Here is a 225,995-nt window from a genome sequence, read left to right as displayed (position 1 = left end):
GATGACGCTGCCCAGTGGTGGCACCACTGTCCGCATCGCCTGAGGCAAGACCACGAGCGTCAACGACTGGCCGAATCCGAGGCCGATGGAGCGCGCAGCTTCAGCTTGACCGGCGGACACTGAATTGATGCCCGAGCGCACGGCCTCACAGACGAATGCTGAGGTGTAGATGATCAGCGCCGCCAGACCGAACGCATAGTAGGAGGTGTTGATGCCCAGTTCTGGGAGCCCGAACGCGAAAAAGAACAGCACCAGCGTCAATGGGGTGTTTCGGACCACCGTCACGTAGGCCGAACCGACCCACTTGAGGATGGGAATTGGTGATACCCGGAACGTCGCGATGATCACGCCCAGGATAAGTGACCCGATGAGGCCCCAGAGGCAGATCATCACCGATGTCAGGAACCCAGATAAGTACAGGTCGAAATTGTCGATTACCACGCCCATCGAATTGTCCCTCCGATAGCTGGGCCCGAATGGTTGCGCAGAGCGGTCAGGTACATGGATCGAACTCCGGGAGTTCCGGCGTCTGTGCACCTTCTACGGAGCCCGCCGTGTCGAGCCACGCCTCTGTGTAGGCACCCGAGTCGTAAGCGAGCTGGACCTGTTCGTTGATGAACTCGCAGAACGCAACATCGCCTTTAGTGATGCCAATGCCGTAGGGCTCTTCTGTGAACTGCTCACCCGCCATCTTGAACTCACCGTCGGATTTCGCGACGAAGCCCAGAAGGATGACGTTGTCTGTGGTCACCGAGTCAACCTGCCCGGTGCGAAGCGCGTCTGCACATTTTGAGTAGACGTCGAAAAGCACCAGTTGGCTCACGTTGGCGAGGTACGGCTGAATCTCCTGGCTGGGCGTTGACCCAGTGACCGAACACACCGTTGCATCAGGGTGTTCGGTGAATGATTCTGGACCGGTGATTCGCTCGTCGTCAGCGTTTACCATCAACTGCTGACCGGCGATGTAGTAGGGGCCCGCGAAACTGATCCGTTCACGGCGGCGATCGTTGATCGTGTAGGTGGACACCACCATATCCACATTGTCGTATTCGAGGATTTCTTCCCGCCGCTGCGAGGGCGCTTCGTAGTAGTCGATATCGCTCGGTTCGAATCCGAGCCCGGCGGCGACGAATTGTGCGATTTCGACGTCGAAACCGGTAAATCCGCCCTCTAGCCGCATAAGCCCAAAACCGGGCTGGTCGAATTTGATGCCGACGCGAAACCTCCCGTCTTCGACGATTCGCGCCATTGTGGTTCCTTCATCAAACACGGGATTGTCGACAACCTCGACACGGGATTCGACGTTCGCGCCCCCAATGCTGCCGCAGGCGCTGAGCGTCATCATCAGCGCTGCGCCGACAACGGCTGACCGGCTGCCAATTATTCGGCGATGCATAGAATTGCCCCAACTTCCCTTTGATAGCCGATGAGCGGCTAATGGGCGAGGATCTTAGACAGGAAGTCCTGCGCGCGGCTGCTCTGCGGATTCGTGAAGAATTCTTCCGGGGTGTTCTGTTCAACGATCTCACCGTCAGCCATGAAGACCACGCGGTCTGCTGCGCGCCGGGCGAACCCCATCTCGTGAGTGACGACGACCATCGTCATGCCTGACTTCGCCAGCGAGGTCATCACGTCCAGTACTTCGTTGATCATCTCGGGGTCAAGTGCCGAGGTTGGCTCGTCGAAGAGCATGACCTTGGGGTCCATGGCGAGCGACCGAGCGATTGCGACCCGCTGCTGTTGCCCGCCGGACATCTGTGCGGGCATCTTCTTTTCCTGCACTTCCACACCGACACGTGTGAGAAGTTCACGCGCACGCTCGACAGCTTTCGCTTTTGGCACTTTCCGGACTTTGATCGGGCCCAGTGTCACGTTGTCGAGCACCGTCATGTGGGAGAACAGATTGAAGGACTGGAAAACCATGCCCACGTCCGAGCGCAACCGGGCTAGATCCTTTCCCTCTTCGGGAAGCTCTTTTCCGTCAATCGAAATCGTGCCAGATCCGATAGTTTCGAGCCGGTTGATCGCACGGCACAGGGTGGATTTGCCCGAACCTGACGGTCCGATTACCACCACCACTTCACCGCGGTGAATTGTCAGGTTGATATCGCGTAGTACGTGAAGGTCGCCGAAGTGTTTATTGACATCCTTCAGGACCACGAGTGGTTCGCCGACGTCGGTCATGAGATGACTCTAGGCAGTTGTTTCCCTGGGAGCGCGGCGAATCGGGAAATCACCGGTTCGACATCGCCGCGTCATATCGCGTCCGGGCCTGCGCCTCAGTACTGTGATGTCCCATGGCGAAGGATTTCAGTTTCTCGGTCACGATCGATCATCCAGTAGCGGAGGTGCATCGTGCCTTCATCACTCCGGAGCTGTGGCAGCGCCGGGTCGAGGGGGCGGAGAACGTCACGATGACGATAGAAAGCCCAGGGCCGGGAACAATCGAAGTCACTGTCACTCAGAACATTCCTAGCGAGTCGCTCCCGGCGATCGTGCGGAAGGCGCTGCGCGGCGACCTCAACATTGTTCGCACCGACAACTGGGGTCCTCTCGAGGGGGATCAGGCGGGTGCGAAGTTCACTGCGCATTCCACGGGGCTGACCTCCAGCACCGAAGGCACGCTGGTGCTCCGGGCGGACGGTGCGCGAGCCACTCTGGATGTCGAGGGGCGCACCGAAGTGAAGGCACGCTTCATCGGGGGAGCGATCGAACCGATGATTGTGCAGATGGTGACCAAGCTGGTGAAGTCGGAATGCGACGACACTGCCACCTGGATCTCGGAGCGCGCCGAGCAAGCGTGACTACTACTCACAGAGTGTGATCGTCGGGGTCCACGATCTGATCCGTTATCCATCCGATGTAGCGGTCGGCTGATGCGCGGATGACTTCCCGCGCGCCCGACATGATGCACGCGTCTCCGAAAGCACTGTAGAGCCGGTCGAACTCGAGATGTCCGGCGGTGTCGGCGATCTGCTCAACCAGACGGGGCGGCAGGGGAATGAGGTTGGGGAAGCTCCTCATGAATGAGACGCTCGCTCTGTCGGCGCCCACCATGATCGTGTCGCCTGACAAGACCGCTCCGCGACCTTCCGCGGCGCGCTCAATCAGCAGGAGTGAACTGCCAGGAAAGTGCCCGCCGCATTGAACGAGTTCAACACCTGGCAGCACACGCTGTCTCGCTGACCAGTATTTGATGACGGGATCGGGGCGTGTGACCCATCGCCGGTCACTGGCGTTGAACCATATAGGGACGTGGCCTAGCTGGTGGCTGAGTGCCACACTCGCTCCGACGAGGTGCGGGTGGCTCGACGCGATCGCGGAGATCCCGCCATGCTGGAGGAGCCAGTCGACTAGAACGGGGCCAGCGAAACCGGGTGGCTCCCACAGCACGTTCCCGCTCTCGGTTTCCACGACGAAGGTGCGCTGACCGACCCCCACTGTTGGCGTGAAGGTGAGTTCGGAAAGTCCGTCCTCCACCACACGGGAGGTCAACTGTCTCCGGGTGTGGGCGTCATCGTCGAGCCGCACCCACTGTTGACCGCCTGATGGGACGTATTGGCGGTCATCGGTGCAGATGATGCATAACTCGGGTGGAGTGCCCGCGGGCAGGTACTCGTTCGCGCAGGTGACGCAGACCCAGCTCATCTCGTCGCTGACCATATGTCTTCTCTAGCACGCGGTTGGTCTCCATGATGGGCTGACTTGGTGGATCTTTCTGAGGAGCGCGGGCGGATTCGGCATGCCAGGATGGCGGTGTGGATATTCGTGGTCGTGTGCTCGCACTTTCGAGGTTCCCGGTGAAGTCGACGGCTGGGGAGTCATTGCAGTGTGCGACCGTGACGGGGCAGGGGATTGATCACGATCGAAGGTGGGCGGTGTTCACGGCCGAAGGGCGGATCGCCAGCGGCAAAACTACGAAGCGGTTCCGTCGGGTTGACGGCTTGTTGTATTGGCGGTCGACGGTCGATGGTGATTCCGTTCACCTTCATGCGCCTGATGGAAATGTGCTGTCTGTCAATGATTCTGCGGCATCGAAGGCACTGTCGGACGCGTTCGGCGAGCCGTTGGTGCTGAAAGAGGCGACCGATGAGCCGCACCACGACGATTGTCCAGTTCACCTGGTGACCACATCGTCGATTGAGAGTGTCCAGCGGAGTCTTGGGCAGCGGATCGATGCTGCCCGTCTGCGTGCGAACATCCTGATTGAAACGGTTGACGCAGGTTTTCCCGAGGATCAGTGGGACGGCGTCTCGCTCGCGATCGGGCCGACAGTTGTTCTCCGCGTTGACGGCGGCATGCCGCGGTGCCGAATGGTGGATGAGCCGCAAGTCGGCGTGACCGCTGAACCGCGGATGTTGAGGGCGATCGGTATGACGCGCGGGGCCGAGCTCGGAGCTCGAGCGACGGTCGTCCAGTCAGGGAGGATCACAGTCGGGGACGCCGTGTGTGTGCTGGGGTGACACCCAATTGGGGGCGCCGGTGTCGTTACTGCGCGTCGTGCAGAACGAGACCTAGGGTGTGCGGTGCCCTGAACGGACGCGGCTGACACCGTGGCGCACAGCGCACCGCGACCAGCCGCGTTTTGTCCTCATTGGCCGGTCGCGGGTGGTGAAGATGAGTGCGTGACCTTGTTGCAGCACAGTAACTGTGCCTTGTGATTGTGCTCGGGCGCGCTGTTCCACGAGCATGAACTCGCCACCGGTGTGGTCGACTCCCGGACGGTCTAGCCCGATGACGACCTGTAGCGGGAAGACTAGGTCACCGTAGAGGTCGCGGTGCAGCGCGTTCCAGTCACCTGCGGTGTAGCGCAGCAGTAGTGGGGTCGGTTTGTACTGTCCTGCCGCATGACATTCACTGAGCCAGTCGGCGAAGTCATCCGGCCATTGGGTCTGATCTCGTAAACGGTTAGCCCAGCTTCGTGCGACAGGCAGCAGGCGATGATAAAACTCGGCACGCATCGTCATGATCGGCTCAGGGACGGGTTCCGCGAAGTAGCGGTATGTGCCCTGTCCGTACCGGTGCTGGGCCATATCAACTGTGGTGCGGAACCTGTCGGCTTCATCCCACATCGCGACGAATTCAGCGCATTCCCCGTCAGTGAGGAGCGGGCCGCTTTGCGCGCATCCAAACGCATCGATTTCGTCGGTCAGGCGTGGCCAGTCCTGCGATCCAATCCGGTCGGCCAGACTTGCTGTTGTCGCTGTCATGCCGCCTCCAGAGTCAGCAGGGTGTTCTTCGCCTCTGTGCCGCCGATGTACTGGCCGATCGTGCCGTCGGTCCGCACAACTCGGTGACAGGGAATGACGAGTGGCAGAGGGTTGCGGGCGCAGGCGCTGCCCACAGCTCGTACAGCTTTCGGATTGCCGATGGCAGACGCGACAGCTGCGTAGCTCTCCCGCTGCCCGTAGGCGATCTCGCGCAGGTGATCGAGTACCTGCAGCCGGAACCCACCGAGGAATCGGAGGTCAAGCGGCAGGTCGAACTGGGTGCGCGTCCCGGCGAAGTACTCGTCGATCTCGCGGGCGGCGGTGCTGAGACGACCGGGCGCACGCAGGACCCGGGGACTGATTTTGTGTGCGAGGGATGAGAGCACGGTGTCGTGACCTTCGCTGGCGTAAGCGATCCGTACCAGTCCGATGGGGGTCGTTGCGAGGAGCAATGGTCCCAGTGGGGTGTCGAGAGTGTGGTACGCAACGTCAAGAAGAAGTGCTTCCTCAGCGGCGCGTTCCAATCGGCTATGCAACCGGGCCAGCACCTCGGCGTCGTCACCACCACCACCAAGTTCGCTTATGAGGCGCCCGTGATCACTTGTTTTCATGATGGATCGTCCTTCGGATAAATCGCTCTTAATGTTCTGATGCCATCGGCGGCCGCACGGCGGGCAGCTGCGGGAGAGTTGTCGAGTAACTCCGCGATCTCTGCGTGCGGCAACCCGGCGAGATAGTGGTAGGCCACGGCTTTGCGCTGTTTATCGGGCAACGACCTGAGCGCCGCCCACAAATCGGGGTCATAAGTCCCAGGAATACCGGTTCTGGCGTGTTGCTCTGGCAGTCTTTCGGCGGGGACCGGTGAACGCGAATTCGTTCGTGCGACATCGATCGCGCGTCGATGGGCTATGGTCACGAGCCAGGCTTCTATGTTTGCCGACGGGCTGAGGTCCGGGTAGGCGCGCATGGCAGACAGAAATGTCTCGGACCAGGCATCTTCAGCATCGGCTGGGCCGAGTACCGCGCGGCACACGCGCAGTACCATCGGGCCGTATTCGGCCACCACGTCCTCGAACGGTCGCACTGTCACACCCTGTAGACGTTTCGGACCGGCAAAATGTGAGATCGGCTCAAGCCAGGCCGTGTTCAGCTAGCCATGCGCTGGAACGTCGGCGCGATGCCCGGCACAGCCACGCGTCCTGAATCAGCTCAACAAGCTCACCGTACGGAATTTCGTGCAGTCTCGAGGCTCTCACGAGCACGGAGAGGTGCCCATCGAAATGCGCTGTGGTGAAGTAGGGACGCTGACGATCCTGGATGAGCGACTTCTTCTCACTCTCGCTCGCTACCCAGACGACGATCACGTCGTCATACCTTTCCCCAGTGTCGGGATCGAATGCATCTGGGCGCGGGTTGCGGAAGAAAACGAACGATTTCCCACCGACCTGATAGACCGGGTTAGTGCCCGCCTTCTCCACCTTGACGTACGGCATCCCACCTGCGATGTCGTGAACATCTGACACCGTTGCAGGCCTGTCGTCCTCGGTCATCAGCACAGCTTACGAGGATCTGCCTCTCGCGGCCGTTGAACCAATACCAAGCGCAACAGAATCTGAGTTCATGCACCATTGACAGTGGCCCATAAGGAAAGCACGCGGCTCGAGAGTTTGACTTAGGAGGGCGGGAACAATGCGCTGGACGCGACCGATGATCACTGGGACGCTTCTTGTCCTTGCGGGCGCAGTTGGTCTTGCACAAGGGGACGGGCTTGTCTCGGGGATCGGAATCGCAGGTGCCATCGCGATGGTGTGCGGGCTCCTGCTAATCGGGGCGGGGCTCGTCCAATCGCGAGGCAAAAACCCCGACTCCTCTCACGGAGGCAGATAGGGAGAAGTATCGGCGCATCGCAGAGGAGGAAGGCGCAGTCCGAGCCGTCAAACCAGCGGACAGATCATCCTGGCATCGGATTGGTCGAAGCATAACGGATTGTCGGCGGCGCGGAGGACACGTGAGATGGCGGACGCGGCTGCACTAGTGTGCAGCCGCGGTAGGAGCAACTAACGCCGTTGCACATTTCCAGTGCGCGGGTGTCGCCCGCCTTGCGGAGTCGCCATGATGAGAACTCCCCGCCCGCCGAGAGCGCGTAGCCTCAGGCCGCTGCCTGAACCTCGCTCGTCGCCCTCCACGACGGCAACTTTCCTCGCAGGAGCCGTTTGGGGGCTGACTTCGCGTTGCTCAGGAAGCCGTTGGGCAGTGAAAGCCGGAATACTTTCTTCCAGGCTGACCCAACCTGCTTCGGGAGTGGGCCACTGATGTATTTGAGTTCGTAGCGCTCGAATATGTCGCGGATTTTCGGGGCGATCTCCTGATAGCGGTTGCTTGGGAGGTCCGGGTAGAGGTGGTGTTCGATCTGATAGGACAGGTTCCCGGTCATGAAGTGCAGCAGCGGTCCGCCGGAGATATTGGCGGAGCCGAGCATTTGCCGCAGGTACCACTCGCCACGGGTCTCGCCGTCGATCGAGGTTTTCTCGTAGGTCTGCACGCCTTCAGGGAAGTGGCCGCACATGATCACGGAATGAGTCCATAGGTTGCGGATCAGGTTCGCGGTGACGTTCGCGAGGAAGGTGGTGGGGGCGGAAGGGCCCGACAACAGCGGGTGGACCACGTAGTCCTTCGCGGCCTGCTTGCGGATCTTGGCGAGAACCGCCTTGCGCTTGCTTTGGAACTCTTCCTTGTCCAAGCGGCCTTTGAGGTATTTGCCGATCTCGAGATCGTATGCGGCGATGCCGTATTCGAAAAAGCACGCGTTGACGAAGTTCGCCAGTGGCTGGATCAGGTGATACCGGGTCCACCTCTGGTCCTCGTCGACACGCATGATGCCATAGCCGAGGTCGTTGTCCTTGCCGAGGACGTTCGTGTAGGTGTGGTGGAGTTCGTTATGGGAGTGCTTCCACATCTTCGCCGGTGAGGCGTTGTCCCATTCCCAGGTCGTCGAATGAATCTTCGAGTCACGCATCCAGTCCCACTGGCCGTGCATCACATTGTGGCCGATTTCCATGTTCTCGACGATCTTCGCAAACGCGAGACCCGCGGTCCCGATAAGCCACGCTGGAGGGAGGAGCGAGAACAGGAGCACACCGCGGCTGCCGAGTTCGACCGTCCGCTGCATTTTGATGACCGAACGAATGTAGTTGGCGTCGCGCTCACCGCGGCTCGCGATCACCTGGCTGCGAATAGCGTCGAGCTCCTGGCCTAGGTTTTCGATGTCCTGAGCGGTGAGATGGGCGATGGGGTTGTCTTCTATGCGCTGCAAGGGAGTCATATCAATTCCTTATACGTCGATATTGCACGAGCCTGCCGCAGCAGACACACACGTTTGGATGAGGACGCCTTCAGATGCTTCAGTGATGTCGCCGGAGCGGAGATCTCGCACCGCACCCTCTTTGAGTGGCACGACGCATCCGAAACAGACACCCATCCGGCAGCCCGAGGGCATGAGGACCCCGGAGCCTTCACCGGCGTCGAGCAGGGATTCTGATCCGGCAGCCTCCGCGGTTGTCCCGGATCGGGTGAAAGTCACTGTGCCGCCGTCTCCGGCGACGATCGGCTCGATCCGGAAGCGCTCGGTGTGCAACTGGTCGGTAAGACCACGTTGGGCCCAGTGTTGTTCGAGCGTGTCGAGCAACCCCGCAGGGCCGCACGCCCATGTTTCGCGATCAGCGAGGTCATGGACAAGCTCTTCGAGTTCTGTGACACCAAGTCGGCCGCTAGTTTCGGTGTGCCGCTCAATGAGACGGATCCGTCCCTGCTGCGCGAGTTTGCGCAGTTCACTGCCGAAAACCATGTCGGCCGCGGTGGGTGCGGAGTGGACAACAACCACATCGTCGAGGTGCTCCGCGTTGTTGCGCAGCATCCCCATGACGGGGGTTATGCCGCTCCCCGCAGTGACAAACAGAACCTTGGCCGGAACGTGGGCACCGAGTGTGAAATCACCCGCGGCACCATCGAGGTGCACGATTGTGCCGACGCGCGCACGCCGGACCAAATGGTTACTGACGGTCCCTCCAGGGATCGCTTTGACCGTGATGGCAATACAGCCGTCCACGCGGTCCGTTTTGGACGTAAGCGAGTAGGTCCGCCATTGGCGCACACCGTCGACGTCGATCCCGAGCCGAGCGTACTGGCCTGGTTCATGTGGCTGCCAGTCCCGCCCGGGCCTGATCACGAGGGTCACTGCGTCACGCGTTTCCGGGTGAATCGCGGTGATCCGGCCGCGTAACGCAGTACCGGATCGCAGGGGCGCGACGAGATCCAGGTAGTCCGACGGGACTAGCGGTGTGGTCGCAATCTGGGCAAGCTTGACCAAACGGTCACGCAGGGTGCCGACAGTGGGTGATTTCGGTGCCCTTGTTGTCATATCTCTACGATCTCCTACTTCAGGGGATAAACTCTTGTCCGTGAAGCGTGAAAGATCAATGCACTTTTGTTCTTCAGGAATAGTTCATGCCGAATGAGCGGACCGAGCGTGATCTGGGTCTCGTTACCGGCCTAGCCCTCGACCCCGAGATTGTCACCGCCCTTCAAGTCGGACTACCCAGGTTCGCGGAGCTGACGGTCGCAGCGGTCATGGTCGAGGTGCCCAGCTACTCACGCGCCTTCAGCGGACGCATGGGCAGAACAATCGAAGGCGCGGTCCGAATGGCCCTTGGGGCGCTCGTGCAAATCGCCGCGCGAGCTGAAGGGTCGGACCTGGGTTCACCTCTTCCTGCTGCCCTCGACGGCGCATACGAACTGGGCAGAGGGGAGGCCCGCAATGGGAGGTCGATGGACGCACTCCTCGCGGCCTACCGAGTGGGCGCACGCGCCGCCTGGCGCGAAATGGCAACGACCGCCGTTGAGAGAGGGCTGCCTGCCCTCACCGTCGCGCGGTTCGCCGAACTCGCGTTCGCGTTCATCGATGAACTGTCAGCCGCAAGCATTGCCGGTCACGCCGATGAACGCGCCACGACCGGTCAAGTCAGGCAACATTATCTTGATCAGCTCGGGCAGAACCTGCTAGCTGGAAAGTCAGAAGAGGTGCTGTTGTCCAGCGCGGAGCGTGCGACCTGGCAGGCGCCGGACACGCTCACCGCGGTCTTACTGCCGCTCGCGCAGACGCGTGGTCTCATGTCGCGGTTTGGTCAAGCGACATTGCAAGTCACAGAAGAACTCCCTGGTATGGAGGCGACTGATCCTTCCGCGGTGCTCCTGATTCCTGATATGGACGGGTCAAACAGAGCTACGCTGCTACGACTGCTCGAGGACCGCCACGCCATCGTTGGTCCGGCACGCGAATGGATTCGGGTGCGGTCGTCGTATCAGCGTGCGATGCGCACCCGCGGGATCGTACGCGGCGACATCACCGCTCCCGTAGACACCGATGCACACTTGGTGGACCTGATCCTCACCGCAGACCTCGAGGCAGCCGACGACCTCCGGAACCGCGTACTCGCACCGCTGGCCGAGATCCGGGCCAGCTCCGCCGAACGTCTTGGCGAAACGCTCCGGTCGTGGCTGCTTCACCAGGGGCAGCGCGACCTTGTCGCGGCAGACCTGTACGTGCACGCCCAGACGGTGCGATATCGCATGACGCAGTTGCGTGAACTTTACGGTGACAGGCTGAGCGATCCGCAAACCATTCTTGAACTCATTGTTGCGCTGTCAATACCGAGCACCCCTGATAACGACGAAGTCACCTGAGCACGAAGCGCTCGTCGTCGACCATCTGCTGCGCAATGCGGCGTGCGCGGATCGCAGCCCGGTCGGCCTTGAAGTTGAGGTCTCTGTGCGGCCGGGTCTCCTGATCCAATTGCTGCTGGACTGTTTCGAGGACGTCCTGATCACGTTTGCCCATCTCGTGAAACATGGTCCGCAAATACCCGGTCACACTGTCGTCAGTGATCGCGTAGTTGCGCTGGATCTGCAGGAAAACGTGGGTGGCGCCATGGCTTTCCGGCGTGAACCCTTGCACTCGCAACAGAACGTAGGGTTTCTCCCCATCTGGACCGACGATGTAGCGCTGAACGTGTAGCGCGGGGGAGACGAAGATCCCTTCCTCGACCCGGGGCAGCTTCGTATCCGCCGCGAGCCCCGCCACGTCCATCTCCCACGACGCCGGGCGGGTGGGGACCGTCTGACGAGAGTAGGACACCGACAGTTCGGAGACTTCCACTTCATTTAACGGCGGAAGTGTGTGGATATCTGGTGGTGCTGCTTCGGGGTACATGTGGAACACGTTGGTCAGGTCGAGGTAGTGCTCGTGGAGCAGCAGGTAGTTTGCCCGCACGCTGGACACCTCAAGCGACTTCCCCCATCCATCTTCTTCCGCGGACCACGGGATTCGTGGCGGCGGCCGGAGACGAGCAGCCGCAGGCTCACCGAGCCAAAGCCACACGAACCCCGATTTCTCGTGGATCGGGTAGGTCCGCACTCGAGCTCCTGGCGGGACGTTACCTTGAGATGGCACATCCACGAGGCGACCACCAGCGTCGTATGTGCAGCCGTGGTAGCCGCATACGATGCGATCGTCCTCGATTCTGCCCTTCGAGAGAGGATAGGCCCGGTGTAGGCAGCGGTCTTCCATTGCGACGACTTCACCTGTGCCTCGACGGAACATCACGACCGGCTGGTCAAGCACCCGCCGAGTGAACAGCCCGGTTTTTATCTCCTCGCTCGCTGCGGCGATGTACCAGCAGTTGAATGGATAGTTGGTTCTCATAGGTCCAGCACCAGCCTTTCGGACCTGGATCGCGAAACGCAGATCATGATTGTGGCTCCACTTTCCCGCTCCGCCTCCGACAGTACGGAGTCACGAGGGTCGGGCTCGCCTTCGATGACATCGCATTCGCAGGTGCCACAAACGCCTTCCATGCAGGAACCGAGGACGTCGACGCCCGCTTCCTCGACCGCTTCGTAGATCGTCTTGTCCGGCGGCACAGTCACACTCACGCCGGACCGCTGGCACTCGACCTCAAAAGCGCTGTCTCCGCCGACGGAAGGCTCGAACGCCTTCGCAGCAAACCTCTCGATGTGCAGGCTCCCGGTAGGCCAGCTCGTGCAGGCCTGTTCAACTGCGCTGAGAAGTCCTTCAGGACCACAGCAGTACACAACGGTGTCTTCGTCAGGCGCGGAGAGTTCCGCAGCAAGGTCAAGCATCCCTGTCTCGTCCTGGGGACACACCGAGACCCGGTCGCCGTGGTCTTCCAGGACGTCAAGGAAAGCCATCGACGACCGTGTTCTGCCGCCATACAGCAGCTGCCAGTCAGCGTTGGTCGCTGCGGCAGCGGCGATCATCGTGTAGATCGGGGTGATGCCAATCCCGCCGGCAATGAACTTATACCGAGCCGCTTGCACCATCGGAAAGTGGTTACGCGGGCCGCGAACGCGAACGGTGGCTCCCTCATGCAGTTTGTCGTGGACGAACTGTGAACCTCCGCGGCTGGCCGGATCGAGCAGCACGCCGACTTTCCACTCGGCGCTGTTGGAGGTATCCCCACAGAGCGAATACTGGCGTATGAGCGTCGGTGTCATCATCAGGTCGATGTGCGCGCCAGGTGTCCATTCAGGCAAGTCAGCGCCCGCAGGGTCGGCGAGGGTAAGTACTACAACGCCCTCCGCAACGCGCTCACGTTTTCGTACCTGAAGGTCAAGTTCAACTTCCCGATAGGTGCCCCTGTTGCGCTGGGGCGACTCGACGAGGAGTTCCGGGGCGGTCATGATGTCCGCCGCACTGGAATCGAGTTGTACTGGTTGAGGAACAAGGCCCGGACACGGGTCGGTTCGCCGTCGAGTTCGAGATTGGGGAAGCGCTGCAATGTCTGCTCGATCCACAGTCGCAGTTCCAGGCGAGCGAGGTTGGCGCCGAGGCAGAAGTGGCGTCCACGCCCGCCGAAGGCCTGATGCTTGTCGGCGAGGCCGGGCCGTGTGATGTCGAACTGATCTGGATTCTCGAACGCGGTTTCGTCGCGGTTCGACGCCAGATACCAGAGCAGGACGCGGTCGCCTTCCTTGATCGTTTTGCCGTGCATTTCGACGTCGCGGGTCGCTGCGCGGGCCATGAAGGCGAAAGCTGGATAGCAGCGAAGCCCCTCTTCGACTGCCGCCTCGATTAGTTCGGGCTGTTCACGGAGTTGCGCGAGCATTTCCGGGTTGCGCAGCAGTTCAAGCATCGTCGCACTGTAGGTAGCCCGGGTGGAGTCGTTACCGGCTGACATCAGCAGAATGAAGAACGTTGCGAGCTCGAGTTCGTTGAGCTTTTCGCCGTCGACTTCAGCGTCCATAAGCGCTGACAGCAAGTCGTTCTGAGGGTGTTCGCGGCGCTGTGCGATGAGTCCATTGACGTATTCGATGATCTCGGTGACCACGCCCGCGGTGTCGGACCATTGATCGCGGATCGCGGGGTCTTCGAACGCGGTGAACACATTGGTCCAATGCACCAGCGTCGCATCGTCTTCGGGCGGAGTACCGAGGAAAGAGCCGATGACGCGGGCCGGGATTGGTCGCGCCACATCAGCAACGAGGTCGAATCTCTCCCGGTCAGCTACGCTGTCGAGAACCCGTCCGATGATCTGGCGGATGTGATCTTCGTGTTCGGCCACTCGCTGCGGCGTAAACGCTTTGATGACAAGTGCTTTCAAACGGTCGTGGCGCGGGGGATCCATCGAGATCATCTGCAGTCGCTGAATATCGAGTGGGACGCCAATATCGTCGAAATGGAATATTCCGCGTTTTTCCGACGAGAACGTCTTATGGTCGCGGCTCACTGACCGCACGTCATCGTACCGAGTGATTGACCAAAAGCCGCCTTCGCCGGGTGCTGAGCGCTGCGCGCTGAAATGAACCGGGTCTTCGCGCTGGAGTCGCTTGAACAACTCGTAGGGCGGCCCGCCATCCCACACTGTGGAGTCTGCGAGGTCGATGCTGTCAAGGTCATTTGGGGCTGTTGAGGTCATAGTCTCTCGCTTTGTCGGTTGGGTGTAAATCACGCTACGGAGCGAGAATTGATGTGCCGATGTCACGGCGATACCAACTTTCGTGCAGCCTTTGTAGGCTCGATACAAGCTGGAATTCCCGAATGACTCCCGGCACAAGCTCCGCTTAATTACGCTCCGCACATGACGCGCGACGACCGGGAAGACGGTGACTACCGTGCCGTCGTCGCTGACTCCGCGGCGGCAATCATCACGCGGCTCGATGACCAGTTGGGTGCGATAACACGCTCCACGCAGGACACTCTGATGCGGGAAATCTCGGAGTTGCGGGATGATGCTCAGCTCCAACAGCTGCTCCATGACACCGTTGCAGCGAATATCGATACCGTTTTCGCGGCGATCCGCAATGACATTTCCCTCGACCACATCGAGCCGCCAACAACCGCGCTTGAATATGCACGCAGACTTGCCCAACGTGACGTGTCTGCTGACGCACTGATCAGGGCCTACCGCATCGGTCACCAAACGGTGCTGAACGTTGTGATGGAGGAGATCCGCGGCTGTGATTTCGACTCCCCGCTAATTCTCGACGTCATCGAACGAATCACCGCGCTCACGTTCAGATACATCGACTGGATCTCGCAGCAATTGATTCGGGTGTATCAGGATGAGCGTGATCGCTGGCAGGCGAGCCGCAACAGCCTGCGCTCGTCGCGCGTGCGTGAACTGCTCGCGGGTGGTGACACTGATACCGATGCTGATCTTGATGTCCTGACATCGGCAATCAGTTATCCATTGCGAAGGGTTCACCTGGCAATCGTTGTGTGGTGTCACGATCAGCAGGGAGGGGGCGAACTCACGGCCATCGAAAGGTTCGTGCACAAACTCCACGAAAGTGGGGTGGCCGGCCCTGAGTCCCCGCTCTTTGTCGCCGCCGACCGGCTCACGGGGTGGGTGTGGGTTCCGGTGACTGCGGCAGCAAGAGCAACTGTGCAGCAAGCGGTCCGCGACGCGGTTGATGCGACGCCGCAAGCCCCTTTCGTTGCAATTGGGCAGCCGCTCCACGGGCTGGACGGTTTCCGTCGTTCGCATCAGCAGGCGCAGTTAGCCCGCACGGTCGCACACGCAACGGGACAGCAGGAACAGCGGGTGACCGATGCCAGCGAATGTGGCGTGTTGTTGTCGGGCCTGCTTGCCGAGAACGCTGACGCGACACGCTCTTGGGTGGGTGAAGTTCTCGGTCCGCTTGCGTCGCCTACGGAAAGCGACGAGAGATTGCGGGAGACGCTGCGTGCTTTCCTGCGGGCCGACTCGGGTTATAAGAGCGCGGCAGAGGAGCTGCACATGCACCCCAACACCGTCAGATATCGGGTTCGGCGGGCGTTGGAGCGCCGTGGCCGCGAGATCAGCGACGATCGGCTCGATGTCGAGGTTGCCCTGCTGCTGTGCCATTGGCTCAGAGACAGGGTTGTGGATTGAACACGCGCCTAGCGGGAAATTGCTCCCGTGCTCACCTGCGCCCGGTACTCGCGCGGCCCGAGTCCCTTCCACCGCCGGAATGCCTGCGAGAAACTCGATACTTCCGTGTAGCCGAGCCGGTGTGCGACGTCGGCGACCGGCATGCGTCCGGTGATCAGGAGTTCCTCGGCAAGTCCTTCCCGAATCTCATTGGTCAACGCGCGCAACGAGGTTCCTTCTGCCGCGAGTAGTCGGCGCACTGTTCGACTGCTCATGTGCAGTTCGCGTGCAGCCTCTTCGAGTGTGAGTGGCTGGGTTGGATCCGCGAGCAACAGGTCCCGTACCTGACCGGACAAGCCTGCGCGCGCTTCACGCTGGTTGAGCAAGTCACGGCATTGAGACTGTGCGAGTGCTCTCGCGTATTCGTTCGCTTGCGTCAGTGGCTCATCGAGGTAGGCCGGATCGATAACGAGTGTGTTCTCGTCCGCGCCGAACACGGGTGCAGTGCCGAGTATTTCGGTGTAGCGCTCGATGCCGTCGATGGGTGCGGGGAAGGTGTACGTCACCCGCCGGAGCGGGACGGACTGTCCGACCAGTTCCTGCTGGAGGTTCTTTATCGCAGCGCTGTCCCGCTCGGTGACGAATCTGCGCACCGCAACCGGAACCTCATTGGGGTCGAGAACTAGCCATACTTCGTCGTCATGCAGACGCGCGGTGATTCGGCAGAACGCAAATGTCAGTCCGACGAAACGTAAGCCGACGTCGATGGCGTTGCGCAGTGTTGGGCTGCTGATGAGTGCGAAACCCCAGATTCCATAGGTTGTCAGGTGGTACTGGTGGCCTACCTCGATTCCCAGACCGGGCTCGTAGTCGAGGGCCTTAACGGTGTTTGCAATGAGCCGTAGTTCCTGCTGGGCGGTCACCTCAGTGGCGGGGTTCCTCAGGGCACTCATCGTGAGTCTCGTACCTTTAAGGCACGTCGCGAGTGCAACGCCGCGGGCCTGCGCGAACTCAATGAGCAATGCCGCGCTCGCCGGCGAGCGCGGTATCGCTTGCCGGATCACTGCAGGTACCTCCCGATCGCGTGGCCCCTTCAGAGTGGCCATATCTAGTAACTCTTGGGCCAATTATCACCTGTTTCCTTCGATCTGACCTTCATATTCTTGATTTCAGTCCCACTACCGACGAGCTAAATGCGAGGACATGACCATGGGAGCAGCCCGCCTTACACACGCACCTTCAGTTGCCATAATCGGCACCGGCTTCGGTGGCCTGGGGATGGCGATCCAGCTCAAGAAGGCTGGCTTCGACAACCTCACACTGTTCGAGAAGACCGATGATGTCGGCGGAGTGTGGCGCGACAACGACTACCCAGGGGCCGCGTGTGATGTGCCCTCGCACCTCTACTCGTTCTCATTCGAGCCGAAAGCCGACTGGTCACGCCGTTTCGCTCCGCAAGCTGAAATCCACGAGTATCTCCGCGACTGCGCCCGCAAGTACGGCCTGCTGCCGCACATCGAATTCAACACGGAAGTACGCGGCGCAAAATTTGATGAGCACGAAGGGGCATGGGCGGTAGAGCTCGCTGACGGACGCACGCACCGTGCAGATGTCGTTATTACGGCAACTGGTCAGCTCAGCCGACCCGCTTACCCGCGGATCCCGGGCCTCGACACGTTCAAAGGCGAGATCTTTCACTCCGCCACGTGGAACCACGACTATCAGCTGGAAGGCAAGAAGGTCGGCGTGATTGGCACGGGCGCTTCGTCCATCCAGTTCGTGCCACGAATCGCTGCCAGCGGCGCCCAGGTCGAGCTGTTTCAGCGTGATGCCGCACACGTGATCCCGAAGCCCGATTATGCCTACTCAAGGGCTGCGGTGGAGTTGTTCCGCCGCGTCCCCGGGCTGGTTCGGCTTTCGCGGTGGGCCACATACGCCACGCTGGAGCCACGGGCGCTCGCGTTCACGAAGTTCCCCAAGGCGATGAGCGTCATCGAGTGGCGTTTCAAGCGGCACCTGAAGCAGACCATCAAAGACCCGGTACTCCGTGACAAGCTCACCCCGAAGGACCCGATCGGCTGCAAGCGCATCCTGATCTCCAACGAGTACTACCAGGCGCTCGCCCAGCCGAACGTTGACGTTGTGAACTCGGGAATTACCGAAATCACACCTGATGGGCTGGTCACCGCTGATGGAGTTCTGCACGAGGTGGACGCGATCGTTCTGGGGACAGGCTTCCAGGCCACCGACTTTCTCTCGCCAATGGAATTCACCGGGATTGAGGGGAAGACCCTGAACGAGGAGTGGCGAGAGGGAGCCGAGGCGTACCTCGGCATCACGGTTGCTGGGTTCCCGAACCTGTTCATGCTGTACGGGCCGAATACAAATCTGTCGCACAGCTCCATCGTCTTCATGCTCGAGTCCCAGATCCGCTACATCCTGCAGGGCATCACACGCCTGGCTAAAGGTGACATCAAATGGCTCGACGTACTGCCTCACGTCCAAGGCGTATTCAACGCTCAGGTGCAGAAAAAGATTGGCGCCACAGTCTGGGCAGGGGAGTGCTCGAGCTGGTACAAGACTGCATCCGGCAAAGTGACCAACAACTGGCCAGGCTTCACGTTCGCTTACCGCCGTTCAACGCGCACGTTCGACGAGAACGACTACCACGCCGCACCTGCTCCGGCTCCGTCGCTTTCAGGAACGGTTCAGTTATGACGCTGGCCCGGCAGATGATGAGGCTCGTAGTGCGTGGCGTCGTCCGGCCCACACTCTCTCCCTCGGTACCGGTAGAGCTGCAACGCGCAGTGCTCGATATTGCAGGGCGGGTCGCGAAAATGCCGCAGGGCACTCAGGTTGACCGCATCTCACTGCACGGATGCCCAGCAGAAAGAGTGAAGACTCCAGGTGCAGATGCGCAACGGGCTGTGCTCTACCTGCACGGTGGTGGCTACACGGTTGGGTCGCCCAGGACGCACCGGGCGTTAGCCGCGCACCTGTCCGCCGCAGCCAGGATGCCGGTCTATCTGGCTGACTACCGGCTCGCTCCAGAGCACCCGTACCCTGCAGCGCTCGAGGACGCGCTCAGTGCGTACAAAGCGCTCCTGCAGCGCGGCATTGCGCCCGGACGAATTGCGGTCGCGGGTGATTCGGCAGGGGCTGGGCTCGCACTCGCGCTGTGCATCACATTGCGCGATGAGGGAATCCCTGCACCGGCGGGAATTGCATTGATATCGCCCTGGGTCGACCTGACCCTGACCGGCGTGCGCGACGACAATCGCGACCCGATGCTCCGCACGGCCTGGCTGCGTTCCTGCGCTGCTCGCTATGGAGGGGTCACAGAGCGCCTGACGGATCCGGCGCTATCGCCTATGTACGCGGGCTTGTCCGGGCTGCCGCCCGTGCTTGTGCACGCCGGAAGCGACGAGATTCTCGGTCCCGACATCGACAGATTCGTCGAGCTTGTGCGGAACGCGGGCGGCGCCATCCGCCAGCGCATATTTGCCGGGCTGTGGCATGTGGCGCACCTGCACGCGGGCCTGGTAGCCGAATGTACCGATGCCACACACGAAGTCGGCCTTTTCCTAGGGCCAGCCACTACACGCGGTAGAAGTGACATATACCACCTTTAGATACACATATAGTGATAACTGTGTACGTGTTACACACAAAGCGCTAATCTGTATACACAGCTAGCCCTACGCAGGAGATTCCATGCACAACAGTCCGCACGATCTGAGGAGGCCGCGAGCAATCCACACGTCTACTATTCTTGAGCGCATGGCCGAGGCCGAATGGTCGCCAAACCGCTACCAGAGAACAGCGCTGACACTCATGCGCCGCGCTGTTCTCGACGCTCTCAGTGAACAGCTCAAGGTCAAGAAATGGTCTGCGGTCACGATGGCGGACATCGCCTCAGCAGCCGGAGTTAGCCGCAAGACTCTCTATAACGAGTTTCAGTCGCGCAGCGGCCTCGCCCGCGCCTACGCTTCCCGACTCACGAGCGACATCGCCGACGCGATCGCGCGGGAAATCTATGCCAATCCCGGCGCCGCATATCACGCCGTTCATGCCGCTTACCTCGACTTCTTCCGCCGCATAGAAGCGGACCCCCTAGTCGAATCACTGCGGGCTACCGATTCGCCCATTGACCTGCTGCGCATGATCACCGTGGAAAGTCAGTTCCTTGTCGACCACGCGTCCCCCGTCATCGCAGAAGCGTTCCAGCGCAGCTGGGTGAACGCGAGCCCGCATGACGCCCGCGTCCTTGGCGAAGCGATAACCCGCAATGCTCTGAATTTCGTTGCCCTCGCGCCTCGAGACCGCGACGAAGCGGTCTCGGGTGTGGCCCACATTTACGCCTCCTACATCGAGGCAATCTCGGCAGCCTGACGGCCGGAACTGCACAACGCAGTCACACCACCACGTTCACGTTCACGTTCACGTTCACCGTGCGTACAGCGAACGCCGAATCGTCATACCCTGAGGAAGATTTGCCATGCAAACACAAATCCCCGCACCAGCCACCACACCCTCCACTCCGCAGGCCAATGAACGCGCTTCGAAAGCGCCTCGCGATCCACTCAGCCGATTCATCACCAGACGGGTGTCCAAAGCCCAAACCTCGGACGGGCCGAATCCAGCCTTCATGCGCATGTTTCAGCGCCCAGTATGGGACTTTCTGTGTGACAGGTACTTTCGTCTCGAAATTAGCGGATGGGATCGTTTGCCGACAGAACCGTCCCTGCTTGTGGGCGTTCACTCCGGCGGCTCGCTCACTATTGATGCGTGGACGCTCGTCCACGCGTGGCACCGTCATTTCGATGGCAAACGAATTCTGCACGGGACCGCTCACGACGTGCTCATGGCCGCACCGGTACTCGGTGACTACTTCAAGGCTGTGGGTGTCATCCCCGCATCGCGACGTGGGGTTTCAGCCGCGCTCCAGGGCGGACGCGATGTGGTGGTCTGGCCGGGCGGTGAGCAAGACGCGATGCGCAGCTGGAATAAACGCGACAAGGCCGTACTCGCAGGGCGGAAAGGGTTTGTAAGGCAGGCGATCCGGTCCGGCGTCCCGATCGTTCCCGTTGCGACTATCGGTGGTCACGACACGGTATTCGTCCTCTCCGAGGGACGTTCACTCGCGCGGTGGAGCGGGCTGAGCAAGCGCCTGCGGGGAGCGACGATGCCAATAATCTCAGGCTTTCCATTTCCGCTGGCAATCGAGATTCTCCCGATGCACATCCCGCTGCCTGCCAAAATCCGAACCGAGATCCTAGAACCAATCATGGTGGACAGCGATCCCGACCGGGTCAATGACGCCGAGTACGTCGACGCGATCTACCAGCAGGTCGAATCCGCCATCCAGGCGGGAATGGACCGTCTCGCGCAACGCCGACGCTTCCCGATCTTCGGCTGAACGAATCGCCACCAACATACCGAAAGCAAAACGATGAGCATCGAGCTTCCAGATTTGACGATGAATGATGAAATCCGCGGTCGCCAACCGTCTTCGGCCCGTGCCGCGACTAGAGCCCCGCAGCTAGCCATGCGGATCAGTGCAGCACCCGATGCTGAACGGGTTATCACGACCGCGCCCCACGATGGCTCCATCGTGGGAGACCTGCCAGTATCGACCCGTGAAGACGTCGATGAGGCGTTCACTGTGGCCCGGAAAGCGCAGCGTGCCTGGGCCGCGACCCCGGTCCGGAAGCGGGCACGCGTTATTGCGCGCTTTCATGACCTTGTCTTGCAGCGGAAGAACGAGATTCTTGACCTGATTCAGGCGGAGAACGGAAAGACCCGCAGGGATGCTTTTCTCGAGGTCGCGGACATCGCTCTGACCGCCCGCTACTACGCACGCACCGCGCCGTCGCTGTTGAAGACCAGGCGCCGTCGCGGCGCATTTCCAGTGATCACCCATACGACTGAACTCCGTCACCCTAAAGGCGTCGTCACGGTGATCTCACCGTGGAACTACCCGTTCAGCCTCGCGGCCGGGGACACTATCCCCGCACTGCTCGCCGGAAACGCGGTCGTTCAGAAACCAGATACGCAGACCGCGCTCAGTGCGCTGTGGGCCGTTGACCTCATGTATGAGGCGGGATTGCCACAAGGCCTGTGGCAGATCGTTGTTGGGCCCGGCCGAGTACTTGGTGACGCGCTGATGCAGGGATCCGACTACATGATGTTCACCGGTTCCACCAATTCAGGCAAGGGGATCGCTGGTGACGCGGGCGAGAAACTGATCGGTGCGTCGCTCGAGCTGGGCGGCAAGAACGCAATGATTGTTCTCAACGATGCTGACCTCGACAAGGCCGCAGAGGGAGCGGTACGTGCCTGTTTCTCGTCAACCGGGCAGTTGTGCATCTCTATCGAGCGTCTCTATGTACATCGGTCGGTGTACGACGAGTTTGTGAAGCGGTTTCTCCGCCGGGTCGAAGACATGCAGCTCGGCGCCGTGTTTGATTTCAGCTGCGATATGGGGTCGCTGACCTCGCGTTCGCAGCTCGCCGCTGTGGCCGGCCACGTGGACGATGCCGTAGCTAAGGGCGCAACTGTACTCGCAGGTGGGCGGGCGAGGCCCGACCTCGGGCCGCTGTTCTTCGAGCCGACCGTTCTTGCTGGCGTCACCTCCGAGATGGCGTGTTATCGCGAGGAAACCTTCGGTCCATTGGTGTCGGTGTACCCATTCGACAGCGTTGACGAAGCCGTGCGCAGCGCGAACGACACCACGTATGGGCTCAACGCGAGTGTCTGGACGCGCAACGGTAAACGCGGCCGGACACTCGCCGCGCGGCTACATGCGGGAACAGTGAACGTCAACGAAGCATTCGCCGCGGCGTGGGGCAGCGTTGATGCCCCCATGGGCGGCATGGGGGATTCCGGACTGGGACGGCGCCACGGCGCGGAAGGCCTGCTCAAGTACACCGAGGCACAAACCATCGCGCACCAGCGGGTCATCGGATTCCGGCCCCCTGCGCGGATGAGCTATCCGCTCTGGGCGGGCGCACTCACCGCAGCATTTGTGGTGATGAAGAAGGCGGGCATGAAATGACCTTTGACTATGACGTTCTCGTGATCGGCTCTGGATTCGGCGGCTCGGTCGCCGCGTTACGGCTCACCGAGAAAGGCTACCGAGTTGGTGTGCTCGAGGCCGGACGCCGATTCGACCGTGACACTCTCCCTAAAACCTCATGGGATCTGCGGAACTTCCTGTGGGCCCCCAAGCTGCGGTGCTTCGGTATGCAGCGCATCCACATGGTGAAGGACGCGGTAATCCTCGCTGCTTCCGGTGTCGGCGGCGGGTCGCTGGTGTACGCCAACACGTTGTATGAACCACTCGATCCCTTTTTCCGGGACAAGCAGTGGTCCCATATCACTGACTGGCGCTCGGAACTCAGTCCGTACTACCGGCAGGCCAAGTCCATGCTCGGCGTGCAGACCAACCCTGACGTCACTGCGGCTGATGAAGTGATGAAGCAAGTCGCTGAGGAGATGGGCGTGGGGGACACGTACCACTCCACTCCAGTCGGAGTGTGTTTCGGTGGTCCGGCAACGAGGCCCGGCGAATCGGTGGGTGACCCGTACTTTGGTGGCGCGGGTCCGGAGCGCCACGCGTGTATCCGGTGCGGTGAGTGCATGACGGGATGCAAGTACAACGCGAAGAACACACTGGACAAGAACTACCTGCACCTTGCGGAACGCAACGGGGCAGAGGTCCGGCCGCTCACCACGGTCACGGCCGTAAGGCCATTATCTGAAGGTGGGTACGCTGTCGACACTGTGCGAACCGGGCGCAGCACGCACCGCAGAAAGAACCTCGCTACCTTTACTGCCGAACAGGTGATTTTCGCGGCCGGGACCTACAACACGCAGAAACTTCTTCACCGCCTGCGTGACGAGGGTGCGCTGCCAGAAGTATCACCGCGCCTCGGTGAACTGACGCGCACCAACTCGGAATCAATTCTGGGCGCCAAAAGCCGTTCCGCCACTAACGATTACACCCGTGGTGTCGCGATCACCTCGTCATTCCACCCGGACGAGCACACACACATCGAACCAGTCCGATACGGCAAGGGCAGCAACGCCATGGGACTGCTGCAGACCGCGCTGACCGATGGTGGCGAGAAGATTCCGCGATGGCTGACCTGGGTGCTGACCATGATCCTGAGCCCCCGGAACCTCACCTGGTTCTCAGTGCGCCGCTGGTCCGAGAAAACGATCATCCTCCTGGTCATGCAAACCCTCGACAACTCGATCAATATCCGCGGGAAGAAAGGCTTATTCGGAACCTACCGGCTCACCTCCAGCCAGGGTCACGGCGCACCGAACCCCACCTGGATCCCGAAAGGTAATGAAACCGCACGTCGAGTGTCGAAAAAGATCGGTGGGGTCCCCGGCGGCACCATCGGCGAGATCGCGAACATACCGATGACCGCACACTTCATCGGTGGCTGCCCGATCGGAGATAGCCGCGACACCGGCGTGATCGATCCTTGGCACCGCATCTACGGCCACCCAGGGCTCCATGTCACCGACGGGTCAGCGATCACCGCGAACCTCGGTGTCAACCCGTCACTGACCATCACCGCCCAGGCTGAACGTGCGCTCGCGTTCTGGCCCAACAAGGGTCAGGCCGACAGCCGTCCACCCGTCGGATCGGGTTACACCAGGCTTCCCGCCGTCGCGCCACAACACCCGGCAGTCCCCGAACACGCGCCCGCAGCCCTCCACCTGCCCATTGCGGATGTCACACACGGCCGCGCGCTGACCGCTACGCCCGGCCCCAACGCTGAAAAGGAACTCTCATGAGCATCACCCAGAACCCTCACCCCACCGCTGTAGCGCGTGAGTTCAGTAGTCCCGCGACGTACACGATCCCGGAAGACGCGTCATGCGCGGATGTCGTGGCACGCCACGCCGCCGAAACCCCGAACTATCCGCTCTTCCAGCGCCACACCCAAGGGAGCTGGACAGAGGTAACCGCATCGGAATTCAAGAATGACGTCTACAGCGCCGCGAAAGGCCTCATCGCCCTTGGAGTGGCTCCGGGTGACCGCGTGGCACTCCTCGCGAACACGCGTTACGAATGGGTCGTCCTCGATTACGCCATCTGGTCGTCCGGGGCAGTGACGGTGCCGATCTACGCGTCGTCTTCACCGGATCAGGTGGCCTGGATTCTGGAAGACTCCGCGGCGGTCGGCCTGATTGTGGAGACGCTGGAGAATAAGAGGAACGTCGAGACGGTCGCTGCCGCCGCGCCTGCCCTCAAGACGGTCCTGGTAATCGACGGTGGTAGCACTTCGGCAATCAGCGAACTCGTAACCGCTGGAAAGGATCTCGCTGATTCAGCTGTTGATGACAGGGTGGCGGCGCTCACGGCCGCCGACCCAGCCACCCTGATTTACACATCAGGCACAACGGGACGTCCGAAGGGTGTCCAGTTGGCGCACCGCAATTTGCTGTCCGAGTCAGCGTCAATCCTCGCATCGAGCTTCTCCTCATTGCTGCGGGAAGGCAACAAGACCCTGATGTTCCTGCCGCTCGCGCATGTTTTCGCCCGTGCGATCTCGGTCGCCTGCGTGGAAGCGAAAGTCACCGTGGGCCACACGTCCGATGTCCCGAATCTCGTCGAGCATTTCGGGAGCTTCCAGCCAAACCTCATCCTGTCAGTGCCGCGCGTGTTCGAGAAGGTCTATAACTCTGCCCGGCAGAAAGCGCACGATGCCGGCAAAGGCAAGATCTTCGACAAGGCCGCGGAGACTGCAATCGCCTGGAGCCAGGCACAGGATTCTGGCAATGTCCCGCTCCCGCTTAAAGTCCGGCACGCGGTGTTCAACAAGCTCGTCTACAGCAAACTTCAGGGCGCGCTCGGTGGACAGTGCGAACTCGCCATCTCCGGCGGCGCCCCGCTCGGTGCGCGCCTCGGCCATTTCTTCCGGGGCATCGGTGTCACGATCTATGAGGGGTATGGGCTCACGGAAACCTCCGCGGCAATCACCGTCAACACGATCGGCAGGCAGAAGATCGGCAGCGTGGGACGACCATTGCCAGGCAACAAAGTACGCATCAACGATGACGGTGAAGTCTTGCTAGCCGGTCCCGTGGTGTTCTCCGGTTATTGGCAGAACGAGAAGGCGACCGCTGAGTCGATCGTGGACGGCTGGTTCCACACCGGTGACCTCGGCAGCCTGGACAACGACGGTTACTTGTCGATCACCGGCCGTAAGAAGGAACTAATCATCACCGCCGGGGGTAAGAACGTCGCTCCGTCCGGACTCGAGGACGTGCTGCGCGCGCATCCGCTGATCAGTCAGGCGGTAGTCGTCGGGGATCAGAAGCCGTTCATCGGCGTGCTGATCACCATCGATTCCGAGGCGTTCCCAGGCTGGAAGGACCGCAACGGCAAGCCCGCGGACGCAACCATTGCTAACCTGCGCACCGACGTGGACCTGATCATCGAAGTCGAAGAGGCCGTCGCCGCGGCGAACAAAACCGTATCTAAGGCCGAGGCCATCAAGAAGTACACGATCCTTGATGTCGACTTCACTGAGGCCACGGGCGAACTCACTCCATCGATGAAGCTCAAGCGCAACGTCGTAGCGGACAAGTTCGCTGCCGAAATCGACGCGCTCTACAACCAGTGAAACCCCTCGCCACACTCGAGTGAAAGCCTCACCCATGCGGTTCATCAATCCTGTTGACTATTTCTTTCTCGCTCTCGAAGGGCGAGAGCGTCCGCTGCACGTGGGCGGGCTGCAGCTCTTCACACCACCCGAACGAGCTGGCCCCGACTTCACCCGGGAGCTGTACACGAAACTTCTCAGTGCTGACGCCGTATCGACGCGATTTCGCCAGACGATCGGCTCAGTGTCGGCAACACCCAAGGCATTGAGCTGGCGAGATGAGGAAAACATCGACCTCGACTATCACGTGCGGCTGTCCGCCCTTCCGCGTCCGGGGCGGATCAGGGAATTACTCGAAGTGACGTCACTCTGGCACAGTGCGCTCCTCGACCGGCACCGTCCGCTGTGGGAAATTCATCTGGTTGAAGGCCTGCATGATGGACGGTTTGCGGTCTACACGAAGATGCATCATGCGCTGGCGGACGGTGTCACCGCCTTGAAGTTGATGCAGTCCTCGCTCAGCGAGGACGCCGACGCCGCATCCGTGCCACCGCTGTTCGCCCCGCACAAGCGGCAATCTATCAAGGCTGGCGGCGGAGGCTCGTTCGGTGCGATCAAGACGGTTGCCGGTATAGGCCGGGAAGCTACCGGTCTGGCGCGCGCAACCGCGGCAATCGGCTGGCACATCGCACGTGAACGCGATATGCCACTTCCGTTGCGTGCACCGCGCACAATGTTCAACGTTCCTATAGGCGGAGCGCGCCGCTTCGCCGCACAATCGTGGCAGCTCGACCGCATCAAAGCGGTAGCCAGCGAGGCGAACTGCACGCTCAACGACGTTGTGCTCAGTATGTGCGGGGGTGCGCTGCGCGAATACCTCCTCGAACAACACGCACTTCCTGACGCACCGTTAGTTTCCTTCGTCCCAATATCACTGCACGACAAAGGGGACGGCAGTGCAGGCAATGCTGTCGCGGCAGTCCTCGCTAACCTGGGCACCGATACTGCTGATCCGCTCATGCGCATCGAGACTGTCACACGCTCGATGCGTCAGGCGAAGACGATGATGGCAGGCCTGACACCGGTGCAGGCGATGGCCGTGTCAGCCGCGATGCTCTCGCCGTTTGTTACGTCGAGCATGACGCGTAGCTGCGGTGCGGTGCCGCCGACGTTCAACGTCGTCGTCTCAAATGTCCCGGGCCCTAAACGCACGATGTACTGGGACGGAGCGAAGCTTGACGGTGTTTATCCAGCCTCCATCATCATGGATGGTGCGGCATTAAACATCACCCTGACCAGCAACGCTGACACGCTGGACTTCGGGATCATTGGCTGCCGCACCGCAATTCCGCATCTGCAGCGTCTGCTCATTCACCTGGAGAATTCCTTGGTTGCCCTAGAACGAGCGGTGGTGCAGGCATAGCTGAGCGGGCTGAGCTTGGCAGATCTGTCCGACAGGCCTGGAGCTCGCCTCTGCCCGTGATTCAATGTGCTCATGATGGAGACGGCAAGTGGTTCTCGAATTGTGAGCGCGAGCCGCGAGATCGCGGCTACGTCTGAACGAATATTTGCCCTGATAGCTGATCCGTCACAGCAGCCCCGCTGGGACGGTAACGGCAACCTTGCCGAGGCGCAGCCCGGACAGCGCGTGCGACGCTCGGGTGAGGTGTTCATCATGACCCTGACCAACGGCCACGTGCGAGAGAACCATGTCGTCGAGTTCATTGAGGGGACGCGAATCGCGTGGCTGCCGTCCGAAGTTGGTGGAACGCCCCCAGGACATCTCTGGCGGTGGGAGCTCGAGCCAGCCGGTGACACCACTACCAAAGTGACACATACCTACGATTGGTCCCGCCTTGCCGACGAGAAACGCCTCCTGCGTGCCCGCGGGACCACGGCCGAAATGCTCCAGGCATCTATAGCAAGGCTCGCGGCAATCGCCGAAGCACAATAGCGCTTGAGTCAGTTAGTGCCTGCGCCGCAAACTTCGCGTGCGAAGGCGATGAGCGCGTCGTTAACCTCATTCGGCCGTTCCTGCTGGATCCAGTGCCCCGCGTCTTCGAGAATGAGGGAAGCCCGCAGATCGGTGAGCATGGCGGGGAGTCTGTCGGTCCGTGTGAACTGAATGACCGGGTCACGCGCGCCGGCGATGAAAAGCGACGGCTGGTCGATTCTTTTGCCGTCCAGATGCGCGCTGAGTTCCCAATCCCGGTCTAAGTTGCGGTAGTAGTTAAGCCCGCCAGTGAATCCGGTCTTGCTGAAAGTGTCGAGGTAGTAGTTGAGTTCAGCATCGCTCAGCCATGGGGGAGTTGGCATCTCCGCGCCGGACTGGCTCACCATCCGTCGCGCGCTGATCACGTCGTCCTGGAGGAGTGTCCGGCGGACATCTGCAGCCAGGACCGTGTCTGCCACGCCTGGCTCCTGAAACCAGCACATATAGAAATCGTCGGTCAGCCGGGACCGCAGGATCTGCAAAGGCGGCGCCGGCGGACGCCGAGTCGCCGGTACGCTCAGGCCCGCAACGGCGCGTACCCGTTCTGGGTATTCCAGTGCAAGGCGCCAGACGACAGATGCGCCCCAATCATGCCCCACGAAGATCGCATCGTCAGCGTCAACATCGTCGAGCAGGCCGATGAGATCGCCGCAGACGGCCATTATTCCGTAGTCCTCGATTCGGTCTGGACGAGAACTGCCGCCATAGCCACGCATGTCCGGCGTGAGCGTGCGGAAGCCCGCTTCAGCGAGTGCGAAGACCTGGTGCCGCCATGAGAATCCCAGCTCGGGGAACCCGTGGCAAAAGACAACAAGCGGCCCTTCACCGTGCTCAGTCACTTGGAGTTCAATACCGTTGACAGCGACCTGACGACTGCCTAGGTGCCGCCAGTCCTCAAGGAGATTCTGCCTATTCACTATCCAATCACCTCGCGTGCTTCCGGGGCTGGCGGTGGGCCGAAGCCTGGAGCTTCCACGGCATCGGACCTGCGTCCGGCCACCATGAGACCACCAACTACGACGAGGCCGCAGAGGGCCATCGCAGCCCACCATGGCAGGCCCAAGCCGACTGGCACAAGCCCGAACACAATCACCACAGCGCCGACGAAGAGAGCGTAGGGGAGTTGGGTTCGGACGTGGTCAATGACGTCGCATTGCGATGCCAGCGACGAAATCACGGTGGTATCCGAGATCGGTGAGCAGTGATCTCCAAGTACTGCACCAGCCAGGATTGTCGAAACCGACGCGAACAGAATTGGATGTCCCGCCGCGTCCGCCAGACCACGCGCATCAAGGACCGCCCAAGCGACAGGAACAGCGAGAGGGGTCAGGATGCCCATCGTCCCCCAGCTGGTCCCAGTCGAAAATGCGACCGCACCCGCCACGACAAAAAGCACCGCGGGTAGAAGGAACAAAGGCAACGCAGTCCCGAGAGCGCCAGCGAGGAACTCGGCGGTTCCAAGGATCCCGGTCAGCGCGGCCAGAGCCCAGGCGAGGACGAGGATGATCACGACGTACAGCACCGATTTAACGCCGGCAAACCACGCGGCAACCACATCGGCGATCGTCAAGATCCCCTGGCTCATGCTCAATGCTGCAGCGACGAGGATCGCGAGCAGCGCACCCCATAGCAGCGAACTGAACGGGTCACCATCCCCGACGATCTCAATGATCGAGGCGCCCTCGCCAGTAGCGAAGAGGCCCGCCACGGTGGTGCCAACTAACACCAGGATCGGCAGCAGTGCATTCACGAGTCTGCGCGGTGCCCCCTCGTGCGGGGTCAACTCGTCTTCGACGCCGCCGAGTCCGATATCCGCGCCCTCGCGTGACACTGCACCAGTGGTTCGCGCCCGCCGCTCAGCCTGAAGCATCGGACCAAAATCACGCCCGCTCAACGCGATCGCGAACACCAGAGCGAGGGCCAGGATCGGGTAGAAAGCGTATTTCAGGGACTCAACGAACACCGCGAAGCCGTTCGCAGTCAGGTCTGTCCCAGCGATAGCGTCGTCGATCAAGACGACCTGAAATCCGATCCAGGTTGACAGCAGAGCCAGTGTCGCGATCGGTGCGGCCGTCGAGTCTACGATGTAGGCGAGCTTCTCCCGGGACACACGCAGCCGATCCATGACCGGACGCATAGTGTTGCCGACGACCAAGGTGTTCGCGTAGTCATCGAAAAAAATTGCGACGCCCAAACCGCCCGTAGCAACCTGACCGCGCCGCGGCGTCGATGCCCACCGTGTCACGATGCGCACAATTCCGTCCGTCCCCCCATTCTTTCTCAGAATGCCGACGAGGCCCCCGATCATGAGTGTGAAGGCAATGATCATTACGTGGTCGGGTTCAGCGATTGCATCCACGACATAGACGCCAGCGGAATCCAGGAGTGACGTCACTAAACCCCACGCCGAAAGTCCTTCCGCTAGCCACGCTCCGAGCCAGACCCCCGCAAAGAGTGCAGGAAGGATCTGCCTTGTGAGTAGCGCGAGGCTGATGGCGACGACAGGCGGAAGCAACGACCACCACCTGCCGGTGGCCGCAGTAGACGAACCGTCAACCGCGCTCCCGGTGTCCATTGTCTGGTAGAGGAGCAGTCCCAGGATCGCTACGACGACGACAGTCGCGACTACCAGCGTGCGGCGCCGGGTCCGTGCCGAACCTGACTTCTGCGTACCGAACGGGGGCGTGCTGCTCGCGGGATACTTGGTCTCGGACATGCAGTGTTCCTTTGGGTTCGCCTGCTGCGCTGCTGCGCCCAGCCCGCACGGGACGTCCATACTTCGGGGCAGCGGCAGCTGCCCGCTGGATCCAGCATGACAGTACGGGCGAAGCCCTGGGAATGCTTCGGAAGCATCTACGCCTGTTCAATACTGAATCCGTCAGGAAAGCGCAGCCATGCCGTGCTCGGAACAGTCCATGCCGCGACTCCGCCATAGTCGCCCGATTGACTGTGTGTCCAGCCAGACTCGTCTCCGCCCTGATAGGGGACCAACGATATTCGCGGATTGGCACACAGCAACCCGCTGAGTGAAACATGCACAACGTCCCACTCCCTAGCAATGGATGGCCAGTCCGGCACCAGCGTTCCAGGCCACCCACCCCTCATCTGCCCGGGCCCCGTCAGTTTCCTTCGAAGCGCGCGGGTCTGCGTTCCTGAAATGCCTTTAGGCCGCGGCGGATGTCCTTGCTGAGGAAGATTTTCACAATCTCGCGACGTAGTCTGCCGAGTGCCGCATCTGAGCCCCGGGCCTCAGCCAGCCGAGTATTACGCAATACCGCTTGGACACCCAACGGGGCCTGCATTGCGATCTTTTGTGCCATCTCGATTGCGGCCGGGAGGCACTCAGTGGCGAGAACGACCTGCTGAACGATACCGATGCGATGTGCTTCAGCCGCGTCGAAGGGCTCGCCAGTCAGCATGTAGCGGTATGCGTTGTGAGTACCCGCTGCCAGCGGCCACCGCACTGTGCCACCACCGAAAGGGAAGAGACCGCGGCTTACCTCATATTGGATGAACTGTGCGTTCTCAGCGGCGACCGTGATCTGGTTGCACAGCATGAGTTCGATTCCAAGGGTGTAGCACAATCCTTGGACGGCAGTGACGATGGGCTTTGGACAGGGCTTGCTCACTACGCCCCAAGGATCGACTTTGCCACGCGGAACCATGGGCGATGGCGCTCGGTGATTACCTTCTGGGTCATACGATTGCCTCGATCCGCGCGGGCACATGCTTATGCCACGGCGTTCCAGCGATTGGGTCACGCCACTTCAGATCTGTGAGTTCGTTGGGAGCGACTCCGACCCGCTCAGTTGCACCGTTCCGTGTGGGCAGGTCGAGGCCCAAGCCATTGGGAAGCGACGCGTGGCCTGGCTGCATCCGGTCATTCAATTCGACTGTTGCGATTGCAATACCGCGTGAAGTGACGATCCGGGCATCCGCTCCGTCAGCTAATCCGATGGTAGCAGCGTCGCCGGGATTCAGGCGAAGTGCTCCCTTTGTATCTCTGCGGCGCCATGACGCATCCCGGAAGATCGTGTTCGCGGTGAACGCGCGACGTTCACCAACTGACAGGACGATCGGGAATTCATCCGTAGTGTGTTGCGCGGGTGTGCCGCGCAAGTCTTCCAGCAGGTCCACGAGCTCCGGGATAACCAGCGGGAATCGTTTGTCTTTGTGCGGGATGTAGTTCCATGCGTCCTCATGGTCGTCGAGGGTGAAGGCGACACCTGATCGGCTGGCGAGTATCGCGTCGAAGAGCGCGTTGGCGTTGCGATGACCTGCACGTCGCATGGAATCGCCGTGCATCTTTTCGATGCGGAGCGCCAGCGCCCACAGCACGGCCGCTGAACGTGCATTTTCGGGAAGCGTCGGTCCGAGCGTCTCGTACAGCAGGTAGGGCGCTACCCCCATCACCTTCTTGTCAGTGGCTATGAGGCCCGCGAACGCGACCTTATAGGCCGTGCGGCCCAGACGTGCGGCTGCACGCAGAACGGTGACGTAAGTGGACGGCACGCCGCCGATCTCGCGGATCAGCCGAGCGTAGATTTCTGGCTCGGGGAGCGTGCCCGGCAGTGGATCGAGAAGCGGCGCGCGAAGGTGAAAGGTATTGCGGGGGAACTCAAGGGTGAAGAAGGTCGCTTCCCACTTCTCGAACTGGCTCGCCGCGGGCAGAACGTAGTCGGCGTTGCGCCCAGTTTCGGTGAGCGCGATGTCGATGACGACAGACAGTTCGAGTGCACGCATCGCTTCACGGAACCGCTGCGAATCGGCCAGGGAGTGGGCGGGGTTCGAGGATTCGACGATCATCGCGCGGAAGCGATCAGGGTGTTCACTGAGGATCTCCTCGGCGATAACGTTGCAGGGCACCATCCCCCCGAGGATGCGCGCACCTGTCACTGGCGTTGCATCCTCGGTCAGGCTGTAGCTGGCTAGCGGTGCCATCCACGAGTGTGGCTGCATGGCACCAGGTTTCCCGAAGTTCCCGGTCAGCAGCCAGATCAGCTTGTTCAGGTACGAGATGAGCGTGCTGTTGGGGCCTTGTTGCACGCCAAGATCTTCATAGGTCGATACACTCGCCGCGGTTGCGATCCGCCGCGCCACCGCTCGGACGGTGTCCTCCTCGATACCGGAGATCCGGGCGTACTCGCGTATATCGACATCACAGAGAACGTTGAGGATGGCATCTGCCCCGACAGTGTGATCAGCGATGAACCTCTGATCAACGAGGTTCTCCTGGACGAGTACTCCTAGTATCGCGGTGAGGCACCACGCGTCAGTTCCTGGGCGAACCTGCACATGATAATCGGCCATGTCGGCAGTCTCTGTCCGCACAGGATCGAGCACGATCATCGTGCGAAGCGGGTCCTTCGCGATCTGCTGGAGGACGGTCCGCGCGCGGGGCACTCCGTGCGATTGCCAGGGATTCTTGCCAATGAACAGTGCGACTTCAGCGTGCTCGAACTCGCCTGTGGTGTGCCCGCCGGTGAAGTGCGCGTCGACAAATCCTTCGCCGGTTTTCTCCTGGGCGAGTGCGGTCGACCGATATCGTGCCCCGAGCAGCCGCATGAGTGCGCCGCTATATGCGCCGCCGAGATGGTTGCCCTGGCCGCCGCCGCCGTAATAGAAGATCGATTTCCCACCGTGCTCCTCCCGGATCGCGGACAGCCTTTGCGCGATCTCACGGATCGCGACCTCCCAGGTGATTTCGGTGAACGTACCGTCTGCTTCACGGCGCAAAGGCGAAGTCAGGCGTGCACCGCCATTCTGGTAGTGGTCGAGTCGCAGCGCCTTGTTGCAGGTGTAACCTTCCGATGCGACATGATCTTTGTCGCCGCGAATCTTCGCAAACTTCCGGCCGTCAAGAGCGACGGTGATACCGCAGTTGTTCTCACACAGGATGCACGCGGTCTTGTGCCACTGCTCGCTGACTGTCATTACTACTCCGTACTGACGACACAGAAGGATTTACTATGACAGAATACATATTCTGCGACATGTGACCAATCACCAGCATCGAATCCGTGTTGTGGGCTTTCAGTACCAGATCGCCATCGGCCGTCCGTCGCTGCTCAATTCCGGTTGCTCAGGCAACGCCGTGGCTGCTCCCACGGCGATCCGATGAGCTGACCATGCGGCGGCCGCAGCGTCCAGCACGTCGTCGACGGGAACAGTGCCAGCGTCACCTAGATCATCAGGTACGGCGATTCCACAGGCCGCGAGGAGTGCCCGCCGCGCCATGACGCCGTTCCACGTCTTCTTGGTGTAGGGCAGTGGTGAACCGTTCATCGCTGCGAAGCTCAGCTCGGGATGGACCTCGCGCAACGGCTGTTCTGTCATGCCGGAGAGAGCATTTGCCTCGAGCACTTTAGTGCGCAGCGCGTAAGCCTGTTTGGTGAGTCCCTGACCGGTGAGTTGCCGCGTCAGCTTGTTCGCGGCCACCCACTCGTCCTCCTCCCAGACGGAGGCGGGCGGTGCTAGGAAGATACTGTTGCGGCGCACACCTAGGCGCCGACGTGCAGCGAAATCGGCAGCACGCCAGCCCTTCTCAGGAAAACCCAGCGGAATGTCAACGCCGATAACGGCACACCCCGGGTCACACAGCGCGGCGAGTGTCGGCGCTGATTCCACGCGGACTAGCGCGCCGTCATCCAGTTCAACGCCAATCCAGCCTCTCGCATACCCGTCGATACCCCGGACCCTCGTCACCGAAAAATTCCGTCATGATGAGGTCTCATTTCTACGCTACTTCGCACACCACACTGTCCCCGTAGTAGTCGAAAGTCGCCTCGCCTTGGTGCTCCCAGAACGAGACACCGTCCCTGCCGTACCGGGCGCCACTGCCGGACATCTCGATAAATAAGATCACCTCATTGCCCTCCCACGTGAAGACGCCAGCTTGAGGGTCACCGTCGTTGTAATACCGGGCAGTGAGTTCCTCGCCGTCCGGGCAGTTGTATCGGGCCTCCGTAGGGGCTGCCGTCGTCGGATCAGCGATATGCAGTTCGACCAGTCTGGTCAAGTAAGCCTGCTGCACGCATACCTTGGGGTCCGCTTCCTGCGTGCACTCCTCGCGCTGACTCTGCCAATCGATTTGCGAGGCTTCGAGGGCGTCCTTGTCCGCTCCGGGAGTGTTGAGCACCTGCTGATACTCCGAGTTGAGGCGTGAATCGAGATCTGCCATGTCCGTGTCAGTGCACACGAGCGACTCGATTTCCGAACTCGGGGCAGAGCAGTCGAACGTGGGTGCTGCCGCCACGGTAGTTTCCGCCGCGGCGGGAGGGGACGTGGGAGCAGTGTCATTGGGATCAGAATCCGGCGGTGTTGTTGCACATCCAGTAGCTAACAGGCCGACCATGAGGACTATGAGGCGCTTCATCAGCGGATTTTACCGCCGTCACGTCCAAGTGTGAGCGATATGCACTAAAGACGGAGACGCCCCGCAAGCCCAGTGAGCGTGCGGGGCGTCTGACGAACCGCGGTGATCAGTCCAGGTCGAACCGATCGAGGTTCATCACCTTGTCCCATGCGTTGACGAAGTCGTTGACGAACTTCTCCTTAGCATCGTCGCACGCGTAAACCTCTGCGAGGGCGCGCAGTTCGGAGTTCGAGCCGAAGACGAGGTCGACCGCGGTGGCCGTCCACTTGACCTCACCAGTCGCGCGGTCGCGTCCTTCGTACACATTCTCTGTCGACTCGGATGCCTTCCACGTGGTCCCCATGTCGAGCAGGTTGACGAAGAAGTCGTTGTTCAGCGAGTCGGTCTGGTCCGTGAAGACACCGTGCTTCGTCTTACCGAAGTTCGCTCCCAGAGAGCGCATTCCGCCGACTAGTGCGGTCATCTCCGGCGGGGTCAGGTTCAGGAAGTACGCGCGGTCAACCAGCAGCTTCTCCGGCTGCAGCTTCTCGCCCTGACGGAGGTAGTTGCGGAAACCATCAGCGCGCGGTTCGAGAACGGCGAATGAGTCGGTGTCGGTCTGCTCCTGCGACGCGTCCGTGCGGCCAGGTGCGAATGGGACGGTGACTTCAACGCCCGCATTCTTCGCGGCCTGCTCCACGGCGGCGCAGCCACCGAGCACGATCAGGTCAGCGAGCGACACCCTCTTACCACCGGTTTGCGCCGAGTTGAACTCCTGCTGGATGCCTTCGAGGGTCTGCAATACCGAAGCGAGTTCAGCCGGCTCGTTCACCTCCCAGTCCTTCTGCGGGGCCAGGCGGATCCGGGCACCATTGGCGCCACCGCGCTTGTCGGTGCCGCGGAAGCTCGCCGCTGAAGCCCATGCTGTCGAGGCAAGTTGGGAGATCGACAGACCAGAGTCAAGGAGCTTGCCCTTGAGCGACGCGATGTCCTGTTCGTCGATGAGGTCGTGGTCAGCAGCGGGAACGGGATCTTGCCACAGTTGCGGCTCTGCCACCCAGGGGCCGAGGTAGCGGGTCACCGGGCCCATGTCGCGGTGGAGCAACTTGTACCACGCCTTCGCGAACGCGAGCGCAAACTCGTCAGGGTTCTCCAGGAAGCGCCGCGAGATCTTCTCGTAAGTCGGGTCGAAACGAAGTGAAAGGTCAGTGGTCAGCATCGTCGGAAGGTGCTTCTTCGACGAATCCTGCGCATCGGGAATGATCGGCTCAGCGTCCTTGGCAACCCACTGGTTCGCGCCGGCCGGGCTCTTCGACAGTTCCCACTCAAAACCGAAGAGGATCTCGAAGAACCGATTGCTCCACTGGGTGGGCTTGTCGGTCCAGGTTACTTCGAGTCCGCTCGTGATGGAGTCGGCGCCCTTGCCAGTGCCGTAGGTGCTCTTCCAGCCCAGGCCCTGCTCCTCGAGGGGCGCGCCTTCAGGCTCAGGGCCGACATGTTCGTCAGCATCCCCGGCGCCGTGGGTCTTCCCGAACGTGTGGCCCCCAGCGATGAGCGCGACTGTTTCCTCGTCGTTCATCGCCATGCGGGCGAAGGTGTCACGGATATCCCGTGCCGCTGCGAGCGGGTCGGGATTACCGTTGGGGCCCTCTGGGTTCACGTAGATGAGGCCCATCTGTACTGCGCCCAGCGGGTTCGCGAGCTCCCGCTCACCGCTGTAGCGCTCGTCGCCGAGCCACGTCTCTTCGGGGCCCCAGAAGATTTCCTCTGGCTCCCAGACATCCTCGCGTCCGAAACCGAAGCCGAATGTCTTGAAGCCCATCGACTCCAGGGCGACGTTCCCCGCGAAGACGAGGAGGTCAGCCCAGGAGACGGACTTGCCGTACTTCTTCTTCACAGGCCAGAGCAGGCGCCGCGCCTTGTCGAGGTTCGCGTTGTCGGGCCAGCTGTTCAGCGGTGCGAAGCGCTGGTTGCCGTCGCCGCCACCACCGCGGCCGTCGAAGATGCGGTAGGTGCCGGCCTGGTGCCAGCTCATCCGGATCATGAGACCGCCGTAGTGACCGAAATCCGCAGGCCACCAGTCCTGAGAGTCCGTGAGAACCTCCGCGACATCGCGCTTAAGGGCCTCGACGTCGACCTTCTTGAACTCCTCGGTGTAATCGAAGCCGCCGCCCATGGGATCGGACTTGGGGGAGTTGTGGCGCAGGACCGAGAGGTCCAGCATATTCGGCCACCAGTCCTTGTTCGTCCGGGGACGGTCAGTTACGGGAGTTGGCGCATCGATCGCCGGGTTCTCGCTCTCGCTGCCGTGGTCCGTGACGCCGTGCGCAACGGGACATCCACCCGAGCGCCTTTCCTCGTTCATATCTCCTACTACGGCGTCGTGATTCTCGGCCATTGGATTCCTTCCGGTGATGGGGGCTGTTACGGGATTTATCAGGAACTTCGGGCTGTGGAGCAGGCAGGGCACACGCCCCAGTAAATGACCTCCGCCTCGTGGATTGAGAAACCCTTGGCGTCGGACGCAGCCAGGCAGGGTGCCTCACCAACCGCGCAGTCGACATCAGCAATCGCGCCGCACAAAGTGCACACGACGTGATGGTGGTTGTCTCCGACTCTCGTCTCGTAGCGAGCGACTGAGCCGGACGGCTGGATACGACGCAGCAAGCCCGTGTCAGTCAATGCTTTCAGCACGTCGTACACGGTTTGATGCGACACCAGACCGAGAGCCTCCCGCACAAGACTGATGATCGAATCGGTGTCTGAGTGTGGATGGTTGTGGACCGACTCCAGCACCGCTAGCCGCGGTCGCGTGACACGCAACGCCGCCATGCGGAGCATGCCCTCGAAGTCCGGAGTCGTAAGCACAGCCCTAAGTGTGACCCATTTTCTGGAATCATTCAAGTATTTGATCTCAGTGGAGCAATTTTTTCCGATTAGGCGTCATGAGTCGTCAGTCGCGCGCCCAGCGGGGCTGGAGTGACATTTGCGCTACGACTCGGGGCGCGCGCCTTCTGAGGCGTGTCGCGCGCGCAAGACCTCAGCCGCGTGCGAGCACCATCGCAAAGTATCTTCCTCAAATGCTCTGCCTCGCAGACCCGTGAGGTACGGACCAACGCGAGGACTCTGTTCGAGATAGGTTTGTTCATCTAGGTCACCGCGCAGTTGCCGCAAGAGCTTTTCGAAGAGTGCAATCTTTCCGCGCGCCTGCTCGGCGCGGTCCTCGAGTTGCTCGACCAGATCAATCATTGGGCCGGCCTCGGCCGCACGGACTTTGACCAACAGATCATCCCGGATGAACGAGGGCTTTGAACCAGCCGAAATGAACTCAGCGAGCTTGCCGCGCCCGGCCTCTGACAGTGTGAACACACGTTTGTTGGGCCGCCCCTGCTGGATGACCTCGCGCCCGGTGATGAGGCCTTCCCTCTCGAGTTTCGTGAGTTCTCCGTAGAGCTGCTGCGGCAGCGCGTGCCAGTAGTTCGATACTGCGACGTCGAAAGTCTTCGCGAGCTGGTATCCCGACATCTCCCCATCGAGCAGGGCCGCGAGGACAGCGTGCCGTAGCGCCACAGGCGAAATCCTTCCTAGTCACTTCTTGACATAGTAAACAATAAGACTATGTTCAGTGTGTGTCTCACACCACTCAAGGAGTCGATTGATGCACCCTTTCCGAGCCGCCGTTGAAGCGCGAGACTTCACCACTGTGCCTGACCTCTTCGCTGAAGACGTCGTCTTTCACAGCCCAATCGCGCACAAGCCGTATCAGGGCCGCGACATGGTGGCGCTCATTCTGGGAGCAGTCATCGAGGTCTTCGAGGACTTCGAATACGAGACAGAGATAGCCGACGGGGAAAATCACGCCCTGATCTTCCACGCCCGTGTCGGGGAGCTGAAGTTGCAGGGCTGCGACTTTTTGCACACCAACAGTGACGGACTGATCGACACCTTCACAGTGATGCTGCGCCCCCTCAAAGCAACCACCGCTTTCGCCGAGAAGATGGGCGTCATGTTCGAAGCCGCAATGCAAGCGCAGGGGAGCTGACGTGGTTTCTTTCGAACTGAGTGAAGAACAGCAGGACCTGCAGCAGTGGGTGCGGCAGTTTGCTACCGACTACATCCGTCCGGCTGCCGGCGAATGGGATGCACGTGAGGAGATGCCCTGGCCGGTGATCCGGGAGGCCGCCAAAGTTGGCCTGTATAGCTTCGAAACGCAAGCTCAGGTGTGGGGCGACCCCACAGGGCTCTCCATGCCGCTGGTCGCCGAAGAGGTGTTCTGGGGTGACGCAGGCATCGCCATGGCGATGTTCGGCACAAACCTCGCCATGGGCGCAATATTCGCGTCAGGGACCCCAGAACAGCTTCTCGAGTGGGGTCCGCAGTGCTTCGGCGATATCGCTGACCCGAAAGTCGCCGCGTTCTGCGTATCCGAACCTGACGCCGGTTCCGATGTCTCATCACTGCGGACGCGGGCGAGGTACGACGAAGCCAGAGACGAGTGGGTTCTCAACGGGCAGAAAGCATGGATCACCAACGGCGGTGAAGCGGGCATCCATGCGGTCGTCGCCTCTGTTGATCCCGATCTGAAATCACGCGGTCAGGCGACGTTCATCGTGCCCCCAGGCACTCCCGGACTCGTCGCCAACCGCAAAATACTGAAACTTGGACTTCGAGCATCCCACACGGCCGATGTCTTTCTTGACGAAGTTCGTGTACCCGGGCGCTGCCTCCTCGGTGGCAAAGAGAAACTCGACGAACGCCTCGCTAAGGCTCGCGAAGGCCGAAAGACCGCCACACAGAACGCGATGCGCACCTTCGAACTCACCCGGCCAGTCGTAGGCGCTCAGGCACTCGGTATTGCCAGGGCTGCATATGAATATGCGCTCGACTATGCGAAGGAACGAGTAGCGTTCGGCCGTGCGATTATCGAAAACCAGGCCATTGCTTTCGATCTGGCGAACATGCGCACCGAAATCGATGCTGCCCGGCTGCTTGTCTGGCGTGCCGCCTGGATGGGACGCAACAACAAAGCATTTGACGCTGGAGAAGGCTCGATGTCCAAGCTCAAAGCCAGTGAAGTCGCCGTGATGGCTACCGAACGCGCTGTGCAAATACTCGGGGGCGCCGGATACTCGCGCGACCACCCCGTCGAGCGCATGTACCGCGATGCGAAGATCTACACGATCTTTGAAGGCACATCGGAGATCCAGCGATTGGTGATCTCGAGGGCGATCTCCGGCGTAGCGATCCGCTGAGTCACGTCGCACTCATCATGATCGGCTGCCAGAGCAGCACAAAACCATTGATCAGAATAATCGCGAAAATGTTGACCCAGAATCCCGCCCGGACCATGTCACTGATCGTGATGTAGTCCGATGCGAACACCGCAGCGTTTGGCGGCGTAGAGATGGGCAGCATGAAGGCACAACTCGCTGACAATGCGACCACTGCCATGATCGAGTACGGATCCACCCCGATACCGAGCGCGAGGCCGATACTGATCGGTATCAACATGTTCGCTACCGCGGTGTTCGACATGATTTCGGTCATAAAGAGCACGATGATGCTCAGCGAGACGATGATGAGCATGAACGGGAGTGACGCAAGTCCGCCCAGCAGTTCACCGAACCAGCCTGTGAGGCCGGAGTCCTCGAAAGCCGCCGCGAGCGACAGGCCGCCCCCGAATAGCAGCAGCAAACCCCAGGGGAGCAGCTTCATGTCTTCCCAGACAAGGAGCCCACCACTCGCTTGCCGGGCGGGCAGCAAGAACATGGCCACAGCACCGATCATCGATATCGACGTATCGGAAAGCTGCAGCACCGCAGGCAGGAATCCGCTGCTGATCCACAGCAAACCCACAATCGAGAAGATCGACAGAACCGCCTTCTCCTCGTACGACATGCGCCCGAGTTGTTTGAGCTGCTCGCGCGCGAAGTCTGTCGACACAGTCGCCGTCGAAGACACCTTCCGGCACACGACCCGAGTCAGATAGAAGTACAGTGCCACCAGCATCAGACATGCCAGGGGTGCGGCGAAGAAGAACCACTCGGCGAAAGAGATGGTGCGACCGAGGCTCTGCTCAGCGACAGCCGCGAAAACCGCGTTGGGCACTGAACCGATGAGCGTTGCCAGACCACCAATGGATGCCGCGTACGCCACCGAAAGCAAAAGCCCTTTGGCGTAGCGCCGTAAGGTCTGCTCGTCGTAGACCTCTTTCTCGCGCAACTCCGCAATCAGCGCGAGAGCGATCGGCAGCATCATCAGTGCGGTTGCTGCGTTCGAGATCCACATCGACAGGGCAGCGGTGGCCAATATGACGCCCAGCATGATTCGCTGGCCGCCGCTGCCGACCATCGTGATGATCACCATCGCGATGCGCTTGTGCAGGTTCCACTTCTGGATGGCGAGCGCGATGGTGAATCCGCCCATGTACATGAAGACAAGGGGATGGGCATACGCGGCGGTAGCAGTCACCTGATCAGTGCCACCCAGTATGGGGAGCAGAAAAATCGGCATCAGCGATGTCGCCGGAATCGGCAATGCCTCCGTGATCCACCAGGCAGCGACCCACAGGGTGACTGCCAGTACGGCACGAGGCGCGTCGTCGAGCCCGGTCAACGCAGGGATGAAGTAGGCACCCGCGAACAGAGCGGGGCCCAGCACAAGCCCGATCCGTCCCCGGGTGAACGTCGGCGACGAGTGCGTCTTGGCAGGCCTATCAGACATCGTGGCTAGGCTCATGTGAGCTCCTAAAGCGTGCAGCGTTGGTGAGTGATAAGCCCCACCCTGACGCAGCCCCTATGAGGCACACCACACTCTTGCCCGATGCCTTACATTCCCTTAAGACGATCGCGTACCCACCTGGATCTTCGCGGGAGTCCTGGTTATGTAACGTAGTCATGGGCAGTATCCACGTCACCTTGGGCGGGAAGAGAACCTTCGTGCGAGTCGCGGTCGTTGAGGACGACGATGGCGTCGGCGATGCGCTTGTCGACGCTCTTACTGCGCGCTCGCACAATGCCACGCGGATGCAGCGCGGTGAGGATTTACTCCTCCATCACAAAGGATTTGACGCTGTTCTCCTCGATCTGGGGCTCCCAGACGCTGACGGTCTGGTCATACTGCGGAATCTCCGCGCCGTCAGCGACGTGCCGGTGATCATCCTTACTGCACGGGACGACGAGCGTTCCGTGGTGCGCGGCCTGCGCATCGGTGCGGACGATTACCTGGTTAAGCCGCCCAGACTCAACGAACTTGTGGCCCGGCTTGAGGTGGTCACGAGACGTCGAAGATCCGAGCCTGACATTGCTCCGGAATTCGTTACTGTTGACGATGTCCGGGTTGACTTCACAGCACGGGTGGCGACGGTCGCAGGGGAGGACGCCGGACTGACATCGAAGGAGTTTGACCTCCTTGCCGCGCTCGCCGGACGACCTGGAGAAGCCGTCAGTCGGCAGCAACTCATGGACGAGATCTGGGGCGACGCGTATGTTGCGATTTCGCGAACGCTCGACGTCCACATGAACGGATTGCGATCCAAACTCAATAGGCCCGGATTAATCGCCACGATCCGGGGTTACGGTTACCGGTGGGGACACTAAGTTGCGGACGCGTGTGCTCGCAGTGTTGCTCATGTTCGCGGCGACGGCAGTCCTCTCCTTCGCCATCCCCCTGGCATTTACTGCTTCAGACGCACGAACGCACGAACTGATGCTGAGCAGGACCGCGGTCCTGGACTATTTCGCCACCCTGGCGCACCCGGAGTTTTTCACGGGCGACGCGGATTACCTGAGGGGTGAGATAGACGACTACCACCACCTCTTCGGTGAGGCTGTGCTGATCGCCGACGCGGCGGGAGTACCGCGCTACGCGTCAGGGCTCGACCTGGCCGATCCGAAGGTGAGCGCCGCTATCGACGCCGCCCGCCGCAACGAGCAACTACCAGTCCCCACCAGGCTTAGTCCCTGGAGTGCTGAGGAAATGCTGCTCGCCCGCCCGATAGGTACTGGCGTTCACTCGGAGGGCGTCGTTGTCCTCTCGGTCTCGACAACGCGAGCGCAGAGCGATATCGCCCGAACGTGGGGGCTCATTGCCGCCACATCAACGGTCGCGCTGGCGCTGGTCGTCGCCCTCGCGCACGTCCTGACACGATGGGTGCTGCGCCCGCTAGATGCGCTGTCATCGGGAGTAGCTTCTCTTACTCGCACTCTCCCGAAAACAGAAGAACCCGCCCCGCTCACCGACCACTACACGGGGCCGCCAGAGATTCGTGACCTCGCCCGCTCATTCGACGCCATGACGCACTCGGTGCTGAACTCAGCATCCGCCCAGCGACAGTTGATCACCGACACTGCGCATAAATTGCGAAACCCACTCGCCGCGCTGCAGATCCGGCTGGACATGCTCACATCTGATGCCCCAGAAACGGCGCTGCCCTCGCTGGATCGCGCCGCTGCGGAAGCGCAGCGCCTGCGCTCCCTGCTCGACGGCATGCTGAAGCTCGCGGCCGCAGGAGTGCCGGAGCGGTTTGAACTTGCCGTCGCGGGATCCGGCAAAGCTGCCACCTGTGATGCGGTACTTGTCGCTGCCGAGAGAGCGGACGCGTGGGGAGCGGCTTTCGCTGCTGCGGACATGCCCCTCACGACAGAGTTCAGCGAACCGCATTGTGAGGTGGCAATCGACGAAGCATCTCTCGAACAAATTCTGGACGCCGCCCTGAGCAACGCGCACAGTTACGCCGGAGCGGGTGCGAAGGTGACGATCACGGTGGGAAATGTCGGGGAGCACATCGAAATCAAGGTCACCGATAACGGGCCCGGTGTCCCCCCGGGCGAGATCGACCGACTCACTGAGCGCTTCTACCGGGCCACAACTCAAGGTCAGTCCGGCACCGGGCTGGGTCTGTCGATTGCGCATGCGCTCGCGGCCGCGCATCTGGCTACTCTGCGCGTGCGCCCGGCACAGCCGCACGGGTTAAGTGTGGTTCTCGAGGTTCCCGCCGTGCAGCGAATCCAGGGACAGGGTGGATGACGATTGCTCACGAGACGAATGTTCCTCCTCCTCGTTGGGGCTGCGGCGGCCGGCTGTGCGCAAGGTGAAGGACCTCAGCAGCTACGTCTGGCGTCTGGAGAATCCGCTGGGACGTATTTCCAGTTCGCGCGGCTGCTCGCAGCCGCATCTGAAGGTTCACGGATTCGAATAGAACCAATCGAGACTGATGGTTCTCGAACGAACATTCGCTTACTACTCGACGGTGCAGCTGATCTAGCCCTGAGCCACGCTGACGCGGTCGCCCACGACACTGATTTCGCTGAGCATGGGCTGGCTGCGATCGGCCGCGTCTACGAGAACTACCTCCAGCTAGTTGTTCGTGCGGACTCAGAGTATTCGGAGCTTATCGATTTGCGTGGCCGTCGCGTTGTGCTCGGCGCGCCGGGTTCTGGAGTCGCGGCAGTCACTGCGCCCCGGCTGTTGAGTGCGGCCGAGATGACGGAAGAGGTAGACGCCCGCTACATGAACCTGACCGACGCCATCGCCTCGCTGGAACGTGGCGACATCGACGCGCTCATCTGGGGCAGCGGATACCCCACACCTGCCCTTGCTCGCCGTAGCTTCCGTTTCCTTTCGCTGGCCCCTAACATCGAGGCGCTGCAGAGTGCCTATCCCGGGCTATACGACCATGTGCAACTTCCAGGGACGACCATTGACACGGTCGGTGTCGCGAATCTCTTACTCACTCGTCGCCACTTGCCTTCCGAGGCCGCGTCGGAGCTCGTTCACATCCTTGTGAACAGGGCAAGTGATCTGATACCCGCCCACGCTTTAGGCACGCAGTTTCTCGATATTCGATCATTGATTGGCACGCGGCCGGTCCCTCTGCATCCAGGTGCCGCGGAAGCGTACCGGAGTCTGCACGGGTGACGGGCAGACGCCTTAGTGCAAGGGCTAGCTGAGTTGGAGCTCTGCGACCGCAGTGCTCAGAACTGAGCCGTTGAGATCCAGATACAGTTCGCGCTCTGTGATGGAGAGCGTAAAAGTGTTGCGGCGTTCGATCGCGGCGACCGCCGCATCGATGAAATGGCTATCGAAACTGTAGACGGGAATCTCCTCGGCCTTATGAATCCCTTTCCCCACGAGTTGCATGCGCACCTTTTTCGGGTCCCGGTGCGTGTACACGGCAGCACGGCCGGCAAGCTTGCTGCCACGATGCACGCGGTCCGCGTCGGGAGCTCCGACCTCGATCCAGGCAGTGATGCGTCCAGTGAGATCTCGAACCAGAACAGCTGGTTCGCCGGTCGACGACACTCCGCCCTCACTGAACGCGATGCCTTCCTGATACTCGAGAAGGTAGGCCAGTAAGCGCGTGAGCATGAAGTCGGAAGTCTCCGACGGATGACGTGCGACCCGCAGATCCAGATGTTCGTAGACACCGCGGTCGACGTCGGCGAGGTCGACCGCGAAGCTGAACATCGTCGCACCGAGGGCCATGACGCTCAGCTTACGGAAGTTTCACTGCTGCTCCGGTCCAGACACGGCCCCGTATGTGCGCTCTGCGACATCGTGAAACAACTTCTGTGGGTGCGCATCGCCGCCGAGCACTTCCAGCAGGACTCGTGCACTCGCGGCGATCGTGTGGACAGGTTTGTCGATGGGGTAGTTGGAAGCCCACATCGTCCGGTCTGACCCAAAGCTGTCGTGCAGGTGACGAATGAGCGGGGCCGATCGATCGACGACTTTCGGTAGCTGCGCGACATCGATCGGGCGGCGCGGGTCCCCACCGAGCAACGGCATTCCCAGCCCGGAATGCTTCGCCACAACATTCGGCAACTGTGCGAGCGCTGCGATGTCGTCCCGCCACTGCGCGAACAGCGAGGACCGGTCGCGAACTGTCGTACCGGTGTGGCTTCCGCGTGGGCCGAACAGCCCTACCGGGGTGGCGTAGTGGTCGAGAACGAAGGTGGTTTGCGGATATTCGCGGGCGAGCACAACGGCGTCGGGAAGCTGATGCGAATACAGCCACATTTCGAAGCTGAGATTTCGATCCGCGAGCGCCGCAAACCCGCGCAGAAATGATGGGTCGCAGAGAACTCCCGGACGGGAGCAAAAGTCGCGCACCGCCGGGTCAGGGTGGTTGCTTGCCGAGAATCGGACGCCGCGCACTAGGGGGCTCACAGCGATATGCGCGTCGAGCACGTCACCGGCATCTTCCCACCGTGGGTCGGCGTGCACAACGATCGCCCCAAGCTGTGGAAACCCGTCCTGACCGAAAGGAAGCGCTGCCACCCAACGGGTTTCGCCAACACCACCCAAATGGCCGGAAGCTTGCCACGCGGCCTCGATATGCACCACAGAGGTCACCGGCAACTGCCCGGCGTCCCGCTGGTAATCACTGGGCAGGTAGGGCTTCATGGCGTGGTGGGGATGCCCGATGAACTCGCGATCAGACCGCGGGGCAGTCCAGCGAAGTGCGCGCGGTATCTGCGGGAGGGGACGAAACAACCGTGCCTTTCGGGTGGTGTGCCGGGGCGTTGTGTAGGGGTCCCACTGGTGAATGTGCGGGTCGATCATGGCTACGGGCCACGGCGAATTCACAAACAACTCCCTCTTAGACGGTGTCTGTCGTGCCGGTTCATCGTGTCATGCACCTTCTGTGCGCGCGATGACATGCACCGCGGTCGCTTTCATGGCGGCAGTAACACGTGAGCCGGGCGCGAGCCCAAGTTCGTCACACGCTGGGCGGGTGATGTAGGCCGTTAACGGCACACCGGCGTCGAGTTCTACCCGCTGCAACGGCCCCTCAGAGACAACTGAGCGCACCAGCGCGGGGATGTGGTTGCGTGGGCTCGCACGGTGCGGCTCGGTCGCCTCCAGGGCCACGTCCTCGGCCCGTATACAGGCAAGGACGCGGATACCGACGGCAAGATCACCAGGATCTAGCGCAGTAAGTGTGCCCGACGACAAACGAATGTGCACCACCCCGTCGCCATTGCCTTCAACGGTGCCAGGCAAGACATTTTCGACGCCGACAGCTTCAGCAACATGTGGCGTCGCGGGTTGTGAGAAGACGCTTTCGACTGGCCCCTGCTGGTGGACGTGGCCGTCAACGAGAACGACGATCCTGTCGCCGAGGGCTAGCGCTTCGGTGCGGTCGTGCGTGACCAGCAGTGTGGGCGTACCGGTTGCCACCAGAATCGAGCGAAGTTCAGTGCGCAGACGCGCGCGCGTGGGTCCATCAAGCGCCGAGAGCGGTTCATCCAGTAGTAACAGCCGAGGATCTACGGCGAGCGCGCGGGCAAGTGCGACGCGCTGAGCTTCCCCGCCGGACAACTCCGAGGTCGCGCGCCCGGAGAGATGCGTAGCGCCCGCTGTAGCCAGCGCACTGTCAGTGCGAGTTCTGCGCTCACCGCGAGGGACCCCGACAAGTCCATATGCCACATTGGCGTCCACACTCAGGTGGGGGAAGAGTGCATGGTCCTGGAAGAGATAACCCACACGCCGGTGCCTGGGCCGTACTTGGCGGCGGCCGTCGTTCCATACTTCCGAGCCAAAGGCGATCCGGCTCGGGGGTGCAGGTTTCTCCAGTCCTGCAACACACCTCAGCAGTGTCGTTTTCCCTGCGCCAGATGCGCCGAAGAGAACGGTGACAGGCGCGGCGGAATCCATCGGCAGTTCCAGGTCCACGTCGAGCAAACGGTGGCGAACACGGATGGTCAGGGCCGGGGCCATGCGGGCCTGCCTCTCCGGTTGATCGTGTACGTCGCGACAAGTACGACAAGTGAGAACAACAGCAGCACAAAGCTCGTTCGCGCCGCGGTTGCATGATCAAAGGCTTGCACACTGTCGTAAATCGAAATGGCGACCGTCCGTGTCTGGCCAGGGATGTTGCCTCCGACCATAAGTACCACCCCGAACTCGCCGATGGTGTGTGCGAACGTCAGCACTACCGCGGTAACCAGCCCCGCACGGGAGAGCGGCAGCACTACTTTGACGATGGTCGCCGGCCACGTCCGGCCCAGCACTGTTGACGCCTCGAGCAACCGCCGGTCAACTCCTGCGAAAGACGCCATCAGCGGCTGCACAGCAAACGGCAGACTGTGCAGGACCGAGGCGATAAGCAAACCGTTGAAGGTGAAGACCAGTGGTGAGCCCGTCAGCTCGATCCACCACCGCCCTATCGGAGAGCGGTTGCCGAGGGCGACGAGAAGGTAGAAGCCCAAGACCGTCGGCGGTAGTACGAGAGGCAGCGCGACAACTGCCTCCACGACCACCGTCCATCGCCTGCGCGAGTACGCTAGCCAGGCCGCCAGCGGAATCCCCGTGAGCAGCAAGACAACCGTGGTAGCAGCGGCAAGGCGCAGGCTGAGTACTACCGCGTCCCAATCCACGTCCGTCAGCCTTCACCGTCGGGTGGGGAGAACCCATATCTCGACAGGATCTCCTGCCCGGCCGGGGAGGTCAGGAAATCCGCGAAAATGTGCGCGCTTTCGGACGCACGGCTCAGGACCACGCCGCCCTGATTCAGCCGCGGAAAGTCATCCAGAGGTACTTCACTGAACGCGCCAACGTCACGCAGTCCGGGAGATAGTGCCAGGGAGAGAGCGATGATTCCCGCATCAGCGTTCCCTGTTTGCGCGAACTCGGCAGCCTGCGCGATATTCTCGCCCAATACCAGTTTGCCCTTCAACTCTTCCAGCACGCCCGCGGTTCGCATCGCAGCCTCGGCGGCCTGCCCGTAGGGTGCGTGCTGCGGATTAGCGATCGCGACGGTCTTCACGTCGTCCTTAACCAGCCCCGAGACGCCCGCTGTGGGGTCTGCAGGCGACCCATCAGCCGCCCACACCACTAGGCGCCCCGTCGCATAGCCGAAGACGTCAGCTGGGTCCGCGAAGCCGCCGTCGGCGAGAGCTTCCGCAAGCGTGATATCCGCTGACAGGTACACATCGAACGGTGCGCCGTTGCGTATCTGCTGGACGAAGTTGCCGGACGAGCCGTAGGAAACGGAGATCTGCCAGCCGTCGTGTTCGGCTTCGAAGGCATTGATGATCTCGTCGAGGGCGAACTTCAGATCGGCCGCGGCCGCCACAGCGACAGTCTGGGTTTCCTCATCGGGATCGCCAGGCGCGCCGCACCCGGCTATCGCGACCATCACCAGAGAGAACGCTAGGACGAATCGTCGCAACATCAACCCGCGCTCTCTGTCTCGATGATGGCGTTTGTGGCCTTCACGACGACCGTCGCCGCCACTCCGGGTTGCAAGCCCATTTCTTCGGCGGCGTCGCGGGACATCAGCGACGTCAGACGGAATCGGCCGGCGGTCACCTCCACTTGAGCCATGAGCCCGTCCTTCTGCACCTCAGTCACGATCCCTCTGATGCGGTTGCGCGCGGATACCCGCCCACCGCCACTGCCGCTGCTCGCGCGTTCACGCGCAAACGCCGCGATCTCGGCGCCATCGATCACCTGACGGCCCGCTCCATCGGCGTCGGCCACAAGGAGTTTCTGCGCCACCCACCGGCGCACGGTATCGTCGCTGACCCCGAGGAGGTCAGCGGCTTGACTCAGACGGAATTGCGGCACAGAAGGCAGCATACATACCGCAATAGCGGAATTATAGGCTGCTGGAACCCGAATACTAGGACTGGTCTAATAACCAGCTGTCGCACCCTGTTGTCTGACTTGGATCAAGCCCCTGCGCTGCTGCGGCGGCCCGTGCACGCCCCAGATTCCACTCGAGAACGTCATCCGACAAGTTCGGCGGAGCACTGACAATGCACGTGGCAAGCTCACGGGGGAGCCCTGCAACGATGGCGGGGGTGGCGTCGGGGCCCAGTCTGCGCAAATAGTGGGTGTCGATCTTTCCAGTCTCGTTGTAACGGTCAATGTTCCGCTGAGCCACGAAGGCTTCGGGGTTGATCAGGCCGATCGCCAGGATGAAAAGTGCAGCCGAGAGCAGCGCGCCGCGGGGAATCCAGCGCCCGTGGCGCACGATTCCGGCCGTGAGCACGAACACGAGCAGTAGACCCATCCAGAATTCGAAGGCGATAACAAGTACACGCAACACGGTGAATCCGTACGCCTCCTGGTACACATACATTCGCAGCAGTGCTGAACCGACAACAGCAAGTGCAAGTACACAGAGGAGCCCCAGCGAGACATTCAGCAGAAGGCGGTCATTCGCCGTCACTCGCGGAGCTTTCCTGGCCGCAAGCGCAACGGTGACGAGCGTCAGGAATGTCACCGCGACAAGCTGACCGAACCCCTGATGCACGTACTCGGCGTACGTGAGTCCGGTAGTCCGCTGAACATAGTCGTGGCCACCCCACATCGCGGACGCTTGTGCCGCGAGGAAAACACCGAAGATGGCGATCACCAGACCCAGCGGGACGAGCCATTCAAACCGGCGGTGCACTGGTCTGCCTGACGTCATCGCCGTGTTGTTGACAGGCGGAGGATTGATCGCGACATATGTTGCGGCGAGTACAGTGCCGCCGACGAAGAATCCAACGAATGATCGGTAGACAAAGCCGTCCGCGTTCACATCCGGGATGAGCTGGTCCGCCCACGAACCAAAAATCGCATCTCCGGAAGCGAAGAGCCCGCCGAAGATCACCAGGGCCGCAACCGAAATCACGACCGTGCGGAGCACCGGCCAGATGATCGAATGACGCGACAATGCAGACATCGAACGGCCGAGCAACGGGAGCCCCCGGAGAGCCGCAACCGGCCAGGAGGCCGCCGCAAGCACTGTCGCAGCAACAGCGCGTGCTCCTGTGAGCGCAGACATAGTCAGAACCACCACGATGAGCACTGCGAGCACGGACAACCAGTCGGCATCGCGCAGAACCAGCAATGACCCCAAACCAGCGCTAACCAGTGCGAGTGCCATCGTCCAGGGCGCGCGTTTGCGCACGGACGCGGCAAACACCACGCCGCCACAGACAAAAAGTACGAGCAGCGCTCCAAGGCCGATGTTGTTGCGTTCCGGCAGGATCAGGGCAGCGAGCACGCCGACACCCACACACCCCAGGACGAGGTCGGGACGCGCTTTCTGATTGCGTTCTGGCCAGGCATTTCCAAACAATTGGGCGACTGGCGAGTCCGCAGGGGGCGTCGGGGCTGAACTTCGGGCTGGCGGTGGTTCGGCCACAGCCGCTGAACTTGCGTGGGGCACGGAATTCTCTTTCGTGGGTTCTGAGACAGAGGCAGGGGAGGGCACGGTCGGAAGGACGGCTCGCAGGTGTGCACCCGAATCGGCGGGAAGCACTGAAATCGATCCGCCGTGGAGTTCGCACACCCAGCTGGCGATCGCCAGACCAAGTCCGGTACCGCCGCCGGAGTCACTCCATGAGCCGAACCGCGTGAAGACACTCTCAGCGCGGTCAGCGGGAATGCCGGGCCCCTCGTCGAATACTTCGAGCGCCCACCGCTGGGTGTCGAGGGCGCCGCCACGTACGGTGACGGTGCCTCCGACCGGTGAGTGCCGTACTGCGTTGTCGAGCAGGTTCGCGATCACCTGAGCCAGGCGGCCAGCATCGGCGTAGATCTCCGCTTGGGCAGCGTCTACGGACACGTCAAACCGAATGTACCGCCGGTCCGCACCTGCGGCGTTCGCTTCGCGGACTCCCTGATCGATGAGCTCCGCGAGATCAATGCGGGAGAGAGTCAACGGCGTGACTCCACCGTCAACTCGACTCAAATCGAGCAGATCGGATACGAGCGCGCTGAGGCGCTCAGCTTGGGCGAGAGCTGTCCGCAGGCTTTCCGAGTCCGGCGAGATGACCCCGTCAACCAGGTTCTCCAGCAACGCTTGCTGGGCGGTCAACGGGGTGCGCAATTCATGCGAAACTGTCGCCACAAGCTGACGCCGCTGCTGGTCAGAAGCCGAAAGGTCCGCTGCCATCGTATTGAAAGCCCGGGCAAGTTCGCCGACTTCGTCCCGTGACGTCGTCGTGACTCGGCTGGAGTAGTCACCCGTCGCCATTACGGATGCTGCGGCCGTCATCTCGCGCAACGGCGAAGTCATACCGCGGGCCAGCCATTGCGTCACCGCAAGCGCGACAGCCACTGTGACCGGCATTGTCAGCCAAGCTGGGACACCGGCCCGGCTGCCTGCCTCAGAAACGAGCACTGCGGCAACAACGCTCGATGCGACGAGAATTCCTAGCTTGACCTTGATCGAGCGGAAACCGTCGAGCGGCCGGTCCGGGTTCACTGTGCCACCGCCAGCGCATAGCCGACCCCGTGCACAGTCCGGACGCGGTGGGCCCCGATCTTCGCACGCAACGTTTTGACGTGACTAGCCAGCGTCCGAGTGCCCGACGAGTCAGGCCATCCCCACACCTCGCGCATCAAATCGTCATGTGAATGAACCTTGCCCGGTTGCTCCGCGAGCAAAGCAAGGAGGTCGAACTCGATCGGCGTGAGGTGCACCCTTGCACCGTCGATCGTCACTTCGCGGGTACTGCGGTCGAGGGTGAGGGCATCGAAAGAAATCCGGCTCGCGCCGCTTGCGGCAAGTTCGCGCGCTCTTTCCACGCGGCGCAGCAGTGCGTTCACCCGCGCCACGAGTTCGCGCATCCGGAAGGGCTTCGTCACGTAATCATCGGCCCCCACGCCGAGGCCAACCAGAAGATCGGTCTCCGCATCACGGGCAGTCAGCATCAGCACCGGAACCGGCCGCGCCGCCTGAATCCGCCGGCAGACCTCGAGCCCATCGAACCCCGGAAGCATGACGTCTAACACGACGACGTCCGGCTCATGAGCATCGTGCGCCAGCACCGCTGCAGGGCCGTCGAACGCTTGAATGACACGGAAACCTTCCGCCGTGAGGCGATCCGCTAAGGCCTGACTGATCGTGGGGTCATCCTCAACGACGAGGATGGTCGAAATCGTCATACCGAGAGCGTATGCGCGCGCGCCTGCAGGTTATGGGCACGCCGTGTGGAGATTCTGTGAAGCAATCCGCCACTTGGAGTCCCGGTCTCCGCACGATTCACGAGACGGCCAGCATTAGCGCCAGCACAGCCCCGCTCGCTGCTAGCGTCCAACCGAGGGTCCCCGCGAGGAACGCCCACGCGGCTGTGTTGATTCGCGCCGTAGAACGTCTCGCCGCGTACACTCCGGCTGCCGCGACGACTAGTGGGGCCACCAGCATCAGGTACCACGGAACCCACACGTCAAGCAGGTACATCCCACGGAAGAGGCCTGCCCACACGAATGCGCCCGCAACGAACCCGGCAATGGCCTGGCTCGCGTGGCCTGTGGCTGTGAGAGCTTTCGATCTGCCAGGTGCTTGCGCTCTGGACGGGTCTCGTGGCGTACTCACGGTCCCAACTGTATGTGCTGTGCGTTGAGCCGCGCGGCCTGCCGCGTGAGGTAGTCGCGTTCGGCGACGCTGGAGGCCAGCCGAGCAGCTCCCGCATAGAGCCGTGCCGCGGTCACGGGATCACCGTCGCGCTCGTGCAGATACGCCGCTACAGCGTTGTAGCGAGGAAGGGCGGGGTCGAGTTCCGCAAGGGCGGCCAGCCCTGCGCGTGGTCCGTCCGCCTCGCCGACCGCCACAGCCCGGTTGAGGCGGGCCACTGGACTGCCGGTGAGACGCACCAGTTCGTCATACCACTCAACAATCTGCACCCAGTCAGTCTCCTCGGCAGTCTGGGCGTCAGCGTGGAGTGCAGCGATGGCGGCCTGAGCCTGGAATTCGCCAAGCCTGTCGCGGTTCAGAGCCGCCTGGAGCACGTCGACGCCCTCCGCGATCATCCGTGTGTCCCATAGGCTTCGGTCCTGCTCGGCAAGAGGTACGAGGCTGCCGTCCGAGCGTGTGCGTGCCGGGCGCCGTGCGTGGTGCAGCAGCATGAGCGCGAGCAGTCCGGCCACCTCCTCGTGGTTCGTCATTGCTGCCACTTGCCGGGTGAGCCGGATTGCCTCGGCAGCGAGGTCGACGTCTCCGGAGTACCCCTCGTTGAACACCAGGTAGAGCACGCGCAGCACGGTAGCGACGTCGCCAGGCTGGTTGAACCGGACGCCCGCGACGGTCCGTTTCGCCCGGCTGATGCGCTGGGCCATCGTCGCCTCTGGCACGAGGTAGGCCTGCGCGATCTGACGCGTAGTCAGGCCGCCGACCGCACGAAGCGTCAGTGCGACCGCCGAAGCGGGAGTGAGGGATGGGTGTGCGCACAGAAAGTACAGCTGAAGCGTGTCGTCTGCCGCTGCGCCCGGGACCGGGCTGGGCTGACCCTCAACGAGCACCTCGCGCCGCCGCCTAGAGGTACCGGCGCGAGCGGCGTCGACAAACTTACGCCAGGCAACTGCGACCAGCCAGCCCTTGGGGTCGCGAGGCGGATTGCCCGGCCATACCCGCAAGGCCTCCACCAGGGCGTCCTGCATGGCGTCCTCGGCCGCCGCGAAGTCAGCTCCGCGGTGGACGAGGACGCCGATCACAGCGGGAGTGAGGGCCCGTAGCAGGGTCTCGTCCACCGACCGTCACTCCGTAATGGTCGGCGGCGCGGCCAGAAACGGGCGCACCTCGAGCCATTCGTGGATCGGTTTCCCACCGGCACCCGGGGCCGCCGACAACTCGCCAGCCAGTTCGACCGCCCGCTCGTAACTCTCGACGTCGATCACCATCCAGCCGGCGATCAAGTCCTTGGTCTCAGCGAACGGGCCGTCAGTGACAGGCGGCCGCCCGTCACCGTCATAGCGGACGAACGTACCCTCCGGGGACAACGCCTGGCCGTCGACGAACTCGCCCGTGCCCTCGAGCCGGTCGGCGAAGTCCTGCATGTACTGCACGTGGGCTGCCACTTCATCTGGCGTCCACTGGTCCATCGGCACGTCATTGACCGGCGCCGGCGCGCCACGGTAATGCTTCAGCAGCAGGTACTTGGCCATCATGTTCTCCTTAGTGCGGTACGGCCCATTGTGGCCGCGTTCACCCCAGGGACGAAGCTGTGTGGGGGTTCTCGACATCCCATCACAACAATTTTCTGGCGAAACTTGGACTAGCCACGATTATGCGGTCGGTCCGAAGGATGTCCGGCGCGACAAAGCTAGGCAACGCGCGCGAGGACATGGGACGATTCACGAGTGACGAGCACACCTGCCTCGGCGCAGTACTTGCGAGACCTCGCGCTGCTGCGACGCGTTCGCGACCGGATCGACCGGGAATACGCGCAGCCCCTTGACGTGGAAGCGCTTGCCCGCGATGTCCACATGTCGGCAGGCCACCTCAGTCGGCAGTTCCGGGCCGCGTATGGCGAATCGCCGTATTCCTACCTGATGACACGGCGTATCGAGCGGGCAATGGCTTTTCTTCGCCGTGGCGACCTCAGCGTCACCGAGGTCTGCTTCGCAGTTGGCTGTCAGTCACTGGGAACTTTCAGCACGCGATTCACGGAACTAGTCGGCGTGCCGCCGAGTGTTTATCGGCGAGAAGCGGCAACCGAGACCGCGGGGATTCCGTCATGCGTCGCGAAACAAGTCAGCAGACCGATCAGGAATCAAGAAGCGAGGGTGTCGCCGGCGAACTTAAAGTGACTGCCATGGACATCACAATCAACGCAAGTTTTCTTCCCCACACCGATCCTGACGCCTCGCTGGCGTTCTACTGTGACGCCCTCGGCTTCGAGGTCCGTAAAGACGTCGGGTACAACGGAATGCGCTGGATCACCGTCGGCCCCCCGCAGCGGCCCGACATGAACATCGTCTTGACTCCGCCCGCCGCCGACCCCGGCATTACCGAGGAGGAACGCCGCACCATCTCCGAGATGATGGCAAAAGGCACATTCGGTGCGATCATGCTGGCGACCACAGACGTCAACGGCACCTTCGAGAAAGTTCAGGCAAGCGGCGCGGAAGTAATGCAGGAGCCCACAGACCAGCCGTGGGGCACCCGCGACTGCGCGTTCCGCGATCCCGCCGGTAACACCGTCCGCATCCAGGAAGTTCACTGATCGAGCAGGTGACGCAGCGGAGACCGCGCAGGCCGCATCGCGTTCCAGAGGGAGGCACTATGAGCATCACCACTGAAATGTCAGAACCGCCCGCGCGGCACGCTGCCGACAGCCACGACCTGATCCGCGTGCACGGTGCGCGGGAAAACAATCTCAAAGACATCAGCGTCGAGATCCCGAAGCGGCGACTCACGGTGTTCACCGGCGTCTCAGGTTCGGGCAAAAGTTCTTTGGTGTTCAGCACAATCGCAGCAGAATCCCAGCGAATGATCAACGAAACGTACAGCGCATTCGTGCAGGGGTTCATGCCGACGCTGGGGCGGCCCGAGGTCGACGTGCTCGACGGACTGACCACTGCGATCATCGTTGACCAAGAGCGAATGGGCGCAAACCCCCGCTCGACAGTCGGCACCGTCACTGACGCCAACGCGATGCTGCGCATCCTCTTCAGCAGACGCGGACAGCCTCACATCGGCTCTCCGCAAGCGTTCTCCTTCAACGTCGCGTCGATCAGCGGGGCTGGCGCAGTGACCCTCGAAAAAGGCGGCGAGACGGTAAAAGAGCGCCGCACATTCAGTGTCACCGGCGGCATGTGTGCCCGCTGCGAAGGCCGAGGGAAGGTCACCGACTTCGATCTTTCCGCCCTCTACGACGAGAGTCTCTCGCTTAACGAGGGTGCGCTGACAATCCCCAACTACAGCATGGACGGGTGGTACGGCCGCATCTTCCGCGGCTGCGGGTTCTTCGACCCGGACAAGCCGATCCGCAACTTCACTAAGAGGGAGCGCTCAGCCCTCCTGTACAAAGAACCCACCAAGATCAAAGTCGACGGCGTGAACGTCACGTACGAGGGCCTGATTCCGCGAATTCAGAAGTCCTTCCTTTCCAAAGACCGGGAAGCGATGCAGCCCCACATCCGGGCCTTCGTCGACAGGGCTGTCACCTTCACCACCTGCCCAGAGTGCGACGGCACGCGACTGAGCGAGCTGGCCCGATCGTCGAAGATCAACGGGCTCAGCATCGCTGATGCGTGCGCGATGCAGATCAACGACCTCGCCGTGTGGGTCCGCAGCCTGAACGAACCCTCCGTGGCGCCGCTCGTGACGGCGCTAGGGGACACCCTCGAATCGTTCGTCGAAATCGGGCTCGGTTACCTCTCCCTCGAGAGACCGTCGGGCACACTTTCGGGAGGCGAGGCGCAACGCGTCAAGATGATCCGGCACCTCGGATCCTCCCTCACTGACGTCACCTACGTATTCGACGAGCCGACGATCGGACTGCACCCGCACGACATCCAGCGGATGAACGACCTGCTGCTGAGGTTGCGCGACAAGGGCAACACCGTCCTCGTCGTCGAGCACAAGCCCGAAGCCATCGCTATTGCCGACCATGTCGTCGACCTCGGCCCGCACGCCGGTACTGCTGGCGGTGAGGTGGTGTTTGAGGGCACGGTGGACGGACTGCGGGCCAGCGATACTCTCACCGGCCGCCACCTCGACGATCGGGCAACTCTCAAGGACGCCGTGCGTTCGGCTTCCGGCACGCTCGAGATTCGCGGCGCGTCCACCCACAACCTTCACGACGTCGACGTCGACGTTCCGCTCGGGGTGCTGTGCGTGGTCACGGGTGTGGCGGGTTCCGGGAAGAGCTCCCTGATCCATGGGTCAGTCTCAGGCCGCGATGGGGTGGTGACAGTTGACCAGACAGCGATCAAGGGGTCACGACGCAGCAACCCCGCAACCTACACCGGGCTGCTAGAACCCATCCGTAAAGCGTTCGCTAAAGCCAACGGCGTGAGGCCTGCCCTCTTCAGCGCGAACTCCGAAGGCGCGTGCCCCACCTGCAACGGCGCCGGTGTCATCTACACAGAACTCGGAGTGATGGCCACTGTCGAATCACCCTGCGAAGAGTGCGAGGGGAAGCGGTTCCAGGCGTCGGTCCTGGAGTACACACTGGGCGGGCGGAACATCGCTGAAGTGCTTGCGATGCCGGTGACTGAAGCTGAGGAGTTCTTTGGTGATGGCGAGGCACGCACCCCTGCGGCGCATAAGATCCTCGAACGGATGGAGCAGGTAGGACTCGGCTATCTCAGCCTCGGACAGCCACTCACCACGCTGTCGGGCGGCGAGCGGCAGCGCCTCAAGCTCGCCACCCACATGGGTGAAAAAGGCGGAATCTACATTCTCGATGAGCCCACCACGGGCCTGCACCTCGCTGATGTCGAGCAACTGCTGAGCCTGCTTGACCGGCTCGTTGACGCGGGCAAGTCAGTGATTGTCATAGAACACCATCAGGCCGTGATGGCGCATGCGGACTGGATCATCGACCTGGGACCGGGAGCGGGGCACGATGGCGGCCGGATCGTCTTCGAAGGGACACCGCGGGAACTCGTTGATGCTCGATCAACCCTCACAGGCGAGCACCTTGCCGCGTACGTCGGCGCGTGACTGCGCCCCCCTTCCTAGATCCAGCTGCGGGGGTCAACACAACTACACGGGAACGCCGGGTTTGGGGGACATCCGCAGCTGGATTTTGAGGTGCGGTCACAACCGGATCATGGGCATCGGAGAGAGTGGGTGCGCGAGAAGGCGCCGACCAATCATCTTGGCGAGCTTCGGGTGAAATCCCGCGTCCGGATAGGTGTGTAACAGATCCTTGTATGCGCGCCTCGGTATCCCAAAAGCGATGAGACCGAGGGTGACGTCAATAAGGTCTGCCCTGCGCAAGATCTCCACAGGGCTGGTTGCGGGGCCTGCGGGGCGCAACTTGTGGTGGTGCTCGATCATCGCCGCGACCGCAACGCGATGGTGGCCCTGGCCATGCTTGTCGAGCCACTGGTGAGCTAGCGCAACGCTCGGGCCGAGGTAGTCCATGGTGCCCGCTGACCAGATTCCGAGGTCATGAAACGCAAGCGCAGTCAGATACTCTTCCCGCCCGCTCGGCGGGAACGCGCTGTCGGGGCTTCGCTCCCACAACAAATCACACAACCCGAGCACGCGAAGGACATGGTGTGAATACGCGGTGCGGTCAGCGCCCAGCGCCGACGACCAGGGTTCAAGCCGCCACTCGATTTCGCGCTGTGCTTTAAAGTCCATCTGACTCGAGAAATTTCGCGGATACGCGCATACAGCCCAAGCTATCAGGCGGCACCCTCACCGGAAACTCTGCACGTTGTGGTGCTGACTCGCTCTACCCAATCCAGGTGTGCTGCGGGGACGTATGCACCTGGCTGGCCCACAATTTCGTAGTACGGGATTCCTGATGGGTAGACCTTGCGAGGTCCCGCCACCACTATTAGTCCACCGTTGCAACAGGCTCGATAATTCCCGAACGGGGCACCCGCCGGGTCTACCCGGTAGGCCGACCGAGAATTACTGCGACACATGATAAGTCTGCCTATGATCTCGCAACGCGGATGCAAATGCGGTGAATGCCAGCACCGCTGCTGACACCACGATCAGGCCGCCAGCTTCTGGAAGGTAGCGCAACACGCCGCTGAGGACGCCTTCAGCAGACAGAAGCACCCCGGCGGCAAAAACTATGACGCCCGTGGCACCAGTGAGGAGCGCGCGCATCCACTCGGCCTTCGATCCGAAGTCACTCATCAGTCCATAGGCCACGAGACATCCAGCTATCGACAGCCCGACAACTGCAATGAGCACGCCGAACTGCACGAGGCCGCCCGTCAGCACCGCATTCTCCGCAGATCTATCCACAACGAAGACGCTACGGCTAGAGGGAACCGCGCACATCGTCCTCGCGGATGATATTGGACCTGAGGCGTCAGCCTTAAGTATGAGACGAACGGTGGGGCGGTCCCGGGTTTACTCTCGTGCACGCCAGGCGCGCTCAAACGGAAGGCGCCACTCAAGGGGTGCGATCAATTCCTCGATGTTGCTAGGTCCCCACGAACCGGCGTCGTAAGGGTGCACTGGCGGGGGATTCTCTAGGAGCGGCGCGGACACTTCCCACAGCCTCTCGATGCCGCAGGAGGTGGTGTAGAGGGTGCGATCGCCATGCATCGCGTCCAGTATGAGCCGCTCGTACGCCTCGAGCACGTCATCCGCGTCTGCTGTCCCTTCCAGGCCGAATTGCATGCTTTGTTTGTCCAGCAGCATGCCTGGGCCGGGGCGTTTGCCGTAGAACGAGATGGACATTCGTGAATCGTCGGCCAGGTCGAAGGTCAAGTGATCAGGCCCTTGCGTTCCCACGCCGCACCCCGCGGGGAACATGCTGCGGGGCGGATCCCGGAATGCGATAGAGATTATCCGCTGACCCTCAGCCAAGCACTTGCCGGTCCGAAGATAGAAGGGCACTCCCGCCCACCGCCAGTTGTCGATCTCGCACTTCAGGGCAACGAAGGTCTCGGTATCCGAGGTCGCTGAAACGCCGGGTTCCTCACGGTAGCCGCGATACTGGCCACGTACTACATTGCTCGGTTTCAGCGGCAGCATCGACCGGAAGACCTTGTTCTTTTCCTCGCTGATCGGTTCCGGTGCGAGTGCCGTCGGCGGTTCCATCGCCACGAACGCCAAGACCTGGAAAAGGTGCGTCACCACCATGTCGCGGAACGCGCCGGTCGGCTCGTAGAACGCAGCGCGGCCTTCCAGGGAGAGCTGCTCCGGAACGTCGATCTGAATGTGATCGATGAATGTCCGGTTCCATATTGGCTCGATGAACCCGTTCGCGAATCGGAAGGCGAGGATATTCATCGCCGGTTCTTTGCCCAGGAAGTGGTCGATACGGAAGATCTGCGGCTCAGCGAAGGCGGTGTGGATGGCTGCGTTCAAGGCCTTCGCGCTCTGGAGATCAGTGCCGAAAGGCTTCTCCATGATGACCCTGGATCCTTCGACCAGGCCGGCTGCTTCCAGCGTCTGGATAACCGGAATGGCGGCCGCGGGCGGCACACTCAGGTAGTGCAGCAGTCGAGTCGGACCCTCGAGCGCCGCTCGAGCTGCTTTCACCGCCGCGGACAGCGCCTCAGCTCCCTTTTCCTGCGGCACGTAATGCAGTTGTCTTGCGAACTGTTCGAGCTGGTCGTCGTCCGCTGGCCGACTTGAGAACTCGCGACACGCCCTGACCGCTAGTTCGCGAAATTGAGCGTCATCCATGTCCTCCAAAGAGGTGCCGACAATGCGCATGTCAGGTGCGAGCCGCGATATCGCCAAGTGGAACATCCCGGGAAGCAGTTTCCGGCGCGCTAGATCACCAGTAGCACCGAAAAGCACGACAACGTGCGGTTCGGGGCTGGCTCTTTCATCGTCAGGTGTCACGCTGCCATCGTTGCACTTTGCAGCTCGTCCCATGCCCGGAAATGACGCAGTCTCTAGTTGCAGCGGCGCGAGCTTGAAGGTGCTTGAATACAACCATGCTTGCGCGGGATATCGTCGCCGCACTACAGGCCAGCCAGTCAGACGCAGAACTGACGATCATCCGAAAGCGACTCGGCCCGGATGACGAGGCATTCGGTGTCCGTATGCGCATCCTGTTCGACATCGCGAAAGCACACACCGAACTGCCGCTCGCCGAGGTGCAGCGGCTGCTTGAGCACCCTGCATATGAGCCTCGCATGGCCGCTTTCTGCATCCTCGACTTCAAGGCCCGGGCCCGTGCGATCACACCTGAACAGCGGAAAGCTCTGTACGACTGCTACCTCGACAACCATGACCGGATTACTGCATGGGACATGGTTGACCGTGCTGCGCCCCGGGTAGTTGGCGGGTACCTAGCAGGTAAGGACGTCGAGCCGCTTTACGCCCTCGCACGGGCTGACGACCCGCTTCATCGCCGCACCGCCATCACTGCACCGCTGTTCTTCGTCCACGCGGGATCCGATACTGACATTGCTGCTGGTTTTGCGATCGCCGAACTGCTTGCCGCGGACCCACATCCTTTCGCGCACAAGGCAGTTGGAATCTTCCTGAAGCATGCGGGGGAGCGGGATCGTGGTTCTCTGCACCAATTTCTCGACAGGCACGCAGCGTCGATGCCGCGGGCGGCGGTGCGGCTCGCTATCGAGAAGCTCGGGAAAGATGAGCGCCTCCAGTACTTGACCTAGGACTCCCGCCTTGACAGCGGCAATTCACTCCAGTGACGCGAGGAACTCGAGCAGTGCGCCCTGGAACTGTGACTCGTTCTCACGGTGAGGCCAGTGGCCCGCTCCTTCGATGATGAGCGCCGTGGAGCCCTCCCTTAGTCGTGAGGGTGTCGCTTCGACAGCTTCTGCCGGGATGAGGTCCGCAGTGCCACCCACTGCGAGGCCACGCTTATCTATCGTGTGCCCGATGCGTCCAAACTGCCCGTTGAACTGGCGATAGTAGGCGAGTGCGCCGTCGAGGTTGCCGGGTTCAGCGAAGCATTTTTTCGTGTCAGCGAGTGTGCGGTCCCGGGATTCCCCATTCCAGTTCGGCGCCCAGCGCCGGTATTCGTCGCTGATGTACTTGAAGTCCTTGCGCTGCACCCACTGTCGGGCCCAGGGGAGCCGAAGTTCAGCGAAGTGCCGGGCACTCCAGGCAAGACCCAGGCTCGGCTTCATCAGACTCACGTGCGGAATGGCGACAGTCACGATCGCACGCACGCGCTCCGGTGTGTATGCCGCAGCACCGTACGTAAGCAACGCGCCAAAATCATGTCCGACGACAATGGCATCCTCCTCGCCCAAGGCATCGAGCAACCGCGATGTTTCCTGCGCGAGCGTCCTCGGGCGGTAGTCACGGCCTTGTTGCACCGTCGCGGGGTGGTAGCCGCGTAACCACGGGGTGATGACCCGGTACCCAGCAGCTGCAAGCGCTTCAGCCGTCGAAGTCCAGCCGTTCGGGGTGTCCGGGTATCCGTGCCACAGGACGATCAGGGGACCGGAGCCACGGTCGTCGTAGACGAATGTCTGCCCATCGGGCGTGGTGGCCTGCGACCAGTTCATGTCGCGATACTAGTTGCTCGGTATCCGAGTACCGGGGACGGCTCCAGTCAACATATGCGGCGCTACGGGGTGACGTAGGCCTTTTCAAGCTCATCCAGAGACTCTCCGCAGGCGAGCGCGAGCCGCTGCAGGCGCGGCAGAGTGTCTCGGCATCCGACGAAGCCGAAGTTGAGGGTTTCGCCGTAGCTCTCGCACGTGATGTTCAGTGGTCCGCCATGCATCAGGAACGACACTGGATAGACCGAGGTGAGCCGATTGCCCCGAAAGTAGAGTGGCTGCGCCGGACCCGGCACGTTGGAAATGACCACGTTGAAGCTGGGCGGGATGACCCTGCCAAGTCCCATCTTGGCAAGACCAGTCTGAATCATCAGGGGCGAACCAACGTAGGTTGTGTAGCCGATGATCGCGGCGCGGGTCATGTTCTCCATTTGTCGCTTCGCCGCGCTGGTCGACGAGACAACGGCCCGCAGTCGGTCCTCGGCATTGTCGGCATCGGTGCCAAGTGAGGCGAGCATCCCGCCGACCATGTTCCCGCCACCGTCATCGTCCTTTGGCCGGATATTGACAGGCACGAACGCGACCAGGGACTTTTCCGGGAGCGCATCGATGCTCTGCAGGTAAGAACGCAGCCCGCCACCGCATACTGCCAGGACAACATCATTCAGCGTGCAGTTGGCTGCGTCGGCGATCGCCCGCAGACGCGCAAAATCGTATTGCTGGGTGGCGAAGCGCCGGTTGCGGCCAATCCGGCCGTTGAGGATGCTGCGGGGTGCCTGCAGCACAGTGATGATCGGATCGTGTTTGCGGAATCGGGAACGCGCCAGTCTGCCGAGGCCCTTGCCGATATCGCGGGCAGACATCCAATGGCCCGCGACGGCGCTGACAAAGGAGCCCTGGTCCGCTGGCGCGCTCTCGTCTGAAGAATCGCTGACAGGCTTGGTGCGCCGGGGCTCGGGCGGGATCTGAAAGAAGAACGGTTCATCGGGTCCGTCGGGGGTGGTGGAGAAGGAACGCATCAGCATCTTCACGGCGGTATAGCCGTCGACGAGCGAATGGTGCACCTTGGTGTAGATGATCAAGTTGCCTGACTCGTGGCCCTCGATGATGTAGCACTCCCACGGTGGGCGACGGAAATCGAGCGGACGGCTGTGCAGCCGCGACACCAGCACACCAAGTTCGCGTTCGCCGCCCGGAGTGGGCAGCGCTGCGCGGCGCAGGTGGTACATCGCGTCGAATTCGGTGTCCACGACCCACCGGTGCGCCGGGTTCTTCAGGAACCGGGGGGTGGCAAGTTTGCGGTTCCAGGGCGGCTGCGCGGAACTCATTTCCTGGAGCTCGTCGCGGATCTGCCTGCTCATCTCCCCAGCGGTGCCTTTGGTGACCTCGATCTCGATCAGCCCACCAACATGCATCATCGAGTCGGGCGTTTCCATGTACAAGAACATCGCGTCGAGCGGGGACAGCCACTTCGCCATGCCGCTAAGCTACCCTCTACGGCGAGAACTATTCAGCTTTTCTGGGCACCAGCCGCGCCACGTCAGTAGTCCCGCCGGATCTGCGTTACCTCCTGGAGACGACCCAGTTTGTCCGGGTTCCGGATCGCATAGATATGAGTGATTCGACCGTTCTCAACGCTGATGCTGATTGTGGTGTCGAGCTGCCCATTGTGTTCCACGCGCAGGCCAAGGGCGCCGTTCAGCCATATTGATGCGAACTTGGCGTCAGGTGCGAGGGCCGCGAATCTGGTGAGCATCGTCGCAACACGCGTCGCGCCGGTGACCGGTCGTCGCACGGCAGGCGCCAGTCCACCCCCGTCGGCTACGAATACGACGTCTGGGGCGAGCACATCGAGGAGCGCCTGCAGGTCGGCGCTGCGGCTCGCGGCCCAGAACTTTTCCACCACGGCCTGTTGTTCGGCGCTAGTGACATCCATCCGTGGCCGACGGGCGGCGACGTGCGCACGCGCACGGTGGGCGATCTGCCGTGTGGATGCCTGGGTTTTGCCGAGAGCCGCCGCGATCTCCTCGTACGGCACATCAAAAACTTCGCGCAGCACGAAGACGGCGCGTTCCGCTGGTGCGAGTGTCTCCAGCACAGTGAGCATGGCGATGGAAACGCTTTCGGCCAACTCGACATCCTCAGCGACATCGGGGCTGGTCAGCAACGGCTCGGGTAGCCACTCTCCAACGTAGGTCTCACGCTTCCGACTGAGGTTGCGCAGCCGGTCGAGTGCCTGCCGGGTAACCGCCTGAACCAGGTAAGCCCGCGGGTCACGCACAGCCGATTGTTCGGCCCGGGCCCACCGCAACCAGGTCTCTTGCACCACGTCTTCGGCGTCGACGGCAGAACCGAGCATCTCGTACGCGACCGTGAAGAGCAGGCTGCGGTGGGCGACGAACGCGTCGTCGCTCATCTCGCTGACGTTACCTTTCCCGATGGCTGCGCGAGCGGTTTGAGGCCGCACGAAGCCGCCAGACCTTCCGCTTCAATGCCAAGCGCAACATTGTTCCGGGAGTAGAAATTAGCCAGCGCGATAAATGCGGTGAGTTCCAGCAGTGCCGGTGTCCCGAGCGCCTGCAGCAGCCGCGCCGACAACTCGTCGGTGACAGTCGGTGGGGTCTGGCTCATTGCCTCGGCGTATTGCAGCACGTCCCTCTCCAGCGGAGTGAACACCTCGGACTCTCGCCAGCGGGGCACTTCGCGGGCCTTCACTTCGTCGAGCGACTGATTGTGCGCCATAAAGTACCCGAGGTCGAGACAGAAGCTGCAGCCGACCACGGACGCGACTGCCATGTGCGCGAACGACTTCAGGTTCTCATCGCACTCGTTCCATTTCCTCGATTTCTGGCCGAGCCCGAAGCTGAACTTGAGCACCTGCTTGTGGTTCCACGCCACTTCGAGTGACTCGGGTACTTTGCCGAACATCCTCTTGCTGAACTTCTTTACTACGGCCCCGTAAAGCCCCGTGATCTCTGCCTTGGGGACCCGAGTTGTGCTGGCCATGTCTCCTCCTAATTGCGTGCCTTTACATAGAGACGCCGGCCGGGTCGGGTTTGTGACACGGTTTAGGCAGAAATCTGCGGCCGCGCACCAGCAGCGAGAAAACCCAATGAGCGGACTACTCTGGCGTGCGTGAGCCGACTGCCCGCCGTGTTGATACTCCTCATACTCGGGATCTTCATCCTTCCCGTTTCTGCGTTCTTTCTCGACGGTCCGGGAACTGAGAACTGGATAATTCCAATTCAGTTCGTGGTGATGGGGGCGGCGGGCGCGCTTGTGGCCTTCTGGTTGCCGCTGGCACACGATGGCGCGTCACCTGGGAAACGGATCCTGGTGGGAGCCTCGACCGGAATCGGGCTGGCCTTTGTCGGTCTCGCCGTGTTCTGGTTCCTTCTCAACGGGATTGGCGGCGCCTGACTCGCGCCCGCCTGTTATTTGCCGGCCATCACCAGCGCTTGCGCCGCCTCGTCACCTTGCGCGACATCGCGGGCTGAGCAGCACAACAGATCGACCCCGGCGTCCACGGCGGTGACCGCACGATTGCCGGTGCTTCCGTACTGCGCCAGCGCCCCTGCCTCTACCGCATCGGTCACGATCAGGCCCCGGAACCCAAGTCGTCCGCGTAACCGCCCGCGAAGGATTTCAGAAGACATCCCCGACGGGCGCGCAGGGTCGAGTGAGGGGTACACCGCCCACGAGGGCATCACCATCTGAACCCCCGCCTCTACCGCCGCTCTGAACGGGAACTCGTCAATATCGCTGAGGACGTGCTCCGGCAGATCAATAGTGACTGGCCCCAAATCCGTGTTCTCATCGGCGGAGGCTGCGCCCAGGCCCGGGAAATGCTTTGCGCACGCACTGACACCCATCGATTGTGTCGCTCGAATGAAAGCCGAACCCGCCTGAGCGACCGTTTCCTTGTTCATGCCGAAGCTGCGCTCGTATTGGTCGAGAAAGTCTCCCTCGGAACGGTAGACGCCCATCACCGGGGCGAGGTTGGCGTTCATTCCCGCCGCAAGGAGCGCCATGGCTGCCTCCGTGCCTTGCGTTCCTCCTGCAGCGCCCGGATCTGGCTGGGCGCCAACCTGTTTAGCTGACATCGCGGGCCCGCCCGGTAGGCGCTTGACCATGCCGCCTTCCTGGTCGACGAAAAGCCGCAACACATACCCGGAGCCGAGCGCAGTGAGCGTCAACTGCCGCACCACGTCAGCGATCTGCCCGCCTGACGTGATGTTTTCACCGAAGAAGATGACGCCCCCGATGCCGCGCCGGATCCGGTCGAACAATTCCGGCGGGGGAGTAGCACCAGGGTACGAATAGATGACCCGTCGCGCGCCGGCCAGCGGCGCTCCGATCGAACCGAGGGGAGAGGCTGGGGCGATCGCCCCGCCTGCCGAGAGCGCACCGATCGCGCCCGAGACCGCCGCTACTCTGAGGAATGCCCGTCGATCCATACCGCACCCACTTCGTGGCTGAACATGTGATATGTGTCACTTCAGGCTAGGTGGGCCAATCGCCGCTCTGTCACAGAACGGCATCTGTCGTGACATATTCGTTACCACCGGCGGTGGGTGGCGCCGAGGATGCACACTTCCTGCAAATACTGTCGATCTCCTCGGGAAACTAATCGAGTAAATGCGTAGTTTCCCGAGGAGATTGCGGCTCAGTGGCCTCGTTTGATCCATTCCTCCAGGTAGGGAGCTTCGGAGCCGATGGTCGTGCCGTCCCCATGCCCGGTGTAGACGCGGGTGTCTTCGGGCAGAGCGAAGAGCTTGTCGCGGATGGAGCCGATGATGGTCGGGAAGTCAGAGAAGGACCGACCCGTCGCGCCGGGGCCTCCGGAGAAGAGGGTGTCGCCCGAGAAGAGGGCTTTCGCTTCCGGGAGATGCAGAGACACCGAACCTGGTGAGTGCCCGGGAGTGTGGATGACCTCGATTTCAGTCCCGGCGATCGCGATCCGCTGGCCGTCGTGCAGCGCCCAGTACTTCTCGCCCGGATGCGTCATCTCCCAGAGCGCCTCGTCTCCGCGATGTAGCAGGACCGGCGCGTGCAAGTCCGCCCCGAGCTGCGGGGCCACAGTGACGTGGTCATTGTGGCCGTGAGTACAGATCACCGCGGTGACGTTGCGATTGCCAGCACCGGCGATGATCGGTTTCGCGTCATGCGCGGCGTCAATAATGATGACGTCGTCATCGTCACCGATGAGCCAGATGTTGTTGTCGACATCCCAGGAACCACCGTCGAGTTCGAAAACACCTGCGGTCAGGACGTGTTCGATGCGCAGCTGCCCGCTCACAGGACCACCACCGAACGCAGCACATTGCCGCCGTGCATGGTGTGGAACGCTTCCTCGACCTCGTCGATCTTGATTCGCTCGGTGACAAACTTCTCAAGCGGCAGTCGGCCCTGCTGATACAGGTCGACGAGTGTGGGAAAGTCCCTCTCCGGCAGGCAATCTCCGTACCAGGACGACTTCAGCGAACCACCGTGGGAGAAGAAGTCCAGCAGCGGCATCTCCAGTTTCATGTCCGGGGTCGGCACACCGACCAGCACGACAGTGCCAGCCAGATCACGAGCGTAGAACGCTTGCTTCCAGGTTTCCGGGCGGCCTACCGCATCGATCACAACGTCGGCACCGAACCCGTCGGTGAGTTCCTGCACCGCCTCGACCGCATCCGCCTTAGCTGCGTTCACCGTATGTGTCGCGCCGAGTTCCTTGGCCCATTCGAGCTTCTTTTCATCCCGGTCCACCGCAATGATCTTCCGTGCCCCGACAAGAGCGGCACCCATGATCGCTGCGTCTCCAACGCCTCCGCAGCCGATGACGGCGACCGAGTCATCGCGGCCGACACCCCCAGTATTCACGGCGGCGCCCAGACCGGCCATCACCCCGCAGCCCAGAAGGCCCACCACGGCTGGGTCGGCTGTGGGGTCCACCTTCGTGCACTGTCCAGCATGAACCAGGGTCTTCTCTGCGAATGCACCGATTCCGAGGGCGGGGCTGAGCTCGGTGCCGTCGGTCAGCGTCATCTTCTGCGTCGCGTTGAAGGTGCTGAAACACAGGTGTGGACGACCGCGTTTACACGCACGGCACTGCCCGCACACTGCCCGCCAGTTGAGCACAACGAAATCGCCGACTGCTACCGAGTCCACACCGGCGCCGACACTTTCAACGACGCCTGCGGCTTCGTGACCCAAAAGGAAGGGAAACTCATCGTTTATACCGCCCTCCCGGTAGGTCAGGTCGGTGTGGCACACACCGCATGCCGCGACCGCGACGACGACCTCTCCGGGCCCGGGGTCGGGGATTACGATGTCGGTGACCTCAACGGGGGCGCCCTTCGACCGGGCGATCACGCCCCGAACCTGCTGTGACATAAACGTTGTGCTCCTCACCAAACGAGCTTGTTGAGCCGAGTTGAATGCACATGTGCGCATCTATGGATTGACGCTACCGCTCATACCCAACGGCGGGATCTAGCCGTACGATCAGTAATTACTAGACTGTCAGCCAACACCTCAGGACGGGACATCTTGACAGCTCCACCAGTCTCTGACGCTGAGCGGCTCCGTTCGATCCGGCAGGTAATCGCGGGGCCACTGTTCGAGATCGCCCACCGCTTATCAGACTTCCTCCAGCCACGCTGGCCACACACCGCGCTTGTGATCTTCACCCGTGAGTGCACTGGGCGACCGCGCAAGGTCGCCGGTGACGCCCAAATTGTCTCAGCTGTCACCATCGATGAGCTCGAGGTCATCAAAGATGACGCCAGACCAGCAGCAGGCTACTCCGGCACCAAGCATCTCGGCGGTCAGGCCCGCTGGATTTGGGCGGCCCGCGATACGACGGACACTCTGCTCGTTCTCGTGCCGCAGACGCCGGGCACGCCCGCGCCGCATGATGAAGAATTGTCGGCGGTCTTCGGGCTGGTAGCGACCTCGATCAGCCAGCAAGTCGTTCAGGCGAGCCCTGACTACCTCGCGGAGTCACGCGCCGCGTCAGTCGAGCGGGCACGCACCATTGCCGAACTCACTGCAGCCCACGAAGCAAGCCTCGCTTCGATTCTGTCAGCGTTGCGCTCGCGCAGCCTCGACGATGCGCAAGCCCGGCTCACAGCACGTGAGGCCGCAACCGCGGCTCTTCTCGCCCTGCGGTCCACCCAGACGCATGACCGAGCGCTCTCCGAGGAAACCCCTGCGGCGGCGTTCAAGCGTCTGCGCCGCGAAATCGCCACGCTACTGCGCGACCAGACGATCAACATTGACTACATCGCCCCACCCGCCGGAGGGCGTCCGATCCCGGGAGAAGTCGCGTATGCCGCTCGCGCTATGACCGCCACCTGCACGCTCGCGTTCACGGCACAGGCGGACCTATCCAGGATCCGCATCGGATGGCAGTGCGACGGAACGAACCTGATTGTGGACATCCGAGACCAGGGCCCCGGCGGCCTCGATAGCGACACACTGCGCCACCAGCTTGATGCGCGAGCACGCGCACTAGGGGCGACCCTCACCATCGAGGTATTGGACGGGTGGGGCAGCCGGGTGATCATCACCTACCCGCTGGAGCCGCCCGCCACCAGGGCCAACGAAGAACTGCTTGCCGACCTCAACGCCCGCGAACGAGAAGTGCTTGCCCACCTGTCCAGCGGCAAACGCAACAAAGCGATAGCGGATGAGCTCGGTGTCAGCGAAAGTACCGTCAAATTCCACGTCGGCAAGATACTTCGCAAACTGGGAGTAGCCACCCGCGGCGAAGCCGTGGCCATTGGGCTGCAGCCGGAACAGGGCAGGGCAGTACCGGAAGTGACAGCTACCCGCTAGCCCGCCGCCCGCTCAGATGGGACACCGCGAGCGGCGAGAGCACTCCAATAAGCACTGCGACCACCAGGATAATCGTGTGACTGACGGCGGTTGCCTCTGCAAGTCCGGCCGGGGGGAAGAAACCGACGATGACTCCCGCAACGGAGAAACAAATGCCGATTCCGCATGTCAGCCGAATTCCCCAGGCGCCGCCCGGAATGGCGAACGGGCGCTCGAGCTGCGGCTGGGTTTTGCGGAGTTTCAGTGCGGACGCGAACATCATCGCGTACATGATCAGATAGAGCTGTACGAGCAAGGCGCTAAGTAACCAGAACATGCTGGCCACACTCGGCTGGAAGATAAATAGCAGACTGATGAGGGAACCAATCACAGCCTGACCGATCAGAACAGGCTTCGCCGTATTGCGTTCCGTTTCCCGCGCAAACCGCTTGGGGAGGTGACCTTCCCTCGCAGCCGTAGCCATAGCCGAAGGGGTGGCGGCCATCCACCCCGCAATCTCACCGATGGCATCGATGTAGATCGCCAGAGCCATGAGAGGTACCAGCCAGCCGATATGCCAGACATTGTCGACTCCGACATTCATGGCTTGGACAATCCCGGCGGTAATGCTGATCTGGTCGCTGGGGACTAGCACCGCGATCGCGAGGGTTGCTGGGACGAGCAGCACGGCGATCATCAGGACCGACACCAGCGTCGCCAAGGGATACACGCGAGCCGGATTGCGCATCTCGCCGATCCTGGTGGCCATCACCTCGATGCCCGCGAATATCAGAATCGCAGAGAGTCCAAACGTGATGTTCGTAGGATCGGTGAGGTCCGGAATCAGCTCGGCGGAAGGTCCGGTGATGTTGGACGCACCGTCCCGCATCAGGTAGGCCACAGCGAACGCGATCAAAACCAACCCAGGCACGATCGTGCCAACGATCGCACCGAAGGTGCCTAGGATGCCGGAGCTTCGCAAGCCAAGCAGGCTAAGGACAGTAACCAGCCAGATTGTGCCCACCACGACGGCCGCAGCGTAGAGCTTGTTCTCGGCGCCAGCTTCCCAGCGCACGGACAGCGCGAACATCGCCGCTGCCCCCGTCAGTACCACTGTCCAGAAGACCACGTTCTGAAACCACTGCAGCCACGTGGCAACAAACCCAGCGCGCGGACCGAAGGCCTCGCTGACCCAGACATAGACGCCACCATTGCGGCGGCAGCTCGTTCCGAGCTCAGCGGCAACCAGAGCGGCAGGGATCAGAAACAGCACGATGGCCACACCGAGGTAGAACACCGCGCCCAGGCCGTAGGTTGCGAGGGCTGACATTCCGTTGAGGCTGGTGATGATGCCGAACATCAGCATTACGACAAGAAAGAGACCAAGCGGGCGCTGTCCCAGAGGTGTGCTGCGAGCTGGACCTCGTGACGCGGCACCGGATAAGGGGCTCACCGAAGAAGCGTATGCCTAAACACGGAGGATAGTGCGCTGTTTGGAGGCATATCGCAAGCGTCTATTTTGTCCCGAATATGCGGTCACCCGCGTCGCCGAGGCCAGGCCGGATGTAGCCATGCTCGTCGAGTTCGCGGTCTACAGCAGCCGTGTAGAGCGGGACGTCTGGATGGGCGCGGTTCATGGCGTCAATGCCTTCGGGACACGTGAGCAAACACGCGAATTTGATCGACTTGGGCTCGAACTCTTTGATTCGGTCAATGGCAGCGATGGCGGTGTTGCCGGTGGCGAGCATCGGGTCAACCACCACGATGTCACGTTCGGCGAGATCCTCCGGCATCTTGAAGTAGTACTCAACGGCAACAAGGGTTTTCGGCTGGCGGTACAAGCCGATGTGGCCGACGCGGGCAACGGGCACAACCTTGAGCATCCCATCGAGGATGCCGGTGCCCGCCCGCAGGATCGAAACGAATACTACTTTCTTCCCGTCGATTGCCGTGCCTGTTGCCCGCTCGAGCGGAGTCTCGATTTCGACCTCATGGATCGGGAAATCGCGGAGGACCTCGTAGGCCATCAGGGTGGAAATCTCATCAAGCAATTGCCGGAAATTCTTGGTGGAGGTCTCTTTCCGGCGCATCAAGGTCAGCTTGTGCTGGATAAGTGGGTGGTCGATGACATGCAGGTCACCCATGTGCGTCCCTTCTAGAAGACCGAACCGTCACTAACGATCGAAAGTGGTGGCAGCCCGCCGCGCAACCGTTGCGCCATTGCGCGGCCCGCCGCCCAGGTGCCGCCTTCCAACACGCACGCTAGTGGCATTTGTTCCGGAGCCAGCCCAAGGCGGGCGCGGACCAGAGGAGCGAGTTCGTCGAGCAATGCGATCGTCAGCGCTCGCCACTCGACCACAATCTCATCGCCGACCGTCCAGTTGCGCGCGGCAGCCTCCTGATCACGCAGCCGAAGCACGCCGGTATCGAGGAGGAGTCCGCCGTTGCGGTACTCGGCAAGCCCCGTCAGTGCCTCAAGCCCCGTCACGGACACACCGGCTAGTTCGAACGGCTCGATGAGGGAGTAAGTCAGCCATTGCGACAACTTGTGCAGTGGCATCCAGCCCTGTGTCAGACCTGGACCGGCGACGGCGCCATGGTGCCAGCAGTCGCCCATCGGCTCACCACCAATTGTGCTGCCGGTAAGCCAGATATCGGAGAGCGCGGTAAGCAAGCGGTCCAGTATGGCGTGGGCCGAAGGAGCGGACAGCCCCGCAAAAAGGTCGGACGGACGTCCCACGCGGGACAGGGCTGCCCCGAGTCGGTGCAGCAGCTCCACTCGGCCGTCCAGCCCCACGATCGGGTTATCGAGCTTGACCTGGAAAGCTTCTGCCAACTGCGCGGCAGTCAGGTCCCGTAACCCCGCTGCGTCGGCCTGCATGGGGTTGGCTGGATCACTAGAGAACACGCCTCCGTGGAAAGCATGCCAGCTTGCGACCCCTAGACCCTCCGACCGCGTGAAAACTTGTCCGCTGGCGTGCTCGGCGAACTTCCAGTCCGGCCCAGCGCCAGCGTCGAGGAGGACGCTGACGACCGTTAGATCGATCATCGATGCAGCCCGGGTACGAGGATCGGCGCCAGAGAGCCGACTTTCCATTTCCGCGAGCCGATTTACACCTCCGGCCTCGAAATGGCGCCAGCGGCTGTGGTAGGGGATCGTCAAGCTGGGGTAACGCTCGCGAGTGATCGCGGCGACCTCAGCGGACGCTAAATCGAGCGCATCGTCATCGACGGTGAACCAGGCAGAGCGCCCGTCGCGCGCGCGGTGCAGCAACTGGTTCGCCCGCCCGCGGATAGCAGCCGTAGACCGAAGCGCAGCGGCCGCACCAACCGGATTGTCCGTCATTTCATCCAGCCCGCGGCCTCGCACCTGCTTCAGCTGCTCAGCCCCCAGGACGGGACCCGGCGTGAAATAACCCGCAGCCATTTTGGCGTCCATTTCAACACGCGCATCAGGTGGAATCAGATCGTCCGGAATATTGACGCGCTCACCTACCTCAATTCCTGAATGAGTGATTGCGTCGTACTTCATGTTGCTCATCGACACCAGGCGGTGAATCTTCCGGATCCCAAGCCAGTGCAGGACATCAGGCATCAACTCTTGGAACCGCATGTCTTGCACGCCCGCGACGCACTCGGTGCGCGCGAAGTACTGGTCCGCGGTGTCGCCGCCTGCCTGGCGTTTGCGCGCGTTGTAGACAAGGAACTTGGTGACCTCGCCGAGTGCGCGCCCTTCTTTCCGGGAGTACGCGACTACACCCGCACCGCCCCGCTGGGTACCTTTGATGCACTCCTCGATAGCGTGCGTCAGGTAGGGGCGGCAGGTGCAGATGTCCGAGCCGAAGACGTCGGAGCCGTTGCATTCGTCGTGAACCCGCGCGGTGAGCTCGACAGACGGATCGGCAAGGTCAGCTGCCTTCCCGAAGATGTACACCGTCTGACCGCCGATTGGCGGCAAGAACACCTCGAGGTCTGGACGGGTGACGAGTTCCGGGAACATCCCTCCGGTTTCTTCAAACAGCACGCGGCGCAGTTCCGTCTCCGTGCAGCCGAAGCGGTCCGCTATACCCGGCAGATACCAGACGGGTTCGACAGCCACCTTGGTGACCACGGCGGCGCCGCTAGCGAGCAGAAACCGTCCGTCTGGAACCAAACGGCCTCGTGCGACGGCCTCGGCGATTTCCGGTACAGAGACGTGCGCTTTCGTCACCGCGATCGTCGGCCGGATGTCCATACCGGCGGCCAGCTCGTGAGCGAATGCTTCGGCTATCATCGCGCCCCACGGGTCCATACTCACGATCGAGCCCGGTTCCCACCACTGCGGATACGGACCAATCATCGCGGTCGGCGCTGTGTTGGTCAGGTCCGCACGGTGTTCCCGCGACAACGCGCCGGCCGCAACAGCGAGCGCCCGGTACACGCTGTAGGACCCGCTGTGGGTCCCGATGACGTTGCGCTGAGCACGCGTGCTGGTTGTTCCGATGATCGGCCCACGGTCGCTCGGTGCTGCGGCACCCCAGTTGATCGACGGAGCCCTAGCGCTGCCGCTGTGTGACGTCAGACGGATGTGGCCGACCGGATCTGCGCCGGTCGGAGGCAGAACGTTACTCGCGTCAGCGGCCATGTTCGCTCCCTGGTATCCGGTCCCAGCCTCGGTGTAGGCCTCAGGAGCGGAAACCACAAGAATACTGGCTCAGTGTGGGATTTGCCGGGAGTGTCGAGGTCGGTCCGCTCTAAAGTTGACGGTGTACTCAACCCGCCTATATCGAGAAGGACCGGCGCATGATGTTCGAACGCAGCGCCATCATCGACGCACCGATCGATGATGTGTGGGCTCGTGTGGTGAGCGCGGACGGCATCAACTACGAGATGCGGCCGTGGATGACGATGAAACTCTCACGCGGAACAGGCTTCTTGACGATCGACGATGTGACCGTTGGCGAACCTCTCGGCCGGGCATGGCTGAAACTATTCGGTGCAGTGCCTTTCGACTATGACGACCTGACGATCGTCGACCTGGAGCCTGGCCGAAGGTTTCACGAGAAGTCGACGATGCTCAGCATGAAACGGTGGGAACACGAACGCACACTTTCTCCTCTTCCCGCCGGGCGGACAGAAGTCCTTGATCGAATCACCTTCGAACCGAGAATTCTGTTGCGCCCGGCGACCGTCGTCTTGAAGCGCACTCTGCAGGCATTCTTCGGTCACCGCCATCGACGGCTACAACGGTATTTCGGCTAGCTCGTTCTGTGCCAGCGTTTCTTGGACATGGGCATACCTCCGGGAAAGGTTGCGCCAACCGCTACGAGTTCTCAGGTACGAACTGGTTTGCACCGAAAATTGCGCCGGCGGGATCCTGGAGCACGGACATCCGGACCCAGGGCGCATCGGTTGGCGGCATTACAATTTTGCCGCCGAGTTCGACTGCTTTGGCAGCGGTGGCGTCGGCGTCCGCCACGCCGAAAGTGATGCCCCAGTGTGGCTGAGTGTCGGCATCGTCGGAGGAGATCGGATTGAGGCTCGCCACCACGTTCTCGAACCCTGCTGGAGCACCCATCTCGGCCATCGCCGCGGTATTCCCGGGATGCAGCCGGTCCAGGTGATCGCCATAGCCTGGCAGCGTCCACATCTGCCCGCCGGGCCCGAGATCGAGGATCTCCCAACCGAAGACCGCATGGTAGAACTGCGTGGCTGCGTCGGGCTCCCGGCTGTACAGGTCGTTGAAGTTCACGCTGCCAGGCTCGTTGACCACATCGGACCCGCGGTGACTGCGCGCCTCCCAGATCATGAAATCGGCGCCCTCCCGATCGGCGCAGACAGCCATTCGGCCCTGGTCCTGCACGTCCCACGGTCCCATCAGCACGGTGCCGCCCGCTTCCTTGACCCGCATCGCGGTCTCGTCGGCGTTCTCCACCCTGATGTAGGTGTTCCACACCGGGTGAGTCGGCGCGCCCTCCGAGAAGCTTGTGATTGCGGCGACGTCGCCGCCCCCGAGTCGGCCGATCAGATATCTCGTTGCCGCGCCCGGTGGCATGACGTCCTCACATTGCCAGCCGAACAGTCCGGCGTAGAAGGTGGCAGCGGCATCCAGATCGGGCTGGTTGGTGTCGACCCAGCATGGCACTCCTGGGATATAGCGATCAGGCGAACTCATGTCGATTCCCTTCAGTTAACGGATGGGTACTGTCATCCTCAACCCGATTTAGGACAGTTGGCGTCCTAAAACGGATTCCCTCGCCAGAGAAAATGTCTGAGACAGGGCGCCTTGCGGACGAGTATCGTCAGACCAACGCACACAGGGGATTACGAAGAGGGGCAACCTATGCGACTCGCACGCAGCATCACCGCCGTCAGTGCAGCAGCCTTCGCGTCCATCGCGATGAGCACCGCGACTGCGGCGGCCGAGCCTGTCGTCGTCACCGAGACACCGGTCACCATCTTCCAGCTGCCCGCTCACAGTTTGGTTGTTTCAGGCCTTGTCGTTCCTGGCATCCACGCTGCAGCGGTAACGGCGGCAAGCCCTGAACCTGGCCACGTCACGTTCGCGGCGCCAACCAGGCCCGAAGTGTGTGCAACGACGTTCGGTGGCGCATTAGTACGGATCGACTATCTCAACATCGCGACAGGCAATGCGGGAACCGTGACAGTACGTCCATGCGAGAACTTCCTCGAACCGACCCCGACACGTGCAACGGCCAACACCGGTTCCGGCCCGGTCGTGTTCAGTGTCGGCCTCACAGGTACGGCATATCGACCCACCGCTGGACAACCGTCGATACCCGGCGTGGGGACGTTTACCGCACCTTAGCCAAGTCTGTGTTCTGCCATGCGGAGCCGTGCAAGGTGACACCATAGTTTCCATGCCAGTCGGATGAATCGAGCTCAGCATGGACGCGTCTCATACCGGCGAACGACGAACCTTGGCCGCAACGGTCGGAGCCGCCGGGATTTCCCAGCTACCTACTGCTGCGATCGTGGTTGCGCTCGCCTCAATTCATAATGATTTCGGCACATCGCTTGAAGCTCTGCAATGGACCGTGACTGCGTTCCTGATTCCGTACACCGCGTTAATGATTGTGGCTGGCCGAGTCGCTGACGTCTTCGGGCGCCGCCTGGTCCTCCTGGCAGGCACGGGTGCGTTCGTCGGGGGCTCCGCACTGGCGGCGATCGCCGTCGGAGCGCCGATGCTGATTGGGAGCATCGCCGTCGCCGGTGCTGGTGCAGCGGCGATGATCCCGTCGTCGATGTCGGTCATCACCGATGTATTTTTCGATGCGCAGCGGGCTGTCGCGATCGGCTTGTGGGGTGGGGCGACAGAGCTGGTTTCAGGCGTGGGGATCCTCATTGGTGGTGTGCTAACCGAACTGCTCGGCTGGCGGGCAATCTTCGTGGTTTGCATTCTCATAGGAATCGCGATTCTCGCCACTGTTGTCGTCGCGACTCCCGAGTCCCGTGACCCGAATGCCTCGCGCCGAATCGACTACGCGGGCGCGGCCGTCTCGGCGGTCCTGCTTGCCGTGCTTAGCCTGGCGCTCATTCAGGGACCGAGCTGGGGGTTTGGTTCCCGAGCAACGCTTGCGCTGTTCGGGCTGACAGCCGTTGCGGCGGTCGTATTCGTCATGGTCGAACTTCGCGCGCAATTCCCGATCATCGACTTCAGCTTGTTGCGCCGACGAAACTTCTCGGGTTCGCTCGTCGTGATTTTCGCGCTCGACTTCTCGCTTGGCGCGTTGCTGTTCTTCTTGCCGCTGTTCTTCCAGCAGATGGTCGGCTACTCGGCGATTTTCACTGGTGTTGTGCTGCTTCCGCTGACCGGATTGATGGTGCTCGGTTCGCCGTTAGGCGGGAAGATTGCCGCAAAGGTGGGACCTCGCCCGCCCATCGTGGTTGGCCTCGGTTTGATGTCGATTGGCATCTTCCTCATGACGCGGCTCACCACTGAAACGACGGTGTCACAGCTCTGGTTGCCCACCGCGATCATCGGGTTCGGAACGGGGCTCGCATTGACACCGATGAATCTGGCCGCCATGAATGCTGTGAATCCCGAACGCGCGGGAGCAGCTTCGGGTTTGCTCGTGACGCTCAGCGGCCTCGGAGCCACGATGGGAGTTGCATTAACGGGTGCGTTGTTCAACGAGTTGCAGGCAAACAGAGTCGTGTCTCTCTTGGCCGGCCGCGACACGACAGTGACGGAGGCGCAGGCGCGCAACCTGACGGGGTTGCTGGCCGATACGCCGCGCGCGAGGGAGGAACTTGCCCGTACCGTCGGAGTGGGCGAATCGGAGGCAATCGAGGTTGTGCGGGAGGCCTTCGTCTCGGCGCTGGGTAGCAGCCTGTTCATCTCCGTGGCGCTCGTCGGCGTCAGCGTGCTGCTAACCCTTCTGGTTATGCGCAAGGAACCTGAGGTGTCTGGTGCGGTGGGCCATCCGACTGGTGCACCACCGTTTCGCCCGGCGCCGAGAATGCGTCAGTGAGCCAGCCCGCCACCAGAATCCAGCTGCGGAGGTCATCAAAATCGCCCAGTTTTGGCAGATTTACGCGACACCCACCGATGGATTGGGGGACGGGGCGCTGATCACGGCGATGCTGTCAGTGTTCTGAGCATCGTGTCGAGGTAAGCAGGGGAGAGATCCGCCTCGTCTGGTGTTGAATTGGCCAGCTGGGCTATTCCGAGATAGCTCGCATATGCGAGCTGGGCCCGCCGCGCGGCTTCACCTGTCGGGAAGCCCAGTTCGGCGAACTGTTCCGCCAAGTAGCTGAGACGCCGCCGCGTGACGCGCGCAAGCACAGGGGCGACGATGGGGTGCCGCGCGGTGGCTTGGAGTGCTAGCTCCGTTCGCGCCGCTTCGCCTGTGCGGCCTTCGACCGCCCCCACAATCAGAGCACGAAGCCGGGGGAGTCCGGGTGGTTCAGTCTCGATCTCGGCGATGACTTCCTCTGTGTCGACGCGCTCCCACAGCTCCAGCGCAGCCGTGACCAGAGCCTCACGACTCGAAAAGTGCCAGTAGAAACTCCCTTTTGTCGCGCCGAGACGGGCTGCGATCGGCTCGACTGCGACGGCGGCGAGCCCACCTTCGGCGAGCGCTTCGAGTGCGGCGGTCGACCAGTCAGATGCGGAAAGACGCTGTCGCGATGACATGAACATACGGTACCGTATGGGAGGAAAGTCATGAGAATTCACAACGTCCACGAGCGGGTCGTCACCGGCACGCCCGAGGACATCGAACCGCTGATGGCCACGCTCGGGCAACCTAACGACGTGCTCTACCCGCCACTTTGGGAACCGATGCGGTTTGACGGCCCCGTCGCGGTCGGCGCCAGCGGCACACACGGCACTATCAGCGCCTACGAGCCTGGCCGTCTGATGGAGATCACGTTCCCGGCCGGCACGGGCATCACTGGCACGCACACCTTTACAGTGACCCAGGTTGGGACGCGGCACTCGCTAGTACGGCACGAGGTCGACGCCATAGCGACCCCGAAAGCCTGGCTCTTCTGGCACACGCTGATCCGGTCCTCCCACGATGCCGTCCTCGAAAGTCTGCTGGACCGCCTCCAAACCGTTCTGGGTGCGCCGCCTGTGCGGCCGTCCGCTCCGTCCGTGTACGCACGCTTGCTGCGCTGGTTCGAGCGACCGCGCGCCTACGCGGTGCAGGCACCGACGGAAGGCTTACTCGCCAGCCAGCCTCGCCGCGTCGACCACTCCGACGCTTTCGCGATCGAGCGGCGCCGTGAGACACCCGGTGATCCGGAAACCTGGGCCCAAGCTATCTTCAATGACCTGCCGCCAGTGGTGACCGCCCTGATGGGACTCCGCGAGCACCTCGTCGGAATAGCAGGGATCGAACGGGGAACTCCGGACGCATTCGCCGTCCTCGCGCAGAACGATGACGAGGTACTTCTCGGCGCCGACGCCGGCCATTTAGACTTCCGCACTTCGGTGCGCCGTGAGCCCGGCCGAATCGTGGTCACCACTGCCGTGGAACTACACAACCGGCGCGGGCGTGCCTACTTCGCGCTGATCAAGCTCATTCACCCATTGGTTGTGCGAGCGATGCTCAACCGCTCCGCAGTCCGGCTCGCACGAAACTCCACACCCCGGATCCATCTGCACAGGTCCATAGAACCCGCGGATTTCGCGCGATTTGGATGACTTGCGCGGATGGATTCGGCGTAGTGTCCGCCCCTTTCAAGATATAGCGGGCTAGGGGGCTTGCCGCAAGACCCCGGTCGTGCCGCAGAATAGGCCCGCAGCGCCAGAACCTGCACAAATAGCGGTGTGGTCAAAGCGCAACGGCTGAAAGGGCTTCGCATGATTGATGTGATCATTGTCGGTGGGGGACCAACAGGTTTGATGCTCGCCAGTGAGCTGCGGTTGCACCGCGTGCAGGTGGTGGTGCTGGAGAGGGAAACCGAAGCGCCAAAGTGGGTCCGTTCGCTCGGATTGCATGTGCGCAGTATTGAGGTGATGGACCAGCGCGGTCTCCTTGAACGGTTCCTCGCACACGGTAGGCAATACCCTGTAGGCGGCTTCTTCGCAGGAATCGACAAGCCCGCACCGAAGGGACTGGACACTGCGCACCCCTACGTCCTCGGTATTCCTCAGACCATCACGGATCGCCTGCTGGCCGAGCGTGCCGCAGAACTGGGTGCCGATCTCCGGCGCGGCAGCGAAGTAGTCGGGCTTAGGCAGGACGACGAAGGCGTGACCATCGAACTGGCTGACGGGACGCATTTGCGCTCGCGCTACGTGGTCGGCTGCGATGGGGGCCGGAGCACGGTGCGCAAGCTTCTTGGCGTGGGGTTTCCGGGCGAGCCGTCCAGGTGCGACATTCTGCTGGGGGAGATGGAAGCCGATGCGGCACTGGAGACGGTGATGACCGCGGTAGCTGAAGTTCGCGAGACGGAGAAGCGGTTTGGCCTCGGACCTCTCGGTGACGGCGTGTATCGGGTTGTGGTGCCCGCGGCAAGGGTGTCCGAGGACCGCTCGGTCGCGCCGGTCCTCGATGAGTTCAAGCAGCAGTTGCGGGCGTTCGCTGGAACCGACTTCGGTGTGCATTCGCCGCGCTGGCTGTCCCGGTTCGGCGACGCCACCCGGCTAGCCGAGCGCTACCGGTCCGGGAGGGTGTTTCTCGCTGGGGACGCCGCACACATCCACCCGCCGATGGGTGGACAGGGCCTCAATCTCGGCATTCAGGACGCGTTCAACCTCGGCTGGAAACTGGCTGCCGCAGTGAATGGCTGGGCGCCGCCGGGACTGCTGGACAGCTACGAAACGGAACGCCGTCCTGTGGCGGCTGACGTGCTCGAGAACACGCGCGCACAGGGGGTGCTGCTGTCGACGGATCCCGGTCCGCAGTCGGTGCGCAGGCTGGTCTCGGAGTTGATGGACTTCGAGGACGTGAATCGGTTTCTGATAGAGAAGATCACGGCGATTTCTGTCCGGTACAGCTTCGGTGAGGGCCATGAACTGCTCGGCCGACGGCTGCGGGACGTGCAACTGCAGAGCGGGCGACTGTACGAGCTGATGCGCGGTGGCCGTGGCCTCCTCTTTGATCAGACCGGCCGGCTGTCGGTCGCGGGCTGGGCGGACCGGATCGACCACGTCGTGAGCGTCAGCGATGAAGTGGATTTTCCCGCTGCATTGCTGCGCCCCGACGGCCACGTCGCCTGGGTCGGAGAAGATCAGCACGATCTGGACAGCCACCTCACACAGTGGTTCGGGACCAGGACTTCACCAGAATCCGACACACCAATGGGTCAGGCTAGCGCTTCAGCGCGCCGACAAACCGATAGGCCTCGTACGCCAGGTCCCGCCACAGCGTGAGCTTAGAGGCGGAGTCTCCTCGTGCGGGGAGGAGAATCCATTTCCGCATCGTCCGCTTGCCCATCACCACAGCTTCAGCGGTGCCCTCGTCAACGAGTTCGGCCGCCCGAGTTCTCGGCAGCTTCACGATTAACTCCCCGTTGCTGCCCAAGAACGCGAAGACCTTGCCACCGACCCGCAGTCCTGGGCTACGGAACATCGTTCCCATGACTACGTCGTGCTCGTCCGCGAAATCGCGCGCGATGTCATCGAGCAGATGGCCGTTCGGCACCTCACGCCCGTCAGTCATGACGCCTTCCCTTGCGGCAGGATCCGATTGAACGCTTTGATCGAGCCGCCAATCACCAGGCCTGCGGCTTTAGCGTCCCGCACGCCGAGTTGGCCGGTGAAGACTGCGACAAGAACTTCAGGGGGCGCCGCGACGGTCGCATCGGGCTGGAGATCGGTGGAGCATGGACGGACTTCGACTTCGCCATTTCCAGCGCGTTTGACCTTGACACGATGGCAAGGTTTCTACTGTCCAGAGAAGGAGATGGTTGCGATGAAAACAACCCACAACGACCTGGACACCCGCCTCATCGATGCGCTAGCAGATACTCGATCCTCGACACGGCTGCGTGCGGCTCTCATGGCCGGTACGAGACCTGACGAAAGGCTCGTTGAACCGCTTATCGGGCGGTGCGGCACCGAACCAGATTTCTTCGTGCGCGACATGTTGACATGGGCTTTGACCCGGCACCCGGCGACGATCACAGTGCCAAAGCTCCTTGAGGAGCTGCGCTCAGAGTCCGCGCAGGCTCGCAGCCAGGCATTGCACACATTGTCCAAGATTGGAGACCAGAGCGCGTGGCCCGAGATCGCTGGACCATTGCTGTGGGACGCCGATGATGAGGTCGCGCGCAGCGCGTGGCGAGCTGCCGTAGCGCTTGTACCTCTCGGGCATGAAGCTAAGCTGGCGGCGCTGCTTTCGACCCAACTTGGGCGAGGAGATGAAGACACACAGCTAAGCTTGAGCCGTGCCCTCATTGCACTTGGCGAGACGGTCCCGTCGCTGTTGGGCGCCTCGATGAACAGTGCTAGCCCGGCGGTGCGTGCCCACGCGATCGCGACCGAGCGTCTGCTGCATGACCCTGACACCGAATTCGCTTTCGCGCTCGAATACGCCAATCGGATCGCAAATACTGGCCCTGCGCCAGTGGGGGACTCATAGTGCTGATCGGCGAAGTGTCGCGACGCTCGGGAGTGAGCACTCGCATGCTTAGGCACTACGAATCTTTGGGTTTAGTGACCCCGACGGGGCGCACATCGGGCGGTTACCGCGAGTACTCCTTCGATGACATTCAGCGGATCTTCCACGTCGAAAGCCTCCGTTCGCTGGGGCTGTCGTTGCGTGACGTGCAGCGCGCGCTGGACGACCCCCAATTCGTACCAGCCGATCTCGTCAGTGACTTGATTCGCCAGACCCAGAGCCGGATCGACCGTGAGCAGGAACTGCTCACTCGGCTCCGAAGAGTCGAAGAAACGGACCCGGCCGACTGGGGTGATGTGCTGGGCATCATCAGAATGCTGCGTGCTCTGGACTCGGACCACGCAGCGCTCCGGCAGCAGGCTGTGTTGTCGGCAGCTCCAGACGTGTCCTTGCCGGTAGAAGTGCTGGCCGATGCGGTGCTCGCCGAAGCCGACCTGAACGTCGCTGGAGCGATGATGTGGGCTCTCGCGAGGGCAGGCAGCGACGGACTGGCGCGGGTGGCAGCAGGTTTGGCCTCTCGCGATGCTGACGTCCGGCGGCGTGCAGTGCTGGCCATCGCAGCGTTGCCGCACGCCGAGGCAAATACGTTGTTGCAGGGCGCACTGGCTGACACCGACGAGGTGGTCCGCAGACGCGCGGCGCTTGAACTCGGGGCGCGCGGACAGGTGGATGCGGTGCCAACACTGATCGACATGGTGGTCCAGGGGACGGGCGACGTCGAAGCCGCTGAGAGCTTGGGGAGACTGGCCGACAGTTCCAGCATCGCCCAGGAGATTGTCCGCTCCCTCGTCGACAAGCTTGGTGGCGACGCCGTGGCCGGTACGCGGTTGCGCCTGGCCCAGGCGCTCGCTGAGCTTCCCGGCCCTGCTGCGGTACAGGCACTTTCACAGTTGACGCATGACAAAGACCGCACTGTCGCGCTCACTGCTGAAACGATCCTCCGCAATCGCGAGTCGCCGCGCCAGCGAGCAGCGCGTCGCCCCGCTGGCCCGAAAAACGAGCCACCAACCGGGTAGAACGAGAGCGCCCGGTGAGCGCCATGTTCAGCCCTGAAATACTGGAGTCGTGACCATACAGCACCAGCCCGCCGAACTCGTCGAACAGCGGAAGAAACAGATCCGCCGGTTCGCGAACATGATGGACTCGCGGTTCCGCATACCCGGCACCAAACAAACGTTCGGCGTCGACCCCATTCTCGGCCTCGTCCCTGGCGGCGGGGACGCCGTTGCCATGGTGATCAGCGCGGGCATTGTTATCCAGGCTGTCCGATTCGGTGCACGCGGGTCGACACTTGCGCTGATGCTGTTCAACGTGGCAATCGACGCGATATTCGGCGCCATTCCCATCCTTGGGACGGTCTTCGACGTGTGGTACAAAGCGAACAACCGCAACGTGGCGCTGCTCGACCGCCATGTCACCGACCCCGAAATGACCAGAGCTCAGATACGGCGCAGGGTCTTCTGGCTGATCGTGCTCGTCATCGCGTTCACCCTGCTGCTCCTGGTCGCCCTGATCGTCGGTATCGTCGCGCTCATCGCATGGCTCTTCTGAACAGGTAGGCCGACTTTGCAACAACTGGGTCCCATAGGGTTTCGGCATGGCCCTCACTTCTCGCGTTGTCGGCCGGGATCCTGATGGTCGCCACGATCACCGCGCTCAACGGACAAGCGGTGATGGCGAATTGGGAAGCGGCCATCGCGGTCGCTGTTGCCCTGACTGGACTCTGGATGGCGCGGATGCGCATGACCGCGCGCAAAACCGTCCCTGATCGCCGAGTGGGATACGGGCTCGCGCGCTCCTCGCGATATTGGCAGTACCGGGTCTTCTGCCCGTCGCCGCCTATCACTGGGGATACCTCACGTTCCTCGGGGCGGCTTTCGTGGTGCTGGGTTTAAGATCGCGTCAACGACTCACATGGATCTCCGGGGGAGTCACCGCCATTGTTGGTGTTCTGACGGGGTCGGTAGTCGCGCGAGACGTACTGCTCGGTATCCAAGAAGCATCGACTGGTGTAGGCCCATCAGTAACAGCGCAGACTGCGCTAGGTCTTCTCGTACTGTTTGTCGCAGTGAGGGATCGCAAAGCGAAATGCTGCCGACCGTCAGAACCTTTCACGCGCCCTTCCCGGTCGAACGCTCTACTCGCCTTGTGTGCCCACCGGTGTCACACGCAGTGCATAAGAGACGACGTCGTGGTTCACCGGGACGCTTTCGCCACGATGCAACCTCGCGGGTCCCACATGGTTCACGTTGTACCACCCGAAATGCTTAGTGGACGTTCGGTTTGCACGACGGCAGAGCGATGCGCGTTCGATCACCAGAACCCGGCCTGCGGGCTTCGTGTGGTAGTCGATCCATAGATAGCGATCCCACACCAGGAATCCCCTCAGCGTCGTTTCTCCCATTGCGTCGATGCCTTCCGGGATCATCGTCGTGAACCCGTTGCCGAGGTGCGCGACTCGTTCCGTTCGCCCGTGGATGGTCACCTCTTCCACCTGTGCCGAAACCTCGCAAATCAATTCATGAGGGACCTCTAGCATTTCGGGTGTAGCCCAGTACGTTGAGGGTTCGCTCACCTCACCGACTTGTGGCGCGTCGGGAAACGGTTCAAGGTCCTCGATCATCCACAACGCTGGTCTCGGCGGCGTCATGGCATCGTCGTAACATCGAGTTGCATACCACCGATGGTGGGACGCTGCTCATACCCAAGACCGGCGAAGGACTCGCCGTCGAATGGCGTTCCTATCAGTCGCGCACCCATGTTGGCGAGAGTATGCGTGATTATGTGCGCAAGCTGTCCGGTGACGACACTTTCAGTCCCTTGCACGACCTCGAGAACATCGATGCATGCGGTGGTCTGGTCCAACCACCGTGCGGCTGCATGACCGACGAAAGGCTTTGCGTACTTGTTGTTCACGTATGCCTGGATCCATGCCGCTAGAGTTCCCGAATCCATCGATGCACGCGGTGTTTCAATGCTGAGTCCAGCATCGGCTAGCCAGACCCCAGACTTTTCGTGCATCGGGACAGGACCGATGCCGAACTCACAACGTTCATGATCCATTCGGGGCGTGGAGACATGGATCGTCTTGCCGATCCTGGTACGGGTTCCCCACACGAGTAATCCTGTCCGGAGATCTTCTTGCCACCTGAACAGTGCTTCGCTTGCGTACCTGCGAGGTGTATCCACAGGCGGGCCACGGAAGTCGCCTGGTGATTGCGGCATCGGGACCAACAATGCGAACGTGTTCGGATTCTTAGCCCAATGGAAATACACGACGACCGAGTGATCCTGGACGTGAATTCGGACCGGGCGGAAAGCGCTGTCCACAACTCCGCGAACGCGTACCTGGTTCCGCAGGTGCCGCAAGGTTTCGCGAGCTGTCTCAGTCAGGGCTTCGAGGCTCTCGCCCGTCATTTCCACCCGCCAGCCACCATCTGGCTCGGTATTTGGATCCCGGATCCCCGCGGTAACGGCATAGGGGCCGAAACGCTCGATGCACGAGAGCAGTTCGTTTGATGACGGGTCTGGATCGAGCTTCCGTGCATGTTCGATCGCGTGCCAAACCCGACTCCAAGCGAAGGTGTCTGGCGCCAGCAGCGGGGTGCCGTTCGGCGCGAGGAGTAGTACATAAATTCGCTGCTTGTCCCACATACGGGCCCGCACCCGATCGCTTACGTGACGGTGCCACGATAGTTCGTAGGCGTAGTCAGACCAATACTTGCCCAGCAGTGCACGGGCCCACGCCTCGCCTTCAGCTTCGGAAACCTCGTCGAGCAGGTTGCTTCTCGCCGAGTGACGATCGGGAAACTGGCTCGAGTAGCCCTGCACATGTATTCGTAGGCAGACAGGATCGAGACTGGTGCGGAAGGAGCCCAGGTCCCCTGCACCCTGGAAACTGTGGACGATCGCTACCCGCAAGTCGGGATCCGTCAAGGACGGTCCATCGATCGGGGACGTGCCATTCGGCCAAGGAGGATCTGTGCGCGGCAAGCCTCGTTCGGCCGCGATATTGGCTAAGACTTTTCGGTAAACGGGGATCTGCTCCGAGAACAGCTCTGCGAGTACGTCAGTCATCGCGGCGCGGTCGAGCTCGGGACGTCGCTCAGCAGGCCGGGACATTCTTTCGGCGAGTTGTCAGCATCCCGTCACCTTAGCGAACAATCATCCACCGCGCGAAAGATTTTTGCGACGCCTGATTCCGGATATTCAACGTGTTGGGTTAACGGGGCAGCGACGTGTGGCGATTAGCGTCGTCCCAACAATTAGCAGGACCATCAGAATTGACCAGGCAATAGCATATATTGTGGGCGCGTGAAACTCCGACGTGCCGTTTCTGCTGACGCGTTGCAGATCGCGGACATGCACGTTCGGTCGTGGCAGCGTGGCTACGCGGGCCTTCTGCCGCGCGGCTTCCTCGACAGGCTTGACATCGGTGAGTTCGCGGCGAGTTACACCTTCGACTCCGACGAGCCAGTAACTGTCGTGGCGCAGGATCACGATGGCGCGATCCGTGGATTTGTGACCACCGCGATCCGGCCTCCGATCGGTCGCGTCATGGCGCTGTATGTCGACCCAGATCACTGGCGAGAGGGGATTGGCGGTGTGCTGATCAACGCTGCGCTCGATAGGTTTCGTGCCGCGGACATCCATCAGCTCGAGTTGTGGGTGATGATCGGAAACGAACGAGCCCAGGCCTTTTATCGATCACACGGCTGGCAGCCTGACGGAACCCAACAGCGAGAGACAGTTCGGGGTGCGGTGGTCGATGAGTTGCGCTTCCATCGTGAAATAGGGCGGGAAGGAATGTAGGTGACGACAGGCATCGATTCACGTGAGCGCGGCGATGAGTGGGTTAAACGTGACGCTTTGCGGGTTACCCGCAAAGCAGTAAGTCTTCAGCACTGTGGCTGAAACTCGCTCACTCGCACAGCTGTACCGGCACTTCGGCGAGACAGCGGCCGCAGGGGAATCGCCACTGTGCGCGCACGTCGCCATCGCACTCAGCGACTCCAGCGAGGCGCTGCGCACCATCGAGGCCTTCCCCGCGCGTAAGCGGCACCCGAGGGTGATTCTTGCGGCGCTGCACGACCTTGCGCTCGCTGGACGAGCACCCGAACTTGCTGCCGCTTACGACAGTGCAGACGGCGCCGTGGCTGCTGCCACGGCGATTGACACGCTACTGCGAATGACCGACTCGATCTCGGCCATCGTTGCGCAGCGGCAGCCGCGGACCAACGTGACGGGGCACTATGCCGTTCTTTATCCCGCCGTCGCCGAGGCGGCGCATCGGTTGGGCGCGAACATGATTGGGCTAATCGACGTGGAGTGCTCCGCGGGACTCAATCTCAATGTCGACCGCGTCGGCATCACGTACAGCAACAGACAATCATTGGGCACCTCGTCATCACCCGTACAAGTGTCGGCTTCGATCGTGGGAAACCGCCCCCTCCCGCCGCATGTAATGCCCGAGGTCGTGGCTCGAGTCGGTGTCGGTCTCGATCCCGTCGACGTGGCTGACCCCGATGAAACCCGTTGGGTGCGCGCTTCCCTGTGGCCGGATCAACGGGAGCAGATCGCAAGGCTTGAAACAGAGATGGCGCTGGCGGTGACGGACCCTCCGCTGCTTCTTCGGGGCGATGCTGTCGAGGCGCTGCCCAACGCGATTGAGTGTGTGCCCGCAGAAGCTCTGCCTGTCGTGATCACGACGTGGGCCCTGTCGCGATTCTCGCTAGGAGACCGTTTGCGATTCCTGCATCGACTCGACGAAGCGGCGACACACCGCCCAGTGGCGTGGGTTTCAGCGGAGGGGGTCGGTGTCGCGCCGTCGATACCGACGCTCGGTGATCGCAGAGCCTCTGGGCACAGCATCATCGGCCTCGCACTGTTCGATCACTCGGCTCTGCACGCTGAGGCCGTTGGCCGCTGCTGGGCCCGGGGACGCGTACTGGCGTGGCTGGCGTAACCCTGTAGTCCTGCCCCGCACGAATCATCGCGGGACACGTGCCGAGAAAAGTGCGGGGATCGCCCCTCGGCGTGATGCATTTCTCGGAACGTGTGGCGACCTGGCGAGAGCCTCAGGACTTGCGGACGCCGGTCTCACGGAGCCTGGCATACACCGATGTTGGGCGGTTTCCGCGAAACGAACATCAGTCACTTGATGGTGACGCCCTCACGCGACACTCAATGCCTGACAGGCTCAGACTGGGCCAGGAGTCCAAGTCGCGCAGCATTTGTCGGTCGTGGGTAGAGATCACCACCGCTGCCTCCGTCGCGCTGAGAGCCTCCGTCAATTCGTCGACGAGAGCAATGGACAGGTGATTGGTCGGCTCGTCCAACAGCAACACCTGCGGTCTGCAAGCAAGGACGCGAGCGAGATCGAGGCGGCGCTGTTGGCCCATCGACAGCTCGCCGATTCGCTTGCCGATCTCCCGTAACCGAAGAAGTCCGAGCGACGACAGCGATACGGTCGCGCCTGCACGAACTATGCCGGCGGAGACCAGCATGTCGGTGTGCGCGCGAAAATGTTCGCCTGCCCCGCGTTCCAGTGGGAGTCGCGATTCTTGATGCAGAAGAACCACTCGCACGCCGTCCGCTTTCTCAGTTCGCCCGGTGGTCGGGTGCAGCTCTCCTGCCAATTACAGACAAAAGGGTGGACTTTCCGGAACCGTTGGGGCCTGTGACCACATGTTTAGACCGTCCGTCGACCGACACCTCCTCGGCGGTCAACAGGGGTTTTTCAGTTCCTTTGCCCGGCCGCCATCCGCTGACAAGTCGATTCTGCGCTTCACTGAGATCGTCACGGAGCCTGGCGGTCTCAGTTTGTTGCTGCTCATACTCTTGTTCCCACCGCGCCCGCTCGGCCGCGCGTCCATCCCGGTAGCCCGTGTAGCCTCCTCCGTATACACGGGGACGACCATCTGGGGTCGGATCCAGGTCCAGGATGTGTTGCGGTCCGTCACTCAAAGGTCAAATGCATGCCGCCACGATAAAAGGCATCCCGAGGTTGAAGGCCACCGAGTTTACTCTCACTACCGCACTCGGGGTCACAGGAGATGACACTGGTCGCCCACCTCGCAGCGACAACTAACCAGGCTGTCGCTGCGAGGTGGGCAAACTGTCAACGGCTGTCCAGGGCAACGGCGGCTTACCCGAGCAGGTTGGTCAGTGTGTAGCTCGCGACCATGTATGGGGCGCCGGTCGTGACGGCGGAGTTGATGCCGAGGCTGGCGGTGTTGTCACCGTCGATGCGGGTGCCCTGGGTGTCGGTTTGCGCGCCGGGGTAGTTGTTGGCGAAATACACGGCCTCACTGTTGGTGCCGGAGATTCCGTAGGTGGCGTCGATGGCGAAGCCGTTCTGGTTCCACGTCGACGCACTGACCGTTTCGGTTTCGTGCGGACCGATCGTCTGGGTGGGTGCCTGGATCCAGTCACCGTAGGGGTTGTCGGAGCCGTGCAGGTACATCGTGTGGTCGGTGTTGTTCGTGATCGACATTGTGATCGTCGCTGGATAGTCCGGGATGGCGGCGTGGGCGGCTCCGGCCAGGCCGACAGCGGTGCCGGTGAGGGCGAGCGCGGCGAGTCCTGCGCCGATGATGATGCGGCGGCGGTGGGTCTGGGTGCGATTGATGGTGGTCATTGTGGTGATTCCTTCCGGGGCGGGGTTTCTGGTTCTCGGTGTCCGGTGCGTTCCGGCGATGAGATAACTATCCCGCGAACCCGCACTCAAAACAGTCCTCCTACCAGGCCATACGCCGGTGGAACCCGCATTCCACCGATTGGGGGACACCGACCTCGGCCGCCGGTAAGCGAGGCCCGCATGCGCCTTGGTACGGCGCGATCCCGATAATCCAGCATTGTGCCGCGGACAGTGCCACGCTAATGAGGTGGCAGAGAAAATCCGGGTGGTTGTTGGCGACGACCACCCACTGTTCCGCGACGGCGTCGTCCGCGCCTTAACTGCCAGCGGATCAATCGACGTCGTAGGAGAGGCAGATGATGGTGTCGGTGCGCTGGCACTGATCCGAGAGCATCGTCCGCACGTTGCTTTGCTCGACTACCGCATGCCGCAGCTCGACGGTACGCAAGTGGCCGCAGCCGTGCACCGCGACGAATTGCCGACCCGGGTGCTGTTGCTTTCAGCGCACAATGAGTCCGCAATCGTGTACCGCGCGTTGCAAGAGGGCGCCGCCGGGTTTTTGCCGAAGGAATCAACTCGTGCGGAAATTATTCGCGCCGTGCTGGACGCTGCGCGCGGGAAAGAAGTGCTCCCCGCCGGCCTTGCCGCGGGACTCATCAGCGAGATTCGTCGACGGAACCAGCCCGCCGGGCCGGTGCTGAGTCCTAGGGAGAGGGAGGTTCTCGCCTTTATGGCGCAGGGAATGAGCATCCCGGCAATGAGTCGGCAGATGTACCTAGCCCCTTCAACGGTCAAGACACACGTACAGCGTCTGTATGAAAAGCTCGGCGTCAGCGATCGCGCGGCTGCGGTAGCCGAGGCGATGCGACACGGCCTACTGGAGTGACCTTGTTCAGCCAGTATCAAGATCAGGTAATCGAGCGCTATGTGAAAGAGGCCGTCCAGGTCACGGCGGTGCTGCGGTTGCCCTTGGTTGCGTTGATCGCGCTACTTGGACCTGTCATCCCGGTGCGCGACCATTGGCTTCCGTTCCTGTTTCAGGGACTTCTCGTCGCGTACGGGGCTGCTGCTGCCGGGTGGCTGTGGTGGGTGTTCAAACGTCCCATCGGCCCGTGGGCGGGCTGGTCCTCGACAGTGTTTGATCTGCTGGCGCTGCTCGCTCTGTGTGCAGCCTCGGGCGGAGCAACGTCGCTGCTCCTTCCAGTCTTCTTTCTGCTGCCAGTCGCGGTCGCGTTTCTGTACCGGCCCGGACTGACCGCGACGCTGGGCGTCGGCGTGGCCGTCGGGTACCTGGCCGTGTGGCTTCTTTTCGTGGTCCGCGATGATGACGTCGACTTGCACATAGAGGTGTACCTGTATTTCGGGTTCCTCCTGTGGCTTGCGGCAGCGACGACAGGGCTCTCGTTTGTGCTTGTCCGTCGTTCGGCGACGGTGGCGGCGCTGCTGGAGACCCGCGAGCAGCTCGTTACCCAGTCGATGGGGACGGAGGAACGTGAACGTCAGCGGCTCGCAGAAGCCCTGCATGACGGCCCGTTGCAAAACATCCTCGCGGCTCGCATGGACCTGGAAGAAGCCCTCGAAAAGAACGCTGACCCGTCTGTTGCCGCAGCCGAGTCAACGCTTCGCGAGACAGCCGCACAGCTGCGATCAACGGTGACCAGCTTGCACCCTCAGGTTCTTGCGCAGCTCGGCCTGACACTTGCGCTGCGCGAACTCGCCGAACAATACGCACGCCGCGGCGGCTATGAACTCCACATGCGCTTGACTGAAGTCAGCCGCCCCGACTGTGAGTCTCTGCTATACAGGGTGGCGCGCGAGTCGCTGGCCAATATCAACAAGCACGCACACGCGCGCAACGTCGAGGTAGAGCTCTCCGCGACGGCGGAGGAGATCACACTCACCATCACAGACGATGGGGTGGGCTTCGACCCATCTGTTATTTCTCATCGAGTCGCCGAAGGGCACATCGGAATCGCGTCGCAATATTTGCGGGTCGAAAGCTGGGGCGGCAATTTCGACGTCGTTTCGAGCCCTGGGACGGGCACCCGAATCGTCGTCCGGATACCGCGCGGCTCTGAACAAATCGCTGAGTAGGCGCACTCTGGTTTAATTCGGATTAACGCCGATTAATCTCGAGCGCGTAGGAGGTCTACCGCTCATGAGGAAACTGATCTACGCGATCGGCGCGTCCCTAGATGGCTTTATCAACGACCGCGACGGCACTATCGACTGGACCGTTCCGGACGAGGAGCTACACCAGTTCCACAACGACAGATATCGCGAGATCGAGATCTCGCTGCACGGCCGCCGACTGTACGAGCTAATGGCGGAGTACTGGCCGCATGTGCCTGAGGACGCGTCGCAAATCGAGCGCGAGTTCGGCGGGCTCTGGACGGCGAAGCCCAAGGTCGTCTTCTCCCATACGCTCACCGAGGTCCACTGGAATAGCATCCTGGTCAATGAGAACGCGGTCGAGGAAGTCCGCAGGCTCAAGTCCGGAGGCGATGGCGTCATGGAAGTTGGCGGCGCGAGCCTCGCGGCCTCACTGATGCCACACGGGCTCATCGACGAGTACCAGCTATTCGTCTCGCCCGTGGTGCTCGGCGGCGGCACACCGCTCTTCCCACCACTAGACAAGCGCATCCAGCTCCGATTGGCCGAGACGAGGCACTTCAACACCGCGTTAATGCTGCGCTACCTCGCCGACCGAGGTCCGTTCAACCGCTGACAGGCGCAGCGAAGCCTCTCCGAGGCTGCGACTAAACCCCGATCCGGCGATTCGTGACGATCACACCCGGGTTCCGGGTGTAGGCGTCACGAAACGGCGCGAGGGAACCGTATGGCAAGTTGGGCCGTCATAAGAGTGCTGTGACGCCGAGACTCGTTAACAAATTATGGCCGCGCAGGACGGCGTGATCACCCTGCACCAGGCAATCTCAGCCGGTATGAGTCAATCAGCAGTCTCACGCCGTGTCGCTTCTGGAGAATGGCGCCGACTCGACAGAGGCGTATATCTGAGATCGGATCACCGGCTCACCGGAGTGTGCAGGTACAGCACCGTGACCTGCACCGCGCAGACCTCACGATGCACCGCCATCTTCCGTTAACTGCGCTGCCACTGACTGTCATTGAAGCCGCGGTTCTGCTCGACGATGCAGCAGTGGTAGATCGTGCACTACAGCGCCGGATAGTCACCCTGGGCGAACTCGACTCAGCTCATGAGCGGAACAAGGGGCGCCACGGAAGCAAGGCCGCAGCGAAGCTACTGAAATCTGCCAGAAACGGCGGTGCGTCAGAAGGCGAGCGCATTCTGCACCGTCTGCTCCGCGAAGCGGGGATAACTGGGTGGAAACCGCATGTCCGTGCCTTCGGTTTCGAAATCGACGTCGCGTTCGATGCGCAGCGTATCGCCATTGAGGTGGACGGCTGGGCATGGCACCGCGACGTCGATAAATTCAATCACGATGCCCATCGCCAAAACATCTTGAGCAACGCAGGATGGCTCGTACTCCGATTCACCTGGCATGACCTAACGAACCGTCCTCACGTCGTCATCGCGACTATTCGCCGGGCACTCGCACGAGGCGTTCTGTGACGTATACACCCGGAAGGCGGGTGTAAACGTCTCGAAGCGTCGGGGCGCGAGGCATTCTAGGGACCCGCGGCGCTGCAGTTCTGACGTGTTCTCGGGATATGGAACTGGCGATCATCGCAGAGTGTGTGATGCGTCGCACAAATCTCAAGCCGAATAACATATCACCTGCTAAAACGCCCACCGCGGCGGTCCTCGAAGCGCTGGTACAGCAAGCACACGGCATTGCCGACTTTACGGGAATGTAGCCTAATACACCTGTCCACCTAGGGAGTTTCTTCATGATTGTTGGTGTCCTGCGGGAGGTTGGTCCCGGCGAGACGCGTGTGGCGGCGACGCCTGCGACTGTGGGGCAGCTGATGAAGCTCGGGTACGACGTGGTTGTCGAGCCTGGTGCGGGTGAGCTGTCGACTTTTTCTGATGTGGCGTACGCGGATGCTGGTGCATCGATCGGGCCAGTTGCTGAGGCTGACGTGGTGCTGGGAGTGAACGCGCCGTCTGCGGAGCAGCTGGGTGCGTTGAAGTCCGGGGTGACGTTGATCAGCACGCTCAACGCGCGGTTTGATGAGTCGCTGGTGCAGGATTTGTCGCAGAGGCCGCTTACGGCGTTGTCGATGGATGCGGTGCCGCGGATCTCACGGGCGCAGTCGCTGGATGTGTTGTCGTCGATGGCGAACATCGCCGGGTATCGCGCGGTGGTCGAAGCGGCACACGAGTTCGGCCGGTTTTTCACGGGTCAGGTCACCGCGGCAGGCAAGGTCCCGCCAGCCCGGGTGCTGATTGTGGGTGCGGGCGTGGCGGGTCTGTCCGCGATCGGTACGGCGGGCTCGATGGGCGCGGTTGTGCGCGCAACGGATCCGCGCCCGGAGGTCGCTGATCAGGTCGCCTCCCTCGGTGGTGAGTACCTGGCGATCGAGAACCCGGAGGCCGAGGTCTCCGCCACGGGATATGCCAAAGAGATGGGTGATGATTACAAGGCCCGGGAAGTGCAGCTGTACACAGCGCAGTCCCGCGAGGCGGACATCATCATCACCACAGCGCTGATTCCGGGGCGCCCGGCACCGCGGATCATCACCGCCGAGATGGTCGCGTCGATGAAGCCGGGTTCGGTCATTGTGGATATGGCCGCGGCGAACGGCGGCAACGTCGAGGGCACCGTCGCAGGTGAGCGGGTGGTCACCGATAACGGTGTGACCATTCTGGGGTATACGGATCTGCCTGGCCGGCTCCCCGCGCAGGCGTCACAGCTGTACGGCCAGAACCTGGTTAACCTTTTGAAGCTGATGACCCCGGGCAAGGACGGGCAGCTCGTCGTCGATTTCGATGATGTGGTGATCCGATCGATGACGGTGGTTAAAGACGGCGAGTGCACGTGGCCACCACCACCGGTCCAGGTATCTGCCGCTCCCGCCCCATCGGCTGCGGCGGCTGAGGTGACCGCGCCGGTGGCGAAGGAACCGATGTCGCAGGGCAAGCGGATCGGTGTGGTCGCTGCCGCCGCGGCGGTGCTGTTCGCGCTGATTGCGGCTGCCCCGGCAGCACTGCAGGGGCATCTGATTGTGTTCGCGTTAGCGATCGTGGTCGGGTTTTATGTGATCGGGCATGTGCATCATGCGCTGCATACCCCGCTGATGTCGGTGACCAACGCGATCTCGAGCATCATCATTGTGGGTGCGCTGCTGCAGGTCGGGGTGGGTAAACCGATTGTCACCACGCTCGCGCTCGCAGCGATTCTGCTGGCCAGCATCAACATTTTCGGTGGCTTCGCGGTGACGCGCCGCATGCTCGCCATGTTCTCGAGGAGCTGATTCGCGTGCTCACCCTGTCTACTGCCGCTGCTGCGGCCTATGTGGTCGCGGCCCTGTTGTTCATTCTCGCGCTGGCGGGATTGTCCAGGCATGAAACCGCGCGAGCGGGCAACACGTTCGGCGCGCTCGGCATGGCCGTGGCTTTGGCCGCGACGCTCGCGCTGGCCTTTGATGACGGCATCAGTGTCACCACCGTGGTGCTGCTGGTGACCGTCGTGCTGATCGGTGCCGCGATCGGACTGTGGCGTGCCCGGGTGGTGCAGATGACCGGGATGCCGGAACTGATCGCGCTGCTGCACAGTTTCGTCGGTCTGGCCGCGGTGTTCGTCGGCTGGAACCGGTACTTCCAGGTCGAAGCCGACCCCACCGGACCGTACGCTGCCGAACTCGCCGAACTGGATTTGCTTGGCATCCACGCCGCCGAGGTCACCATCAGTGTGTTCATCGGTGCGGTCACCCTCACCGGTTCGATCGTGGCGTTCCTGAAACTCTCGGCGCGGGTGAAGTCGACCCCGCTGGTGCTGCCCGGTAAGAACTTCCTGAACCTGGGTGCACTCGCGGCGTTCGTGGTGCTCACCGCGTGGTTCGTGATCGACCCGCAACTGTGGATCCTGATCACGATCACCGTGCTCGCGCTGCTGCTCGGCTGGCACCTGGTCGCCTCCATCGGCGGCGGGGACATGCCGGTGGTGGTGTCGATGCTTAACAGCTACTCCGGCTGGGCCGCGGCCGCGCTGGGTTTCCTGCTGCGCAACGATCTGCTCATCATCGTCGGTGCCCTCGTCGGCGCGTCCGGTGCGTACCTGTCGTACATCATGTGCAAGGGCATGAACCGCTCGTTCATCTCCGTCATCGCCGGCGGCTACGGGATCGAGGCTGGTCCTGCGTCGGACACTGATTACGGTGAGCACCGGGAAGTCACCGCGGATCAGGCTGCGGACATCCTCGCGGCTGCCCGCACAGTGATCATCACTCCCGGATACGGCATGGCCGTAGCGCAAGCGCAGTACGCGGTCGCGGAACTGACCCGAAAACTCCGTAACCACGGCGTCGAGGTCCGTTTCGGTATCCACCCCGTCGCGGGACGGCTGCCCGGCCACATGAACGTGCTCCTCGCCGAGGCGAAAGTGCCGTACGACATCGTGCTGGAAATGGACGAAATCAACGAGGACTTCGGTGACACCGACGTCGTGCTCGTCATCGGGGCGAACGACACCGTCAACCCCGCTGCGGCCGAGGACCCCACCAGCCCCATCGCAGGCATGCCCGTACTCAACGTGTGGAATGCCCGCAACGTCATCGTGTTCAAACGCTCCATGGCATCCGGCTACGCAGGCGTACAAAACCCGCTCTTCTACCGGGAGAACACCGCCATGCTCTTCGGTGACGCCAAAGACAAAGTCGAAACCATCCACCACGAACTCGAGCAGGCCCACGCCAGCCATTAATCTCGGCGGTAACCATACGCGTCAGCCCGGCAGCACATATGCTGCCGGGCTGACGCGTATCACGAGCCGTAGTGATCTGTCGCTACACCCGCCGGAACGATCCATTCTCAGAGGTAACCACGGCGCCCAATGAGACGAGCCGTTCGAGGTGTAGCTCCGCGGTACGGCGCTCGACCGCGTCAACATACGGCGCGGAGACATGTGGCCGATACACCAGACGGTGGGCCACGATCGCATCCAGTGTTCGGGGCTCCACCAGGTAATCGAGTAGCCGATCCTCCCGGCTCAGCAGTTTGTCGCGGTACATCCCCAGGCGTTCGCGGAACTCGCCGCTACCCTCGATCACGCCCTTGTGGTGGAACGTCCCATACCACCGCGCTTCGATGGCTGCCACTCGGTCGATGGAATTCAGGAAATCGTCGACACTGCTGCCGAGATCACCGTACATCGGGCCGAATGAAGTGAGATCGATGTCAGCGACGTAAAGGAACCCATCGGGCTCGACCAGAACGCCACAGTGGCCTGGAGTGTGACCTGGCAGGTGAATGACGGTCGCTGTGCAGTCACCGAGGTCGAATACCTGGCCGTCGTCCATTCCGGTGACGCCATCACGGGTAGGAGGAATCCCATACTCGTTGAGCATCACGTGTTCGACCTGAGCTCGCTCGGCAGAGCCAAGACCGTACTGCCCGAGCATCGTGTCGAGGGATGCGACGGACGGCACGTCGAGGTGATGCGCGAAAGTCGGCGCATCGAAGTGCCGTAATCCCGCGAGGTGGTCCTCGTGGCCGTGACTAATGAGTACGAGGTCCGCGCCGACCGGATCCTTGTGGAGCGCGAGTGACGGGTCGATCACAACCGTTCGCTCAGATCCACGCACCACCACGGTGTTTCCGTAGGGGACGACTCCGCCGTTCGCGGCCATCAAGACTGAGACGCGGCCGTATGACTGTTCACTAAACATCGGAGGTGTTAAGCGCCTGCCTGGTGCGGTGCGATGACCTCGTCGACAAAACGGGCGATTTCATCGAGCGCTTGGGATGCGGTCCGCGATACCCTGTGCGCCACCTGGAAAACGTGGATCCTGCGGTGGTACAGGCTTAGCTTTCCGTTCCCGCCGGCCGCGTTCAGGTTTTCGATGTAGTGCTCGGCGTCTCCGGTCAGCAACTCGGCGTCGCTAGCTTGCACAAGCACCGGCGGCATGACCGTCAGGTCGTCGTTCGTCAGTAATAGCTCTGGGTCGGATGGCGCGACGCCACGCCAGTGCGGTTCCATCAGCGCCCGCCCAGCGTCGGTGAAATACGCAGGCGCTTTCGGGTGGTTGCTGGTGAGCCAGCGGCGGCTCATGGCCATCGTGGGGTCGACCACGGGGGATAGGGCGACGACACCCGCGGGGACTGGCAAACCCGCCCGATCGGCTCGTGGCGGCAGACCTAACGCCAGATGCCCACCGGCGGAGTCTCCGCACACAACAATTTGCTGGGCACTGAGTCCGGAATCGATAAGCCATGCGTACGCGCGCAACACATCGTCGACAGCAGCTGGGTAGGGGTGCTCCGGGGCCCTGCGGTAATCCACGGAGAAGACCGGCCGCTTTGTACGCGCTGACAGTTCACTGGTCAGTCCGCGGTGCGACAGGGGCGATCCGACCACGAATCCGCCGCCATGGATGTATAACAGGACCGCACCATCGCGGGGGCCAGCGCCGGGGCGCTCGACCCACTCGCCACGCACCTGACCGTCCTTGAAGCGCACGCGGACTTGCTCGGCCCTAGTGGCCGGGTCGGCACGCAAATCAGGCCGGGTCATATAACGCTCGAGCATGACGCGCATCGCACGGACCTCAGCCATCGTGATCGTGCCGCGCGAACCGAGGCGTCGGGCATACCGGCCGGCGGCGCGCCGGCCGCCGGTCAGCGCAGCGCGGCGCAGTTCATCCAGCCTGGAAGCAGTAGGGCGCATAGCTCGATGGTGCCACAGCCGGTGTCCCCGGACGCTCGTACGGCTCGGCCGACGGCGACGCATTGGTTAATCAGGGCGCTGAGTGTGCCGACCACGCTGTCCACCCGGCTGGCTCGATGATGATCGCGGGACCGGCAGGTGGATCCGCGCTGTACTGCGAATACTTCTCCACCAGTGCCTTGAGGGCGCGCGCCCGTTCTGGGCCGTCCTCAGCGATCCGCCCAAGGCCGTCAACCCGTACCCACCACAGTCGATTCCAATCGTCGTCGTAATGGTCGACGATGAGGCTCACCGCCGGGTTGGTGCGCAGATTTCGGAGGCGCTGAAGGTTGTTCGTCCGTTTGGGTTTCGAGTCGATCGCGGTGACCACATCTTCATCTGCCACCGCGAAGGTAATGGGTACGACGTGGGGCGTCCCATCTGGACGAACCGTCGCAAGCCTGGCCACTTTCGCGGCAGCAAATCGCTGACGCGGGGAATCGGGAGGCAAACCCGAACCGGTGGTGGTAGGCATGTTTCCAGTGTGCTCGACTCAGAGAGAAGGTGCAGCATGCAGGTCGGAATCGGACTTCCCAACGCAGTGCCAGGCGCAACTGGCCGCGGCCTGATCGAATGGGCGCGGCGCGCAGACCAGGCTGGGTTCAGCTCACTCGGTTCCATCGGGGCGGTGTCGTATCCCAGTTATGAGGAGCTCACAGTCTTCGCTGCGGCGGGCGCGGTGACCGAGCGAATCCGCTTCTTCACAAACGTACTGATCGCCCCGCCGCGAAGCGCTGCCGAGCTAGCTAAGCAGGCTGCGACGGTCGACCAATTGACGAACGGCAGGCTCACCCTCGGATTGGGTGTGGGCTGGCGCGAAGCTGACTTCTTGCTCACCGGCCGAGACTTTGACGGCCGCGGTGCGGCGTTCGACGAAATGTTGCCGGCCTTGTACCGCTCGTGGAGCGGCGAAGCGCTCGACCTGGCGGCACGCCCAGCGTCCCCGCCCCCTGTGCAGTCACCGATTCCAGTCATGATCGGCGGAACGACGCAGGCAGCGATCAGGCGCATCGTCGACCATGGGGCTGGCTGGACTGCGGGCGGGCTGCCACCGGATGCGGTCAGTGAATTCGCCACGAAGGTGCGAACGGCATGGCAGGCAGCCGGGCGCGACGGCGAACCGCACATCACGGCGCTCGTTTACTTCGGTCTTGGCGACACTGAGCAACAATCTCGGGAAAGCGTGCTCGACTATTACAAACCTATGGGTGATGACGTCGCCCAGATGATCGCGGGAAGCGTGCTGCGCAGTGCCGAAGCGATTCAAGGAGCGATGCAGGCGTACGAGGCGGCGGGCGCGAACGAGTTGATCTTCGCGCCAACGGTGTCCACAGGCGATCAGGTCGATTTGCTCGCGAACATCGTGTTCGGGTAGAAGCGCCCGCAAAGTGGTGTCGGAACCTTAACTTCACCTGACCACCTACGAGCGACAACTTCGGTGCGCTCGACTTACTGAACTCGGGTCGACCCGGATCGCACGATACGAGCCTGCCCCGCCGCTTCAAGCGGGACACATCGTCTGCGCCGACCCGGAAGGGAATGTATTTTGCCTAGATTGAGGGGTACGCGAAAACCGACCCGGGGGAGATAGTTGTGCCGGATCATCTCGAAGTGCTGGTTTCGCTATGCCTCGGACCCCGTGTACCCGTCAGTGGCACGATACGGACCTGGCGCGACATCGAAGAAGGAATGCACTTTTACTACGGAAGCTATTTCGGCGAACAACCGCTCGTGCTCTCCCTTTTGACCCCCGACGAACATCTTCGCGTTACGAGGTCGGGAGCCAAAGTCCGAATCGACACGGCCGCTGGCGCGCCGGTGTTTCGATCGGACGGTCACTCTGCGTGGCACTTTCGCAACGATCGCTCGGACCCGCGAGTGACGGCTCCTGACCGGGTGCAGTTCCTGGGCCCTGGCCGTGAACTCGCCCTGTCGAGCGAGGAAGATCGGTGGGCAACACAGCGGTGGATCAGACCGGTGGGACCGGTCGAAGAAATTGAGTTCCTGGGCAGACCATGCTGGGAGCTCAAACTCGCTCCGCCTCGTCCCTCACCCCGGTCACGGATGCTGGGGGAGCCCGACTCCGTGCGCACGATTCGGCTCGATGTTCAAACGCGAGCTGTGGTGGCGCAATACGACCACAGTGGTGCATCCGGCGCCGAGTTCGAGAGCTTCCACATCGATGAGGAACTCCCTGATGCGGTGTTCACATGGCAGGGTAAGGCGGTAACGGACGAAGAAGAGATGGCTTTCCATGAACGAAAAGCTGGGGACGGCCGTCGGCTCGCGCACGAGGCTAACGATTGGTTCCGCAGCAACGTCCTTCAAGACGATGTCAATCTCCCCGTCTTCAAGAACTTTTCCCTCGAATTTACTCACGTCGATGAGAAAACCGGAGAGGTCAACGCGGGCCTTTCTTGCTACAGCGATTGCTTGACGGTCCGGCGAAGGCCCCGTTCGAACTCGCCCTGGACGCTCCCGCCCATGCGTGACGACTATGCAGGGGCACATGAGGAAAGCCATTACGTATGGTCTGCAGGCGCTTTCGATTGGATGCTGTCGGTGACGCGCGGAGAACTTAACGCTTCGTCAATCGCTCACCTGCAGCGGTTACTCCACTCGTCCGAGCAACCGGAGCCGGGGCCCCCGCTTGAACGAATGCACCCGGGCGGGATTGTGGCTATTTCCGCCATTAGCCCGCGCGCAGGGTCCTAAGCCCCTCAGCTTGAGCTGCCTAGAACAAGTATGGCCTTCGCGCCGTAACAAGGAGCAGAATCCAGAGTTAAGCGACCAGCAGCCGGAAGGAGCCGTCGATGGAGGGCTGGCGGAAGGTCATGCGGGTGGTGTTCGCGCGGCACAGCAATCCGTGGAGCATGTGGACGAGGTGGGCGAGCACACCGCTGATGCTTGTCCCGGTGTGGCGACGCAGCCAGCGCGACGCTGCGCTGGTCGGGCTATGGATGGCAGTCAACCCGGTGGTGTTCAGCAAACCCGCGCACGACCGGGCATGGTCAACCCGGGCGGCGCTTGGTGAGGAGCAGTGGCTCGCCAAGCGGCCGATGGACACCGCGATGGCGGTCAACGTGGCCGCGACCGCCGCCTTGCTGGTCGCGATGGTCGCCGCCCATCAGCGCCGCGCAGTACCGGCCGCAGCAGCGACAGCACTGGAGATGGGGCTGCTGATGGCGTACTGGGAACTGATGGCCCGCTACTACGAACGCAACGGTGGCGTGAGTCGAACATCCCGATCGTGACGCTCGGCACCGCAGCCGCCTGACACGCGGTCCACGTTGCTGAACTGGCGGCATCTGCTGCGAACTGGCTCTCGATCTGCGAGGCGGACCGCCTAAGACGATCCAAGCCGCCGCACCGAACCCGGCGAGCGTCCCATCGTCTTGGTGAAAGCCCGGCTGAACGACGCCTCGGATTGGTACCCGAGCTTCGCGGCAACTGTTGCCACCGTTGCGCCGTCCTCTTGGAAAAGGGCTTCGGCGGCCTCCATGCGAGTGCGCGTCACATACTGCATCGGCGGAGTACCCACGATCTCGGTGAACCGTGCTGCGAAGGCCGAACGTGACATCGCGGATGTTCGTGCGAGCGAATCGACTGTCCACGGTGCGCCCGGCGAGCGGTGAATCGCGGCGATTACGGGGCCAAGTTGTGGATCATTCAGCGCGCCGAGCCATCCGGGGTGGCTGCCGGTGTCGGTTGCGAGCCAGCAGCGAATCGCTTCGATGAGGAGGATGTCAGCGAGCCTGGTGGTGACGGCTTCGCCGCCGGGGCGCAGGTGCCGGAGCTCCGATGCCATCAAATCAAGCACGTCACGGATGCGGGATCCTCGCTCGTGTGCCGCATCGATGTGGATCACGGGTGGGAGAACCGCCAGTAGCCGGTTGACGGTGGGCTGGTGGAAACTGACGACGCCGCAGATCAGCGTGGTGCGCGCACCGCCGCCACCGCAGCGCAGAATCGAATAGTGATCGCTCACCATTTGTTGGGGAAGCTCGTCCACCCGCCCGGTGACGGGGACGTCCGGCTGATTGCGCAGGAGATGTCCCCGTCCGTGAGGGACAAGTGCAAGATCCCCAGCGCGGAGATATTCGGTGGCTTCTTCGATCTCCAGCCAGCATCCACCTTCGGTGACTACGTGAAAACTCAGGCAGCCAGCAAAGGGCGGCATCTCTAAGGCCCATGGCGCTGTGGCTTCCGTGTGCGAATAGAACACGCCTCGCATCCGCAGCAGGTAGAGCGCCTCGGCGAGCGCATCCTGAGGCGTCCAGGGCACTACGGTTGCTGGACGAATCGACATAGATTCCAGACTACTCGCGATAGATCCTCTATAGATCCCTGGATAGCGTGGACGTATCGAACAACAGTCGACGACAACGCCGGCAAAGACTATGGAGGAAGATCATCATGAACATTTTGGTAGCTGGTGCCACCGGTGGCTCAGGACGTGCTGTCGTGGCTGAGTTGCTGGCACGGGGCCATTCGGTCACTGCACTTGCTCGGCACGCTAGCGACCTCACCACCTCGGGCACCAATGGTTCGCTTCGGGCGGTCGATGGCGACGTCACTGATTCAGAGTTTGTGCGTGACGCTGTGAAGGGTCAGGACGCCGTTGTCGTTACCTTGGGGATTAGCGAGAACCCGATGAGGGTGCGTTTACTCGGCCCGAAACACTCTGTGCTGGAAGTGCGTTCAATCGGGACACGCAACCTGATCGAGTCGATGCGCGCTCATGGCGTTTCGAAACTCATTGTCCAGAGCTCATTTGGGGTTGGAGATACGGCGGGAAAGCTGCGCTGGCTCGATCGGCTCTTCTTTGCCATGCTCATCAAGCCGCAGATCGCGGACCATGCGAAGCAGGAGGCGATGGTGCGATCGAGTGGGCTCGATTGGGTTGTCGTTCAGCCCGTCCACCTGAACGACAACCCATCGAGCGGAACTCCCCACGTTTCCTCCTCCGGCGAGGTGGCGTCATGGTCAGTACCACGAGCGACCGTCGCCTCCGCAATCGCCGAGGCTGCGGAAAGCGCTGACTACGTTGGCAATTCAGTGGCGGTGTCAGCTTAGGCTGAGCCGCATCAGTACGCGGGAGAAGCCGCTCAGGACAGAGTCCGTGTCGGCAACATAGGTGAATCCCGCGGCCTCGAAGTTTTTTCGGAGTCCGGGATACGCCATCGTCAGGTCTACCTTTTCGCCTTGATTATCCAGTGGATAAGCTTCGATCGCCGGGGCGCCGCTCTGGCGGGCGAAATCTGCTGCACCGGCAATCAGCGCGTGTGAAACGCCCTGTCCACGGTGTCCCGGCCGGACGCGGATGCACCAAAGCGACCACACTGGCAATTCATCCACATGCGGAATTTTCCGATTGCGGGCGAAGGCAGTGTCGGCGCGCGGAGCGACCGCTGCCCAGCCCACGGGGGTGTCGCCGTCATACGCGAGGACGCCCGGGGGAGGCCCATTGCGCACGAGCCCCTCGGCATACTCCCCGCGCGCCGGGCCGCGTAGCTCGTTGTTGAGCTTCGAGGGCACTCGGTAACTCAGGCACCAACACACATTCGCATCGGGACGCTTCGGCCCAACAAGCGCCCGCACATCATCGAAGACAACAGCTGGACGAACGTCAAAGACTCTGGACATCAGGAATTTTCGGGGACGAGTAGGTTCGCGCCGAACACCGCTCCAGCGGGGTCCTGCACCACAGACATCCGTACCCAGGGGGGCGTCGGTCGGCGGGAGGATAATTGTGCCGCCGAGCTCGACCGCCCTCGCTGCTGTAGCGCGGGCTTCTGCGAGCCGTCGTCCGGGAAGCCCGTGATCGCGGCAACGTCACCGCCGCTGAGACGGCCGACGAGGTACTGCGATTCAGCATCGGCCGACATTACGTTCTCGCATTGCCAGCCGAATAGCTTGCTGTAGAACCGCGCCGCGGCGGCGCGATCTGGCTGATTCGTATCGGCCCAGCACGGCACTCCAGGAATGTAACGATCAGGCGCACTCATTCTTATTCTTACCACCTTCCTCGTTGATGAACTGCTGATCTCATCCTGCGCCCCGTAGCGGACAGTTTACGGCCTGAATTCGCACATATTCGGAAAAATTTGGCGCCTCCGGTTTCACCGTAGGTAACCGCGCCACGTTCGACCCTAGATTCTGTGCCAGTCGGATGAATCGAGTTCAGCATGCACGCTTCTCATACCGGCAACCGGCGGACTCTCGCAGCAACTGTGGGGGCGGCCGGGATCGCGATGGTCCAGATGGCCTCGTCAGTTAGATGCCGCATTGCGCCTGTTGGTCTGAAGGCATAGTAGCCGGAGCATCAACGCGCGATAACCGGAACGGGGCCTGGCTCGAACAGTATGGACAGACGTCTTCTCGCGTCGTCGACGATAACCTCGGCGCACACGTTGTAGACGGCGGCGATTAGCTCGGACGTCAGGACTTCGGCGGGCTTGCCGCCGGCGACAACTCGCCCATCCTTTAGCACGATCACATCGTCGCAGAACATTGCGGCAAGGTTGAGGTCGTGAAGGGCGATCACGCTCGTGACGGGCAGCCGAGCGACGAGCGCCAGTAACTCCAGTTGATGGTGGATATCGAGGTGGTTCGTAGGCTCGTCCAGCAACAGTTCACGCGGATTCTGTGCGAGAGCGCGGGCGATCTGGACCCGCTGCTTCTCACCACCGGACAGCGTGTGCCACAACCGATCTGCCTTCGACGTGAGACACGTGTGCTCGAGCGCGGCGCTCACGGCCGCGTCGTCGGTCGCCGGGTCACCACCAAACGTTCCGCGGTGCGGGATTCGTCCCAGACGCACCACATCGCGAACCGCGATGTCAACTTCCGTGTCCGCGTGCTGGCTCACGACTGCGACGGCACGCGCGATGTCTCTGCGCCGCAACGTCGTTAGGTCGTGTCCGTCGAGTGTCACGACACCGGTGGTCGGGCGAACGACTCCATTCAGGAGGCGGAGGAGCGAGGACTTCCCGGACCCGTTAGGACCGAGCAGACCTACCGTCGCGCCCTGTGCCGGTGTGACCGTCACGCCGTCGACGATCAGCGAGCCGCCACGATTCCAGGTGACGGTTTCGGCGTGCAATGTCATACGGCCCTCCTACGCCGAGACAGAATGACGATGAACACGGGAACACCAACTAGGGCGGTGCCGACACCTACCGGCAGCGGTGTGGGAGCGAAGGCCACCCGGGAGATGGCGTCCACCCACACCATAAACACGGCCCCCATGACAGCGGTCGCGGGAATCAGCCGACTGTGCCGGGAGCCCACCAGAAGCCGAGCTGCGTGGGGGAGCACGAGCCCTACGAAACCGATCGCACCGGCGACGCTGACCAGAGTCGCAGTGATGAGTGCGGTCACGACGAGAAGTAGCAGCCGGACCTTCGTGACGGAGATACCAAGGGACGCAGCGACATCTTCACCGAAGGCGAAGGCGTCAAGAACGTATGCGTAGTGCAAGCATATGGCGGCGCCGAGGAGCACAATGACGGTGCACAGCACCACGTCGTTCCATCGAACGCCTTCGAGCGAGCCGAGCAGCCAGAACATCACGCCGCGGGTCTCGTCTGAGTCGGCGAACGCGAAAATGACGAACGATGTGAGAGCCGAAAACAATTGAGTACTCGCCACACCCGCGAGAATGACACGGTCGTTACTGCCGCCGGACAGCCGCGCGAGGAGCAGCACCAACCCGAACGCGATGAGCGAGCCGATGAATGCCCCGCCGGACAAACCGAGCGCCATCCCTCCGACACCAAGCACGCCAACGATCACGGCACCTGTCGACGCCCCCGATGAGATCCCCAGAATAAACGGATCAGCGAGCGGGTTCCGAAGGAGGGACTGCATGATGACGCCGCACAAACCGAGTCCGGCACCGCATGCAGCGGCCACTAGCGCGCGGGGGAGACGTTCCTCCCACACGATCGCGTTCTTAGTCGGCCGCACCGGGATGTCTGCGAGCCCTGCGTGATTCAGCAGGACATCACGGACATTGACCATCGACACGTCTGCCGGTCCTAGCGTGATCGCGACGAGGAACGACAGTACGAGCACGCAGACTCCCGCGCACGCGATCATGGCACCGAGTACCCACGGCCGCTGGACCGGTGCGCGACCGCCGGTTTCAGCGGGCCTGAGTTTAAGGGTCAAGACGGCACCTTCAGGTCGCGGAGCCCCGCGGCGAGTTTCTCGAGGCCATCAACGGTCCGAATGGAAGGATTCATTTCCGCGCCGTGCAGTTCGATGTAGTGCCCATTGCGTACCGCATCAAGGTTCTTTGTGAGGGGATCTGATTCGAGGAACGCTGCCTTTTCTACCAGGAGATCTCCGGGGAAGCGGTTGCGCAACAAATCACCAAGCACCAGGACATCGGGGTTGCGTTCCACCACAGTCTCCCAGCCGACGGGCGCCCAGTCGTCCGTCAGGTCAGAGAACGCGTTCTCGGCACCGACGTAGGTCGCGAGCAGGTTCGGCGAACCGAGGCCACCGGCCACATAGGGGCTCTTGGTATCGGCGAACCAGAACGCCAGCGAGACATCCGCTGCCCCGATACCTGCGAGCGCGGCGGTCTCGCGGCTCTTCAACTCGTCGATCAGTTCCTCGCCCCGCGTGCTGACGTCGAACACGGCCGCGAGCTCGCGGATCTCCTGATACAGCGCGTCCATCGTCAGCGGGGTGGTGCGCTTGCCACCGCCGTTGATGCTCACGCCGTTATCACAGTCGGTGGGAGAGAGGTATGTTTCCATGCCGGTTTCTTCGAAACGGTCACGATCGGCCACGCCGCCCTGTGCGAAATGCCGGCCGAACGACGCCGTCACGAAATCCGGATCTGCACCAAGCACGACCTCGTAGGATGGAGCGTTGTCTGCGAGTCGCGGGACCGACGCATTCGCTTCCGCGAGATTCTCACGGATTGGATCCGTCCACGACGCAGTGCCCACCACCCGTTCGGCGAGCCCCAGGGACAGCAAGATCTCAGTCGATCCCTGGTCAAGCGAGACCACCCGCTGCGGTGCGGCGTCGATGGTTACTTTCCTGCCGCAGTTATCGAGGACGAGCGGGTAGATCGTCGTGCCCTCTCCATTTGATGCGGCGGCGCCGCTATCTACAGCTTCAGATTGCCCACATGCCACCAGTGCGCTCGCTAGTGCTGCGGCGAGCACCAAGATGCCAATTCGTCCTGCGGAAATGCTCATAATCGTCAGTGCCTTCTGCTTCGTCCAGGATCAATGCGCCACCCGAGCGCAGATCCGCAGACAGCGATCAAAAGGTGCGCGCGAGGAAGCGGGAGAACCTTAGCATGAAGTGAGCCTAACCTAAGTGCCGGTAGCGCGTCATGCGGCGTTCACGCGCGCTTCTGCAGATTTCCTCAAGAAACCATCAATGCCCGTAAGAAACAAACCGAGGAGATCGATGGTTTCTTGAGTAAATCTCGCGCGTGCGAGCCGTAAAGGACTCTGGTGGGGTTCGGGCGGATGACCTTACCCTTGGGGCAACTCAGTCATACGACTGACTTGATGAGGAGAACGCATGCACGACGTCGACGTCATCGTTGTAGGCGCAGGACTCTCCGGACTGAGCGCGGCGCGCAAGCTCGTGGACGTGGGTAAGTCCGTGCGAGTGTTAGAAGCGCGAGACCGTGTGGGCGGCCGCACCGAAGGTGGTGTAGTTCAAGGGCATCCGATCGAACTCGGTGGCACGTGGCTGGGCGAAGGCCACACCGAAATGTACGCCCTGGTGGAAGAACTCGGTCTCGAAACCTTCCGAACCTGGAACGATGAAGGCAAGCTGCTTCTCCATCTTCTCGGCAAGAAGGCTCACCTCGCCCCAAAGAAAGGGGCCATTCCAAAACTCAACCCGATCGCGCTCGCTGACCTGCTTCAGGGCCTGATCCGATTCGGCCGCCTTGCGCGCACCGTCGACCCCGCCGCACCTTGGCTGCACCCGGAGGCGGGTAGCCTCGACGGACAGACCTACGAGTCGTGGGTGCGCCGAAACCTGCGGACACCAAGTGGCCGTGCCTACTTCCGCCTTGCCGCGGAGGCGATCTTCTCAGCTGACTCGGCCGATATCTCACTCCTCCATGCGCTCTTCTACACCGTAAGCAACAGGGATCTCGAAACTCTAATCTCCGTCGACCAGGGTGCACAGAAGGACCGCGTAGTCGGAGGCTCGGTGCTGGTGGCGCAGCACCTCGCGGCGGGCCTCGACGTCCGTTTGGGCGCCGAGGTCGCCGACGTTTCGCAAGCCGGCACGGGCGTCACCGTCCGGACACGATCCGGCGAGACGCACTCCGCGCGGCGCGTCCTCATCACACTTCCGCCAACGCTGGCGGGTCGCCTGCACTACGAACCAGCGCTTCCCGCCTGGCGGGACCAGCTCACGCAGAAACTCCCGGCGGGGACCGTCATCAAGAACTTCGCGGTCTATCCGACACCTTTCTGGCGCAAGCAAGGCTTGAACGGGCAAGCGATCTCGGACCAGGGACCAGTGAAAGTGACATTCGACGTCTCACCGCCCGGCGGCGAAGTGGGCATCCTGATGGGGTTTGTCGAAGGAAGCGAAGCTCGCCATTGGCAGCGCCTGCCCATAGACGAGCGGCGTGCCGGTGTTCTTGACAGCTTTGTCCGGTACTTCGGTCCGGAAGCCGCCGATCCAACCGACTACGTGGAGAAAGATTGGAGTGCAGAGGAATTCACGCGCGGCTGCTATGGTGCCCACTTCGCACCCGGCGTGTGGACCAGCTACGGGGAGGTCCTTCGCAAACCCGTCGGGCGACTGCACTGGGCGGGGGCAGAGCACGCCATCGAATGGAACGGCTATATGGAAGGCGCAGTCCGTTCGGGCTACCAAACCGCGGACGAGATTCTCGCGGTGCTTTGATGACCCCCCGCCTCCTGCTGGGGCTGAAATCGTCAGTTACTTGTCCTTGCCGCCAACCGTCTTTCAGGAAACGATCAATGAGTGCGGTGTTCACGCGATTTCCGTGAGGTCGTTGTCGTTGTCTTCGACGGCTGCAACCTGCTCGACATCGCAGGCCCAACGGATGTCTTTAGGACCGCATCGTTGCTGGGCTCGAACCCCGGCTACACGGTTATGCTCGCGTCGCCGAGCGGCAAGACAGTGCGGACGGAGAGCGGCATCAGCATCGGTGTGGACGCTTCGCTCACGGACGCATCGCAGCAGTCTGGAATCGACACGCTACTCGTGGCCGGAGGTCTCGGTGTTTATTCCTTCGCCGACGATCATCCAGCCGCGATTGAAGACCTTCAGACTATTTCGGCCACCACGAGGCGCACCACCTCGGTGTGCTCAGGTGCGGCGATCCTCGCCCGTGCGGGCCTGCTCGACGGTTATCGGGCGACCACACACTGGGCCGTATGCGGGCAACTACAAACTGACCATCCAGCCATAGATGTCGAGGCCGACGCCATCTACGTTCGCGACCGCGACCGGTGGACGTCAGCTGGCGTCACCGCTGGCATTGACCTGGCACTGGCATTGGTCGAGGACGACTGCGGTTCTGAGATCGCACATCAAGTGGCGAGCTGGCTCGTGGTCTTCCTCCGCCGCCCCGGCGGGCAGTCGCAGTTCAGTATGCACATGCGCAATCCTCCCGCGCGCACGCCAGCACTGGTGAAATTGCAGCGCTGGCTGCCCGATCATCTGGCGGAAGACCTGTCCGTCGAAACTCTTGCGTCACGCGTAGACATGAGCCCACGGAACTTCGCCCGCTTGTTCCGCAAGGAAGTTGGGGTCACGCCAGCGGTTCTCGTCGAATCGTTGCGGGTCGAAGCGGCGAAAGTCCTTCTCGAAACCACCGATCTGCTTATTCCCGCGATCGCGACCCAAGTAGGGTTCGGGCGCCCGGAGACCCTGCACCGGGCATTCGCCCGACGCGCAGCAACAACACCCGGCCGGTACCGGCAGCACTTTCAGACCAAACCAAAAGTTTCGTGAGGAGCAAGCATGCAGATCGCGATCGTGGTGTACCCCGGTATGACCGCGCTTGACATCGTCGGCCCGTACGAGGTGCTACGTTGCATCCCTGGAGCTGAGTTGCGTTTCGTATGGACCGAGCCTGGGCCCGTGATCGCCGACAGCGGCGTCTTTGTCATGGCAGCCACGCATTCCTTCGACGAAACTCCCGCGCCGGACATCGTATTGATCGGTGGGTCCGGAGCTGCGAGTGGCACCATCGCAAAGAACCAGCAGTTACTGGAGTGGATGCGGCGTGTGCACGAAACCACGCAATGGACCGCGTCGGTCTGCACCGGGTCGGTGGTGCTGGCCGCCGCCGGCCTGCTCGATGGGAAGCCCGCGACTACGCATTGGTCGGAGATGTCCGTGCTCAAAGGACTTGGGGCACAAGCCATTAACGACGAGCGGATAGTGCACACCGGAAAGATCGTCACTGGAGCCGGCGTCTCAGCAGGCATCGACCTTGCCCTATGGCTGGTCGGAAGAATCGCGGGGGACGACGTTGCCCGTGCCGCGCAGCTAGTAATTGAGTACGATCCGCAGCCGCCTTACGACAGCGGGAGCCTGCAGAAAGCGACTGCTGCCACGAAACGCGGCGTCGCTGCATTCGTCGGCCGGGAGGCGAAAAAGCTAGCTGTGACCGAACCGCGCGCATTCCTCCGCGAAACCACCGCCCTGTCAGAACTAGCGTGGCGTATCGCGGTGCGCAAAGCGCGCCGTCACAGCCCTGGGCGCCGCCGGGCCAGGGGGTCCAGCGGAGCTGCGTGAACGAGTCCGCCAGTCGGTCACGTCCTGCTACCGCTCACAGGCGTCGGCATCACAGATTTGCGACAGAAACCATGGATTTACTCAGGTAACTTCCTGAGGAAATCCATGGTTTCTTAAGGAGATCTCGCGCGTACCTGGAGCTAAGCCGTTGCTTATTCCGCGCTGCCGCTGAACAGGAGAGCCACAAGGTCCGGCACAGCGGGTTCCGGAGGTGTCGGAGCCCCGCCAGGAATGGTGACAACTCGCGATGCTTCCTCGACAGTGAACGCGGTGGCGGGGAACAGTTGCAGTGTTTCTTCGATACCCGGGTAGTCGGATACCCACATGGCAGGGTCGGTGTCGTCGCTTGAGCACGTGGCGAGCACGACGTACGTGCCGTCCGGCACGTCGCTTACCGTTTGTGTAGCGCCGCCCGGCTGAACTTCACCGGCAGCGTAAAGCGTCTGACCGTCGCGAAGAACTTCTTCCACCGGCGGCAGGACGCCCTCTGGCGCGGGCGCAAGGGAAGTGGCGCACTGAAGCACTGAACCTGAGTTGTTGGTGATGGTATTGGTGACGTTCGATCCGCTCACCGCGTATGCGTAGCTGACATCGGTGGGCTCGGCTGCTGCGGCAAAGCCGGGGGACGCCAAAGCGAGCGGAAATGCCGCTGCGGCAACGAATACGGTACGAGCGATCGGTCGCATCAAGTGTCCATTTCGATTCGAAGTGTCAGACGATGCTCGTCAGCTTCCCACACAATGCCCTCATGGTGGCGTGATGGTGGCGTGACTGAGGATGTCACGTCCCCATGAAGGAGTAAGGGCGTATCGACAACGGATCACTGACTCATCACACTAGTACGCGACCCAGTAACCGTCGCTGCACTGCCACTTGGTTCCCAGCGGCCCCGTGTGGACGTACCCGCTCGGATACACATTGGTGCCAATTCTGCATGTCTCGGTAAAAGATTGGGGTCTCGCGAGAGCTTCACCTGCCGCAGTGCTGAGCAGCGCACTCGCGGAGAGGGCTCCGGCGAGCGCCGCCATCCCGATCGCCTTTCGTGTGAACATGGTCGCCTCCTCGTGTGTGGATCCCGTACGTAACCCGGTGTTGTAACCGTGCTCCCGGGCAACCAGGTACCCAAGGTGTTACATGCTGACCCCAAGGGGGCGATAGTTCACACCGAGGGTCGCTAGCGCAAGCTCGAAGGGGCAGAGCGCACAGGATCTCACTCGGCTCCTGAACTCGGCAGGGGAGCGCTGAGGGGGCGGCGGTTACCGCTCCCGGACCGCGTAGGTCAGGTGGGTCACCCGCTGCGTCGGCTCCGCGCGGACCGGCTCCAGAGCCACGCGGCCCGCGTCGACGCCCTCGAACAGGCGGACTCCGGAGCCAAACAGCATGGGTGAGAACGCGATTGAGAAATCGTCGATAAGGCCGGCGTTGACGTACTCCAGTATCGTTGCGCCGCCACCCGCGATGCGGACGTCTCGATCACCCGCGGCCTCGCGGGCCTTGTCGAGCGCGGCCTCGATGCCGTCGTTGACGAAGTAAAAGGTGGTCCCGCCCGGCCGCTTCCAGGGGTCACGCTTCTCCCTGTTCGCGGATTCAAAGGGCCGTATGTCGACGGCGCTCGAAACTGGACAGTAACGGCGCCCTGCGCCGCGCCCAGGAACTCGAAGATGATGCCGCCGACGCACTCGAATCAGTCGGTTAAGACCCTATCGCCCATGATGAGGAGATAATGGGAACCGTGGATGACCACGATTTCCTCACGGGGACACGCACCGGCTACGACCGCACTGCAGGCCGATACGCCGAGCGCTTCCACACTCACCTCGATGACAAACCCCTGGATCGCGCGATGCTCGGCGCTTTTGCTGAACTCGTTGCAGCGACGGAAAACAAGCAGGTCATCGACGTCGGCTGCGGCACTGGGGCGACCACGAAGATCCTCCATGACCACGGAGTCGAGGCATTCGGCATTGACCTGTCACCCAAAATGATCGACCATGCTCAACGCCTCAATCCGGACCTCATCTTCGAGGTCGGATCGATGACCAGCCTCGACATTCCCGACGCCAGCGTCGGCGGCGTTTGCGCTTGGTATTCGATCATCCACATCCCCGATGGACACCTGGATCGCGTGTTCGACGAGTTCGTTCGCGTCCTGGCCCCCGGTGGCATGGCTCTATTGGCGTTCCAAGTCGGAGACCAGCCCCGAGTTCTCCAGGAGGCATTCGGCCAGCAGATCGAATTGACGTTTTTCCGCCGCCAGCCCGACGATATCAGTCGCAGGCTTGAGCGGACTGGCCTGCGCAGGTATGCCGAACTCGTCCGCGAACCCGCAAACGACGGGTTCGAGTCCACCCCGCAGGCCTACCTAATCGCCCAAAAGTCGTGACGGCCAGGAAGTTCGATCAGCCAGAAGCGAAGATGCCGTATGAGTACCGATGTCGCCCATCGTAGGGGCCAGCGGATCTTGCTGATGCCGCCGACGTAGATGGTTGTCCATCCGGGCACGGGACGTGGAGCAGAGCGCGGCGATCGCCGCCGAAGGATGTACAGGCTTTCCGAAGGTTAACGGAGGGGCCGGTAAATCTTCAACGGCAAATAACTGCAGTGCCGCCGGGGGAGAGGGCACCCAGATGAACTTCGGTTCATTGAAGCCCACTCGCCGGTAGAGCACGGCGACGGCGGACTCTGTGGAGGGTCGGTCGGCAGGCTTCGTGGATAGACCGTGAGCCGGCCATTCGTCCCGCACGCCAGACACAGTGGCCAAGGTGTGAGAATCGGAGACTCTGGTGGATAGGGTGGTGTACGAAACCGCTGATGAGATCGGCATGACGGTGCCGACGGCAACAGTCCAGCCCTGGTCTACCTGCATGGCGGCGGTTTCGTCCTGGGAACCCTGGACGGAGCCGACGATGTGTGCCGTGCGATCGCTGCCGGGTCCGGCTGGACAGTCGTGTCCCTGGACTACCGTCTAGCTCCCGAGAACCCGTACCCGGCAGCGCTTGAAGACTGCCTCGATGCCTACGCGTGGCTTTTACGCACAGCGCCGAAGTACGGCATCGATCCGAACCGTATCGCGGTCGGGGGCGACGCCGCGGGTGGCAATCTTGCCGCCGCCCTGTGTCTGAGCCGACGGGACGAAGACCGCCCCCTCCCTGTGACTCAGGTGCTCGCTTACCCCGCAGTCGACGGGACGTTCACCGCGCCATCATGGTCGGAGTTCGCCGACTCGCCGTTCTTGGGCGCCGCGGATGCGCGCTGGCTCTGGGATCAATACGTTGGCCGAGGATGCCGAGTGGACGACCACCTCGCGGCACCCATGCGTGCCCAGTCACTTCGCGGCCTGCCGCCTGCGCTGATTCTGACCGCTGAGGTCGATCCGATCCGCGACGACGCCGAAGCGTACGCGGCGCGGCTGCGCCACGACGGCGTATCCGTCTCGCTGATCAGGTATACCGGCGTCTTTCACGGATTCTTCACGGAGGTAAATGTATTCGCGCAGGCGAGGCGAGCCATTGACGAGGTTTGCCGGCACCTGCGTGATTTTGCGCGCGTATAAGCTCCGCTCCGTCCCGGATAGGTTCCGGGGCCGCCCCTCTCACGTCTTCGCGCGGTCCGGCCTGCTGCGGTCGCCGTCCTCGGTCAGCAGGCCCGGTCCCGGCGCCAGCTCAATATCGCGTGCGGTGAGACCGCTTCCGCAGCAATCGCATTCGAGCCGCACGTGCGCTTCGCCGGAGCAACCGCGGTGCTGGTAGTGCACGGGCGGACCCTCCGGCGCCATGTAGACGTCGCCCCAGTCCTTGATCGCCATGAGAATCGGGTAGAGGTCGTGTCCCTTCTCGGTGAGTCGGTACTCCTCATGAGCGCTGCCGGGAGTCTTCTGCTTGGCCAGGATCGCGTGGTCGACCAGCCTGTCGAGGCGGTCCTGCAGCCGACTACGAGACACACCGAGCGCGCGCTGGAACTCGTTGAATCGCCGGATGCCGGTGAACGATGTTTTCAGCACCAGCAGCGTCCAGCGGTCGCCGAGGATCACCAGCGGGCGGGTGATCGAGCACGGGAAGTCGGCGAGATCGTCATAGCGCATGCATCGATCTTACCCCGGTTAGTTTCAAAACGAGACTAGTGCTAGCGTCAGTCTCAAAACGAGACTAAGGGAAGAAGAGGACACGATGGAAGCGGTCTACTTCGAGCGGCACGGGGGACCAGAGGTCCTGCGCTACGGGCAGCGGCCCACTCCTCGGCCAGGGCCGAACCAGGTCCTCATTGAGGTGCACGCGGTCGGCGTCAACCCACGTGACTGGATGCTGCGGCAAGGAACCTACGTCGGCCGATACCTAGTAGGCCGCCCACCGATCATCCCCGGAAGCGACGTATCCGGCGTGGTCGTCGAGGTAGGGGCTAAGGTCGAGGACTTCGCGGTCGGCGATGAAGTCTTCTCTATGCAAAGCCAACTCGGCCACATGGGCGGTTACGCACAGTACATGGCGGTCAATGCCTCGTGCGTGGCGCTGAAGCCACCGGCGATCAGCCATATCGAAGCAGCTGCAGTGCCGGTGGCGGGACTCACCGCCTGGCAGAGCCTATTTGGTATAGCCCGCATCTCGGCGGGCTCCAAAGTCGTTGTGGTGGGCGCGTCCGGCGGGGTGGGGCACTACGCGGTCCAGCTCGCCAGCCATGCCGGAGCACACGTCACCGCCGTGTGCAGCGCAGCCAACGCCGAGTTCGTCCGCGGCCTCGGAGCAGCTGCGGTCGTTGATTACACCGAGGAGCGGTTCACCGACGTCGTCAGTGGCCAAGACCTTGTCTTCGACACCCTCGGCAGGGAGAGCCTGGACAGCTGCCGCAATGTACTGGCCCGCGACGGGCTCTACATCACGACGGTGCCCAACCTCGCCACCTTCGCGCGATGGGCGCAGACCAGCCTGCGCTCCCGCGTCCTCGGCGGCCAACGCGCATCGGTTATTGCAGTGAAGGCTCGAGGCCAGGAGTTGAGCGCCCTCGCCGAGCTCATGGCGCAAGGCCATATCCGATCCGTGGTCGACAGTGTCTACCCCCTAGCCGAGGCGGCCGAGGCGCACCGTAAGAGCCGAACCTTCCGCACCCGCGGCAAACTCGTGCTGCAAGTCCGCGACTAGCGGCGCAGCGCAATGCTCTCAGAGGGCCACGCGTCTGAACCTGCTCGGGTGTGAACTTGCGTGGGCCTCAATTGGGCGCTGCGGTTCTCCGCATGTGCAGAAGAATGCACGTCAGTTTTGGAGAAAGAGATGCGTTTCTCTGCACAAGTGCGAGCACATTCGAATCAGGAGCGGGGCAACCGGCTGACTGGCTCGCGCGTCTTGGTGCATCGAGTGGCTGACTGATCTTTTGAAAGCGTGGCGATGGGGTCGTCAAACTTGCTGGTCGTGGCTGAGGACCCGTGCCGCCATTGAGGCCGTGAACGATGCGATTCGTTCTGGCGGAAAGTCGTCCGGTTCCTCGAGCGCGATGCGGCCCGCATCGAGAAGCAGGGCCAGTAGAGCCTTTGCCAACATTTCGACGTCGGTGTTTGGTGGCATCGACGCGCGTGCGATCTGCTCGAAGATGTCGGTGATCAGTTTCTGCCCGCGCTGCAACCGCTTGCGGAACGCAGGCGGGTACCCGGCTGGCAGCAGAATCGCCCGCCAACGTTTCGGTTCAGCGAGAACCGCACGGAGATAGGCCCGGATCATCTCGGCGATGTTCTCTGGGGTCGGAATCTGACCGACCGATTCGAACACTTCGGTCAACTGGGCAAGTGCGCGGGCTTCTTCGCGTTTAAGAACCGTCCGGAGGATGTCGTTACTGTCAGTGAACTGGCTGTGAATCACGGGCCGGGTCACGCCGATCGCTTTGGCGAGACCATCGACGGTCACCCGTCCCACGCCGTGCTCGACGATGACATCGAGAGCGGCATCGAGGATCTGCTCGCGTCGCTCTTCAGGTGCCATGCGGGGAGCGTAAGGCCGCTTCTTTGAGCCGCTCCGGGTGGCGCCTGATGTCATTTGTCACTCCTTCATCTGCGCTCGCAGGCAAGTCATCTCGTCTTCTAGCTCCGCGTAGGGCTGTTCTGCCAGCTTATCGAGCAACGGGAGTTTGCTGCGCGCCTGCACGGTAGTCATCAGTCCCCAATCAGGTCTTGACATATCGACGCCTGGCAACCAATATACAGGACTGCAGCTACATTGGTGTAGCAATTTAGAAGGAGCAATCGATGCGCGAACGTCGGTACTGCGTTATCGGTGCCGGATACGCCGGCCTCGGAATTGCGAAGGCGTTCGTCGACGCCGGGCTCGACTACGACCACTTCGAAGCGACGGACCACGTCGGCGGCAACTGGGCTCACGGCGTTTACGACTCAACGACGATGATCAGCTCGAAGCAGGCCTCGGCGTACTCGGATTACTCGATGCCCGACGACTATCCGATGTTCTGCTCGGCCGCGCAGATGCGCGCCTACCTGCAGGATTACGCCGACCATTTCGGCGTCACCCCGCGCATCACGTTCAACACCGAAGTCACCGAGGTCACCCCGATCGATGCCACGGGTATGGCGGGTTGGGCAGTGCGCCTTTCTTCCGGCGAAGTACGGCAGTACGCCGCCGTCGTGGTCGCGAACGGGCATTACTGGGCGCTCAACATCCCGACGTATCCGGGTCAGTTCACGGGAAAGCAGATCCATTCCAAGCAGTACCGGAACCCCTCCGATGTCGAGGGCAGGCGGGTGCTGGTTGTCGGCGCGGGCAATTCCGGGTGCGATTTGGCGGTTGAATCCGCAAACGCGTTCGGCTCCGCGGATCTGTCCATGCGCACCGGCTACTGGTTCATCCCCAAGACGATGTGGGGCGTCCCGGTCTCCGCTTTGGACCAGATCTGGGCGCCGCGATCTGTTCAGAAAGCTGTCTTCAAGGCCGGGCTCATGCTGACCTTCGGTCCGTATCAGCGCTACGGTCTGCCCAAGCCCGGCCATGACTTGTTCGACAAAGACGTCACCGTCAACAGCACGATGCCGTACGCGGTTCTCCACGGGAAGGTGAAGCCCCGGCCGGAGATCAAACGGTTCGACGGTCAGGCTGTGCACTTCGTCGACGGCTCGACCGGCGAATACGACACGATCCTCTGGGCCACCGGATTCCGGACCGCTTTCCCGTTCCTCCAGCCTGACCTGCTCGAGTGGGAAAACGGTCAGCCCGGGCTGTTCGCGCACGTCGTACCACCAAAGCTCGCGAACCTTTACTTCTTCGGAAACGTCGCGCCGCGAGCCGGCGCCGGCAAGCTCATCACCGAGGGAGCTCGGCTCATCACCAAAATCGCGCTGATTCAGGGCGAGGTTCCGGTTCCGTTGTCGAACCTGCTCGCGAAGATCCGCAAGCCACAGTCGACGATGCTCGCGGGACAATCCGAGATCCTCCTCGACGTTGCCGTGCTTCGCCGCCTCATCAACACCTACGTGAGTGTCGACCGGATCTCACGTGGGCTTCCCAGCCAGGCGGTCCCCGTACTTCCACGAAATCCTTTGACGGAGGAAAAGATGTCTCTGCCCAAGCCCAATCCCGCCCGGCCTGCCGTGGTCACCGGCGCATCCTCGGGAATCGGCGCAGCCCTCGCCGAGAACCTCGCGGCACGTGGCTACTCGCTGATCCTTGTGGCACGCCGCAAACAGCGCCTCGCCGAGCTCGCCGCGCGCCTGGTCACCGACCACGGCGTCAACGTCGAAGTGATGTCATGCGACCTGTCCGATGCCGAATCGCGCGCGAAGCTCGCTGCCGAACTTGCCAGTCGGGAGATCGCGATTCTCTGCAACAACGCAGGCTCGGCCACCTATGGGCCACTCGTTGATCTGGACGCCGATGCCGAACGCAATCAGGTGTCGCTCAATGTCAACGCCGTCCACGATCTCACCGTCGCCGTTCTTCCGGGGATGATCGCGCGTCGCAGCGGGGCCATCCTCATCACCGGATCGACGGCCGGAAATCAGCCGAGCCCCAACAACGCGACCTACTCCGCGAGCAAGGCGTTCGCGAACATGTTCGCCGAATCGCTGCATGGTGAACTCGCCGGTACCGGAGTGACCTGCTCACTGCTCGCGCCCGGACCCGTGCACACCGAGTTCGCCGAAGCCGCCAGCATCCCGTCGCTCGAAAAAATGCTTCCCGATTTCCTCTGGGTCGATGCTGAGGAGGCGGCCAAGACCGCAATCGACGGACTCGCCGACGGCAGGCGCCGCATTGTGCCCGGGTTGTTCGCCAAGGCTCAGACCGTCGGCGCGGCTCTCACACCCAGCAGTGTGTCGAACCCGATCCTGCGCATGGTCTACGGACGGCTGTCGTGAACACGATCGACGGACTGAAACATGCAATCGGGATAGCGGCACTACCGGATCGTGGATACATCTACCGCGATGCGCACTATCTGACCGCGGTTGTCGAGATCGACTCCGACAAGATGCAACCGTGGCTGCCTGCGGGCGTCACCCTTACAGGTCCGGCCACGGCAGACCTGTTTTGCGCCTGGTTCCCCGATTGCAACTACGGCTCGGTGTATCACGAGGCGGGCCTTCTCGTGCACATCAAGACCGGTATCGGTCCGTTCGCCACGATGGGTGTCCACTGTCCGTGGATGATCCTCGACGACGACGCCGCGCTCATCCTCGGACGTGAGGTGCTCGGTTACCCGAAGAAACTCGGCGCCATCGACTGGTCGATCGAGGGTGACGCGATCAATGCGACGGCCACGCGCCGAGGAGCGACCCTCATCGAGATGCGCGGCGCCCTCGGCGACGTCATCGACGACGCACCACCGATTCTCGGCCGTCCGCACCGCAACGTTGTGGGCAGCGTCCTTCCGTACCTCGTCGCGTTCACTCCGGGCGAGCACGTCATCGAAGTTCGACGCGCAAACCTCGACGTCTCGGTAGGCAATTCCGAGCGCGATCCGCTGCAGGACATGGGAGTTGGGCAAGTCATCGAATCCCGCTTACATCGGGTCAACCTCTCCGCGGGGTCGCCGCCCGTACCTATCCGGCCGGTTCTGCCGACCTTCACCACATCCCGCCTCAACGGAAGAATCTTCTGATGCCAGTCACCATCGCCAGCCCGCTCACGCTGCCGTGCGGAGTCACGCTCAACAACCGCCTCGCCAAAGCGGCCATGAGCGAGCAGATCGCGCAGGCCAACGGCGCACCCTCGGAGAAGCTCATCCGCCTCTACGCGAATTGGGGCCGCGGCGGCGCCGGCATGCTGCTGACCGGCAACGTCATGATCGACCACAACGCGCTGGTCGAGCCCCGCAACGCGATTCTCGAAGACGACAAGCACCTCGAACACATCTCCCGTTGGGCTCGGGCTGGAAAAGCTCACGGTGCGGCCATGATCATGCAGATCAACCACCCAGGACGAGTTCCGGTCCTGCCGCTGTTGCGTCAGCCGGTCGGACCGTCGGCGATTCGTCCCGGTCAACTCGGCTACAACCTGCGCAAGCCGCGCGCGCTGTCGGAGACGGAAGTCAAAGACCTGATCGCGCGGTACGCGCGCACCGCGAAGCTTGCCGTGGACACAGGATTCGACGGCGTTCAAGTCCATGCCGCCCACGGCTACCTGCTCTCGCAGTTCCTCAGCCCGAAAGCGAACAATCGCGACGACGAGTACGGGGGCGATCCGAAACGCCGGATGGCCCTGCTCCTCGAAGTGGTCGAGGCCGTCCGTGCGGCGATCGGCTCCGCCAAGGTCCTGGCAGTCAAGCTCAACTCGGCGGACTTCGAGAAGGGCGGTTTCACAACAGAAGAATCGGTCGATGTTGCTCTGGCTCTCGAGGCCGCAGGAATCGACCTTCTGGAGATTTCCGGCGGCAACTACGAGGCACCAGCGATGACCGGCATCGTCAAAAACAGCACGGCCAGCCGGGAAGCGTACTTCTTGTCCTACGCCGAAGGACTGCGTGAGCTCAGCAAGGTTCCTTTGATGCTGACCGGGGGAGTACGCACCGCCGAATTCATGAACGAAGTGCTCGGTTCGGGAGCAGTAGACGTCATCGGCCTCGGACGACCGATGGCGATTCACGCTGATTACCCAGACAGATTGCTTGCCGGTACCGCGCCGGAAAGGTTGCCCGCCGCACCGCGCGCAGATTTCGGTCCGCTCGACGCCTGGATGCAGCTCGCCTGGCACGCCGCCAACTTCGAACGCATCGCCAACGGTTCGCAGAAGCCCGTTACCCCTGGCCTGATCAGGGGGCTGACCAAGGCGACCGTGACGATCTCCCGAAAGGCCCTGACCCAGTGATCTTCGACCTCGCACGGCCGCTGGGTTTCTGGCCGCCGGTACGTCCCGGGTGTGGTTTCACAGACTCGAAGATGGGAGCCGCGGTGTCGATCAATACCAAACCGGCGTCGATGGTCTCGACCAACAGAGTGTGGCAGACCCTCACCGATGGTGGATTCGCTTGCGGCTACTCATAGGCGCCGCCACCGATGCACTCGGTGATGTCCGCTCATGAACGCGTGCCGCTGGGTTGGGGGTATCGGCGGCACAGAGGGGATCGCGGGTGCTGCGCCAACAGTTTCGCGGTGAATGCGGCGAATTCCGCGGTAGCGCGGGTGCTGCGAAGTAGGTCGCCGGGTCCGAGCACGGATCGGGCGATGCCCGGTGCTATGCGCGCGACTCGGGTCGGCGTTGCGGCGGCTCGCAGCGGGCTGACCTTCTTGTTGAAGATGTGAGCGAAGTCCGTGGCCACAGTGGTGTCGCGCGCGGCGAGCCCGAACAGGCCGTCTGCCAGTGCGTCGGGCAGGTGCGGTTCGCCGAGAAGGGAATTGGCCCAGTACATTTGCCAGGCATCTCGATCGCGCCATCGCCACCAGCGGGCCAGCTCGCGATCGAGGTCTGCGCCAGGAGCCAGTCCATGGGTCAGTCGGTCGGCGAGGTATTCGGCCTGCCGGAAGGCGTCGGACTGTCCCTGCCCCAGCGAATAGTCCTTGAAATGTCCCGCATCACCAACCAGTGCCCATCCGGGTCCGGCTGATTCCCGGAAATAGCTGTGCCACTTCTGTAATACACGGATCGGCCCGACACGCGTCGCGCCCTCGACTGCGGCGGCCAGCTCCGGGAACAGGCGCAGCCGCGCATCGAACTGGTTGTAACGGTCTTTGAGGACCCCGAGCGCCTCGTCGGCCGACACGCCAACCGTAGCGAGGAACTGGCCGTCGAGGGGCAGTCCGAGAAACGCCGTTGATCCCGTCTGAGCCCCGCCGACCGCACCGAAGAAAAAGCCGTGCCCGGGGTCGACACCGTCGTAGAACGCCCACAGCGGCACCCGCCCCCCGGGGCGCGTGCAGTATTCCTTCGCCCCGACCGCCCGCGCCACGGTGGACAGCCGACCGTCCGCGCCGATAACGACCCGTGCGCGGATCTGCCCGGAACGGGTCCTCACCCCGCGCACCTGCCCCTTCTCGACGATCGCACCTTCCACCGGACAACCCGCGCGCACGTCGGCGCCAGCACGAGCGGCATGCTCGATCAGGATCGCATCCATTGTCGACCTGCGCATACCCAGCGCCTGACCGTAGACCGCCGGATCCATATCCACCGTGAACTTCTCGTGCGTGCTGGTAACCGTTGCCCGCCGCAGAACATGGGCACCGGCGGCGAGGATCTCGTCAAGCACACCGATCCGCCGCAAGACGTCGACGCCGTTGGACTGGAAAGCGCAGGTCGACAACGCCTCACTGGGAAAGGTCGCCTTGTCTAGCACGCACACCCGCAGGCCTCGTTGCGCGAGTATGGCGCCCAAGGTCGCTCCGGCGCATCGCCCGCCCACGATCGCGACGTCGAATTCGATCTCCGACATTTGTCACCAGCTCCTCTGACTTGGCGGACGCCCGGCCGGAAGCAACGTTCCGAGGTCAGCACCGACCAACTAACTGAGATATACTGTTACACATACTTAGGTGCGGTGCAATGCCTCGGTCGGCAGGCCAGATCGGCGCTCATCGCCGGATCGCCACCGAGTTCGGGGCACGTCCCGCGCCCCTCCTGTCGACACCCCGGCAAGAATCCGAAACCAACCCCTGATTTGATTTGAGTTACACCGTGTCGACGATGCTTCCACTCACCCCGAACGCCGTTGCAGTACTACGCGAGTGCCGATCTGGGCAGGTGGTCGAAGAGGTCGCCGACGCGGGGGAGCGCCGTCGAGCCTGGTGTCGCCCACGTTCCGCGCCACTGCCATCGGGCTGAGTCTGTCCACGCCTGCCGCGTCGGCATAGCGATTACCGAGCACGAGTCGGGCTAGATCGGAGTGGAAGTGCCGGTAAGCCCATCGCAGTGCGGGCGCGCGCCAACCGGTGGTGTGCAGGCCGTGCACGGTCGGAATGGAGTCGTGCATGGCGACCGTGAGTTTCCGGCCGATGACGTCCATGCCCATTTCCGCGCCCTGGATCATGACCAGCAAACGGACCGTGTCGCGGAGGCCGGTCACCTGCAGTTCGGTCGGAACTCCCATCAGATGGCCCATGTACCGGTAGAGGTGAACCCCTCACCGAATCGCTCCAATCCGCCCGGCAACGCGCACTGGACCATCCAGGTCATCGTCTCGACCAAACGCGGTCCAGCCTTGGTATTGAGTTCACTGCCGCATCGAGGGAAGGAACGTCGACGGCCACATTTTGCTGACCCGGGCAAGGTTCGAATTCGCTGACTCAGCGGCTCCCGGCGAGGTTCGTACTCATCCCGCCCGACGCGCCCCGGGTCCGACGACAGAAACCGTCTCCCGTGCGCTGAGCGCCGGGCCAGCGCCGACGGGCAGCACGACCGCTTCGACCCGACTCCCAGACGACCGTTCGTGCACGAGCAAAGCCGGCTCACCATCCGCGCAGTAGCGATCGCCCCACTGCAGCAACGAGATCAAGACCGGGAACAGATCAAGCCCCTTCTCGGTCAACCGGTACTGCAAGCGAGTGCGCCGGCCATCCTCGCGATACGGCTCTGTCCGCAAGATGTCCGCCGCGACGAGTTTGCGGAGGCGGTCGGCGAGAATCGGTTCCGAGACACCCATATGCCTGCGCATGTCATCGAAGCGGCGTACGCCGTTGAAGGCTTCCCGCAACACAAGAAGCGTCCATTTTTCACCGATTACGTCGAGTGTTCGCTGCACCGAGCAGTTCGAGGTGCTCGTCTCGAGCCATTCCATACTCAGATCCTAGCTAACTGCTGACTTCACAGCTAGCATTTAGGATATGCAACCACACTTGGATCCGAATAACTTCAGCCGCTTCGTCCAGGGGGTGGGACTCACCGTCACGGAGGCGACGGGCAAACGCGTTGCGGGGCACATCGACCTCGGGCCCCACCACCACACCCCCTGGGGGGTGGTCCACGGTGGTGTCTACACCAGCGCCGTGGAAAGCGCCGCAAGCCTCGGCGCAAGCCTCGCTGTCGAGGATCAGCACCAATTCGCTGTCGGCGTGCACAACGCGACCGACTTCCTGCGAGCAGCGAAGTCGGGCCGGGTGGACATCGTCGCCGAACCCCTGCAGCAGGGTCGTGTGCAACAGCTGTGGCTGGTCACCGTGACGGAAACAAACACGGGCAAGGCAGTCGCGCGCGGCCAGGTGCGGCTGCAGAACGTGCCCCTGCCGAGTTGAGCGCCAGGCACTGCATCGAGCGACCATTCGAGGGCCGGTGTTCCCGGCGGATACCCGGCCCCCAGTGCACTTTCGGTGTGCGGCAAAGGACGACATGAGTCAGTGAAGGCCTCCCGGCTGTCCAGTGCTTCTCGTAGTAGTCCGGGCACCATCGCTGGTAGCGAGGGCACAGAAGACCAATCGACAGTTCGCAATGCGTCCTTGAGGACGACCTCCATCCCGGCCATCGCCTGGAGGTAGGTGATCCCTGCGCCCATCACGCCCGGCGCCGAGAACAAGAACCTCCTTGGGTTTGCGAACCGGGAAACCTTCCGGCCGGCTCGCGCCCTTGCTGATCGAATCCGGATCAGGCAGGCGGATCGACGAACAGGTCATATTCCATTTTCGGCCCTCCGCCATACCCAGAGAGGTCGCTCACGCCGGCTGCACGCAGCACATCGACATCGATGTGCGATGCACCGGAGTTTGTGCGCGCGTCCTTCGTGAGAATCACGATCGCGGCGTCAGCCATGATCTGTGGGCTGCGGGACCGGGAAAGTGCGTCATCGCCACCCAGAAGGTTCGCCACGGCTGCGGTGGCAATCATCGATTCCGGCCAGAGTGTGTTGGCCGCAATTCCGGCATCGGCGAATTCTGCCGCCCAACCGAGCGTCAGCAATGACATGCCGTACTTGGCCAGGGTGTAGCCCGGATGCGCACCCAGCCATTTCGGATCGAGGTTCAATGGCGGGGAAAGGCTGAGAATATGCGGGTTGTCGCTCGTACGCAGATGCGGCAGGCACGCCCGGGTGAGCAGGAACGTACCCCGCAACTGAATTTGTTGCATCAGATCGAATCGCTTCACGGCAAGTGATTCGGTTCCCGAAAGATCAAGTGCGCTGGCGTTGTTAACACAAATATCGATGCCGCCGAACCGTTCGACGGCGGCCGCGACGGCCATGTCGACGGACTGCTCGTCGCGTACGTCACCGACAACTGCCAGAGCTTTGCCTCCGGCTGCCTCAATCTCTGCGGCTGCTGTGTGGACGGTGCCGGGCAGCCGCGGGTCCGGCTTGTCGGTCTTTGCCAGGAGTACAACGTTGGCCCCGAGGCGGGCGGCTGCGATTCCAATTGCGAGTCCGATGCCTCGACTTCCGCCGGACATGATCATTGTCTGTTCAGCGAGTGGCTTCCTCCGTGGGAGCGTCATCTTTGTTTCCTTTGGGATCGATACGTTTGATTCGGGCAGCTCAGAACACGCGCCGCAGCAGCCATTTCTTGAATAATGTGTACGGCGGGTACAGCGCATCCGGATCGGGCCAGGTTGCTTTGCGGACAACTGACTTTCGATGGCTGAAGGTTTCGAACCCCCATTTGCCGTGGTAAGTGCCCATACCCGAATTTCCGACCCCACCGAACGGAAGTTCCTGGACGAGTACCTGGAACATCAGGTGGTTGATCACGGTTCCGCCATTGCTCACTTCGTCCAGGACGCGGCGTTGCTCTTTGCGGTTGTCGGTGAACAGGTAGACGGCGAGTGGCTTAGGCCCGCGTTGCACATGTGAGATCGCGGCGTCGAACGAATCGATCGTGACCACTGGAAGGATCGGGCCGAAGATCTCTTCGGTCATCAACGATGAATTCAGCGCGGGGTCCAGCACGACGGAGAGTTCGGCGGCAGCACCGTCGACGTCGACGTTTCCGCCGCGCACGATCCGCCCGCCGGACTTTTTGAGCAGCTGCTCGATTCGTCCCGCATGCCGCGAGTGGACCAACGGCAAAAGCTTCGGCGAATCCTTGAGGAAGGTGTCGAGAGCCTTCTGGAGCTGAGCGAGGAATTCGTCTCGAACACTCGATTCGACAAGCACGTAGTCCGGAGCCACACAGGTCTGGCCGGAATTGAGCATCTTGGTCCAGGCAACGCGACGCGCCGCAGAACGGATGTTGGCATTGGCGGTGACGATCGCCGGGCTCTTCCCACCGAGTTCCAGGGTGACCGGCGTCAAATGTGCTGCGGCGGCAGTCATCACGGCTTTGCCAATTTCTGGGCCGCCCGTGAAGAAGGCGTGATCGAGGCCTTGAGCGAGCAGTGCCTGCGTCTCGTCGGCGGCGCCTTCGACGACCGCGATTGCATCGGCGTCGAGGTACTGGGGGAGCAGTTCAGCCAGAACCGCCGACACTGTCGGGGTGTGTTCGGAGGGTTTGACTATGGCGCAGTTGCCGGCAGCGAGTGAGCCTACGAGCGGTGACAGAGCCAGGAACACGGGGTAGTTCCATGGACCGATGATGAGCGTCACCCCGAGTGGCTCGTATTCGTACCATGCGCGCGCCGGCATCGCCGACAGCGGAACGCCGACGCGCTTGGGGCGCATCCATTTCTCGACGTTCTTGCGGGCGTGGCGGGCCTCTGCCGCCACTGGTGCGAGGTCAGCGAGCCAGGCGTCAGTAGCGGATCGGCCGAGGTCCTTAGCGAGCGCTGCTGCAAAGTCCTTCTCGTGCTCGGCGAGCAGTCGCTCGAGGGCAGCGAGCTGAGAGCGTCGCCAGGTCACACTGCGGGTGCGACCTGAGGCGAACGTGGCACGCAGTCGCTCAACGACGGCCGGAATCGTTTCGGTTGCTGCGTTCGGCATGGCGACGACTTCCGCGGGTATCGGCGAAGATGGCTCGGTCATGGTTGTGGCTCCTTGCAAGATGTGTTGTGCACAGATCAGGCACTGGGCTGCTGTTGAACGGTGTCTCGCAAGCTCCGTTTGAGGATCTTCCCGGCACCGGAGATAGGCAAGGATTCAGCGAAGCTGACCGAACGTGGGACTTTGTATCCGGCGATCAGAGCCCGCGTGTGTTCCTGTAGTTCGTCGGCAGTGACAGTTGTCTGCGGCGCGGGGACGACGACGGCGTGCACACGCTCTCCCCAACGCTCATCAGGTAGGCCGATCACTGCGCAGGCCGCGACGGCGGGGTGCTGAGCGAGTGCATTCTCGACCTCGCTCGAGTAGACGTTCTCACCGCCGGTGATGATCATGTCTTTGAGACGGTCGACGATGTATAGGTAGCCGTCGTCATCGAGGTATCCGGCATCGCCGGTGTGCATCCAGCCGTCCCGCAGTGCTTCCTCAGTTTCCTCGGGCTTCTGCCAATAACCGCGCATGACCTGCGGTCCGCGGACGAGGATCTCGCCCACCGCTCCGCGCGGGGCATCGGTGCCGTCTTCGGCTGCGATGCGGATCTCGGAAGTCGGCGACGTGGCGCCAGCGGACCGTTGTCGCGTCTCGATCGAGTGGTCGGCCGCGGGGAGAATCGTGGCCAGCGCTGACAATTCAGTCATCCCGTAGGCCTGCACGAAATCGACGCCCGGCCAGACCTTCTTCGCGCGTCCGAGGAGGGCCGGTGAGATCGGTGACGCCCCGTACGCGATGGTGCGAAGGTGACTGACATCGAAGGACGGTGCGGAGGGGTGATCAGCAAGCATCTGGATCATCGTCGGCACGAGCAAGGTATCGGTGACCTCATGGGTGCCAATCAGACCGAGAACCTTCTGAGGATCGAACATCGGGACGGCGATGTTCGTTCCGCCGGCGATGCTGGTCATCAGGAAGAACGCGAAGTCAGCCAAATGAAACATCGGGGCGACGTGCAACGACCGTGGCGTTGCCCCATGGCGGAAGAAGTTTCCAGAGGCGAGCCCGCCCAGTGCCGCACTGACCAGGTTGGTGTGACTGAGCATCACGCCCTTCGGGGCGCCCGTGGTTCCTCCCGTATAGAAGACGCCCGCTAGTTCGTCACCTGATCGGCGCGCATCGGCGATCGGGTCGGATTCGGCTATGAGCTGCTCGTAGGAGATCGCGAAATCGGGCGTCGGGCCGTCTCCTGCATGGATCACTGTTGTTAGAGCCGGGTAGATCTGCTGCACCGCTGGCACTGCCGGCGCGAACACGTCGTCGACGATCAGTACTCGTGTCTGGGAGTCCTCGAGTGAGTACGCGATTTCGGCTGGGCTCCAACGGATGTTCACTGGGTTCAGCACTGCGTTTGCCCACGGAACCGCGAAGAGGCTCTCGATGTAGCGGTCAGAATTCAGCGCCAAAACGCCGACGCGGTCGCCATCTTTGATATCGATGCCACGCAGTCCGCTGGCGAGTCGAGACACTCGATCGGAGAGCTCGGCGTAGGTACGAGAACGATCGCCGCAGATAGTGGCAACTCGTCCGGGGGTTGCGGTTGCCCACCGATGCAGGCCTTGGGTCAAGTACACGGGAACTCCTTGCGCTGAGAACGTAAACCAAAGATAACTTAGGTTAGGTTTGAAGTACAGGGGTTCAAGCAAATTTCCGTCAAAGCGTCGACCTGGGGAAAGGAGTCTTGCCCCTGAGCCTAAGGTAAGATAACTTAGCTTAGGTTCGAACCAGACTAAGGATAGCTAATGTCACAACACCTGAATTCACCCGTCGAGCGCACTCAAGATCGCATGTCCCATGACGTCTGGCTGCCCGAAGAAACGGTGCAGATTCGTACCGAGGCGCGTAGCGCAATTCAACGAGTGCTCGCCCCACATGCACGCGAGATCGGTCAACGTGAAGAGTCGGTGGACTCTTTCCCGTGGGAGCCGTTTCGAGGGCTGGCAACTGCTGGACTATTCGGAGTGCCATTCGGCTCGGATTTCGGGCGCGGCCTGGCACATCCCATGCTGGCGACTTGCACCGTAACCGAGGAGATCGCCTACGAATCATCCTCGATGGCTGGCGTCTACGACGGTCAGTGCATCCTTGTTCCACAGGCGCTGTCGTTCGCTCGCCCAGAGCTGCGGGCCCGACTCATTCCGGCGCTGGTCGCGGGAGATGAGGCGTTCTCCTTTGCTACGACGGAACCAGACGCGAGCAGCGACCTGTCTGCGGAAGCGATGGTCACGACCGCTGAGCAAAACGAATCCGGCGATTTTCTTGTCAATGGACGCAAGCGCTGGATCACCAACTCGGTGGTCGCTCACTGGGCGGCGGTGCTGTGCCGGACCGGATCGAAGATGACGATGCTCGTGATCGACCTCAGTTCGCCCGGGGTTCGTGTGGGCTCACCAGATCTGAAGATGGGTCACCGCGGACAATTGACCGCCGACATCGTGTTCGAAAATGTGGTCGTCCCTCCTGAGCATGTCCTCGGGCAACCAGGATCAGGGCTCTCAGTGGCGCTTTCCTGCCTCACTCGGGGCCGGATCGGAATTGCCGCAGCTGGTGTCGGCGTCGCCCAAGCAGCGGTCGACCTTGCCGTGCATCGTTTGCGTACCCGCCAGCTGTTCGGCGGACCCCTGGGGCGAATGCAGTACTGGCAGTTCAAGATGGCCGAACGCGCGACCGAGATCGAGTGCGGCCGAATGCTCTATCAGAAAGCTGCAACCAGGCTCGACCGCGGGGAAAAGCTCGTCGAGCCAGAAGCTGCGATGGCCAAGGCATTCGCGACCCGGACCGCAGTCGACACCGTTCGTGATGCGTTGCAAATCCACGGCGGCTACGGCTTCGCGCGTCAAGTCTCAGAAACTGGCGAATCGGTGCGGCTCGAGGAGCTCTACCGCGACGCCAAGATTCTCGAAATTTTCGAGGGCGCCAACGAACTCATGCAGTGGTCGATCGCTCGCCACTTGATCGGTCGCGACGTCACCGGCTGACTTCGCAACTAGTCGCTCAAAGCTTGCTCGGCGTGACTTCATGTCTTGTCGATCTGATCCGACGGGGAGTCAGGTTTCTGTGGAAGCGGTCGGTTCTTCCACACCGACGCGTCCGCACAATCCTGCCAACCCAGCCAGCACGGCAACTGTCGACATAGCGCTGTCAGAGGCCGTCGCACTCTTGGTAGTGCGTAGGAGGAGCGGACCGCTTCCCGAGTCGAAACGGCATCAAAGATAAGGTAGCTTACATTGCTGCTGGGCGACGGACCTGCGAGGAGGCGGAGTCACATGCATTTGTCTGTCACACGGGAGGACTACTTCGAAGCCGCGATGAAAATACTCGCCGCGAATGGGTATCTGGGCCTGAAGATGACCTCGTTGTGCTCAGCGCTCGGAGTCACGACCGGGTCGTTCTACAACTATTTCGGTAGCTGGGATGCTTTTGCGCCACAGTTGCTGACCTATTGGGAAAAGGAACAGACCCTCCGGATCGAAGAGCTGTCCAACCAGTCGGATGACCCGATAGCGCGCATGTTCACGATGAAAGAACTTGCGACCCGGTTGCCTCACGAGGCCGAAGTCGCGATCCGCGCATGGAGCAATAGCGATCCGGTCGTCGCGGTATTCCAGCAACGGGTGGACGAGGAGCGCATCCAAGCGCTCCGGTCGGTGATTCTAGGCCTGGTCCCAGATTCGAACACTGCCGATCTACTGGCCCTGATCGGCATCAGTTTGCTTGTTGGTGTTCAATCTCTTCGGGAACCGGTCGACCGCGACGAACGGCACCGCGTGTTTGATGCATTTGAAGACCTGATTCGCGGACAGGGCGCGAGTCCGGACGAATCGACCTCCCCGAAGGAACCGACAAACAGCATGAGGGTTCCTTCAACTTGTGAATGAATAGCGAAATCCAAGAAACCCGGCGTTCCCGGGGCGCGGTGAGCTACTTACCGATTCGCTTGTCGTAACCGGACCGAGCCTTCGGGTCGAAGTCGAGGAACGATCTGTCGGCCCCGAGGCTGTGGTTGAACAGGTCACGTATCCGGCGGCCGAGCAGTGGCTGTGGCCATAGCAGCGGTCCGACGATGCGGGGGACGAAGACGTCGGGCTTCGGACGCTCGATGGCATCGGCGATCGCACGGGCCACGTCTTCCGGTTCGACGACGGGGATCAGTTTCGTGGCGGTGGTGCCAGCGATCAGTTCGGTATTGGTGAAGCTGGGCATCACGCACGTGAAGTCGATTCCGCTGCCTTTGTACTCAACTCGTGCGGTCTCGGTGATGGCGATGACCGCTGACTTCGTGCCGCAGTACGTGAGGCCACCTGGCACGGGAGTCTTGCCAGCGGTGGAGGCGACGTTGATGATGTGTCCGCTTCCACGCGCCACCATCGCCGGAAGGGTGAGGTGCATCCCGTTGATGGCGCCGAGAACATTGATCTGCACTGCGCGACGATGGGTGTCGGCCGACTGATCGAGGAACCTGCCGATTGGCATGATGCCCGCGTTGTTGATCAGGACGTCGATTATTCCGTTGGCGGTGGCCTTCTGGTGGAAGGCGGCAAAGGAGTCGTAGCCAGAAACATCGACGGCATAGCCCTCGGCGTTCGATCCGATGCTTTTGGCTGCGGCGAGCGCAGATCGCTCGTCCACGTCGCCGATGATGACCGTGGCTCCGCGGGTGTGTAGTTCTTTTGCGGTGGCAAGTCCGATTCCGCGACCCGCTCCAGTGATCACGATTCGACGGCCCTGCAACGACGTTGTGCCCACGATGACGCTCCTTTGCTGTGGTGGAAAGCGCATCCACTTGGCTGCCCGGCCGTGGTGCGAAGGGACTTCCATTGTCTGCGCGTGGAACATAACGTAATCTATCTTTGCTTAGCTGGCAAGGGCTTTCCCTTTCTAAACGTCCACAAGTTCGCCTCTTTCGGGGGAAGGCCCCCATGCCCAATGGGCACCCGGGCTCAACGAGTGACGGCGAACTGCCCGTCGCACTCATACGGCCCCAAAAGGGTTTCAAGAAATTCCACTCCAACCCCTAGCTCTTGCATGGCATCAGATATAACATGGATTATGTTATACGCAAGCGTTACGGCGACAGTGACGCGGCTGTGAAAGCTCATTGCGGAAGGTCTTCTGCCACATGAAACGACTATCAAGCCTCGACGCCCAATTCCTGGCGGCGGAGAGTGGGAACTTCGGGTCCCAGTACTGTGGCCTGGCGATCTTCGACACGTCCGAGCACGTCATCGACGCGACCGTGATGCGTGAGCGCCTCGAACGTGCTCTCCCGACGTGCCCGCCACTCCACTGGAAGGTGGTCGAGGTTCCGTTCAACCTCGACCACCCGGTCGTCGTCGAAGCCGACGTTAATCTCGATGACCACGTCACCGAGTCGACATTGGACAGTCACGACGACAAGTCACTGTCGATAGCAGCCGCGCAGATCCTGGCGACGAAGCTCGACCGAAGCCGGCCGCTGTGGCGACTGCATGTCTTCCACGGCCTGCCGGGCCGAACCGCGATCGTGATCACCGTTCACCATGCGATGGCCGATGGAATCGCGGCGAACGAAATCCTCTCCGCGCTCGTCGACGCAGACCGGGTGGTCGACCCCGCTGCTGCTCGCGAATCGAAGCCATACCCCCAGCGTTCCGAGTTGGCGCGATCGGGCCTGGCTTCGCTACCGGGCCGCTGGATTCGAGCCCTCCGGGCGGCCCCGGACACACTCGCGCATCTCGATCAAGTCCCTGCGCTTCGCGCGCTACCAGGCGTGCACACGCTCGCCAGCCGTTTGCGCGGAGACACTGGCGCCCTGCGGCTGGATGCGCCGAGAACCCGCTTCACCACCAAGCTCTCACCAGGCCGGTCGGTCGCGTTCGGCACCGTCTCGCTTGACGTCATCAAGTCGGTGAAGAACCAGTTCGGATTCACGGTCAATGACGTGGTCATCGCCTTGTGTGCCGGTGCGTTGCGGCGGCGTCTTCTCGCTACTGGCGACTTGCCTGCAGCGCCCCTTGTTGCCTACATCCCGGTCTCAACTCGCCTGCCGGATGCGCCGGATCGGTTCGGTAACGCAATCACCTCGATCATCGCGCCGATCCCGACGCACCTCGATGACCTCTCCGAGCGGCTCAGCTTCGCGCACGACAATCTGAAATCCGCGAAGCGCCGGACTCAACAAGCTCCGCCAAGTCTTCTCTCGGACGTCAACGATCCGATTCCGACTCCGATTTTCGGCATCGCAGCCAAGGGACTGATGGATCTCATCTCGACACGGTTCATCCGCCCGCCGGTAAATCTGATCATCTCCAACGTCGCCGGATCGCCGAAGGAGCTGACCATCGGCGGCGCACCGCTGGTCGGGTCGTTCCCGCTCAGCGTCGTCTTCGATTCATTCGCCCTCAACATCACCGTCGTCAGCTACCAGAAGAACCTCGACATCGGGATCGTCGGCGACGCCGTGGCACTGCCTGACGGCTGGAACCTCGTCGAGGATTTTCATCGCGAACTCGCCGACTTGGCGGCACTCACCCACAGCAATGGAAGGACCGAAAAATGACACCCGGATCAGCGGTTCCCACCGTCACATCAGGGCCCTCACTCCACGAATTCACCACCGAACTGACTGTTGCGATCAGACGCCAGGTCGCCGATGCGGTTGTGGCTCTCGAGTTGGTGCACTCCGAGGGAGATGACTTACCCGCCTGGGAGCCAGGTGCGCATGTCGACTTGCTTCTCGCGGAGGGCCTGGTTCGCCAGTATTCATTGTGTGGCGACCCCCGGTCTTCGGACAGGTGGCACATCGGGGTGCTCCGCGACCCGAACAGTCGCGGTGGCTCACAACATGTGCACGAGCAGTTGTGCGAGGGCGCGACGGTCACCGTCCGAGGGCCACGCAATCACTTTGAGCTCGTTGACTCACCGCGCTACCAGTTCATCGCAGGTGGAATCGGGATCACGCCGATGATGCCGATGATCGCAGCAGCAGACCGTGCAGGGGCTGACTGGTCGCTTCTCTATCTTGGCCGAAGCCGAACGACGATGGCGTTCTCCGACGACCTACTCCAGATGTATGGAGACAAGGTCACTGTGTGGGCCGACGACGAACGCGGCGCGATGTTCGATCTGCAGGGCAGCCTGCAAACGCCGCGCACCGAGACGGAGGTGTACTGCTGCGGCCCGGGGCCCCTGATGGACGCCGTCGAGAAACTCTGCAGTCATTGGCCCGAAGGCAGCCTCCATCTCGAGCGCTTCGCGGCGAGAAAGCAGACGGGAGAGGAAGCCGCAGCCGGGCTCGACAGCTACCAAGTTGTCTGTCAGCGCTCCGGTATCACCGTCGCAGTCGAACCAGGCATCTCGATGCTCGAAGCTCTCGAAGACGCCGACGTACCGATCCTGTCCTCGTGCCTCGATGGCGTGTGTGGCACCTGCCAAACGCGGGTGCTCGAAGGTACCCCAGACCACCGTGACTCACTGCTCAACGCGGCCGAACGTGCCTCGGGCAGCGTCATTCTCCCGTGCGTATCCCGATCCAGGACCGAGAAGCTGGTGCTTGACCTATGAACACGAATTTCCCCACGAAGTGCTGGTACGTTGCCGCGACCACGCGGGAGCTGGGCGCAGCACCCCTCGGTCGGCGACTGCTCGGACAGGACATCGTGCTGTGGCGGTCCAGCGTCGGCAACGTCGTTGCGTTCGACGACCGCTGCGCACACAGGGGCTTCCCGCTCTCCCATGGACGGCCCGAGGGCGACCGACTGATCTGCGGATATCACGGATGTACCTACGACCATTCCGGTCGCTGCGTCTCCGTCCCGACCCAGCCCGAAGTCCCGACGGGGATGTCGGTGCGCTCGTACCCGACCTTCGAAGAAGGACCATATATCTGGATCTGGCTTGGGTCGCCAGCCGCGTCCCTCGGAAGCAGACCACCACGTACGCCATGGCTCACCAGCCGGGATTGGACGAGCTTGGAAGAGAACTGGACCGAGCAGGCGCACTACATGATGGTCCACGAGCACTACCTGGACTTCTCGTACGCACCCGTGCTCCACCGCGACGAGCTGCCCCGCGGGATCGACCAGATACCCCCGGTCGACGCCATCGAGGTCACGGAGACCACGGTGGCGTACCGTCGCCACTTTCCTGCGGTCCCGCTGGCGCCGTGGGAAGCCGAAGCCACGGGACTGGATCCTGCTGCGGTCTACGGGCGACGGGAAAGCGGCCTGTTCGCGTCTCCCGCCCTACACATCCAAAGCTGGGAGATCGACGCCGGCGACCGCGCCTACTCCAACCGTCGCACGCACGCAATCACGCCCGAAACCGAGGATTCCACGCATGTGTTCATGCAGGCCTCCTACAACTACGGCATCGACGACGCGACGGTAGCCGAGATCCTTGGGGGTTTTGCGTCGGACCTCATCGAGCGCGACCGAAAGATCGTCGAGATGGCTACTACCCGTGTCGGTTACAACGGGTGGCGAGCCAGCGTCGAATTCGCCGGCGACGCCGCCGCCTTGCACGCCCGCCGCATCGTGTCCGTGATGCGTGCCAAAGAATCGGGGCGCTCGCCCCTTCGCCCGGGTTTCAGCTCGGCACTCAAAACGCAGTCCATCACCACCACCATCCGGCCCTGAAGGAGTTCCACCATGACAACTGCAGCACAATTCACCGACATCGACCTGTCGACCGTCGACTTGACCGACCTGTCCTACTTCCAAGACGGCCCGCCGCACGAGCTGTTCGCCCGCATGCGCAAGGAGGCCAACCCGCACTGGAACGCGCTGTCCGGTGGTGATCAACCCGGATTCTGGTCATTCACCCGTGCAGCGGATATTCAGGCCATCAGCCGCGATTCCGGAACGTTCTCTTCGGCAGTGGGCGGGGTTTTCGCTACCTTGCGTGGCGCGGCTCCCGTCGAGGTCCTGCGCGAGGTCATCCTGGGCATGGACCCGCCCCGCCACACCCAGCAGCGCAACGTCGTGCAGGCCGTGTTCACCCCGAAGCTGATCCGCCAGAAGGAGATCGCCATCCGGGAAACCGTCAACCGTCTGATAGACAACATCATTGAGAGGGGGGAGTGCGACTTCGTCGAGGAAATCGCAGTCGAACTCCCATTACTTGTCATTGCCGACATGCTCGGCGTGCCGCTGGAAGATCGCCGCCAGCTCTTCGAATGGACCAACCGACTTTCACAAGCAGCAGCCACCTCCGACCCGGAACTCGGCCTCGGTGCCCTCATGGAGATCGGTGGCTACCTCACCGGAATCACCGCTGCACGCAAGGCGAATCCCGGCGATGACCTGGTGTCCCGCCTCGTTCATGCCGAAGTAGACGGCGAGAAGCTCACCGAACAGGAGGTGGCATTGTTCTTCGGGCTGCTGATGTTCGCCGGTAACGACACCACCCGCAACACCGCCGCTGGCGGCATGCGCGCCCTGATCGAGAATCCAGGTGAACGGCAAAAACTCGTCGACGGAACCGCCACGATCCCGAATGCGGTCGAGGAGATGCTGCGTTGGGTCAACCCCGTCATCTACTTCGCACGCGTCGCTACGCAAGATGCCACCGTTGGGGGCCATACGGTGAAAGCCGGCGAGCGGGTCGTCATGTGGTACTCCGCAGGGTCTCGCGATCCAGAACTCGTTGCCGAGCCGACGCGCTTCGATGTATCGCGCGAAAAGACCCCGCACTTGGCATTCGGTGGGGGAGGAGCGCACTTCTGCCTCGGGAACCAGCTCGCCCGGCTCGAACTGAAAGTCCTGTTCGAGGAACTGATCAAGCGCGTCCCGGACATGCAGTTCGCCGGACCGATTGACCGGCTGGTGTCGAGCTTCTCCAACGAATTGACGTCCATGCCCGTCACGTTCACTCCCGGTACACGCCTGCAGTAGCCCGTTCGGCCAAGGCGTCCAGCCGCGGCGCCTTGGCCCACTCACGTTCTCAACTAATTCGAGGTCAACCCCGTGCATCCATGAACCTTCGCCCATACATAACCCCACCCTGATGAGGCTCCGGTTGATCTACCCGATTTTCGGGCGTCTGCGGATGCGCACGTCAGATGCTGGATGCAATATTGATTACATTAGGTAAGTGCGGACCTTGCCCGGAACAATCGGACGCTCAACCGATTGCCGTCATGGCAATCGACATCCAGGAAGGAAGTTTGTGGCATGCGCTTGCTGGTCACACGCGAGGACTACTTCGCCGCGGCCATGAAGCTGCTGGCAACCAAGGGGGCCGGCAAGCTCAAGATAGCTCCGCTATGTAAAGCACTGGGGGTGACGACCGGTTCCTTCTATGGCTATTTCGGCAGCTTCGACGGGTTTGTCACAGACTTTCTGAAGTACTGGGAGGACACACAGACTGAACGCATCGTGCAACTGTCGAACGTGCCTCCCGATCCTGCCGATCGGGTACGTCAGCTGAAGAAGCTTGGCGCCCGGCTACCGCATGAGGCCGAGGCCGCAATTCGTAGCTGGGCCCACACCAATCCAGCAGTCGAGGAAGTACAGAAACGAGTCGACGAGCGGCGCCAGCAAGCGTTGACTGAGGTGTTCGCACCTATCGTCGGCTCCAAACGCGAGGCCAGCAAGCTTGCGGTGATTGGCATGACCATGCTGGTCGGCCTCCAACAATGGCGGTCGCCGGTGACAACCCGCGACTACAACCTCCTCTTCGATGAACTCGAGCGAATGGTCTTGCGCCGGGTGACAGACCGCGCAGTGTCCTAATCCATCGCATCGACGGACACGCGAACCGCACGAGTCGCGGATCCATCCCGACGACGCCGCTGAACTCGGCTTGGTGCACAACGGTCTGGTGAGGCTGGTGTCGAGGACCGGCGCGATTGAACTGCCGGTCCGTCTCACCGAGGACCTCAGTCGCGGGTGGTGGCGGTGCCGCATGGTGGGGGACACAAGGGCACCGGCACGTGGAGGCGGGCCAATCAGGAGGGCGGGGCCAACATCAACGAACTGGCCTCGAGCGATCCGGCTGATGTCGAGCGGCTGGTCGGCATGTCACACTTGAGCGGTATCCGGATCCGGGCCGAGCGGGTCGCGGCCAGATCAGCCGCGCAGAAGCCCGAACCGGCGGTTGCGGTGAGTGGCACCTGATAGCCTTGTGATTGCCGCCCCCTGCGTGGCGGATTACTCCTGTGTCTGGAGCGGGTGTCCGCGAGGGACCTCGTTTATTTGGAGGCCACACACACCAGTGTTAGATCTCGTTCTTCTCGACATCGAACCATCCAGAGAAGGGTGATGATATTGACCGAGCAGACCATGAAGATCGATCCAGTGCGATTGGCCGAGGCGGTGGCATTTGCTGCCGACAAGCACAGTGACCAGACCCGCAAGCGCGCCGAAGGGGATGGGCGGCCGCGAATTCCGTATATCAGTCACTTGATGGCTGTATCCGGAATGGTGATCGAAGATGGCGGTGACACTGATGAGGCAATTGCGGGCTTGCTGCACGACTACATCGAGGACGTCGATGAAGATGGGGCCGACGAGCTCGAGCAAAGATTCGGTATGCGGGTCCGCGATATCGTGATCGGGTGCTCCGGTGCCAAGAAGGAAGAGATCCCGGATTTCCGGACTCGTAAGCAGAACTACCTCGATCACCTGACCGCCACCCGCGACCCGGCGACAGTGCGCGTCTCCCTGGCCGACAAGGTCCATAACGCGCGCTCGACTGTCAGCGATCTCGAGGCTGATGGGCCCTCAATGTGGGACCGATTCAATGCTGGCGTGGAGGATCAGCTCTGGTGGTACAGCTCGCTCTCCGCGGCCTACACCGACCACGCGAACGACGGTCGCGCTGATGAGCAGCGGGCTGCGGAACTGCGTCGCCTCGTCGACCGGATGACAGAAATCAGCAGGCAGTGACCGGGCGGCGCCGGAGGAATACGATATCGACTTCTTTAATCTTGGCCAAAGGCGCTGCGACCGATGGACGCGGACCTAGCGCGAGAATCACGCAACCAACCACGTGAGCAGCTGGTGTGGTCTGGACCTGCTTGGGTGTGAACGTGCGCGGGCGTCAATTGGGCGCCGCGCTTCTCCACACGTGCAGAAGAATGCAGGTCAGATCTGGAGAGAATAGATGCGTTTCTCTGCACCAGGGCACTGACCGACGGAACGCAACAATCAGCTTCGGCCGTCCGTGCTGCGATCGGTCACGACAAGGTCCTATCAGTCAAGGTCAACTCGGCGGACTTCGAGAACGGCGGCTTCACTTCGGAGGAGTCGTTGGACGTTGCTCTTGCCCTCGAGGCCGCGGGAATCGACCTCCTGGAGATCTCCGGCGGCAACTACGAGGCACCCGCGACGACCGGCATCGTCAAGAACAGCATCGCCAGCCGGGAAGCGTACTTCCTGTCCTACGCCGAACACCTGTCCGCCTGAGGATCGGCGCTGGCAATCTCCCTGGAAGTCGAAAACCAAAGTTCATCTGACGCCCTGGCGGCGCTTTTCCTCGGCAGCACAAATGTGGTGTGCCACTGGTTCAGGTATCGCGTCTGGTGTCGATCGTCGGCGAGAGTGCACCTTGGATCATGATGGGGTCGCTTGTAGCGAGGGTGAGCGCTCGTCGGGCGGCTTGCGTAATGAGCATGCGGTCGAAGGGGTCTCGGTGGGGCCAGGGGAGTGCGCCCGCCATGATCGCGTCCGCGCTGTCGATCGCGATGGTTTCCGCGCGGAGGTTGCTGATGGTTTCGTCCCAGACAGATAACAAGGCTTGCCCGCCGGGGAGTTTTCCGGTGTTGGTCTTGATCGATACTTCCCACGCGGACGCGGCCGATACCACGAGTTCGGTCGACGGTGTGGCGAGGAGTTCGAGTACCTGTGGCGACATCTTGTTTGGCGCTGCGGTCAGCCAGAGCAAGGCGTTCGTGTCCAGCAATACGGTGCGCGTGATCACTCGTGACCTTCCCAGAGCCCGAGCTCAGATTCGTCGAGCGGTGCGTCGAAGTCGTCGGGAACGGTGATCTTCCCGATGAGTTGACCGAATGTGCGCGGTGTCGGCGCCGATGGCGACAGGATCGCCACGGGCCGACCGTGGCTGGTGATCGTCACAGGTTGCCCGGTCGCCTCGACCTCGGCCAGGAGTGCGTTGAGTTTCGTCTTAGCCTCGGTGCTGCTGATCATCCTCATAGGTACCAGGATATCCGGGTACGACCGGTAAGACTAGTGGCACTAGTGCGAAAAGTGCAACTGCTGGTGACTCTTTGTATTCAATCTCGTCACAAGTGGGGCTTAGCGCCCGCTCGTTGCACGGTTACCTCGACCGCAACGTGGGGCTTGACAGGGAAGTGTCTAGTCCCACAAGACTGGTCCGAAGTGATCGCCCTCAGCGGGTGTGCTAGGTCCGCGCCCCCAATAGCCGACCGGAATTCCCCGTGACCGTGCTCAGGCTGTGCGCGGCGTGGCGGTTGCAGAGGGAAGGCGGCAGGGTTAGGTGGCCAAGGCCGGGCGGCAGAACAAAAAGGGTTACTGATAACCCTGCATATTCGATTCCGCATTATTCGCGGGCGAAATGACCGAAGGGTCGGGTCGTTTCAGGGGTTTGGCGTATTCGCTCGGGTGGTGACGCGACGGCGGCGCCGCAAGGCCCACCACGTGGCTACCCCCAGTATGGGCAGGAGCGAGATCGTGGCTGCCCAGAGTGTGCGACGAGCCCGGCTGAGGTGGGTATTCCGGAGCGAGGATGTCGCAGCGATACAGGCAGTGACCATCCGATCGTGCAAGTTATGAGGCCGCGACGTCAATTGCGCGGCAGGCACTTTCGAGCGGCCGCAGTGTCACCTCCCTCGTCGTGGAAAGTGGTCTGCTTGCTGCCAGCGAAGTTAACGAGGTTCTGCAGCCTGACCGCCTGGCTAAGCCACTGTCTGAGCCAGACCCGTGATTTCAGCCCCCACTCACTGTTGAGCTCGGAGCGCAGATTTCATTTGACTGACCAGTTCCCGGCGGAATCCCTCGATATCACCTTCCAGCGCAAACGTGGCCAATCGCTCGTGCTCAACGGCGAGTTCGTGCAGGTCACTGTAAGTGCGATGATCGACTGCGAGGTAGAGGCGCAGTTTGGTCTCCCAGCCATTCCAGAGACTCTTCAGAACAGAATTACCCGAGAAGTCGTAGAAGAGCCTATGGAAGCGAAGATGAGCATCGATGCTGGCCGGGACATCGTTCGTGTTCGTGGCGCGGTGCAGTTCCTCGATGGTCTGCGTTAGCCGAGGCCGCTGCGCGCCACGCAGTGTTTCGGCCGAGAGTTCAGCGGCGTACGGCTCGACGAGTGCGCGGATCGATGCGATCTCGCCGACTTCGCGCGCACTCACCTCCACGACGAAGGACCCCCGGTAAGGGACCTTCACGACGAGCCCCTCTTCCTCGAGTCTCGTTAGCGCTTCACGGAGCGGGGACCGACTTATTCCGAGGTCTTCTGCAATGCGCGTCTCGCGCAACTGTTCGCCTGGCGGCACAGTTCCCTCAAGAATGGCGGTACGCAGCACACGGTAGACACCGTCCGGCGTCGTCGTCCGCTGCTCTTGCCACTCGAACTTGCGGTTCAAAGCACCGCCTCTCTTTGTTGATTGCCGAATATACCGGGACCGCAAACGCGCGCGGACGCCTTCGTCTAGCTCGTCTTGAACCGTTGCGGACGTAAGAATTCCAGCCCGTCGAATGACTGTTTGTCGAGCGCCTCATACGCAGCGATGTGGCCGTGCCCGGTGGCAGTTTTGAATCCACCGCCGGAGAAGCCGGTGACGTAATAGATCCCGCGTGACTTACTGAGCCGCCCCACAACCGGGTTTCGGTCCTCGGTGTAGAGCTCCGGGAAGGCGTCGGAGCGGACGATCGTTGGAACCAGGCCGGGGAGAAATTCCGACACTGTTTCGGTGGTTTCAGCGATCTCCTCAGGGGTGAGTTCTCTGGGGACGCTGCCAGGGTCGGGGGTTGCGCGCCCACGGCCGTCGAGGGTGGCCTTTACCGTGACATCGTCGACGGCGGGTGCCCCGTACATCATGCGGTCGTCATAGATCCGGCTAAAAGTGGGGAACTTCTCCGGCGTGAACTGGCCTGGGTCGCGCGCGACAAACCAGGTCAGGATCAACCGCTTGGTTTCGGTGGCAGTCCTCAGGGAAGCGGGCATGAGACGCCGAGACCATCCGCCGCTAGCGACGATGACGTTCTCGAAGGTCCACGATTTCTCGCCCGAAGTCACGACAACACCGTGTGCATCCTCTTGGATGGAGTCGATAGGTGTGTTGATGTGGACCGTTGCACCATTGCTCTGGGCTGCAGCGACGGCTGCGGTAACGGCACGGTCTGTGCGCAGCACCCCTGCGTTGGGATCGTAAACTGCGATGTCGTCAGAGCGCAGGTTGTGCTGGGGGTACCGGGCGGCCATTTCGCAGGGTGTAAAGACTTCGTGCGCGGCCCCGTTGGCTCGGGTGGTTTCGAGCAGGCTGCGGATGTAGGTTCCGTCGGCGGTTCCAATGGAGAGGCCACCGCAGTTCGTCAGTAAGACCTGTCCCGTCTCGGCTTCCAGTTCGCCCCAGAGGTCCCGTGAGCGTTCCAGCATGGGGTAGAGGCTGGGATTGCCGCGATACACCATGCGAAATAGGCGGGTGTCCCCGCCGACCGCACTGCGGGCGTGGCCGGGGGAGTGGGCCTCGAATCCGTGGACGGAATCGGTCAGGTGCGACGCCTGCCACAGTGCCATACTTCCGACACTGCCCAGACCTATGACGGCGAGTTGTCCATCCATGATCTTCATTGCCTCTTCCAGGAATTCGCGAGTTCCTACATCTTTGGACGAGCTATTCGTGAAGGCCAGCGAGTCTGCTTCCGAATCTGGCCAGGATCGAGGTCTTTTGGGAATCCCGCCGCTCCTCCCATCGGTCAGCGAGACCGAAGAGCCGGTACATTCCGTGTACCCCAAGCCACCGGATGGGTTCGGGTTCCCATTTCCGTGCACGGTAGCCGACCCACGGTAGGACCGTCCGTTCGGTTTCTTTTTCGAAAGCCAGTTCCGCAAGAGTGCGCCCACCCACGTAGGCCGCCGTCACACCGTGTCCCGCATAGCCGGTGGATGATCCGACCCCAGATGCTGGGTCCCAGTGCACCCTGCCGTTCCAGTCACGCGTGACCCCAAGAACTCCCGACCAGGCGTGGGCCACTTCGAAACTGATGCCGGGAAAAAAGGTAGCGAGCTTACGGGAGATGAGATTGATTGTGGGCTGTGCAGTGGCGCCGGTGCCGCCTGTGCCAGACGCGTAACGGTATGGCACACCGCGTCCGCCGATCGCGATACGGCCGTCCGATGTTCGCTGGGCGTAGATGAACGTATGCGCGGAGTCGCTGAGGCACTGGCGTCCGTTCCAGCCAATCTGTTACCACGCTTCTTCTGGCAGTGGCTGGGTCACGATCATCGAGGAATTGATCGGTATCAGTGTCCGGCGACCAAGCAACTCCGACGAATACCCTTCGGTGCAGATGAAGGTTTTCGCTGCGGATACCCGTCCGCCGTTGAGGGTGAGCGTGGAGCCGTCGATCTTGTCGACGCGGCTGCCTTCGTAGATGCGGACGCCCATGTCGGTGAGCGTCGCGGCGAGGCCATGGACGAGCTCGCCCGGATGCAGTCGCGGGCAGTGCCTGTAGTAGAGCCCGCCATACACGGTGGCCACGTTGATTTCGCGCTGAAACTCGTCCCGCGCAAGCAGTTGTACATCGGATGCGTTTACCCCGTATTTCAGATCGGCTTCACGGCGGGCGATGAGTCCGCCTAGCCCCGCCCGCGTGTGCGCGGCGGTAAGGGCGCCACCTTTGTGCTGATCCGCCCGGGGTGTAGCCGCGGGAGCTTTCATCTTCTTGGCTTTCGTTTGGTGGTTAGAAGGCTGTATACCCACCGTCGACGGGGAGCACCGCGCCGGTGATGTAGGACGATTCGGACGATGCCAGGAAAAGCACCGCGTCGGCGACCTCGTCGGGGGTTGCGAGGCGTTGAAGCGGTATCTGGGCTTCGCGCTGCCGCCGCTGGGCTTCGGGGTCACCCTTGCGCTGGAACGATGCTTCGATGATCGGCGTCGCGGTTAGTCCGGGCGCGACGACGTTGACGCGGATGTTGCGTTCGGCCCATTCAATCGCTGCGCCCTTTGCGAGCATGATGAGACCGCCTTTTGCAGCGGAGTACAGAACTTCATTGGGCTTGCCCACCATGCCGAGACGGGAACTAACACACACAAAGGCACCGCCCGCGGCGGGCATCAGGGGTGCGAAGTATTTCATCACCAAGAAGGCACTCAGCAGGTTGCTGTGGAGCACATCCCTCGCGTCGTCGTAAGCCATGTCCGCTAGCGGACTGCTGGCCTGCAGCCCGTGGTTGAGGACGACGACATCGACGGTGCCGAACGTTTCGGCGGCCTGACGGGCTAGGTCCGCAACGAACGCCTCGTCATTGAGATCGCCGGGGACGTACAAGTCTTCCGGTTGAGCGTTGTCGATTCGCTGCTTGCGGCCGGTGAGTAACAGACGCGCGCCCTCGCGACGAAAATGGCTGCTCACTGCCTCGCCGATCCCGCTGCTGGCGCCCGTGACCAGAGCTGTTGCCTTATCAAGTCTCATTGCAGAACTCTTTCGTCGGGGAGGGGTTAGTTGAGGAACCCGCGTGCGTCGACCGGCCAGCGCTGCAGCGATGCACCCGTGCTGTCGGTGACGATGAGTTCCTCGAAATTGATGACCACAGGGCAGACATGGTTCGGCACTACAGGAATGACCGTGCCGACGCTGGGACGGAAATCGCCTGCAGGCAGCGGGAGAAATCCGTGGTATTCGTTGAGTTTGGACAGAACGGCGCTCGTACCCGCGACGGCACCGTAGCCGATTTCGAGATTGCCTTCGCGGCTGAGCGCTTTGGTACCTACGTCAAGAATGCGCTGATCGGAGACCCAGTCGCTGACGACCGCGCCCGCGACGAACAACGCGATTTGATCTTCGGTGCACGCGCCAAGCCGACTATTGTTCAGATCGTTGAACACGTACTCGCCGGGACGGATCTCGGTGATCACGCTGCTCGTGGAGAACTCGACGGTGGGGGTCGAACCAGCGCTGACCACCGCCGTACTGATACCCGCTGCGTTGAGGCTGTGCACAGCGGCCGTGAGCGCTGCCTCCTGGTCGTGCGCGGCACGCTTGCGAGCATCAGGGCTGGCGCTGCCGTGCCCTGGATAGGTGAAGACGCCCACCGGCACCAGTCCGCGCTTGCGGGCGAGGGTGGCGAGGTCTCCCGCGGCATCAGGCGGCGCCCCGGAGCGGCGAGCACCACAGTCGACTTCGACGACGACTTGCAGTCGGCCCGCGTCGTCTTCCATTGCGTCCGCGATGGCATCGATTGCGGCGAAGTTGTCGACCCCTAACCGCAGCCGGGTGGTTTCGGCGAGCCGGCGGATTCGCGCACCCTTCCTTCCGGTGGGCCAGACTGGGTAGGCGATAAATATGTCGTCGAATCCTGCCGCGGCGAAGACCTCGGCCTCGCCCACGTTGCCCGCGGTGATGCCGATCGCGCCTGCGTCGACCTGCCGCCGGCCGATCTCCACACATTTATGTGTCTTCACATGCGGCCTGACGTCTAGGTTGTGCTGGGCGGCGAAGCTCTGCATCCGGTCGATGTTGTCCTGCATCACGTCGGCCAGCACAATCGGTGCCGGAGTATCGACCCGCTCGACTATCGCGTCGAGTGCTCGCTGGAGGCGGTTCACGCTGTTCCTCGCGTATCTGTGTGTGGATGGTTACGGCGAGCGTGCTTACTGCGTGTTCGAGACCCGCATCAGCGGGTCCCGAACAACGGCGCCCGCGTGCCGACTAAACGGCGGTGCACACCATCTGGATCTCTACAGGGGTGTTGAGCGGTAGCCCGGCGACTCCGATCGCGGTGCGAGCGTGCCGTCCGTTCTCACCCAACACCTCGATGAGCAATTCACTGGCCGCGTTGGCGACCCGCGACTGCAGACCGAAGTCCGGCGTACTCGCCACGAAGACCAGCATCTGTACCATCCGGACCCGGTTCAGATCTCCCACCGCCTGCACGGCGGCGGCAAGGCAGTTGAGCGCGGCATGGCGCGCGAGCTCTTGCGCAGTCTCCAGCTTCACGTCCCGGCCGACAACGCCCTGACCCAGCAGCACACCGTCCTTGAAAGGCAGTTGGCCAGAGATATGGATGCTGGAGCCCACCGCCCGGTGGTCCACGTAGTACGCGTTGCGCGCGAGGTCGGGAAGCTCCAGCCCCAAGGCTCGGAGCCGGTCCGAAGCCGAGTCACCCTTGGCGGTTTGAGGCACTGGCAGAGTCATGCCGCGACCGTCCTGGCGTGGATGACCATCACAGTTCTCCGATCAAGCGGCAGGCCGCGGCAGGCCAAAGAGGACAGGGAGGTCGGCGATGTCGGTAATCCGTTCGTAGCCGAGCCAGTGCTCGTCGTGCTCGAAGCCCCTGTCCACGTACACCTTGTTCTTGATCCCCATGGTGGCCGCGGAGCGTAGGTCGTACATCGGGCTTGCGGAAACGTGCACGATTTCCTCGGGTGCCGCGCCCAGCTTGTCGAACATATATTCAAAGGCACGCAGACGTGGTTTATAGACACCCATCTGCTCGGCTGTGATCACGACGTCGAACGGCGCCTGCAGGTTCTGGACAAGCTGTGCTGCATGTGCGTCGTCACTGTTCGTGATAATTACCAATGGGACTGCCTCAGCCAGGCGACGCAGCGACTCGGTGACGCCCGGGTATGGCCCCCAAGTGGGGACGTGGTCATACACCGCCCGCGCGTCGGCCTCACGAAACTTTAGGCCAAACCTGCGTGCCGCGCGTTCCATGGATCGAGCGACGATCTGATGGAACGGCTTGTAGTCGCCCATGCACTCGTCAATTCGGTACGCCTTGCAGAGCGTGAGGAAGTCATCTGCGATTTCGGCTGGCAGCCGATCGCCTAAGACCTCACGGATGGCGTCATTGATCCGGAACCGGATCAGCGTTCCGTTCATATCGAACGTGGCGAACTTGGGTGTGGGTTCGAATGCCATGAAACTTCTCCACTGCTTTGCGGTTCTGTCGATTGTCGACGATTTTCGTCTACTGTCGACAATACGAATACAGCTTGTCATCTGTCAACAGTTTTCAGTGAGGGGCAGGATATAGCTTTCACCCGCACTCTGCGGGCCGACAACCGCGGCCTCGGACACCCCTCAGCGACATTGTTTGAGGGTGCGGTTCCGCGCGTAAGGGTTCGGCCACGACGGAGATCCTTTTTTTTGGGGGGCGCTTTGAGCACGTCGGGACTAACTGGGGGACGGATCAGCATTCGCCCGGATCGGCGGGGAGGTTCCTCAATGTCGCTGAGAGGCGGGCAAGCAGCGTTCGACCTGTCCGGTGGGAGGTGTGCGTTATGGGTTGTTTTCGCTGGGCGGTGGACGTCTGAGTGCACTCCAGGTCGATGCGGCGGCTCCTGCTAACAGTCCGCTGGCGAGGGTGAAGACGCCGTCCGCGCCCGTGGAACCGGCGACAGCCCCGGCGGTAAGGGGGATGACGACTTGCCCGAGCCTGTTTCCGGGCGCAACGCCCGGATACAGCCCAGCAATCCCCGCCACGACCTGACCGACCGCCGAACAGGGCGAACCGGATCACATAGCACAGCTGGGCTACCGGATCGAGGTTAAGAGTGTAGGTCGATGCCGCAGGGAAGAACTCCGCACCCGGCGCGCAGGAGTTGGCCCGGCGCCTGATCCGCTATCACCGCCTCGCTGCTGGGTGTCAGCACCGGGCGGTGTAGCAGTTGAGTCTCGCGCCGAGTGCCCTTGGCGGATCCCCCATCTCGGCATGACTCCCGAAGCATGCCATGTTAGCGCTACCTCGCCCCTCATACAATTTTCACATCCGTACAACATATTGCGTGGTCAGGGGTTGACACATCCTGTGTTAGCGCTAACACTAGAAGCAGCGCACAGCAGAGTGGCTCAACTCACAGTTTCAGATATCCGTGCTACCGCGCGGTCCCGCAGAAGAAGGGGCCCGATCCGATCGGGGATCTGCAGCGCCGACCAGGTCGCCGGACGCAGAGAGGACCAGATATGCCAGACAATCGACAAGCCCAACCGGCCGAAGAATCCATCGCCCTTACGTACCTGAACGATGCGGAGGCGCGAACGGTCGAGGTGATCGCCGAACGGATCATCCCCGACGGAGGCGACGGGGCCGGGGCGACGCAGGCCGGCGTGGTCTACTACATCGACAGGGCCCTGAGCGGCGTCAGTCAGAACCTCCAGCACGTGTATCGCACCGGTCTCCGGGCGCTGGCGAAGTACTGCGCCGCTCAGCACGCGGCCGAGTTCGCCGACCTGCCCGTCGACATCCAGGACGAGGTGATCCAGCGCTTCCTGGGTCCGGCCGTGCCCGAGGAGGGCTCGACACCGATCATGCACGGCGACGAGGCCGGGGAACACGGAGAGAGCGCCGACCTGCCCACGCTGCGTCGCCTGTTCGCCGTGGTCCGCGAGCATGCCATTGAGGGTTTCTTCTGCGATCCGACGTACGGCGGAAACCGCGACGCCGTCGGGTGGAAGCTGGTCGGGTTCCCGGGCGCGTACTGGGGCTATACGGCCGAGCAGATGGGCCGCGACTTCGATGGACGCAGCCTACCGATCATGACCCTGTCCGACCTAAGGACCCAGCTGAGGGCCAAGAACCTGCCCGACAACGCAACCTTCTACCGCAACGAGGAGAACTGAAAATGGGTGGAGAAAAGATCGATGTCATCGTGGTCGGCGCGGGCGCTTCGGGAGCGGTCATCGCCTCCGAGCTTGCGAAAGCCAACATGAAAGTCGTCTGTCTCGATAAGGGGCCGAAGCACACCACTGAAGACTTCCGCCTGAAGCAGGACGAGATCCGCTACTACGCCCGCGGATCGCTCGTACCCGGCATGGACACTGATCCCATAACGTGGCGTGAAACCAGCGCTGATGGAGACGGGGAGCTGGCTCCATGGGCGGCCGGACCGTTGGGCACTGCGAATCCGCTGCACCTGCCGCCCTCCCTGGGTGCCGGTGGTGGAACCATCCACTGGGGCGGTGCGTGCTGGCGCTTTCGGGAGACTGAGTTCCGCATGAAGACCGAGATCGAGAACCGTCTGGGCAAGGACGCGCTCCCGGACGGGAACACTCTCGTCGACTGGCCCATAAGCTACGCCGACCTGGAGCCCTACTACGACAAAACGGAGTGGGAACTCGGCATCTCAGGCCGAGGCAGCAACGTGGCTGGGCGCCCGGATCTCAATGAGAACCCGTGGGAGGCCCCACGCCAGCGGGACTATCCCATGCCGCCGCTGCGCCAGAGCGCCGCAGACATCGATTTCGGCCAGGCATGTGAGCGGCTCGGTTACCATCCTTTCCGCACCGCTGCGGCGATCGCTTCCGAGCCGTTCAAGGGGCGGTCCGGATGCACCTACTGCGGCTTCTGCCACGGCTACCCCTGCCATGTGGACGCGAAGACGTCCACTCACGTCGCGGCCCTGCCCTACGGCGAGGCCAGCGGGAACCTGGAGGTGCGTGACTACTGCCGCGTCTACCGGCTCAACCGCTCCAACGACGGCAAGCGCGTGACCGGGGTCTCGTACTTCGACGCAGACGGCCGATCCGTCGACCTCGAGGCCGACAAGGTGGTTCTCGCGTGCTACGCACTCGAGAACGCCCGGCTGCTTCTGGCCTCCGGCATCAATGCCAACGGGCAGGTCGGCAAGCACATGATGACCCACGCCTTCGGCTTCTTCATGGGGCTCACCAAGGAACCGTCGAACCCGTACATGGGCACACTCGTCGCCTCCACCTCGATCGAGGACTTCAGCGGCGAACTCGTGCACGAGTACGATCCCACCGTCCTGTGGGGCGCTCCCATCATCAGCTGGCCCGGCGACTACCAGCCGATCGAGATCGCACATGCCATGCCGCCCGGTGCGCCGCGCTGGGGTGCCGGATTCCGCGACTGGATGCGCGACAACTACGCGCACGTGTGGTCCATGTACTCCCAGACCGCCAACATCCCCACCTACGACACCTACGTGGACCTCGATCCCCGCCGCAAGGACCCGTGGGGGCAGCCGGCGCTGCGCATGACGCACGGGTGGGGTGAGTGGGACCAGCACATGGTTGATTTCCTGCTCGGCATCAAGCGCAAGATCGCCCGGGAGATGGGCCTGACGTACTGGTGGGAGGAGACGTCGAAACCCGACTACCATCTGTCCACGCACGAGGTGGGGACCCATCGCATGGGCGAGGACCCCGCAACGTCCGTCGTCGACATCTATGGGCGCTCCCACGAGTGCGAAAACTTGTTCGTCGTCGGTGGGGGGCAGTTCCCCAGTTACCACGGCTACAACCCCACCGAGACCATCTGGGCCATGGCCTACATGACGTCCGATCACATAATCGGGCGCTCGGCACCGACATCGGCGGCGGCCCACACTAGCTCCGTCCGCACCCACTGAGGAGAACAGCACATGCAGAAGCGTCCGCTCGGCAGCACGGGTCTGTCCGTCACCCCGATCTGCGAGGGCACCAGTCCGCTGGGGAACTTCCCGGCGCAGTACGGCTACGAGGTCGGTGAGACGCAGGCGGTGGACACTATCCTGCGGATCCTCGAGGGGCCTCTGAACTTCATCGACACCTCCAACAACTACTTCGATGCGGAGCGCAGGATCGGCATCGCACTGGGGAAGCGCGGTGGTCTCCCGCAGGACTTCGTGCTCGCCACCAAGGTCGATCCCGAGCCTGGGAGCACCGACCTTTCTGGCGCCCGCGCCCGGGCCTCGGTCGAGGAGAGCCTCAACCGGCTCGGACTGGACCACTTGCAGCTCGTCTTCATCCACGACCCGGAACTTCACGACTTCGATGCGGCCACCGGGCCCGGAGGCGTCGTCGAGGCGATGGTCGCCATGCAGCAGGAGGGCCTCATCGACCACATCGGCGTCGCCGGGGGACCCATCGACCTCATGCTGCGCTATGTCGATCTCGGGGTCTTCCAAGCCGTCATCAGCCACAACCGCTACACCCTGGTTGACCAGTCCGCCCGACCCTTGATCGACGCAACGGAAAACCGGGATATGGCGTTCATCAACGGCGCGCCGTACGGCGGAGGGATGCTCGTCAAGGGTCCAGACCAGCACCCGAACTACTGCTACAGCCCGGCAAGCGAAGCCACGAAAGATCGGGTACGACGGATGCAGGACGCCTGTCGGCAGTTCGGCCTGCCCCTCGCAGCCGCAGCTCTGCAGTTCTCCCTCCGCGAGTCGGCCATCGCATCGACAATCGTCGGCATGTCCACTCCGAAGCGCCTCGACCAAACGCTGGCCCTCGCGGACACGCAGATCCCAGCCGAACTATGGTCGGCGCTCGATGAACTCGCCCGAGTGGGCCGCAGCGGCATAGAAGAATACTCTTCACAAACTCTTTAATGATAGCGCTAACACACATTCTGGTTTGTTTTGCCATGTCCGGCCGGAATGCTCTCCGAGTGAGTGGGTGATCCAGAAATGGCTGATAACTCAACTGCGCCAGCGTTGCGTGTTTCGGGTTTGACGAAGCACTACCCGGGCGTGACTGCTCTCGCCGGGGTTGATCTCGAGGTCAAGCCTGGACAGGTTCTGTCTCTGTCAGGGGCCAACGGTGCGGGCAAATCAACGCTGGTGAAGATCCTTTCCGGCGCAGAACAACCGGATACGGGCCGTATCTGGATTGACGGGAAGGAAGTGAAGCTGGAGAGCCCACACGCTGCTCGTCAGGCCGGCATCTACACGATCTATCAGGAGATGAGCCTCGTACCGGCGATGTCGGTGGTCGAGAACATCTTCCTCGATGACTTCGCACGTGGCGGGCTGTTCCGCCGCTCGAAGATGGAGAGGCAGGCGCGCGAGCTCATGGACCGCCTTGGCCTCAGCGTGAATGTCAATGACCCCGTTGGGTCGCTTCCGCTCGGCAAGCAGCAGTTCGTTGAAATCGCCAAGGCCCTGAAGTCGCAACCCCGCGTGTTGCTGCTGGATGAGCCGACGACCACCCTCCCGCCGCGTGATGTGAGTTCCTTGCTCAAGCTGATGCGGGAATTGGCGGCGTCGGGTGTGGGCCTGATCTTCATCTCACACCGCCTTGATGAGGTGACGGAGGTCTGTGATGCCGTCGATGTGCTGCGTGACGGTCGGCGCGTCGCGCACTTTGATCTCGTGCCGGACCATCACGAGATCGTCAAGGCGATGATGGGCGACCGCTACGAGAATTCCTTGGCGGCGGCAGCAGCCGAAAACGCAGAGGGATATCTGGGTGGCATAGCTGGTGACGAGGTCGTCCTCGAGGTTCGGGAGCTCACCGACGGGAACCGTGTTGCACCTGCGACCTTCGACCTGCGGCGCGGTGAGGTGCTAGGTATCACCGGACTCCTGGGCGCTGGTCAGACCGAGCTCGCCGAATGCTTGTTTGGTATCCGGGAGGCTACGGACGGCACCATCAGCGTGGACGGTCGACCGGTACGGATCCGAACTCCGCGTGAGGCGATCTCAGCTGGGCTGGGCCTGATCCCTGAAGACCGGAAGTCGCAGGGTCTGGTCCTGGGCATGAGCGCCAACAAGAACATAACGCTGGCTTCGCTGACGTCTTTCGCCCGTAAGGGAGTGCTGGACCACCGCAAGGAGGTGCAGCACGGGCGCGAGCAGGTGCGAGAACTCAACATCAAATGCAGCTCGGTCCATCAGACCGTCGGCACGATGAGCGGCGGCAACCAGCAGAAAGTGCTCCTGGCGCGCTGGCTCACCAAGAACAGCAAGGTGCTGATCCTTGCCGAACCGACCCGGGGAGTTGACGTTGCCGCGAAGGAGGAGATCTACCGCCTCATTCGCGACTACCTCCGTGATGGCGGGGCAGCGATCATCGTCACCTCCGAGGTCGCCGAGGCGGCCCTGTGCGACCGAGTACTGGTTCTCACCGGCGGCAGGGTCGTCGCGGAGGCCACCCACGAGGAGATCCGGTCCCAGCAACAGGATCTTCTGACCCATCTTCGATGACCACCACGGCCTACCCACCTGGAGGAACCCATGTCAGTATTTACACGCGGCGCTCCACCCGCATATGCGCCGAAGGAACGGCCCGACGGCGCAAAGGTCAACGGGGAGGTGCGACGGCGGTTCAAGATCGGTCCGCCCGGCTATCTGATCGGCGTCTTTGTGCTGGTGGCGATCATCGGCTCGCTGGTGTCACCGCACTTCCTGACCATGCGAAATCTTGAGAACATCGCCGTCGCGGCATCCGTCGTCGCGGTGCTCGGTGTCGCACAGTTTATCGTCATCGTCACACGAGGCATCGACCTTTCGGTGGGATCAGTGGCAGCGCTGTCCACTGTCATCGCAGCAGTGATGCTGCAACAAGGCCACGGGGTCTTCATCACGGTCATAGTCACGATCGCCGCTTGCTCTCTGGCGGGACTGATCAACGGGATCCTCGTGGTCTACGCGCGGATCGCGCCATTCGTTGCAACGCTGGCGATGATGAGCATTGCCCGAGGTGTGGCGTTCCTCGTGCAGGTCGGCACGCTGATCGTCATCAGCGACCGGACGTTCCTGACCATCTTCGGTGGCAACACCGGTTCGATTCCCAACGTCGTGATCATCGCCCTAGCCGTCACGCTCATCGCAGCATTCGTCATGCGGTTCGGATCTGTGGGCCGACGGCTCTACGCTCTCGGGGGCAACCCGGAAGCCGCCCGGCTTTCCGGCCTGCCAGTCAAGCGCGACCAGGTGATGGCTTACACGACGAGCGGCGCACTGGCCGGTCTAGCCGGCCTCATGCTGGCAGGACGGCTGTCCCAGGGAAGCTCCCTCGTCGGCCAGGGCTATGAACTGGATTCCATCGCGGCAGCCGTCGTCGGCGGCACGTCACTCTTCGGCGGCACAGGCGACCCGATCAGCACGGTTCTCGGTGCGCTGATCATCGGCATGATCGGCAACATTATGAACCTCGCGGGGATCCAGTCCGAGCCCCAGATGGTCATCCTCGGAATCGTCATCCTCCTCGCGGTCTTCCTCACATCCGGAGGAGGCATCCAGCGGATACGCGCGGCCCTGTCAAAGCTGCGCCCGAAGCGAAACGGGGTCTCCGACAGCACACCTGCCTCGTCACCCGAGGATGTACCGATTTCGCGTCGCCCAGATCTTGAACAGGGAGTCGACTCCTCGGGTCCCAATCGTCAGTCCAACAACACGGAAGGAAACCCATGATGCGTGCTACCACAGGGATTGCCACTGTCGCCGCACTTACCGCCGGCCTCGCGCTCACCGCATGCGGCTCAGAAGGCGGCACGAGGGACGGCACCACGGCCTCCAAAGCCGACGGTGAGTCGATCACAATCGGATTCTCCCAGCGACGCCTTGCCGGCAGCGACTGGTGGGCCACACTTCTGCAAGGCGCCGAGGACAAAGCCGCGGAACTTGGTGCGAAGATCATCGTCACAGACGCAGGCGGTGACACCGTCAAGCAGAATTCCGATGTGCAGACTCTTCTCACCCGCGGGGTCGATGCCATCATCCTCAATCCGCACGATCCCACCGGCCTCGCCAGTGCGGTCACCACCACGGTCCGGGACGATGTGCCTCTCGTGGTCGTCAACGGCAGCCTCTCTGACGAGCTGGCTCCACATCAATTCTGTTACGTCGCCGAGGATCAGATTGGGGTTGCCGCTCGGCTCGGCGCGGCAATCGCCGAGAAGGCCTCGGAGCGCTGGGGTGACGAGCCCGTCACCGCTGTGGTGATCGGGGGGTACAGCGGTGAGACGATCACTAACCTGCGGCACAAGGGCGTCGTCGAGGGATACGCGAGCGTCGAGGACGCGCCTGAGATCACCTACCTGCCCATCCGGTACGGCGAATGGCTGCCCGACCGGGCCCTCACGCCTACACGCGATGTCGCCACGGCGAATCCCGACATCGACATCGTGTTCAGCCTGAGCGACGTCATGCTCCCTGGCATCGAGCGAGGTCTTCGGGACGCCGGTGCTCTCAACCAGGTGCTTATCGGCACCTACGACGGCCAGATGGCCGTGCTCAGGAAAATGATGGAAAACCCTGACGGCCCGGTCCAGGTCAACGCCTCCAACGAACCATACAAGCAGGGGCAGACGGCCGTCGAGATGGCGGTGGCTGCGGCCCGCGGCGAGTCTCAGGATGAGGTGTGCCCCGGCGGCGAGTTCTTCATCGACACGTTCCTAGCGACGCCAGAAAACGCCGAGGAGCACCACGACCCGCAGCGGCAGTTCTAATTGGGTCACCGACCCACCACCCACGAGCGGCGTGCACGGGAACATGCTGTGTACACCATCAACCCGAAAACCAAGCACAAGAAACTGTGAGCCGGACACCCGCTCACACGATTGAAGGAGACCACAGTGATCGAACCGTTTTCTGTCGTAGCGCTCTCGCCCCGCACCTTCCAGGTCAAGGAGCGTGAGGACGGGGTCAAGAACGTCAAGCGGATCAACGAGTTCATGGACACGGCCGTGATGGTCGGCGCCTGGGAGGGCGCCCCGGTCCGGCTCGTCGTCATCCCTGAGATGGCCATTCAGGGCATGATCGCGAACACCCCAGGCAACCGCGAGAAGGAAGCCCACTTCGCGGTCACCATCCCCGGTCCTGAGACCGACGAACTCGCCAAGAAGGCGCGGCAGCTCAACACCTACATCGCCGCCGAACTCTACATGGTCAAGGACGACGACTTCCCTGACCGCTATTTCAACGTCGCGTTCATCATCGATCCAGCCGGGGAAGTCGTCTACAAGCGGTACAAGGCGACCAGCGATGCCTACGAGGGCGGGATGCTCGGCAATATGAACCCGCACGACGTGTGGGACGAGTGGATCGCCAAGAAGGGTAACGGGAACGTGATGGACGCGATCTTCCCGGTCGCCCGCACCGAAATCGGCAACATCGGCATCGCGATCTGCCACGAGGGTGTGTACCCCGAGGTCGTCCGCGGTCTCGCGATGAACGGTGCTGAAATCATCGTCCGGCCCACTCTTATCGAGCCGGCTGTGATGAACGGCATGTGGGAGATCCAGAACAAGGCACACGCACTGTTCAACTCCGCCTATGTCGTCGCTCCGAACCTCGGTCCGGAGATCAGGGACGACGGCGGCATCCAGGATCTCTTCGGCGGCCAGTCGATGATCGTCAACCCACGAGGGCAGATAGTCGCCCAGCAGAACGGCTGGACGTCCGGGGACTCCTTCGTCTGCACCACGATCGATATTGAGGCGCTACGGCGGGCTCGGGTCGCCAACGGACTGTACAACCAGTTCAAGGACATGCGCACCGAACAATACCGTGCCATCTACGACCAGCCCATCTACCCCAAGAACCAGTACCTCGATGCTCCGCCAACGGAGGACTGGCTCGCCCGCGAGGAGGCCACCAGGGCACGCAACATCCAGACGCTCATCAAGCGGGGTGTGATCACACCTCCCACTGGCTACCAGACGAACGGGTTCGCGAAGGAGTCCTCAGTGATCGAGGCGAGGTCTGAGGTCAGCGGATCCTGATCCAGATGGGATGGGTGCGTAGCAGGCGCATCACAGTCTGCTGCGCAACCATCCTCCCAATGCCGTCAATCACAGTCGGCCAAGTCCGGATTCTGAAACATAGAAGAGGTAAATAATGAGCCCCATCAGGGTGCTAGTTCTCGGCATGGGTCGGTGGGGAAACCGATGGCTGGAGGCGCTGGCAGACATCCCGGGAGTTGCACTCTCGGGCACCGCTGGAGGAAGGGTTCGGGTCGCGGCCGACAGGCTTCCCAAGACGGACTCCTACTGTCACTACCGCAGTTTCTCAGAGGCTTTGGATCGCTGCCCGGCCGACGCCGTGATAATAACGCTTCCGGTCCGCCTTCATGCGGAGGCCATCACACGGGCAATTGAGGCCGGGATGCACGTTCTCGTCGAGAAGCCTCTCGTGGGCACACGACAAGATCTCGCCGCTGTCCTGTCAGCCCGGTCGGGGCGCCCTGACATCCAGGTCGTCGTGTCGCAGAACTACCGCCACCGGCCATGGGCGCGGCGAGCGCGACAGCAAATCGCAAGCGGTATCCTCGGAGAAGTCCGGCATATCTCCATAAGATTCAGTAAGGCGGAGATCCTCGAAGGTGGGCGGGACCAGCTGCAGGCTCCTCTCCTGGAAGATATGTGCATCCATCATCTCGACCTCGTGCGCTACCTCACCGGACGCGAAGCTGTCGAAGTGTTCGCCATCCAGCACCGCGCGCCGTGGAGCCGCTACTCCGGGATGCCGGGACTCGAAGCTCTCATCACACTCGATGACGGCACCATGGTTAATTATTCCGGTACATGGGCTGGGAGAGGGCCGGAGACCTCCTGGGACGGCGAGTTCGTCTTCCACGGCGAGCACGGCGTGCTCGAGGTCGCCGAGGACAAGGTCGCGCTCAACGGCGACCCAACCGCCGCCCTGCTACCACAACGAATTCCCAACGAAACCGACGACCTCCGCGCTGTGTTCCAGAGCTTCCACCAGGCTGTGGACGGGCACGAGGTTGCAGAAACCGACGTGGCCGACAATCGCTCGACCGTCGAATTGCTATTTGCTGTTGAAGAATCGCTCAAATCGCGCCGCCCCGCGCCAGTGCGGGCTTGAGGGAGCAGAGAGGACGGAGGCATGCGAGACAAGATTAACGGGTCTGCGCAGGCACCACGGATGATCGATGTCGCACGATTGGCTGGCGTCTCGCAGCAGACCGTCTCTCGCGTACTCAACGGCAACGTATACGTGTCGGAGGAGCTACGGGAGCGAGTCGAGCAGGCTGTTCGACACCTAGGCTATCGCCGGAACAAGTCGGCTCGTGCGCTCGTCACCAACGAGACTATGCATCTGGGCGTCATCACGGTCGGAACGGCGCAATACGGTCCTTCCCGCGCCTTGTTCGGCGTTGCACTGCAAGCCCGGAGCCGGGGTTATGCCACCAGTCTGGTGAGCCTCGATGACGCCAACCGTGCGAACATGCGGCAGGCGCTTGACCATCTCCTCGCTGACGGGGTCGACGGGATCATCATCCTCGCGCCGACCGCGGCGGCCGCCGATGCGTCCGAGTCTCTGGACGCTCGGGTGCCCTTAGTGATGTTCCAGCCAGGTGCGGTAGACGGTCTCCACACCGTCTCCCACGACGAGATGCTGGGTGCCTGCACCGCAACCCAGCATCTTGTGGATCTCGGCCATCCCACCGTGCACCATCTCGCCGGTCCCACTGGCTGGCTCGCATCCGAGGCGCGGATCGAGGGTTGGCGCACCACGCTGGGTGCCGCGGGGAAGGCGGCCGTGGAACCGAGGCGGGGGGACTGGAGCGCAGCCTCCGGCTACACAGTGGGCCTCGGCCTTCTGCAGCAGGACAAACCCACCGCCGTCTTCGTGGCCAACGATCAGATGGCCCTCGGCCTGCTGAAAGCAGCAGCAGAACTGGGGATTCGTGTCCCGGAGGCGCTGAGCGTCGTCGGCTTCGACGATATCCCCGAGTCGCAGTACTTCTGTCCCTCCCTCACAACCATGCGCCTGGACTTCGACGAGGTCGGCCGACGTTGCGTGGACCGGGTGATCAACCTTATCCGGCACGGCGAGTACTTCAGCCAGCCCGTCGTCGCTCCGTACCTTATCCCGCGGGCGAGCACAGCTCGACACGAAAAGTCGTAATTGCTCGTTCCAAGACCGAAAAATTGGGCTAGCTACCGCCTAAGCCCATTTTTTTGGACCATAAATGTTAGCGCTCTCATTAATACGGACTATTTACTATGTGAAAGGTGAGTGATGGGAATGGCCCATCAAGGATCAGCTGTCGTCGTAGGAGTCGATTACGGAACACTGTCCGGCCGGGCCGTCGTGGTGAGGGTTCATGACGGCGCGGAACTGGGCAGCGCGATGCACGAGTACAAGCACGCCGTAATGGACCGGACGCTCGACGCCCACGCCGGTGAGGTGCTGCCTCCAGACTGGGCGTTGCAGGTGCCCGCCGACTATATCGACGTGCTGAAGAATGCGGTGCCGGCGGCTATAACGGCTGCGGGTGTGGACCCGGCCGATGTCATCGGGATCGGGACCGACTTCACGGCGTGCACTATGGTGCCCACCACCGCTGATGGGACGCCGTTGTGCGAGCTGGAGCAGTTCGTCGGCCGTCCCCACGCCTACGTGAAGCTGTGGAAACACCATGCGGCTCAGGGGCAAGCGGACCGGATCAATGCTCTTGCTCACGAGCGGGGGGAGAAGTGGATCAACCGGTATGGAGGGTTCATCTCCTCGGAGTGGGAGTTCGCCAAGGGACTGCAGCTGCTCGAGGAGGATCCCGAGATCTACGCGGCGATGGACCACTGGGTCGAAGCAGCCGATTGGATCGTGTGGCAGCTGACCGGCCGCTACGTCCGCAACGCCTGCACAGCTGGGTACAAGGGCATCTACCAGGACGGTGCCTATCCTTCAGAGGAATTCCTCGAAGCCCTGAACCCCGACTTCGCCCGGTTTGTGCGGGAGAAGCTAGATCACGAGGTCGGCCAACTCGGCCACCGCGCGGGCGCCTTGTCGGCAGAGGCCGCCGCCTGGACAGGGCTGAACAAGGGCATCGCGGTCGCCGTGGGCAACGTCGACGCTCACGTGAGCGCTCCGGCGGCGAACGCGCTCGAGGCCGGGCAGATGATGGCGATCATGGGGACGTCCACCTGCCACGTGATGAACGGGGAAACCCTGGCCGAGGTCCCCGGCATGTGTGGCGTCGTCCACGGCGGGATCGTCGAGGGTTCGTGGGGCTACGAGGCCGGTCAGTCCGGTGTCGGTGACATCTTTGCCTCGTACGTGGCTAATCAGGTACCAGGTGAATACACGGAGGAGGCTGATCGGCGGGGAATCTCTGTCCACGAACTGCTCACGGAGCGGGCCGCGGACCAGCAGGTCGGAGAGCACGGTCTGATCGCCCTGGACTGGCACTCGGGCAACCGGTCGGTGCTGGTGGACCACGAGCTCTCCGGACTGGTGGTTGGGCAGACACTGACGACACGCCCCGAGGACGTCTACCGGGCGCTCCTGGAGGCAACCGCCTTCGGGACCCGCGCCATTGTGGAAGCCTTTGACGATGCCGGGGTGCCCGTCACTGAACTGGTCGTGGCCGGTGGCCTGCTCAAGAACGCCTTCCTTATGCAGATGTATGCCGACGTCACTCATCTGCCGCTGTCCGCCATCGCCTCCGAACAAGGCCCGGCACTGGGCTCGGCCATTCACGCCGCAGTCGCCGCGGGGGCCTACCCCAATGTGCGTGTCGCCGCCCAGGCGATGGGCCGCCGTGTCGTAGGCGCCTACATTCCTGATGAGATCGCCGCCCAGCGGTATGACGCGCTTTACGCCGAGTACAAAGTGCTGCACGACTACTTCGGCAGGGGAGGCAACGACGTCATGCACCAGCTCAAGAGAATCCGGCGGGAGGCCCTGACCATGCAGCGCAAGCCGGTGCCGCCTGAGCGGCCCACCATAGAGACCGACCGGACTGTAAGCCCGGCGTACGCGGCGGGGGTCTTCTCGTGAATATTGCGCTGACTGAGTTGCCCCCTGAGGTGCAGGCCTCTGTCGCTGAGACCCGAGAACGGGTGGCAGCCCTGCACGCCGAGCTAACCCGATACGAACTCGTGGTGTGGACGGCCGGCAACGTCTCCGAACGCGTGCCCGACTCGGACCTATTTGTCATCAAGCCCTCTGGCGTCTCCTATGACGCCCTCAGCGCCGAGATGATGGTCGTCTGCACGCTCGACGGGAAGAAGATCGACGACGGGACCCCCGCCCACCTCCAGCCATCATCGGACACGGCTGCCCACGCCTACGTCTACCAGCACATGTCCGATGTCGGCGGGGTCGTGCACACCCACTCCACCTACGCCACCGCTTGGGCCGCTCGCGGCGAACCGGTCCCGTGCGCGCTCACGATGATGGCCGACGAATTCGGAGGGGTTATCCCCGTGGGACCATTCGCCCTCATCGGTGACGATTCCATCGGCCGGGGCATCGTGGAGACCCTGCAGGAGTCCCGCTCGCCAGCAGTGCTCATGCGCAACCACGGCCCCTTCACCATCGGCAAGGACGCGCGGGCGGCCGTTAAGGCGGCCGTGATGTGCGAAGAAGTCGCCCGCACCGTCCACATCTCCCGCCAGCTCGGCGCCCCTGACCGTATCCCGCAAGCAGACATCGATCGTCTCTATGACCGCTACCAGAACGTTTATGGCCAACGCACCACGCAGTAGGAAGAGCACCACTGATGAAGAACCCCTTTGACGGCAAGGCAATCTGGTTCCTAACGGGCAGCCAGGACCTCTACGGCGAGGCGACCCTACGGCAGGTGGCTGAGCAATCGCGGACCATCGCCGCTACGCTCGACGACGCCTCCGGTATCCCTGTCCGCGTGGTTTGGAAGCCGGTCCTCAAGGACCGCGAGGCCATTCGCCGGGCCGCCCTGGAGGCCAACGCCGACGACGAGTGCCTGGGCGTTATCACATGGATGCACACCTTCTCACCGGCGAAGATGTGGATCCTGGGCCTTGACGCCCTGACCAAGCCGATGCTGCACCTTCACACTCAGGCCAATGTCGCATTGCCGTGGGGCGAGATCGACATGGACTTCATGAACCTCAACCAGGCTGCCCACGGCGACCGAGAGTTCGGCTACATCGCCACCCGTCTCGGGGTCACACGGAAGACCGTGGTGGGCCATGCGAGCAATGCCGTCGTCCAGGCTAAGGTCGGTACGTGGGCACGCGCTGCCGCCGGCTGGGCTGCAATGCACGAGCTGCGGCTGGCTCGCTTCGGCGACAACATGCGCAACGTCGCCGTCACCGAAGGCGACAAGACGGAAGCAGAGATCCGTCTCGGCGTGTCGGTTAACACCTGGGGCGTCAATGATCTGGTCGAGGCAGTGGACGCCGCTACCAGCTCGGATGTCGACAACCTTGTGGCCGAGTACCAGGAGGCATACGCGGTCGCCCCGGAGCTCCGTCCCGGCGGGGACCGCCACGATTCGTTGCGCTACGGCGCCCGTATCGAGCTCGGTTTGCGCAGGTTCCTCGAGGACGGCGGGTTCGCCGCTTTCACCACCAATTTCGAGGATCTCGGCGGCCTGCGCCAGCTGCCCGGACTTGCGGTCCAACGGCTGATGGCGGACGGGTACGGTTTTGGCGCCGAGGGTGATTGGAAGACTGCAATTCTGGTTCGGGCGGCCAAGGTCATGGGCTACGGGCTGCCAGGTGGAGCGTCGCTCATGGAGGACTACACCTACGATCTGACACCTGGGCGGGAAAAGATCCTCGGTGCCCATATGCTCGAGATCTGCCCGACCCTGACCACTGGCCGGCCGCGGCTGGAGATCCACCCGCTGGGGATCGGCGGGCGCGAGGACCCTGTCCGGCTCGTCTTCGACACGGAACCCGGGGAAGGCGTCGTCGTGTCGATGTCCGACCTGCGCGAGAGGTTCCGGCTCACAGCCAATGTCGTCGATGTCGTCCCCCCAGACGAACCACTGCCCAACTTGCCCGTCGCCCGAGCCGTCTGGAGGCCGCAACCGGATCTCCCTACCTCGGCCGAATGCTGGCTCACCGCCGGTGCGGCTCACCACACCGTCCTCACCACCGCGGTGGGCCTGGAGGTGTTCGAGGACCTCGCGGACATCGCAGGGATAGAGCTGGCGGTCATCGACGAGACGACGACAGCCCGGCAGTTCAACCGGGACCTCAAGCTGAACCACGCTTACTACAGACTGGCTCAAGGCCTTTGAGCGCCATCGGCGCCCGGCGCAGCCTCGGGGGAGTGGTGGAGTATCCGTCTGCGGACACGTACGACGCCGCAAACGGTACGGTTCACACTCTGGCCGCCGGCGACTACCGCGCGACGGTCTTTTCCTCGGGTGCGGCGCTGGGGCGGTTAATCTGGCGCGGACACGACATCGTCGTTCCAGTCACGGCGTCGGAGATCCCCATCGCATATGAGGGGAAGACGCTCGTGCCCTGGCCGAACCGCATCGCGGACGGCCGGTACTCCTTCCGTGACAGAACACACGAGCTACCCATCAACGAGCACGCCACGAACAGCGCCTTACACGGCTTCGGCTGCTGGGTGAACTGGGAAACGGTCGAGCTGAACTCATGCGAAGCCACGTTCCGATTGCACTGCCTGCCCCGATACGGGTACCCGTTCCACCTGATAACTGAGGTCACCTATCGCCTCACCGCCGACCGCGGGCTATGTACCGAGATCACCTCCACCAACGTCGGGGCGTCTCCCGCCCCCTACGGCGCGTCATCCCATCCGTACTTGACGTGCGGCCTCGCCCCTGTCGACGAGTGCATACTCACTGTTCCGGCGGAGCGCGTCGTGACGGTGGACGATCGGCTGCTGCCAACCGGAACGGTCCCGGGTGGGGAAGTGGATCTCGACTTCCGTGAGGCCCGGGCGGTGGGCCCCCTACAGATCGACCACGCCTTCGGAGGCCTGCCCCGTGACGAATGGGAGGTGGTGCTCCGTCACCCCGGTGCGGGGCTATCCGCCCGGCTGACGGCGACGGCACCATGGCTGCAGATCTACACCGGCGACAGACTTGGCCGCCGCGGGATAGCTGTCGAACCCATGACGTGTCCACCGGATGCATTTAATTCCAAGGATGATCTGATCGTGCTTGAGTCGGGAGATCACCACACCCTCCGGTTCAGAATTGAGGGTTCCTTCTGGCCGAACACGTGACACCAACAGTTTTGATCGCCCTAGCTCAATCTTGGGGGAGTTGTTTCGGGACGATTAGCGCGGACATTGGTTCCCCGACCTCGGTGAAGAAGTCCTGATGCCGACGTTCTCTAGTCTGATCGCCCTCGATTCGATGTTACAGAGTGCACCAATTAGCGCATGCGCCTGACGGCAGGGGCTCTTGGCACCGCCTCGTGACCCACCCAAATACAGCCTGCAGGTCTCGTCGTCAAGGCCAAGGCCGTCCATACCGTCGTGAGGCGTGCGCGGGCCGAATCATGAGGTAGCCGTCCCCGAACAGCACCTTGCGCCGCCCGAGGACGACCTTCATGAACTGGACGAGCTGCGGCGGGCCGCGCTGGCCGAGGCCGGGCACACCGTGCCTATCACCGGGAACGCAAGGCGGGCTTAGGTCTGTTGCCACGGCTCACCGAGTCAGGGCCCGTGCGGTGACCCCGACCGCGTCTGCGAGCTCGTCCATCGCGTCCCCGGTGTAAACGGCCAGGCGCTGCAGATGGGGGAGGCCGTCTCGGTCTCCGACAAAGCCGACGCCCAATCGTCCGGACGCGGCGAACAGTGCGACAAACAGTCCGACGCCGTGGTACAGCAGCGCCAGCGGGTACATCGCTTCCATCCGCGCGCCAGCGAGGTACTTCGGTTCGAGCGGTCCGGGCACGTTCGAAATCGAGACGTTGTACGGCGGGTTGGTGCGGCCCCCGATTCCGACCAGATTCTGTCCGACGAACGGCGCCATGAACAGCGATGGATAGAGTTTCTGCAACGTCTTGGGTAACCGTCGCAGTTCGTCTTTTGCGGCGTCGTTCGAACGGGCGATGGCCCGCAATCTGACAAGCGGGTCGGCAATTTCGGTGCCAAGCTTCACGACGACCATGCTGAACGCGTTGGTGGTCGTATCGTCACCGTCGATTCGAATGTTGACCGGTGTCCCCGCGGTAAGTGACTTGTCGGGCAATGCGTCGAGTTCGTGAAGGTAGCGGCGTAGCCCTCCGGCGCACGCAGCGAGAAAAACGTCGTTGATCTTGACCCCACTCGCGGAAGCGATCTGGCGGACCAGGTCGAATTCGATGAGTTGGGTCGCGACCCGACGTTGCCGGCCGATTCTCCGGTTGATCACCGACTGGGGAGCGACGAACGGCACAGCAACATCCGACTCGGAGTTTCTCTGTGCCAGCGCCACGAGCCGCACAGCGGCCTTCGCCAGCCCTGCCGCGGTGAGAGCGCCTTCGCGAGTGGCTCGCATGGCGCGGCGAATGCGCTGTCCACGTGCGGCATTGGCCGCCGCGCGTGGATTCCGCACTCTCGGTCCGATCGTCCACAATGCCGGCGCCTCGTCCGATCTGGGGTCACTGGTAAGTGTTTGCTGCATGCGCTTGACACCCCCGACTCCGTCGATGAGCGCATGGTGCACCTTGAAATAGAGTGCGAACCGGTTTCGATCCAGTCCCTCGATCAGGTGGTACTCCCAGAGCGGTCGTGTCGGGTCCAGTGGTCTGGAATGCAGACGTGAGATCAGCACCCCCAATTCGCGCTCTCCACCCGGCGCGGGCAGCGCCGAATGCCTGAAGTGGTAGTCGATGTCGATCTGGTCATCGGGCACGATCTGCCAGGTAGGGGCAACCTTTCGGAGGGCAACTCGTCGAAGTCTGTAGTTGAAGGGACTGGCAAATGTTGCCTGCGCTCGGAGGCGGTCGGCGAGCCGGCGGACGTAGTCGCCGGGCGCGTCGTCGGGGATTATGAAGGTGGCGAGGCAGGCCACATGCTGGGGAGTCTCTTCACTGTCGGCGGTGAGGAAAACTCGATCTGCGAGATTGGCTTTTGGCATGGTTGCGTCTCTTCTTTCTGTCCGACCGTTGAACTACGCGGTCACTGGCGTTTGTGCCTGCAACACGTGCGTGGGTACCGCGCCGGCGTACATTTCGTCGATTTCCGCCGCGTAGCGTTCGGCCACGGGCTTGCGCCGCAACTTCATCGTCAGGGTCACCTCGTCGCCGCCCGGCTCCCAGAATCTGGGCAGGATGCGGAACCGTTTGATCTGTTCGACTCTCGACAGTTTCGAGTTGGCTGCTTGGACGCCGACGCTGACCTTCGCGACGACGTCGGGGTCCGTGGCGAGCGATGCTGCGGACCCATCGATTCCGCGTTGAGCCGCGTATGCGGCGGCTGTCTCAATGTCGAGAACGATCAGTGCTGTGTTGAATGGTCGGCCGTCGCCGATGGCGGCCACGACGCCGGCCAGGGGAGTGTTCGCTTTGATGGTGTTCTCGATGTTCGCGGGAGACATGTTCTTACCCGCGGCGTTGATGATGATCTCTTTCTTACGATCAACCACCCGGAAATACCCGTCGTCGTCGACGGTGAGGATGTCTCCGGTGTGCAGCCAGCCGTCGCCGTCGATCGCCTCGGCAGTCTTCTCCGGTTCCTTCCGGTAGCCCTTCATCACCAGAGGTCCTCGAACGAGAAACTCGCCGTCATCGGCGATACGGAACTCCATGCCGGGCAGGATTTTTCCGACGGTCCCGAGCTTCGCATCCCGTGGATGGCTGACGGTACACACGCAGCTCAACTCGGACATTCCCCAGATCTCAGCGATCGGGATGCCCAATCCCGTGAAGAAGGCGAGCGTGGCCGCGGGAATCGGCGCAGCGCCCGACAGTGCCCATCGCACCTGATCAAGGCCGATCTTTGCACGCAGCTTGGACAGTACGAGTTCATCGGCTCGGGCCCACTCCGTGGCGAGCTCTGCGGAAATCGGCTCACCCGCCAACTCTGCGTCGGCCTTTCGATGTGCGACCGACAGCGCCCATTGCAGAGCGTTCCGCTTAGTGGCGTCGACCTCGTTGGCGACTCCGAATTCGATTGCTGCTTTGAGCTTTTCCCACACTCTTGGGACCGCGCCCCAGATGGTAGGGCGGCAATCGGGAAGGGCGGCGGCGATGGCCTTCGGGTCTGCGACGACCGTTATTTGAGTGCCGGCAGTCTCCTGTAGGTATAGAGCCGTGAACCGGTCGGCAATGTGGGCCGAGGGAAGAAACGATGTGATCCGATCCCCGAAGCCAATATCGAGCACCTCGCTGAATGCGCGAGCCTCGTACATGAGGTTCGCATGCGTAGTTTCGACGCCCTTGGGATTGCCCGTTGTTCCGGATGTGTAGATGAGGGTGGCGACATCATCGGGTTGCACGGTCCGCCAGGTGGTTTCGAAATCGAAATCGGTCGGCGCATTGCCGACCATCTCGGACAGCGACAGAGTGCCCGGTACGTCTGCATCGATGCACACGATGTGGTCTATAGGGGCACCACTAGCCTGGATGCGTTCGATGTACTGCTCTTCGCAGAATACGATTCGGTTGCCGGCGTTGTTGAAGATGTAGGTGAGTTGCTCGGCGGCAAGAGAGTTGTACACCGAGAAGCTGGTGGCGCCGACATGCTGCGCGCCGACCTCGATCGGATAGAACTCGATCCGGTTGGACATCATGAGTGCGACCGTGTCCCCGCGGCCGATTCCCAAACCGGCGAGTCCAGCGGAGATGTCACGGACCTGTGCGGCGTATTGGCCCCAGGTCAGAGTCGCAGTGTCGCCGGGAGTGCGGAGTGCGACGGCGTGCGGGTCGACGATGGCGGTGCGCTGAAAGGCGTCGCAAAGTGTAGTGGTCATGGGTCTGGTTCTCTCTGATTGATCTTGGTTTTTGACCTTGGTTGGTGATTACGTCGACCGCACACGGGCGAGGTAACGCGCACGCTTGGCTGGGTCGGAACTTTGGAGAATCTTCTTGTGCGCACCGAGGGATCGTTGAAGCGCTTCGTTCATGCAAATGGGTAGCAGTCCGCCCGAACGCAGGAGTACTCCGAAGGACCGAGGAACGTGGATTCGCCGATGCGATTTTCCGGAAGCCAGCGCGCGCACGACCGCGCGGGCAACCTCTTCCGGCTCGACATGTTTCACGATGGGGATGCTGCGTCCGAACGGAAGAGGCACCGAGATGCTCGCGTCGACGCCGTCGGCTAGACCGGTGTTGACGCCACCAGGAAGGACCGTGGAGAACTTGATGCCACTGGATCTGAACTCCAGTCGTGCCGCGTCGGTGAAAATGATGGCCGCGGCCTTGCTCGCGTTGTAGGTAGCTAGGCCGGGCACCGGGGCTTCGCCCATCGTGGACGCCATGTTCACGACATGACCGCGTCGACGTGGAACCATCCGCTGCAGAGCAGCCTTCGTGCCGTTGATGACACCGAGTGTGTTGATCTCGAGAACCCGTCGGGCGAGGCTCGCCTGCTCTTCGAGTAGACCGCCTGTCGGCATGATCCCGGCATTGTTGACGATCCCGGTGATGGGCCCGAGCTCCGATTCGGCGTAGTCGAGGAAGGCCGCGAAGGCGTCCGCATCAGTCACGTCTAGGCGGGCGTAGCAGGTGACACCGAGTTCGGTTGCGGCACGTTTGAGCTCGGCCTCATCGATATCGCTGATTGCGACCTTGGCGCCACTGAGGAGCAACGCCCGTGCGGTGGCGAATCCAATCCCACGTGCCGCCCCCGTGATGGCGATGGTTTGTCCATGAAGTGATGTCATTTGATTCGAAGCGCTTTCATGAGTTGGTACGTGCGCGTGAGGAGCTTGACGTTTTGGCGGGCGGTCAGGAACGGTGGCTTGTCGAAACCAATGACGTGCTGGCTGGCAATCGTCTGGGCCTCGGTGTATTCGAGCAATCCGTGTTCACCGTGGCGCCGACCGAGACCCGACGCCTTCATCCCGCCCATCGGTGCATCAGCCGACGCGTATGCCGACCCGTACCCTTCGTTGACATTGACTGTCCCGGCCATCACCCGCGAACCAACTTCGTTGGCGCGCTTGATATCACGGCTCCATACGCTCGCGTTGAGGCCGAACTCCGTGGCGTTGGCGAGCCCGATCGCGTCTTCCTCGGTGTCGAACGGATAGACCGAGACGACCGGTCCAAAGGTCTCCTCGGCGCACACGTCCATCTCGGGTGTGACGTTTTCCAGGATGGTCGGTTCGAAGAAGTACGGCCCGAGATCGGGACGGGTCCTACCGCCGCTGAGAATGCGGGCACCCTTGGCGACAGCGTCGGCGACGTGACGTTTGGCGGTATCGAGTTGGCTCTGGTTGGTCAAGCTACCGATGTCGAAGGAGAAATCCAGCGCGTCGCCGAGTCGGAGTTCGGCAGTATTGCGGACGAAGTTCTCGACGAATTCCTGGTACTTGGCCGAAGAAACGTAGATCCGTTCGATCGCGAGGCAGAGCTGTCCGCCGTGCCCGAAGCACGCCCGGACAGCACCTGCTGCGGCCTTGGCGATATCCGCGTCGCCGAGCACGATCATCGGGTTCTTGCCACCCAGTTCAAGCGTGCAGCTGATGAGGCGCTGTGCCGCGCCCGCGGCGATTTTGCGTCCCCCCGCAGTCGAGCCGGTGAAGCAAATGTGGTCCGCTCGATCTATCAGCGGGGCACCCACCGTTCCGGAGTCGCCCACAATGATTTGCCACAACGCGGGATCCAAGCCCGACGACACCAAGAGTTCCCGTGCGTAGAGCGCCGTCAATGCCGTCTGCGAATCCGGCTTATGCACCACGGCATTGCCGGCGAGCAGGGCCGGGATGATGTCGCAGATGCCCAGGGCGAGGGGAGCGTTCCACGGCGAGATCACACCGACGACGCCTTTCGGATGGCGCCGTTCGGTCGTCCGCGTTGCTAGTGGGACCGCACCCGAACGCTTATGCGGTTCGAGAATCTTGGGAGCGCGGCGCGCGTAGTACAGCGCCACACCCGCCACGTCGAGTACTTCCTCGAAGGCCGAGCTCCGCGCCTTACCGTTCTCGGTCTGGATGAGATCGAGTACGACTTCGTCCTGCAGCACACGGTCGTGAAACCGGATGAACGGTTTGACGCGTTCCTTCGCGGGAGTGGCAGCCCATGCCTTTTGCGCTTGTCTTGCTGTGACAAACGCGCCTTCGACGTCGTCGGCCGTCGCATGTCGGAGGCGGGCATATTCCGCCCCGGTTCCGGGCGCAAACTTTTTCACCGTCGGGCCGCTGCCACCATGGCGGGTCAGCCGCTCGATCACGATCTCGGGCGGGCGATGCGGAGCGTGTGGAGCGACTCCGCGCTGTATCGTAGGCATCTGTATGACCATTGGTCAGTCTTTCTTCGCTAGGGGACTGCTCGTCTCGCTGGACACGAGCTGGTTGAGAATCGGTGCTGCGCAGCGAGCGGGATCGTCGTTGAAGGGGATGTGCCCGCACTTGTCGAGGACGACGTGCTGCGCGTGCGGTAGTTGTCGTTGCGCTCGGCGACTCTGCGGTCGGTAGATGAGCAACCGATCACGGCTTCCCCATGCAATAGTCACCGGGATTCTGTCGGCGACATACTGTGGGTGCTGGCGATACCCACGCAGTGAGGTCATCAGCGTCGAGAATCCGACAGTGTCCAGCACGGCCTCCGCGTCGTCGAGAGCAACACGGGGGTCCAGCTGTCCCGGTCTTCCGATCACGAGTCCGAACAGGAGCGAACGCGTGGGGACCGCACGCAGTAGGGCCGGCAGTCCTGGTCGGAGCGCCGCGCCGAGTGCGTGAAGGCTGCGCATGGCCGCTTGAAACCACACGTCACCAGGGAAGGACCAGAATCCGGCCGGTGAGAACGCAGTTACCGATCGAGCTAGCCCTCGTCTGCCTAATTCCAACGCGATGGATCCGCCGATCGAGTTTCCGGCAATATGCGCGTCCACCCCGAGTTCTGCGATGAACTCGGCGACTGAGTCAGTCAGCGATTGAATGGACGGATTCGATAGGGCCGGTGTCCCACCGCACCCGGGCAAGTCGATGGCAATGACGTCAAAGTGATTCGCCAAAGCCGGAGCGATCGGGTCCCACACTCCGAGTCGGCCGCCAGTGCCGTGAATAAGAACGAGTGGGTCACCCTCGCCGCAGCGCGTGTAAGTCAACGTGGTCACAGTCGATCCGATGCTGTGGATTTCGCGCCGTTAACCGACGTCTCGCGGTCAATGGCCCAGTCGCTGTGATCGATCGCGGCAAGCATCTCCTTATGGCGGGCGATGCTCCACGGCCAGATGGTGGGCGTTCCATCCGGGCCCATGTACCAGCTGTCGCATCCCCCGGTCACCCAGATGGTTTCGGGCATTGCTTTGCGAACTTCCTGGTTGAACCTCTCGGTGGCGTCGGTGGTGGGCGACATCGAGTCGAACAGTCCCTCGGTCCATTCGTGGATGCGGTTCATCGCGAACTCGATCTGTGTTTCGGCGACTCCGAACAGGGACTGGTTCCCGAAGGGTGACTGCGGGCCGATGAGGGTGAAGAGGTTCGGAAAGCCGGGAAGTGCTACCGATCGGTACCCGTGAACCCGCGAGTCCCAGAGTTGGGAGAGTTTGGTGCCGTCGGCGCCGATGAGCTCCATCGGACGCAGATACAGCTGGGTGTCGAACCCGGTTGCCATCACGAGAACGTCGAGTTCGTGGAGCTTGCCGTCGGCAGTGACGATCCCGTCGGGCTCGATCCGCACGATGGCGGTATCGACGAGATCGACGTTGTCGCGCTGGAACAGCTTGTAGAAGCCGCTACCGATCACCAGCCGCTTGCATCCGGGCTGATAGTCGGGGGTGAAACGTTTGCGCAACTCGGGATCGCGGATGGTTCGCAGATGCAAACGGCAGGCGCCACTGATCATTCGGCGCTGCCAGCCGTCGCGAATCATGGCATTTCCGTATGGCTTTACCGTGATCTGGTCCCAAGCACGGCCCTCGAACTTGAAAAGCTCGGGCCAACGTCGGTGGATCGCTCGAATGACCTTCGGGTAGGTGAAGTTCTTCCACGGCAGGATCCACTGCGGTGTGCGTTGATACAACTCGAACGAGGATGCTATTGGCGCAAGGGCTTTCGTCAGCTGCAAGCCGGTCGACCCGGTTCCGATGACGCCGATACGCTTGCCTGCGACATCCACGGAGTGGTCCCATTCGGCGGAGTGGAATCGGTCGCCGGCGAAGGTTTCGAGTCCGGGAATGTGCGGTGTTCGAGTACGGACCAGGACGCCGGTCGCGGAAATGACGAAGTCGTACTCGGCGACATCTCCGCGGTCGGTCATCACGATCCAGCGGCCATCTTCCCAGCGCGCTTCTGTGACCTCGGTGTCGAATGACGCCGAATCGCGAAGTCGGTATTTCTCGCCTAGATCGTCGAAGTATTGCCAGATTTCCGAGCCCGAGCAATGGAGCTGCGACCAGTCCGGGTTAGGCGCGAAGGTGTACTGATAGTTACGTGAGGGCACATCGCAGGCGAGGCCTGGGTAGGTGTTCGCAAACCACGTTCCACCGAGATCGCTGCGCCGTTCGTAGATGTGAAAAGAGTCGATTCCGGCCTGCCGGAGCCTAATCGCCATGCCGACGCCTGACATGCCGGCGCCGATGATCGCGATGCGAGGTGCCCGCTTCTGCGGGGCCGATGCGGGCGTCGTAACCATGTTCATACCTCCTGTTTGTGCTGGTCACATGAAGGTATGGGTGCTGCGTCTGGTGAACTATGTGCATATCGGACGGTGTAATGTCATTTCCGGACTCATGAAAACGCCATCTGCGCCGTGGTGGGATCACACCCGCACCGCGACTGCCGCTCGCATCCTGGTCGATCTCGGCGAGGAGTACGGCGTCGCGTCTATGAAGATGCTCGCCGGATCAGGCCTGCATCGCGCTGATCTGGACGACCCGGAAACCGAGATCGAAGCCGGGCAAGAAATGTCTATTGCCCGAAATTTGCTTCGAATCCTTGGCGATCGTCCCGGCCTCGGAGTTCGCGCGGGTAGCCGATACACCCTGGGGAGTCTCGGCTTGTGGGGCTTCACCATGATCACCAGCCCAACGGTGCGTGACCTCGCAAAACTCGGCACCCGCTACGCCGCGCTCTCTTTTGCTTTCATCCGACCGATCTACGAGGAAGACGAAACCCATGGGCGCGTGATCTACGACGCACAGGAGATCCCCGAAGACGTGCGCTCGTTCTTCGTCGAACGCGAGCTAGCGAAAATCCTTGCCCTTGAGCAGGAGATCGTCGGTTCTCGTCCGGGGTTCCACATCGAGACCGTGTTCGGCGACGATCGAGCGTCGGCACTGCAGCGGTTGGCGCCGCGACGCACGGTGCTGAGCGGACGCGCTAATCACGCGCTTGTCTTCACCCGGAAACTGCTCGATGAACGGACGCAGCAAGGCGATCCAGTCACCACGCAACGCTGGCAGGAGCAGTGCGCACAATTGCTCGAACGTCGCCAGAGTCGACGCGGACTTGCTGCGCAGGTCAGGGGGAAGGTGCTCGCAAGGCTTGACGATCCGCCCGGAATGGACGAGATCGCCAGTCAGCTTCATATGGAGGAACGGACTCTACGCCGGAAGCTGACCATGGAGGGAGTTTCCTTTCGGGACCTGGTCGACGAAGTCAGATCTACCCTCGCCATTGAGATGCTTGGAAATGGCCAGCTCACGGTGGCAGAGGTGGCAGTACGGCTCGGATACAACGACGGAGCGGCCTTTTCCCGCGCATTCAAGCGGTGGACTGGCAGTAGTCCCGGACGCCACCGAAATGGCAGCAAGGGTAGGAAGGTGACGTGACGATGGACTGGCGACAGGCCAAGCGGGCGGTGTTTGCGCGGCATAGTAACCCGTGGAGCGCCTGGACGCGCTGGGCAAGTGCCCCGCTGATGCTGATCCCGGCTTGGCGACACAGCTGGCGCGACGCGGCGCTCGTCGGCGCATGGATGGCGATCAATCCGGTCGTGTTCGGCAAACCCGCACACGACCGGGCGTGGTCGACACGGGCGATCCTCGGCGAGGAACTGTGGATCGAACAACTGCCCATGGACACCGCCATGGCCGTCGACGCCGCCGCGACCGCAGCCGGAATCACTGCGATGATCGCGGCCCATCGACACCGAGCCGTCCCTGCTGCAGCCGCCACCGCCGCGATGATGGGGTTGCTGATGGTGTACTGGGAGCTGATGGCCCGGTACCTCGACCGCAACATGGGGGTTGACAGAGATGTGCCCAGTCCCACAAGACTGGTCCGAAATGATTCCCCGTGACCATGCTCCGGACTTTGAACGCGAAAGCGTCCCGCCAGGCTGTGAGAGCGCCTTTGCGGCCGGAGTTCAGTATTCGTTCGGGTTCGAGATCAGCGAGGTCGAAGAACTGTTGAAGTTCGGTGAGGGTGAACGGTCGTACGCGGGGGACGTGGCGTACTCGAGGAACAGGTTGATGTCGGTCTTGCCGGTACCGCTGCATGTTCGATCCGGTCGTATTCAGTCGGTGACGACGCGCTTTCGAGAAACGTGTCAGCAGATGAAGAGGGCGAAATGGGCGGGCCGATGCAGTCGGCTACGTCGCCCCCCTCAGGCCGACAGTGAGGAGGCTGATGGCGTGTTCAAATGCGGCGTTGACCCGCTCACTATCGTCCGTCGCCGCTAGGTCGAGGTGCAATCCACGTACTAATGCAAGCACGATTGTCGCGGTCGTTCGCGCGCGGTCGTGCGTATATCCGAGTGCGAGGAGTGCCTCCTCGATCGGCCGCAGCCAGTCCCGAACCACGGAATCGAGGAACCAGCGGTACTCCAGCGGAGCTCGTAACGCCAAAGCGTATAACTCGAACAGCAAGCCGTACTCCCGCCGCTTCGAGGGATCTAGCCAGCGGTTCCATAGTTTGCTCAGGACCTCGATCGGTCCAGCGTGAGCTAGTTCGGGATCTTCGCGCAGGTCAGCCAGCAGCTGATCGTGAATCTCCCTATTGATGGCCATGACCAGCTCATCCTTCGACCCGAACTGCCGAATCAGCGTCGTGATCGTGACGCCGATACCGTCGGCGAGGGGACGCAAAGTCAGGTCCGCAACGCCGTGGTCGAGGACGTACTCCATGGCAGCGGTAAACAACTCATCCCGGCGGTGAGCCCACCGCGCAGTCCGCCCATCAACAACATCACCGGAGTTGGCCACGTCGCGATCCTACCGCGGATCAGTTAACGAATCGAACGATTCTTTCAATGTTTGTACGAATCGAACGATTCGGATATGTTTGAGTCATGACCAACACCAAACACGTCGTTATCGTGCATGGCACCTGGGGCAGTGGAAGCTTCTGGGTCGAAGCACGCGCTGCGTTCGAGGAGCGCGGTTTCGTCGTGCACACGCCGACCCTCCGCCACCACGAGTTACCGCTGCTCGCCGGATCTACCCAAGTCGCCACCGTCAGCCTCACCGATTACACCGACGACCTCGTCGAATTGTGTGAGTCGCTCGATTCTCCGCCACTGCTCGTCGGGGCTTCACTCGGCGGACTGCTGGTCCAACTCGTCGCTGCGCGCACCCCCCACGTCGGGGTAGTGGCAGCGTGCCCCGCTCCCGCGGCTGGCATCTTCAATCTCTATCCCTCGATGCTCCGCCTGTTCGCCAGGCATTTCGCGCAGCCTCGCCCCTGGGCCAAGCCGCTGTTTCCGGAGTGGGAGGGGTGGGAGTGGGGCTGCGCCAACACCCAGCCGCCAGAGGTGGCTCGAGATATGTTTGCCGAACTCGTGTGCGAGTCAGGTCGCGCCTACTGTGAAATGGCCTTGCCATGGCTCGACCGTCGAAAGGCCGCGCGAGTGAACTTTGATGCGGTCAAGGGGCCGGTCTTGGTTGTTGGAGGCGAGCTTGACCGCGTTGTGGTGCCGGCGATCGGCCGAGCGACGGCTAAGAAATACGCCAACGCGACCTACATCGAGATCCCCGCGTCCGACCATATGGTCCTTTTCGGCGCGGCTCTGCCCACGACGATGGGACATATCGATCGTTGGATGGAATCCAACAAGATCGCGGCGCGGGAAACCTCGGCCGAGGTTTAGCCGGGTCAGCGTCAACCTGGCCTCAGAAATCAAGCCTCGACTCGATATCGTTTACTGGTAACCCTGCGTATTCGATCTCGTCGTACTTCCTGAGAAGTCGGCCTGAAACGTCGTCGGCGCCGGGAGTCCTGAAGGCGTGCCCGCATCTGCAGCCGGGCTGGCGGCAACGCAGATTCTCATGTGGGTGCCGATGGTCTACCTCGGCGGTGCCTCGCTCGTTCTGCTCGACCTCGGCGCCGACCCCCAGCAGCTCGCCTTTGCGGGGTTCTCCCTGGTCGCGGCAGCAGTGCTGATCGGCAGCTCGACACCCCACATGATCATCGCGCGGAGCCGCCCCGACCCCGACGACTAGCAACCCGAGTTGACGAGTGTGTTGTACGCGCGTTCATAGTTGCTCGCGGCCTGCAAGGTGAGGACGTTATTCGGCCCGTACTTGTCGTAAGTCGTGACGAACGTTTTCGCCGTGTAGTCGTAGTCGCTCCACACCTTGGCGCAGTACCTGGCGTGATCGCGTTCCATGGGCGCCGCCTGCGCCGCCCCAGCGCCGAGGCCGGCGAGTGCGCCCGCCAGCGCGATGGCTGTAATGGTCTTGCGGATTGATGACCGAACTTTCATCTGTGTTCCTTTCGGAGGAGTGAGCGGGGTTGTTCCCGCTTGCCTCGTACAGACGACGGCGAGAGAAAAAGGACGCACCTGCACGCTCGAAGACGATTGTCGAATGAACCAAGTGGGGCGAAGTGGAGATCATCGACGCCGGAAAGGCGGAATTGGCCATCGACCGGACCGGACCGATGGACGCTCCGGCGATCCTCCGATCACACACGCTCAACAAGCGACCTGCAGCAACCACCCATGCAGGCGCAGTTCGCAACACCGCGGTAATGCGCCCAAGCCCCGCCGGAGAGAGGTGTCCTGTCTCAAGTTAGTTGAGGCACGGGCCCTGGTTCGGTGGTTTCGCCTGGTCTGCGAATGCCGTTGCGGCGGTGGTTCGTTCGTTGTTTCGGGGGCTCGCGGTGACGCTGTGTCGCGGTGGAGGTAGTACTCGACGAGTGGATCTCCTGTGCCGTAGTAGCTTTGGGCTTCCAGCGGTAGTTGGGTGCGACTGTCGCGCGGACCTCGCGGATGAAGGCGTGCTTGGCGTGGCTGGATTGTGCTGGCAGTGAGTGCCAGTACGGCGAGGCGAGTAGCCGTGTGAGCGAGACGGTTTGGGGATACAGTGACGCGCCGATTCTCGGATCCAGCGAGGACACCGTCCTGATCCCGGGGTGGAAGATGCCCATGTAGTAGTGGTATCTCTCGTTGTGGTCTTGTCTGTCGTGCCACCGCTGGCAGATGTCGGTGGCGTTACGGTAGGCGGTGTCCGCGGCGGCGGGGCCGTGGCGGCGGGGCCGTGGCGTCTGATCAGCCGCCGGTGCCGGGTGTTCGCGGCGAGGATGCCGGGCTGGCTGGCCAGGTTCACGGGGTTCGTGGCGCAGGTGTATTGCGTGGTGAGCCAGCGTTTGTGACGGACGCAGATGATGTCTTCGTAGTAGGCGTAGCGCCAGACTTGTTCTGCACCGGCGCGGTGGGCGGCGCAGTGACTGCAGGCGCGCACGACGAGGCGGTGTCGTGCCGGGCAGTGCGGGTGGGGCTCGCCAGGTCCGGCGTGGGTGAGGTCGGGGAGGGCGTGGCGCAGGGTGCGGGCCGGTTGGCCGCTGAGCCTTGCGAGGGTCTCTGCATTGATCGCGGCGGCCTTGCGCCGGTCGCGAAGATCCGCAGGGCTTCGGGGTCGAGGCGGTTGGCGGCAGCGAGACGGCGCAGGAATGAGGCGAGAGTTTCGTTGTGAACGGGCCGCACCGTTCTGGGCAGCGGGCGCCGGGCGCGTGCGGCCTCGACGATGTCGGTGTTCCGACACGATACGCAGACTTTTACCTGACATAATGTAGATTATCGGTACTTTAATGAGCTGGCATTTCGCGCAACTCGTTCAATCGCCGAACGGTTCGACGCCCCGCCGACCGAACCCGCCTGGCGCGCAGCCCGTGGGTAATGCGCATTCGGCGTCGGCAGGCGGGAACGTTCCCGGGAACGCCCCAGCCGGCTCCAACGTTTCTCGGAACGCGGTCTCTTGATCCGGCTAACGCAAACTCAACCGCTTTTACGCCCCGCTCGACCTAACCTGCCTTTACGTCACGGTGACGTATTTAGATCCTTCAGCCGTTGCAAGATCGAGCGCAGACTCAACTCGGCCAACGCGCCAAGGCGAAAGTTATCTCTGTTCCGCTCTCGCGCCGACCAGTGCCGAACGAGGCCTGGCTGCTCGCGGACATACGCCAATGACGTGCCACCACTCACCCATTTTGCTCGGCCTTTGATTAGTACTTATCTGTCACAGTGACGAATGTCCGAGCGGTTCCGCTGCACTCGAACTTCTGTCGACCAATCCGTCCAACGGCGAAAGAAGCAACGTTCTTTTGCCGTGGTCGGCCTAATGACTCTGCAAATGGCTTGAGGGTCAGGAATGCGCGACCCGCTTGTTGATCTCGCGAATGAGCCATCCCGGAGCCACGCTGGCCAGGGTCATGAGTCCCTGGGCTTGCCGGCCGACAGCCCGGTGCACCCTGTGCGGCAGCCGGGACCGGCTCTCAGCGACCGCGAGGATGGTGTCGGCGACATCGTCGGTGGTGAGCGAAACGCCAAGGTTCCTGGTGCTGGCGATGTCGACGCCATCGACCATCCCGGTGTCGACGAAGAGCGGCCACACCGCGCTGACCTTGATGTCGTCCTTGGCCCATTCGAGCTCGAGCGCCTCGGTAAGTCCCCGGATGGCAAACTTGGTGGCGGAATACGTGGCGAGCTCGGGCTGCCCGTATATCGCAGATGCCGAGGCCAGATTGATCACCTTGGCACCTGGCGTCGTCCGTAGGTACGGGTACGCGATATGACAACCATTGATCATTCCGCCAACGTTGATGTCGAGAATCGCTTGCTGCTCCTCAAGAGGGATCTCGGCGAACGGCCCGGAGGCGAGCACGCCGGCGTTGTTGACCAGCACATCCAGTCGCCCGCCGCTGACGACGGCCAATTCCTCGAGCCGGATCCGCCAGGCTTCGGCGTCGCGGACGTCGAGCCGCTCCGCGATGCCGTCCGGTCCTAGCTCGAGACGCAGCGAGTCGAGGGCGGACTGGTTACGTCCATAAGCCGCAACGCAGTAGCCCGCGCGAGCGAAGCGCAGTGCTGTGGCTCGGCCGATTCCGGCGGTGGCTCCGGTTATGACGACTGTCTTCTTATTCATGTCTGCTCCAGTTCGGGAGTGAGTGGATTCAGGCCCGCCATTGGCGTCGGCCGTCTGTACAGGTCGGTCGTCGTGTCGGTGAGGCGAATGGGTTGTCCGCGCTTGGCCAGCTTCAATGCGCTCATCCGCGAGCCCGATCCCCCGGCCTGCGCCGGTAACGGCGGCACCGACCTCGCCCATCTGGTGTCTACTTCGGCCGCGAGGGCATCGAGCGCCTCCCCCAGGATGGTGACGTTCATGGACGGCCGCTTGATACGGGCTCCCTGCCCAGTCAGGAGGACGACGACTGGTAGCACCATGGTCATGAGCGTGAAAGCTGGTCGCACCGACGGAGCCACTGTCCTCAGGTGGTCTTTGGCCACCTTCATAGACCGGTGCACTGCTGCGAGGCGCTCGACGGGGCCAGCGATGTCGGTGCCCAATACTGACCAAACGAAGCCGACGGCGTTGCCTCCCTCCTGCCCCTCCTCACGCAGGCTCACGGGGACTCCGGCAACCAGCGAACACTCGGGCAGGCCGTCGTGATCGATGAGGTAGCGGCGCAACGCATCTCCACAGGCAGCAAGAAAGACATCGTTCACAGAGACGCCAGAACGCTTGCCGACCGCCTTGACCCGATCCAAGTCGAGCTGCTGGGTCGCGACCCGGCGAGCGTTGGTTACGGGCGTGTTGAGCACAGAAGAAGGCGCCTCGAACGGAACCCGGACGGGCTCACCGGCTGCGTCCTTGCGCCGGAGGCTCGCCAGCCCACGGACGAACGAACCGACAGCCTGGTGCGGCGCAACCTGGGTTCGATCCGCCTTCACCCGCCGGCCCTTCCCCACGGACGGCGGAGCCTGCTGCCACGGAGCGAACCACGTGCCATCCGGGGTCACTGCCAACTGATCCGTTGCGAGCCGAATCCCGTTTACTCTGGTGAGCGCGTGGTGAATCTTGACGTAGATCGCGAAGCGGCGTGGCAGTGCAGTATGCCGGACGTGGTACTCCATGTCGAGCGTCTCGATCGTGCGCGCCGCGGGAACAAGCCGCGAGACCGGACCACCCAGGAGCACCTGGTTGAACGGGCGACGCAGTGGCCGCTGCTCGCGCAGCTCGGCAACGACGGCGGCGACGAACCCGGGCCCTGCAGACTGCGGGATGGTGAACTCCATCAGCATTCCGACGTGCATCGGAGTGTCACTGCTCTCGATTCGCAGGAAAGTCGAGTCGAGGACGGACAGGCGGTATGACTGCCCGCTCATGCCAAGTCCGGGACCGGCGGGACATGAGTGGCGAGAAAAGCGAGCTGGTCAGCGACGACCGTGTCGAAGTGAGGCTCGAGGTAAGGCTCGAAGTGCTGGCAATCGTAGGTACGGATCTCACCCTTGGGGATGCGACGGGCCGCCTTCATCGCGACATCGAACGGAGTGACGATGTCGTGCTTAGCGATCTGCACCAACGTCGGAGCGGTGATCTTGTGGGCGCTGCGGCCCGGAGAGTAGAACGGCACGCGCAAGGCGATGCGGGCGGCGACGTCGTTCTCTCCGAGGAGTTCCTCGTATCGATCGCCGGCTAGTCGCTCGGCCATGGGCAGCGCGTCTGGTGACGTCATCATCGCGACGCTGCCCGGCTCACCGACAGCCGACAGCCGGTGCGGCTCGCGCCCAATAAGAGCCCCGAGCTGATCGCGCACGCCGGCTCCGATCAGACGGGCGATCATCTGCGGGGAGCGCGCGAACGCCGAAGCCGGCCCGCTGATGTGCGGCACCTGAGCGATGACGGCGGCCAGGTCGTGGTCTACGGCGGCCAGATGCAGTGCGTGCCCGCCGCCGAACGAGGAACCCCACGCCACCACGCGCGTAGTGTCGACGCCCTCGATGCTGCGAGCGTAGGCAACGCCGGCGCGCCAGTCCTGCTGCTGGGCACCAATGTCCAGCACCCGCCGCGGCTCACCGGAGCTGTCACCCCAACCGCGGTAATCGAAGACCAGCACGGCGTATCCCGCCTCGGCGAATCGAGCCGCATAGGCGTCCAGGCGCAGCGCCCGAATGGCGGCAAACCCGTGCGCCATGACGACGATGGGCGGGTTCTCGACGCCAGCCGGGCGGTACAGCCAGGCTGCACACGAAGTGCCGTGAGAGTCGAACGTGACGTCCTCGCGGGTGTAACTACTCATTCTGATTCCTTCGATGTTGTTCTTGAACGTCGATCAAGAGCGGCTTGACCTAGGTTAACTCCTTCTTGATTGTTATTCAAGAGCTTCTTGATTGTTATTCAAGAAAAGGCGTAGGCTGATCCGCATGCCTGCCAATAAACCCCGACAGGATCGGGAGGAGAAACGGCTGGAGTTGATCACCGCCGCCCGCCGATTGTTCATCGAGGATGGCTACGAGGCGACGTCGATGAGCGCACTGGCCAAGGCTGCAGGGGTCTCCGGGAACACGATCTACTGGTACTTCGGCGATAAGGATGACGTCTTGGTCGCCGTGCTGAACGCAGTCCTCAGTGACGCGCTGACCGACTACCAAGAGGTGACGGCGCGGCCACTGGAGGAACAGTTGCTGTGGGTCGTCCGCACACTGCAGCAGATGCGGCGGTTGGTCGCCACGGTGCATGCCCGCGCGACGCAGTCGCCAGCCGTAGACGGGTGGCACACCGGGTTTCATCTGATGACGGAAACGCTATTGCGCTCAACGCTGGAGCAGTCCGGCTTGACAGGCGTGAATATCGACGCCGAGGTCAAGATTGCCGTCTTCACAATCGAAGGCTTGCTCAGCCACAACCTCGAGGACGCCGACCAGCAGGCCATCTGCCGCCGCCTGACGCAGCAATGGACCAGCTCGTAAACAGTGACTCCCCCAACTAATTAAGCCGCCGCAGTCAAATACGTCAGAGCGAGCTACGCTCGAGCTGCCGCCGCGATGACCACGTCTGACTCCCCCACCTCATGACCGGCCGCGCAGTGCACGACGGCACGCACCTCGGCGCCACAGCCGGCATGAGTCACGGTCGCGCCACCGCCTTCGGGCCCGTGCTCCACACCCCATTGGATTAAGCCGAGGAGCACCGGCATCAGGTCGTGACCGGCGGGCGTGAGGACGTACTCGCTGCGCGTCCGCTGGCCGGGCTCGCGGTAGGGCTGCTTCTCGAGCACTCCCGCCTCGACCAGCGCGCGCAGGCGCTGCGCGGCGACAGCCTCCGTCACGCCGACCCGCTTCCAGAGCTGATCGAACCGGGTCGCGCCGTAGAAGGCCTCGCGAAGCAAGAGCAGCGCAGTTCGATTGCCGATCACCTCGAGGGCCCGGCTGAGCGGGCACCAATCCCCCAGGGCCGTGTCACCACGAGTAGCCAAGAAACCTTCGAGCTGCACAGTCATACAGACCACCTTACGACACCTGGCTTGCCTTCTCCATAGCCAGACTGTAGGGTACCTGACTATCGGCGGCAGTAGCCAGCGTGCGGGAGCTGACCCGCGCGGCCCCACCTGGGCAAACCTCGGCGGGGCGGCTGCCCATCACAAGCGTCTGAGGAAACCACCATGTCCGAGAGCATCGACACTAAGTCCGGGATCGCGATCCCCGGAACGATCAGCCAGCTTCTTGACCCAATCCCCGGCGGCGACCCCCGGCAGGGCAAACTGCGCTACCTCACTGGTGGAACCGGCGCACCACTCGTCCTGCTGCACACGGTGCGCACCCAGGCCGAGCACTTCCGCCACCTCATTCCGCTTGTCCAGGATCGGTACACCGTTTACGCGCTCGACCTGCCAGGCATGGGCTACTCCGAGATCGTCCCCGGCGTGTCGTACGACGAGCCCGCCATGCGAGCGGCGGTCGTGAACCTCGTAAGCCAACTCGATCTGCGCGACGTCACGCTGCTCGGAGAATCCATGGGCGGCGTACTGGCACTCTCTGCCGCGGCCGACCTCCAGGAGCGGGTGCGGCGCGTCGTGGCAATCAACGCCTACGACTACCCTGGCGGGATCGCCAGGTCCAGCCTCTTGGCTCGACTGGTCATCACCGGCGTGCTCGCGCCCGGAATCGGTCGGGCGATCGCCGGAGTGGAGCCGAAGCCGATCATGCGGGCCATCCTCCGCGGTGGGCTCAGCGACAAGAGTGCACTGCGGGCGGACTACCTCGACGAGCTGCTCAAGGTGGGCCGTCGAGCGGGCTATCCGACCGTAGCCCGTGCCGTATACGGCAACCTTCCGAGCCTCATCGCGGCCCGCTCTCGCTACTCCGAGGTGAGCGCACCGGTCCATCTCATATATGGGCAGAAGGACTGGTCTCGGCGGTCGGATCGAGAGGCGAATCGACTCCTGCTGCCAAACGCCGACTTTGCGGAGTTCCCGCATACTGGGCACTTCATAGCCCTTGAACGACCAGACATCCCCGCCACGCTGCTGACCTCACTGGCATGATGTGATGCGCCGATGTTGGGCGGTGATCATCGAATCGACGACCCGATGCCGATGCCGCCGTCAACGTCGAGCACCCACCTGTGATGTAGGCCGCCTCGGCCGAACACAGGAAAGCCGCTGCGGCCGCTATATCCGACGGCGCCCCCGTCCTGCTGAGCGGGACTTTGGCTACCAGCTTTTCGCGGGCTCGGTGATTCATCGATGCCCACTGCGAAACCTCGGGTAAAGCCGACGACGCCTGACTCGGCGGCAACGTAGTTCACCTGCCCGAAGTTGCCTCGCCAGCTTGCCCATGGACGAAAAGTCGAGACAGACAATCCGATTGTCGCAGCCGTCGAGGGGTTCGCCTTCGGCATCGGCGCGAGCATGCTGCTGCACTGCGACTTGGCTTTAAGTCCGCCTCGTTACAGCGCGGCCGCCAACTCGACTCCCTGGCGGATGGCCCGCTTAGCATCCAACTCCGCCGCGACCTTCGCGCCACCGATCAGGTGTGGCGTAAGGCCATCTGCCACGAGGGCGTCGTAGAGGTCCCGGTTGGGTTCCTGGCCGGCGCAAACGATCACCGTGTCCACCGCCAGGACCGTTGGCTCAGCGGCGATCTCCACGTGCAGACCGTCGTCGTCAACCTTGAGGTAGGAGACGTCGGGAATCATCTTGACTCCTCTGCCGGCAAGTTCAGCCCGGTGGATCCAGCCGGTGGTGAGTCCAAGCCCGGCGCCCACCTTGGTCTTCTTGCGCTGGAGCAGGTAGACCGTGCGCGCTGCGGGTTGAGCTGTCTGCGGGGTCAGCCCACCCGCGGTTTCGTAGTCCGGATCGACTCCCCAATGCCGATTGAACGCCTCAATGTCAAGGCTCGCGGAGGGCCCCTCCTGCGTGATGAACTCGGCGACATCGAAGCCGATGCCCCCGGCACCGATGATCGCAACTGAGCGGCCAGGCACACGGGTGCCCCGCAGAACGTCGAGGTATCCCACGACCTTCGGATGGTCCGAGCCTTCGAGGTCGAGTTCGCGTGGCGTGATGCCCGTTGCGATTACCACCTCGTCGTAGGACGCACCAGCGATGTCCGAGGGTGTCACTGCGCGCCCCAGCTTGACGTTCACCCCATAGGTGTCCAATTCGGTAGTGAAGTGGCGCAGCGTCTCCGCGAACTCCTCCTTGCCCGGAATCCTCCTGGCGACGTCGAACTGACCGCCGAGGGTGTCAGCGGCGTCGTGCAACTCGACCTCGTGACCTCGCTGGGCGGCAGCAAGGGCGAACGCCATCCCCGCAGGTCCGGCTCCGACGACTCCGATCAGCTTGCGCGTGCGCACCGCAGACAGACTGATTAGCGTTTCGTTGCAGGCGCGCGGGTTGACCAGACATGAGGTGATTTCCCCACCGAGAGTGTGGTCGATGCAGGCCTGGTTGCAGCCGATGCAGGTATTGATCCGGGCCGGCCGGCCGGCCCGCGCTTTGATGATGAACGCAGGGTCAGCAAGGAACGGCCGGGCCATCGAGATGAGATCGCTGACACCGTCGGCCAGTAGCTGCTCGGCAACCTCGGGGGTGTTGATCCGGTTGCTGGCCACCACTGGGATACCGACGGCCTGCTTCAACCTTGCCGTAGCGCCCGCGAAAGCGGCCCGCGGCACGGAGGTCGCGATCGTCGGAACCCTGGATTCGTGCCACCCGATACCCGTGTTGATAATCGTTGCTCCTGCGGCCTCTAGTTCTTTGCCGAGCTGCAGGTTTTCCTCCAGAGTCGATCCACCCTCGACCAGGTCGAGTACCGACAGGCGGAAGATGACGATGAAGTCTTCCCCCACGCGCTCCCGGGTACGCCGCATGATCTCGATGGCAAACCGCGTGCGCCGATCGAAGTCACCGCCCCAGTCATCGGTGCGCCGGTTGGTCCGGGCTGCGAGGAAGCTATTGATCAGGTACCCCTCCGAGCCCATGATTTCGACACCGTCGTAACCGGCCTCACGGGCGAATTCGGCGGCCCTCGCAAAGTCGTCGATGGTCTGCTCTATTTCCGGCTCGTCGAGCGCTCGGGGCACGCGCCGGTTGATAGGCGCCTGGATAGCGCTCGGACCGACCAGATCCTGATGGTCGGCGTATCGCCCGAAGTGCAGTATCTGCATGGCGATCTTGCCGTCATTCTGATGCACCGCCTTTGTGATGACCTGGTGCCGGCGCGCGTCCTGCGCCGAGGTCATCGTCGCTCCGTGGGCCACATGGCGGCCAGCGTTGTTAGGCGCAATTCCCCCCGTCACGATTAAGCCCACATCACCAGCGGCGCGCTCGGCATAAAACGCCGCCATGCGCGCGAAGCCATTCGGAGCCTCCTCCAGGCCGAGATGCATGGAGCCCATTACCACGCGGTTCTTCAGGGTGGTGAAACCCAGATCGAGGGGCTCCCAGAGATGAGGGTAGTTGGGCACAGTGCTCTCCTTCGGTTTGGGAGGAAATTATTCTGCAACAAATTGCATTAAATCTAGCAGCGGCTCATTCTTAGTGCAACTAGTTGCAAAACTCGTCGTGGGACAGCGTGGAGCGGCATCAGCAGCAGCCACATGCCGGTGGCCGCGGTAATGCCGATCGCAAGCGTGGCTGTCACAGTCGGTGCGGCGCGCCTTTCACTCGGCAGGAACCGGAAGAGGCTCGACACTGCGATCAACGCGGCTGCCGGTGGCGCGGCTCGCCAGAAGTCGCGCAGCGCTCCGCGACCAGCTGCGCCGAGCGCGACATCCGAATACGCCGCCATCCGGATCAGGGCACGTGCCGTCTGCCCCACCTTCGCTCGCGATGGTGCCCTGCCCGCGATCACGGCACGCAGCGCTTCCTCGATCGGCTCCAGGATGTTCGACCAGTGTGCCCGGAACACGATGATTCCGGACGGATCGATGATGTACGCCGAACTGGGGCGCGCGCCGAACGCGCGGTGCACGGATCCGTGGATGTCGTCGACGGCCACCTCGAAAGCAAACCCATGGTGGCCTTTGAGATTCCGGGCGTTATGCATCTTCTCGCCGATCACGCGAGGCTGCGGAATATCCGCTCCGGGATGCGCCTCCCGTACGTTCACCACAACAAACCGGATCACGTCACCGTACCTGCGGTGCAGGTCCAACAGCCCGCGCCCAGCGCTCTCTGTGACAGGGCACGTCAGTGAACCGAAGACGAGCAGGATGGGGCGGCCGTCCGCGGCGATACTGTCGGTCGTGAACCGGCCGCCCTCAGTCGTGGGCAGGTCGACGTCGGGAATCGCGTCTCCGGCTCCCAGGTCGTTGCTGGGAATGCGCAGATCGCGCATGATGACCTTGAACGTGGGCCGGTCGATGCGGTAGCGGGCGCCTTCGTCGAGGGTAGTGCTCGCTGTGGTCATGGTGCACTCCTTGGTTGAGTTTGCCGCCCGCGCTGTGGCGTGGACATAAACCAGAGTTAAGAATGTGCGACCGGCACTTCATAGAACGATCGCGCCGCATGCTGGTATAGCTGTGCCGTGCGCTGTGAACATATGCGGTTAGGCGAGTTGAAGGACCCACAGTCTCGACAAGCCGTGCCTCACATGGAGCGTCTGCTTGGTTCGGGGACGAGGCTGTTCTACAGACACGGTTATCACGGAACCTCGGTTGACGCGCTCTTGGCCGACGCTGGTGTCCCGAGGCGGACGCGGTGCTAACGATGACCCAGTGCGCATTCGTCGCTGCCTCGCGCTGCGCGAGGACGACTACCTCAACGCGGTGACGCGGAGCCTGGTCAACCTGGTCGCGGTGCGCGCGTAACCCGCGACCCGGCAGGGTCACCTGCAGCGGGGTGATCCCGCCCATCCATCGGCTTCATGTTCGTGGTAGTTATGGCGATGATCCCACTGCTGCCCCTGGGTCGATTACGCCGACGGTGCCGCTGGTCATCGTCTACCTCAAGCGCCTACGATCCGGGCTCCGAAGCGCTGCGACATTCAGGCATTTCTGTACGCGCAGAAGGCTTGCGTGGTGACCGCCAGCGACGCCCTTGCTGGTTACCGGATTCCACAGCGCGGACGCCTCAGTCGGGGGTGACGCAGTGTGTGCCATAGCGCAGCCGAGCACCACCGGGTACTCTGCTCGCCCACCTCCCAGCGACAGATTCGCTGCGCGGTACCAATTGTCGCTGGGAGGTGGGCGACCAGACGCCCCAGGTTCCCGGTTCTCAGGCCTCTGGGAATCGAGAATTCAGACCCCAACGCGTCAGCCTGCGTCATCGAGGAGGCGATGGGTGAGCGTGAGAGCGGCATCAGCGGGCCCGCCGGCGTAGACACCCTCAACGACGAGCCAGATTTGGTCGGCGAGCAGATCGGGGTCCTTGACGTCGAGCTGGGCAACAAGCGCGCGGAGGGCTTCGCGCGAGTCGGTCAGCCACGACCGCGCAATCCGGACGGGTTCGTCGTCTTTGGCCCGCGCCTCGCGCAGGTAGTTGCGTATGGCGCAGCCGACGAAGCGAGGCTGGCGAGCCTGGCTAACCACTTCAGCGACGTACGCATGGAGTGCAGCTGCCGGATCGTCGCGGAGGCCCTCGATTGCCGAGGCGGTCTGAGCTTCACGACGGGCCCCGAACTCACTGAGATAGGCGGCAACGAGGCTGCTCTTACTGGGGAAAAGGCGGTAGGCAGCGTTCTTTCCACACCCAGCCTTCTCAACGATCTCGGCCATGCCCACGGCACTCATACCGCGTTCATAGAAGAGCTGACCTGCGACGGTCAGCAGGCGGTCACGGAGTCCGGGTGTGGGTGGTCGGGGCACAAGACCAGAATAACGGACCGATTGGTCCCGATCCATTGACAGGCACCGGCTGAGCGTGCCAGCATCCTTTCATAACGGACCGCTAAGTCCGTTATTGTCGCTGAAAGGGAACGGCCGTGCATGACTTAGCCATCCTCAATGCCGTGGCTCGGTAATGGTTTCCCGCACCCGTCAATCCGGTCACGAGATGTCGCCCGCGGCGGTTCTCGTAATCGTGTGTACGGGCGTCATGCTCGCTAGCCTCGACCTGTTCATCGTCAACGTCGCGCTGCCGGACATCGCGACTGACCTCGGGGTGCACAGCCTCGCCGACTTGTCGTGGGTCCTCAACGCGTACGCGATCGTCTATGCCGCGTTTCTCGTGATCTTCGGCCGGCTCGCGGACCGCTTCCCCCGTGAGCAGGGATTCCTCCTCGGGGTCGCGATCTTTGTACTAGCCTCCGCAGCGTGCGGCATGGCCACGAGCGTCGCCATGCTGGTCACGTTCCGGGTCGTGCAGGCGGCCGGAGCCGCGCTCCTGACTCCCACGTCGCTGGGCCTGCTGCTGGCGAGCACACCACCTGAACGGCGCCATGCAGCGGTGCGCATCTGGGCCGCGGTCGGAGGCCTGGGCGCGGCGCTGGGTCCGGTGATGGGTGGACTGCTTGTGGCGGCCGACTGGCGCTGGGTGTTCCTGGTCAATGTGCCGATCGGCGTCACAGCGTTGCTTGTCGGCTGGCGCCGGCTCCCGCATGTGCCGGGCCACCCGGTCCCTGTGCCGGACTTGCCCGGCGCACTGCTGATCACGGTCGGGGCGGGTATGCTGACACTCGGACTCGTCAAGGGGGTCGACTGGGGCTGGGGCAGCACAACGACGATCGCGGTGCTGTCTGCCGCGGCGGCCGCCGTGGTTCTCTTCGTGGCCCACACGGCCCGCCACCGCAACCCACTCATCGACCGCAGCTTGTTCGCGCTGCGCGCGTTCACCGGTGCTTCGGCCGTGGCGCTCGTCTTCTCCGTGGCCTTCGGCGCGATGCTGCTCTCGCGCGTGTTCTGGGCGCAGGATGTGTGGGGCTGGTCTCCGTTGCAGACCGGCCTGTCCATGACTCCTGGCCCGCTGATGGTCCCCGTGTTCGCCATGCTAAGCGGGCGTCTGGTCCCCCGGTTCGGTCCGGGGCCGGTGATCGCTGCGGGATGCACCGTCTTCGCGATCGGCGCTGCCTGGTGGGCGTTCGCCGCGGGAGCCGATCCCGACTACATCGGCGGACTACTCGGCGGAACCTTACTGACCGGAATCGGCACCGGCCTCGCTCTCCCAACGATCATGGCGACCGGATCGGCGTCACTTCCCGCACATTCGTTCGCGACCGGCTCGGCGGTGGTGAACATGCTCCGCCAGATCGGCCTGGCCGTCGGCGTGGCCGTATTCATCGCGGTACTCGGCACACCGCAGGAAACGAGCGACGCAGTACACGCCTATGCCGTCACCTCGGTCCTCATCGCGGCGATAGCGCTCGCCGCCGGCTTCATCGCCCTAGCGCTGATGGGGCGGCGCCGGGTGGCCGCGACGCCAACGGACACCCGAGCCGCCGCAACTCAGGCAACGACGACCGGGTAAGGAGAAGGACGTGAAACTGCAAGCATCGCTCGCCCCCCGATTGGGGCACGCACGGACACGCGAGGTTACCTGGCACTCTCCTGGAGTGCTTGCCGCGGCAGGGGCGTAGCTATCCGGACGCGAGCTGCGGGAGGTGGTTAGCCCCGCCGGCGTCGCCTTCTCATCGATCGAGATCAGAGGGAGCTACCTCGAGGCGCACGCTCGTAACCCGGCTAGTGAGCTAGTCGGGCACGCGACGTCCTCGATCGCCATCATTGGCGGGCCAACCTTTGAGCCTCGACTCCGCGATCCTCAAGACCAGCAGTGCGGATAAGAGAAGGGGAAAGCTGTAAACGGGCTAGCACGCAGCCGTGCACCGGTCGGCACCAATCGACCGGTGCCGTGCACCGGTCGGCACCAATCGACCGGTGCACGTCAGGAGGTTTACAGAATCCCAACCCTTGGCTTTAGTCCGCCTGCGCCGCTAGTGCCGCATCGACGAGGACCTCGGCGGCCATGCGCGCATGCAATGCGACCTCTTCACGGTTCGAATGCATCTGCGCACGGACGAAGGCACCGTCCATCAACATCAGCAGCTGTGTGGCCAGCGGCTCAGTCTCACGTAGTCCAGCATCGGCGAGATAACGAGAAAAAGTCTCACGCACAGAATTCTTGTGAGAGACCGCGATCTCGACGAACGGATGCTCAGTGTTCGCCATCTCCACCGCGACGTTGATGAAGGTGCAGCCCCGATAGTCAGAGTCTGCAATCACTTCGCCCAACACGTCGAACACGGCGAGGATGCGTTCCTTCGGCGCATTAGCGATACGCTCGATCTCGCGTTCGAACCGCTCGCGGATCTGCTTATCCTTCTCACGGAGGAACTCTTCGACAAGTCCCTCCTTGGATCCGAAGATCCGGTAGAGGCTCATGATCGGCGTCTGCGCCTCTTCGAGCAGTCGATTGACCCCGACCGCGCGGATGCCCTCCGAGTAGAACAGCTGCGCCGCGGTCATAAGGCGTTCCCGCGGCGCCTGGGCTTTGCTCTTCACCATCCTAGCCATACTCTCAGTGTAGCGAGTGCTCTCTACTGCCCTGCGCACACCAAAGCCAACGTCACCCGATGTCTCGGATGACGTTGGCCCTGCATCGTTGCAGCATTTTGGTTGGGTCCGAAAGTCAGGCGACCTCGAACAGTCCGGCGGCGCCCATTCCGGTTGCCGCACACATCGTCACGACGACATACTTGGCACCGCGTCGCTTGCCTTCGAGCAACGCGTGTCCGGTCATCCGCGCTCCGCTCATTCCGTACGGATGGCCGATTGAAATGGCGCCGCCGTTAACGTTGAGGAGTTCGTCGGGGAGACCCAGCTTGTCGCGGCAGTACGCAACCTGCACGGCAAATGCTTCATTAAGTTCCCACAGACCAATGTCATCCACTGTGAGACCGAATCGATCTAGCAGAGCAGGAACCGCATAGATGGGCCCGATGCCCATCTCGTCAGGCTCGAGGCCGACGCTGGTGTAGCCACGGAAGTACCCCAGGGGCTGCAGCCCTTTGCGCTCGGCTTCGTCACGGCTCATGACAATGACGGCGGAAGCCCCGTCTGACAGTTGACTCGCGTTACCAGCGGTGACGCAGCCGTCTGGACGAGCGACCGGCTTGAGCGCTTGAAGCCCTTCGAGTGTGGTGCCGGGCCGGTTACCCTCATCTTGCGTCAGGGTCACCGTCTCGTAGGACACCGCTCCGGTCTCCTTGTCGACGATCCGTTTCGTCGACTCCATCGGCACGATCTCGTCATCGAATCGCCCCTCAGACTGTGCGCGAGCGGTGCGCTGCTGACTTAGCAGGGAGTATTCGTCCTGTGACTCTCGGCTGACGCCGTACCGCTCGTACACGACTTCCGCCGTGTCGATCATGTGGGTGTAGTAAGTCGGCTTATGCTGTTTGATCCACGGCTCTTCAACCATGGAGTCGAATCCGGGCACCTGAACCATGCTGATGGACTCGACACCTCCGGCCGCAACGACATTCAGCCCTTCGTTGAGCACCTTGTACGTGCCGACGGCGATCGCTTCCAGCCCCGATGTACAAAATTTGCTCACAGTGAGCCCTGGGGTGGTCACCGGAATACCGGCACGAACCGCGATCTGGCGGGCGATATCTCCCCCGGCCACTCCGGATGGCAGGGCTGCTCCCATGACGATGTCTTGTACCTCGTCTAGCTCGATCCCGGCCCTGGCGACGGCGTGCTGCACGACATGTCCACCCAGGGTGGTGGGGTGGGTGTCGTTGAAGGCGCCCCGATAAGCCTTTCCGATCGGGGTACGGGCAGTTGAGACGATGGCAGCTTCACGCATTGTTGATTCCTTAGGTCAGGGATTGATAGTGAGTAGTGCTTCCAGCCGGCAGGCTGGGAACCTCAGCGCCCCTTGTAATCACCGGCGCGGCGTTCCTTGAATGACACCACTCCCTCGACCGCGTCGTCGGTGCCGACGATCTGGGCGCGCAGCTCCGGGACCGAGTCGAAGGCAGATCGGAGACCCTCCTCCGCCGCCTGGCGGGCGACAGTGAGCGTGTGGCGCACCCCGATCGGCGCGGCGTTCGCGATCACTGTCGCAAGCTCTATCGCCCGTTCCCGGAGCCGATCGGCGGGGACCACTTCCTGGACCAACCCGATCCGATGCGCCTCCTTCGCATCGAGAGCTTCCCCGGTCAGCAGGTAGCGCATGCCGTTCCCCCAGCCGACGCGATCGGCCCACCGGGCGGCGCCACCTCCGAATGCGAATAGGCCGCGAAGAACCTCGGGCTGACCGAAGGCCGTGCCTTCTGCGGCGATGATGATGTCTCCGTTCAGCGCCAGCTCGAGTCCGCCCGCGAAGCACATACCGTGGACTGCCGTGACCACCGGTTTCGATACGCGAGCGCCCTCGAGGCCGAATGGATCGTAGTAATCAGGGCCGTAGCTCAACTCGCCGCTTTCGATCAAGCCCTTGAGTCGGGTCAGGTCAGCTCCGGCGCAGTACACGGCACCTTCGCCGTATAACACCGCACACCGCAGGTTTTCGTCTTTGTCGTAGCGGGAGTATGCGTCGGACAGCTCGGAGAGCATCTCGGGCGTCAGAGCGTTGCGTTTATCCGGCCGGTTCAGCCCGATCAGCAACACGCGACCTTGGACCTCGGTGACCACACCGCCGGTCACTTGAGTCGGTCCCGCCTGTACCTCGGTTGCGCTACCTGACATCAGCTGTCCTTTCTTAGGGTTAGCAGAATGATAGAGATCGTTCTCTCCGGCGTCAATGGCGTCCGCCTAGCCCCTATCGACACTCAAGAAATGACTTTCTCGCGCGCTGACCAGCGGAAACACCAAACACGGTGCGTACTTGGCCTGATCGCATTCATCGCATCGCGCAGAGAGGCAGACCTCAGCCTGGCGTGATCAGACGATAGAGGTCAGCCGTCGTGGGCCATTTCCGCAACCACCTGCCGGATGCGCGGATGATTCTCAAGCGCCCACCGCACGGTCTTCGGCGGGCGCCCGAGCAGGGTCTCCAACCGAGATTCGAAAGGAGTTTCGCCGGGTCAGCGCAATCATGTAACCGATTCCTCTGGCTCAGCCGGTGACCAATGCCGTTTTGCCTGACGCGGAGAATACTTCGGGAAACATGGGGTCCTTTCCGAGCGCTCAGGGTGGTTACGCAGCTCAACCAGAAATTGCGTCGATAGAGAGCGGTCGCTATCCTGTTGAGCGTGAGTGCAGATCAAAGCCGCCCGGTAGCCGGACGCGGTAATAGCATCCACGCATCTTGTTGCACAAAACCATCCTGAAGCCGATGGGTTCTTGTCGGCTCCACTCCGTCCGGCTTCGCCGAGACCCACTCCCCGATCGCGCGGCAGGAATTCGCGCACGTGGCGTGGTGGTCTGTTTGCGCAGCGGAGTCCCCAGCGATTCGCTCAGTTCACGCAAAAACCCGAGGGGCAGCGGAATGACCCGAGTTCATGACCAATCGATAGCGAGCCCGACGGAAACCGAGTTGCACTCGGTGGGATTACGGTTCACGCAAAGTGGCGCGATCGCCGAAATAACGTTGTGCAAACCTGAGCGGCGCAACACGCAACAGCCCGCGATGTGGCGAGCCATGGCCGCATTAGGGCGGACAATGCCAACCGGCGTTCAGATTGTGGTCATTCGAGCCGAAGGGCGCAGCTTTTCGGCTGGCCTGGATCGCTCAAGCCTGAATGGTCTAGATAGGTCAACACCGAGCGACGATCCCGGCGCCGAAACCCTTACGAGTCTGCTCGCCGGCACTGACCTGACCATCGAGCGGGCGATACGCGATTACCAGGACGCTTTCATGTTCCTGCGTGACCCGAGCTTCATTTCGATCGCCGCTGTACAGGGTCACGCCGTCGGCGCCGGCTTCCAACTCGCCCTCGCCTGCGACCTCCGGATTGTGGCCGATGATGCCGTCTTTTGCATGAAAGAAGCTGCTCTCGGCCTGGTCCCGGATCTGACGGGGCTCGCTCCCCTGGTTCGGCAAGTCGGGTACGGACGCGCGCTCGAGATCTGCGTACGGGCGCGCAACGTCAACGCCCGGGAAGCGGTCGCCCTGGGACTTGCACACAGTATGGTGCCTGCTGACGATCTCAACGACGAGGTAAGGGCCTGGGCTGAGTCGCTTCTTCTGGCGAATCCCGATGCAGCTCGAGAGACTAAGAAGCTACTGCAGTCAGCTGAGATCTCGGAACTCGGGCATCAACGTGAACTCGAGGCCGCGGCCCAGGTCCGCCGACTGCGTGCGCTCGGGTAAATCTGCCTCAGGCGCTAGCGGTAGAGTTGGCTTCGCGATTCCCCACCCACAGTTCAGCGGAGGTCAGCGGTAGATGTCCCTGCGGTGCGCGATCCTGACGGCGCTCGTGGAGCGCCCCTCTACCGGCAGGGAGCTGACACGCAGATTCGATTCTTCCATCGGCTATTTCTGGCACGCCACCCATCAGCAGATTTATCGCGAACTCGGGAACATGGCCGACGACGGCCTGATTCAGCCGCATGCCAGCCAGCTGAAGGGCAGGGGCGCTCCCCGTTGCTACGAGATTACAGAAACCGGCGAGGAACATCTCAGAACGTGGGTTCACTCCGGCCAGGAGCCGGTGACCGTTAAAGATCCCCTGCTGGTACGGCTTCGCGCCGCAGCAGTTCTGGGCGGAATCGATATGAGGGAACAAGTACAGCAGCATCTGGATTACCATCGGTCACTACTCGAAACGTACCGCAGTATCGAAGAACGGGACTTCAGCCGCCTCCCGGGAACACAACGAGAACGAGTTCAGTATCTGATTCTGCGGGCAGGCATCGACACTGAACTGTCCTGGGCTAATTGGTGCGCAAAGGCACTCGAGCAGTTGGGGACTGAGCAGACCAGGCGGCATCCCTGACCGTCTTGACAGCTATAGACCGTCACCTGCGGACCGTGGCGCTCCTGTACCAGAAGGGGGCGCAATCGTTCTATCCGGCCCCGGCGCCCATTCGTAGTTTGGAGTGTGCCAGGCCTCACACGCGAGGCAACCTCCCTTCAACGAATCGGAAGAGTACATGAATCGCGAAGACATCGAGTTCACTGGCGAGGGTGGTGTCACCCTTCGAGGCTGGTTCTACCCTGCTGAGAACGCCCAAACCCCGGCGCCCGTCATTGTCCTGGTGCACGGAATGTCATGCGTCAAGGAAATGCACCTCGACGACTATGCCAGCGTCTTCGCCCAGGCCGGACTCAACGCGCTCGTTTACGACCACCAGAATTTCGGCGACAGCGACGGAACTCCCCGCCAGGAACTTGACCCCGTCCTGCAATACCGCGACATCCGCAACGCCATCACCTACGCCAGCAACCGCCCTGAGGTCGACCCGGCACGAGTTGGCATCTGGGGCACCAGCTTCGCCGGCGGACACGCTCTGATGGTCGCCGCGATCGACAAAAGGGTCAAAGCCATCGTCTCCCAGGTGCCATTCATCTCGGGTCCGGCCACACTGGACCGGCTGATCCGGCCGGACTTCCTGCCCCACGTCCGTGAGAACTTCAACGCCGATCGCGCCAACCGGTTCAACGGTGGCGAGCCCACGATGCTCGCGGCTGTCACACCCGACCCAATGGGGCAGGCCGCGATGCCCCAGCCCGATGCCTACGAGTGGTTTACCAAAACAGCAGCCGACCGGGCTCCGAACTGGAAGAACGAACTAACCGCCCGGAGCCTGGAGCTGGCGGGGGAATACAACCCCGGCAGCTTCATCAGCCAGATCTCACCCACGCCGCTCCTGATGATCGTCGCCGACGAGGACGCGTGTACGCCTTACGCTCTTGCGCTCGACGCGTACGAGCGGGCCCGGGAGCCCAAGCAGCTGATCGTCACTCATGGTGGACACTTCGATTTCTACGACGGCAAAAACTTTGACGAGGTATCTGCAGCCGCACGAGATCACTTCACCAAACACCTCCGCCCATAGCCCGATTCCGGGGCACAACCAATTGGTCGTGCCCCAATTCGAGCATCCCAGCTCACGCTCCGCAAAGAATCCGCAAGATCACATGACACGCGAAGATATCGAGTCCGTAGGCAAGGGCGAAACCTCAGAAGACTGGTTTTACCCTTCGCAGGACACACGCCTTCCTGCGCCAATCGTCGTTCTGGTGCACGGACTGTCAGCCCTCTCGGAACTCTTGGTCCGGAGGCTGCCCAGACCCTGCCACACCGCGAACCACGGCTGACTGAGCACCATGGCAGTCCCGTACCAGCGCATGGCACGCAAGTTCCATTAGCCAGGATCGCGTGCTCCTAACGTTAGCTTTCCGCGGCGCCCATATCCCCAGCTGCTGACCGACACCACTTCATCTAGACCCCACCCCTGCAATCGGAGGTTCCTTGTGAGTACTGACACCAACCAGCCTGTAGTACCCATTCGCGCAACGGTTTTCGTCAGTCGCTGGCCGAATGTCCCGGCCGCCGAGTTTCCCGGCATCCCTGAGGGCAAATTCTCCCCCACCACGGCGATCCTGGTCAGCGGCGAGACCGAAGTGGTACTGATTGACGCGCTGTATCTCAAGGACGACGTCCGTGACCTCGGCGACCTGATCGAACGCACGGGCAAGAAGCTCACAACGATCTACATCACCCACGATCACCAGGATCATTACGGGGGCATCGGACCGCTCATGGAGCGATTCCCCGACGCAAAATGCGTGGCGCTGCCCCACGTGATTGAGTCCATGAAGCAAACCATGGAAGTGCAGACCATGCAATGGGGGCTGTTGTTCGGTGACGCGTGCGTACCGTCGGGCCACTTTCCGGATCCGCTGGAGGGCGACACTCTATACGTCGACGGATCGCCCCTGAAAATCATCGAGGTGAAGCAGGCCGACGTCCATCCGACGAGCATCCTGCACATCCCAGAAATCGATGTCGTGATTGCCGCTGATTCCATCTACAACGAGATCCACCCGATGCTGGGCCTATCAACTCCCGATGAATGGAAAGACTGGCTCGAGACCGTCGATATCGTGGAAAAGCTCCAGCCGAAGATGATCGTGTGCGGACACCGCCGTCCCGACGGCGACGACTATGCCGTCGACACCATGATTTCCCAGACCCGCTCGTACATCCAAGATTTCATAGCTGCATATCCGATAGCGAAGGACGCCGACGACCTGGTGTCCATCATGTCCGCGAAGTACCCGAATCACGGCAATCTCTGGACGCTGCAATTCTCCGCCATCAACGCGATCTCGCAGCGCGACGGCGGTAGCGGGCAATAAACCAACACGCCGCGCCGTGACCCGGCCGACCGCGCCGGTCAGTCGTCGTGGTCGGGCCAAGTCGCTGCTCCTTACCGCGCCTCGACCCGATAGGTACGCCATGCATTTCGCTTCCCTGCCCGACCACCGCGCCGATCTGGACCCGCATGGGCCCGCCATCTCCGACGGGCGTGAGTCGCTCACCAACGCCGAGCTGCTGACTCGCGTACGCGCGGCATCACTCCACCTGCATGACCTCGGAATCGGGGCCGGGGATGTGGTTGCCGTGAAATTGACGAACCGACACGAGTTCGTGCTACTACTCTTCGCATCTTGGCGGATCGGCGCCACAGTCACACCAGTCAATCCGAGCATGACCAACATCGAGGTGGAACGACAGCTCAGCGACTCCGGCGCGCGTCTGCTGGTGGTCGAGGACGAATCGACCACAACCGGCACCCCGTTGCTCGCTGTCGACACGCTCTACACGGATCCGGCGGGGTTCGATCCAGCACCCCTTCTGGACACATCCGCGCTGTCCCTGCTCATTTACACCAGCGGCACGACCGGGACGCCGAAGGGCGTCATGCTCGACCACAGCAATATTGAGGCCATGGCGGAGATGCTGGTCCAAGCACTCGCGCTGGGTCCGACCGATCGGTCTTTGCTGATTCTGCCGCTCTTCCACGTCAACGGCATAATCGTGAGCATCCTTTCCCCACTCAGTGTCGGCGGCAGCGCCGTCATCGTCGGCAAGTTCGACCCCAAGACCTTCTTCGGTCTCGTGGAGCAAGAGCGTCCCACCTACTTCAGCGCGGTTCCGACGATTTACAACATCTTGGCCGCGCTCCCGCCCGATGTTGAACCCGACACATCCTCCTTGCGGTTCGGGGTCTGCGGTGCAGCACCTGCCTCGGATGTGCTGCTCACCCGATTCGAGACACGCTACGGCTTCCCACTCGTTGAGGGTTACGGGCTTTCCGAAGGGACATGCGCGTCCACATGCAACCCGATTGCAGGCCCCCGGCGCGCCGGCAGCGTTGGGTTCCCACTCGTCGGCCAGGAGGTCCGAATCGTTGACGAGAGTGGCGCAGAATTGCCAGCAGGCACGGATGGTGAGGTCATCGTGCGCGGCCCCAACATCATGCGCGGCTACCTCGGCCGTCCGGAAGAAACAGCCCGGACCGTCGTCGACGGCTGGCTCCACACCGGTGACATGGGGCATCTTGACTCCGATGGGTACCTGGTCCTAGTCGGACGGTTGAAGGACATGATCATCCGAGGGGGCGAGAACATCTACCCAAAGGAGATCGAGGACGTCCTCACCGCAGACCCAACGGTTCTGGAGGCCGCGGTGATCGGTGTGCCCGACGAAAAATGGGGAGAGATCGTCGTTGCCTATGTTCAGCCGAGCCCAGGTCAAACTATCGACACGGCAGCGCTGTACGAAAGGTGTGCGCAACACCTCACCGGCTACAAGCGGCCAACCTCATTCATCGTGGTCGACGCCATTCCCAAGAACGTGGTCGGCAAGATCGACAAGCCCACCATACGGAAAATGCACACCGCAGTATCCGCCGGTGTATGACCGGCAGGTGAGAACCTAGGGCCGGAACGCCCGCTGGGACCAGCGGTAGCGCTGCCGATGGCAGGTTGTAGCGCTACCGCTGACATCACACCATTTCGACACCTCTGCACCATCACCTTTTGGACCTCGCGCACATCGCGGGGTTCTCTTTTTCGCAGCTGCACGCCAGAACATCCCACTCCACGGCGGCATCGGATGCACGTGCGAACACGACGCGCACCTTCACTACCACCGGGCCCACACAGCCACAACTCTCATAGCGGACACGCGCTACCACCGCGCACTACTCGCAACCAGACTCTGCATCTTGTCCCGCGTCAAGTAGTTGGCAGGTCATCCTGCCGGCATCACATGCGCGTCATCCGGCATGCCGTCAAGCCGGGAAATTCAGGCCGTTACACCACGAAGTATCCGCACCCAGGCTATCTTAGGAGGCTTTGTGGGGGTCGAAGTCGTCGTCGAGAGTGTGACGAAATCCTATGGCTTGCAGAACATCTGGCAAGACCCTCTCACAACTCCTCATCGCCATCTACGCGCAGTTCGACGCGACGACCCTGATCGTGACGCACAACATCAACATTGCGCGGACGATCCCAGACAACATCTGGATGCTGTTCCGAAAGAAGTTGGTGATGCCCGGACCACGCGAAGTCCTGCTGACGTCACAAGAGCCCGTTGTCCGGCAGTTCCTAAACGGCCGAAGGATCGGCCCGATCAGGATGTCCGAGGAGAAGGACGAAGCACGGATGGAGCATGAGCAAGCAATGATCGAAGCCGACCCCAATGGCGGGCCGGCTAATGTCGTCCGGCTGGCAGGCGTGCGAGTACTGGCACCCGTCGCCCTGATCCTATTGCGCGCCGAACGCCATTCCTAATCTGGGTTGTGACACCGACTACACCTGGGCAGGCAACTTCTGTAACTTCGTTACACCTTTCATTATGTACTGATCGGCGACTTTGTTGCCGCCCGGTCCTGTCAAGACCGCCTCGAGAGGAACCACCAAACAATGACCACATCACCGACCGCCGACGACCTGTACAAGTACATCGGCATGGCGTTCGAGCAGGCAAAAAGCGATCCGAAGCTCGTCCAGAAGCTCTCGAGCGTCCCGGGGGTCATCAAAGTGATCGCCACCGAACCCGACGGCTGCATGATCATCGACCATCCGGGCGTGACCGCCGTTCCCGGCTCACCGGACGGTGAGGCAGACGCCACCCTCCGTATGACCGGTGATTTCGCGAACCGCTTCTGGCAGGGCGACCTGAATCTGACCATGGCTGTGACCAGGGGCGACATTGTCCTCGAAGGGAAAATGGCACTCATTGCCAAAGCCATTCCGGCGCAAATGAAGCTGTTCCCGATCTACATCGAGCTGCTGAAGAGCGATGGACGGACGGACCTGCTCGTCAAATGACGCGGCCCAAACGATGGAACACCGCATCGTGAAAGACGACCAGGTCTCGATGCTCGACCTCCGCCAGGTCGAGCATCGAGACCTACGATTTGCGTCGTCGGTGAACGATTTGGGGCCAGTCGATGCAGCAAACTGACCCAACACGCCACAGCGGTCGACAATGTCGGTAACGTCTTGTGGTCCAAACATATTCTCAACGGCAGCCCGGGCGATCGAACAGCAGATCGCCCGGGCTGCCGCGAGCGCGGCGGAAGTCCGGTGGGCGACTGATGTGACCTCCGCGGGCGCGGCATTGCTGCTGGTGGCCCGGGCCAGCGCGTGATCAAATTTGCCCGGTACGCTGCTCACCGAATGGTTCCGCACCCACCCACGGGCCAAGATCATCGATCCCACGCCCGGCATGGGACCGATCCTCGGCGCTGAATTCATCGCGATCGCCATCGGCGACCTGGCCATATTCGGCACCCCGGCACGGCTGGCAAGCTACGGCGGACTCGCCCGTACCAAATGACTCCGGCCGCCGCACCGGCCTACTGCACCGTCCCGTGCGCTACCGTTTTCACCGATTCGCCGCTGACCTTGGTCGAAGGCGCACGATCAGCATGCAGTGGCCTAGCAGGTCATCGCCGACCTGAAGGGGTCGGCGATGCGCATCTGCCGTCCGGGGATGTTCAGCGCCAACGCGGCCGGGCTCGCTTGCGTGCGTGTGGGCCGGTGATCTCCTCGGGAGTCTGCCCCGCTTGCACATGCTTGGTCTCGAGGACCACCTACCGGCTGCGGACGTGATGGGGTTGCTCCCCTGTCCCACTGGAAAAGGGTGTTTCACCAAATCAACTGGATGACGAGGCGTGGGAATACCGCCCGCGGTCGCCCTGATCCTATTGAGCGCCGCGCCCAATTCCCTAACCTTGGTTGTGGCGAAGACCACACTTGGTCTGGCAGGTTGCTAACTTCAGGAAAAGGAGAATGCTATGCCGATGTGGAAGATTTACGTTCCCGCAGGCGCGTACACCAAAGAGCAGAGGAAGGCTTTTGCAGAGTCGATTACTGAGGTCTACGTGAACTTCGCGGACCTTCCGCGATTCTATGTTGTGGTTGCATTTCACGAACTTCCAAGTGACACCATCTGGGTCGGCGGCGACGAAGCGAACGACTTCGTCCGCATCACGGTCGATCATATTGCCCGCCGCATGCCAGACTCGGACGACTTCAGGGACATGGCCATGCAAGCCTTCGCGGATGCAATCGAACCCCACGTCAGCCCCCGCGGTTTCCGCTGGGAGATCCATATCGACGAAACACCGCTGCAGCTTTGGTGGGTTAACGGGATTAAGCCGCCGCCCGCCGAGTCGGAGGCCGAGAAGGAATGGGCGCGGCTGAACGCTGCAGTCCCATATGAGATGGTCTAGCATCTCGAGCACCATCGAGGGCGGCCGTCCGCTCAGCCGCCGTTGGACGGCTTCGCTCACCTGACCGTCAGCACATCGATGTTTCCCCGCTCGGGTCTAGCCCAGGAAGCGTGTGCCGAGCGGAGACGATGTGACACTTGCCACAGTCGAGGCAACCGCTTACCCTATCTATAACTTCGTTACAACTTTCATTATGCCGTTACGGGGGCAACTTCGTCGCCGCCCGGGTGTGCCACGGCCGTCACGAGAGGAACCACCAAACAAATGACCACATCACCCACCGCCGACGACCTGTACAAGTACATCGGCATGGCATTCGAGCAGGCAAAGAGCGATCCGAAGCTCGTCCAGAAGCTCTCGGGCACCCCGGGCGTCCTCAAAGTGATCGCCACCGAACCCGACGGCTGCATAGTTATCGATCTACCGGGCGTGACCGCCGTTCCCAGCTCACCGGACGATGAGGCAGACGCCACCCTCCGTATGAGCAGCGATTTCGCGAACCGCTTCTGGCAGGGCGACCTGAATCTGCTCATGGCTGTGACCAGGGGCGAGGTTGTCCTCGAAGGGAAGATGGCACTCATTGCCAAAGCCGTTCCGGCGGCGAAGGAGCTGTTCCCGATCTACATCGAGCTGCTGAAGAGCGATGGACGGACGGACCTGCTCGTCAAATGACGTCGCCCAAACGATGGAACGCAGCGTCATGAAGAACGACTCGCCGACGACGCTCGACCTCCGCCAGGTCGAGCGTCAGGACCGCCGGTCGGCCTGGGAGCATGCGATGGCGGCGCGGATTGTGCCGATGCGGGTCGATCTTTCGACCGATGCAGACGACGAACCTGACGGAAGACTACGGTCCTTCGATCTCAGCGACATCAAAGTCACGGAATGGGATTGCCCCGCACTGAAAGTGGTTCGCACCAAGAGATTGATCGAGGCGTCGGACACTGAGGTGCTGATGCTCCTCACAGTGTCGTCGGGCAATCAACACTTCGAATTGGCGTCGGGTGCCGGTTGTATGGAGCCTGGAACCGGCCTCATCTCGACAAGCCGAGTGGCGTACAGCTCCAACGTACCGTCCAGGCTCCACAAGCGCAGTGTGATGATTCCGTTCTCCGCGCTCGCACCGTACGACACCGGCGGTTCGATCCCCGACTGCCTGATGCTCGATCAATCCCGTCCCCTGGCGCGCCTCCTTATCAGCTTCGTGGAAAGCATGGGTTCGCACGTGTCGGCCATGGATGCTGCAGAGGGCGAGTCGGTGCGAGAGGCGCTGCTCACGCTCGTGGCAGGGGTGATCCGGAGCAGCACTTGCCAGACATATGACGGACCGACGTTACTCCCCGCTCTTCGGTCGCAGCTCGAAAAGTGGATCAAACAGCACCTCCGCAACGGCCCGATCCGCGTCGTCGACATGGCCAAGACGTTCAACGTCTCGAGCCGCACGATTCATCGCGCCTTCTCCCTTACCGGAGATACCGTCGGGTCGGTCGTTCGCATGCAACGACTCGCCGGCGCACGCCGCGATGTGGTCGCCACCGAGCTTCCGCTCGGAGCCATTGCCCAGCGGTGGGGATACTATGACGCGAGCCATTTCGGTCGCGAGTTCAGGAATTTCCTGTCGATGTCAGCGAGCGACTATCGGGATAGTTTCGGTATTTCCAATGTCGATATGCATGCCGAAACGGCAATATCGGATCTGCGACTCGCTTCGACGATGAACGATTTAGCCAGCTAACTCGACGCTCTAATGATTTACAATCGGCCGCCCCCCGAACGGCAATAAATCATCCCAGTCCCGCGTCGCATCGCCGACCACACCGAAGGCACCTGCATGACACAAATGACCGAAGATCTCTACAAGTGCACCTTTTACTCAGACGATGGAGCCAACGGCATCGCATCATTGGCCGGATCCCTACTCCAAGAGAATTTCGAGAGCTTTCCGCGACGGCGTAAGACAGCCGCCAAAATAAAGCGGCCAGTTGTGTTGTGCGACGGCAGCTCCGAAGCGGCATGTACCCTACTATTCGGATCTGATAAGGCAGTCGTCTTGAATGATACGGTCGGGTTGCCAAGTGTCCGTGTCATCGACACGACAGGCGATCAATTGTTGGCCGTGTCCCAACTGAAGATGCGGGCGGGTGGCCTGCTCCCGACGGGATTCTTCACTAAGGAAGGCGTGGCCGTGATCCGCGGGATACTTCGCAGAGAACTCATCGTTAAGGGACTGATCAGGCACCCCCTCACGGTTCTCCGATTGATCGCGCTAGTCTCGGTGGAGTAATCCCGTCCTCGGGCCGAGTGGCGCTAACGTGCGCAGGGAGTGATTGCAACAGAGGTGCGCGCTTGGTCCGCGGCATCACCCATCCCCACCAGCAGGTTCACCATCATTGGCTGTAACACGTCACGAACCGGATCCTGGAACTGAGCAAAGTGATCGCCCAGTTCCAGGGTGACGAACCCGTGTACGCAGCTCCAGAGCTGGGTGGCAATGGCCTCGGGGTCCTGGTCGCTTCGCACGCGACCGCTGTCGACAAATCGAGCGCACTCCCCAACCAAGTAGGAATAGGCGGCCTTGAACGCCTCTGAGCGACCGCTATGAGTGGTACGCGAGCGCCGCAACTGCCGGTATCCGCCACGTGTCGAAAGCCCGAACATCAGGTCATAGAGGTGCGGATTACTTTGGGCTAGCTGACGGCAGGCCACCGCTATGCCAAAGAGATCTGCGGCCGGATCTTCGGTTCGGGTTACCGCGTGAAACGCTCGGTTGAGATCTTCGAAACCCTTGTCGATCACGGCCTGAAGTAGCTCGGGAAGTCCGCCCAAGTGGTAGTACACCGACATCGTGGAGACTTGCGCTACCTCCGCCACCGACCTTGCCTTAATTTCAGACGGCCCCTCTTCCGCGAGTAACGTCATTGCCGCATCGACCAGTCGCTCGGTGATCTGCTGAGAAGTCAGCCGCACTACGCGTTGCTTGGCATCTTTCGGCATTGGAGAGATGAATCCTTCCTCTTCTGGCTGACCACAATCGCGTGAGCTCTCCAACTCCCCAACAGACTGAAATGCGACCGACCGCCAGCAACTCCAGTATGCCGGATCGGTTCTGCCCCGGGATCGCCTCATAGCCACGGTTCAGCTGTCAAGCTATCCCATGCTGCGGCCGGCAGGAACTACTTCGAACTGTGCAAGCACTTGCAGCAGGAACGAGCGCGTCACCGAGTTGAGCCCCTGAGTGTCAGCGAGTGTTTCGATGACCGGCTGAAATTGGAGCCAGTGTCCGCGACGAGCCACCTCAGAACGCAGCACCTTCACCGCTACCTGACGGTTGAGCGCAGTCTCGATGCACCGATACACGATTCCGAATCCACCGCGGCCGATCTCGCGGGCATCATCGAATCCGGCCGCGCCTAATTCTGCTGCGATACCGAACTGAAAGTCGCGTTGCGTACCCTCCAGATCTTGGGGCACTGCCGCTCATCCGCTCCGCCGGACACATAAACTGTCCGGCGCTGCCGTTGGCCCGCCCGCCAAGACCCTGCCGCAGCCCCTCATCGGCGCCACCTCTCGACCTAGGAAAATGGCCGATGATTCGAGTATTAGTCTCTAGGCAAGCCCTGCGGCAGGCCAACGCTATCCCGAAGAGGATTTAGGTTTCATGGCCGACCGGACTGGAAGGGGGCGGCCGGGGCGACCCCGGTTCGTCGTCGCATTGTGGCTGCTAAAGTGAGAAAGAGTGTTCGCTATAGTGGGCCAATGGCAAAAACGGCGAAAACCCAAGTCCAGGCGCCCCGGGAACGCCTCATGGCCGCGGCTGAGCTGTTCTACACCGAGGGCATCCGCGCTATCGGGGTCAACCGGCTGCTCGAAGAAGCGAACACGCCGATAATGACCCTGTACCGCCATTTCGGGTCCAAGGACGGCCTGATCGAAGCGTTTCTGGCCGACAAGGACCGCCGCGTCCGCGCCAAGTTCGCGCGCGCCGTCGAACGGACAGGAACGACCGGGAGGGAACGCGTGCTCGCCATGTTCGACGCCCTCGGACACGTGATCACCGACCCGAAATACCGCGGCTGCACATTCATCAACGTCGCGGTCGAAATGGCCGACGCTGAACACCCCTTCGTCGACATCGCGGTATCACACAAAAATTTCGTGCGCGAAACATTCGCCCGGCACCTCACCGAGGCCGGCGTCCGAGACGCCGAGCCCCTGGCGACCCAGCTGCTGATCCTGATGAATGGCGTCTTCGTCAGTGCGCAGATATATCCAGACGGCACCGAAACAGCAAAGCAGGCAAGGATGGCCGCAGAGGTGCTGCTCAATGCCGCGCTGGCCACACGAGACACCGCCCCTGAACCCGGTCACCACTGATCAAGCTATCTAGAGTTCAGCACCTTTCGCCCATCCCACCTACAGCTTCCTGCCAAACTCGATAAAGTCGTCGATCGCGTGGTATCGGGTGATCGAGCCGGGACTGACCACTTCGTGTGCGGGAGGCCCCTTCAGTATTTGTTTGCCGCACCTCATCGTCTAGTTCGAACTCCGCGCCGAGCACCACGAAAAGAATGAGCTTCCACAATTCTGATCCGTGACGCACCCGCCGCCGCACCTTGACGCGTGACGCCAGATATCGCACCGCGGATCGGACCCTCAGTTCTCAAGTTTCGGCAGCAGCAACGCGATGCGCAGTTTCTGGTCGATTGTCTGCGTCAGACCGAGCGTCTCGTCCAGCTTCAGGCCGAGGGCTTCAGCATTTGTGTTGGCATCGCTGAGCATTGCCGCGATCTCGCCGAGCGGTTCGGCAGCTGCGCCTGCTTGACTGCCTGCCTCTCGGCCGGCCGAGACGGTTCCTGCCAGGGGTGTGTCGGCGGAGGCCAAAGTCGCACCGAGAGTGTCGAGCTGCTCCCCCAGTGTCGCCAGCATGTGGTCTGCGCGGGTGAGAGAATCGAGCACACCGATCACTTCCGGCAGCCCCTGGTTGATCGCATCAGTTGCTGGCGACAAATGCTGTACCCCCTCGAGGGCGTCATCTGTTATCTCGTCGAGGGTTTGTGCTTGCACAACGCCGTCTTTGAATAGGTCGCTGGTTACGCCCAGGTCCCTCGTGAAGATCAGCAAGCCGGTCAGCACCGCGATGGTGAATGCCAGGGTGATCGCCCACGACAGCCGGAACCTGCCCTCAGTACGCATTGTTCGCTCCGTCGAAGATCAACTCGGCAACCGGGATCTGCCATGACTCAGGCAGCGGTGGAAGTGGTGGCGCCTCGAAACCTAAGGGCGGTAAGCCGAGGCTGTTGATTGGTGGGCCGATCACCGCCAGTAGCGGGCCAAACACTTTGACACGGGATGCCTCTTCCTGGATGGCGGCCATTGTCACAGCGATCCCAGAAACCTTGGGGCCGAGCGTGCCGAGCGTGCCGTGGATTTTCGCCAGACCGTTGTGGATCTCCTGCAGCTCAGTGGTAACGGAACCGACGGCCATCGACAACTCCGCAACCGTGGAGCCCGCGTCGTCTCCACGCGCGGTGACATCGGCCACGACACCTGGCAACGGCTCCGCGCTTCGCCGGACTGTCGATGCACCGAGTGTTAACGCCGCTGCGGATGAGGACAACTCGAGGCTCGTTCCGGCGAGGACAGTCAATTCATCAGCCATAGGCCCCAAAGCCTGGATATCCGAAGCCAGCCGTTCATGCTTCGGCTCCATAACCGCGGCAAGCTTGTCCAGCTGCTGCGCCGACTCGACAATCTCCGCACTCAATAGCGATGGCCGACCGAACGGATCACTGATGTCGGTGAAAGTAGGGAAGAATCCATTCACTGCACTCAAGATGAGCGCGGGTGCCGCACCGGCGGCGAGCACCACCGAAGTGAAGGTTCGTGTGCTGACCATCAATTCCCTCCTGACGGGGCGGGGATCAGGTTTCCCTGGGCGGGGATCGGCGCGAGTTTGTTCGTCGTGCGCCGGAGTTCGTCGTTGAGCTGATCGGCCAGCCCCAGCGCAATCTCCAGGCGTTCGTTCACCACCACCACCGCTGAGTTCGCGTCGGTGGAGATGGCGTGCAACGATCCCGCCGCGCCTTGTAGCGAAGCGGCGATGCCCTCGAGACGGTTGGCGAAATCGACGTCATCCCGGCCAGCAACGACCAACGTCTGCATGTCGGGCAGCATCATAGCGAGCTTTTCGACAGCTACCCCGGTTGTCACATTGAGTTCTGCCAGAACACTTCGCAGTTCCACAAGCTGGTTATGGGCGCGCGCTGGCGCACCGAGATCGGCCCGGTCGTCGAAATCCTGGTTGGCTTGCCGAAAGTTGCCCACGATGGACCGTGTGCTTTGCTTCACCTCGAGGCCCTTTTGCACCGCAACGAGAACCAGCACGAGCAGTACGGCAGACATCACCGCGGCCAGTCGGCCAAGCCATTCGGTGGCCCTCGAGAAACCCGTGGGAGAGTGGGAATTACTTCGCATTACCTATCCATGTCGGTTTGGGGAATGTGCTGCGGCGCCGCATCATCCCGGCAGCGGGAGCATGTCGTTGATCGTTGCGGCCGACTCGACAGAAGCCTGCAAGTCGGCGACCAGAACGCCGAGCACCTCCGAAAGCGCCTTTCCCTGATCGCCGAACGCCTGCGCTGAGTCCACCATTGGAAGGATGACATCGTGTACGTCCCCCAGAATCTCCGCTATGGCCGCGAGTTGCTCGGTGGTGACCTGCGCCCCATGGGTACTGCCGGACAGCGACGCCGCGACGGGTGCGATGGCTTCGTCCAGTCTCGTCAGCAGTGTCCCCAACTCCGCGGTCGAGTCCAGCGCCTCCTGTGCGGTGCCGGTCAACCGGGCGAGTTCTTCTAGCTCTTTGGTCAGCTTGTCGTTGACGCCAAGGAAACGATGAGAAACCCCGACACTTGCCACGTTCACCCGAATCTGGTTGTCCAGGCTCCGGTTCAGATCGAACACCACGAACGACAGCAGGCCGAGCACGCCGACAGCCACCAGTGCAAGAAGTGTTCGGACCGGTCCGCCCGGTCGTCCGAAAAGCATCTCGGTCTCCTATTTTCCAGACAGGTCATTGGCCGCTGATTCGGCAGAAATACGGGTGTCGCGAACGTGGGCGGCCGTCGCCCGCACATCGTCGAGGATTGCGGCCATCGCTTCCCTGCTATCCGAGAGTGCGGTGCTCCCACCGTTTACCGGTGCTCGCAGTGCGCCGACACGATCTGCTAGGACATCGAGCGAACCGACTAAAGTTGAGACATCGGCGCCGGTACGGTCCAGCGTCACCTGCAGGTCGCCGGAGATTTCCCCGATGAGTGCGGTGAGTTCAGCCGACACCGCTTCTTCCATCGCGAGAACATCGGCCAGACCCTGGCGCAGTTTGTCGAGCGCCGCGAATGCACTCAGGGTCACCAGCTCATGGTCGGTGAGTCGATCCAGCGTGTGGTTGTAGCGGTCGGCCGCCTCAATCGCCTGATGCATCCGCGTCGGGGTTGCGGTGAGATCGTAGATTCGAGGCCCGAGGTAGAACGCACCAACTGGAACCACCACGAGAACCACCGCAACCCGGGCAAGCCAAACCCTGCGTGTTGCACCCGTGGCATGTTCCATGTCGTTAGTCCTTCGTCGCGCGAAAGCAGCCTGCCCCTCCCGACAGCCGCGGAGCCTATAAGGAGGATCACAATGACGATAGAGAGTGTTCGCTCCCACGTCAATCAACAGGCACTACTTCAGCCGCGTTAGATCGAGCCCGAACCGGATCCTGTTAGCAGCACTGCGGTCGACGACTGCCCTCCCGGAGACGCCCCAGACCGTGCTGGCTTCTGTCCGACGGGAGTATCCCGCTTCGCCCTTTTCGCAAACCGAGCCCTGCCGCCGCGAGGCAAGCGAGCGCAACCGCGCCGACGAACCAGGGGTATACGCTCGCGAGCTCCCATCGCGTCGCGGCCCAGCCTGCAACGATCGCCGGGATGGCCATCGCCGTGTAGGCAAGCAGGAAGTACGCCGACATGGTCTCACCGCGCTTGTCTCGCGGTACGACGTTCGACAGGTGGCGGAGGGATCCGCCGAAACCGAGCCCGAAGGCCACACCAAGCATTACCGCCGCAGCCAACACTATCCCCCGCATCCAGCGCTGGCAGCGGAGTATCTACTTATTCCCACTCGAACAGACTCGGCAAAGTGTTACAGCATGCCCCGGTAAGTGATTCAGGCGTTATGCGGCCTCGGTGCGGTTGACAGGTTGTAGCGCACTCGGTGGGTGTGAGGTATCCCTTGCTTAACCATGCCACCGGGATTACAGCCGCATCATCCACGGCCAACCGGAGCCATGTAGTCACTCACGAACTCCCGGTGCCACCACGCGCCGGTTCGCTCTCGCTCCGCTCGGGTTGTGAATCTATAAACGTACATCCGTGCCCGCACCCACCTGGGAGGAGTCTCGGCAAACGGATTATGCCTGAGCAGCTTCAGTGTTGCGGAATCATTCTCGACGAGCTTGCGCGCGAGACGTGGCAACCACGTTTTCGCGTATCTCGGCGAGACCGCTGCAAACCACATCAACCAGTCGAGGCGCAAATGATAGGGCGCGAACTGCCGTGGCCTGCGATAAGGGTCGCCCGGTTTGCCCTTGAAGTCATATTCTCGCCATACGGCGTCATCAGTCGGCTCGTCCGCATTGCTACCTTCAAGGATCACTTCGTAGCGTGTGCGCGTCACCCGGCCGAATGCTCCGTAGGTGTTTACAAGATGGAGCTTGTCGAAGCTGTAGTTCATCAATTGATGCCGCGAGAAAAGGTTCCGGGCTGGGCGGTAGCTCAGCGCAGCGACAAGCACGGTTACGACAACGACGAGGAAGGCCTGCCACCCGGGAACCGGCTCTGCCGCGGGTGGCTCGATGGGCAACACCGTCGCCCACCACGAGCCGTCAACGACCGAAAGTGCAAGCACGATCGTCAAGACATTGAGCCACGCGAAGTTGCCACTCACCACCAGCCACGCTTGCGTGATGATGATGATCAGCGCCGCGATTGATGCAACCGGCTGCGGCGCGAAGAGAAAGAACGGAACGACCAGCTGTGCAAAGTGATTGCCAGCAACTTCTATTCTGTGCAGCGGCTTCGGGAGGTGGTGAAAATGCCAGCTCAGCGGGTTAGGCATTGGCTGTGTCTCGTGGTGGTAATAGAGGCACGTGAAGTCACGCCAACAGCGGTCCCCATGCATTTTGATCATGCCCGCGCCGAACTCGAGGCGGAAAAGAACCCAGCGCAGAAGGAACAGCACCAATACCGGCGGTTCCGCAGGTCCCGCTCCGATGAATATCGCGAGGAAGCCTACTTCGAGAAGCAATGACTCCCAGCCGAATCCATACCACGCCTGCCCAACGTTCACGATCGACAGGTACAGGATCCACAGCAGCGCCCACATCGCCATTGACGCCCCCAGCGGGAGCAGATCGCCGAGACCTAACATTGCGGCACCAGCGAGCCCAGCACCGCACCAGGCCACGACTGCGAAGAAGCGGTCCGAATAGTAGATGTGGAAGATACTCGGTGCCTGCCGCCAGCTACGCTGCGCCAAGTACCGCGGTATGGGCGTCAGCCCCCGGGAACCGATCAGTGCGCGAAACTGGTTCGCTGCGACGAGGAACGCAACGAGGTACACGAGACCGAGCCCGCGCTGGAACATCCAGCGGCTCAGCCAGTATCCGGACTCTCCGAACCACTCCATGCCGCACCTCGGTGACTCAGCTAAGCCTACAACGCTGCGGCGCCACCGATCCCTTGAGGACGGGGTGCACGACCGTAACGTTGAGCCCCTAGCTCTCCCAGTCGTCACCCGACACTTCCCCAACCATGATCACAATCTTGCCCTGGGCGCGACCAGAGCGGCTGCGGTTGTACGCTTCTTGGGTTTCTGCGAATGGAAAACGACTGTCGATGATCGGCTTGAGTTCGCCTGACTCGATCATCTCGTTGAGTGTCTCGAGGTCACGCCGGAGCGGGCGGACTATCACTCCTCGCTCACGACGGCTGAGGCTTGTCCTTATCGCAATTACGGATCGAGCATGTCCGCCGGTCGAAACGAAATATCCCTTCGGTTTCAGGATCGCAGCACATGATTTTGGTGTCTCGTAGGACGTGACGTCGAATACCAGATCAAAGGGACCCGAGTCGCGCCGGAAATCACCTTCGGTGTAGTCGATCACGGCATCGGCACCTAAGTCGATTACGCGCAGCCGGTTGCGTCCGCTGCACACGCCAGTTACGTGGCAGCCGAGCGCCTTGGCGATCTGCACGGCGAGAGTGCCAACACCGCCGGAAGCACCGATAATCAGCACTTCGCTGCCCGGCATCGCCTGTCCGATGCGCAACCCTTGCAAAGCGGTCAGCGCAGCGAGCGGCAAAGAAGCCGCTTCGGCAAAATCGAGACCCTTCGGCAAGTGGGCTATACAGCCCTCGTCGATCACGGCTTGCTCCGCCAGTGATGCGGTGCGCGGCCGCATGTCCATGCCATACACCTTGTCGCCTACCTTGAAGTCTGTGACGTTGGCGCCGGTGGCGCGTACTTCACCCGCGAGGTCATCGCCGAACAGCGGCGGCAGCCGCTTCGTCAGGATTGGTGTCGCGAGGATTGCCGCAGTTCGGTTGAGCTTCCAGTCCTTCGGGTTCACCGAGGCTGCCTTCACGTCGACCAGAACATCATTCGGTCCGGGTTTCGGTGGTGCACTTTCGCCAACTACCAGGCGCGTGCCTAAACCTAATCCTGCTGTCTTGATTGCTTTCACAGAGCACCTCCATCTACTAACCTACCGGGGTGTCGTTTTTCGACGCGTCGCACGATCAGCCGGGCTGCTAACTGAAAGCTACGCGGGCTCAGACGCTGCACCAGCAGCGGTGGAAGGACTTCGGGTCCAACAGTAACTATCGGCGCAGATGAATGAAGGCACCGCTCAACGGCTTCAGCTACTTGGTCGGGGTCCTGACCGAAGCGATCCGGCACGTTGTTACCAGTGTTTTGTCCTCGTCGCGCACCGATGAGATTGGCCCGTCCTCATGGTCTACCGGAATGACGACGGCACCAAGGCAAGGGGTTTCTTCGATGAAATTGACAACTACCACGCACCTCTCGCTTGACGGGGTAATGCAGGGATGCGGCGGCCCAGATGAAGATCGAAGCGGCGGCTTCGAGCGCGGCGGATGGATCACCCCATTCTTCGATGACGAGGGGGGTGCGTTCATCGTCGACGTCTATCAGCGCGCGGATGCATTTCTGTTTGGGCGGCGAACGTATGAACTCTTTGGCAGCTACTGGGGAAAAATGGCGGACCCCAACCCCATCGCGGCCGCTTTGAACAGCCGTCCGAAGTACGTCGCGTCGACCACGCTCACCGAACCTCACTGGAGCGAAACGACTGTACTCACCGGCGACGTCGCCGCCCGCATCCGCGAACTCAAGGCGCGGTCCGGGCGCGAACTGCAGGTTCACGGCAGCGGTAAATTAATCCAGTGGCTGCTCGCCAATGGCTTTATCGACGAAATCAACGTACTGATTTTCCCCGTGATCGTCGGCCAGGGCGCTCGGCTATTTCCGAGTAGCGGCCCAGATATTGCTCTTAGCCTCCTAAACTCCCAGACCACTCCGGCGGGTGTGACGATCCAGACCTATCGGCCAGCCGGTCGTCCGCGGTACGAAACAGCTGGCTAGGGTCGAATAGGACAACTCTGAGAGACCGCGGGCCCCATGGGTGACACCGATGAGGTTTTCGCAAGGAAGACGTCTCCATATATGACAGCCGACTACTGTCGTGCAGAGGAGATGACGAAAGTGGAAACGACCAACACACGCAGCGAACCAAGCCCGATTGGTGCAGCCGAGGCGCAATTCATGGCAGCCGCTCGATCAGAGGACACTACGAAGTTCGCGCTACTCACAGAGCAGTATCGCCGCCAGCTGCAGGTGCACTGTTACCGGATGCTGGCCTCGTATGAAGACGCACAAGACATGACCCAGGAAACGTTCCTGCGTGCGTGGAACCGGCGCGAAACGTTTCAGGGCAGAGCCTCCCTGCGCACCTGGCTGTACCGCATCGCAACTAACTGCTGTCTTGATTTTCTGGAGAAACGCAGAGACCGCACTCCCGTACCTGCCGAGCTGCCGGAAGCAGGTACTGAAGTCCTATATTTACAGCCTTATCCAACGCACATGCTGCCTGACGATCCTCAGGATTCGACGGTGGCGCGTGAGACCATCGAGCTAGCCTTCATCGTCGCCGTCCAGCATTTGCCTCCTCGGCAGCGCGCTGTGCTTATCCTGCGTGACATCCTCGGCTGGCCCGCACGCCAAGCGGCGGAGTCGCTCGATCTCAGCGTCGCCTCGGCGAACAGCGCCCTGCAGCGTGCCCGGGCAAGCATGCGTGAGCAGCTTCCCGATGGCCGCCTCGACTGGCGTGCTGCTTCAGCCCAGACCCTGACTGCAGGTGAGCGTGCACTCGTCGACAAGTACATGGCTGCACACGAGCACCTCGACGTGGAGCGGCTAGCGACATTACTTCGCGACGACGTTCGCTTCGCTATGCCACCTCAGCCCGGTGTCTGGGTCGGCCGCGATGAGTGTGTCAATGCCTGGGTCGAAGGCGGACTCGGCACTCCTGGGCTGGACGACTGGCGTTGTATCGCCACAACAGCAAACGGGCAGCCCGCCGTCGCAATGTATCTGCGCAAACCCGGGGATTCCGCACATCGCGCTTTTGCGATTGACGTGCTCCGAGTTGTTGACGGCCTGGTTGCGGGCATCACGGCGTTCGGCGACGAAGTTTTCGGTTCGCTCGAGTTGCCTGAGGTGTTTGAGGAGGCGGAACCCTCCAGCGGAATTTAGGCGCGCGCCGCTAGCTCAGCCAGCCTCTTATCGATGATCTCGTACGGTCTATACGCTTCAAGTTCGGTGCGGATCCGCGCGACATTCCCGCTAATCTGCTTGTCCGCAAGTACTTTCTGCAGGGCCGCGCGGATTTGCCTGGCACTCGGTCGCTCGGTGCGTAAGTCCACACCGAGCCGGTGGTATCCGATGCGAGCGTTGTCATCGTTTTTTCCCTCACGGGTGCCGGCGCAAACGACTGGGATGCCGTGGCGTAGTCCAGCTAGCACGCTGCCGAAGCCACCGTTGGTTACGAATGCATCCGCATGCGGGAACAAATCGTCGTAATCGATGAAGTCTTCGATCACAACATTCGGGCTTTTAAAGCGGGTGCGCAGCTCCTGAGTGTTCTTCCCGCCTGTGGTCGCCACGATCACAGGCGGACCGTCAGCTAGCGCTGTCAGTGTGGGGACAATTAGCTTGCCGGGGTCGTCATTGTCGACGGTTCCCTGGGAGACGACGACGACCGTCGACTTAGGATCGAGAACTCCGTCCGGGACTGGTGAGCTAAACGGGAGGTCGCGTTTAGCTGGCTTAAGCGGGCCTATGAACTCGGCGTTGCTGGGCAACTGCAACTGGGGGTACTCAAGCCCTGGAGAGCCCACGAGAAACACTCGTTCCGCGCACTCAAGAGGCACGCGGAGCAAGCCGTCGCGAGGTATCGCGGGGAGTCCTTCCGCTTCGAGTACCTCGTTGTAACGGAGCACCGCCCGTTTCATCGTGCTGTTGCCCAGGGTGCGCGCAACACGCTCCCGCAGTCGCCCCGCGATCGTCGTTGCAGGCTGTAAGCCGAAGAACGGCGGAGGCAAACCCGCAACGCCGACGTAAGGTGCGGGCGCCACAGCGAAGGAGAACACCGGCACCTCAAGCTTTTCCGCGACGAGCTTCGCTGCGTACAGTGCTGCGTCACAGAACGCGACCTCGAACGGAAAGTCGTCCCGGATAGCGGCGATGTCACGGTAGTGGTTTCTCACATTCGCGACGAAGAATTTCTCGGCATCGAACGAGATGCGCTTAGGCCCCTTCAACTGTCCACGTTCGGGATACAGGTCGTTGAGGTTCTCCCCTGTGATCTCGGTGGCCCAGCGGTACGAGAGCGAGGGTATACCTAGGGCATCAACTTTCGGCTGATAGACCGGCCCGGCGTACCAGCGCACGTCGTGACCGCTCGCGAGCAGATGGAGTGCCACGCCGGTAAGCGGATTGAAATGACCCTGCGCGGGGAGAGTCGCGAAGAGGATCTTCACTCCCCCGGCCGCCCGTCCTCCATCAGCCGCTTCAGGTCCGCGAAGTTCTTCCTCATCTCTCGCTTCAGTTGCCACGCAGTGAGTCGGTCAATCCTCGCGAGAATCCCCGACTGGTTCATCCGCATGTGACCGCTCACGCGGGTGCCGGAACCCGACGGCGCGGTGCGATAGGTGAATTTGAATGTCATCGAGGCGGTTCCGCCTGTGAACGTAACCTCGCGGTCAGGTTCAAATGCGATGTACTCGTTGTCGATTCCCAGTCGGCGGCCCAGGAATCGACGCACCGCGCGGTGCCTAGTACCTACGCCGATTGGACCGTCGGTAATGCGCACAACCTCGTCGAGGCCGTCCTGCCAGCGCGGACCGTTGGTTTGATCGGCTATGAACGAGAAGACGTCGCCCACCGGCCGCTCGATCACTGTGCTGTCCTCAACGTCGATCATGATCTACCTCGATTCCGCCTGTGTGGCTTATTGGGGTGCAGCAGTGTCCAGCCGAGCGCAGCAAAGAGCAGCATCCATCCTGTGATGGCGAGCCGGGCCCCAACGAATGACATCGCCAGCGCCGGCATCATCGGAGCGAAGACCCAGACTCCGGCGGCAAGGGGCACCCAACTCCGCCAGCCGCCCCATATGCGCGCCTTTCGCACGGCGACGCCCGCTGCGACAAGTCCGGCACCGATAACGACCGATGTCACTCCGTAGACCGCGCCAAGCCCCGCAACAAGTGTTGTGGTCATGGTGTCGAAGCGGGCGGTCACGGCTGCGATCTCGGCTACGGTGAGTCCGGCCATTCCCGCCAGCGCGGCGTAGCAACCCCAGCGCCCGGTTCTAGACGCTCCTGTCGCGCCTGACCACAACAGGCCCAGCAACCCGAGGAGAAGCCCAACGTGCTGGATGGCGAACCAAGCCTGGGTTACAGCGAAAGCGCCCGGTGACTGCGGGTAGCTCCACATGTCTTCCGACACCGCTGGCGTCCGCGCGGCTACGGCCAGGTAGATTCCGGACGCTGCTCCCAGCAGAGCTGCGATGAGACAGGTGAGGCCAAAGATGCGGAGCGTTGATGCGGGGGTGGTACCTGCCCTGCGTTGTGCGGGCACCTTTTCCACACTGATGTTCATGAGGAGCCTCCAAGGGAAGGCCAAATAATTTTCAGTGTAGCACTACACTAGTGACAGACCCTAGTGAAAGTTGCAAGCTATGCCGCCAGGAATTAGGGCTCAGCGCGCCCTCGCTACCCGCCGCAGGATGGTTGCCGCTGCCTACGAGCTGTTCTGTGCGAACGGTTACCTCGGCACATCTATGGCTGCGATCGCGGCTGAAGCTGGCGTCGCGGTCCAGACGCTCTACTACACGTTTCATACAAAGGCGGAACTCCTCGGAGAGGCCATCGGTGCCGCCGTTGTCGGTTTCGAATTATGGGTGAAACCACCACCCGAACCCATCGAAATCACCGATCTGCTGACGTGGAACGCCTGGTGGCCAGACTTTGACGCTGCGCCTGATTCCCGCACGGCACTACTTGTCTACATCACTAACGGCATCAGCATCCTCGAACGCATGGGCCCGCTGGTCGCTGCGATGCACGGCGGGGCTGGCGATCCGGACGCTGAGGCAGTCGTCCAGATCGCTGAGCAGCGCAGAATCGCGACATACCGGGAGATCGTGGAGCGGATCGCTTGCAAACCTGGTGGGTTGCGGGACGGCATAACGGAGGCCGAGGCGACCGACATCCTGGTAGTTCTGTTCAGCGCCGAGGTGTTCCACAGCATGGCCAGGGGACGCGGGTGGTCGCGGGATCACTGCGCGCGGTTCTTCGTCGAAACTCTCACAAGTCTGCTGCTCGGGCCCGGTCTAGCAGATGGCGGTTGACCACCCCACCACCGGCGGCGAGCCGCATCAGGTCGGTATCGACATCAATTGACGTTTCAGATCCCCCTGCACTGCCGAACTCGTGCTGGTAACTCCCCCACGACTCGTCGCGGATCTTGTACGCGAATCCGCTCTCCATGAGCAGAACGAGTTCCCTCGCGGCACGATCAATTCGTTTGTTCAGATCGGTGTCGCTCCAGTCCTCCGACGACGCGAACAGTGATGTCGGAACGGTCATTGTGCGCAGGTACGCGAACAGGCTGCGCATCTGCTCGTCGACCACGAGCGCGTGCCGCGCAGTTCCGGCGGTGGCTGCGAGCACCACCGGTTTGGCGATGAGAAGGTCGTTGTCTAATACATGGAAGAACGAGGTGAACAGTCCACTGGTTGCGGCCTTGTATACCGGTGCGGCCGCGATGATTCCGTCCGCTGCAGCGAGCGCTTCGACCGCCTTGGTCATTTTGGTGCCCATCAATTGTGAGACCAGCGCGGTGGTGATTTCGGTGGCGAGCTCGCGGAGGTCGATGACGGTGAGGGTGATCCCGCTGTCGCGTTCGCCGGTGAGAGTCTCGACCCGCGCCGCTATCCGATCAGCGAGTAGGCGCGTCGACGAGGGGTCGCTGGTGCCGCCGCTGACGACGACGAGCCGATACGGTGTGTTGTTGTTCATTCAGCGTCCTTTCCGTATGCCGCGAGCTTTGTGCAGAGTTTCTGGAGTTCCTGCATTTCGTCGTCAGTGAGCGCACTTCTGAGTGCTCGTGCCACACTCACGGCGTGCCGTCCACCCACCTGGTGCTGAACTTTCCGCCCTTCATCAGTGAGTGCGAGCCGGACCCCCCTGCCGTCGAGTGGATCTCGTGTTCGTTCAACTAGCCCTCGTTCCACCAGACGCTCGACCATTCGTGACAACGCTGGCTGGCTGAGTAGGACGTGGTCATTCAATTCAGCGAGCCGCTGCGGGTCGCTGCACTTGGCTAGGGCGTACAAGACGTCATACTCACGCATGGTGAGCCCCCGCCACACGTTCTCCGCCGCGAAGCGTTTCATCAGAGTCGCGTGTGCCGTCAGAAGCGCCTCCCACGCGTGGTTGGCGCTTCTGCTTGCGGTCGACATTACTTGCCAGCCTTGACGTCTCGACTGTCCTGGTAGGGGGAAGTTCCCGTGAGGTTGTCGCCCCGGTTCGCGTTCGGGCGAGGCTGCCGAGCAGGCCTGTCACCATACTTAGCCGTCACGCGTCCTGAATGCGTTGGCGCATCGCCTGATTCAGGGTCACGGCGCGACGCGAGTTCTTTGCGGAGAACGGGCACGACTTCCCCGCCGAGCAACTCGAGCTGATCGAGGACGACATTCAGTGGCAAGCCAGCATGGTCAATCAGGAAAAGCTGCCGCTGATAGTCGCCGATCTCGTCGTGGAACGTCAGTGTCTTGTCGATGACTTCCTGAGGACTTCCGACGGAGAGCGGTGTCATCTCGGCGAACTCTTCCATTGTGGGCCCATGGCCGTAGACGGGGGCCTCATTGAAGTAAGGGCGGAATTCCTTCCACGCGTCCTGTGACTTCTTCGCGATGAAGGCTTGGCCGCCGAGTCCGACGATGGCCTGCTTTGCGGTTCCGTGGCCATAATGTTCGAAGCGCTGCCTGTAGAAGTCGATTAGCCGCTTCGAATGTGAGGTCGGCCAGAAGATGTGGTTGGCGAAGAACCCATTGCCGTAATAGGCAGCCTGCTCCGCAATCTCTGGGGTACGGATCGAGCCGTGCCACACGAACGGCGGTACATCATCGAGCGGACGCGGCGTCGAGGTGAATCCCTGCAAGGGTGCGCGGAAGTTACCTTCCCAGTCGACGACATCTTCGCGCCACAACCGGTGCAGGAGGTTGTAGTTCTCCAGCGCAAGCTGCAGGCCCTGACGGATGTCCTGACCGAACCACGGATACACGGGCGCAGTGTTGCCACGGCCCAGCATCAAATCCATCCGCCCCTTCGAGAGGTGCTGCAGCATCGCGTAGTCCTCTGCGATCTTCACCGGGTCGTTGGTGGTGATCAGCGTTGTCGCAGTGGTAACGATGAGTCGTTGCGTGAGGGCAGCGATGTGTGCGAGCAGTGTCGTTGGTGAGGATGAGAAGAACGGCGGATTGTGATGCTCACCGATCGCGAACACGTCCAGCCCCACTTCCTCGGCCTTTTGCGCAATCTGAACGACGGCGTCGATGCGTTCGGCCTCACTGGGGGTCGTGCCGCTTACAGGATTGCGGGTGATGTCACTCACCGAGAAGATTCCGAACTGCATCAGGGCCTCCCACCATCTTTTAAATGCGTTTGCATCTATCGCAACCACGGATAGTTGAAAGTTATTCCACCCTCTCTGCGGTTCCTACAGTGGCAACGGACGTTCGCGCACCACGTGCTTCATCACCAGTGTCGATGCGACGCGCTGAACCCCAGGCAGCCGAGTGAGTTGCTCGTCATAGAGGCGCTGGTAATCCGCCAGGTCCTCACTTACTACCCGCACCAGATAGTCCGGCTCACCGAAGAGTCTCTGCGCCTCGAGCACGTTTGGTATCGCCGCGGCGGCTTCCTCGAACCGCACGAGCGTCTCGTGATTCGCTTCACGCATGGTGATGAACAGCAGCGCCTCGAATTTCAGCCCCAGCGCCTCCGGATCGAGCGCTGCTCGGTAGCCCCGAATGACACCGGACTCCTCGAGATCACGCAAACGGCGGTGCGTAGGCGATACCGTCAGCCGCACTCTCGAAGCGAGCTCAGTGATACTGATTCGCCCATTCATCTGCAGCTCCGCAAGAATCTTTCGATCGACCGCATCCATAGCGGTAATTCTTCCACTCGCCACTCCGCCTGCGATCAATCTTAGGAACCTATTTGGCGTAATTCAGCATAGGTTTTGCTAGAACCCCAAATAGCGCGGAAGGATCTGCAGATGAGCCCGACTCAGGTGGTGGGATTTTGGGTAATAGCGGTACTACTGATCGCCCTCCCCGGACCAGACTGGGCATTCACCATCGCCGCTGGCGTCCGTGACAGAACTGTGTACCCCGCGGTTGGCGGACTCATGGCCGGATACGTCCTTCTCACCGGCGTTGTCGCTGCTGGGGTGGGCGCACTAGTCGCGGGAACACCAGCAATTCTCACGGTACTCACGGTTATCGGCGCCGCATATCTGCTGTACCTGGGCAGTTCCCTTCTGAAGGACCCAGGAAGCCCGGGCCTCGGGACTGAAGATGCAGCGGAGGCCGTCCCGTGGTGGGCAAGGTCGCTGCGCGGCGCGGGCGTGAGCTGCCTCAACCCGAAGGCCCTCGTCCTCTTCTTGGCGCTTCTCCCCCAGTTCACCGACCCCAGCGGTGCCTGGCCGATCCCGGTGCAGATAGCGCTACTCGGAGCGTTGTACATCGTGACGTGCGGTGCGTTCTACTCCGCTGTGGGCGCTGGTGCGCGTGCTGTGGCGCTCACCCGGCCACGCGTAATGAGGGCACTGCCCCGAGTCTCTGGTATCGCCATGGTTGCGCTCGGACTGGTGATGCTCGGGGAGAACGTCGTTCCGCTTCTGTGACGCCCGCCGACTAGATCCTGATACCAAACTCCCGAATCTTCCTGTAAATCGTCGCCCTGGAGATGCCCAGCGCCGTCGCAGCACGGACCTTGTCGCCTTCGTGAAGAGTGAGGGCATCGACGATAGCGTCTCGTTCCAGTGTCTCAATCTTGCTGAGGGTCCGGCGCGTTGTTGCTTTGCACTCGGGTGGCAATTGGTGAGGCTCGATCAGACCGGAACGGTGGCGCCGGTGCAGTTCCTCGAGGACGCTCCGTAGCTGCGCGGCGTTCCCTGGCCACCGCAAACGGGCCAGCTGATTCAGGGATGCAGCCGAGAGGACGACGTCGTCCGCACCAATCGCCCGCAACATGTCACGCGTGAGCTGAGGAATATCCTCAGCTCGGTGGCGCAACGGCGGCACGGTTACGGTTTTCGGGAAGAGCCGAAAGCTTGCAAACGAATTACAGCCCTCACCGGGCCGCACGGTAAGCGCAATCCAGGATTCCTCCGCATGCGAACCCTCACGTAGCGGTTGCAGCATATCGGAAAGCGCGTCGAGGTCAGCCTCGCTAAGGGCGTCAGCATGCCGGATCAGCAGATCCGCACCACCCTCCAATTCCGCGTCAGCCTGAGCGAGCACTTTGCCACCGAGTCGCGCGGCGTCGAGCACGACGAGTGCACGGCCACGCGTCACATGCCCGTGTGCGGCTCGTGCCAGTGCCGCTTTGCCCGTCCCCGATTCTCCATCGAGGACGAGCCACTCTCGCCGCGTGCACGATTCCGCTACATCACGAAATGCGTGACGCCACAACGCACTCATCCTCGCTATCGATGGAGGGTCCGGGTACTTCACGATTCGTGGACCGGGGGAGCGTCGGACTGTCTCCTTAATGCGGATAATCCCACCCGCGACCCGGTCGTTTACGAACGTCGGTTCATATGACAGGCGTGCCGTAACCCCACTCGGCAGGTCGGCAAGAAAGGTTGCGGGTTTCGCCCGGCCGCTGGTGTCGCGCGTCCGCTCGATGATGACAGCCTGGTCCCGTGAATCGAACTGCTCCTGGGCTAACGCATTCACCATCAGGACGTTTTCCCCGATCGCGATGACTGGGCGCCCCGAATGATGGCAAGCCGCATGGTAGCTGTGCAGCAAAGCACGTTCCCGCTCACTGGCATCGTCGAGGATGCGCTCACGTATCCGGTGAGCCGCTAGCTTTGCGAACGGCAGGAGCAGCGAGTTGGCGTGTCTCGCTTCGGTAGTCAGGTCGACCACGCCCAATAGCGCGCCTGAGGTGGGATGTGTCACGAGCGCACCCGCACACGAGAATGACTGCAGCGGCCCCGCGTAGTGCTCGGTACCGTCGATCAGAATCGGAGCGCCGACTTCAAGTGCGGTGCCGATCCCATTGGTACCCACCGCTGACTCCGCGTAGACAAAGCCGGGAGCCAGATGAACACGATCGAGCGCCTTGAGCAAGCCGCGGTCGCCGCCATTCCGGCTGAGAACTGTGCTCTTGTTGTCTGTGAGTATCAGCGAAACGGGTTCGTTCTCAATTTCTGCGGACATTG

227 protein-coding genes and 10 pseudogenes (2 of these 237 cut by a window edge) are annotated in these 225,995 nt (G+C 62.2%); 112 read left to right on the top strand and 125 right to left on the bottom strand.

Going from position 1 to position 225,995, the window contains the following annotated elements:
- The 3 genes in view from AS9A_RS11605 to AS9A_RS11595 are tightly spaced (at most 46 nt apart) and all read right to left on the bottom strand, a layout consistent with a single transcriptional unit that may run on beyond the window.
- Positions 1 to 447: the 5' portion of an amino acid ABC transporter permease gene (locus AS9A_RS11605; RefSeq protein WP_013807205.1), read on the bottom strand. Its footprint begins 204 nt before the window's first position; 447 of the gene's 651 nt are visible here — the first part of the coding sequence; its start codon is at positions 445 to 447; its stop codon lies beyond the left edge, outside the window.
- 46 nt (positions 448 to 493) lie between these two features.
- Positions 494 to 1,396, bottom strand: coding sequence for a glutamate ABC transporter substrate-binding protein (locus AS9A_RS11600; protein WP_013807204.1), 903 nt, complete (start codon positions 1,394 to 1,396; stop codon positions 494 to 496).
- 38 nt (positions 1,397 to 1,434) lie between these two features.
- A complete protein-coding gene (locus AS9A_RS11595; protein ID WP_013807203.1) occupies positions 1,435 to 2,184 on the bottom strand; it encodes an amino acid ABC transporter ATP-binding protein in 750 nt (249 codons plus the stop codon).
- Between the two features lie 113 nt (positions 2,185 to 2,297).
- On the opposite strand from AS9A_RS11595, the gene AS9A_RS11590 reads away from it, so the two are divergent.
- Positions 2,298 to 2,804: a DUF2505 domain-containing protein gene (locus AS9A_RS11590; protein WP_013807202.1), complete on the top strand. Its 507-nt coding sequence runs from the start codon at positions 2,298 to 2,300 to the stop codon at positions 2,802 to 2,804.
- Positions 2,805 to 2,811: 7 nt separating this feature from the next.
- On the opposite strand, the gene AS9A_RS11585 is transcribed toward AS9A_RS11590, so the two are convergent.
- Positions 2,812 to 3,663: an MBL fold metallo-hydrolase gene (locus tag AS9A_RS11585; protein WP_013807201.1), complete on the bottom strand. Its 852-nt coding sequence runs from the start codon at positions 3,661 to 3,663 to the stop codon at positions 2,812 to 2,814.
- 95 nt (positions 3,664 to 3,758) lie between these two features.
- Between AS9A_RS11585 and AS9A_RS11580 the strand changes: the two genes are divergently transcribed.
- Positions 3,759 to 4,463, top strand: coding sequence for an MOSC domain-containing protein (locus tag AS9A_RS11580; protein ID WP_013807200.1), 705 nt, complete (start codon positions 3,759 to 3,761; stop codon positions 4,461 to 4,463).
- A 25-nt stretch (positions 4,464 to 4,488) separates the two neighbouring features.
- Here the strand turns inward: AS9A_RS11580 and AS9A_RS11575 are convergent.
- The 4 genes and pseudogenes from AS9A_RS11575 to AS9A_RS11560 form a co-directional block, all read right to left on the bottom strand.
- Positions 4,489 to 5,210, bottom strand: a pseudogene (locus AS9A_RS11575) (2OG-Fe(II) oxygenase).
- Entirely contained in the window at positions 5,207 to 5,821 is a 615-nt protein-coding gene (locus AS9A_RS11570; RefSeq protein WP_083826529.1) for a methylated-DNA--[protein]-cysteine S-methyltransferase, read from the bottom strand. Before AS9A_RS11570 ends, AS9A_RS11575 begins: the two are co-directional and overlap by 4 nt.
- A complete protein-coding gene (locus AS9A_RS11565; protein WP_192808152.1) occupies positions 5,818 to 6,300 on the bottom strand; it encodes an RNA polymerase sigma factor in 483 nt (160 codons plus the stop codon). Before AS9A_RS11565 ends, AS9A_RS11570 begins: the two co-directional genes overlap by 4 nt.
- A gap of 40 nt (positions 6,301 to 6,340) precedes the next feature.
- A complete protein-coding gene (locus tag AS9A_RS11560) occupies positions 6,341 to 6,760 on the bottom strand; it encodes an MmcQ/YjbR family DNA-binding protein (RefSeq protein WP_041451850.1) in 420 nt (139 codons plus the stop codon).
- Between the two features lie 139 nt (positions 6,761 to 6,899).
- Here AS9A_RS11560 and AS9A_RS11555 point away from each other — a divergent pair, with 139 nt between their 5' ends.
- Complete coding sequence (locus AS9A_RS11555) at positions 6,900 to 7,097, top strand: hypothetical protein (protein ID WP_013807194.1); 198 nt, start codon at positions 6,900 to 6,902, stop codon at positions 7,095 to 7,097.
- Between the two features lie 262 nt (positions 7,098 to 7,359).
- On the opposite strand, the gene AS9A_RS11550 is transcribed toward AS9A_RS11555, so the two are convergent.
- Entirely contained in the window at positions 7,360 to 8,532 is a 1,173-nt protein-coding gene (locus tag AS9A_RS11550) for a fatty acid desaturase family protein (RefSeq protein ID WP_013807192.1), read from the bottom strand.
- A 9-nt stretch (positions 8,533 to 8,541) separates the two neighbouring features.
- Complete coding sequence (locus tag AS9A_RS11545; RefSeq protein WP_013807191.1) at positions 8,542 to 9,627, bottom strand: ferredoxin reductase; 1,086 nt, start codon at positions 9,625 to 9,627, stop codon at positions 8,542 to 8,544.
- An 86-nt stretch (positions 9,628 to 9,713) separates the two neighbouring features.
- Between AS9A_RS11545 and AS9A_RS11540 the strand changes: the two genes are divergently transcribed.
- Positions 9,714 to 10,949 (top strand): PucR family transcriptional regulator, encoded by a 1,236-nt coding sequence (locus tag AS9A_RS11540; protein WP_013807190.1) that lies wholly within the window; start codon positions 9,714 to 9,716, stop codon positions 10,947 to 10,949.
- On the opposite strand, the gene AS9A_RS11535 is transcribed toward AS9A_RS11540, so the two are convergent.
- The 3 genes from AS9A_RS11535 to AS9A_RS11525 are packed head-to-tail and all read right to left on the bottom strand — an operon-like array spanning position 10,942 to position 14,200.
- Positions 10,942 to 11,967 (bottom strand): Rieske 2Fe-2S domain-containing protein, encoded by a 1,026-nt coding sequence (locus AS9A_RS11535; RefSeq protein ID WP_013807189.1) that lies wholly within the window; start codon positions 11,965 to 11,967, stop codon positions 10,942 to 10,944. The two genes, AS9A_RS11540 and AS9A_RS11535, sit on opposite strands and share 8 nt — an antisense overlap.
- The gene (locus tag AS9A_RS11530; RefSeq protein WP_013807188.1) at positions 11,964 to 12,965 is read right to left on the bottom strand and encodes a PDR/VanB family oxidoreductase; all 1,002 of its coding nucleotides are present in this window, start codon (positions 12,963 to 12,965) and stop codon (positions 11,964 to 11,966) included. Before AS9A_RS11530 ends, AS9A_RS11535 begins: the two co-directional genes overlap by 4 nt.
- Positions 12,962 to 14,200: a cytochrome P450 gene (locus AS9A_RS11525; RefSeq protein WP_013807187.1), complete on the bottom strand. Its 1,239-nt coding sequence runs from the start codon at positions 14,198 to 14,200 to the stop codon at positions 12,962 to 12,964. Before AS9A_RS11525 ends, AS9A_RS11530 begins: the two co-directional genes overlap by 4 nt.
- Positions 14,201 to 14,362: 162 nt before the next feature.
- Between AS9A_RS11525 and AS9A_RS11520 the strand changes: the two genes are divergently transcribed.
- Complete coding sequence (locus AS9A_RS11520) at positions 14,363 to 15,658, top strand: PucR family transcriptional regulator (RefSeq protein ID WP_013807186.1); 1,296 nt, start codon at positions 14,363 to 14,365, stop codon at positions 15,656 to 15,658.
- Between the two features lie 8 nt (positions 15,659 to 15,666).
- On the opposite strand, the gene AS9A_RS11515 is transcribed toward AS9A_RS11520, so the two are convergent.
- Positions 15,667 to 16,743, bottom strand: coding sequence for an AraC family transcriptional regulator (locus tag AS9A_RS11515; RefSeq protein ID WP_237707806.1), 1,077 nt, complete (start codon positions 16,741 to 16,743; stop codon positions 15,667 to 15,669).
- A 103-nt stretch (positions 16,744 to 16,846) separates the two neighbouring features.
- On the opposite strand from AS9A_RS11515, the gene AS9A_RS11510 reads away from it, so the two are divergent.
- From AS9A_RS11510 to AS9A_RS11470, 9 genes are all read left to right on the top strand, one after another.
- The gene (locus AS9A_RS11510) at positions 16,847 to 18,355 is read left to right on the top strand and encodes a flavin-containing monooxygenase (protein WP_013807184.1); all 1,509 of its coding nucleotides are present in this window, start codon (positions 16,847 to 16,849) and stop codon (positions 18,353 to 18,355) included.
- Positions 18,352 to 19,269, top strand: coding sequence for an alpha/beta hydrolase (locus tag AS9A_RS11505; protein ID WP_013807183.1), 918 nt, complete (start codon positions 18,352 to 18,354; stop codon positions 19,267 to 19,269). The genes AS9A_RS11510 and AS9A_RS11505 overlap by 4 nt, the downstream gene beginning before the upstream one ends.
- A gap of 148 nt (positions 19,270 to 19,417) precedes the next feature.
- Positions 19,418 to 20,029 carry a TetR/AcrR family transcriptional regulator gene (locus AS9A_RS11500; protein WP_041451044.1) on the top strand — a complete coding sequence of 204 codons (612 nt, stop codon included), beginning with the start codon at positions 19,418 to 19,420 and terminating at the stop codon, positions 20,027 to 20,029.
- Between the two features lie 106 nt (positions 20,030 to 20,135).
- Entirely contained in the window at positions 20,136 to 21,056 is a 921-nt protein-coding gene (locus tag AS9A_RS11495; RefSeq protein WP_013807181.1) for a lysophospholipid acyltransferase family protein, read from the top strand.
- Positions 21,057 to 21,089: 33 nt separating this feature from the next.
- Positions 21,090 to 22,694, top strand: a complete 1,605-nt coding sequence (locus tag AS9A_RS11490; protein WP_013807180.1) for a succinic semialdehyde dehydrogenase — start codon at positions 21,090 to 21,092, stop codon at positions 22,692 to 22,694.
- A complete protein-coding gene (locus AS9A_RS11485; protein ID WP_013807179.1) occupies positions 22,691 to 24,451 on the top strand; it encodes a GMC oxidoreductase in 1,761 nt (586 codons plus the stop codon). The genes AS9A_RS11490 and AS9A_RS11485 overlap by 4 nt, the downstream gene beginning before the upstream one ends.
- On the top strand, positions 24,448 to 26,286 hold the full coding sequence (locus AS9A_RS11480) for an AMP-dependent synthetase/ligase (RefSeq protein ID WP_013807178.1): 1,839 nt from the start codon (positions 24,448 to 24,450) through the stop codon (positions 26,284 to 26,286). Before AS9A_RS11485 ends, AS9A_RS11480 begins: the two co-directional genes overlap by 4 nt.
- Before the next feature lie 34 nt (positions 26,287 to 26,320).
- Positions 26,321 to 27,688, top strand: a complete 1,368-nt coding sequence (locus AS9A_RS11475; protein ID WP_013807177.1) for a WS/DGAT/MGAT family O-acyltransferase — start codon at positions 26,321 to 26,323, stop codon at positions 27,686 to 27,688.
- Positions 27,689 to 27,760: 72 nt separating this feature from the next.
- Positions 27,761 to 28,219, top strand: coding sequence for an SRPBCC family protein (locus AS9A_RS11470; RefSeq protein ID WP_041451043.1), 459 nt, complete (start codon positions 27,761 to 27,763; stop codon positions 28,217 to 28,219).
- 8 nt (positions 28,220 to 28,227) lie between these two features.
- Here the strand turns inward: AS9A_RS11470 and AS9A_RS11465 are convergent, their stop codons facing one another.
- The 9 genes from AS9A_RS11465 to AS9A_RS11425 form a co-directional block, all read right to left on the bottom strand.
- Positions 28,228 to 29,175 (bottom strand): alpha/beta fold hydrolase, encoded by a 948-nt coding sequence (locus AS9A_RS11465; protein WP_013807175.1) that lies wholly within the window; start codon positions 29,173 to 29,175, stop codon positions 28,228 to 28,230.
- On the bottom strand, positions 29,175 to 30,974 hold the full coding sequence (locus AS9A_RS24635) for a Na+/H+ antiporter NhaC family protein (RefSeq protein WP_013807174.1): 1,800 nt from the start codon (positions 30,972 to 30,974) through the stop codon (positions 29,175 to 29,177). Before AS9A_RS24635 ends, AS9A_RS11465 begins: the two co-directional genes overlap by 1 nt.
- A gap of 403 nt (positions 30,975 to 31,377) precedes the next feature.
- Complete coding sequence (locus tag AS9A_RS11455) at positions 31,378 to 31,923, bottom strand: enoyl-CoA hydratase-related protein (RefSeq protein WP_049793714.1); 546 nt, start codon at positions 31,921 to 31,923, stop codon at positions 31,378 to 31,380.
- A 31-nt stretch (positions 31,924 to 31,954) separates the two neighbouring features.
- On the bottom strand, positions 31,955 to 34,192 hold the full coding sequence (locus AS9A_RS11450) for a molybdopterin-dependent oxidoreductase (RefSeq protein WP_013807171.1): 2,238 nt from the start codon (positions 34,190 to 34,192) through the stop codon (positions 31,955 to 31,957).
- Between the two features lie 99 nt (positions 34,193 to 34,291).
- Entirely contained in the window at positions 34,292 to 34,963 is a 672-nt protein-coding gene (locus AS9A_RS11445; protein WP_013807170.1) for a DUF429 domain-containing protein, read from the bottom strand.
- Positions 34,964 to 34,994: 31 nt separating this feature from the next.
- Positions 34,995 to 35,633, bottom strand: a complete 639-nt coding sequence (locus AS9A_RS11440) for an MliC family protein (protein WP_041451042.1) — start codon at positions 35,631 to 35,633, stop codon at positions 34,995 to 34,997.
- Between the two features lie 106 nt (positions 35,634 to 35,739).
- Entirely contained in the window at positions 35,740 to 37,977 is a 2,238-nt protein-coding gene (gene katG / locus AS9A_RS11435; protein ID WP_041451841.1) for a catalase/peroxidase HPI, read from the bottom strand.
- Positions 37,978 to 38,048: 71 nt separating this feature from the next.
- Positions 38,049 to 38,480: a Fur family transcriptional regulator gene (locus tag AS9A_RS11430; RefSeq protein WP_013807166.1), complete on the bottom strand. Its 432-nt coding sequence runs from the start codon at positions 38,478 to 38,480 to the stop codon at positions 38,049 to 38,051.
- A gap of 123 nt (positions 38,481 to 38,603) precedes the next feature.
- Positions 38,604 to 39,182 carry a PadR family transcriptional regulator gene (locus AS9A_RS11425; protein WP_013807165.1) on the bottom strand — a complete coding sequence of 193 codons (579 nt, stop codon included), beginning with the start codon at positions 39,180 to 39,182 and terminating at the stop codon, positions 38,604 to 38,606.
- An 88-nt stretch (positions 39,183 to 39,270) separates the two neighbouring features.
- Here AS9A_RS11425 and AS9A_RS11420 point away from each other — a divergent pair, with 88 nt between their 5' ends.
- Complete coding sequence (locus AS9A_RS11420) at positions 39,271 to 39,654, top strand: nuclear transport factor 2 family protein (RefSeq protein WP_013807164.1); 384 nt, start codon at positions 39,271 to 39,273, stop codon at positions 39,652 to 39,654.
- A 1-nt stretch (position 39,655) separates the two neighbouring features.
- Entirely contained in the window at positions 39,656 to 40,864 is a 1,209-nt protein-coding gene (locus AS9A_RS11415; protein ID WP_013807163.1) for an acyl-CoA dehydrogenase family protein, read from the top strand.
- Position 40,865: 1 nt separating this feature from the next.
- On the opposite strand, the gene AS9A_RS11410 is transcribed toward AS9A_RS11415, so the two are convergent.
- Positions 40,866 to 42,350, bottom strand: coding sequence for an SLC13 family permease (locus AS9A_RS11410; RefSeq protein ID WP_013807162.1), 1,485 nt, complete (start codon positions 42,348 to 42,350; stop codon positions 40,866 to 40,868).
- Positions 42,351 to 42,550: 200 nt separating this feature from the next.
- Here AS9A_RS11410 and AS9A_RS11405 point away from each other — a divergent pair, with 200 nt between their 5' ends.
- Genes AS9A_RS11405 through AS9A_RS11395 form a run of 3 tightly spaced genes read left to right on the top strand, consistent with a single transcriptional unit; the run spans position 42,551 to position 45,530 of the window.
- Positions 42,551 to 43,210 carry a response regulator transcription factor gene (locus AS9A_RS11405; protein WP_013807161.1) on the top strand — a complete coding sequence of 220 codons (660 nt, stop codon included), beginning with the start codon at positions 42,551 to 42,553 and terminating at the stop codon, positions 43,208 to 43,210.
- Between the two features lie 13 nt (positions 43,211 to 43,223).
- A complete protein-coding gene (locus AS9A_RS11400) occupies positions 43,224 to 44,639 on the top strand; it encodes a sensor histidine kinase (protein WP_013807160.1) in 1,416 nt (471 codons plus the stop codon).
- Between the two features lie 3 nt (positions 44,640 to 44,642).
- Positions 44,643 to 45,530 (top strand): TAXI family TRAP transporter solute-binding subunit, encoded by an 888-nt coding sequence (locus tag AS9A_RS11395; protein WP_041451040.1) that lies wholly within the window; start codon positions 44,643 to 44,645, stop codon positions 45,528 to 45,530.
- Between the two features lie 24 nt (positions 45,531 to 45,554).
- Here AS9A_RS11395 and AS9A_RS11390 read toward each other — a convergent pair whose 3' ends face one another.
- From AS9A_RS11390 to AS9A_RS11340, 11 genes are all read right to left on the bottom strand, one after another.
- Positions 45,555 to 46,097, bottom strand: a complete 543-nt coding sequence (locus tag AS9A_RS11390; RefSeq protein ID WP_013807158.1) for a YaeQ family protein — start codon at positions 46,095 to 46,097, stop codon at positions 45,555 to 45,557.
- Positions 46,098 to 46,118: 21 nt separating this feature from the next.
- On the bottom strand, positions 46,119 to 47,201 hold the full coding sequence (locus AS9A_RS11385) for an amidohydrolase family protein (RefSeq protein WP_013807157.1): 1,083 nt from the start codon (positions 47,199 to 47,201) through the stop codon (positions 46,119 to 46,121).
- A gap of 45 nt (positions 47,202 to 47,246) precedes the next feature.
- Positions 47,247 to 48,335: an ABC transporter ATP-binding protein gene (locus AS9A_RS11380; protein WP_013807156.1), complete on the bottom strand. Its 1,089-nt coding sequence runs from the start codon at positions 48,333 to 48,335 to the stop codon at positions 47,247 to 47,249.
- Positions 48,320 to 48,994, bottom strand: a complete 675-nt coding sequence (gene modB, locus AS9A_RS11375; protein WP_013807155.1) for a molybdate ABC transporter permease subunit — start codon at positions 48,992 to 48,994, stop codon at positions 48,320 to 48,322. Before modB ends, AS9A_RS11380 begins: the two co-directional genes overlap by 16 nt.
- 5 nt (positions 48,995 to 48,999) lie before the next feature.
- The gene (modA, locus tag AS9A_RS11370) at positions 49,000 to 49,755 is read right to left on the bottom strand and encodes a molybdate ABC transporter substrate-binding protein (RefSeq protein WP_158307359.1); all 756 of its coding nucleotides are present in this window, start codon (positions 49,753 to 49,755) and stop codon (positions 49,000 to 49,002) included.
- A gap of 35 nt (positions 49,756 to 49,790) precedes the next feature.
- On the bottom strand, positions 49,791 to 50,186 hold the full coding sequence (locus AS9A_RS11365) for a TOBE domain-containing protein (RefSeq protein WP_041451839.1): 396 nt from the start codon (positions 50,184 to 50,186) through the stop codon (positions 49,791 to 49,793).
- A gap of 55 nt (positions 50,187 to 50,241) precedes the next feature.
- Positions 50,242 to 52,821 carry a DUF4153 domain-containing protein gene (locus AS9A_RS11360; RefSeq protein ID WP_013807152.1) on the bottom strand — a complete coding sequence of 860 codons (2,580 nt, stop codon included), beginning with the start codon at positions 52,819 to 52,821 and terminating at the stop codon, positions 50,242 to 50,244.
- A complete protein-coding gene (locus AS9A_RS11355; RefSeq protein ID WP_013807151.1) occupies positions 52,818 to 53,504 on the bottom strand; it encodes a response regulator transcription factor in 687 nt (228 codons plus the stop codon). The genes AS9A_RS11360 and AS9A_RS11355 overlap by 4 nt, the downstream gene beginning before the upstream one ends.
- 97 nt (positions 53,505 to 53,601) lie before the next feature.
- On the bottom strand, positions 53,602 to 53,934 hold the full coding sequence (locus tag AS9A_RS11350) for a hypothetical protein (protein ID WP_148262448.1): 333 nt from the start codon (positions 53,932 to 53,934) through the stop codon (positions 53,602 to 53,604).
- On the bottom strand, positions 53,931 to 55,085 hold the full coding sequence (locus tag AS9A_RS11345; RefSeq protein ID WP_013807149.1) for an RNA polymerase sigma factor: 1,155 nt from the start codon (positions 55,083 to 55,085) through the stop codon (positions 53,931 to 53,933). The genes AS9A_RS11350 and AS9A_RS11345 overlap by 4 nt, the downstream gene beginning before the upstream one ends.
- A 6-nt stretch (positions 55,086 to 55,091) precedes the next feature.
- On the bottom strand, positions 55,092 to 55,499 hold the full coding sequence (locus AS9A_RS11340; RefSeq protein ID WP_013807148.1) for a YciI family protein: 408 nt from the start codon (positions 55,497 to 55,499) through the stop codon (positions 55,092 to 55,094).
- Positions 55,500 to 55,694: 195 nt separating this feature from the next.
- Between AS9A_RS11340 and AS9A_RS11335 the strand changes: the two genes are divergently transcribed.
- The 3 genes from AS9A_RS11335 to AS9A_RS11325 are packed head-to-tail and all read left to right on the top strand — an operon-like array spanning position 55,695 to position 59,007.
- The gene (locus AS9A_RS11335) at positions 55,695 to 56,144 is read left to right on the top strand and encodes a helix-turn-helix transcriptional regulator (RefSeq protein ID WP_013807147.1); all 450 of its coding nucleotides are present in this window, start codon (positions 55,695 to 55,697) and stop codon (positions 56,142 to 56,144) included.
- A gap of 5 nt (positions 56,145 to 56,149) precedes the next feature.
- Complete coding sequence (locus AS9A_RS11330) at positions 56,150 to 56,560, top strand: VOC family protein (RefSeq protein WP_041451838.1); 411 nt, start codon at positions 56,150 to 56,152, stop codon at positions 56,558 to 56,560.
- A gap of 59 nt (positions 56,561 to 56,619) precedes the next feature.
- A complete protein-coding gene (locus AS9A_RS11325) occupies positions 56,620 to 59,007 on the top strand; it encodes an ATP-binding cassette domain-containing protein (protein ID WP_013807145.1) in 2,388 nt (795 codons plus the stop codon).
- A gap of 96 nt (positions 59,008 to 59,103) precedes the next feature.
- Here AS9A_RS11325 and AS9A_RS11320 read toward each other — a convergent pair whose 3' ends face one another.
- The 3 genes from AS9A_RS11320 to zwf all read right to left on the bottom strand — a co-directional run bounded on the left by AS9A_RS11320 (position 59,104) and on the right by zwf (position 61,866).
- The gene (locus AS9A_RS11320; protein ID WP_013807144.1) at positions 59,104 to 59,655 is read right to left on the bottom strand and encodes a hypothetical protein; all 552 of its coding nucleotides are present in this window, start codon (positions 59,653 to 59,655) and stop codon (positions 59,104 to 59,106) included.
- A gap of 276 nt (positions 59,656 to 59,931) precedes the next feature.
- Entirely contained in the window at positions 59,932 to 60,276 is a 345-nt protein-coding gene (locus tag AS9A_RS11315) for a hypothetical protein (RefSeq protein ID WP_148262447.1), read from the bottom strand.
- Between the two features lie 108 nt (positions 60,277 to 60,384).
- The gene (gene zwf, locus AS9A_RS11310) at positions 60,385 to 61,866 is read right to left on the bottom strand and encodes a glucose-6-phosphate dehydrogenase (protein WP_083826685.1); all 1,482 of its coding nucleotides are present in this window, start codon (positions 61,864 to 61,866) and stop codon (positions 60,385 to 60,387) included.
- 62 nt (positions 61,867 to 61,928) lie between these two features.
- Between zwf and AS9A_RS11305 the strand changes: the two genes are divergently transcribed.
- Positions 61,929 to 62,618 (top strand): DNA alkylation repair protein, encoded by a 690-nt coding sequence (locus AS9A_RS11305; protein ID WP_013807140.1) that lies wholly within the window; start codon positions 61,929 to 61,931, stop codon positions 62,616 to 62,618.
- Between the two features lie 24 nt (positions 62,619 to 62,642).
- Here AS9A_RS11305 and AS9A_RS11300 read toward each other — a convergent pair whose 3' ends face one another.
- From AS9A_RS11300 to AS9A_RS11285, 4 genes are all read right to left on the bottom strand, one after another.
- Positions 62,643 to 63,479 (bottom strand): alpha/beta fold hydrolase, encoded by an 837-nt coding sequence (locus tag AS9A_RS11300; protein ID WP_013807139.1) that lies wholly within the window; start codon positions 63,477 to 63,479, stop codon positions 62,643 to 62,645.
- Between the two features lie 62 nt (positions 63,480 to 63,541).
- The gene (locus tag AS9A_RS11295) at positions 63,542 to 64,954 is read right to left on the bottom strand and encodes a WS/DGAT/MGAT family O-acyltransferase (protein WP_013807138.1); all 1,413 of its coding nucleotides are present in this window, start codon (positions 64,952 to 64,954) and stop codon (positions 63,542 to 63,544) included.
- A 62-nt stretch (positions 64,955 to 65,016) separates the two neighbouring features.
- The gene (locus AS9A_RS11290) at positions 65,017 to 65,892 is read right to left on the bottom strand and encodes an RNA polymerase sigma-70 factor (protein WP_013807137.1); all 876 of its coding nucleotides are present in this window, start codon (positions 65,890 to 65,892) and stop codon (positions 65,017 to 65,019) included.
- Entirely contained in the window at positions 65,889 to 66,482 is a 594-nt protein-coding gene (locus tag AS9A_RS11285; protein WP_013807136.1) for a carboxymuconolactone decarboxylase family protein, read from the bottom strand. The genes AS9A_RS11290 and AS9A_RS11285 overlap by 4 nt, the downstream gene beginning before the upstream one ends.
- A gap of 129 nt (positions 66,483 to 66,611) precedes the next feature.
- On the opposite strand from AS9A_RS11285, the gene AS9A_RS11280 reads away from it, so the two are divergent.
- Complete coding sequence (locus tag AS9A_RS11280) at positions 66,612 to 66,896, top strand: hypothetical protein (RefSeq protein ID WP_041451037.1); 285 nt, start codon at positions 66,612 to 66,614, stop codon at positions 66,894 to 66,896.
- 14 nt (positions 66,897 to 66,910) lie between these two features.
- On the opposite strand, the gene AS9A_RS11275 is transcribed toward AS9A_RS11280, so the two are convergent.
- The 3 genes from AS9A_RS11275 to AS9A_RS11265 form a co-directional block, all read right to left on the bottom strand.
- Positions 66,911 to 67,933, bottom strand: a complete 1,023-nt coding sequence (locus tag AS9A_RS11275; protein ID WP_013807134.1) for a glycoside hydrolase family 3 N-terminal domain-containing protein — start codon at positions 67,931 to 67,933, stop codon at positions 66,911 to 66,913.
- A gap of 209 nt (positions 67,934 to 68,142) precedes the next feature.
- Positions 68,143 to 68,775 carry an MBL fold metallo-hydrolase gene (locus AS9A_RS11270; protein WP_013807133.1) on the bottom strand — a complete coding sequence of 211 codons (633 nt, stop codon included), beginning with the start codon at positions 68,773 to 68,775 and terminating at the stop codon, positions 68,143 to 68,145.
- Positions 68,772 to 69,857: an S-(hydroxymethyl)mycothiol dehydrogenase gene (locus AS9A_RS11265; RefSeq protein WP_013807132.1), complete on the bottom strand. Its 1,086-nt coding sequence runs from the start codon at positions 69,855 to 69,857 to the stop codon at positions 68,772 to 68,774. The genes AS9A_RS11270 and AS9A_RS11265 overlap by 4 nt, the downstream gene beginning before the upstream one ends.
- Positions 69,858 to 70,013: 156 nt before the next feature.
- Here AS9A_RS11265 and AS9A_RS11260 point away from each other — a divergent pair, with 156 nt between their 5' ends.
- Positions 70,014 to 71,303 carry a helix-turn-helix transcriptional regulator gene (locus tag AS9A_RS11260; protein WP_013807131.1) on the top strand — a complete coding sequence of 430 codons (1,290 nt, stop codon included), beginning with the start codon at positions 70,014 to 70,016 and terminating at the stop codon, positions 71,301 to 71,303.
- Here AS9A_RS11260 and AS9A_RS11255 read toward each other — a convergent pair.
- From AS9A_RS11255 to AS9A_RS24975, 3 genes are all read right to left on the bottom strand, one after another.
- Complete coding sequence (locus AS9A_RS11255; protein ID WP_237707805.1) at positions 71,293 to 72,735, bottom strand: amino acid permease; 1,443 nt, start codon at positions 72,733 to 72,735, stop codon at positions 71,293 to 71,295. The genes AS9A_RS11260 and AS9A_RS11255 overlap by 11 nt on opposite strands.
- A gap of 61 nt (positions 72,736 to 72,796) precedes the next feature.
- The gene (gene upp, locus AS9A_RS11250; RefSeq protein ID WP_013807129.1) at positions 72,797 to 73,426 is read right to left on the bottom strand and encodes a uracil phosphoribosyltransferase; all 630 of its coding nucleotides are present in this window, start codon (positions 73,424 to 73,426) and stop codon (positions 72,797 to 72,799) included.
- 11 nt (positions 73,427 to 73,437) lie between these two features.
- A complete protein-coding gene (locus AS9A_RS24975; protein WP_158307358.1) occupies positions 73,438 to 75,906 on the bottom strand; it encodes a GTP cyclohydrolase II in 2,469 nt (822 codons plus the stop codon).
- A 158-nt stretch (positions 75,907 to 76,064) separates the two neighbouring features.
- On the opposite strand from AS9A_RS24975, the gene AS9A_RS11240 reads away from it, so the two are divergent.
- Positions 76,065 to 76,523 carry an SRPBCC family protein gene (locus AS9A_RS11240; RefSeq protein ID WP_013807127.1) on the top strand — a complete coding sequence of 153 codons (459 nt, stop codon included), beginning with the start codon at positions 76,065 to 76,067 and terminating at the stop codon, positions 76,521 to 76,523.
- 61 nt (positions 76,524 to 76,584) lie between these two features.
- On the opposite strand, the gene AS9A_RS11235 is transcribed toward AS9A_RS11240, so the two are convergent.
- A complete protein-coding gene (locus tag AS9A_RS11235) occupies positions 76,585 to 77,436 on the bottom strand; it encodes a VOC family protein (protein ID WP_013807126.1) in 852 nt (283 codons plus the stop codon).
- A gap of 168 nt (positions 77,437 to 77,604) precedes the next feature.
- On the opposite strand from AS9A_RS11235, the gene AS9A_RS11230 reads away from it, so the two are divergent.
- The gene (locus AS9A_RS11230; RefSeq protein WP_013807125.1) at positions 77,605 to 78,090 is read left to right on the top strand and encodes a hypothetical protein; all 486 of its coding nucleotides are present in this window, start codon (positions 77,605 to 77,607) and stop codon (positions 78,088 to 78,090) included.
- 79 nt (positions 78,091 to 78,169) lie between these two features.
- Positions 78,170 to 79,756, top strand: coding sequence for an MFS transporter (locus tag AS9A_RS11225; RefSeq protein ID WP_013807124.1), 1,587 nt, complete (start codon positions 78,170 to 78,172; stop codon positions 79,754 to 79,756).
- Positions 79,757 to 79,857: 101 nt separating this feature from the next.
- Here AS9A_RS11225 and AS9A_RS11220 read toward each other — a convergent pair whose 3' ends face one another.
- Positions 79,858 to 80,421, bottom strand: coding sequence for a TetR/AcrR family transcriptional regulator (locus AS9A_RS11220; RefSeq protein ID WP_202798166.1), 564 nt, complete (start codon positions 80,419 to 80,421; stop codon positions 79,858 to 79,860).
- 30 nt (positions 80,422 to 80,451) lie between these two features.
- Between AS9A_RS11220 and AS9A_RS11215 the strand changes: the two genes are divergently transcribed.
- Positions 80,452 to 81,435, top strand: a complete 984-nt coding sequence (locus tag AS9A_RS11215; RefSeq protein ID WP_013807121.1) for a DUF2867 domain-containing protein — start codon at positions 80,452 to 80,454, stop codon at positions 81,433 to 81,435.
- A gap of 159 nt (positions 81,436 to 81,594) precedes the next feature.
- Positions 81,595 to 83,109: a rifampin monooxygenase gene (gene rox / locus AS9A_RS11210; protein WP_013807120.1), complete on the top strand. Its 1,515-nt coding sequence runs from the start codon at positions 81,595 to 81,597 to the stop codon at positions 83,107 to 83,109.
- Here rox and AS9A_RS11205 read toward each other — a convergent pair.
- Entirely contained in the window at positions 83,048 to 83,398 is a 351-nt protein-coding gene (locus tag AS9A_RS11205; RefSeq protein WP_049793712.1) for an MmcQ/YjbR family DNA-binding protein, read from the bottom strand. The two genes, rox and AS9A_RS11205, sit on opposite strands and share 62 nt — an antisense overlap.
- A gap of 243 nt (positions 83,399 to 83,641) precedes the next feature.
- Between AS9A_RS11205 and AS9A_RS11200 the strand changes: the two genes are divergently transcribed.
- From AS9A_RS11200 to AS9A_RS23845, 4 genes are all read left to right on the top strand, one after another.
- On the top strand, positions 83,642 to 84,319 hold the full coding sequence (locus AS9A_RS11200; RefSeq protein ID WP_407636545.1) for a HEAT repeat domain-containing protein: 678 nt from the start codon (positions 83,642 to 83,644) through the stop codon (positions 84,317 to 84,319).
- Entirely contained in the window at positions 84,319 to 85,374 is a 1,056-nt protein-coding gene (locus AS9A_RS11195) for a MerR family transcriptional regulator (protein ID WP_013807118.1), read from the top strand. Before AS9A_RS11200 ends, AS9A_RS11195 begins: the two co-directional genes overlap by 1 nt.
- A 49-nt stretch (positions 85,375 to 85,423) precedes the next feature.
- Entirely contained in the window at positions 85,424 to 85,909 is a 486-nt protein-coding gene (locus AS9A_RS11190; protein ID WP_013807117.1) for a DUF4112 domain-containing protein, read from the top strand.
- A 65-nt stretch (positions 85,910 to 85,974) separates the two neighbouring features.
- Positions 85,975 to 86,253, top strand: a complete 279-nt coding sequence (locus AS9A_RS23845; RefSeq protein ID WP_148262446.1) for a hypothetical protein — start codon at positions 85,975 to 85,977, stop codon at positions 86,251 to 86,253.
- A gap of 242 nt (positions 86,254 to 86,495) precedes the next feature.
- Here the strand turns inward: AS9A_RS23845 and AS9A_RS11180 are convergent, their stop codons facing one another.
- Complete coding sequence (locus AS9A_RS11180; RefSeq protein WP_041451035.1) at positions 86,496 to 87,008, bottom strand: hypothetical protein; 513 nt, start codon at positions 87,006 to 87,008, stop codon at positions 86,496 to 86,498.
- A complete protein-coding gene (locus AS9A_RS11175; protein ID WP_013807114.1) occupies positions 87,005 to 88,480 on the bottom strand; it encodes a hypothetical protein in 1,476 nt (491 codons plus the stop codon). Before AS9A_RS11175 ends, AS9A_RS11180 begins: the two co-directional genes overlap by 4 nt.
- Before the next feature lie 192 nt (positions 88,481 to 88,672).
- On the opposite strand from AS9A_RS11175, the gene AS9A_RS11170 reads away from it, so the two are divergent.
- Both AS9A_RS11170 and AS9A_RS11165 read left to right on the top strand, forming a co-directional pair.
- Positions 88,673 to 89,170 carry a GNAT family N-acetyltransferase gene (locus AS9A_RS11170; RefSeq protein ID WP_013807113.1) on the top strand — a complete coding sequence of 166 codons (498 nt, stop codon included), beginning with the start codon at positions 88,673 to 88,675 and terminating at the stop codon, positions 89,168 to 89,170.
- Between the two features lie 94 nt (positions 89,171 to 89,264).
- Positions 89,265 to 90,323: a DUF2332 domain-containing protein gene (locus tag AS9A_RS11165; protein ID WP_013807112.1), complete on the top strand. Its 1,059-nt coding sequence runs from the start codon at positions 89,265 to 89,267 to the stop codon at positions 90,321 to 90,323.
- A gap of 184 nt (positions 90,324 to 90,507) precedes the next feature.
- Here the strand turns inward: AS9A_RS11165 and AS9A_RS23290 are convergent.
- Together AS9A_RS23290 and AS9A_RS11155 are read right to left on the bottom strand one after the other, a co-directional pair.
- Positions 90,508 to 91,324: pseudogene (locus AS9A_RS23290) on the bottom strand (ATP-binding cassette domain-containing protein); the annotation flags it as partial.
- Positions 91,325 to 91,505: 181 nt separating this feature from the next.
- Entirely contained in the window at positions 91,506 to 91,997 is a 492-nt protein-coding gene (locus tag AS9A_RS11155; RefSeq protein WP_049793711.1) for a hypothetical protein, read from the bottom strand.
- A gap of 247 nt (positions 91,998 to 92,244) precedes the next feature.
- On the opposite strand from AS9A_RS11155, the gene AS9A_RS11150 reads away from it, so the two are divergent.
- The 7 genes from AS9A_RS11150 to pntB all read left to right on the top strand — a co-directional run bounded on the left by AS9A_RS11150 (position 92,245) and on the right by pntB (position 98,845).
- Positions 92,245 to 92,883: a response regulator gene (locus tag AS9A_RS11150; protein WP_013807109.1), complete on the top strand. Its 639-nt coding sequence runs from the start codon at positions 92,245 to 92,247 to the stop codon at positions 92,881 to 92,883.
- 2 nt (positions 92,884 to 92,885) lie between these two features.
- Positions 92,886 to 94,091: a sensor histidine kinase gene (locus AS9A_RS11145; RefSeq protein WP_013807108.1), complete on the top strand. Its 1,206-nt coding sequence runs from the start codon at positions 92,886 to 92,888 to the stop codon at positions 94,089 to 94,091.
- Between the two features lie 64 nt (positions 94,092 to 94,155).
- Positions 94,156 to 94,725 carry a dihydrofolate reductase family protein gene (locus tag AS9A_RS11140; protein ID WP_013807107.1) on the top strand — a complete coding sequence of 190 codons (570 nt, stop codon included), beginning with the start codon at positions 94,156 to 94,158 and terminating at the stop codon, positions 94,723 to 94,725.
- 166 nt (positions 94,726 to 94,891) lie between these two features.
- The gene (locus tag AS9A_RS24885; protein ID WP_085930617.1) at positions 94,892 to 95,104 is read left to right on the top strand and encodes a type IV toxin-antitoxin system AbiEi family antitoxin domain-containing protein; all 213 of its coding nucleotides are present in this window, start codon (positions 94,892 to 94,894) and stop codon (positions 95,102 to 95,104) included.
- Positions 95,041 to 95,592: an endonuclease domain-containing protein gene (locus tag AS9A_RS11135; protein WP_013807106.1), complete on the top strand. Its 552-nt coding sequence runs from the start codon at positions 95,041 to 95,043 to the stop codon at positions 95,590 to 95,592. The genes AS9A_RS24885 and AS9A_RS11135 overlap by 64 nt, the downstream gene beginning before the upstream one ends.
- Before the next feature lie 278 nt (positions 95,593 to 95,870).
- Positions 95,871 to 97,397, top strand: coding sequence for a Re/Si-specific NAD(P)(+) transhydrogenase subunit alpha (locus AS9A_RS11130; protein WP_013807104.1), 1,527 nt, complete (start codon positions 95,871 to 95,873; stop codon positions 97,395 to 97,397).
- A 5-nt stretch (positions 97,398 to 97,402) separates the two neighbouring features.
- Positions 97,403 to 98,845, top strand: a complete 1,443-nt coding sequence (pntB, locus tag AS9A_RS11125; protein WP_013807103.1) for a Re/Si-specific NAD(P)(+) transhydrogenase subunit beta — start codon at positions 97,403 to 97,405, stop codon at positions 98,843 to 98,845.
- Positions 98,846 to 98,927: 82 nt separating this feature from the next.
- Here the strand turns inward: pntB and AS9A_RS11120 are convergent, their stop codons facing one another.
- From AS9A_RS11120 to AS9A_RS11110, 3 genes are all read right to left on the bottom strand, one after another.
- Positions 98,928 to 99,809, bottom strand: a complete 882-nt coding sequence (locus tag AS9A_RS11120) for an MBL fold metallo-hydrolase (RefSeq protein WP_013807102.1) — start codon at positions 99,807 to 99,809, stop codon at positions 98,928 to 98,930.
- Positions 99,810 to 99,817: 8 nt separating this feature from the next.
- Positions 99,818 to 100,807 carry an alpha/beta hydrolase gene (locus tag AS9A_RS11115; RefSeq protein ID WP_013807101.1) on the bottom strand — a complete coding sequence of 330 codons (990 nt, stop codon included), beginning with the start codon at positions 100,805 to 100,807 and terminating at the stop codon, positions 99,818 to 99,820.
- Positions 100,808 to 100,877: 70 nt separating this feature from the next.
- A complete protein-coding gene (locus AS9A_RS11110; RefSeq protein WP_013807100.1) occupies positions 100,878 to 101,321 on the bottom strand; it encodes a TIGR03668 family PPOX class F420-dependent oxidoreductase in 444 nt (147 codons plus the stop codon).
- A gap of 36 nt (positions 101,322 to 101,357) precedes the next feature.
- Between AS9A_RS11110 and AS9A_RS11105 the strand changes: the two genes are divergently transcribed.
- The 4 genes from AS9A_RS11105 to AS9A_RS11095 all read left to right on the top strand — a co-directional run bounded on the left by AS9A_RS11105 (position 101,358) and on the right by AS9A_RS11095 (position 104,100).
- Entirely contained in the window at positions 101,358 to 102,221 is an 864-nt protein-coding gene (locus AS9A_RS11105; protein WP_013807099.1) for an LLM class flavin-dependent oxidoreductase, read from the top strand.
- A 37-nt stretch (positions 102,222 to 102,258) separates the two neighbouring features.
- On the top strand, positions 102,259 to 102,405 hold the full coding sequence (locus AS9A_RS23285; RefSeq protein WP_202798216.1) for a VOC family protein: 147 nt from the start codon (positions 102,259 to 102,261) through the stop codon (positions 102,403 to 102,405).
- Between the two features lie 34 nt (positions 102,406 to 102,439).
- Positions 102,440 to 103,561: a hypothetical protein gene (locus AS9A_RS11100; RefSeq protein WP_013807098.1), complete on the top strand. Its 1,122-nt coding sequence runs from the start codon at positions 102,440 to 102,442 to the stop codon at positions 103,559 to 103,561.
- A 98-nt stretch (positions 103,562 to 103,659) separates the two neighbouring features.
- Entirely contained in the window at positions 103,660 to 104,100 is a 441-nt protein-coding gene (locus AS9A_RS11095; RefSeq protein WP_041451034.1) for a DUF6653 family protein, read from the top strand.
- Positions 104,101 to 104,192: 92 nt separating this feature from the next.
- Here AS9A_RS11095 and AS9A_RS11090 read toward each other — a convergent pair whose 3' ends face one another.
- Complete coding sequence (locus AS9A_RS11090) at positions 104,193 to 105,155, bottom strand: AraC family transcriptional regulator (protein ID WP_013807095.1); 963 nt, start codon at positions 105,153 to 105,155, stop codon at positions 104,193 to 104,195.
- A 107-nt stretch (positions 105,156 to 105,262) separates the two neighbouring features.
- Between AS9A_RS11090 and AS9A_RS11085 the strand changes: the two genes are divergently transcribed.
- Complete coding sequence (locus tag AS9A_RS11085) at positions 105,263 to 105,922, top strand: NAD(P)-dependent oxidoreductase (protein ID WP_013807094.1); 660 nt, start codon at positions 105,263 to 105,265, stop codon at positions 105,920 to 105,922.
- Here AS9A_RS11085 and AS9A_RS11080 read toward each other — a convergent pair.
- The 5 genes from AS9A_RS11080 to AS9A_RS11060 form a co-directional block, all read right to left on the bottom strand.
- Complete coding sequence (locus tag AS9A_RS11080) at positions 105,914 to 106,492, bottom strand: GNAT family N-acetyltransferase (protein ID WP_013807093.1); 579 nt, start codon at positions 106,490 to 106,492, stop codon at positions 105,914 to 105,916. The genes AS9A_RS11085 and AS9A_RS11080 overlap by 9 nt on opposite strands.
- Complete coding sequence (locus AS9A_RS11075; protein ID WP_013807092.1) at positions 106,492 to 106,854, bottom strand: VOC family protein; 363 nt, start codon at positions 106,852 to 106,854, stop codon at positions 106,492 to 106,494. Before AS9A_RS11075 ends, AS9A_RS11080 begins: the two co-directional genes overlap by 1 nt.
- Before the next feature lie 317 nt (positions 106,855 to 107,171).
- Positions 107,172 to 107,957: an ABC transporter ATP-binding protein gene (locus tag AS9A_RS11070; RefSeq protein WP_013807091.1), complete on the bottom strand. Its 786-nt coding sequence runs from the start codon at positions 107,955 to 107,957 to the stop codon at positions 107,172 to 107,174.
- A complete protein-coding gene (locus AS9A_RS11065) occupies positions 107,954 to 108,949 on the bottom strand; it encodes a FecCD family ABC transporter permease (protein ID WP_041451829.1) in 996 nt (331 codons plus the stop codon). Before AS9A_RS11065 ends, AS9A_RS11070 begins: the two co-directional genes overlap by 4 nt.
- Positions 108,950 to 109,017: 68 nt before the next feature.
- Positions 109,018 to 110,067, bottom strand: coding sequence for an ABC transporter substrate-binding protein (locus AS9A_RS11060; protein ID WP_013807089.1), 1,050 nt, complete (start codon positions 110,065 to 110,067; stop codon positions 109,018 to 109,020).
- Positions 110,068 to 110,401: 334 nt separating this feature from the next.
- Between AS9A_RS11060 and AS9A_RS11055 the strand changes: the two genes are divergently transcribed.
- From AS9A_RS11055 to AS9A_RS11045, 3 genes are all read left to right on the top strand, one after another.
- Entirely contained in the window at positions 110,402 to 111,754 is a 1,353-nt protein-coding gene (locus tag AS9A_RS11055) for a flavin monoamine oxidase family protein (protein WP_013807088.1), read from the top strand.
- An 81-nt stretch (positions 111,755 to 111,835) separates the two neighbouring features.
- Positions 111,836 to 112,831, top strand: a complete 996-nt coding sequence (locus AS9A_RS11050) for a GlxA family transcriptional regulator (protein WP_013807087.1) — start codon at positions 111,836 to 111,838, stop codon at positions 112,829 to 112,831.
- 9 nt (positions 112,832 to 112,840) lie between these two features.
- Positions 112,841 to 113,620: a DJ-1/PfpI family protein gene (locus AS9A_RS11045; RefSeq protein WP_013807086.1), complete on the top strand. Its 780-nt coding sequence runs from the start codon at positions 112,841 to 112,843 to the stop codon at positions 113,618 to 113,620.
- A gap of 152 nt (positions 113,621 to 113,772) precedes the next feature.
- Here AS9A_RS11045 and AS9A_RS11040 read toward each other — a convergent pair whose 3' ends face one another.
- The 3 genes from AS9A_RS11040 to AS9A_RS11030 all read right to left on the bottom strand — a co-directional run bounded on the left by AS9A_RS11040 (position 113,773) and on the right by AS9A_RS11030 (position 115,299).
- Complete coding sequence (locus AS9A_RS11040; protein ID WP_013807085.1) at positions 113,773 to 114,306, bottom strand: hypothetical protein; 534 nt, start codon at positions 114,304 to 114,306, stop codon at positions 113,773 to 113,775.
- 150 nt (positions 114,307 to 114,456) lie between these two features.
- On the bottom strand, positions 114,457 to 114,672 hold the full coding sequence (locus AS9A_RS11035) for a hypothetical protein (RefSeq protein WP_013807083.1): 216 nt from the start codon (positions 114,670 to 114,672) through the stop codon (positions 114,457 to 114,459).
- Between the two features lie 204 nt (positions 114,673 to 114,876).
- Entirely contained in the window at positions 114,877 to 115,299 is a 423-nt protein-coding gene (locus tag AS9A_RS11030) for a dihydrofolate reductase family protein (RefSeq protein WP_013807082.1), read from the bottom strand.
- A gap of 44 nt (positions 115,300 to 115,343) precedes the next feature.
- Here AS9A_RS11030 and AS9A_RS11025 point away from each other — a divergent pair, with 44 nt between their 5' ends.
- Both AS9A_RS11025 and AS9A_RS11020 read left to right on the top strand, forming a co-directional pair.
- Positions 115,344 to 116,003 (top strand): class I SAM-dependent methyltransferase, encoded by a 660-nt coding sequence (locus tag AS9A_RS11025; protein WP_237707912.1) that lies wholly within the window; start codon positions 115,344 to 115,346, stop codon positions 116,001 to 116,003.
- A 462-nt stretch (positions 116,004 to 116,465) separates the two neighbouring features.
- Positions 116,466 to 117,173 (top strand): annotated as a pseudogene (locus AS9A_RS11020) (alpha/beta hydrolase); the annotation flags it as partial.
- A 39-nt stretch (positions 117,174 to 117,212) separates the two neighbouring features.
- On the opposite strand, the gene AS9A_RS11015 reads toward AS9A_RS11020, so the two are convergent.
- Positions 117,213 to 117,701 (bottom strand): winged helix-turn-helix transcriptional regulator, encoded by a 489-nt coding sequence (locus AS9A_RS11015; RefSeq protein WP_013807078.1) that lies wholly within the window; start codon positions 117,699 to 117,701, stop codon positions 117,213 to 117,215.
- Positions 117,702 to 117,786: 85 nt separating this feature from the next.
- On the opposite strand from AS9A_RS11015, the gene AS9A_RS11010 reads away from it, so the two are divergent.
- Positions 117,787 to 118,752: an NADP-dependent oxidoreductase gene (locus tag AS9A_RS11010; protein ID WP_013807077.1), complete on the top strand. Its 966-nt coding sequence runs from the start codon at positions 117,787 to 117,789 to the stop codon at positions 118,750 to 118,752.
- A gap of 252 nt (positions 118,753 to 119,004) precedes the next feature.
- Here the strand turns inward: AS9A_RS11010 and AS9A_RS11005 are convergent, their stop codons facing one another.
- Complete coding sequence (locus tag AS9A_RS11005; RefSeq protein WP_158307357.1) at positions 119,005 to 119,583, bottom strand: TetR/AcrR family transcriptional regulator; 579 nt, start codon at positions 119,581 to 119,583, stop codon at positions 119,005 to 119,007.
- Positions 119,584 to 119,640: 57 nt separating this feature from the next.
- Positions 119,641 to 119,778 (bottom strand): hypothetical protein, encoded by a 138-nt coding sequence (locus AS9A_RS24110; protein WP_013807075.1) that lies wholly within the window; start codon positions 119,776 to 119,778, stop codon positions 119,641 to 119,643.
- 68 nt (positions 119,779 to 119,846) lie between these two features.
- Between AS9A_RS24110 and AS9A_RS24630 the strand changes: the two are divergent.
- The 4 genes and pseudogenes from AS9A_RS24630 to AS9A_RS10985 form a co-directional block, all read left to right on the top strand.
- Positions 119,847 to 120,929: pseudogene (locus AS9A_RS24630) on the top strand (flavin-containing monooxygenase); the annotation flags it as partial.
- A gap of 234 nt (positions 120,930 to 121,163) precedes the next feature.
- Positions 121,164 to 121,964 (top strand): SDR family NAD(P)-dependent oxidoreductase, encoded by an 801-nt coding sequence (locus AS9A_RS24625; protein WP_041451823.1) that lies wholly within the window; start codon positions 121,164 to 121,166, stop codon positions 121,962 to 121,964.
- Positions 121,961 to 122,707 carry an acetoacetate decarboxylase family protein gene (locus AS9A_RS10990; protein ID WP_013807073.1) on the top strand — a complete coding sequence of 249 codons (747 nt, stop codon included), beginning with the start codon at positions 121,961 to 121,963 and terminating at the stop codon, positions 122,705 to 122,707. Before AS9A_RS24625 ends, AS9A_RS10990 begins: the two co-directional genes overlap by 4 nt.
- Positions 122,707 to 123,912: an NADH:flavin oxidoreductase/NADH oxidase family protein gene (locus tag AS9A_RS10985; protein WP_013807072.1), complete on the top strand. Its 1,206-nt coding sequence runs from the start codon at positions 122,707 to 122,709 to the stop codon at positions 123,910 to 123,912. Before AS9A_RS10990 ends, AS9A_RS10985 begins: the two co-directional genes overlap by 1 nt.
- 208 nt (positions 123,913 to 124,120) lie before the next feature.
- Here AS9A_RS10985 and AS9A_RS10975 read toward each other — a convergent pair whose 3' ends face one another.
- The 3 genes from AS9A_RS10975 to AS9A_RS10965 all read right to left on the bottom strand — a co-directional run bounded on the left by AS9A_RS10975 (position 124,121) and on the right by AS9A_RS10965 (position 126,814).
- Positions 124,121 to 125,473 carry an FAD-dependent oxidoreductase gene (locus AS9A_RS10975; protein WP_013807070.1) on the bottom strand — a complete coding sequence of 451 codons (1,353 nt, stop codon included), beginning with the start codon at positions 125,471 to 125,473 and terminating at the stop codon, positions 124,121 to 124,123.
- Between the two features lie 261 nt (positions 125,474 to 125,734).
- Positions 125,735 to 126,127, bottom strand: coding sequence for a hypothetical protein (locus tag AS9A_RS10970; RefSeq protein ID WP_013807068.1), 393 nt, complete (start codon positions 126,125 to 126,127; stop codon positions 125,735 to 125,737).
- 222 nt (positions 126,128 to 126,349) lie between these two features.
- Entirely contained in the window at positions 126,350 to 126,814 is a 465-nt protein-coding gene (locus tag AS9A_RS10965; RefSeq protein ID WP_013807066.1) for a winged helix-turn-helix transcriptional regulator, read from the bottom strand.
- A 46-nt stretch (positions 126,815 to 126,860) separates the two neighbouring features.
- Here AS9A_RS10965 and AS9A_RS10960 point away from each other — a divergent pair, with 46 nt between their 5' ends.
- Positions 126,861 to 127,268, top strand: a complete 408-nt coding sequence (locus AS9A_RS10960; protein WP_041451032.1) for a PaaI family thioesterase — start codon at positions 126,861 to 126,863, stop codon at positions 127,266 to 127,268.
- Positions 127,269 to 127,614: 346 nt separating this feature from the next.
- Here the strand turns inward: AS9A_RS10960 and AS9A_RS10955 are convergent, their stop codons facing one another.
- From AS9A_RS10955 to AS9A_RS10945, 3 genes are read right to left on the bottom strand one after another with little or no spacing between them, the layout of a single operon-like run.
- Positions 127,615 to 128,457 (bottom strand): SDR family oxidoreductase, encoded by an 843-nt coding sequence (locus AS9A_RS10955; protein WP_013807064.1) that lies wholly within the window; start codon positions 128,455 to 128,457, stop codon positions 127,615 to 127,617.
- 40 nt (positions 128,458 to 128,497) lie between these two features.
- Entirely contained in the window at positions 128,498 to 129,919 is a 1,422-nt protein-coding gene (locus tag AS9A_RS10950; RefSeq protein ID WP_013807063.1) for an aldehyde dehydrogenase family protein, read from the bottom strand.
- Positions 129,920 to 129,954: 35 nt separating this feature from the next.
- Complete coding sequence (locus AS9A_RS10945; protein ID WP_013807062.1) at positions 129,955 to 131,499, bottom strand: acyl-CoA synthetase; 1,545 nt, start codon at positions 131,497 to 131,499, stop codon at positions 129,955 to 129,957.
- 168 nt (positions 131,500 to 131,667) lie between these two features.
- On the opposite strand from AS9A_RS10945, the gene AS9A_RS10940 reads away from it, so the two are divergent.
- On the top strand, positions 131,668 to 132,903 hold the full coding sequence (locus AS9A_RS10940; RefSeq protein WP_013807061.1) for an acyl-CoA dehydrogenase family protein: 1,236 nt from the start codon (positions 131,668 to 131,670) through the stop codon (positions 132,901 to 132,903).
- 288 nt (positions 132,904 to 133,191) lie between these two features.
- Positions 133,192 to 133,803 (top strand): TetR/AcrR family transcriptional regulator, encoded by a 612-nt coding sequence (locus AS9A_RS10935; protein WP_013807060.1) that lies wholly within the window; start codon positions 133,192 to 133,194, stop codon positions 133,801 to 133,803.
- Between the two features lie 43 nt (positions 133,804 to 133,846).
- On the opposite strand, the gene AS9A_RS10930 is transcribed toward AS9A_RS10935, so the two are convergent.
- Entirely contained in the window at positions 133,847 to 134,671 is an 825-nt protein-coding gene (locus AS9A_RS10930; RefSeq protein ID WP_013807059.1) for an SDR family oxidoreductase, read from the bottom strand.
- A gap of 373 nt (positions 134,672 to 135,044) precedes the next feature.
- Here AS9A_RS10930 and AS9A_RS10925 point away from each other — a divergent pair, with 373 nt between their 5' ends.
- The 8 genes from AS9A_RS10925 (at position 135,045) to AS9A_RS24345 (ending at position 142,311) form a co-directional block, all read left to right on the top strand.
- The gene (locus AS9A_RS10925) at positions 135,045 to 136,463 is read left to right on the top strand and encodes a wax ester/triacylglycerol synthase family O-acyltransferase (RefSeq protein WP_013807058.1); all 1,419 of its coding nucleotides are present in this window, start codon (positions 135,045 to 135,047) and stop codon (positions 136,461 to 136,463) included.
- Entirely contained in the window at positions 136,460 to 137,467 is a 1,008-nt protein-coding gene (locus tag AS9A_RS10920) for a PDR/VanB family oxidoreductase (RefSeq protein ID WP_013807057.1), read from the top strand. Before AS9A_RS10925 ends, AS9A_RS10920 begins: the two co-directional genes overlap by 4 nt.
- Entirely contained in the window at positions 137,464 to 138,540 is a 1,077-nt protein-coding gene (locus AS9A_RS10915) for an aromatic ring-hydroxylating dioxygenase subunit alpha (protein WP_041451031.1), read from the top strand. The genes AS9A_RS10920 and AS9A_RS10915 overlap by 4 nt, the downstream gene beginning before the upstream one ends.
- Before the next feature lie 12 nt (positions 138,541 to 138,552).
- Complete coding sequence (locus AS9A_RS10910) at positions 138,553 to 139,797, top strand: cytochrome P450 (RefSeq protein ID WP_013807055.1); 1,245 nt, start codon at positions 138,553 to 138,555, stop codon at positions 139,795 to 139,797.
- A 279-nt stretch (positions 139,798 to 140,076) separates the two neighbouring features.
- Entirely contained in the window at positions 140,077 to 140,637 is a 561-nt protein-coding gene (locus AS9A_RS10905; RefSeq protein ID WP_013807054.1) for a TetR/AcrR family transcriptional regulator, read from the top strand.
- A gap of 165 nt (positions 140,638 to 140,802) precedes the next feature.
- A complete protein-coding gene (locus AS9A_RS24615) occupies positions 140,803 to 141,021 on the top strand; it encodes a hypothetical protein (protein ID WP_237707991.1) in 219 nt (72 codons plus the stop codon).
- Positions 141,022 to 141,171: 150 nt separating this feature from the next.
- Positions 141,172 to 141,792 carry an HD domain-containing protein gene (locus AS9A_RS10895; RefSeq protein WP_013807052.1) on the top strand — a complete coding sequence of 207 codons (621 nt, stop codon included), beginning with the start codon at positions 141,172 to 141,174 and terminating at the stop codon, positions 141,790 to 141,792.
- A gap of 363 nt (positions 141,793 to 142,155) precedes the next feature.
- Entirely contained in the window at positions 142,156 to 142,311 is a 156-nt protein-coding gene (locus AS9A_RS24345; protein WP_013807051.1) for an oxidoreductase FAD/FMN-binding protein, read from the top strand.
- 100 nt (positions 142,312 to 142,411) lie between these two features.
- Here AS9A_RS24345 and AS9A_RS10890 read toward each other — a convergent pair whose 3' ends face one another.
- Both AS9A_RS10890 and AS9A_RS10885 read right to left on the bottom strand, forming a co-directional pair.
- A complete protein-coding gene (locus tag AS9A_RS10890; RefSeq protein ID WP_013807050.1) occupies positions 142,412 to 142,825 on the bottom strand; it encodes a type II toxin-antitoxin system VapC family toxin in 414 nt (137 codons plus the stop codon).
- A complete protein-coding gene (locus AS9A_RS10885; protein ID WP_013807049.1) occupies positions 142,822 to 143,058 on the bottom strand; it encodes a type II toxin-antitoxin system Phd/YefM family antitoxin in 237 nt (78 codons plus the stop codon). Before AS9A_RS10885 ends, AS9A_RS10890 begins: the two co-directional genes overlap by 4 nt.
- A gap of 607 nt (positions 143,059 to 143,665) precedes the next feature.
- On the opposite strand from AS9A_RS10885, the pseudogene AS9A_RS23275 reads away from it, so the two are divergent.
- Positions 143,666 to 143,809: pseudogene (locus tag AS9A_RS23275) on the top strand (hypothetical protein); the annotation flags it as partial.
- 13 nt (positions 143,810 to 143,822) lie between these two features.
- On the opposite strand, the gene AS9A_RS10880 reads toward AS9A_RS23275, so the two are convergent.
- The 8 genes and pseudogenes from AS9A_RS10880 to AS9A_RS23270 form a co-directional block, all read right to left on the bottom strand.
- Positions 143,823 to 144,473 carry a GntR family transcriptional regulator gene (locus AS9A_RS10880; RefSeq protein ID WP_013807047.1) on the bottom strand — a complete coding sequence of 217 codons (651 nt, stop codon included), beginning with the start codon at positions 144,471 to 144,473 and terminating at the stop codon, positions 143,823 to 143,825.
- A gap of 65 nt (positions 144,474 to 144,538) precedes the next feature.
- Entirely contained in the window at positions 144,539 to 145,681 is a 1,143-nt protein-coding gene (locus tag AS9A_RS10875) for an FAD-dependent oxidoreductase (RefSeq protein ID WP_013807046.1), read from the bottom strand.
- Positions 145,682 to 145,724: 43 nt separating this feature from the next.
- Positions 145,725 to 146,771, bottom strand: a pseudogene (locus AS9A_RS24610) (NAD(P)/FAD-dependent oxidoreductase).
- Positions 146,772 to 146,793: 22 nt separating this feature from the next.
- Entirely contained in the window at positions 146,794 to 147,528 is a 735-nt protein-coding gene (locus AS9A_RS10865; protein ID WP_013807045.1) for an SDR family NAD(P)-dependent oxidoreductase, read from the bottom strand.
- A 26-nt stretch (positions 147,529 to 147,554) separates the two neighbouring features.
- Positions 147,555 to 148,661, bottom strand: coding sequence for an alanine racemase (locus tag AS9A_RS10860; RefSeq protein ID WP_013807044.1), 1,107 nt, complete (start codon positions 148,659 to 148,661; stop codon positions 147,555 to 147,557).
- A 103-nt stretch (positions 148,662 to 148,764) separates the two neighbouring features.
- Positions 148,765 to 149,250, bottom strand: coding sequence for a RidA family protein (locus tag AS9A_RS10855; RefSeq protein ID WP_013807043.1), 486 nt, complete (start codon positions 149,248 to 149,250; stop codon positions 148,765 to 148,767).
- A gap of 42 nt (positions 149,251 to 149,292) precedes the next feature.
- Positions 149,293 to 149,979 (bottom strand): haloacid dehalogenase type II, encoded by a 687-nt coding sequence (locus tag AS9A_RS10850; RefSeq protein ID WP_013807042.1) that lies wholly within the window; start codon positions 149,977 to 149,979, stop codon positions 149,293 to 149,295.
- Positions 149,980 to 150,339: 360 nt separating this feature from the next.
- Positions 150,340 to 150,543: a hypothetical protein gene (locus AS9A_RS23270; protein ID WP_013807041.1), complete on the bottom strand. Its 204-nt coding sequence runs from the start codon at positions 150,541 to 150,543 to the stop codon at positions 150,340 to 150,342.
- 480 nt (positions 150,544 to 151,023) lie between these two features.
- Here AS9A_RS23270 and AS9A_RS22705 point away from each other — a divergent pair, with 480 nt between their 5' ends.
- The 14 genes from AS9A_RS22705 to AS9A_RS24105 all read left to right on the top strand — a co-directional run bounded on the left by AS9A_RS22705 (position 151,024) and on the right by AS9A_RS24105 (position 167,148).
- A complete protein-coding gene (locus AS9A_RS22705) occupies positions 151,024 to 151,680 on the top strand; it encodes a gluconate 2-dehydrogenase subunit 3 family protein (protein ID WP_013807040.1) in 657 nt (218 codons plus the stop codon).
- A gap of 2 nt (positions 151,681 to 151,682) precedes the next feature.
- Positions 151,683 to 153,431, top strand: coding sequence for a GMC family oxidoreductase (locus tag AS9A_RS10840; RefSeq protein WP_013807039.1), 1,749 nt, complete (start codon positions 151,683 to 151,685; stop codon positions 153,429 to 153,431).
- A 12-nt stretch (positions 153,432 to 153,443) separates the two neighbouring features.
- Positions 153,444 to 154,397, top strand: coding sequence for an aldo/keto reductase (locus AS9A_RS10835; protein ID WP_013807038.1), 954 nt, complete (start codon positions 153,444 to 153,446; stop codon positions 154,395 to 154,397).
- Between the two features lie 78 nt (positions 154,398 to 154,475).
- Positions 154,476 to 155,993 (top strand): sugar ABC transporter ATP-binding protein, encoded by a 1,518-nt coding sequence (locus AS9A_RS10830; RefSeq protein ID WP_041451814.1) that lies wholly within the window; start codon positions 154,476 to 154,478, stop codon positions 155,991 to 155,993.
- 30 nt (positions 155,994 to 156,023) lie between these two features.
- Positions 156,024 to 157,202 (top strand): ABC transporter permease, encoded by a 1,179-nt coding sequence (locus tag AS9A_RS10825; RefSeq protein ID WP_013807036.1) that lies wholly within the window; start codon positions 156,024 to 156,026, stop codon positions 157,200 to 157,202.
- Entirely contained in the window at positions 157,199 to 158,239 is a 1,041-nt protein-coding gene (locus AS9A_RS10820) for a sugar ABC transporter substrate-binding protein (RefSeq protein ID WP_041451030.1), read from the top strand. The genes AS9A_RS10825 and AS9A_RS10820 overlap by 4 nt, the downstream gene beginning before the upstream one ends.
- A 126-nt stretch (positions 158,240 to 158,365) precedes the next feature.
- On the top strand, positions 158,366 to 159,514 hold the full coding sequence (locus AS9A_RS10815; RefSeq protein WP_013807034.1) for a nitrilase-related carbon-nitrogen hydrolase: 1,149 nt from the start codon (positions 158,366 to 158,368) through the stop codon (positions 159,512 to 159,514).
- A gap of 115 nt (positions 159,515 to 159,629) precedes the next feature.
- Positions 159,630 to 160,619, top strand: coding sequence for a Gfo/Idh/MocA family protein (locus AS9A_RS10810; RefSeq protein ID WP_083826523.1), 990 nt, complete (start codon positions 159,630 to 159,632; stop codon positions 160,617 to 160,619).
- A 21-nt stretch (positions 160,620 to 160,640) separates the two neighbouring features.
- Positions 160,641 to 161,666, top strand: coding sequence for a LacI family DNA-binding transcriptional regulator (locus AS9A_RS10805; RefSeq protein WP_202798192.1), 1,026 nt, complete (start codon positions 160,641 to 160,643; stop codon positions 161,664 to 161,666).
- A 120-nt stretch (positions 161,667 to 161,786) separates the two neighbouring features.
- A complete protein-coding gene (gene araB, locus AS9A_RS10800; RefSeq protein WP_013807031.1) occupies positions 161,787 to 163,541 on the top strand; it encodes a ribulokinase in 1,755 nt (584 codons plus the stop codon).
- A gap of 2 nt (positions 163,542 to 163,543) precedes the next feature.
- Entirely contained in the window at positions 163,544 to 164,251 is a 708-nt protein-coding gene (locus AS9A_RS10795) for an L-ribulose-5-phosphate 4-epimerase (protein WP_407636575.1), read from the top strand.
- Between the two features lie 14 nt (positions 164,252 to 164,265).
- Positions 164,266 to 165,774 carry an L-arabinose isomerase gene (gene araA / locus AS9A_RS10790; protein ID WP_013807029.1) on the top strand — a complete coding sequence of 503 codons (1,509 nt, stop codon included), beginning with the start codon at positions 164,266 to 164,268 and terminating at the stop codon, positions 165,772 to 165,774.
- The gene (locus tag AS9A_RS10785; RefSeq protein WP_083826522.1) at positions 165,771 to 166,736 is read left to right on the top strand and encodes an aldose-1-epimerase; all 966 of its coding nucleotides are present in this window, start codon (positions 165,771 to 165,773) and stop codon (positions 166,734 to 166,736) included. The genes araA and AS9A_RS10785 overlap by 4 nt, the downstream gene beginning before the upstream one ends.
- A gap of 262 nt (positions 166,737 to 166,998) precedes the next feature.
- Positions 166,999 to 167,148 (top strand): hypothetical protein, encoded by a 150-nt coding sequence (locus AS9A_RS24105; protein ID WP_013807027.1) that lies wholly within the window; start codon positions 166,999 to 167,001, stop codon positions 167,146 to 167,148.
- Between the two features lie 15 nt (positions 167,149 to 167,163).
- Here the strand turns inward: AS9A_RS24105 and AS9A_RS10780 are convergent, their stop codons facing one another.
- From AS9A_RS10780 to AS9A_RS10755, 6 genes are read right to left on the bottom strand one after another with little or no spacing between them, the layout of a single operon-like run.
- Positions 167,164 to 168,579, bottom strand: coding sequence for a WS/DGAT/MGAT family O-acyltransferase (locus AS9A_RS10780; protein WP_013807026.1), 1,416 nt, complete (start codon positions 168,577 to 168,579; stop codon positions 167,164 to 167,166).
- A 33-nt stretch (positions 168,580 to 168,612) separates the two neighbouring features.
- Positions 168,613 to 170,412, bottom strand: coding sequence for a fatty acid--CoA ligase FadD11 (fadD11, locus tag AS9A_RS10775; protein WP_013807025.1), 1,800 nt, complete (start codon positions 170,410 to 170,412; stop codon positions 168,613 to 168,615).
- Positions 170,413 to 170,460: 48 nt separating this feature from the next.
- Positions 170,461 to 171,324: an SDR family oxidoreductase gene (locus tag AS9A_RS10770; RefSeq protein ID WP_013807024.1), complete on the bottom strand. Its 864-nt coding sequence runs from the start codon at positions 171,322 to 171,324 to the stop codon at positions 170,461 to 170,463.
- Positions 171,321 to 172,892, bottom strand: a complete 1,572-nt coding sequence (locus AS9A_RS10765; protein WP_041451810.1) for a succinic semialdehyde dehydrogenase — start codon at positions 172,890 to 172,892, stop codon at positions 171,321 to 171,323. The genes AS9A_RS10770 and AS9A_RS10765 overlap by 4 nt, the downstream gene beginning before the upstream one ends.
- A 15-nt stretch (positions 172,893 to 172,907) precedes the next feature.
- Positions 172,908 to 173,720, bottom strand: a complete 813-nt coding sequence (locus AS9A_RS10760; RefSeq protein ID WP_013807022.1) for an alpha/beta fold hydrolase — start codon at positions 173,718 to 173,720, stop codon at positions 172,908 to 172,910.
- Positions 173,717 to 175,240, bottom strand: a complete 1,524-nt coding sequence (locus AS9A_RS10755; RefSeq protein WP_013807021.1) for a flavin-containing monooxygenase — start codon at positions 175,238 to 175,240, stop codon at positions 173,717 to 173,719. Before AS9A_RS10755 ends, AS9A_RS10760 begins: the two co-directional genes overlap by 4 nt.
- 28 nt (positions 175,241 to 175,268) lie before the next feature.
- Here AS9A_RS10755 and AS9A_RS10750 point away from each other — a divergent pair, with 28 nt between their 5' ends.
- Together AS9A_RS10750 and AS9A_RS10745 are read left to right on the top strand one after the other, a co-directional pair.
- Positions 175,269 to 176,378: a helix-turn-helix domain-containing protein gene (locus tag AS9A_RS10750; protein ID WP_237707911.1), complete on the top strand. Its 1,110-nt coding sequence runs from the start codon at positions 175,269 to 175,271 to the stop codon at positions 176,376 to 176,378.
- A gap of 2 nt (positions 176,379 to 176,380) precedes the next feature.
- Positions 176,381 to 176,848 (top strand): DUF6653 family protein, encoded by a 468-nt coding sequence (locus tag AS9A_RS10745; protein ID WP_041451027.1) that lies wholly within the window; start codon positions 176,381 to 176,383, stop codon positions 176,846 to 176,848.
- 292 nt (positions 176,849 to 177,140) lie between these two features.
- Here the strand turns inward: AS9A_RS10745 and AS9A_RS10740 are convergent, their stop codons facing one another.
- Complete coding sequence (locus AS9A_RS10740) at positions 177,141 to 177,752, bottom strand: TetR/AcrR family transcriptional regulator (protein WP_013807018.1); 612 nt, start codon at positions 177,750 to 177,752, stop codon at positions 177,141 to 177,143.
- Positions 177,753 to 177,838: 86 nt separating this feature from the next.
- On the opposite strand from AS9A_RS10740, the gene AS9A_RS10735 reads away from it, so the two are divergent.
- Positions 177,839 to 178,636, top strand: coding sequence for an alpha/beta hydrolase (locus AS9A_RS10735; RefSeq protein ID WP_013807017.1), 798 nt, complete (start codon positions 177,839 to 177,841; stop codon positions 178,634 to 178,636).
- Positions 178,637 to 178,772: 136 nt separating this feature from the next.
- Entirely contained in the window at positions 178,773 to 178,988 is a 216-nt protein-coding gene (locus AS9A_RS10730; RefSeq protein WP_013807016.1) for a hypothetical protein, read from the top strand.
- Here the strand turns inward: AS9A_RS10730 and AS9A_RS10725 are convergent.
- Together AS9A_RS10725 and AS9A_RS23835 are read right to left on the bottom strand one after the other, a co-directional pair.
- Positions 178,985 to 179,251, bottom strand: coding sequence for a hypothetical protein (locus tag AS9A_RS10725; protein ID WP_013807015.1), 267 nt, complete (start codon positions 179,249 to 179,251; stop codon positions 178,985 to 178,987). The genes AS9A_RS10730 and AS9A_RS10725 overlap by 4 nt on opposite strands.
- A 302-nt stretch (positions 179,252 to 179,553) precedes the next feature.
- Positions 179,554 to 179,916 (bottom strand): hypothetical protein, encoded by a 363-nt coding sequence (locus AS9A_RS23835; protein WP_148262445.1) that lies wholly within the window; start codon positions 179,914 to 179,916, stop codon positions 179,554 to 179,556.
- Positions 179,917 to 180,026: 110 nt separating this feature from the next.
- Between AS9A_RS23835 and AS9A_RS10710 the strand changes: the two genes are divergently transcribed.
- Positions 180,027 to 180,461, top strand: a complete 435-nt coding sequence (locus tag AS9A_RS10710) for a hypothetical protein (protein WP_148262444.1) — start codon at positions 180,027 to 180,029, stop codon at positions 180,459 to 180,461.
- 669 nt (positions 180,462 to 181,130) lie between these two features.
- Here the strand turns inward: AS9A_RS10710 and AS9A_RS10705 are convergent.
- From AS9A_RS10705 to AS9A_RS10695, 3 genes are read right to left on the bottom strand one after another with little or no spacing between them, the layout of a single operon-like run.
- Positions 181,131 to 181,910, bottom strand: a complete 780-nt coding sequence (locus AS9A_RS10705) for an SDR family oxidoreductase (RefSeq protein WP_013807012.1) — start codon at positions 181,908 to 181,910, stop codon at positions 181,131 to 181,133.
- Positions 181,907 to 183,151 carry a wax ester/triacylglycerol synthase domain-containing protein gene (locus AS9A_RS10700; protein WP_013807011.1) on the bottom strand — a complete coding sequence of 415 codons (1,245 nt, stop codon included), beginning with the start codon at positions 183,149 to 183,151 and terminating at the stop codon, positions 181,907 to 181,909. Before AS9A_RS10700 ends, AS9A_RS10705 begins: the two co-directional genes overlap by 4 nt.
- A complete protein-coding gene (locus AS9A_RS10695; protein WP_013807010.1) occupies positions 183,148 to 184,065 on the bottom strand; it encodes an alpha/beta hydrolase in 918 nt (305 codons plus the stop codon). The genes AS9A_RS10700 and AS9A_RS10695 overlap by 4 nt, the downstream gene beginning before the upstream one ends.
- Positions 184,066 to 184,189: 124 nt before the next feature.
- Here AS9A_RS10695 and AS9A_RS10690 point away from each other — a divergent pair, with 124 nt between their 5' ends.
- Positions 184,190 to 184,735, top strand: coding sequence for a TetR/AcrR family transcriptional regulator (locus AS9A_RS10690; RefSeq protein ID WP_041451023.1), 546 nt, complete (start codon positions 184,190 to 184,192; stop codon positions 184,733 to 184,735).
- Between the two features lie 53 nt (positions 184,736 to 184,788).
- Here the strand turns inward: AS9A_RS10690 and AS9A_RS10685 are convergent, their stop codons facing one another.
- Positions 184,789 to 185,265, bottom strand: coding sequence for a winged helix-turn-helix transcriptional regulator (locus tag AS9A_RS10685; RefSeq protein WP_013807008.1), 477 nt, complete (start codon positions 185,263 to 185,265; stop codon positions 184,789 to 184,791).
- A gap of 162 nt (positions 185,266 to 185,427) precedes the next feature.
- On the opposite strand from AS9A_RS10685, the gene AS9A_RS10680 reads away from it, so the two are divergent.
- Entirely contained in the window at positions 185,428 to 186,309 is an 882-nt protein-coding gene (locus AS9A_RS10680) for an alpha/beta fold hydrolase (protein ID WP_013807007.1), read from the top strand.
- Here AS9A_RS10680 and AS9A_RS24605 read toward each other — a convergent pair.
- The 3 genes from AS9A_RS24605 to AS9A_RS10665 form a co-directional block, all read right to left on the bottom strand.
- Positions 186,254 to 186,508, bottom strand: coding sequence for an SDR family oxidoreductase (locus tag AS9A_RS24605; RefSeq protein WP_237707910.1), 255 nt, complete (start codon positions 186,506 to 186,508; stop codon positions 186,254 to 186,256). The genes AS9A_RS10680 and AS9A_RS24605 overlap by 56 nt on opposite strands.
- Before the next feature lie 205 nt (positions 186,509 to 186,713).
- The gene (locus AS9A_RS10670) at positions 186,714 to 188,735 is read right to left on the bottom strand and encodes an NADPH-dependent 2,4-dienoyl-CoA reductase (protein WP_013807005.1); all 2,022 of its coding nucleotides are present in this window, start codon (positions 188,733 to 188,735) and stop codon (positions 186,714 to 186,716) included.
- A 53-nt stretch (positions 188,736 to 188,788) separates the two neighbouring features.
- Entirely contained in the window at positions 188,789 to 189,679 is an 891-nt protein-coding gene (locus AS9A_RS10665) for a TlpA family protein disulfide reductase (RefSeq protein ID WP_013807004.1), read from the bottom strand.
- Between the two features lie 132 nt (positions 189,680 to 189,811).
- Here AS9A_RS10665 and AS9A_RS24970 point away from each other — a divergent pair, with 132 nt between their 5' ends.
- Complete coding sequence (locus tag AS9A_RS24970; protein WP_083826519.1) at positions 189,812 to 189,976, top strand: TetR family transcriptional regulator; 165 nt, start codon at positions 189,812 to 189,814, stop codon at positions 189,974 to 189,976.
- Entirely contained in the window at positions 189,927 to 190,079 is a 153-nt protein-coding gene (locus tag AS9A_RS24340; protein ID WP_192808215.1) for a hypothetical protein, read from the top strand. Before AS9A_RS24970 ends, AS9A_RS24340 begins: the two co-directional genes overlap by 50 nt.
- A 444-nt stretch (positions 190,080 to 190,523) precedes the next feature.
- Here the strand turns inward: AS9A_RS24340 and AS9A_RS10660 are convergent, their stop codons facing one another.
- Positions 190,524 to 191,075 carry a TetR/AcrR family transcriptional regulator gene (locus AS9A_RS10660; RefSeq protein WP_158307356.1) on the bottom strand — a complete coding sequence of 184 codons (552 nt, stop codon included), beginning with the start codon at positions 191,073 to 191,075 and terminating at the stop codon, positions 190,524 to 190,526.
- Between the two features lie 187 nt (positions 191,076 to 191,262).
- Here AS9A_RS10660 and AS9A_RS10655 point away from each other — a divergent pair, with 187 nt between their 5' ends.
- On the top strand, positions 191,263 to 192,672 hold the full coding sequence (locus AS9A_RS10655) for an MFS transporter (RefSeq protein ID WP_013807001.1): 1,410 nt from the start codon (positions 191,263 to 191,265) through the stop codon (positions 192,670 to 192,672).
- 446 nt (positions 192,673 to 193,118) lie between these two features.
- Here the strand turns inward: AS9A_RS10655 and AS9A_RS10650 are convergent, their stop codons facing one another.
- From AS9A_RS10650 to AS9A_RS10640, 3 genes are all read right to left on the bottom strand, one after another.
- Positions 193,119 to 193,715 carry a TetR/AcrR family transcriptional regulator gene (locus AS9A_RS10650; protein ID WP_237707909.1) on the bottom strand — a complete coding sequence of 199 codons (597 nt, stop codon included), beginning with the start codon at positions 193,713 to 193,715 and terminating at the stop codon, positions 193,119 to 193,121.
- Positions 193,716 to 193,830: 115 nt separating this feature from the next.
- Positions 193,831 to 195,012 (bottom strand): acetyl-CoA C-acyltransferase, encoded by a 1,182-nt coding sequence (locus tag AS9A_RS10645; protein WP_013806999.1) that lies wholly within the window; start codon positions 195,010 to 195,012, stop codon positions 193,831 to 193,833.
- Positions 195,013 to 195,074: 62 nt separating this feature from the next.
- Complete coding sequence (locus tag AS9A_RS10640; RefSeq protein ID WP_013806998.1) at positions 195,075 to 195,896, bottom strand: crotonase/enoyl-CoA hydratase family protein; 822 nt, start codon at positions 195,894 to 195,896, stop codon at positions 195,075 to 195,077.
- Between the two features lie 27 nt (positions 195,897 to 195,923).
- On the opposite strand from AS9A_RS10640, the gene AS9A_RS24100 reads away from it, so the two are divergent.
- The 13 genes and pseudogenes from AS9A_RS24100 (at position 195,924) to AS9A_RS24880 (ending at position 207,132) form a co-directional block, all read left to right on the top strand.
- Positions 195,924 to 196,091, top strand: coding sequence for a hypothetical protein (locus AS9A_RS24100; protein WP_013806997.1), 168 nt, complete (start codon positions 195,924 to 195,926; stop codon positions 196,089 to 196,091).
- Positions 196,092 to 196,638: 547 nt separating this feature from the next.
- Positions 196,639 to 197,463 carry an enoyl-CoA hydratase/isomerase family protein gene (locus AS9A_RS10635; RefSeq protein ID WP_083826518.1) on the top strand — a complete coding sequence of 275 codons (825 nt, stop codon included), beginning with the start codon at positions 196,639 to 196,641 and terminating at the stop codon, positions 197,461 to 197,463.
- A 73-nt stretch (positions 197,464 to 197,536) separates the two neighbouring features.
- Complete coding sequence (locus AS9A_RS10630; protein WP_013806995.1) at positions 197,537 to 198,088, top strand: PadR family transcriptional regulator; 552 nt, start codon at positions 197,537 to 197,539, stop codon at positions 198,086 to 198,088.
- Between the two features lie 157 nt (positions 198,089 to 198,245).
- Positions 198,246 to 199,151, top strand: coding sequence for an alpha/beta hydrolase (locus AS9A_RS10625; protein WP_013806994.1), 906 nt, complete (start codon positions 198,246 to 198,248; stop codon positions 199,149 to 199,151).
- A gap of 418 nt (positions 199,152 to 199,569) precedes the next feature.
- On the top strand, positions 199,570 to 200,457 hold the full coding sequence (locus AS9A_RS10620) for an MBL fold metallo-hydrolase (protein ID WP_013806992.1): 888 nt from the start codon (positions 199,570 to 199,572) through the stop codon (positions 200,455 to 200,457).
- 100 nt (positions 200,458 to 200,557) lie between these two features.
- Complete coding sequence (locus tag AS9A_RS10615; protein ID WP_013806991.1) at positions 200,558 to 202,024, top strand: class I adenylate-forming enzyme family protein; 1,467 nt, start codon at positions 200,558 to 200,560, stop codon at positions 202,022 to 202,024.
- A 506-nt stretch (positions 202,025 to 202,530) separates the two neighbouring features.
- Positions 202,531 to 202,815, top strand: a pseudogene (locus AS9A_RS10610) (ABC transporter ATP-binding protein); the annotation flags it as partial.
- 216 nt (positions 202,816 to 203,031) lie between these two features.
- Positions 203,032 to 203,439, top strand: coding sequence for an SCP2 sterol-binding domain-containing protein (locus tag AS9A_RS10605; protein ID WP_013806988.1), 408 nt, complete (start codon positions 203,032 to 203,034; stop codon positions 203,437 to 203,439).
- Between the two features lie 343 nt (positions 203,440 to 203,782).
- Positions 203,783 to 203,993, top strand: a pseudogene (locus AS9A_RS10600) (transposase); the annotation flags it as partial.
- A gap of 417 nt (positions 203,994 to 204,410) precedes the next feature.
- Entirely contained in the window at positions 204,411 to 204,848 is a 438-nt protein-coding gene (locus tag AS9A_RS10595) for a tautomerase family protein (protein ID WP_013806985.1), read from the top strand.
- A gap of 264 nt (positions 204,849 to 205,112) precedes the next feature.
- Positions 205,113 to 205,520 carry an SCP2 sterol-binding domain-containing protein gene (locus AS9A_RS10590; protein WP_013806984.1) on the top strand — a complete coding sequence of 136 codons (408 nt, stop codon included), beginning with the start codon at positions 205,113 to 205,115 and terminating at the stop codon, positions 205,518 to 205,520.
- 28 nt (positions 205,521 to 205,548) lie between these two features.
- Positions 205,549 to 206,583, top strand: coding sequence for an AraC family transcriptional regulator (locus AS9A_RS10585; protein WP_148262442.1), 1,035 nt, complete (start codon positions 205,549 to 205,551; stop codon positions 206,581 to 206,583).
- A gap of 315 nt (positions 206,584 to 206,898) precedes the next feature.
- The gene (locus AS9A_RS24880; protein WP_322786537.1) at positions 206,899 to 207,132 is read left to right on the top strand and encodes a hypothetical protein; all 234 of its coding nucleotides are present in this window, start codon (positions 206,899 to 206,901) and stop codon (positions 207,130 to 207,132) included.
- 23 nt (positions 207,133 to 207,155) lie between these two features.
- On the opposite strand, the gene AS9A_RS10575 is transcribed toward AS9A_RS24880, so the two are convergent.
- The gene (locus tag AS9A_RS10575; RefSeq protein WP_013806981.1) at positions 207,156 to 207,842 is read right to left on the bottom strand and encodes a TetR/AcrR family transcriptional regulator; all 687 of its coding nucleotides are present in this window, start codon (positions 207,840 to 207,842) and stop codon (positions 207,156 to 207,158) included.
- 297 nt (positions 207,843 to 208,139) lie between these two features.
- Positions 208,140 to 208,319 (bottom strand): annotated as a pseudogene (locus tag AS9A_RS24095) (hypothetical protein); the annotation flags it as partial.
- A 285-nt stretch (positions 208,320 to 208,604) separates the two neighbouring features.
- Between AS9A_RS24095 and AS9A_RS10565 the strand changes: the two are divergent.
- Positions 208,605 to 209,222 (top strand): TetR/AcrR family transcriptional regulator, encoded by a 618-nt coding sequence (locus AS9A_RS10565; protein ID WP_237707908.1) that lies wholly within the window; start codon positions 208,605 to 208,607, stop codon positions 209,220 to 209,222.
- A gap of 279 nt (positions 209,223 to 209,501) precedes the next feature.
- Here the strand turns inward: AS9A_RS10565 and AS9A_RS10560 are convergent, their stop codons facing one another.
- From AS9A_RS10560 to AS9A_RS10525, 8 genes and pseudogenes are all read right to left on the bottom strand, one after another.
- Positions 209,502 to 210,041, bottom strand: a complete 540-nt coding sequence (locus AS9A_RS10560) for a hypothetical protein (RefSeq protein WP_013806977.1) — start codon at positions 210,039 to 210,041, stop codon at positions 209,502 to 209,504.
- Complete coding sequence (locus tag AS9A_RS10555; protein WP_013806976.1) at positions 210,031 to 210,744, bottom strand: hypothetical protein; 714 nt, start codon at positions 210,742 to 210,744, stop codon at positions 210,031 to 210,033. Before AS9A_RS10555 ends, AS9A_RS10560 begins: the two co-directional genes overlap by 11 nt.
- On the bottom strand, positions 210,744 to 211,322 hold the full coding sequence (locus AS9A_RS10550) for a hypothetical protein (RefSeq protein ID WP_013806975.1): 579 nt from the start codon (positions 211,320 to 211,322) through the stop codon (positions 210,744 to 210,746). Before AS9A_RS10550 ends, AS9A_RS10555 begins: the two co-directional genes overlap by 1 nt.
- Before the next feature lie 42 nt (positions 211,323 to 211,364).
- A complete protein-coding gene (locus tag AS9A_RS10545; protein ID WP_013806974.1) occupies positions 211,365 to 211,895 on the bottom strand; it encodes a hypothetical protein in 531 nt (176 codons plus the stop codon).
- Positions 211,896 to 211,904: 9 nt separating this feature from the next.
- Positions 211,905 to 212,459 (bottom strand): hypothetical protein, encoded by a 555-nt coding sequence (locus tag AS9A_RS10540; protein ID WP_013806973.1) that lies wholly within the window; start codon positions 212,457 to 212,459, stop codon positions 211,905 to 211,907.
- Positions 212,460 to 212,613: 154 nt separating this feature from the next.
- A pseudogene (locus AS9A_RS10535) lies at positions 212,614 to 212,967 on the bottom strand (hypothetical protein); the annotation flags it as partial.
- A gap of 188 nt (positions 212,968 to 213,155) precedes the next feature.
- Entirely contained in the window at positions 213,156 to 214,577 is a 1,422-nt protein-coding gene (locus AS9A_RS10530) for a lipase maturation factor family protein (RefSeq protein WP_013806971.1), read from the bottom strand.
- An 88-nt stretch (positions 214,578 to 214,665) separates the two neighbouring features.
- On the bottom strand, positions 214,666 to 215,634 hold the full coding sequence (locus AS9A_RS10525; protein ID WP_013806970.1) for an NAD(P)-dependent alcohol dehydrogenase: 969 nt from the start codon (positions 215,632 to 215,634) through the stop codon (positions 214,666 to 214,668).
- A 314-nt stretch (positions 215,635 to 215,948) separates the two neighbouring features.
- On the opposite strand from AS9A_RS10525, the gene AS9A_RS10520 reads away from it, so the two are divergent.
- Both AS9A_RS10520 and AS9A_RS10515 read left to right on the top strand, forming a co-directional pair.
- A complete protein-coding gene (locus tag AS9A_RS10520) occupies positions 215,949 to 216,554 on the top strand; it encodes a dihydrofolate reductase family protein (RefSeq protein WP_041451800.1) in 606 nt (201 codons plus the stop codon).
- 111 nt (positions 216,555 to 216,665) lie between these two features.
- Positions 216,666 to 217,724 (top strand): RNA polymerase subunit sigma-70, encoded by a 1,059-nt coding sequence (locus tag AS9A_RS10515; RefSeq protein ID WP_049793884.1) that lies wholly within the window; start codon positions 216,666 to 216,668, stop codon positions 217,722 to 217,724.
- Here AS9A_RS10515 and AS9A_RS10510 read toward each other — a convergent pair.
- The 3 genes from AS9A_RS10510 to AS9A_RS10500 are packed head-to-tail and all read right to left on the bottom strand — an operon-like array spanning position 217,721 to position 220,130.
- Entirely contained in the window at positions 217,721 to 219,085 is a 1,365-nt protein-coding gene (locus AS9A_RS10510; protein ID WP_237707906.1) for a glycosyltransferase, read from the bottom strand. The genes AS9A_RS10515 and AS9A_RS10510 overlap by 4 nt on opposite strands.
- Positions 219,007 to 219,453, bottom strand: coding sequence for an SRPBCC family protein (locus tag AS9A_RS10505; RefSeq protein ID WP_013806966.1), 447 nt, complete (start codon positions 219,451 to 219,453; stop codon positions 219,007 to 219,009). The genes AS9A_RS10510 and AS9A_RS10505 overlap by 79 nt, the downstream gene beginning before the upstream one ends.
- Entirely contained in the window at positions 219,450 to 220,130 is a 681-nt protein-coding gene (locus tag AS9A_RS10500) for a hypothetical protein (RefSeq protein ID WP_013806965.1), read from the bottom strand. Before AS9A_RS10500 ends, AS9A_RS10505 begins: the two co-directional genes overlap by 4 nt.
- Before the next feature lie 79 nt (positions 220,131 to 220,209).
- On the opposite strand from AS9A_RS10500, the gene AS9A_RS10495 reads away from it, so the two are divergent.
- Positions 220,210 to 220,881, top strand: a complete 672-nt coding sequence (locus AS9A_RS10495; RefSeq protein WP_013806964.1) for a TetR/AcrR family transcriptional regulator — start codon at positions 220,210 to 220,212, stop codon at positions 220,879 to 220,881.
- Here AS9A_RS10495 and AS9A_RS10490 read toward each other — a convergent pair.
- The 4 genes from AS9A_RS10490 to AS9A_RS10475 form a co-directional block, all read right to left on the bottom strand.
- The gene (locus AS9A_RS10490; RefSeq protein WP_013806963.1) at positions 220,838 to 221,551 is read right to left on the bottom strand and encodes a CE1759 family FMN reductase; all 714 of its coding nucleotides are present in this window, start codon (positions 221,549 to 221,551) and stop codon (positions 220,838 to 220,840) included. The genes AS9A_RS10495 and AS9A_RS10490 overlap by 44 nt on opposite strands.
- The gene (locus AS9A_RS10485) at positions 221,548 to 221,994 is read right to left on the bottom strand and encodes a MarR family winged helix-turn-helix transcriptional regulator (RefSeq protein ID WP_013806962.1); all 447 of its coding nucleotides are present in this window, start codon (positions 221,992 to 221,994) and stop codon (positions 221,548 to 221,550) included. The genes AS9A_RS10490 and AS9A_RS10485 overlap by 4 nt, the downstream gene beginning before the upstream one ends.
- Positions 221,994 to 223,169 carry an LLM class flavin-dependent oxidoreductase gene (locus AS9A_RS10480; RefSeq protein WP_013806961.1) on the bottom strand — a complete coding sequence of 392 codons (1,176 nt, stop codon included), beginning with the start codon at positions 223,167 to 223,169 and terminating at the stop codon, positions 221,994 to 221,996. Before AS9A_RS10480 ends, AS9A_RS10485 begins: the two co-directional genes overlap by 1 nt.
- 84 nt (positions 223,170 to 223,253) lie before the next feature.
- Positions 223,254 to 223,706 (bottom strand): Lrp/AsnC family transcriptional regulator, encoded by a 453-nt coding sequence (locus tag AS9A_RS10475; RefSeq protein ID WP_013806960.1) that lies wholly within the window; start codon positions 223,704 to 223,706, stop codon positions 223,254 to 223,256.
- Positions 223,707 to 223,817: 111 nt separating this feature from the next.
- On the opposite strand from AS9A_RS10475, the gene AS9A_RS10470 reads away from it, so the two are divergent.
- Positions 223,818 to 224,447, top strand: a complete 630-nt coding sequence (locus AS9A_RS10470) for a LysE family translocator (RefSeq protein ID WP_013806959.1) — start codon at positions 223,818 to 223,820, stop codon at positions 224,445 to 224,447.
- 10 nt (positions 224,448 to 224,457) lie between these two features.
- Here AS9A_RS10470 and AS9A_RS10465 read toward each other — a convergent pair whose 3' ends face one another.
- Positions 224,458 to 225,995, bottom strand: the 3' portion of a protein-coding gene (locus AS9A_RS10465) for a sigma-54-dependent Fis family transcriptional regulator (protein WP_013806958.1). It continues 160 nt past the right edge of the window; only the last 1,538 of its 1,698 coding nucleotides appear in the window; its start codon lies off the right edge, out of view; its stop codon occupies positions 224,458 to 224,460.

The organism is Hoyosella subflava DQS3-9A1, assembly GCF_000214175.1.
Classification (GTDB): domain Bacteria; phylum Actinomycetota; class Actinomycetes; order Mycobacteriales; family Mycobacteriaceae; genus Hoyosella; species Hoyosella subflava.
Note: the sequence above shows the minus strand (reverse complement) of the source record. Positions and strands in the feature narration are given on the sequence as shown.

Coding starts and splice junctions, on each gene's coding strand:
- AS9A_RS10665 (WP_013807004.1), bottom strand. CDS start 189,679: ATGACCACAGCGAGCACTACCCTCGACGAAGGCGCCCGCTACCGCATC.
- AS9A_RS10645 (WP_013806999.1), bottom strand. CDS start 195,012: ATGCGTGAAGCTGCCATCGTCTCAACTGCCCGTACCCCGATCGGAAAG.
- AS9A_RS10655 (WP_013807001.1), top strand. CDS start 191,263: ATGTCGCCCGCGGCGGTTCTCGTAATCGTGTGTACGGGCGTCATGCTC.
- AS9A_RS11085 (WP_013807094.1), top strand. CDS start 105,263: ATGAACATTTTGGTAGCTGGTGCCACCGGTGGCTCAGGACGTGCTGTC.
- AS9A_RS10615 (WP_013806991.1), top strand. CDS start 200,558: ATGCATTTCGCTTCCCTGCCCGACCACCGCGCCGATCTGGACCCGCAT.
- AS9A_RS10470 (WP_013806959.1), top strand. CDS start 223,818: ATGAGCCCGACTCAGGTGGTGGGATTTTGGGTAATAGCGGTACTACTG.
- AS9A_RS10975 (WP_013807070.1), bottom strand. CDS start 125,473: ATGTCGGAGATCGAATTCGACGTCGCGATCGTGGGCGGGCGATGCGCC.
- AS9A_RS11090 (WP_013807095.1), bottom strand. CDS start 105,155: ATGTCGATTCGTCCAGCAACCGTAGTGCCCTGGACGCCTCAGGATGCG.
- AS9A_RS11140 (WP_013807107.1), top strand. CDS start 94,156: ATGAGGAAACTGATCTACGCGATCGGCGCGTCCCTAGATGGCTTTATC.
- araB (WP_013807031.1), top strand. CDS start 161,787: ATGGCCCATCAAGGATCAGCTGTCGTCGTAGGAGTCGATTACGGAACA.
- AS9A_RS24635 (WP_013807174.1), bottom strand. CDS start 30,974: ATGTCCGAGACCAAGTATCCCGCGAGCAGCACGCCCCCGTTCGGTACG.
- AS9A_RS10955 (WP_013807064.1), bottom strand. CDS start 128,457: ATGACGCTCCCACGGAGGAAGCCACTCGCTGAACAGACAATGATCATG.
- AS9A_RS11105 (WP_013807099.1), top strand. CDS start 101,358: ATGCAGGTCGGAATCGGACTTCCCAACGCAGTGCCAGGCGCAACTGGC.
- AS9A_RS10520 (WP_041451800.1), top strand. CDS start 215,949: ATGAAATTGACAACTACCACGCACCTCTCGCTTGACGGGGTAATGCAG.
- AS9A_RS11330 (WP_041451838.1), top strand. CDS start 56,150: ATGGACATCACAATCAACGCAAGTTTTCTTCCCCACACCGATCCTGAC.
- AS9A_RS11200 (WP_407636545.1), top strand. CDS start 83,642: ATGGTTGCGATGAAAACAACCCACAACGACCTGGACACCCGCCTCATC.
- AS9A_RS10750 (WP_237707911.1), top strand. CDS start 175,269: ATGAAGGTATGGGTGCTGCGTCTGGTGAACTATGTGCATATCGGACGG.
- AS9A_RS10550 (WP_013806975.1), bottom strand. CDS start 211,322: ATGCGAAGTAATTCCCACTCTCCCACGGGTTTCTCGAGGGCCACCGAA.
- AS9A_RS10765 (WP_041451810.1), bottom strand. CDS start 172,892: ATGCCTACGATACAGCGCGGAGTCGCTCCACACGCTCCGCATCGCCCG.
- AS9A_RS11440 (WP_041451042.1), bottom strand. CDS start 35,633: ATGAAGCGCCTCATAGTCCTCATGGTCGGCCTGTTAGCTACTGGATGT.
- AS9A_RS11040 (WP_013807085.1), bottom strand. CDS start 114,306: ATGCGACCGATCGCTCGTACCGTATTCGTTGCCGCAGCGGCATTTCCG.
- AS9A_RS10885 (WP_013807049.1), bottom strand. CDS start 143,058: ATGAGGATGATCAGCAGCACCGAGGCTAAGACGAAACTCAACGCACTC.
- AS9A_RS11300 (WP_013807139.1), bottom strand. CDS start 63,479: ATGAACTGGTCGCAGGCCACCACGCCCGATGGGCAGACATTCGTCTAC.
- AS9A_RS24110 (WP_013807075.1), bottom strand. CDS start 119,778: ATGTCAAGACCTGATTGGGGACTGATGACTACCGTGCAGGCGCGCAGC.
- AS9A_RS10825 (WP_013807036.1), top strand. CDS start 156,024: ATGTCAGTATTTACACGCGGCGCTCCACCCGCATATGCGCCGAAGGAA.
- AS9A_RS11320 (WP_013807144.1), bottom strand. CDS start 59,655: ATGGACTTTAAAGCACAGCGCGAAATCGAGTGGCGGCTTGAACCCTGG.
- AS9A_RS11390 (WP_013807158.1), bottom strand. CDS start 46,097: ATGGCCCTCGGTGCGACGATGTTCAGCTTCGCGGTCGACCTCGCCGAC.
- AS9A_RS10735 (WP_013807017.1), top strand. CDS start 177,839: ATGACCAACACCAAACACGTCGTTATCGTGCATGGCACCTGGGGCAGT.
- AS9A_RS10650 (WP_237707909.1), bottom strand. CDS start 193,715: ATGGCTAGGATGGTGAAGAGCAAAGCCCAGGCGCCGCGGGAACGCCTT.
- AS9A_RS11225 (WP_013807124.1), top strand. CDS start 78,170: ATGGACGCGTCTCATACCGGCGAACGACGAACCTTGGCCGCAACGGTC.
- AS9A_RS11275 (WP_013807134.1), bottom strand. CDS start 67,933: ATGGATCGACGGGCATTCCTCAGAGTAGCGGCGGTCTCGGGCGCGATC.
- AS9A_RS11355 (WP_013807151.1), bottom strand. CDS start 53,504: ATGACGATTTCGACCATCCTCGTCGTTGAGGATGACCCCACGATCAGT.
- AS9A_RS11095 (WP_041451034.1), top strand. CDS start 103,660: ATGGAGGGCTGGCGGAAGGTCATGCGGGTGGTGTTCGCGCGGCACAGC.
- AS9A_RS11410 (WP_013807162.1), bottom strand. CDS start 42,350: ATGAGCCTAGCCACGATGTCTGATAGGCCTGCCAAGACGCACTCGTCG.
- AS9A_RS10805 (WP_202798192.1), top strand. CDS start 160,641: ATGCGAGACAAGATTAACGGGTCTGCGCAGGCACCACGGATGATCGAT.
- AS9A_RS23835 (WP_148262445.1), bottom strand. CDS start 179,916: ATGGGCATCTTCCACCCCGGGATCAGGACGGTGTCCTCGCTGGATCCG.
- AS9A_RS11505 (WP_013807183.1), top strand. CDS start 18,352: ATGACGCTGGCCCGGCAGATGATGAGGCTCGTAGTGCGTGGCGTCGTC.
- AS9A_RS10625 (WP_013806994.1), top strand. CDS start 198,246: ATGAATCGCGAAGACATCGAGTTCACTGGCGAGGGTGGTGTCACCCTT.
- AS9A_RS10905 (WP_013807054.1), top strand. CDS start 140,077: ATGCGCTTGCTGGTCACACGCGAGGACTACTTCGCCGCGGCCATGAAG.
- AS9A_RS24970 (WP_083826519.1), top strand. CDS start 189,812: ATGCGGTTAGGCGAGTTGAAGGACCCACAGTCTCGACAAGCCGTGCCT.
- araA (WP_013807029.1), top strand. CDS start 164,266: ATGAAGAACCCCTTTGACGGCAAGGCAATCTGGTTCCTAACGGGCAGC.
- AS9A_RS10935 (WP_013807060.1), top strand. CDS start 133,192: ATGCATTTGTCTGTCACACGGGAGGACTACTTCGAAGCCGCGATGAAA.
- AS9A_RS11065 (WP_041451829.1), bottom strand. CDS start 108,949: ATGATCGCGTGCGCGGGAGTCTGCGTGCTCGTACTGTCGTTCCTCGTC.
- AS9A_RS10590 (WP_013806984.1), top strand. CDS start 205,113: ATGACCACATCACCCACCGCCGACGACCTGTACAAGTACATCGGCATG.
- AS9A_RS10850 (WP_013807042.1), bottom strand. CDS start 149,979: ATGGCATTCGAACCCACACCCAAGTTCGCCACGTTCGATATGAACGGA.
- katG (WP_041451841.1), bottom strand. CDS start 37,977: ATGAACGAGGAAAGGCGCTCGGGTGGATGTCCCGTTGCGCACGGCGTC.
- AS9A_RS10745 (WP_041451027.1), top strand. CDS start 176,381: ATGGACTGGCGACAGGCCAAGCGGGCGGTGTTTGCGCGGCATAGTAAC.
- AS9A_RS11025 (WP_237707912.1), top strand. CDS start 115,344: ATGGGAACCGTGGATGACCACGATTTCCTCACGGGGACACGCACCGGC.
- AS9A_RS11120 (WP_013807102.1), bottom strand. CDS start 99,809: ATGTTTAGTGAACAGTCATACGGCCGCGTCTCAGTCTTGATGGCCGCG.
- AS9A_RS10915 (WP_041451031.1), top strand. CDS start 137,464: ATGAACACGAATTTCCCCACGAAGTGCTGGTACGTTGCCGCGACCACG.
- AS9A_RS11570 (WP_083826529.1), bottom strand. CDS start 5,821: ATGAAAACAAGTGATCACGGGCGCCTCATAAGCGAACTTGGTGGTGGT.
- AS9A_RS11110 (WP_013807100.1), bottom strand. CDS start 101,321: ATGCCTACCACCACCGGTTCGGGTTTGCCTCCCGATTCCCCGCGTCAG.
- AS9A_RS11055 (WP_013807088.1), top strand. CDS start 110,402: ATGCACGACGTCGACGTCATCGTTGTAGGCGCAGGACTCTCCGGACTG.
- AS9A_RS10530 (WP_013806971.1), bottom strand. CDS start 214,577: ATGGAGTGGTTCGGAGAGTCCGGATACTGGCTGAGCCGCTGGATGTTC.
- AS9A_RS11080 (WP_013807093.1), bottom strand. CDS start 106,492: ATGTCCAGAGTCTTTGACGTTCGTCCAGCTGTTGTCTTCGATGATGTG.
- AS9A_RS11220 (WP_202798166.1), bottom strand. CDS start 80,421: ATGTCATCGCGACAGCGTCTTTCCGCATCTGACTGGTCGACCGCCGCA.
- AS9A_RS11545 (WP_013807191.1), bottom strand. CDS start 9,627: ATGACAACAAGGGCACCGAAATCACCCACTGTCGGCACCCTGCGTGAC.
- AS9A_RS11450 (WP_013807171.1), bottom strand. CDS start 34,192: ATGACAGTCAGCGAGCAGTGGCACAAGACCGCGTGCATCCTGTGTGAG.
- AS9A_RS10925 (WP_013807058.1), top strand. CDS start 135,045: ATGAAACGACTATCAAGCCTCGACGCCCAATTCCTGGCGGCGGAGAGT.
- AS9A_RS11585 (WP_013807201.1), bottom strand. CDS start 3,663: ATGGTCAGCGACGAGATGAGCTGGGTCTGCGTCACCTGCGCGAACGAG.
- AS9A_RS11515 (WP_237707806.1), bottom strand. CDS start 16,743: ATGGCCACTCTGAAGGGGCCACGCGATCGGGAGGTACCTGCAGTGATC.
- AS9A_RS11240 (WP_013807127.1), top strand. CDS start 76,065: ATGATGTTCGAACGCAGCGCCATCATCGACGCACCGATCGATGATGTG.
- AS9A_RS10960 (WP_041451032.1), top strand. CDS start 126,861: ATGCAACCACACTTGGATCCGAATAACTTCAGCCGCTTCGTCCAGGGG.
- AS9A_RS11205 (WP_049793712.1), bottom strand. CDS start 83,398: ATGACTGACGGGCGTGAGGTGCCGAACGGCCATCTGCTCGATGACATC.
- AS9A_RS10910 (WP_013807055.1), top strand. CDS start 138,553: ATGACAACTGCAGCACAATTCACCGACATCGACCTGTCGACCGTCGAC.
- AS9A_RS24100 (WP_013806997.1), top strand. CDS start 195,924: ATGATAGAGATCGTTCTCTCCGGCGTCAATGGCGTCCGCCTAGCCCCT.
- AS9A_RS10965 (WP_013807066.1), bottom strand. CDS start 126,814: ATGGAATGGCTCGAGACGAGCACCTCGAACTGCTCGGTGCAGCGAACA.
- AS9A_RS11420 (WP_013807164.1), top strand. CDS start 39,271: ATGCACCCTTTCCGAGCCGCCGTTGAAGCGCGAGACTTCACCACTGTG.
- AS9A_RS10555 (WP_013806976.1), bottom strand. CDS start 210,744: ATGGTCAGCACACGAACCTTCACTTCGGTGGTGCTCGCCGCCGGTGCG.
- AS9A_RS11520 (WP_013807186.1), top strand. CDS start 14,363: ATGACGCGCGACGACCGGGAAGACGGTGACTACCGTGCCGTCGTCGCT.
- AS9A_RS11265 (WP_013807132.1), bottom strand. CDS start 69,857: ATGTCACAGCAGGTTCGGGGCGTGATCGCCCGGTCGAAGGGCGCCCCC.
- AS9A_RS24625 (WP_041451823.1), top strand. CDS start 121,164: ATGTCTCTGCCCAAGCCCAATCCCGCCCGGCCTGCCGTGGTCACCGGC.
- AS9A_RS11180 (WP_041451035.1), bottom strand. CDS start 87,008: ATGACGCCGCCGAGACCAGCGTTGTGGATGATCGAGGACCTTGAACCG.
- AS9A_RS11035 (WP_013807083.1), bottom strand. CDS start 114,672: ATGTTCACACGAAAGGCGATCGGGATGGCGGCGCTCGCCGGAGCCCTC.
- AS9A_RS11490 (WP_013807180.1), top strand. CDS start 21,090: ATGAGCATCGAGCTTCCAGATTTGACGATGAATGATGAAATCCGCGGT.
- AS9A_RS10705 (WP_013807012.1), bottom strand. CDS start 181,910: ATGAATAAGAAGACAGTCGTCATAACCGGAGCCACCGCCGGAATCGGC.
- AS9A_RS10585 (WP_148262442.1), top strand. CDS start 205,549: ATGAAGAACGACTCGCCGACGACGCTCGACCTCCGCCAGGTCGAGCGT.
- AS9A_RS24605 (WP_237707910.1), bottom strand. CDS start 186,508: ATGAATCACCGAGCCCGCGAAAAGCTGGTAGCCAAAGTCCCGCTCAGC.
- AS9A_RS10680 (WP_013807007.1), top strand. CDS start 185,428: ATGTCCGAGAGCATCGACACTAAGTCCGGGATCGCGATCCCCGGAACG.
- AS9A_RS22705 (WP_013807040.1), top strand. CDS start 151,024: ATGCCAGACAATCGACAAGCCCAACCGGCCGAAGAATCCATCGCCCTT.
- AS9A_RS11060 (WP_013807089.1), bottom strand. CDS start 110,067: ATGAGCATTTCCGCAGGACGAATTGGCATCTTGGTGCTCGCCGCAGCA.
- AS9A_RS10865 (WP_013807045.1), bottom strand. CDS start 147,528: ATGAGACTTGATAAGGCAACAGCTCTGGTCACGGGCGCCAGCAGCGGG.
- AS9A_RS11485 (WP_013807179.1), top strand. CDS start 22,691: ATGACCTTTGACTATGACGTTCTCGTGATCGGCTCTGGATTCGGCGGC.
- AS9A_RS10480 (WP_013806961.1), bottom strand. CDS start 223,169: ATGCAGTTCGGAATCTTCTCGGTGAGTGACATCACCCGCAATCCTGTA.
- AS9A_RS11550 (WP_013807192.1), bottom strand. CDS start 8,532: ATGACTCCCTTGCAGCGCATAGAAGACAACCCCATCGCCCATCTCACC.
- AS9A_RS11555 (WP_013807194.1), top strand. CDS start 6,900: ATGCGCTGGACGCGACCGATGATCACTGGGACGCTTCTTGTCCTTGCG.
- AS9A_RS11340 (WP_013807148.1), bottom strand. CDS start 55,499: ATGGCCAAGTACCTGCTGCTGAAGCATTACCGTGGCGCGCCGGCGCCG.
- fadD11 (WP_013807025.1), bottom strand. CDS start 170,412: ATGACCACTACACTTTGCGACGCCTTTCAGCGCACCGCCATCGTCGAC.
- AS9A_RS10810 (WP_083826523.1), top strand. CDS start 159,630: ATGAGCCCCATCAGGGTGCTAGTTCTCGGCATGGGTCGGTGGGGAAAC.
- AS9A_RS10830 (WP_041451814.1), top strand. CDS start 154,476: ATGGCTGATAACTCAACTGCGCCAGCGTTGCGTGTTTCGGGTTTGACG.
- AS9A_RS11380 (WP_013807156.1), bottom strand. CDS start 48,335: ATGGCCCCGGCCCTGACCATCCGTGTTCGCCACCGTTTGCTCGACGTG.
- AS9A_RS11535 (WP_013807189.1), bottom strand. CDS start 11,967: ATGAGAACCAACTATCCATTCAACTGCTGGTACATCGCCGCAGCGAGC.
- AS9A_RS10755 (WP_013807021.1), bottom strand. CDS start 175,240: ATGGTTACGACGCCCGCATCGGCCCCGCAGAAGCGGGCACCTCGCATC.
- AS9A_RS11595 (WP_013807203.1), bottom strand. CDS start 2,184: ATGACCGACGTCGGCGAACCACTCGTGGTCCTGAAGGATGTCAATAAA.
- AS9A_RS11510 (WP_013807184.1), top strand. CDS start 16,847: ATGGGAGCAGCCCGCCTTACACACGCACCTTCAGTTGCCATAATCGGC.
- AS9A_RS11175 (WP_013807114.1), bottom strand. CDS start 88,480: ATGTCCCGGCCTGCTGAGCGACGTCCCGAGCTCGACCGCGCCGCGATG.
- AS9A_RS10950 (WP_013807063.1), bottom strand. CDS start 129,919: ATGACCGAGCCATCTTCGCCGATACCCGCGGAAGTCGTCGCCATGCCG.
- AS9A_RS11075 (WP_013807092.1), bottom strand. CDS start 106,854: ATGAGTGCGCCTGATCGTTACATTCCTGGAGTGCCGTGCTGGGCCGAT.
- AS9A_RS10560 (WP_013806977.1), bottom strand. CDS start 210,041: ATGCGTACTGAGGGCAGGTTCCGGCTGTCGTGGGCGATCACCCTGGCA.
- AS9A_RS10985 (WP_013807072.1), top strand. CDS start 122,707: ATGCCAGTCACCATCGCCAGCCCGCTCACGCTGCCGTGCGGAGTCACG.
- AS9A_RS10780 (WP_013807026.1), bottom strand. CDS start 168,579: ATGCCAAAAGCCAATCTCGCAGATCGAGTTTTCCTCACCGCCGACAGT.
- AS9A_RS11590 (WP_013807202.1), top strand. CDS start 2,298: ATGGCGAAGGATTTCAGTTTCTCGGTCACGATCGATCATCCAGTAGCG.
- zwf (WP_083826685.1), bottom strand. CDS start 61,866: ATGGGACGAGCTGCAAAGTGCAACGATGGCAGCGTGACACCTGACGAT.
- AS9A_RS10515 (WP_049793884.1), top strand. CDS start 216,666: ATGACGAAAGTGGAAACGACCAACACACGCAGCGAACCAAGCCCGATT.
- AS9A_RS11600 (WP_013807204.1), bottom strand. CDS start 1,396: ATGCATCGCCGAATAATTGGCAGCCGGTCAGCCGTTGTCGGCGCAGCG.
- AS9A_RS11495 (WP_013807181.1), top strand. CDS start 20,136: ATGCAAACACAAATCCCCGCACCAGCCACCACACCCTCCACTCCGCAG.
- AS9A_RS11530 (WP_013807188.1), bottom strand. CDS start 12,965: ATGACCGCCCCGGAACTCCTCGTCGAGTCGCCCCAGCGCAACAGGGGC.
- AS9A_RS10700 (WP_013807011.1), bottom strand. CDS start 183,151: ATGAGCGGGCAGTCATACCGCCTGTCCGTCCTCGACTCGACTTTCCTG.
- AS9A_RS11295 (WP_013807138.1), bottom strand. CDS start 64,954: ATGGCGAAGTGGCTGTCCCCGCTCGACGCGATGTTCTTGTACATGGAA.
- AS9A_RS11290 (WP_013807137.1), bottom strand. CDS start 65,892: ATGAGCGACGACGCGTTCGTCGCCCACCGCAGCCTGCTCTTCACGGTC.
- AS9A_RS10540 (WP_013806973.1), bottom strand. CDS start 212,459: ATGGAACATGCCACGGGTGCAACACGCAGGGTTTGGCTTGCCCGGGTT.
- AS9A_RS10970 (WP_013807068.1), bottom strand. CDS start 126,127: ATGGGAGTTCCGACCGAACTGCAGGTGACCGGCCTCCGCGACACGGTC.
- modA (WP_158307359.1), bottom strand. CDS start 49,755: ATGGTCGCGATAGCCGGGTGCGGCGCGCCTGGCGATCCCGATGAGGAA.
- AS9A_RS10835 (WP_013807038.1), top strand. CDS start 153,444: ATGCAGAAGCGTCCGCTCGGCAGCACGGGTCTGTCCGTCACCCCGATC.
- AS9A_RS10685 (WP_013807008.1), bottom strand. CDS start 185,265: ATGACTGTGCAGCTCGAAGGTTTCTTGGCTACTCGTGGTGACACGGCC.
- AS9A_RS11480 (WP_013807178.1), top strand. CDS start 24,448: ATGAGCATCACCCAGAACCCTCACCCCACCGCTGTAGCGCGTGAGTTC.
- AS9A_RS10920 (WP_013807057.1), top strand. CDS start 136,460: ATGACACCCGGATCAGCGGTTCCCACCGTCACATCAGGGCCCTCACTC.
- AS9A_RS10855 (WP_013807043.1), bottom strand. CDS start 149,250: ATGACTCTGCCAGTGCCTCAAACCGCCAAGGGTGACTCGGCTTCGGAC.
- AS9A_RS11560 (WP_041451850.1), bottom strand. CDS start 6,760: ATGACCGAGGACGACAGGCCTGCAACGGTGTCAGATGTTCACGACATC.
- AS9A_RS11500 (WP_041451044.1), top strand. CDS start 19,418: ATGGCCGAGGCCGAATGGTCGCCAAACCGCTACCAGAGAACAGCGCTG.
- AS9A_RS10725 (WP_013807015.1), bottom strand. CDS start 179,251: ATGAAAGTTCGGTCATCAATCCGCAAGACCATTACAGCCATCGCGCTG.
- upp (WP_013807129.1), bottom strand. CDS start 73,426: ATGGGTGACCTGCATGTCATCGACCACCCACTTATCCAGCACAAGCTG.
- AS9A_RS11285 (WP_013807136.1), bottom strand. CDS start 66,482: ATGGCCAGCACAACTCGGGTCCCCAAGGCAGAGATCACGGGGCTTTAC.
- AS9A_RS11540 (WP_013807190.1), top strand. CDS start 9,714: ATGCCGAATGAGCGGACCGAGCGTGATCTGGGTCTCGTTACCGGCCTA.
- AS9A_RS11010 (WP_013807077.1), top strand. CDS start 117,787: ATGGAAGCGGTCTACTTCGAGCGGCACGGGGGACCAGAGGTCCTGCGC.
- AS9A_RS11525 (WP_013807187.1), bottom strand. CDS start 14,200: ATGACCTCAACAGCCCCAAATGACCTTGACAGCATCGACCTCGCAGAC.
- AS9A_RS10485 (WP_013806962.1), bottom strand. CDS start 221,994: ATGTCGACCGCAAGCAGAAGCGCCAACCACGCGTGGGAGGCGCTTCTG.
- AS9A_RS11455 (WP_049793714.1), bottom strand. CDS start 31,923: ATGGTTCCGCGTGGCAAAGTCGATCCTTGGGGCGTAGTGAGCAAGCCC.
- AS9A_RS10495 (WP_013806964.1), top strand. CDS start 220,210: ATGCCGCCAGGAATTAGGGCTCAGCGCGCCCTCGCTACCCGCCGCAGG.
- rox (WP_013807120.1), top strand. CDS start 81,595: ATGATTGATGTGATCATTGTCGGTGGGGGACCAACAGGTTTGATGCTC.
- AS9A_RS10575 (WP_013806981.1), bottom strand. CDS start 207,842: ATGCCGAAAGATGCCAAGCAACGCGTAGTGCGGCTGACTTCTCAGCAG.
- AS9A_RS10595 (WP_013806985.1), top strand. CDS start 204,411: ATGCCGATGTGGAAGATTTACGTTCCCGCAGGCGCGTACACCAAAGAG.
- AS9A_RS11155 (WP_049793711.1), bottom strand. CDS start 91,997: ATGACCACCATCAATCGCACCCAGACCCACCGCCGCCGCATCATCATC.
- AS9A_RS10695 (WP_013807010.1), bottom strand. CDS start 184,065: ATGAGTAGTTACACCCGCGAGGACGTCACGTTCGACTCTCACGGCACT.
- AS9A_RS10500 (WP_013806965.1), bottom strand. CDS start 220,130: ATGAACATCAGTGTGGAAAAGGTGCCCGCACAACGCAGGGCAGGTACC.
- AS9A_RS11130 (WP_013807104.1), top strand. CDS start 95,871: ATGATTGTTGGTGTCCTGCGGGAGGTTGGTCCCGGCGAGACGCGTGTG.
- AS9A_RS10940 (WP_013807061.1), top strand. CDS start 131,668: ATGTCACAACACCTGAATTCACCCGTCGAGCGCACTCAAGATCGCATG.
- AS9A_RS10505 (WP_013806966.1), bottom strand. CDS start 219,453: ATGATCGACGTTGAGGACAGCACAGTGATCGAGCGGCCGGTGGGCGAC.
- AS9A_RS10635 (WP_083826518.1), top strand. CDS start 196,639: ATGACCCGAGTTCATGACCAATCGATAGCGAGCCCGACGGAAACCGAG.
- AS9A_RS11005 (WP_158307357.1), bottom strand. CDS start 119,583: ATGGCACCTGAAGAGCGACGCGAGCAGATCCTCGATGCCGCTCTCGAT.
- AS9A_RS10490 (WP_013806963.1), bottom strand. CDS start 221,551: ATGAACAACAACACACCGTATCGGCTCGTCGTCGTCAGCGGCGGCACC.
- AS9A_RS11015 (WP_013807078.1), bottom strand. CDS start 117,701: ATGCGCTATGACGATCTCGCCGACTTCCCGTGCTCGATCACCCGCCCG.
- AS9A_RS11325 (WP_013807145.1), top strand. CDS start 56,620: ATGAGCATCACCACTGAAATGTCAGAACCGCCCGCGCGGCACGCTGCC.
- AS9A_RS11305 (WP_013807140.1), top strand. CDS start 61,929: ATGCTTGCGCGGGATATCGTCGCCGCACTACAGGCCAGCCAGTCAGAC.
- AS9A_RS10840 (WP_013807039.1), top strand. CDS start 151,683: ATGGGTGGAGAAAAGATCGATGTCATCGTGGTCGGCGCGGGCGCTTCG.
- AS9A_RS11115 (WP_013807101.1), bottom strand. CDS start 100,807: ATGCGCCCTACTGCTTCCAGGCTGGATGAACTGCGCCGCGCTGCGCTG.
- AS9A_RS10690 (WP_041451023.1), top strand. CDS start 184,190: ATGCCTGCCAATAAACCCCGACAGGATCGGGAGGAGAAACGGCTGGAG.
- AS9A_RS10630 (WP_013806995.1), top strand. CDS start 197,537: ATGTCCCTGCGGTGCGCGATCCTGACGGCGCTCGTGGAGCGCCCCTCT.
- AS9A_RS24885 (WP_085930617.1), top strand. CDS start 94,892: ATGGCCGCGCAGGACGGCGTGATCACCCTGCACCAGGCAATCTCAGCC.
- AS9A_RS10475 (WP_013806960.1), bottom strand. CDS start 223,706: ATGGATGCGGTCGATCGAAAGATTCTTGCGGAGCTGCAGATGAATGGG.
- AS9A_RS10770 (WP_013807024.1), bottom strand. CDS start 171,324: ATGACATCACTTCATGGACAAACCATCGCCATCACGGGGGCGGCACGT.
- AS9A_RS10875 (WP_013807046.1), bottom strand. CDS start 145,681: ATGAAGATCATGGATGGACAACTCGCCGTCATAGGTCTGGGCAGTGTC.
- AS9A_RS11475 (WP_013807177.1), top strand. CDS start 26,321: ATGCGGTTCATCAATCCTGTTGACTATTTCTTTCTCGCTCTCGAAGGG.
- AS9A_RS10545 (WP_013806974.1), bottom strand. CDS start 211,895: ATGCTTTTCGGACGACCGGGCGGACCGGTCCGAACACTTCTTGCACTG.
- AS9A_RS10605 (WP_013806988.1), top strand. CDS start 203,032: ATGACCACATCACCGACCGCCGACGACCTGTACAAGTACATCGGCATG.
- AS9A_RS11230 (WP_013807125.1), top strand. CDS start 77,605: ATGCGACTCGCACGCAGCATCACCGCCGTCAGTGCAGCAGCCTTCGCG.
- AS9A_RS10820 (WP_041451030.1), top strand. CDS start 157,199: ATGATGCGTGCTACCACAGGGATTGCCACTGTCGCCGCACTTACCGCC.
- AS9A_RS11470 (WP_041451043.1), top strand. CDS start 27,761: ATGATGGAGACGGCAAGTGGTTCTCGAATTGTGAGCGCGAGCCGCGAG.
- AS9A_RS11215 (WP_013807121.1), top strand. CDS start 80,452: ATGAGAATTCACAACGTCCACGAGCGGGTCGTCACCGGCACGCCCGAG.
- AS9A_RS11235 (WP_013807126.1), bottom strand. CDS start 77,436: ATGAGTTCGCCTGATCGCTATATCCCAGGAGTGCCATGCTGGGTCGAC.
- AS9A_RS11045 (WP_013807086.1), top strand. CDS start 112,841: ATGCAGATCGCGATCGTGGTGTACCCCGGTATGACCGCGCTTGACATC.
- AS9A_RS10565 (WP_237707908.1), top strand. CDS start 208,605: ATGGCAAAAACGGCGAAAACCCAAGTCCAGGCGCCCCGGGAACGCCTC.
- AS9A_RS10640 (WP_013806998.1), bottom strand. CDS start 195,896: ATGTCAGGTAGCGCAACCGAGGTACAGGCGGGACCGACTCAAGTGACC.
- AS9A_RS24975 (WP_158307358.1), bottom strand. CDS start 75,906: ATGGCCGCTGACGCGAGTAACGTTCTGCCTCCGACCGGCGCAGATCCG.
- AS9A_RS11070 (WP_013807091.1), bottom strand. CDS start 107,957: ATGACATTGCACGCCGAAACCGTCACCTGGAATCGTGGCGGCTCGCTG.